Annotated in this window: 207 protein-coding genes, 1 tRNA gene, 5 pseudogenes and 1 riboswitch (2 of these 214 only partly in view); of the genes and pseudogenes, 111 read left to right on the top strand and 102 right to left on the bottom strand. The window is 39.4% G+C overall.

The window, feature by feature from the left end; all coding sequences use genetic code 11:
- On the bottom strand, positions 1 to 1,482 hold the 5' portion of the coding sequence (gene recQ, locus RCC89_14945; protein ID WMJ74452.1) for a DNA helicase RecQ. It extends 654 nt beyond the left edge of the window; 1,482 of the gene's 2,136 nt are visible here — the first part of the coding sequence; its start codon is at positions 1,480 to 1,482; its stop codon lies off the left edge, out of view.
- Positions 1,483 to 1,570: 88 nt separating this feature from the next.
- Complete coding sequence (locus RCC89_14940; protein ID WMJ74451.1) at positions 1,571 to 2,242, bottom strand: type 1 glutamine amidotransferase domain-containing protein; 672 nt, start codon at positions 2,240 to 2,242, stop codon at positions 1,571 to 1,573.
- 264 nt (positions 2,243 to 2,506) lie between these two features.
- Here RCC89_14940 and RCC89_14935 point away from each other — a divergent pair, with 264 nt between their 5' ends.
- The 3 genes from RCC89_14935 to RCC89_14925 all read left to right on the top strand — a co-directional run bounded on the left by RCC89_14935 (position 2,507) and on the right by RCC89_14925 (position 5,516).
- Positions 2,507 to 2,905, top strand: a complete 399-nt coding sequence (locus tag RCC89_14935; GenBank protein WMJ74450.1) for an Hsp20/alpha crystallin family protein — start codon at positions 2,507 to 2,509, stop codon at positions 2,903 to 2,905.
- 199 nt (positions 2,906 to 3,104) lie between these two features.
- Complete coding sequence (locus RCC89_14930) at positions 3,105 to 3,836, top strand: MBL fold metallo-hydrolase (GenBank protein WMJ74449.1); 732 nt, start codon at positions 3,105 to 3,107, stop codon at positions 3,834 to 3,836.
- 141 nt (positions 3,837 to 3,977) lie between these two features.
- Positions 3,978 to 5,516 (top strand): IS5 family transposase, encoded by a 1,539-nt coding sequence (locus tag RCC89_14925; protein ID WMJ74448.1) that lies wholly within the window; start codon positions 3,978 to 3,980, stop codon positions 5,514 to 5,516.
- Positions 5,517 to 5,635: 119 nt separating this feature from the next.
- Here RCC89_14925 and RCC89_14920 read toward each other — a convergent pair whose 3' ends face one another.
- The 3 genes from RCC89_14920 to RCC89_14910 are packed head-to-tail and all read right to left on the bottom strand — an operon-like array spanning position 5,636 to position 8,297.
- Positions 5,636 to 6,127, bottom strand: a complete 492-nt coding sequence (locus RCC89_14920; protein WMJ74447.1) for a dihydrofolate reductase — start codon at positions 6,125 to 6,127, stop codon at positions 5,636 to 5,638.
- Positions 6,109 to 7,050, bottom strand: a complete 942-nt coding sequence (gene fmt, locus RCC89_14915) for a methionyl-tRNA formyltransferase (protein WMJ75664.1) — start codon at positions 7,048 to 7,050, stop codon at positions 6,109 to 6,111. Before fmt ends, RCC89_14920 begins: the two co-directional genes overlap by 19 nt.
- A gap of 17 nt (positions 7,051 to 7,067) precedes the next feature.
- On the bottom strand, positions 7,068 to 8,297 hold the full coding sequence (locus RCC89_14910) for a DUF1343 domain-containing protein (GenBank protein ID WMJ74446.1): 1,230 nt from the start codon (positions 8,295 to 8,297) through the stop codon (positions 7,068 to 7,070).
- Between the two features lie 66 nt (positions 8,298 to 8,363).
- On the opposite strand from RCC89_14910, the gene RCC89_14905 reads away from it, so the two are divergent.
- Positions 8,364 to 9,590, top strand: coding sequence for an FtsX-like permease family protein (locus tag RCC89_14905; protein ID WMJ74445.1), 1,227 nt, complete (start codon positions 8,364 to 8,366; stop codon positions 9,588 to 9,590).
- A 402-nt stretch (positions 9,591 to 9,992) separates the two neighbouring features.
- On the opposite strand, the gene RCC89_14900 is transcribed toward RCC89_14905, so the two are convergent.
- From RCC89_14900 to RCC89_14880, 5 genes are all read right to left on the bottom strand, one after another.
- Positions 9,993 to 10,958: a TerC family protein gene (locus RCC89_14900; protein WMJ74444.1), complete on the bottom strand. Its 966-nt coding sequence runs from the start codon at positions 10,956 to 10,958 to the stop codon at positions 9,993 to 9,995.
- Positions 10,959 to 11,073: 115 nt separating this feature from the next.
- Positions 11,074 to 12,447 carry an NADH-quinone oxidoreductase subunit N gene (locus RCC89_14895; GenBank protein ID WMJ74443.1) on the bottom strand — a complete coding sequence of 458 codons (1,374 nt, stop codon included), beginning with the start codon at positions 12,445 to 12,447 and terminating at the stop codon, positions 11,074 to 11,076.
- An 8-nt stretch (positions 12,448 to 12,455) separates the two neighbouring features.
- The gene (locus RCC89_14890; GenBank protein WMJ74442.1) at positions 12,456 to 13,919 is read right to left on the bottom strand and encodes an NADH-quinone oxidoreductase subunit M; all 1,464 of its coding nucleotides are present in this window, start codon (positions 13,917 to 13,919) and stop codon (positions 12,456 to 12,458) included.
- A gap of 19 nt (positions 13,920 to 13,938) precedes the next feature.
- Positions 13,939 to 15,864, bottom strand: a complete 1,926-nt coding sequence (gene nuoL / locus RCC89_14885) for an NADH-quinone oxidoreductase subunit L (GenBank protein WMJ74441.1) — start codon at positions 15,862 to 15,864, stop codon at positions 13,939 to 13,941.
- A gap of 525 nt (positions 15,865 to 16,389) precedes the next feature.
- Positions 16,390 to 24,642 (bottom strand): gliding motility-associated C-terminal domain-containing protein, encoded by an 8,253-nt coding sequence (locus tag RCC89_14880; GenBank protein WMJ74440.1) that lies wholly within the window; start codon positions 24,640 to 24,642, stop codon positions 16,390 to 16,392.
- A 119-nt stretch (positions 24,643 to 24,761) separates the two neighbouring features.
- On the opposite strand from RCC89_14880, the gene RCC89_14875 reads away from it, so the two are divergent.
- Entirely contained in the window at positions 24,762 to 25,772 is a 1,011-nt protein-coding gene (locus tag RCC89_14875; GenBank protein WMJ74439.1) for a type IX secretion system membrane protein PorP/SprF, read from the top strand.
- A 384-nt stretch (positions 25,773 to 26,156) separates the two neighbouring features.
- Here the strand turns inward: RCC89_14875 and nuoK are convergent, their stop codons facing one another.
- The 12 genes from nuoK to RCC89_14815 form a co-directional block, all read right to left on the bottom strand.
- Positions 26,157 to 26,480: an NADH-quinone oxidoreductase subunit NuoK gene (gene nuoK / locus RCC89_14870; GenBank protein WMJ74438.1), complete on the bottom strand. Its 324-nt coding sequence runs from the start codon at positions 26,478 to 26,480 to the stop codon at positions 26,157 to 26,159.
- A gap of 7 nt (positions 26,481 to 26,487) precedes the next feature.
- Complete coding sequence (locus RCC89_14865) at positions 26,488 to 26,991, bottom strand: NADH-quinone oxidoreductase subunit J (GenBank protein ID WMJ74437.1); 504 nt, start codon at positions 26,989 to 26,991, stop codon at positions 26,488 to 26,490.
- Between the two features lie 2 nt (positions 26,992 to 26,993).
- Positions 26,994 to 27,524 carry an NADH-quinone oxidoreductase subunit NuoI gene (nuoI, locus tag RCC89_14860; protein ID WMJ74436.1) on the bottom strand — a complete coding sequence of 177 codons (531 nt, stop codon included), beginning with the start codon at positions 27,522 to 27,524 and terminating at the stop codon, positions 26,994 to 26,996.
- A 21-nt stretch (positions 27,525 to 27,545) separates the two neighbouring features.
- A complete protein-coding gene (gene nuoH / locus RCC89_14855; protein ID WMJ74435.1) occupies positions 27,546 to 28,586 on the bottom strand; it encodes an NADH-quinone oxidoreductase subunit NuoH in 1,041 nt (346 codons plus the stop codon).
- A complete protein-coding gene (locus RCC89_14850; GenBank protein WMJ74434.1) occupies positions 28,587 to 29,531 on the bottom strand; it encodes a 2Fe-2S iron-sulfur cluster-binding protein in 945 nt (314 codons plus the stop codon).
- Positions 29,531 to 30,886 carry an NADH-quinone oxidoreductase subunit NuoF gene (gene nuoF / locus RCC89_14845; GenBank protein WMJ74433.1) on the bottom strand — a complete coding sequence of 452 codons (1,356 nt, stop codon included), beginning with the start codon at positions 30,884 to 30,886 and terminating at the stop codon, positions 29,531 to 29,533. The genes RCC89_14850 and nuoF overlap by 1 nt, the downstream gene beginning before the upstream one ends.
- A 39-nt stretch (positions 30,887 to 30,925) precedes the next feature.
- The gene (locus RCC89_14840) at positions 30,926 to 31,462 is read right to left on the bottom strand and encodes an NAD(P)H-dependent oxidoreductase subunit E (GenBank protein WMJ74432.1); all 537 of its coding nucleotides are present in this window, start codon (positions 31,460 to 31,462) and stop codon (positions 30,926 to 30,928) included.
- Between the two features lie 55 nt (positions 31,463 to 31,517).
- Positions 31,518 to 32,729, bottom strand: coding sequence for an NADH dehydrogenase (quinone) subunit D (gene nuoD / locus RCC89_14835; GenBank protein WMJ74431.1), 1,212 nt, complete (start codon positions 32,727 to 32,729; stop codon positions 31,518 to 31,520).
- Between the two features lie 14 nt (positions 32,730 to 32,743).
- Positions 32,744 to 33,247: an NADH-quinone oxidoreductase subunit C gene (locus RCC89_14830; GenBank protein WMJ74430.1), complete on the bottom strand. Its 504-nt coding sequence runs from the start codon at positions 33,245 to 33,247 to the stop codon at positions 32,744 to 32,746.
- 2 nt (positions 33,248 to 33,249) lie between these two features.
- Entirely contained in the window at positions 33,250 to 33,801 is a 552-nt protein-coding gene (locus RCC89_14825) for an NADH-quinone oxidoreductase subunit B (protein ID WMJ74429.1), read from the bottom strand.
- Between the two features lie 43 nt (positions 33,802 to 33,844).
- Positions 33,845 to 34,228, bottom strand: coding sequence for an NADH-quinone oxidoreductase subunit A (locus tag RCC89_14820; protein ID WMJ74428.1), 384 nt, complete (start codon positions 34,226 to 34,228; stop codon positions 33,845 to 33,847).
- 521 nt (positions 34,229 to 34,749) lie between these two features.
- Positions 34,750 to 35,775, bottom strand: coding sequence for a HAMP domain-containing sensor histidine kinase (locus RCC89_14815; protein ID WMJ74427.1), 1,026 nt, complete (start codon positions 35,773 to 35,775; stop codon positions 34,750 to 34,752).
- Between the two features lie 239 nt (positions 35,776 to 36,014).
- Between RCC89_14815 and RCC89_14810 the strand changes: the two genes are divergently transcribed.
- The 5 genes from RCC89_14810 (at position 36,015) to RCC89_14790 (ending at position 42,090) form a co-directional block, all read left to right on the top strand.
- Positions 36,015 to 38,759 carry a hypothetical protein gene (locus RCC89_14810; GenBank protein ID WMJ74426.1) on the top strand — a complete coding sequence of 915 codons (2,745 nt, stop codon included), beginning with the start codon at positions 36,015 to 36,017 and terminating at the stop codon, positions 38,757 to 38,759.
- Between the two features lie 135 nt (positions 38,760 to 38,894).
- Positions 38,895 to 39,368, top strand: coding sequence for a hypothetical protein (locus RCC89_14805; protein WMJ74425.1), 474 nt, complete (start codon positions 38,895 to 38,897; stop codon positions 39,366 to 39,368).
- An 81-nt stretch (positions 39,369 to 39,449) separates the two neighbouring features.
- A complete protein-coding gene (mltG, locus tag RCC89_14800) occupies positions 39,450 to 40,541 on the top strand; it encodes an endolytic transglycosylase MltG (GenBank protein ID WMJ74424.1) in 1,092 nt (363 codons plus the stop codon).
- 361 nt (positions 40,542 to 40,902) lie between these two features.
- Complete coding sequence (locus RCC89_14795; GenBank protein ID WMJ74423.1) at positions 40,903 to 41,163, top strand: DUF493 family protein; 261 nt, start codon at positions 40,903 to 40,905, stop codon at positions 41,161 to 41,163.
- A gap of 24 nt (positions 41,164 to 41,187) precedes the next feature.
- Positions 41,188 to 42,090 (top strand): histone deacetylase, encoded by a 903-nt coding sequence (locus tag RCC89_14790; protein ID WMJ74422.1) that lies wholly within the window; start codon positions 41,188 to 41,190, stop codon positions 42,088 to 42,090.
- A gap of 37 nt (positions 42,091 to 42,127) precedes the next feature.
- Here the strand turns inward: RCC89_14790 and RCC89_14785 are convergent, their stop codons facing one another.
- Genes RCC89_14785 through RCC89_14770 form a run of 4 tightly spaced genes read right to left on the bottom strand, consistent with a single transcriptional unit; the run spans position 42,128 to position 47,132 of the window.
- Positions 42,128 to 43,168: a hypothetical protein gene (locus RCC89_14785; GenBank protein ID WMJ74421.1), complete on the bottom strand. Its 1,041-nt coding sequence runs from the start codon at positions 43,166 to 43,168 to the stop codon at positions 42,128 to 42,130.
- A gap of 3 nt (positions 43,169 to 43,171) precedes the next feature.
- Positions 43,172 to 44,173 (bottom strand): T9SS type A sorting domain-containing protein, encoded by a 1,002-nt coding sequence (locus tag RCC89_14780; GenBank protein WMJ74420.1) that lies wholly within the window; start codon positions 44,171 to 44,173, stop codon positions 43,172 to 43,174.
- Between the two features lie 40 nt (positions 44,174 to 44,213).
- Positions 44,214 to 45,209, bottom strand: a complete 996-nt coding sequence (locus RCC89_14775; protein ID WMJ74419.1) for a DUF4465 domain-containing protein — start codon at positions 45,207 to 45,209, stop codon at positions 44,214 to 44,216.
- A gap of 12 nt (positions 45,210 to 45,221) precedes the next feature.
- The gene (locus RCC89_14770; GenBank protein ID WMJ74418.1) at positions 45,222 to 47,132 is read right to left on the bottom strand and encodes a TonB-dependent receptor; all 1,911 of its coding nucleotides are present in this window, start codon (positions 47,130 to 47,132) and stop codon (positions 45,222 to 45,224) included.
- Between the two features lie 110 nt (positions 47,133 to 47,242).
- A riboswitch (cobalamin riboswitch) is annotated at positions 47,243 to 47,436 on the bottom strand.
- A 68-nt stretch (positions 47,437 to 47,504) separates the two neighbouring features.
- On the opposite strand from RCC89_14770, the gene RCC89_14765 reads away from it, so the two are divergent.
- Both RCC89_14765 and RCC89_14760 read left to right on the top strand, forming a co-directional pair.
- Positions 47,505 to 48,191 carry a diphthine--ammonia ligase gene (locus RCC89_14765; protein ID WMJ74417.1) on the top strand — a complete coding sequence of 229 codons (687 nt, stop codon included), beginning with the start codon at positions 47,505 to 47,507 and terminating at the stop codon, positions 48,189 to 48,191.
- Between the two features lie 47 nt (positions 48,192 to 48,238).
- Positions 48,239 to 48,502, top strand: a complete 264-nt coding sequence (locus RCC89_14760) for a hypothetical protein (GenBank protein ID WMJ74416.1) — start codon at positions 48,239 to 48,241, stop codon at positions 48,500 to 48,502.
- 137 nt (positions 48,503 to 48,639) lie between these two features.
- On the opposite strand, the gene RCC89_14755 is transcribed toward RCC89_14760, so the two are convergent.
- The 3 genes from RCC89_14755 to RCC89_14745 form a co-directional block, all read right to left on the bottom strand.
- A complete protein-coding gene (locus RCC89_14755) occupies positions 48,640 to 49,671 on the bottom strand; it encodes a rod shape-determining protein (GenBank protein WMJ74415.1) in 1,032 nt (343 codons plus the stop codon).
- Between the two features lie 83 nt (positions 49,672 to 49,754).
- Complete coding sequence (locus RCC89_14750; protein WMJ74414.1) at positions 49,755 to 50,024, bottom strand: hypothetical protein; 270 nt, start codon at positions 50,022 to 50,024, stop codon at positions 49,755 to 49,757.
- Positions 50,025 to 50,087: 63 nt separating this feature from the next.
- The gene (locus tag RCC89_14745) at positions 50,088 to 50,993 is read right to left on the bottom strand and encodes a DMT family transporter (GenBank protein WMJ74413.1); all 906 of its coding nucleotides are present in this window, start codon (positions 50,991 to 50,993) and stop codon (positions 50,088 to 50,090) included.
- A gap of 657 nt (positions 50,994 to 51,650) precedes the next feature.
- On the opposite strand from RCC89_14745, the gene RCC89_14740 reads away from it, so the two are divergent.
- The 7 genes from RCC89_14740 (at position 51,651) to bshB1 (ending at position 59,147) form a co-directional block, all read left to right on the top strand.
- Positions 51,651 to 51,917, top strand: coding sequence for a hypothetical protein (locus RCC89_14740; protein WMJ74412.1), 267 nt, complete (start codon positions 51,651 to 51,653; stop codon positions 51,915 to 51,917).
- A gap of 90 nt (positions 51,918 to 52,007) precedes the next feature.
- A complete protein-coding gene (locus RCC89_14735) occupies positions 52,008 to 53,453 on the top strand; it encodes an LptF/LptG family permease (GenBank protein WMJ74411.1) in 1,446 nt (481 codons plus the stop codon).
- A gap of 143 nt (positions 53,454 to 53,596) precedes the next feature.
- Positions 53,597 to 53,872 carry a 30S ribosomal protein S15 gene (rpsO, locus tag RCC89_14730; protein ID WMJ74410.1) on the top strand — a complete coding sequence of 92 codons (276 nt, stop codon included), beginning with the start codon at positions 53,597 to 53,599 and terminating at the stop codon, positions 53,870 to 53,872.
- Between the two features lie 121 nt (positions 53,873 to 53,993).
- Positions 53,994 to 56,135, top strand: coding sequence for a polyribonucleotide nucleotidyltransferase (gene pnp / locus RCC89_14725; protein WMJ74409.1), 2,142 nt, complete (start codon positions 53,994 to 53,996; stop codon positions 56,133 to 56,135).
- Positions 56,136 to 56,215: 80 nt separating this feature from the next.
- The gene (locus tag RCC89_14720) at positions 56,216 to 57,079 is read left to right on the top strand and encodes an RNA polymerase sigma factor RpoD/SigA (GenBank protein WMJ74408.1); all 864 of its coding nucleotides are present in this window, start codon (positions 56,216 to 56,218) and stop codon (positions 57,077 to 57,079) included.
- A 256-nt stretch (positions 57,080 to 57,335) separates the two neighbouring features.
- Positions 57,336 to 58,274: a thioredoxin-disulfide reductase gene (trxB, locus tag RCC89_14715; GenBank protein ID WMJ74407.1), complete on the top strand. Its 939-nt coding sequence runs from the start codon at positions 57,336 to 57,338 to the stop codon at positions 58,272 to 58,274.
- 156 nt (positions 58,275 to 58,430) lie between these two features.
- Complete coding sequence (gene bshB1, locus RCC89_14710; protein WMJ74406.1) at positions 58,431 to 59,147, top strand: bacillithiol biosynthesis deacetylase BshB1; 717 nt, start codon at positions 58,431 to 58,433, stop codon at positions 59,145 to 59,147.
- On the opposite strand, the gene pdxH is transcribed toward bshB1, so the two are convergent.
- Entirely contained in the window at positions 59,144 to 59,794 is a 651-nt protein-coding gene (pdxH, locus tag RCC89_14705) for a pyridoxamine 5'-phosphate oxidase (GenBank protein ID WMJ74405.1), read from the bottom strand. The genes bshB1 and pdxH overlap by 4 nt on opposite strands.
- A gap of 186 nt (positions 59,795 to 59,980) precedes the next feature.
- Here pdxH and RCC89_14700 point away from each other — a divergent pair, with 186 nt between their 5' ends.
- The 4 genes from RCC89_14700 to RCC89_14685 all read left to right on the top strand — a co-directional run bounded on the left by RCC89_14700 (position 59,981) and on the right by RCC89_14685 (position 64,409).
- The gene (locus RCC89_14700) at positions 59,981 to 60,526 is read left to right on the top strand and encodes a YqgE/AlgH family protein (protein ID WMJ74404.1); all 546 of its coding nucleotides are present in this window, start codon (positions 59,981 to 59,983) and stop codon (positions 60,524 to 60,526) included.
- 31 nt (positions 60,527 to 60,557) lie between these two features.
- On the top strand, positions 60,558 to 62,390 hold the full coding sequence (locus RCC89_14695; protein WMJ74403.1) for a DUF349 domain-containing protein: 1,833 nt from the start codon (positions 60,558 to 60,560) through the stop codon (positions 62,388 to 62,390).
- A 60-nt stretch (positions 62,391 to 62,450) separates the two neighbouring features.
- Positions 62,451 to 62,526, top strand: a tRNA-Thr gene (locus RCC89_14690).
- 206 nt (positions 62,527 to 62,732) lie between these two features.
- Positions 62,733 to 64,409 (top strand): L,D-transpeptidase family protein, encoded by a 1,677-nt coding sequence (locus RCC89_14685; protein ID WMJ74402.1) that lies wholly within the window; start codon positions 62,733 to 62,735, stop codon positions 64,407 to 64,409.
- A gap of 81 nt (positions 64,410 to 64,490) precedes the next feature.
- Here RCC89_14685 and RCC89_14680 read toward each other — a convergent pair whose 3' ends face one another.
- On the bottom strand, positions 64,491 to 65,120 hold the full coding sequence (locus RCC89_14680; GenBank protein ID WMJ74401.1) for a hypothetical protein: 630 nt from the start codon (positions 65,118 to 65,120) through the stop codon (positions 64,491 to 64,493).
- Positions 65,121 to 65,336: 216 nt separating this feature from the next.
- On the opposite strand from RCC89_14680, the gene RCC89_14675 reads away from it, so the two are divergent.
- The 3 genes from RCC89_14675 to RCC89_14665 all read left to right on the top strand — a co-directional run bounded on the left by RCC89_14675 (position 65,337) and on the right by RCC89_14665 (position 66,749).
- Complete coding sequence (locus RCC89_14675; GenBank protein WMJ74400.1) at positions 65,337 to 65,891, top strand: hypothetical protein; 555 nt, start codon at positions 65,337 to 65,339, stop codon at positions 65,889 to 65,891.
- A gap of 32 nt (positions 65,892 to 65,923) precedes the next feature.
- Positions 65,924 to 66,232, top strand: coding sequence for a hypothetical protein (locus RCC89_14670; GenBank protein ID WMJ74399.1), 309 nt, complete (start codon positions 65,924 to 65,926; stop codon positions 66,230 to 66,232).
- 217 nt (positions 66,233 to 66,449) lie between these two features.
- Positions 66,450 to 66,749 carry a hypothetical protein gene (locus RCC89_14665; protein WMJ74398.1) on the top strand — a complete coding sequence of 100 codons (300 nt, stop codon included), beginning with the start codon at positions 66,450 to 66,452 and terminating at the stop codon, positions 66,747 to 66,749.
- 96 nt (positions 66,750 to 66,845) lie between these two features.
- Here the strand turns inward: RCC89_14665 and RCC89_14660 are convergent, their stop codons facing one another.
- From RCC89_14660 to RCC89_14640, 5 genes are all read right to left on the bottom strand, one after another.
- Positions 66,846 to 67,373, bottom strand: a complete 528-nt coding sequence (locus tag RCC89_14660; protein WMJ74397.1) for a hypothetical protein — start codon at positions 67,371 to 67,373, stop codon at positions 66,846 to 66,848.
- A gap of 11 nt (positions 67,374 to 67,384) precedes the next feature.
- Positions 67,385 to 68,050 (bottom strand): hypothetical protein, encoded by a 666-nt coding sequence (locus RCC89_14655; protein ID WMJ74396.1) that lies wholly within the window; start codon positions 68,048 to 68,050, stop codon positions 67,385 to 67,387.
- A gap of 175 nt (positions 68,051 to 68,225) precedes the next feature.
- Complete coding sequence (locus RCC89_14650) at positions 68,226 to 68,402, bottom strand: hypothetical protein (protein ID WMJ74395.1); 177 nt, start codon at positions 68,400 to 68,402, stop codon at positions 68,226 to 68,228.
- On the bottom strand, positions 68,399 to 68,668 hold the full coding sequence (locus RCC89_14645) for a hypothetical protein (GenBank protein ID WMJ74394.1): 270 nt from the start codon (positions 68,666 to 68,668) through the stop codon (positions 68,399 to 68,401). The genes RCC89_14650 and RCC89_14645 overlap by 4 nt, the downstream gene beginning before the upstream one ends.
- 71 nt (positions 68,669 to 68,739) lie before the next feature.
- A complete protein-coding gene (locus tag RCC89_14640; GenBank protein ID WMJ74393.1) occupies positions 68,740 to 68,982 on the bottom strand; it encodes a hypothetical protein in 243 nt (80 codons plus the stop codon).
- Positions 68,983 to 69,069: 87 nt separating this feature from the next.
- Here RCC89_14640 and RCC89_14635 point away from each other — a divergent pair, with 87 nt between their 5' ends.
- The 11 genes from RCC89_14635 to RCC89_14585 are packed head-to-tail and all read left to right on the top strand — an operon-like array spanning position 69,070 to position 82,914.
- Positions 69,070 to 70,074 (top strand): phosphotransferase, encoded by a 1,005-nt coding sequence (locus tag RCC89_14635; protein WMJ74392.1) that lies wholly within the window; start codon positions 69,070 to 69,072, stop codon positions 70,072 to 70,074.
- Positions 70,064 to 70,978, top strand: coding sequence for an adenylyltransferase/cytidyltransferase family protein (locus RCC89_14630; protein WMJ74391.1), 915 nt, complete (start codon positions 70,064 to 70,066; stop codon positions 70,976 to 70,978). Before RCC89_14635 ends, RCC89_14630 begins: the two co-directional genes overlap by 11 nt.
- 2 nt (positions 70,979 to 70,980) lie before the next feature.
- On the top strand, positions 70,981 to 72,762 hold the full coding sequence (gene asnB, locus RCC89_14625; protein WMJ74390.1) for an asparagine synthase (glutamine-hydrolyzing): 1,782 nt from the start codon (positions 70,981 to 70,983) through the stop codon (positions 72,760 to 72,762).
- Positions 72,755 to 73,987 (top strand): glycosyltransferase, encoded by a 1,233-nt coding sequence (locus RCC89_14620; protein ID WMJ74389.1) that lies wholly within the window; start codon positions 72,755 to 72,757, stop codon positions 73,985 to 73,987. The genes asnB and RCC89_14620 overlap by 8 nt, the downstream gene beginning before the upstream one ends.
- A 3-nt stretch (positions 73,988 to 73,990) precedes the next feature.
- A complete protein-coding gene (locus RCC89_14615; GenBank protein ID WMJ74388.1) occupies positions 73,991 to 74,875 on the top strand; it encodes a PIG-L family deacetylase in 885 nt (294 codons plus the stop codon).
- 7 nt (positions 74,876 to 74,882) lie between these two features.
- Positions 74,883 to 76,643, top strand: a complete 1,761-nt coding sequence (locus RCC89_14610) for a radical SAM protein (protein ID WMJ74387.1) — start codon at positions 74,883 to 74,885, stop codon at positions 76,641 to 76,643.
- A 44-nt stretch (positions 76,644 to 76,687) separates the two neighbouring features.
- Positions 76,688 to 78,280: an AAA family ATPase gene (locus RCC89_14605; protein ID WMJ74386.1), complete on the top strand. Its 1,593-nt coding sequence runs from the start codon at positions 76,688 to 76,690 to the stop codon at positions 78,278 to 78,280.
- Positions 78,268 to 79,221, top strand: a complete 954-nt coding sequence (locus tag RCC89_14600; protein ID WMJ74385.1) for a hypothetical protein — start codon at positions 78,268 to 78,270, stop codon at positions 79,219 to 79,221. The genes RCC89_14605 and RCC89_14600 overlap by 13 nt, the downstream gene beginning before the upstream one ends.
- Before the next feature lie 2 nt (positions 79,222 to 79,223).
- Positions 79,224 to 80,990 carry a hypothetical protein gene (locus RCC89_14595; protein WMJ74384.1) on the top strand — a complete coding sequence of 589 codons (1,767 nt, stop codon included), beginning with the start codon at positions 79,224 to 79,226 and terminating at the stop codon, positions 80,988 to 80,990.
- 3 nt (positions 80,991 to 80,993) lie between these two features.
- Positions 80,994 to 81,569: a hypothetical protein gene (locus RCC89_14590; protein ID WMJ74383.1), complete on the top strand. Its 576-nt coding sequence runs from the start codon at positions 80,994 to 80,996 to the stop codon at positions 81,567 to 81,569.
- Complete coding sequence (locus RCC89_14585) at positions 81,550 to 82,914, top strand: AMP-binding protein (GenBank protein ID WMJ74382.1); 1,365 nt, start codon at positions 81,550 to 81,552, stop codon at positions 82,912 to 82,914. Before RCC89_14590 ends, RCC89_14585 begins: the two co-directional genes overlap by 20 nt.
- A gap of 362 nt (positions 82,915 to 83,276) precedes the next feature.
- On the opposite strand, the gene RCC89_14580 is transcribed toward RCC89_14585, so the two are convergent.
- Complete coding sequence (locus RCC89_14580) at positions 83,277 to 83,765, bottom strand: hypothetical protein (GenBank protein ID WMJ74381.1); 489 nt, start codon at positions 83,763 to 83,765, stop codon at positions 83,277 to 83,279.
- A gap of 30 nt (positions 83,766 to 83,795) precedes the next feature.
- The gene (locus RCC89_14575; protein ID WMJ74380.1) at positions 83,796 to 84,845 is read right to left on the bottom strand and encodes an XRE family transcriptional regulator; all 1,050 of its coding nucleotides are present in this window, start codon (positions 84,843 to 84,845) and stop codon (positions 83,796 to 83,798) included.
- Positions 84,846 to 85,290: 445 nt separating this feature from the next.
- On the opposite strand from RCC89_14575, the gene RCC89_14570 reads away from it, so the two are divergent.
- Both RCC89_14570 and RCC89_14565 read left to right on the top strand, forming a co-directional pair.
- Positions 85,291 to 85,425 carry a hypothetical protein gene (locus RCC89_14570; protein WMJ74379.1) on the top strand — a complete coding sequence of 45 codons (135 nt, stop codon included), beginning with the start codon at positions 85,291 to 85,293 and terminating at the stop codon, positions 85,423 to 85,425.
- Between the two features lie 70 nt (positions 85,426 to 85,495).
- Positions 85,496 to 85,732, top strand: a complete 237-nt coding sequence (locus RCC89_14565; GenBank protein WMJ74378.1) for a hypothetical protein — start codon at positions 85,496 to 85,498, stop codon at positions 85,730 to 85,732.
- Between the two features lie 201 nt (positions 85,733 to 85,933).
- On the opposite strand, the gene RCC89_14560 is transcribed toward RCC89_14565, so the two are convergent.
- The 8 genes and pseudogenes from RCC89_14560 to RCC89_14525 all read right to left on the bottom strand — a co-directional run bounded on the left by RCC89_14560 (position 85,934) and on the right by RCC89_14525 (position 97,220).
- Positions 85,934 to 86,809 (bottom strand): hypothetical protein, encoded by an 876-nt coding sequence (locus RCC89_14560; GenBank protein WMJ74377.1) that lies wholly within the window; start codon positions 86,807 to 86,809, stop codon positions 85,934 to 85,936.
- Between the two features lie 165 nt (positions 86,810 to 86,974).
- Positions 86,975 to 88,417 carry a P-loop NTPase fold protein gene (locus RCC89_14555; protein ID WMJ74376.1) on the bottom strand — a complete coding sequence of 481 codons (1,443 nt, stop codon included), beginning with the start codon at positions 88,415 to 88,417 and terminating at the stop codon, positions 86,975 to 86,977.
- 27 nt (positions 88,418 to 88,444) lie between these two features.
- Positions 88,445 to 91,741 carry a type I restriction endonuclease subunit R gene (locus RCC89_14550; protein WMJ74375.1) on the bottom strand — a complete coding sequence of 1,099 codons (3,297 nt, stop codon included), beginning with the start codon at positions 91,739 to 91,741 and terminating at the stop codon, positions 88,445 to 88,447.
- Positions 91,742 to 91,744: 3 nt separating this feature from the next.
- Positions 91,745 to 92,770 (bottom strand): PDDEXK nuclease domain-containing protein, encoded by a 1,026-nt coding sequence (locus tag RCC89_14545; GenBank protein WMJ74374.1) that lies wholly within the window; start codon positions 92,768 to 92,770, stop codon positions 91,745 to 91,747.
- A gap of 76 nt (positions 92,771 to 92,846) precedes the next feature.
- Complete coding sequence (locus tag RCC89_14540) at positions 92,847 to 94,193, bottom strand: restriction endonuclease subunit S (protein ID WMJ74373.1); 1,347 nt, start codon at positions 94,191 to 94,193, stop codon at positions 92,847 to 92,849.
- Positions 94,190 to 96,294: pseudogene (locus tag RCC89_14535) on the bottom strand (N-6 DNA methylase). The gene RCC89_14540 and the pseudogene RCC89_14535 overlap by 4 nt, the downstream one beginning before the upstream one ends.
- 155 nt (positions 96,295 to 96,449) lie before the next feature.
- Complete coding sequence (locus RCC89_14530; protein WMJ74372.1) at positions 96,450 to 96,623, bottom strand: hypothetical protein; 174 nt, start codon at positions 96,621 to 96,623, stop codon at positions 96,450 to 96,452.
- A 12-nt stretch (positions 96,624 to 96,635) separates the two neighbouring features.
- Complete coding sequence (locus RCC89_14525) at positions 96,636 to 97,220, bottom strand: DUF6338 family protein (protein ID WMJ74371.1); 585 nt, start codon at positions 97,218 to 97,220, stop codon at positions 96,636 to 96,638.
- Between the two features lie 270 nt (positions 97,221 to 97,490).
- On the opposite strand from RCC89_14525, the gene RCC89_14520 reads away from it, so the two are divergent.
- The 4 genes from RCC89_14520 (at position 97,491) to RCC89_14505 (ending at position 99,592) form a co-directional block, all read left to right on the top strand.
- Positions 97,491 to 98,132, top strand: a complete 642-nt coding sequence (locus RCC89_14520; protein ID WMJ74370.1) for a hypothetical protein — start codon at positions 97,491 to 97,493, stop codon at positions 98,130 to 98,132.
- Positions 98,113 to 98,559: a hypothetical protein gene (locus RCC89_14515; protein ID WMJ74369.1), complete on the top strand. Its 447-nt coding sequence runs from the start codon at positions 98,113 to 98,115 to the stop codon at positions 98,557 to 98,559. The genes RCC89_14520 and RCC89_14515 overlap by 20 nt, the downstream gene beginning before the upstream one ends.
- 199 nt (positions 98,560 to 98,758) lie before the next feature.
- Complete coding sequence (locus RCC89_14510; GenBank protein ID WMJ74368.1) at positions 98,759 to 99,094, top strand: hypothetical protein; 336 nt, start codon at positions 98,759 to 98,761, stop codon at positions 99,092 to 99,094.
- A gap of 36 nt (positions 99,095 to 99,130) precedes the next feature.
- Entirely contained in the window at positions 99,131 to 99,592 is a 462-nt protein-coding gene (locus RCC89_14505) for a hypothetical protein (GenBank protein ID WMJ74367.1), read from the top strand.
- A 74-nt stretch (positions 99,593 to 99,666) separates the two neighbouring features.
- Here RCC89_14505 and RCC89_14500 read toward each other — a convergent pair whose 3' ends face one another.
- The 4 genes from RCC89_14500 to RCC89_14485 all read right to left on the bottom strand — a co-directional run bounded on the left by RCC89_14500 (position 99,667) and on the right by RCC89_14485 (position 104,549).
- On the bottom strand, positions 99,667 to 99,846 hold the full coding sequence (locus tag RCC89_14500; protein WMJ74366.1) for a hypothetical protein: 180 nt from the start codon (positions 99,844 to 99,846) through the stop codon (positions 99,667 to 99,669).
- Between the two features lie 19 nt (positions 99,847 to 99,865).
- A complete protein-coding gene (locus RCC89_14495; protein WMJ74365.1) occupies positions 99,866 to 101,218 on the bottom strand; it encodes a TolC family protein in 1,353 nt (450 codons plus the stop codon).
- 162 nt (positions 101,219 to 101,380) lie between these two features.
- A complete protein-coding gene (locus tag RCC89_14490; GenBank protein WMJ74364.1) occupies positions 101,381 to 102,307 on the bottom strand; it encodes a T9SS type A sorting domain-containing protein in 927 nt (308 codons plus the stop codon).
- A gap of 52 nt (positions 102,308 to 102,359) precedes the next feature.
- Entirely contained in the window at positions 102,360 to 104,549 is a 2,190-nt protein-coding gene (locus RCC89_14485) for a YCF48-related protein (protein WMJ74363.1), read from the bottom strand.
- An 82-nt stretch (positions 104,550 to 104,631) separates the two neighbouring features.
- Here RCC89_14485 and RCC89_14480 point away from each other — a divergent pair, with 82 nt between their 5' ends.
- The 6 genes from RCC89_14480 to RCC89_14455 all read left to right on the top strand — a co-directional run bounded on the left by RCC89_14480 (position 104,632) and on the right by RCC89_14455 (position 113,892).
- Entirely contained in the window at positions 104,632 to 106,821 is a 2,190-nt protein-coding gene (locus RCC89_14480; protein ID WMJ74362.1) for a peptidase domain-containing ABC transporter, read from the top strand.
- Positions 106,766 to 108,124, top strand: a complete 1,359-nt coding sequence (locus tag RCC89_14475) for an HlyD family efflux transporter periplasmic adaptor subunit (GenBank protein ID WMJ74361.1) — start codon at positions 106,766 to 106,768, stop codon at positions 108,122 to 108,124. The genes RCC89_14480 and RCC89_14475 overlap by 56 nt, the downstream gene beginning before the upstream one ends.
- A gap of 7 nt (positions 108,125 to 108,131) precedes the next feature.
- The gene (locus RCC89_14470; GenBank protein WMJ74360.1) at positions 108,132 to 110,828 is read left to right on the top strand and encodes a lantibiotic dehydratase; all 2,697 of its coding nucleotides are present in this window, start codon (positions 108,132 to 108,134) and stop codon (positions 110,826 to 110,828) included.
- Positions 110,829 to 110,831: 3 nt separating this feature from the next.
- Positions 110,832 to 111,689: a thiopeptide-type bacteriocin biosynthesis protein gene (locus RCC89_14465; GenBank protein WMJ74359.1), complete on the top strand. Its 858-nt coding sequence runs from the start codon at positions 110,832 to 110,834 to the stop codon at positions 111,687 to 111,689.
- Complete coding sequence (locus RCC89_14460; protein WMJ74358.1) at positions 111,686 to 113,605, top strand: lanthionine synthetase LanC family protein; 1,920 nt, start codon at positions 111,686 to 111,688, stop codon at positions 113,603 to 113,605. The genes RCC89_14465 and RCC89_14460 overlap by 4 nt, the downstream gene beginning before the upstream one ends.
- 95 nt (positions 113,606 to 113,700) lie before the next feature.
- A complete protein-coding gene (locus RCC89_14455) occupies positions 113,701 to 113,892 on the top strand; it encodes a pinensin family lanthipeptide (protein WMJ74357.1) in 192 nt (63 codons plus the stop codon).
- Positions 113,893 to 114,010: 118 nt separating this feature from the next.
- Here the strand turns inward: RCC89_14455 and RCC89_14450 are convergent, their stop codons facing one another.
- The 8 genes from RCC89_14450 to RCC89_14415 all read right to left on the bottom strand — a co-directional run bounded on the left by RCC89_14450 (position 114,011) and on the right by RCC89_14415 (position 121,371).
- Positions 114,011 to 116,389, bottom strand: coding sequence for a TonB-dependent receptor (locus RCC89_14450; GenBank protein WMJ74356.1), 2,379 nt, complete (start codon positions 116,387 to 116,389; stop codon positions 114,011 to 114,013).
- Positions 116,390 to 116,398: 9 nt separating this feature from the next.
- Positions 116,399 to 117,211 carry a DUF4625 domain-containing protein gene (locus RCC89_14445; GenBank protein ID WMJ74355.1) on the bottom strand — a complete coding sequence of 271 codons (813 nt, stop codon included), beginning with the start codon at positions 117,209 to 117,211 and terminating at the stop codon, positions 116,399 to 116,401.
- Positions 117,212 to 117,816: 605 nt separating this feature from the next.
- A complete protein-coding gene (locus tag RCC89_14440; GenBank protein WMJ74354.1) occupies positions 117,817 to 118,104 on the bottom strand; it encodes a hypothetical protein in 288 nt (95 codons plus the stop codon).
- A 281-nt stretch (positions 118,105 to 118,385) separates the two neighbouring features.
- Positions 118,386 to 118,673, bottom strand: coding sequence for a hypothetical protein (locus RCC89_14435; protein ID WMJ74353.1), 288 nt, complete (start codon positions 118,671 to 118,673; stop codon positions 118,386 to 118,388).
- Positions 118,646 to 119,044, bottom strand: a complete 399-nt coding sequence (locus RCC89_14430) for a GxxExxY protein (protein ID WMJ74352.1) — start codon at positions 119,042 to 119,044, stop codon at positions 118,646 to 118,648. Before RCC89_14430 ends, RCC89_14435 begins: the two co-directional genes overlap by 28 nt.
- An 862-nt stretch (positions 119,045 to 119,906) precedes the next feature.
- A complete protein-coding gene (locus RCC89_14425) occupies positions 119,907 to 120,098 on the bottom strand; it encodes a hypothetical protein (protein ID WMJ74351.1) in 192 nt (63 codons plus the stop codon).
- 367 nt (positions 120,099 to 120,465) lie between these two features.
- On the bottom strand, positions 120,466 to 120,924 hold the full coding sequence (locus tag RCC89_14420; protein ID WMJ74350.1) for a RidA family protein: 459 nt from the start codon (positions 120,922 to 120,924) through the stop codon (positions 120,466 to 120,468).
- Positions 120,925 to 120,927: 3 nt separating this feature from the next.
- A complete protein-coding gene (locus RCC89_14415; protein WMJ74349.1) occupies positions 120,928 to 121,371 on the bottom strand; it encodes a PaaI family thioesterase in 444 nt (147 codons plus the stop codon).
- A gap of 568 nt (positions 121,372 to 121,939) precedes the next feature.
- On the opposite strand from RCC89_14415, the gene RCC89_14410 reads away from it, so the two are divergent.
- Both RCC89_14410 and RCC89_14405 read left to right on the top strand, forming a co-directional pair.
- Positions 121,940 to 122,452: a hypothetical protein gene (locus RCC89_14410; protein WMJ74348.1), complete on the top strand. Its 513-nt coding sequence runs from the start codon at positions 121,940 to 121,942 to the stop codon at positions 122,450 to 122,452.
- A complete protein-coding gene (locus RCC89_14405) occupies positions 122,416 to 122,613 on the top strand; it encodes an alpha/beta hydrolase (protein ID WMJ74347.1) in 198 nt (65 codons plus the stop codon). The genes RCC89_14410 and RCC89_14405 overlap by 37 nt, the downstream gene beginning before the upstream one ends.
- 24 nt (positions 122,614 to 122,637) lie before the next feature.
- On the opposite strand, the gene RCC89_14400 is transcribed toward RCC89_14405, so the two are convergent.
- The 12 genes and pseudogenes from RCC89_14400 to tyrS all read right to left on the bottom strand — a co-directional run bounded on the left by RCC89_14400 (position 122,638) and on the right by tyrS (position 133,387).
- The gene (locus tag RCC89_14400; GenBank protein WMJ74346.1) at positions 122,638 to 123,945 is read right to left on the bottom strand and encodes an MFS transporter; all 1,308 of its coding nucleotides are present in this window, start codon (positions 123,943 to 123,945) and stop codon (positions 122,638 to 122,640) included.
- Positions 123,946 to 124,134: 189 nt separating this feature from the next.
- The gene (locus tag RCC89_14395) at positions 124,135 to 124,356 is read right to left on the bottom strand and encodes a hypothetical protein (GenBank protein WMJ74345.1); all 222 of its coding nucleotides are present in this window, start codon (positions 124,354 to 124,356) and stop codon (positions 124,135 to 124,137) included.
- Between the two features lie 83 nt (positions 124,357 to 124,439).
- Complete coding sequence (locus tag RCC89_14390) at positions 124,440 to 125,330, bottom strand: inositol monophosphatase family protein (GenBank protein WMJ74344.1); 891 nt, start codon at positions 125,328 to 125,330, stop codon at positions 124,440 to 124,442.
- The gene (locus tag RCC89_14385; protein WMJ74343.1) at positions 125,327 to 126,313 is read right to left on the bottom strand and encodes a DUF1679 domain-containing protein; all 987 of its coding nucleotides are present in this window, start codon (positions 126,311 to 126,313) and stop codon (positions 125,327 to 125,329) included. Before RCC89_14385 ends, RCC89_14390 begins: the two co-directional genes overlap by 4 nt.
- Positions 126,314 to 126,412: 99 nt before the next feature.
- The gene (locus RCC89_14380; GenBank protein ID WMJ74342.1) at positions 126,413 to 127,297 is read right to left on the bottom strand and encodes a hypothetical protein; all 885 of its coding nucleotides are present in this window, start codon (positions 127,295 to 127,297) and stop codon (positions 126,413 to 126,415) included.
- A 211-nt stretch (positions 127,298 to 127,508) separates the two neighbouring features.
- Positions 127,509 to 127,916 (bottom strand): annotated as a pseudogene (locus tag RCC89_14375) (SRPBCC family protein).
- Between the two features lie 95 nt (positions 127,917 to 128,011).
- Positions 128,012 to 128,188, bottom strand: a complete 177-nt coding sequence (locus RCC89_14370) for a hypothetical protein (GenBank protein ID WMJ74341.1) — start codon at positions 128,186 to 128,188, stop codon at positions 128,012 to 128,014.
- Between the two features lie 67 nt (positions 128,189 to 128,255).
- Complete coding sequence (locus tag RCC89_14365; GenBank protein ID WMJ74340.1) at positions 128,256 to 128,564, bottom strand: hypothetical protein; 309 nt, start codon at positions 128,562 to 128,564, stop codon at positions 128,256 to 128,258.
- Positions 128,565 to 129,083: 519 nt separating this feature from the next.
- Positions 129,084 to 129,296: a hypothetical protein gene (locus RCC89_14360; GenBank protein WMJ74339.1), complete on the bottom strand. Its 213-nt coding sequence runs from the start codon at positions 129,294 to 129,296 to the stop codon at positions 129,084 to 129,086.
- 8 nt (positions 129,297 to 129,304) lie between these two features.
- Complete coding sequence (locus tag RCC89_14355) at positions 129,305 to 129,496, bottom strand: hypothetical protein (protein ID WMJ74338.1); 192 nt, start codon at positions 129,494 to 129,496, stop codon at positions 129,305 to 129,307.
- A 398-nt stretch (positions 129,497 to 129,894) separates the two neighbouring features.
- Complete coding sequence (locus RCC89_14350) at positions 129,895 to 131,913, bottom strand: site-specific recombinase (GenBank protein ID WMJ74337.1); 2,019 nt, start codon at positions 131,911 to 131,913, stop codon at positions 129,895 to 129,897.
- Between the two features lie 199 nt (positions 131,914 to 132,112).
- The gene (gene tyrS, locus RCC89_14345; protein WMJ74336.1) at positions 132,113 to 133,387 is read right to left on the bottom strand and encodes a tyrosine--tRNA ligase; all 1,275 of its coding nucleotides are present in this window, start codon (positions 133,385 to 133,387) and stop codon (positions 132,113 to 132,115) included.
- 122 nt (positions 133,388 to 133,509) lie between these two features.
- Here tyrS and holA point away from each other — a divergent pair, with 122 nt between their 5' ends.
- The 9 genes from holA to trmB all read left to right on the top strand — a co-directional run bounded on the left by holA (position 133,510) and on the right by trmB (position 144,621).
- Complete coding sequence (gene holA / locus RCC89_14340) at positions 133,510 to 134,532, top strand: DNA polymerase III subunit delta (GenBank protein WMJ74335.1); 1,023 nt, start codon at positions 133,510 to 133,512, stop codon at positions 134,530 to 134,532.
- 186 nt (positions 134,533 to 134,718) lie between these two features.
- The gene (locus RCC89_14335; GenBank protein ID WMJ74334.1) at positions 134,719 to 137,748 is read left to right on the top strand and encodes a tetratricopeptide repeat protein; all 3,030 of its coding nucleotides are present in this window, start codon (positions 134,719 to 134,721) and stop codon (positions 137,746 to 137,748) included.
- A gap of 1 nt (position 137,749) precedes the next feature.
- Positions 137,750 to 139,432, top strand: coding sequence for a hypothetical protein (locus tag RCC89_14330; protein WMJ74333.1), 1,683 nt, complete (start codon positions 137,750 to 137,752; stop codon positions 139,430 to 139,432).
- A gap of 1 nt (position 139,433) precedes the next feature.
- A complete protein-coding gene (locus tag RCC89_14325; GenBank protein WMJ74332.1) occupies positions 139,434 to 140,495 on the top strand; it encodes an SPOR domain-containing protein in 1,062 nt (353 codons plus the stop codon).
- A gap of 68 nt (positions 140,496 to 140,563) precedes the next feature.
- Positions 140,564 to 141,259 carry a MotA/TolQ/ExbB proton channel family protein gene (locus RCC89_14320; protein WMJ74331.1) on the top strand — a complete coding sequence of 232 codons (696 nt, stop codon included), beginning with the start codon at positions 140,564 to 140,566 and terminating at the stop codon, positions 141,257 to 141,259.
- A gap of 5 nt (positions 141,260 to 141,264) precedes the next feature.
- The gene (locus RCC89_14315) at positions 141,265 to 141,678 is read left to right on the top strand and encodes a biopolymer transporter ExbD (protein ID WMJ74330.1); all 414 of its coding nucleotides are present in this window, start codon (positions 141,265 to 141,267) and stop codon (positions 141,676 to 141,678) included.
- Positions 141,679 to 141,686: 8 nt separating this feature from the next.
- Complete coding sequence (locus tag RCC89_14310; GenBank protein WMJ74329.1) at positions 141,687 to 142,574, top strand: hypothetical protein; 888 nt, start codon at positions 141,687 to 141,689, stop codon at positions 142,572 to 142,574.
- Between the two features lie 49 nt (positions 142,575 to 142,623).
- Positions 142,624 to 143,871: a folylpolyglutamate synthase/dihydrofolate synthase family protein gene (locus RCC89_14305; protein WMJ74328.1), complete on the top strand. Its 1,248-nt coding sequence runs from the start codon at positions 142,624 to 142,626 to the stop codon at positions 143,869 to 143,871.
- A 6-nt stretch (positions 143,872 to 143,877) separates the two neighbouring features.
- On the top strand, positions 143,878 to 144,621 hold the full coding sequence (gene trmB / locus RCC89_14300; protein WMJ74327.1) for a tRNA (guanosine(46)-N7)-methyltransferase TrmB: 744 nt from the start codon (positions 143,878 to 143,880) through the stop codon (positions 144,619 to 144,621).
- Here trmB and RCC89_14295 read toward each other — a convergent pair.
- The gene (locus RCC89_14295; GenBank protein WMJ74326.1) at positions 144,605 to 145,543 is read right to left on the bottom strand and encodes a 1-phosphofructokinase family hexose kinase; all 939 of its coding nucleotides are present in this window, start codon (positions 145,541 to 145,543) and stop codon (positions 144,605 to 144,607) included. The two genes, trmB and RCC89_14295, sit on opposite strands and share 17 nt — an antisense overlap.
- A gap of 24 nt (positions 145,544 to 145,567) precedes the next feature.
- Positions 145,568 to 146,197, bottom strand: a complete 630-nt coding sequence (locus tag RCC89_14290) for a hypothetical protein (protein WMJ74325.1) — start codon at positions 146,195 to 146,197, stop codon at positions 145,568 to 145,570.
- Positions 146,198 to 146,305: 108 nt separating this feature from the next.
- On the opposite strand from RCC89_14290, the pseudogene RCC89_14285 reads away from it, so the two are divergent.
- The 5 genes and pseudogenes from RCC89_14285 to RCC89_14265 all read left to right on the top strand — a co-directional run bounded on the left by RCC89_14285 (position 146,306) and on the right by RCC89_14265 (position 150,515).
- Positions 146,306 to 146,620 (top strand): annotated as a pseudogene (locus RCC89_14285) (thioredoxin family protein).
- A 3-nt stretch (positions 146,621 to 146,623) separates the two neighbouring features.
- Entirely contained in the window at positions 146,624 to 146,866 is a 243-nt protein-coding gene (locus tag RCC89_14280) for a hypothetical protein (GenBank protein ID WMJ74324.1), read from the top strand.
- Positions 146,867 to 147,005: 139 nt separating this feature from the next.
- Positions 147,006 to 148,124, top strand: a complete 1,119-nt coding sequence (gene mnmA / locus RCC89_14275; protein ID WMJ74323.1) for a tRNA 2-thiouridine(34) synthase MnmA — start codon at positions 147,006 to 147,008, stop codon at positions 148,122 to 148,124.
- A gap of 71 nt (positions 148,125 to 148,195) precedes the next feature.
- Complete coding sequence (locus RCC89_14270; GenBank protein ID WMJ74322.1) at positions 148,196 to 148,882, top strand: hypothetical protein; 687 nt, start codon at positions 148,196 to 148,198, stop codon at positions 148,880 to 148,882.
- A complete protein-coding gene (locus RCC89_14265) occupies positions 148,869 to 150,515 on the top strand; it encodes a S8 family serine peptidase (GenBank protein ID WMJ74321.1) in 1,647 nt (548 codons plus the stop codon). The genes RCC89_14270 and RCC89_14265 overlap by 14 nt, the downstream gene beginning before the upstream one ends.
- On the opposite strand, the gene RCC89_14260 is transcribed toward RCC89_14265, so the two are convergent.
- Genes RCC89_14260 through RCC89_14245 form a run of 4 tightly spaced genes read right to left on the bottom strand, consistent with a single transcriptional unit; the run spans position 150,508 to position 155,143 of the window.
- Positions 150,508 to 151,785: an anthranilate synthase component I family protein gene (locus RCC89_14260; protein WMJ74320.1), complete on the bottom strand. Its 1,278-nt coding sequence runs from the start codon at positions 151,783 to 151,785 to the stop codon at positions 150,508 to 150,510. The genes RCC89_14265 and RCC89_14260 overlap by 8 nt on opposite strands.
- A gap of 3 nt (positions 151,786 to 151,788) precedes the next feature.
- A complete protein-coding gene (locus RCC89_14255; GenBank protein ID WMJ74319.1) occupies positions 151,789 to 153,288 on the bottom strand; it encodes a tetratricopeptide repeat protein in 1,500 nt (499 codons plus the stop codon).
- Between the two features lie 6 nt (positions 153,289 to 153,294).
- Complete coding sequence (locus tag RCC89_14250; GenBank protein WMJ74318.1) at positions 153,295 to 154,041, bottom strand: C4-type zinc ribbon domain-containing protein; 747 nt, start codon at positions 154,039 to 154,041, stop codon at positions 153,295 to 153,297.
- A 4-nt stretch (positions 154,042 to 154,045) separates the two neighbouring features.
- Positions 154,046 to 155,143, bottom strand: a complete 1,098-nt coding sequence (locus tag RCC89_14245; protein ID WMJ74317.1) for a Nif3-like dinuclear metal center hexameric protein — start codon at positions 155,141 to 155,143, stop codon at positions 154,046 to 154,048.
- Positions 155,144 to 155,205: 62 nt separating this feature from the next.
- Between RCC89_14245 and lpxK the strand changes: the two genes are divergently transcribed.
- The 3 genes from lpxK (at position 155,206) to RCC89_14230 (ending at position 159,238) form a co-directional block, all read left to right on the top strand.
- Positions 155,206 to 156,243 (top strand): tetraacyldisaccharide 4'-kinase, encoded by a 1,038-nt coding sequence (lpxK, locus tag RCC89_14240; protein ID WMJ74316.1) that lies wholly within the window; start codon positions 155,206 to 155,208, stop codon positions 156,241 to 156,243.
- A 502-nt stretch (positions 156,244 to 156,745) separates the two neighbouring features.
- On the top strand, positions 156,746 to 158,626 hold the full coding sequence (locus RCC89_14235) for a putative porin (GenBank protein WMJ74315.1): 1,881 nt from the start codon (positions 156,746 to 156,748) through the stop codon (positions 158,624 to 158,626).
- Between the two features lie 30 nt (positions 158,627 to 158,656).
- Positions 158,657 to 159,238 (top strand): tRNA-(ms[2]io[6]A)-hydroxylase, encoded by a 582-nt coding sequence (locus RCC89_14230; GenBank protein WMJ74314.1) that lies wholly within the window; start codon positions 158,657 to 158,659, stop codon positions 159,236 to 159,238.
- 803 nt (positions 159,239 to 160,041) lie between these two features.
- Here RCC89_14230 and RCC89_14225 read toward each other — a convergent pair.
- Together RCC89_14225 and RCC89_14220 are read right to left on the bottom strand one after the other, a co-directional pair.
- Entirely contained in the window at positions 160,042 to 160,209 is a 168-nt protein-coding gene (locus RCC89_14225) for a hypothetical protein (protein ID WMJ74313.1), read from the bottom strand.
- A 418-nt stretch (positions 160,210 to 160,627) separates the two neighbouring features.
- On the bottom strand, positions 160,628 to 161,893 hold the full coding sequence (locus RCC89_14220) for an asparagine synthetase B (GenBank protein WMJ74312.1): 1,266 nt from the start codon (positions 161,891 to 161,893) through the stop codon (positions 160,628 to 160,630).
- A 302-nt stretch (positions 161,894 to 162,195) separates the two neighbouring features.
- On the opposite strand from RCC89_14220, the gene RCC89_14215 reads away from it, so the two are divergent.
- From RCC89_14215 to RCC89_14165, 11 genes and pseudogenes are all read left to right on the top strand, one after another.
- The gene (locus tag RCC89_14215) at positions 162,196 to 162,981 is read left to right on the top strand and encodes a hypothetical protein (protein WMJ74311.1); all 786 of its coding nucleotides are present in this window, start codon (positions 162,196 to 162,198) and stop codon (positions 162,979 to 162,981) included.
- A gap of 98 nt (positions 162,982 to 163,079) precedes the next feature.
- A pseudogene (locus RCC89_14210) lies at positions 163,080 to 163,964 on the top strand (RHS repeat-associated core domain-containing protein).
- Positions 163,965 to 163,966: 2 nt separating this feature from the next.
- The gene (locus RCC89_14205) at positions 163,967 to 164,521 is read left to right on the top strand and encodes a hypothetical protein (protein ID WMJ74310.1); all 555 of its coding nucleotides are present in this window, start codon (positions 163,967 to 163,969) and stop codon (positions 164,519 to 164,521) included.
- Between the two features lie 486 nt (positions 164,522 to 165,007).
- Positions 165,008 to 165,274, top strand: a complete 267-nt coding sequence (locus RCC89_14200; protein ID WMJ74309.1) for a helix-turn-helix domain-containing protein — start codon at positions 165,008 to 165,010, stop codon at positions 165,272 to 165,274.
- A 24-nt stretch (positions 165,275 to 165,298) separates the two neighbouring features.
- Entirely contained in the window at positions 165,299 to 165,616 is a 318-nt protein-coding gene (locus RCC89_14195; GenBank protein ID WMJ74308.1) for a transposase, read from the top strand.
- Entirely contained in the window at positions 165,616 to 166,470 is an 855-nt protein-coding gene (locus RCC89_14190) for an IS3 family transposase (GenBank protein WMJ74307.1), read from the top strand. Before RCC89_14195 ends, RCC89_14190 begins: the two co-directional genes overlap by 1 nt.
- A gap of 107 nt (positions 166,471 to 166,577) precedes the next feature.
- Entirely contained in the window at positions 166,578 to 167,924 is a 1,347-nt protein-coding gene (gene istA / locus RCC89_14185) for an IS21 family transposase (GenBank protein ID WMJ74306.1), read from the top strand.
- Between the two features lie 27 nt (positions 167,925 to 167,951).
- Positions 167,952 to 168,686: an IS21-like element helper ATPase IstB gene (gene istB, locus RCC89_14180; protein ID WMJ74305.1), complete on the top strand. Its 735-nt coding sequence runs from the start codon at positions 167,952 to 167,954 to the stop codon at positions 168,684 to 168,686.
- A gap of 87 nt (positions 168,687 to 168,773) precedes the next feature.
- Positions 168,774 to 169,016, top strand: a complete 243-nt coding sequence (locus tag RCC89_14175) for a hypothetical protein (protein WMJ74304.1) — start codon at positions 168,774 to 168,776, stop codon at positions 169,014 to 169,016.
- 527 nt (positions 169,017 to 169,543) lie between these two features.
- Positions 169,544 to 170,098 (top strand): hypothetical protein, encoded by a 555-nt coding sequence (locus tag RCC89_14170; protein WMJ74303.1) that lies wholly within the window; start codon positions 169,544 to 169,546, stop codon positions 170,096 to 170,098.
- A gap of 147 nt (positions 170,099 to 170,245) precedes the next feature.
- Entirely contained in the window at positions 170,246 to 170,740 is a 495-nt protein-coding gene (locus RCC89_14165; protein WMJ74302.1) for a hypothetical protein, read from the top strand.
- Between the two features lie 135 nt (positions 170,741 to 170,875).
- Here the strand turns inward: RCC89_14165 and RCC89_14160 are convergent, their stop codons facing one another.
- Positions 170,876 to 171,214 (bottom strand): helix-turn-helix transcriptional regulator, encoded by a 339-nt coding sequence (locus RCC89_14160; protein ID WMJ74301.1) that lies wholly within the window; start codon positions 171,212 to 171,214, stop codon positions 170,876 to 170,878.
- Between the two features lie 145 nt (positions 171,215 to 171,359).
- Between RCC89_14160 and RCC89_14155 the strand changes: the two are divergent.
- Both RCC89_14155 and RCC89_14150 read left to right on the top strand, forming a co-directional pair.
- A pseudogene (locus tag RCC89_14155) lies at positions 171,360 to 172,256 on the top strand (IS982 family transposase).
- A 272-nt stretch (positions 172,257 to 172,528) separates the two neighbouring features.
- Positions 172,529 to 172,951 carry a hypothetical protein gene (locus RCC89_14150; GenBank protein WMJ74300.1) on the top strand — a complete coding sequence of 141 codons (423 nt, stop codon included), beginning with the start codon at positions 172,529 to 172,531 and terminating at the stop codon, positions 172,949 to 172,951.
- Between the two features lie 404 nt (positions 172,952 to 173,355).
- On the opposite strand, the gene RCC89_14145 is transcribed toward RCC89_14150, so the two are convergent.
- The 3 genes from RCC89_14145 to RCC89_14135 all read right to left on the bottom strand — a co-directional run bounded on the left by RCC89_14145 (position 173,356) and on the right by RCC89_14135 (position 176,564).
- A complete protein-coding gene (locus RCC89_14145) occupies positions 173,356 to 173,841 on the bottom strand; it encodes a DUF4197 domain-containing protein (GenBank protein WMJ75663.1) in 486 nt (161 codons plus the stop codon).
- Between the two features lie 13 nt (positions 173,842 to 173,854).
- The gene (locus RCC89_14140) at positions 173,855 to 174,070 is read right to left on the bottom strand and encodes a hypothetical protein (GenBank protein WMJ74299.1); all 216 of its coding nucleotides are present in this window, start codon (positions 174,068 to 174,070) and stop codon (positions 173,855 to 173,857) included.
- Between the two features lie 307 nt (positions 174,071 to 174,377).
- A complete protein-coding gene (locus RCC89_14135) occupies positions 174,378 to 176,564 on the bottom strand; it encodes a M43 family zinc metalloprotease (GenBank protein WMJ74298.1) in 2,187 nt (728 codons plus the stop codon).
- 489 nt (positions 176,565 to 177,053) lie between these two features.
- Here RCC89_14135 and arsN2 point away from each other — a divergent pair, with 489 nt between their 5' ends.
- The 7 genes from arsN2 (at position 177,054) to RCC89_14100 (ending at position 182,424) form a co-directional block, all read left to right on the top strand.
- Entirely contained in the window at positions 177,054 to 177,506 is a 453-nt protein-coding gene (gene arsN2 / locus RCC89_14130; GenBank protein WMJ74297.1) for an arsenic resistance N-acetyltransferase ArsN2, read from the top strand.
- A gap of 104 nt (positions 177,507 to 177,610) precedes the next feature.
- Positions 177,611 to 178,240: a nitroreductase family protein gene (locus RCC89_14125; protein ID WMJ74296.1), complete on the top strand. Its 630-nt coding sequence runs from the start codon at positions 177,611 to 177,613 to the stop codon at positions 178,238 to 178,240.
- Positions 178,240 to 179,130, top strand: coding sequence for a 4,5-DOPA dioxygenase extradiol (ygiD, locus tag RCC89_14120; protein ID WMJ74295.1), 891 nt, complete (start codon positions 178,240 to 178,242; stop codon positions 179,128 to 179,130). The genes RCC89_14125 and ygiD overlap by 1 nt, the downstream gene beginning before the upstream one ends.
- 587 nt (positions 179,131 to 179,717) lie before the next feature.
- Positions 179,718 to 180,086, top strand: coding sequence for an ArsC family reductase (locus RCC89_14115; protein ID WMJ74294.1), 369 nt, complete (start codon positions 179,718 to 179,720; stop codon positions 180,084 to 180,086).
- 256 nt (positions 180,087 to 180,342) lie between these two features.
- A complete protein-coding gene (locus RCC89_14110) occupies positions 180,343 to 181,083 on the top strand; it encodes a Bax inhibitor-1/YccA family protein (GenBank protein WMJ74293.1) in 741 nt (246 codons plus the stop codon).
- Positions 181,084 to 181,288: 205 nt separating this feature from the next.
- On the top strand, positions 181,289 to 181,984 hold the full coding sequence (locus tag RCC89_14105) for a hypothetical protein (GenBank protein ID WMJ74292.1): 696 nt from the start codon (positions 181,289 to 181,291) through the stop codon (positions 181,982 to 181,984).
- Complete coding sequence (locus RCC89_14100; protein ID WMJ74291.1) at positions 181,948 to 182,424, top strand: PRC-barrel domain-containing protein; 477 nt, start codon at positions 181,948 to 181,950, stop codon at positions 182,422 to 182,424. The genes RCC89_14105 and RCC89_14100 overlap by 37 nt, the downstream gene beginning before the upstream one ends.
- A gap of 31 nt (positions 182,425 to 182,455) precedes the next feature.
- Here RCC89_14100 and RCC89_14095 read toward each other — a convergent pair whose 3' ends face one another.
- The 4 genes from RCC89_14095 to alaS form a co-directional block, all read right to left on the bottom strand.
- Positions 182,456 to 182,626: a hypothetical protein gene (locus RCC89_14095; protein WMJ74290.1), complete on the bottom strand. Its 171-nt coding sequence runs from the start codon at positions 182,624 to 182,626 to the stop codon at positions 182,456 to 182,458.
- 216 nt (positions 182,627 to 182,842) lie between these two features.
- Positions 182,843 to 184,003 carry a TlpA disulfide reductase family protein gene (locus tag RCC89_14090; protein ID WMJ74289.1) on the bottom strand — a complete coding sequence of 387 codons (1,161 nt, stop codon included), beginning with the start codon at positions 184,001 to 184,003 and terminating at the stop codon, positions 182,843 to 182,845.
- Between the two features lie 15 nt (positions 184,004 to 184,018).
- Positions 184,019 to 185,473 carry an Asp-tRNA(Asn)/Glu-tRNA(Gln) amidotransferase subunit GatB gene (gene gatB, locus RCC89_14085; protein ID WMJ74288.1) on the bottom strand — a complete coding sequence of 485 codons (1,455 nt, stop codon included), beginning with the start codon at positions 185,471 to 185,473 and terminating at the stop codon, positions 184,019 to 184,021.
- A 53-nt stretch (positions 185,474 to 185,526) separates the two neighbouring features.
- Positions 185,527 to 188,163 (bottom strand): alanine--tRNA ligase, encoded by a 2,637-nt coding sequence (alaS, locus tag RCC89_14080; GenBank protein ID WMJ74287.1) that lies wholly within the window; start codon positions 188,161 to 188,163, stop codon positions 185,527 to 185,529.
- 145 nt (positions 188,164 to 188,308) lie between these two features.
- On the opposite strand from alaS, the gene RCC89_14075 reads away from it, so the two are divergent.
- The 7 genes from RCC89_14075 to RCC89_14045 all read left to right on the top strand — a co-directional run bounded on the left by RCC89_14075 (position 188,309) and on the right by RCC89_14045 (position 197,481).
- Positions 188,309 to 189,283, top strand: a complete 975-nt coding sequence (locus RCC89_14075) for a M23 family metallopeptidase (GenBank protein WMJ74286.1) — start codon at positions 188,309 to 188,311, stop codon at positions 189,281 to 189,283.
- Positions 189,284 to 189,550: 267 nt separating this feature from the next.
- Positions 189,551 to 189,889 carry a MerR family transcriptional regulator gene (locus RCC89_14070; GenBank protein WMJ74285.1) on the top strand — a complete coding sequence of 113 codons (339 nt, stop codon included), beginning with the start codon at positions 189,551 to 189,553 and terminating at the stop codon, positions 189,887 to 189,889.
- A gap of 3 nt (positions 189,890 to 189,892) precedes the next feature.
- Complete coding sequence (locus tag RCC89_14065) at positions 189,893 to 191,656, top strand: gliding motility-associated C-terminal domain-containing protein (GenBank protein WMJ74284.1); 1,764 nt, start codon at positions 189,893 to 189,895, stop codon at positions 191,654 to 191,656.
- Positions 191,646 to 192,752: a DNA-processing protein DprA gene (gene dprA, locus RCC89_14060; protein ID WMJ74283.1), complete on the top strand. Its 1,107-nt coding sequence runs from the start codon at positions 191,646 to 191,648 to the stop codon at positions 192,750 to 192,752. Before RCC89_14065 ends, dprA begins: the two co-directional genes overlap by 11 nt.
- Positions 192,752 to 193,843, top strand: coding sequence for a DnaJ domain-containing protein (locus RCC89_14055; protein WMJ74282.1), 1,092 nt, complete (start codon positions 192,752 to 192,754; stop codon positions 193,841 to 193,843). Before dprA ends, RCC89_14055 begins: the two co-directional genes overlap by 1 nt.
- 79 nt (positions 193,844 to 193,922) lie before the next feature.
- Complete coding sequence (locus RCC89_14050) at positions 193,923 to 196,115, top strand: S46 family peptidase (GenBank protein WMJ74281.1); 2,193 nt, start codon at positions 193,923 to 193,925, stop codon at positions 196,113 to 196,115.
- Positions 196,116 to 196,263: 148 nt separating this feature from the next.
- Positions 196,264 to 197,481: an ISL3 family transposase gene (locus RCC89_14045; GenBank protein ID WMJ74280.1), complete on the top strand. Its 1,218-nt coding sequence runs from the start codon at positions 196,264 to 196,266 to the stop codon at positions 197,479 to 197,481.
- Between the two features lie 126 nt (positions 197,482 to 197,607).
- Here the strand turns inward: RCC89_14045 and RCC89_14040 are convergent, their stop codons facing one another.
- A complete protein-coding gene (locus RCC89_14040; protein ID WMJ74279.1) occupies positions 197,608 to 198,702 on the bottom strand; it encodes an acyloxyacyl hydrolase in 1,095 nt (364 codons plus the stop codon).
- A gap of 83 nt (positions 198,703 to 198,785) precedes the next feature.
- Here RCC89_14040 and RCC89_14035 point away from each other — a divergent pair, with 83 nt between their 5' ends.
- The 3 genes from RCC89_14035 to RCC89_14025 all read left to right on the top strand — a co-directional run bounded on the left by RCC89_14035 (position 198,786) and on the right by RCC89_14025 (position 201,676).
- Positions 198,786 to 199,355, top strand: coding sequence for a hypothetical protein (locus tag RCC89_14035; GenBank protein ID WMJ74278.1), 570 nt, complete (start codon positions 198,786 to 198,788; stop codon positions 199,353 to 199,355).
- A gap of 163 nt (positions 199,356 to 199,518) precedes the next feature.
- Positions 199,519 to 200,223, top strand: a complete 705-nt coding sequence (locus RCC89_14030; protein ID WMJ74277.1) for an SDR family NAD(P)-dependent oxidoreductase — start codon at positions 199,519 to 199,521, stop codon at positions 200,221 to 200,223.
- A gap of 286 nt (positions 200,224 to 200,509) precedes the next feature.
- Complete coding sequence (locus RCC89_14025; protein ID WMJ74276.1) at positions 200,510 to 201,676, top strand: alpha/beta fold hydrolase; 1,167 nt, start codon at positions 200,510 to 200,512, stop codon at positions 201,674 to 201,676.
- 263 nt (positions 201,677 to 201,939) lie between these two features.
- Here RCC89_14025 and RCC89_14020 read toward each other — a convergent pair whose 3' ends face one another.
- Entirely contained in the window at positions 201,940 to 203,001 is a 1,062-nt protein-coding gene (locus tag RCC89_14020) for an aminotransferase class V-fold PLP-dependent enzyme (protein ID WMJ74275.1), read from the bottom strand.
- The gene (aroQ, locus tag RCC89_14015; protein WMJ74274.1) at positions 202,998 to 203,423 is read right to left on the bottom strand and encodes a type II 3-dehydroquinate dehydratase; all 426 of its coding nucleotides are present in this window, start codon (positions 203,421 to 203,423) and stop codon (positions 202,998 to 203,000) included. Before aroQ ends, RCC89_14020 begins: the two co-directional genes overlap by 4 nt.
- 39 nt (positions 203,424 to 203,462) lie before the next feature.
- Here aroQ and xerD point away from each other — a divergent pair, with 39 nt between their 5' ends.
- The 6 genes from xerD (at position 203,463) to RCC89_13985 (ending at position 211,149) form a co-directional block, all read left to right on the top strand.
- Positions 203,463 to 204,362 carry a site-specific tyrosine recombinase XerD gene (gene xerD, locus RCC89_14010; GenBank protein ID WMJ74273.1) on the top strand — a complete coding sequence of 300 codons (900 nt, stop codon included), beginning with the start codon at positions 203,463 to 203,465 and terminating at the stop codon, positions 204,360 to 204,362.
- 266 nt (positions 204,363 to 204,628) lie between these two features.
- Complete coding sequence (locus tag RCC89_14005; protein ID WMJ74272.1) at positions 204,629 to 205,654, top strand: quinone-dependent dihydroorotate dehydrogenase; 1,026 nt, start codon at positions 204,629 to 204,631, stop codon at positions 205,652 to 205,654.
- A 31-nt stretch (positions 205,655 to 205,685) separates the two neighbouring features.
- A complete protein-coding gene (locus RCC89_14000) occupies positions 205,686 to 208,253 on the top strand; it encodes a DNA translocase FtsK (GenBank protein ID WMJ74271.1) in 2,568 nt (855 codons plus the stop codon).
- Positions 208,254 to 208,283: 30 nt separating this feature from the next.
- Positions 208,284 to 208,928 (top strand): outer membrane lipoprotein carrier protein LolA, encoded by a 645-nt coding sequence (locus RCC89_13995; GenBank protein WMJ74270.1) that lies wholly within the window; start codon positions 208,284 to 208,286, stop codon positions 208,926 to 208,928.
- 61 nt (positions 208,929 to 208,989) lie between these two features.
- A complete protein-coding gene (gene pyrF / locus RCC89_13990) occupies positions 208,990 to 209,805 on the top strand; it encodes an orotidine-5'-phosphate decarboxylase (GenBank protein WMJ74269.1) in 816 nt (271 codons plus the stop codon).
- 48 nt (positions 209,806 to 209,853) lie between these two features.
- Positions 209,854 to 211,149 (top strand): DUF2851 family protein, encoded by a 1,296-nt coding sequence (locus tag RCC89_13985; protein WMJ74268.1) that lies wholly within the window; start codon positions 209,854 to 209,856, stop codon positions 211,147 to 211,149.
- Here the strand turns inward: RCC89_13985 and RCC89_13980 are convergent.
- Complete coding sequence (locus RCC89_13980) at positions 211,121 to 212,257, bottom strand: hypothetical protein (GenBank protein ID WMJ74267.1); 1,137 nt, start codon at positions 212,255 to 212,257, stop codon at positions 211,121 to 211,123. The two genes, RCC89_13985 and RCC89_13980, sit on opposite strands and share 29 nt — an antisense overlap.
- Positions 212,254 to 212,643, bottom strand: coding sequence for a hypothetical protein (locus tag RCC89_13975; protein WMJ74266.1), 390 nt, complete (start codon positions 212,641 to 212,643; stop codon positions 212,254 to 212,256). Before RCC89_13975 ends, RCC89_13980 begins: the two co-directional genes overlap by 4 nt.
- A gap of 161 nt (positions 212,644 to 212,804) precedes the next feature.
- On the opposite strand from RCC89_13975, the gene RCC89_13970 reads away from it, so the two are divergent.
- The 3 genes from RCC89_13970 to RCC89_13960 all read left to right on the top strand — a co-directional run bounded on the left by RCC89_13970 (position 212,805) and on the right by RCC89_13960 (position 216,445).
- Positions 212,805 to 214,367, top strand: a complete 1,563-nt coding sequence (locus tag RCC89_13970) for a hypothetical protein (GenBank protein ID WMJ74265.1) — start codon at positions 212,805 to 212,807, stop codon at positions 214,365 to 214,367.
- 284 nt (positions 214,368 to 214,651) lie between these two features.
- A complete protein-coding gene (locus RCC89_13965) occupies positions 214,652 to 215,284 on the top strand; it encodes an acetyltransferase (GenBank protein ID WMJ75662.1) in 633 nt (210 codons plus the stop codon).
- Between the two features lie 201 nt (positions 215,285 to 215,485).
- Positions 215,486 to 216,445, top strand: a complete 960-nt coding sequence (locus tag RCC89_13960; GenBank protein WMJ74264.1) for a rhodanese-related sulfurtransferase — start codon at positions 215,486 to 215,488, stop codon at positions 216,443 to 216,445.
- Between the two features lie 27 nt (positions 216,446 to 216,472).
- On the opposite strand, the gene RCC89_13955 is transcribed toward RCC89_13960, so the two are convergent.
- Positions 216,473 to 217,549 (bottom strand): methyltransferase domain-containing protein, encoded by a 1,077-nt coding sequence (locus RCC89_13955; protein WMJ74263.1) that lies wholly within the window; start codon positions 217,547 to 217,549, stop codon positions 216,473 to 216,475.
- 179 nt (positions 217,550 to 217,728) lie between these two features.
- Here RCC89_13955 and RCC89_13950 point away from each other — a divergent pair, with 179 nt between their 5' ends.
- The gene (locus tag RCC89_13950; GenBank protein ID WMJ74262.1) at positions 217,729 to 218,226 is read left to right on the top strand and encodes a toxin-antitoxin system YwqK family antitoxin; all 498 of its coding nucleotides are present in this window, start codon (positions 217,729 to 217,731) and stop codon (positions 218,224 to 218,226) included.
- Between the two features lie 271 nt (positions 218,227 to 218,497).
- Here RCC89_13950 and RCC89_13945 read toward each other — a convergent pair whose 3' ends face one another.
- From RCC89_13945 to RCC89_13930, 4 genes are all read right to left on the bottom strand, one after another.
- Positions 218,498 to 218,998 carry a hypothetical protein gene (locus RCC89_13945; protein ID WMJ74261.1) on the bottom strand — a complete coding sequence of 167 codons (501 nt, stop codon included), beginning with the start codon at positions 218,996 to 218,998 and terminating at the stop codon, positions 218,498 to 218,500.
- A 61-nt stretch (positions 218,999 to 219,059) separates the two neighbouring features.
- Complete coding sequence (locus tag RCC89_13940; GenBank protein ID WMJ74260.1) at positions 219,060 to 219,425, bottom strand: hypothetical protein; 366 nt, start codon at positions 219,423 to 219,425, stop codon at positions 219,060 to 219,062.
- 442 nt (positions 219,426 to 219,867) lie between these two features.
- Positions 219,868 to 221,508: a chaperonin GroEL gene (gene groL, locus RCC89_13935; GenBank protein ID WMJ74259.1), complete on the bottom strand. Its 1,641-nt coding sequence runs from the start codon at positions 221,506 to 221,508 to the stop codon at positions 219,868 to 219,870.
- Between the two features lie 44 nt (positions 221,509 to 221,552).
- Positions 221,553 to 221,831, bottom strand: coding sequence for a co-chaperone GroES (locus RCC89_13930; GenBank protein WMJ74258.1), 279 nt, complete (start codon positions 221,829 to 221,831; stop codon positions 221,553 to 221,555).
- A 357-nt stretch (positions 221,832 to 222,188) separates the two neighbouring features.
- Here RCC89_13930 and RCC89_13925 point away from each other — a divergent pair, with 357 nt between their 5' ends.
- On the top strand, positions 222,189 to 222,902 hold the full coding sequence (locus RCC89_13925) for a hypothetical protein (GenBank protein WMJ74257.1): 714 nt from the start codon (positions 222,189 to 222,191) through the stop codon (positions 222,900 to 222,902).
- Positions 222,903 to 223,134: 232 nt separating this feature from the next.
- On the opposite strand, the gene secG is transcribed toward RCC89_13925, so the two are convergent.
- The 6 genes from secG to RCC89_13895 all read right to left on the bottom strand — a co-directional run bounded on the left by secG (position 223,135) and on the right by RCC89_13895 (position 229,601).
- A complete protein-coding gene (secG, locus tag RCC89_13920; GenBank protein ID WMJ74256.1) occupies positions 223,135 to 223,548 on the bottom strand; it encodes a preprotein translocase subunit SecG in 414 nt (137 codons plus the stop codon).
- 13 nt (positions 223,549 to 223,561) lie between these two features.
- The gene (locus RCC89_13915) at positions 223,562 to 224,578 is read right to left on the bottom strand and encodes a hypothetical protein (GenBank protein WMJ74255.1); all 1,017 of its coding nucleotides are present in this window, start codon (positions 224,576 to 224,578) and stop codon (positions 223,562 to 223,564) included.
- 12 nt (positions 224,579 to 224,590) lie between these two features.
- The gene (locus RCC89_13910) at positions 224,591 to 225,097 is read right to left on the bottom strand and encodes an LptE family protein (GenBank protein WMJ74254.1); all 507 of its coding nucleotides are present in this window, start codon (positions 225,095 to 225,097) and stop codon (positions 224,591 to 224,593) included.
- Complete coding sequence (locus RCC89_13905; protein ID WMJ74253.1) at positions 225,097 to 226,362, bottom strand: sigma-54 dependent transcriptional regulator; 1,266 nt, start codon at positions 226,360 to 226,362, stop codon at positions 225,097 to 225,099. The genes RCC89_13910 and RCC89_13905 overlap by 1 nt, the downstream gene beginning before the upstream one ends.
- Before the next feature lie 12 nt (positions 226,363 to 226,374).
- Positions 226,375 to 227,802: a tRNA (N6-isopentenyl adenosine(37)-C2)-methylthiotransferase MiaB gene (gene miaB, locus RCC89_13900; protein ID WMJ74252.1), complete on the bottom strand. Its 1,428-nt coding sequence runs from the start codon at positions 227,800 to 227,802 to the stop codon at positions 226,375 to 226,377.
- Positions 227,803 to 227,903: 101 nt separating this feature from the next.
- Positions 227,904 to 229,601: a L,D-transpeptidase family protein gene (locus RCC89_13895; protein WMJ74251.1), complete on the bottom strand. Its 1,698-nt coding sequence runs from the start codon at positions 229,599 to 229,601 to the stop codon at positions 227,904 to 227,906.
- A 434-nt stretch (positions 229,602 to 230,035) separates the two neighbouring features.
- Between RCC89_13895 and RCC89_13890 the strand changes: the two genes are divergently transcribed.
- Entirely contained in the window at positions 230,036 to 230,308 is a 273-nt protein-coding gene (locus tag RCC89_13890; GenBank protein WMJ74250.1) for a hypothetical protein, read from the top strand.
- A 358-nt stretch (positions 230,309 to 230,666) separates the two neighbouring features.
- On the top strand, positions 230,667 to 230,686 hold the 5' end (the start) of the coding sequence (gene rpe, locus RCC89_13885) for a ribulose-phosphate 3-epimerase (GenBank protein ID WMJ74249.1). It continues 634 nt past the right edge of the window; 20 of the gene's 654 nt are visible here — the first part of the coding sequence; the start codon lies at positions 230,667 to 230,669; the stop codon falls past the right edge of the window.

Below are 230,686 nucleotides of genomic sequence, written 5' to 3'. Positions count from 1 at the left end.
TTCTTTTAGCACCTTCCAACTGGTGTTGTTGAGTTTAAGTACATGGTTCTCATCATAGGCGATGTCTACAATACCAGCATTGAGCATTTGCTGAAGGTAATCATGCCACTCTTCAGTTTTCAGGTCTTTCCCGGCACCAAAAGTCTTAATCTTGTCATAGCCTTTAGAAATGATGTTACGGTTATGGCTTCCCCTTAGGATGTCTGTTAGCAGACCAATACCTACTTTTTCTCCAGTTCTGGCAATTGCACTTAAAGCTTTCATGGCTGGAATAGTAGCATCGACCAATTTTCTAGGGTTTCTGCAAACATCACAGTTGCCGCAATCGGTCGTGGTTTCTTCATTAAAGTAGCTTAAGAGAATCCTTCTGCGACAAACTGGCGTTTCTGCATATTGCATCATCCGCTTCAGTTTCGCCTCCTGAAGTTTTTTTCTTTCGTCACTTGCTTCTGCCAACATAGTCATATGGGTAATCATATCTCCATGACTATAGAAGAGCAAGGTGTCAGAAGGTAAGCCATCTCTGCCGGCACGGCCAATTTCTTGATAAAAGTTTTCTACATTTTTAGGTAGGTTATAATGGATTACCCAACGTACATTCGGCTTGTTGATGCCCATGCCAAAGGCGATGGTTGCACATACGATTTCTATATCGTCTTTAATAAACCGCTCTTGGATATCGCTACGGATTTGAGAGTTTAAACCGGCATGGTAGGCTTCGGCGTTCAGGCCATGATTGCGCAGGTTTTCGGCCACTTTTTCCGTTGCTTTTCTACTGAGGCAGTAGATAATGCCAGATTCATTTTTGTGACCGTTAAGAAAATTGAGAATTTTCTCAAGCCTGCGGTTGCCCGGAGAAACACTCAACGAAATATTAGGGCGGTCAAAAGAAGTGATAAAAACCTTAGCCTCTGGAAGCCCCAATTGGTCAAGTATATCTTTTCGGGTCAGCTTGTCTGCGGTGGCTGTTAAAGCTATGAGTGGTACTGAAGGAAATGCTTCTTTAAGCTCTTTTAGTTTAGTATATTCTGGTCGAAAGTCATGCCCCCAAAACGATACGCAGTGGGCCTCATCTATAGCAAAAAGGTTTATTTTTAGCTTTTTTAGAAAATCAATAAAGCCATCGCTGAATATTTTTTCTGGAGAAACATAAAGAAGTTTAAGCGTTCCTGAGATGCAGGCTTCTTTGGCGTCTCTTACCTCTTGATAGGACATGCTGCTGTTTATAAAGGCAGACTTTACACCGCAGTTGTTCAACTGCTCTGTCTGGTCCTTCATCAAAGATATCAGTGGGGAGATAACTACACATATGCCGTCCATAACAAGCGCAGGTATCTGGAAACATAGAGACTTTCCACCGCCGGTAGGCATAAGAACCAGCGCGTCATTTCCTGACAAAACATGGTTGATAATATCCTCCTGTAAGGGGCGAAAAGAATTATATCCAAAAATATCTTTTAAAACAGACTCTTTCGTGTGCACGGCAAAGGGTTTTTATTGTTTGATTGTTAAAGTTAGAAAAAAATCATCTGCCATGCATAAAAAAAACCGGCAAAAGTGCCGGCTTTTTTTACTCATAATCACTTGGTTTGTCTACTCCCCAGTTGCGGTCGTCTATGTTTTCGTTCAAACTATTGTTGCCTGCATAGGTAGGGATATCTTTTTCCCGCCGAATAGGGCCACGTTCAACATCTCTGATATGAGGCCCTTCTGCAAACTCTTCAAGAATTTTATTGTTGAAAGCTTTCAGGTCCGCCGGCTTACGACTGGTCACTAAACCTTGGTCTACGACCACTTCAGCATCTGTCCAGTTTGCCCCAGCATTAATTAAGTCTGTTTTAATAGATGGGTAGGACGTTAACTTACGGCCTTTCATCAGTCCTGTTTCTATAAGTGTCCAAGGACCATGGCAGATTGCGCCAATAGGCATTTTGTTTTGAACAAAATACTTTACAAAATCGACAGCTTTTTGATTCATTCTAAGCTTGTCTGGGTTCATTACCCCGCCTGGAAGTAGCAATGCGTTAAAGGTTTCTGGATTAGCGTCATCAAGCTGGATGTCCACTGCATACTCTTTGCTCCAAAATCCCTTGTTCCAAGCTTTTACTTTAAAACCTTCTGAAATGATAAAAACTTTGGCTCCGGCTTCTACTAATACTTGTACCGGGTCTGTTAATTCTATTTCTTCAAAACCATCCAAGACAAGGACGGCAACATTTTTATTCAACAGTTTTTTTTCCATAACCCACTTTCCTTTATTTTAACTCTTTCTTATTAAAACAAAGTCTTGCAGCAAAAAGTTACTTTCTGATTGACACTGGAAGTATGGCATTATATAGTGAGGCAACTGAACGGATAGGTAAATATGAAAAAATGGCATATTGTAAGGGTGAAAGCTGTCAAAATGACTTTTAGAAGGTGCTGTAATTGCACTATGCCCGGTTGTAAATTTCTTTGGCTTTTCTTTTGTTACAATTATAAGAAAGATTTAACGAGAGGAGGCTATATGAATCTACTAAAAAATAAAGAACTGCTGGAAGTTTTCGGCAATCAGGCTAACTTGCTGAACTCTATCAACGGAGGGGTTGCTGCAACTTACTTTGATATGGTCGAAAATGAAAATAGCATTATATTAGAAGTAAATGCTCCTACAGTTGATCCTAACTCTTTCAAAATTATGTTGAACTATAATCAGTTGACTATATTTTCAACACTAAAAGATGATACTGTAAGTGAGATAGAGTTGTTCAGTGTACCCATGTTTGTGAAAGCATTTGAGTTGCCTTCGTTTATTGACTTTGATAATATTGAAGCGATAAATGAGGATGAGCGTTTAAGAATTATTCTTCCGTTCAAAACTAGTAGAAGTAATCTTAACAGAATAATTGAGGTAAAAAATATATAACTTGAGCGTTGCAAGTAGGGCTTCAGTTTATGTGGTAATTTAAGGACTAATGTAATGCCTTGCAGCTTAAGTGCTCCTGGTTTTATTTGCATATACCACTCATGACGAAACTTATTGCAAAGTCTTGGTTAAAACAAGCGAGGATCGGGTGGTTAACAGGTTTGATTAGGTATCCGATTCTCTTTTTCTATTTAAGTTTATGGATCAGGTAAAGTTAAAGGTTATTGGGTGTGGAGATGCTTTTTCCAGTGGAGGGAGGTTTACTACAAGCTTTTTTAGCCAGTGGAACGGTAAAGGTTTTTTATTGGATTGCGGATCGACAATTCTGCCAGCTATGAAACGTGCCGGTGTGTCTTCTAATGATGTGGACGTTATATTTATTTCTCATCTGCATGGAGACCATTATGGTGGATTGCCTTATTTTCTGCTGGATGCTTCTATTCAATCAGGACGGGAGAAAGGTTTGACTATACTGGGACCTACTGGTATAGAAGAGAAAACCCATGAATTGTTTAAGCTGCTATACCCAGGGTCTTCTTATTCTTTTGATATCAATTTTATTGAATACAAGACTTATGAAGGATATGAAGTGGAAGGTGTTGGTTTTAAACCTTATCCAGTAGTCCATTCAGAAGGTACTTATCCGCATGGTTATAGGTTGACCTTTGGTAGCAAAGTTTTGGCTTACTCTGGTGATACCGGTTGGACAGATGAGTTAATCCCTCTGTCGGAAGGCGCGGACTTATTTATTTGCGAATGTAACTTTGTAGAACTTAAGATGGCTGCCCATATAAACTATAAAGAACTAGAAGAGCATCTCAATGACTTTAATGTGAAGAGATTGTTGCTTACGCATATGGCAGATGAAATGATCGAATACCAGGTTAGTGGGGTAGAAAAAGCACATGATGGCTTGGAGTTAGTAATTTAGTGCCTATTCAACATTTAGTAAACACTTTCTTAATGTGTTTAGCTATTGTATTTAGGGTCTGCTTAGAAATAAAAAATAGCGGCATTAAGAGGATTTTAGAACTATTTTTATGAATTTGAGGGAGTCCAAGTGCAAAGAAATATGCAGAAGACCCCTAAAAGGCGTGCACCACGCTGCGAATATTCAAGTCCCAGCCAGTTGTCAATTATTGGTTTCGAGACACCGTTTCATAATCAGCTTGACCCCAACAACCGGTGGGTTTTGCTCAGCAACAAAATTCCATGGGATGAACTTGTCAATCTCTACAACAAACGCAATCCTCCAAAAAAGACAGGGAGACCGGCGCTTAACCCTCGTGTGCTGATTGGAGTGGTGATCATCAAGCATATCCTCAACCTGGATGATCGTGAGACAGTTGCCCAGATTACCGAAAACATGTATCTGCAATACTTTCTGGGGTACAGTTCTTATATCAAGGAGCCTCCATTTGATCCATCTTTGTTTGTAGATATCAGAAAACGGTTGGGGCAGGAACTTATCAATGCGATGAATGAAAGGATCCATGAGTTTTACATGGAAAAAGCCCCAAAAAAAGTTGACAAAACTACGAAAGGAAAAAATGACCCTCCTTCCTTTGCCAGTGGGCAAGAGTCTAACAAAGGAGAGGCAATCTTTGACGCAACTGCCTGTCCTCAAGATATCATTTACCCAACCGATTTGGGGCTGCTGAACAAAGCAAGGGAAATCACCCAACAGATCATAGATGAGCTTCATTGTAAAAATACCCAGGGGAAGAAACCAAGGACTTACAGAAAAATAGCTCGTAAAACCTATCTGAAGGTGGCCCAGAACAAGAATCCATCAAGAAAAGTAATTCGCAAAGGGATAAAAGCCCAGCTCCAATACCTTAGAAGAAACTTCAAGACCATTGAAAAGCAGCTGGACAGCTTTGAGGTTTTTCCTTTGTGTCATCGTACACAGCGGTCATACTGGGTCATTCAGACACTTTATGAACAACAGCTTGGCATGTTTAAGAACCGGGGCCACCATGTAGCAGATCGGATTGTTAGTATCCATCAGCCTCATGTGCGACCTATTGTACGGGGAAAGTCACGAGCCAAAACTGAATTTGGAGCCAAGATCCACCTTAGCATGGTGGATGGTTTTTCCTTTCTGGACACTGTGTCCTGGGAGGCTTTTAACGAGGGCAGTCATCTTGTTGATTACGTTGAAAAATATCGGAAACGGTTTGGTTTTTATCCTGCCAAAGTACTGGCAGACAAAATTTACTGCACCCGTGAAAACCGGAAGTGGTTGAAGGGAAAAGGAATAAAACTGGCAGCCAAACCTTTGGGCAGGCCATCCGCAAAGGCAGTGGAAAACCACGTAAGTCCAGGAGAGAGGAATCCGGTTGAAGGAAAGTTTGGACAAGCAAAAAACAGCTATGGGATGAACCGTATCCGTGCCAGACTTAAGAATACCAGCCAAACGTGGATCGCCTCAATAATCCTGGTGCTCAACCTGGTCAAATTGACCAGGCAGGCACTCTATTTTCTGAGTTTTTCAGCATGGCATAAGTCAATTTTTAACATAATTCGGGGTCTGAAAGACGTATTTGAAAGGATGACAATAAAAAACCGGCCTGGCGAGCGCTCAGGGCCGGTTTTTTACATATGTTAAATTTGAGTTTTTCAGCAGACCCTATTTAATGCATGGTAAAAGCAAAGTCAAGGCTTCTGTTAAAGAAAAGAAGCCGTTTTTCCAACTCTAAATGCAGCGGGTGCCTTTGTTTAAGCTTACTACTCTTTCTCTAATGTTAAAATATCAAAAGGGTACTTATGTTTCTCGTCCGGTTGATGGGATTCGTGACAAGTGACCTTGTACTTAGACTTATCTATATCTTTAATTTTGACATCTCCATCAAAAGAGGCCTTAACTTCTGTTAGGTAAAGTTTGTCAGCGGTGTCTAAATAGGTGTTGAATAAGCTGGATCCTCCAATTATGAATGCTTCTGTTTCGCCTGCTTTTCTTGCTATATCCAATGCCTTTTCAGGAGAATCGGTCACTATACAGCCTTCGGGTTTGAAGTTGCTGTTTCGGGTAACGACTATATTGAACCTTCCTGGTAGAGGCTTTCCCATGGACTCAAAAGTTTTGCGGCCCATGATTACATGATGACCCAAGGTTGTATTCCTGAAATGCTTCAAGTCTTTGGGCAGGTGCCAGATTAGCTGGTTGTCCTTCCCAATAACATTATTTTCAGATACTGCGACTATTGTTGAAATAAGCATAGTTTGTTTCCTCTTAAAAATTCATCAATAAGCATTCTTTTCTTTCCTTGAGGCTGTATCTCTTCAATGGACAAAGCTCCGTTTTTGGTGAAAAAATATAAATAGCTTTTATTATCAGTTAAGTAGTCTGCATTTTCAGGCTTTTCTGCCGATGAAATGTTGGCTATAGATGCTCTGAAAATTTTACAGGTTTTCCCATCAAGTTCTGTCCATGCTCCAGGGTAGGGGGATAGGCCACGTATGAAATTGACCACTTCAAAAGAGTTTTGGTCCCAGTTAATTTTACAAGTATCCCTGAATATTTTGGGAGCCAAAGGCGTGTTTTCGGCAGGTGCCTGTTTTTGGGTGTTGACTGAGTTGTTACTGATAGCAGAAACAGTTTTCAGTACGAGCTCAGCACCTTTTAACTTCAGGCGGTCATACAATGTTTCTGCATTATCTTCCACATATATTTTTTCTTTTTCCTGCATGATTATATCTCCCGTGTCAATTTCATGCTGTAGAAAGAAAGTGGTAACGCCGGTCTCTTTTTCTCCATTTATAATGGCCCAATTAATTGGTGCAGCTCCGCGGTATGCAGGAAGAAGTGAAGCGTGTAGGTTAAAAGTACCGTACTCAGGCATTGCCCACACTACCTCAGGGAGCATACGGAAAGCTACCACTACAAATAGGTTGGCATTGAAGGAGCGTAGTTCTTCCAAAAACTGCGGATCTTTAAGTTTTTCTGGCTGTAAAACCGGAATGCTGTGCTTCTCCGCCTCCTCTTTTACAGGTGAGGATTTTACTTTTAACCCTCTGCCTGCAGGTTTGTCAGGTGCAGTTACAACCGCTACTACTTTATAATTGCTCTCGTTTAGTATTTTTAAACTGGGAACCGCAAATTCTGGGGTTCCCATAAAAACTATTCTAATCTCCCTCACAATGATACTTTTTTATGCTTTTACTCAAAATCTGGGTAAAGTAAATATTTTTTTCTGATAGTTTTATAATCCTCAAGTTCCTCTTTCCAGCTTTCCTTGATTTTTTCTTCGCTCCATCCTTCAGTAATTTGCTTTCGCAGCTTGCTTGTGCCTGCCAATTTTTCGAAGAAACTGTTGAAGAACTTCTCCTTATTGTCTGATTTATTATAAAAGTAGATAAGGTACTCTAGGTTTAAACCTTCTTTTACCTTTTCTGTTCTAAAATCTCTTCCGTAACATTTCTTGTTTTCAAACATAGGGTTTTTGGCAGCTCCTTCCATACTTACCGGGGTAAAGGTAAAGTTGCCAAAAGCCGAATTAGGAGCACCTGCAATTTGAAAAGGGGCATCCGTGCCTCTGCCTACGCTTATCGGAGTTCCTTCGAAAAAGCATAAACTAGGGTATAGCTTTATCGAAAGGTCGTTGGGGAGGTTAGGCGATGGTTTAATGGGTAATGAATATGGTGTGGAGTGGGTATAATTTTTTACCGTGATAATTTTTGTTTCAGGCCTTACACCATTGGCCAGCCATCCTTCGCCATTGATCATCATAGCAAGTTCGCCTACAGTTAGGCCATGAACAACTGGTATAGGATGTATACCTACAAAAGATTTGTGCTCTGGCTGTAAAACAGGGCCATCCACATAGTGACCATTAGGATTAGGACGGTCCAGTATAAGGACCTCTTTGTTGAGTTCTGCACAGGCTTCCATGATATAGTGCATGGTACTGATATAGGTATAGAACCTTGCTCCGACATCTTGCAGATCAAAAACTACAATGTCAATGCCTTCTAAATGCTCTTTGGAAGGCTTTTTGTTCTTGCCATAAAGAGAAATAACAGGCAGTCCTGTTTTGGCGTCTTTTTCATTGTTTATGAGTTCGCCTGCGTCTGCGGTTCCGCGAAACCCGTGTTCTGGTGAAAATATAGTCTTTACGTTCACTCCCAATTCAATAAGCGTGTCGGCCAGGTGTGTTTGGCCTACCATAGAAGTGTGGTTTACAGCCAGCGCAACATTTTTATTTTTCAGATGGGGGAGATAGGCATCGATTTGTTCTGCCCCTGTTACTGGTTTTTCATTATCTTGCGAAATAATTATAGCAGTCTCTTCGCTATGTGACGTGTTTCCGGCGTTAGAGTTTGTACAGGAGGTTGCCGCAAGCATAGTGGCCGCCGCCATAAATAATGTTAAAAAGAACAATTTACTCATATTTCGAATTTCATTATTGAGTTATAACAATTTTTGTACCTTCATGTCTCAAAAATACCTTAAATTTTGAATCTCTATTATTTTATATCAAAAAGAATTGCCGGTGGGGGAAGAAAAGACTTCTCTTCTCTTGTTTCCCGAATAGCCGTTGTCAGTATAACGGTCGGTTTGGCTCTGTTGATACTGGCTTTTGCTATTTTAGAAGGTTTCCAAAACAACATTCAATCTAAGATATTTAGTTTCGGCGCTCACCTTCAGGTGACGAAGTATGATGCCGGTCACGCACATGATGAATCCCCTCTGACCATTTTTAGCGATTTATACCAATATCCAGACTCTGTCGATGGAATTGAGCATATACAAGTATTTAGTCACAAAGCTGGGCTTATGCGTACCCGGGAAGATGTTATGGGGGTGGTAGTGAAAGGCGTAGGGACAGATTTCAATTTGTCAAAGTTTAAGCAAAACATGGTTGAGGGCAGGTTTATAGAGTTTAAAGACTCTGTGCCTTCCAGAGATATAATTATTAGCCGACGTCTTGGTAACCTCATGCAGTTAGGGGTTGGAGATTCTGTAGTGGTTATTTTTGCTGAGGCAGGTGGGCAAAGTGCCCGCTTTAGAAGGTTGCATGTGGCAGGAAAATATGAAACGGGGCTTGAAGAATTTGACGAGCAAGTTGTTTTGGGAGATATTGCTTTAAACCAAGAATTGAACGATTGGCCTAAAACAAAAGTAGGTGGCTACGAAATATTTATTGATGATTTTGACCGCCTGGAGGAAGTTGCTGACGATGTGTTTGAATATATGGATTTTGACATGCAAATCCAGAAGATTACGGATAGGTATATACAGATATTTGACTGGTTAACCCTCCTAAACAGGAATGTTTATATATTCCTGGCACTCATTCTTTTTATTGCCTGCTTTAATATGGTTTCAACACTCCTTATTATGATTATGGAGCGCACCAATATGATAGGCCTACTCAAATCTATGGGTGCAGACAATAAGCAGATTCAAAAGATATTTGTCTATAACGGATTGATTATAGTACGGAAAGGCCTGCTTTGGGGAAATATAATAGGAATTACCCTTTGCGCACTACAGTATTATTTCCAAATTATTCCGCTAGATGTCGAAAATTACTATATGGAATTTGTGCCTATTGAGTGGAACTGGGGAATTATTATAGGCTTGAATGTACTTACATTTTTAATAATAGCTTTGGTACTGTTGATACCTGCTACTATTATTTCAAAAATAAGACCTATTAATGCAATCAGGTTTAACTAAAGTGTGCTGAAAAATGGTCAAAATGTAGATTTATTGAAACATTTGCGAGATATATCGAAAGCGTTTAAAAGAGAAAAGCCCTTGTAGTGAGGGCTTTTTTATGACCTTTGAGGTATGGAAAAGCACTTTAACCTGAAATATGCATAGAACTTTCTATTACGTAGCAAAATAACTTCAAATCAGTCGCTTCGCTCACATTTGTGTCTTAACCATAGCGCTGCTATGCTTTGTGGGCCCAAAATCCTGATTCATTGTTGTTTTGCTCCTCATGATGAATCTATCGCATGATTCAGGTTTTAATGAAGAACATTGGCTTTCTGAAGGGTATTATCTCAAGAATACGTTAAAAAGGGCTACACCTAGAGAAACTAGCTAAAAGTGCTCTGGGAAAAGGAGTAGAAATTACACCTCATCGGCTATCTCTTTCTTTTCCTCCTTGCTTTCTTCCTTTGGTTTTTCCTCTTCTTTTGGGAAAAGAATAGACAAAACCACCGAACCGAATAAAATTCCCGCGACAATAAATAAGGCTACGGTCATGTCGATGGGGTAGAAGTGCTCTGTCATGAGTTTTAAGCCGATAAACGATAAAATTAATGCCAGTCCATAATTGAGGTAGTGGAATAGCTTCATGATACCTGAAAGTGCAAAAAACAAAGACCTGAGTCCAAGTAGGGCAAAGACATTGGAGGTGTATACGATAAAAGGATCGCTTGTTACACCTAAAATGGCAGGGATAGAATCTATGGCAAATACTATGTCAGTGGTCTCCACCACAAGTACTACAATAAATAGTGGGGTTACATACCATACCTTACCCTGTTTAACAAAAAACTTGTCTCCGACATAGGATTTGGTAGTTCTAAGGTAGCGGTTAGCAAAACGGATAACGGGGTTTTTGTCCGGGTTGATTTCTTTGTCGCTACTAAAGGCCATTTTTATACCTGTATATAGAAGAAAAGCTCCTAAAATATAAATGGCAGCAGAAAATTTAGCAATAATAGTCACCCCTACGGCTATAAATATTCCCCTAAGTACCAATGCGCCTATAATACCCCAGAAAAGTACTTTTCGTTGATAAGCTTCTGGTACCTGAAAATATTTGAATATGAGTATAAAGACAAATAGGTTGTCTACGGATAAAGACTCTTCAATAAGGTATCCTGTCAGAAACTGTAAAGCCAGCTCAGGGCCTTTCCAAAAGTAGACAATAACATTAAAGACCATGGCCAAGGAAACCCAGAAAGCACTCCACCAAAGTGCTTCTTTTACCTTCATTACATGGCTTTTTCTGTTAAGGACAAATAGGTCAAGAACCAACATGCCCAATACAAACAGGTTAAAAAATACCCAGAAATATATCTCATTCATTTGATGCGGAGGTTACCTCTATTACAACTTTACCTTCCCCATAAGGGAAGGTAAAGCATTTGCTCGTATTAGTACAATAACGAACTAGGGAAAGATCAAATATAAATATCTGGAATTAAATCATGTTGATTACAAGTCCTGGGGTAATTCCCAAGATAATAATAATAACAGCTAATATGACAAGAAGCGTTTGATACGATGGTTTAAGTTGAATCTTAAATACTTCAGCTTCTTTGGCATACATAGCTATAATTAAGCGGAAATAATAGTATACACTGATTATAGAGCCTATAATAGCTATAAATACTACCCACTCATATCCACCTTGTAAAACAGCCGCAAATAAGTAGAACTTAGCAAAGAAACCTACTGCTGGTGGAATACCCGCTAGAGAAAGCATGGCCACAGTCATTATAAACGCTAACAATGGATGGCTTTTGCCCAATGAGTTGAAGCTTTCAAAAGTTTCGCTTCCTTTTACTTTAGCTACATGATACAATACAATGAATGCGCAAAGCGTGGCTAGGCCATAAGATGCAGCATAGAAGAGCAGCGAGTTTCTGGCCATATCATTAAGTACCAAAATAGCCATCAACATATAACCTGCTTGGGCAATACCTGAATAGGCCAACATTCTTTTGACACTGTTCTGGTAAATAGCAGTAAAGTTACCGATTACAATGGTGAGCACTATTATAACTGAAAGTACTACTGACCATTGGTAGCTAATGTCTGCAAAGGTGCTTTCGAAAAGTCTGTAAAACGCACCCAAGGCAGCAGTTTTAGAAATTGTCGCCATATATGCTGTAACAAAAAGCGGTGCTCCTTCATACACATCTGGTGCCCAGAAGTGAAATGGAAAGGCAGAAACCTTAAAGCACAGCCCGATCATTACCATAATGACGCCTGTGTAGAAAATAGCAGGCATGTTATGTTGGTTGACCTCGATAAACTGAGCCATCAAGTCCAGTCTAAAAGAACCCGTAGCACCATATAGAAGCGCCATACCGAACAGGATAACACCTGTAGCAAATGCACCCATCAGGAAGTACTTTAGAGAGGCTTCATTAGATGCCAAGTTGTTTTTACGACTACCTGCCAGTATGTATAATGGAATTGAAAGAATCTCAATTCCTATAAACAACATTGCTAAATGATTGAACGAAACCAAAACAATTCCCCCCACCAAGGAAAAGAAGATGAGGGCGTAATGGTCTGGCATATTAAATTCATTGTTATATTGATCTTTTGAGAAGAAGACCCATACAATGGTCAATAAGAGCAGAAGACAGGTAAAGGCTACTGCATAATTATCATATTCCATCATTTCATAATAGGTTTGGAACTGGTTCCAATCCATTACAAATGTAATACCGGCTATAATAGCCAAAGCGCCAAGGGCAAGGCCCCACAAATGTTTCCTATAGCCGAAGATATCGGCCATCATTGAAACTATACCTAAAATTGCAACTAATACTAATGCTTTCATCCGGGATATTATTTCAGGGTATAAGTATTTCTAATGGTTTCTAATAGATTTGCTACTGCAGGTTCTGAAACATCTAAGAATGTTTTAGGGTAAAGACCTATCCAGAAAATAGCAATAAGGACAGGAACAAGAATTACTTTCTCTGAAAGCACTAAATCCTGAAAGCCTGAAGTTGATTTGCTGTCTTCTCCTAACATGATTTTTTGGTAAGAAGAGAGCATATAGACTGCACCAAATATGATTGTAAGGCCTGCAATACCTGCTAAAATATAGTTATGCTGGAATATTCCGATAAAAAGAAGAAACTCTCCAACAAAGCCACTAGTCAATGGAAGTGCAATACTCGCCATCAGAATTACTAAAAAGAAAAATGCAAAAACAGGAGCATGTGTCCTGATACCACCTAGGCTATCCAACATTGTGGTCTTGGTTCTTGCATACAGGAGATCAATAATATAAAACATTCCCACAACAGTAATTCCGTGTGATAACATTTGAATAATACCTCCTTGTAGTCCTTCTATGGTATTGGTGAAAATTCCTGCAGAAATTAATCCAACGTGTGCGATGGAAACATAAGCTATAAGACGTTTAAAATCTTTTTGTTTAATAGCGATGATCGATGCATAAATAATACCGATTACACTTAATACAATGGCTGTAGTTGCCCACGCTTCAACGCCGGCCGGAACTACCGGTAGCAACCATCTGATTACTCCATAGATACCCATTTTTAGCATAATACCTGCCATAAGCATAGTGCCTTGGATAGGAGCAGTAGTGTATGTGTCAGGTTGCCAAGTGTGGAAAGGGAAAATTGGCATTTTGATAGCAAAAGCTACGAAAAATGCCCAAAACAGCAAGCCTTGAACTCCTGCCGGTATCGTACCTGAAAGCCCATAAAAGGCATCTATATGGAAAGAGCCTGGGGTTTGAAGGTACATGTAAATGATTGCCATTAGCATGATAAGGCTACCTGCAAGTGTATATATAAAGAACTTAAAGGTTACCTTTAGCCTGTTTTCTCCACCCCATAGTAGGGCAATAAAGTAAATCGGTATAAGGGCCAGTTCCCAGAATATATAAAACAAAAATGCGTCTCTTGCTACAAATACACCTACTAGTGCCGCTTGCATAATAAGTATCAGACCGTAAAAAACAGATGGGTTTTTAACTGGTTTACGGAAAGAAGAATAAATTATTAACGGGGTCAAAAAGGTGGTCAGCATCACCATTAATAGACTAATTCCGTCCATGCCGATACTGAAGTTAATTCCCATGGCAGGTATCCAGCTGTAGTCAAGGACAAAAGCTGCCTCTGCTGATGGGACGTACTCTGCAAAAGCGAGTACTGCCAAAACAAATTCCGCTATAGAAACTGAAAGGGCGAAGTTTCGCACTTTTTCGTTCCTTATAAGGAATGAAAACAACCCTGCTAGTAAGGGGAGAAATATCAATCCTGCTGTTATCATTTGTATATATCTTTATTTATTAGAAAAGTCTAAGTATGTAATCTCCGTATGCAGTGAATGATACAATAAGTATTATTCCTATTACCATTGCAAACAAGTAATAGCTTGTGCTTCCATTTTGTAAAAAGCGAAGTGCGCTACTGCTTCTGTTCACACCTTTACCTGTTCCGTTTACTATCCTGTCTATAATTTTTATTTCAAGTGTTTTATAGAACATGTCAGAAAATGCCATGATAGGCTTTACTATGATCGCTTGATAGATCTCATCAACATAGTATTTGTTATAAAGCAGTTTGTGGAAACCACTAATTTGAGTATCATCAGCCGGAACGGCCGCTTTTTTGACATAGGTAGTGTAAGCAATAGCAATCATAATCAGTACCACAACGACTGAACCGCCCATTAAGGCTAATTCTGTGGCAGTGGACAGTTCATGTGTAGCTTCAACATAAGTAATAATGATTGGCTTAAGGAATTCGTTTAGGGCGTTTGTGCCTCCTAGTGCTTGTGGAATTCCTATAAAACCACCGACTGCAGAAAGTACCGCCAACACTATCAAAGGAATTGTCATTATTGAAGGCGATTCATGTAGGTGAGATTTTTGACTCTCTGTACCTCTGAATGAGCCATGGAAGGTAAGGAAGAACAACCTGAACATATAAAAGGCTGTCAATGCTGCACCTATAAGTACAATAGCCCAGATGATTGGTGAATGCTCAAAAGCGTGTGCCAATATCTCATCTTTCGAGAAGAATCCTGCAAATGGCGGTATTCCTGAAATGGCCAAAGTTCCTACCAAGAAGGTAAAATAGGTTACAGGTAGTACTTTTTTCAAACCTCCCATAGACCGCAAGTCTTGTTCTCCGCTCATGGCATGGATAACACTACCAGACCCTAGGAAAAGCAATGCTTTGAAGAATGCGTGCGTGGTAACATGGAAAATAGCTACAGAGTAAGCTCCAAGGCCAATTGCGATGAACATAAAACCAAGCTGACTGACTGTAGAGTAAGCCAAAACTTTCTTGATATCATTTTGAACAAGGCCTATAGTAGCTGTTATGATGGCTGTTGCCAACCCTATAACCAATATAATCTCTAAAGTAGCTGGGGCAAGTGTATATAAGACATTGCATCTTACAATCATGTAAATACCAGCGGTAACCATAGTTGCAGCGTGAATTAGTGCTGAAACAGGTGTTGGGCCTGCCATTGCATCTGGTAGCCAAGTATAAAGTGGGATTTGGGCACTTTTACCTGTCGCTCCAATAAATAGAAGTAAGGTGATGGCGAAGATAACTCCAGAAGCTATTTCTGGTGTAAACATGGTACGTGCCTGCTCAAAAACTACATCGAATTCAAAGCTGCCGAATGTTACAAATATTAAGATTATGCCTAGTAAAAAAGCCAAATCACCAACACGGTTCATAATGAAGGCTTTTTTCGCTGCATTATTAAAGTCGTTTCTTTTAAACCAAAAACCTATAAGTAGGTAAGAACATAGACCCACACCTTCCCAACCGGCAAAGAGAACAATAAAGTTTGAACCCATTACCAATAGAAGCATAGAGAATATAAACAAATTTAGGTAGGCAAAATATCTTGCATACCCTTTGTCGTCATGCATGTAACCTGCTGAATATACATGGATGAAAAAGCCTACCCCGGTTACTATGGTCATCATTAGTGTAGACAAGGAGTCTATCAGAAAGGAGAACCTTATGTCTACGTCGCCAACGGTAATCCATTCAAAATAGGAAACAGTGAAGGGTTCCATAGTTCCCATCATAAAAGGGAACAGCAATGTCAGCACTATAAGGAAAGAACCCAATACTGAGGTACAACCAATAATTCCAGCGAGTTTTTTACTTAACTTTTTGCCTCCGAGACCGATTATAAGAAAGCCAATCAGCGGGAGCAGGGGGATCAGGAAAACCAGATTTGCCATGTTTAGTTTTATATATATGTGTTCCTTTAGAAAGTGTTCTTAATATTTGGCAATATTAAGAAATTATATCAGTTTAAGTATAATTTTTGTAACAAAATAGTTAGAATTTCAACCAAAGAAGTCTAAAATCAAAACAAAGTATTGTTTTCCTTGCTTATCGTTGAAAGTATTTAAAAAGATCATTGGTCTTTTAATTTAAAGTAGTTTTTGTAGCAATTCACATGCCAGTCACAGTAATTTGTAAAGGAAAATCTAAATTTTTGTCCTGTTGGTTCCAACACCAAGCTTTTTTTGTATCATTGAATTTTTTTTCTGTTGTAAGATTTTTCGGCAACTGTTTATAAAGAGAGTATATCTATAACAGATTAAATTTACAATCGCTTGTGCAGTGTTATTTGCCGATTACAGCTTGCCATACGATGTTGATTGGGTGCTGAAAAAATATATAAAATATTGATTTTAAAATAACTGCTGGTGAAAGGTTTTTTCGATTACTCCTTTATTTCTGTACATTTCCTGTCCCATCTACCTCACCACAGTTATACTTCCTTGTTTTTTATATAGTTTGTTATATTCTTCAGTATCTCCTGTGTATTCCATTATCCAAGGATATGTCCCTATAGGCATGGGTTCACCCCGATAGTATCCGTCCCATAAATGATTAGGGTCTTCTGAGTAGAATATTATTTCACCCCAACGGTTAAAAATTGTGAGCTTAAAATTAGCAAAGTTAGCCCCTAATACTTCCATAAAACCATCCCTGTCAGAGCTTCCTGGTTTTATGGCATTAGGAACAAATACCCGGGGAGGGCAAACTTCCCTAACCTGTATGCTGTCTTCGGCAGGACAGTCGTGTTCATTAAAAATTGTTACATAGTAAGTACCGGGCGCTCCAACGTTTATGCTAGGTGTGGTTTCTCCATTATCCCATAAGAAAGAAACGGCATCTCCTGCATCAATATCCACGGAACTTTCAGTTTCTGGGCAAAAGGGAACATTTCTCTCCATTTGAGGGGTAGGAGATGGGTGAAAATTCACTTCAGACGAACCTTGACTGAGGCATTCTCCTATTCGGTAAATAGCTGTATAAACGCCCTCATTGGTTACCTCTAGCTCTGGCTCTGTTCCTATTAATGTATTTCCGTCATACCACTCATAACTTGCTATGTCATCTCTATCAATGTTTGAAGGGCGCGCACTGAGGTAAAGAGTATCTCCTGTGCAAGCTGGAACATTAGTCAATGTCAGTTGAGGAGGCGGAAATGTGGTTAGCGTTACAGAAACTTCCGACATGCAATTATTGGCATCAGTTGCTTCTACAGTAAAGTGTTGATTGGAATTTTCGTCATTATTTGCTGTTGTCTCTAATGTATTGGTTTGACTACCAGAAGGAGCTCCCTCTTCATACCATTCGTAATTTACATTGGGTATTGCTTCTACTTCCAGTATTGCTGGGCTTCCATTGCACACGATATGTTCCCGGTCTGGTATATTGGGAGGTGCCAGTAAATTAACCTGCAAAGTGTCAGTTACCGGATCGCAGATACCCTCATCCGTAGTAGTGAGATAAAACCTTAGATAGTCGAGCTCTGTATCTGGGGTGGCTGGGTTATATTGCGCATTGGTTCCATTCTCCGTAATGTTGGTGAAGTTACCTGTTCCAGGGGTTGTCCAGATGCCCCCGTCCGACTCTGCTACAGACCCGTTGAGGAATATCTCATCTATATAGTTGCACACAGACTGGTCGGGGCCAGCATGGGCTTGTTTGCCTGGGATGAATGTGACGGTTATTTCATCGGAAACACTGCTGCAGTTTAAATCGCTGGTGGCTGTATAGGTTAATTCTATAGAATTTCCTGGTGCACGGTCGTCATCAGAGAAAAAATACCTTGTGCTAAGGGAAGCATTGTTAGCAAACGACCCAGTTCCACTGGTGGCCCATGTACCAGAAATAGTAAATTGTGTTTCGGCGTTTACGAAATATGCTTCCATATCTGAACATAAAGTAACATCATTCCCTGCATCTACTATAGGTGCAGGTGTGATTGTTACTTCCATTTGGTCTGTAACTGCCTGGCAATCCCCGTTACCTGTTGAGGTAAGGGTGAAAATTATTTCATTTCCTGGTACCATTTCTGAAGCATCAGGTCTAAAAGTTGTAGTAAGTCCATTGGTGCTGGTATTGGTAAAGGTGCCTTCTGCGGTAGTATTCCAATTCCCTCCAGTAGCAATGGTTACAGCGCCTGAAAGGTCAACTTCTGTTTGATCTGCACATAAATATTGGTTCGCCCCTGCATCGATAGTAGGAGAAGGGGTAATAAGAATATTTGTAGTGTCTCGTGCTGGGAGACATCCTCCATTTCCGGTTGTTGTTAGTATTAATGTTGCGCTTCCTCTTTGATTATCAATGGCTGATGGTATGTAATTTACAGATAAATTATCAGGAGAAGGGGTGAAGCTTCCGCCTCCTAAAGATGTCCATGTTCCTCCTGTTGCATTTGTAACACTACCGCCTAAGCTTACGGTAGAAACATCCAAACAAATGGTTTGATCTGGTCCTGTATCAGCATTAGGTCCAGGCATAATAGAAAGGTGGATAGTATCTGTAATAGGTGTACATCCGCCAGTTCCGGTTGACGTTAGTAACAGTTTAACATTGCCATTGTTTCTATCTTCTGTTGATGGGAAATATTCTGTATGTAAGTTGTTTGGATTAGAAAAGTTTCCTGTTCCAGAAGTGGTCCACTCTCCGCCACTGGCATTCGTAACCTGTCCTTGAAGCTCTATAGATGGCTCGTCAGTACAGATTATGGCTGGTCCTGCATTTGCAATCGGGCGTTCAGGGGTAATTGTAACGTTCAGTGTATCTGATACCGGAGGGCATGCTCCTGAAGCTGTTGTGGTTAGTACTAAATTGACATTCAAATTGCTAAGATCGGTTTGAGAAAACCGGTAGTTCGCGTTTAGATTTGTGTTGGATGGTAAAAAAGAGCCCCCTCCTGTAGAACTCCATGTGCCACCTGTTGCATTAGATATAGAACCAGAGAGATTTACTCCTGATTCATCTATACAAACTTCCTGGTCTGGACCTGCATCAGCCAAAGGTGCTGCTTCAAATATTAGCCTTACATTATCTGTTATAGGCACACATCCATCTAACTGGGCAGTGAGGGTTAGTTCAACAAAACCATTGTTCAAATCCTCTTCCCCAGGGGTATATGTGGTTTTTTCATCATAAATATCAGCAAAGGTTCCTGTACCTGAAGTACTCCATGAATATTCCACCGTACCTTCCACTGTACCGTCTAGTTGTACTTCTGTTGTGTTGCTACATACGGTCATGTTTTCTCCTGCATCTACTTCGGGAGCATCGTAAACATAGTGTGTAACACTTCTGATTACAGGGTTGCATATTCCATTGTTGGACGACCTTAAGTGTATGGTTACCTGGCCAGAACTTATCTGAGCAGTCGAAGGGAAAAATTCACCATTTAAGTCAGTGTTATCAGGGCTGAATACCCCTGAACCATCTGAAGTGAACCATTCTCCACTTCCTGTTGAAGAAGTTCCGTTAAGCGTTAAAGGCAAGGCGTCGGCACACAAGAGTTCTGCTGGCCCTGGGCCTACTTCTGGTGCTGGAAGTATAGTGAGTTCTATTTGTTCTTGAACAGGCAAACACTGTCTATTTCCGGTTGATGTAACAGTAAAAGTTACAGATTCGGCAGAAATATCATCATCAGATACGGAGTATAAAGGTGTCAGTGCTGTGGTCGACGATAGTGAACCGGAGCCATTGTGGTTCCAAGCTATTCCAGAGGCATTGGTTACAGATGCACTCAGTGTTACTCCAGATGCATCGGCACATATTGTGGGGTCTGCTCCAGGAGTAATTTCTGGCGCAGGTGTAAATTGCAAGCGCAGGTTATCAATGACTATTGGACATGGAGCATTGTCATTACTGGTTAAGGTAAAAGTAACATCTGCACTGGTGTCCTCTTCTACTGGTGTATAGGTTGTATTTAAAGAACTAGGATCCTGAATTGTTCCACTGCCATTGCTTGTCCAAGTTCCCCCCGTTGCACCTGTTATTGTTCCAGTTATTTCTACTTCTTGTAAATTGTTCACGCATAATGTTTGATCAGGCCCAGCATCTACAATAGTCTCAGGGACTATGGTTACTAATAGTTCATCTGAATAGGTCTGGCATGAACCGAAAGGCTCTGTTGTTAATGTTAGTGTAATTGTACCTTCGGTTCTATCTGTTTCAGAAAGTGTGTAGGTGGTATTAGTCGCATCAGAGGGAGAAAAGTTTCCAGTGCCAGAGCTACTCCATTGTACTCCCGAAGTGTTGGAGTAGGAGCCTTCCAAAGAAAGCTCTTCCTGTGAACTACAGATTGTTTGATCAGGCCCTGTATTTACTTCAGGTATGGGCAAAATCTCAATTATTACGGTAGACTCTTCAGATTCGCATGCATCTACAGGGTCTGTGGTAAGTGTTAGCGTAAGTGTCGGTAATGCTCTGTCTGATTCTGATAAGGTATAGTCTGTGTTTAAGACGCTTGGATCTGTAAAGTTTCCGCTACCTGAGGTACTCCACTGGTAAGTTCCTTCAACAGCTACGGTAGCATCTAAAGAAATAGGTTCATCATTATCTGCACATATCGTTAGATTGTTTCCTGCAAAGGCTTCAATCGGTTTGGTAATGTCTAACCTTACTCTATCTTCTACAGGAGGACAATCATAATCTTCATCAGTGGAGGATAGGAAAAGGGTCACATGGCCAGCTTCCAAATCTTCCTGAGATGGTGTATAATCTGTATTTAAGTTGTTTGAATTGCTGAAAGAACCTGTTCCAGAAGATTCCCATGTACCCCCTGCGGCATTTTCTATCAAACCATTTAAAGAGACGGGGGCAGTTCCACAGGTTTGTAAATCTTCTCCGGCATTTGCATTAGGTCCTGGAGGTATAGAAATCGTTACTTCATCAAATATTTCATCGCATATATCAGAAGCGTTGGTTGTTAGCCGTAGGGTTATTGTTCCATCTTCCACTTCACTTTCAGTGGGAGTATAATGAGCGTTCAATGCTCGGTTGTTAGGCGAAAATGTGCCATTGCCTCCTGACCATGAAGCTGATGAGCCAGACCCTTCAAGCCTGATCGGGAAGTTATTTGTACATACTGTTTTGTCAGGTCCTGCATTGACTATTGGAACTGGTGAGAAATTTATTTGCATTTGGTCATTTATCGGAGGGCATATTTCGTTACCAGTCGATGTTAAGGTTAAAACTACTCCATCAGGGTTGTCAATGTCTTCCTGAGATGCCTCATAAACAGCATCTAGCCGGTCAGGGTCTTCAAAAGATCCAGTTCCAGTAGAAGACCAAGTGCCTCCTGTAGCATTATTAACCGAACCGTTAAGCTCGATGGTATTGTCAAGTCCACAAACTGTTTGGTCAGGGCCTGCATCTATTTCAGGAATAGGTAAAAACATGATACGCACTTGATCACTTACCGGACGGCAGTTTCCATTGTTTGTAGAAGTTAGGGTGAGTGTAACAGACCCATTGCGAATTTCTTGGGAAGTTGCTGTATAAGAAGTTGACAAACTGTTTTGATCTCCGAAAACCCCTTGGCCACCCGACCAGCGTCCTGAATTTGTAATACTTACTGATCCGCTCAGATTGGCAACAGGGGTGCTTTCGCATACTTCAATGTTTTCTCCTGCGTTTGCTTCTGGGGCAGGGGTAATTGTGAGCTCCATTTCATCTTCATGTACAGGGCAAATGCCATTGCCAGATGTCCTGAGGGTAAGTCTTACACTTCCAGAGGATATTTCTGACGTAGAGGGGGTATATGTAGCTCCCAAGGTATTCCTGTTGGGCGAAAATGTCCCTTGTCCTCCTAGCCACCGCCCACCAGAAGCTCCTGTTACAGATCCTGATAGAGATGTCCTGCTGTTGTTGGCACATACGGTTTGATCTGGACCCGCATTAGCCTGAGGAGGATCTGTCAAACTGATGTTCATCTGATCTGTTTCTGGTAAACAAAGACCATTGCCTGTGGAGGTTAAAGTAAGAGTGACCGAGCCGTTGTTTATATCTTCAGTTGAAGGGGTGTAAGAGGTTATCAAATTACTTTCATCAGGAGAAAAAGTGCCATTCCCGCCAGACCAAATTCCACCTTGTGCATTTTCGACTAAACCATTTAAAGGTATTTCGCCTTCTGTGGCACAGGCTTGATAATCAGATCCTGCATCAACAATAGGAGATGGTAAAATGGTTACAGACATACTGTTTTCTACAGGCTCACACGGATTTCTGAAAGCAGTTAATGTTAGATCTACATTCCCGTTTGCAATGTCTTCTTCAGATGGGGTGTAAGTAGTCGAGGCTTGATGTATATTACCAAAAACACCTGTACCAGAAGAAGACCATCTAATAGAAGAAGCTCCAGATGAGCTGCCATTTAAATTTACAGTTCCATTGTTTGCACAAACCGTTTGGTCTTCTCCTGCAGAAACAGTGGGAGCTGGCTCTATAATTAAATATAAGGTGTCCCTCACTGGACGGCAGTTTCCGTTTCCTGTACTTGTAAGGAATAAGAAGGAAACCTGATTGGCTATTTCCATTGCGGAAGGCGTGTAGCTTGTAGTAAGTGAAGTGTTTCCTGGAGAAAAAGTGCCTCCGCCTCCTGTCCATGTGCCACCAGATGCATTTTCTACATTTCCGTCTAGGATTACTTCAGGGTTATTGGCGCAGGTGTAAATATCAGGCCCTGCTTCCACTACTGGTGCAGGGGTAATATTTATGGTTAAGTAGTCTGTGACGGGTAAGCAGTCACCATTCCCGGTTGAAGTTAATGTGAGGGTTATAGCTTCAAGGTTGTTAGTTTCCTGTGAAGAAGGCGTGTAGGTGGCATTGAGCGAGTCTGCATTCGAAAAACTGCCAGACCCTCCACTCCATGTGCCTCCGGTAGCAGTCGTGACCGATCCGTTCAGGTTTATCGTAGCATTGTTGGCACAAACTGTGCGGTCATCTCCTGCATCAACTGTAGGTGCCGGGGTTATATGAATAGTTGCTGTTGTGCTCACAGGACTACAATTGCCATTTTCTGTAGTAGTAGCGGTAATACTTGCAGAGCCGTTGTTAATTTCTTGTTGTGAAGGGGTATAATTGGCGCTTAGGCCATTGATATCTGAGAAGGAACCCATTCCGCCTGACCAACTTACTCCTGTGGCAACAGTAATGTCCGAAGTTACCGAAGCCTCTGGATTATTGGCACAGACAGTCACATCTTCTACCTGGATTTCTGGGGCTGGGGTAAACGTAATCAAAACTTCGTCTGTTACGGGAAGACAATTGCCAGCCCCTACTGTGGACAGGGTGAGTGTGAGGCTTCCATTACTAATTTCTTCTTCTGTAGGAATATATATTGCATCGGGTGATGAGGAAGATGGCATAAAAGTACCATTTCCTCCCGACCAAATGCTTCCATCTGCATTGGTTGTGGTACCGTTTAATTGTATTTCAGGGTTATTGCTACACACTATTTGGTCTGGCCCAGCATTTGCAGTTGGAGGATCCGTAAACGTAATAGTCATTTGATCCTCAGATGGAGGACACCCGCTGTTGCCTGTAGAAGTCAGTGTAAGTGTGACAGAGCCACTGGCTATTTCTTGTTCTGTTGGGTGATATACGATGTTCAATGACTCGGGATCTGGTTCAAAAGCTCCTTGGCCTCCCGACCAAATACCTCCACTAGCTTGTTCTATTCGCCCCTGAATTTCCGTTCTTGGATTATTTTCGCAAGTTACCAAGTCGGAGCCTGCATCTGCGACAATAGGAGACTCAAAAGCTGTTACCGTTACTGTTGCACTAGCACCAGGGCAACTGGTGGAATCTAAAATTTCCACAGTATATGTACCTAAGCCCACATCAATCGATTGGGTGGTTTCGCCTGTACTCCATAGGTATGTGTAAGGAGGCGCGCCGCCGATTCCCTCTGCAGTTATAGTTGCCTCGGTACCACCATAACATATTACAGGATCTTCAGGAATAATCTGGGCTTCTTTGTCATTAATAAAATATACCCTTGTCATATTGGTTACTGGCTCCTCGTCGCAACCTGCTATTGGAATACCGCTTACCTCATAGTCCACATATTCTGGCGCTCCTTCTTGATAGGTGGCTGTTACGGTACTGCAGCTTTCAGTACATGATAAATAGCTATTATGCTCAGGGTCATAAGGAACAGATGTCCATCGTATTGTATTGGTTTGATAGCCAGATGCGGATAAAACTGACTCGCAAGAGTTACTTACAATCGTTGGTGGGGAGACTGATGGTTTTGGGATTGACCGTATAGAATATCTGTTGGGATTGTTTCCTGGCTTGCAAAAAGTTATCCAGTGAGGTCCAGAGCCATCAATGCAAATATCTTCTCCTACCGGGTTAAGTGGGCCACAATTCAGGGACCATCCCATAGCACCGGCAGGTTCTGCACCAGAATGGATGTCGAAATTTATCCCTTGTGCGCCTTCATCCAATGTGAGCCAAAACTCAACACACCTATAATTATCTGGCGGCCCCCCATTGTATCCACAGCATACACCCCTTCTAGCTCCATTAGGGCTAATCCACATACTGTCAGGGATTCCTGTCAGGTCTACCTCATAAGATGGTGTAGTAGCATCACACGACTGGGAAAAGCTACCATATGGGTTATATAGTAAGCCAATGAATATTAATAAACTTAATATATAAGATGACTTGTGCATATTTAAGCAATCTAATCCAGTATTAATATGCTAAAGATCTAAAATATAAATATTCTTGCAACTTATTATATGTTTTTAAGTATACTTTGTTTTAGCTTATTTTTATATCTGTGAATAAAATGAAGTTTAGATTATCCTTGGTGCTTTTATTGGCTTCTTTTTTCTTACCAGAAAAGGTAAAAGGTCAGGATATTCAATTTTCACAGTTTTATGCCGCTTCTCCCTACTTAAATCCAGGTTTTGCAGGAAGTGCTCATCAGACCAGAGGGATTTTTCATCAGCGGCTGCAATGGCCACGATTAGAAGCAAGATATATTACTTCTTACTTCTCAGCAGATACTTATTTTGATACGTATAAAAGTGGAGTAGGTTTTTATGCTATAAGAGATATTCAAGGAGATAATACGATTTCCTCCAATGAAGTAGCTGCCATGTACTCCTATGAATTACATATTTTGGACAACCTCTCTTTTAGACCTGGGGTGCAATTAACATATATTTCCAGACTTCTTAATTATTCAAATCTGTACTTCTCCAATCAGATAGATGATATGGGCAATATTTACTTGAACAATACAGGGAACCCTATGACTCATTTTATTAGTGTGGCCTCTGGAGGAATTTTATATTCTGATCGATTCTGGTTTGGTTATTCAAGCCACCATATGAACAACCCGAACCAGTCTTTTATAGGAGAAGAAAGCCGCTTGCCTGTAAAACATTCATTTGTTGGAGGATATAAATTTATGTTAAACAAAAGCAGGGCTGGTAGTTACCAAAGTAATAAAACTGTTAGTATAACCCCTACGTTCCAGTATAAATTTCAAGGAAGGTCTGACCAGGTTGATTTGGGCATTTATGCAATGTATGACCAATTAATAGCTGGATTTTGGTATAGGGGGATCCCATGGCTGAAACGGTATCTCCCAAACTTGCAAAACAATGAATCTGCCATTGTATTGGTAGGGTGGAAGTTTCAAAGTATTAGTATTACCTATAGTTATGACTTTACTGTATCGAGATTATCGCCAGCACAAACAGGAGGAAGCCATGAGTTAAATATAACATATCTACATCAAGGTTTTAGAAAGAAAAAGAAGCAAAAAAGAATACCTTGCCCTAAATTTTAACCTGATGCAATAGAACTTTTTGTTGCGCAACAAAGTAATTTCAAACCAATTGCTTCGATCTCATTTTTAGTCTTAACCATAGCGCTGCGATGCTTTGCGACCCCAAAATGCTGATTTATTGTTGTTTTCTTCTCATGCCGAATATGTCCCATAATTCAGGTTTAACAGGTGTCATTCGGACGTTGTCCATGATGGCATATTAGCAAGATACCCATGTGAGTTTGAGCATAGTGGGATGGGGGAGAAGTGCTTTGCTTGACCACAGTTCCTCTTTCGTTAGCTTAAACCTAATAGAAACAGCTATTAGACACTTTCAAATAAAAGCAAAAAAGAGAGACTTGAAGCCTCTCTTTTTTTGTTATGTTAACTTGAATGTAAGAGTTATTACCATCTAAGCTTACTGAGGGTATTGATATTTACGGATCCAGTATTTCGATAGATCATAACAAGTATAGCCAATCCGACTGTAATCTCAGCCGCAGCCACTGCCATAATAAAGAATACAAAAACCTGACCCGACGCATCGCCATGATGGACAGAGAAAGCTACAAGCAATAGGTTTACCGCATTTAACATTAATTCAATACACATGAAAACAATAATCATGTTTCTCCTGATCAGTATTCCTATTACACCTATCGTAAATAAGATAGTAGCCAGAAGTATATAGTTGTTTAGCGAGAAAAATAAGGGTTGAAGTGCGTCCATATCTTTATTAATGTTCTTTTAAGTTTTTCTTACCCAACATAACAGCTCCTATCATTGCAGAAAGGAATAATACAGCTGAAACCTCAAAAGGGAGTATGAAATCGGTGAACAACACCCTTCCCAAGTTGCTAACAAGACCAGCTTCTGAATCCATAACAGCTTCAACAGGTGTTTCCTCGAGACCTCTAAAAGCTCCAAGCAGTGCTAAAAGCAGTAAGCCTCCCGAAATGGCTCCGGAGAGCTTGACCATGAACGATTGTTCAGGGTTGGACGACTTATTGAGGTTTAGGAGCATGATTACAAACAGGAACAACACCATTACAGCTCCTGCATAGATAATGATGTGTACAATGGCCAAGAATTGGGCATTCATCATTACAAAGTGACCTGCAATGGAGAAAAATGTCAGAACCAAGAACAATACACTGTATACCGGGTTACGGGAAAATACAACTGCAAGTGCACCTCCGACAGAAAGAATTGAAAGTACCAAAAATATTATCTGATCCATTTTTACTTTTTATACGGTTTATATGTTTTAGGATGAGCGCTGGTTCCAAGAGGCTGGACAAGTTTGTCCTTGCCAAAGATGAAATCAGAGCGGTCATAGTTTGCCGGTGCTAGTTCCTCAGTAAGGTAAATCGCATCTTTCGGACAAGATTCTTCACAGAGTCCACAGAATATGCATCTAAGCATGTTTATTTCATACCTTTTTGCATATTTCTCTTCTCTATAAAGGTGTTCTTCTCCTTTTTGCCTTTCAGCAGATTCTATGGTAATAGCCTCGGCAGGACATGAAACAGCACATAGACCACAGGCTGTACAGTTTTCACGCCCTTCCTCATCTCTTTTGAGAATGTGCTTTCCCCTATAGATCATACTAAAGTCCCGTTTTTGCTCTGGGTACTGTATGGTAGGCTTCTTTTTAAAGAAGTGCTTTATGGTAATGGCCATTCCTTGGAATATTGCCGGAAGGTATAATTTTTCCGACAATGTCATTTCCTTTTTGGAGACCTGTTTTGCCTTATTTGATAATGAATACATAGATTCAGTTATTTAAATAATTTAAAAGATAATGATTCCTACCCCTGTGGCAATAATGTTTAGAAGTGCCAAAGGAATTAATATTTTCCATCCTAGGGTCATTAACTGGTCGTAACGGAACCTCGGTAGCGTCCATCTGATCCACATGAAAAGGAAAATAAAGAAGAATATTTTAGCAATGAATACTAGTACACCTAGAATAACGACTAGATTGTGAGATAACCCTAGTTGGTCCATGAAAGGGAAGGTATATCCACCAAAGTAGATTGCTGCCATAATCGCTGCTGAAATAAACATGTTGATATATTCAGCAAACAAATAAAGCCCAAGCTTCATACTACTATATTCTGTATGGTATCCACCTACAAGTTCCGCTTCACTCTCTGGAAGGTCAAATGGAGTTCTGTTACATTCAGCTAAAGCACAGATAAAGAAGATAAGGAAACCTAATGGTTGATAAATAATATTCCACCTGGCTCCTGATATTCCAAATATTGTTCCTTCTTGAATTCCAACAATTTCGCTCATAGCTAAAGAGTTGGTGGTCATAACAAGTGCTATTAGGGAAAGACCCATAGCAATTTCATAGCTGATCATTTGAGAAGATGCTCTGATAGCACCTAACAAAGAGAACTTGTTGTTAGACGCCCAGCCACCAATCATGATACCATATACACCAATAGAAACTACCGCAAAAATATACAGTAAACCTATATTGATATCTGCTATTTGTAAGGATATTTCTCTACCAAACAGTTGAAGGTCTCTACCCCATGGAATTACAGCACTCGTCATACATGCTGTTAACATGGAAAGGGAAGGGCCTAATATAAATAGCGCTTTGTTGGCCGAAGAGGGGATAATTTCTTCTTTGAAGAAGAACTTTGTTCCATCAGCCAATGGCTGTAGGATACCAAATATACCCGCCCGGTTTGGTCCAAGCCTGTCTTGGATAAAGCCTGCTACTTTTCTTTCTGCGAGTGTACTGTACATTGCCACTACCAGAGAAAAGGTAAATACAACAACGATCAGTATCAGTTTGTCAATTACAAAAACGTCCATTTATTTCGTGATCTTTTTTTGTCCGGAATTAGCTATAACTCTGTAGTGGTTTTGAGAAATTACCGAGTGCCTGTCTATCTTTCTTGGTCCTTCAATTGTCCAGTCTTCAGGTTTTTTCTTTTCAAAACGGCATTCGTTGCAAATAAATTCATCTACTTCGCCATATTGATCTTTTCTACCTGTTACCCTGTAAATTTCATTTCCATGCATCCAAACAACAGTTTTGCCACAGCATTTGTCACAGTCTCTATGGGCATCCATTGGCTTAAGGAACCAAACACGGCTTTTAAACCTAAATGTTTTGTCAGTAAGGGCGCCCACCGGACATACGTCAATAACATTGCCAGAAAAGTCATTATCAATGGCATTTTTTATATATGTACCAATTTCGGCAGAGTCACCTCTCTTAAGTACACCGTGTACCCTTTTTTCTGTAATTTGATCTGCCGTATATACACATCTGTAACATAAGATACAGCGTGTCATATGAAGCTGGATTTTATCGCCAAGGTCTACTTTTTCAAAAGTTCTTCTCTCTTCTTCATACCTTGTTTTTGCCACACCGTGTTCAAAAGCTAAATCTTGTAGGTGACATTCCCCAGCTTGGTCACAGATAGGGCAGTCTAGCGGGTGGTTGATAAGAAGAAACTCCGTAATAGCCTTTCTTGATTCAACTACGTCGGGAGAAGTTATATTTTGCACAACCATACCGTCCATTACCATAGTAGAGCAGGATGGTACTAGCTTAGGCATAGGGCGAGGGTCTTTTTCCGAACCTTTTGTAACCTTTACAAGGCAGGTACGGCATTTTCCTCCGCTTCCTTCAAGTTTTGAGTAGTAACACATGGCAGGAGGAACCACAGCTCCGCCTATTTTTCTGGCGGCATTTAGTATGGTGGTCCCCGGTTCTACCTCTAGTTCAATATTGTCTATGGTTACCTTCATTATAATACCGGGTTTAAATCTTTTTTATAATCGTCCAGATGAGCGTAACGGCTACCTGCTACTTTTTCAGGGTATTTGGCATGATACTCAAATTCTTCTCTGAAGTGTCTTATAGCACTTGCTACTGGCCATGCAGCAGCATCTCCTAAAGGACAGATGGTATGTCCTTCAATTTTCTTGGCAACTTCAACAAGTAGGTCGATGTCGTGCATGTGTCCATGTCCATGCTCTAGCCTGTGCAATACTTTTTCCATCCATCCAGTTCCTTCGCGACAAGGGCTACACTGTCCACAAGATTCGTGGTGGTAGAATCTTGTAAAGTTCCAAAGGTTCCTTACGATACATACCGTTTCGTCCATGGCAATAAAGCCTCCAGAACCTAGCATTGTACCGCTTGCAAATCCGCCTTCTGAAAGTGATTCATAAGACATAAGTCTGTCTTCGCCTTCGGCTGTCTTATAAAATAGGTCTGCTGGTACGATCGGTACAGAAGAGCCACCTGGAACTACTGCTTTTAGACGGTGTCCTTTTCGGATACCTCCGCAATATTCATCTGAATTTAAAAACTCATCTACAGGCAAGCCAAGCTCGATTTCATAGACACCTGGATTGTTGATGTTTCCGCATGCCGAGATTAGCTTAGTACCAGTACTCCTTCCAACACCAATTTTTGCATATTCTTCACCACCAATATTGATAATTGGGGCTACTGCAGCAAGTGTTTCTACATTATTGACAACAGTAGGGCAGTTATAAAGACCTGATATTGCTGGGAAAGGAGGTTTCATTCTAGGGTTACCCCTTTTACCTTCCAGAGACTCTATAAGTGCAGTTTCTTCGCCACAAATGTAAGCGCCGGCTCCCGGATGTACATATATTTCTAGGTCAAATCCACTGCCTAGGATATTTTTGCCCAAAAAGCCAGCATTTTTTGCTTCTGCGATAGCTTTTTCGAGAATATCGACGATCCACCTATATTCTCCTCTTATATATATATAAGTTGTATTTGCGCCTAGTGAAAAGCTGGAAACTATTAAGCCCTCAATAAGTAAGTGAGGGATAAACTCCATAAGGTAACGGTCCTTAAATGTTCCAGGTTCACTTTCGTCTGCATTACAAACGAGATACCTTGGTTTATCAGATTTTCTGTCAAGGAAACTCCATTTCATACCAGTAGGGAAGCCTGCTCCGCCTCGGCCTCTTAAACCGGACTTTTTAACTTCTTCCATAATCTCCTCAGGAGACATGGTTTTCAGTGCTTTTTCTACTGACCGGTATCCGCCGTTTGCACGGTAGGTATCATAGTTTCTTATACCGGGAATATGAATGTTTTCCAGTAATAGTTTTCTTCCCATTGTAAGTAATCAGTTTTTTAACCCTTTAAAAGATTAAAGTTAGATATCGTACTTTTTAAAGGTATCGCTTTCTGGATCGCTGAATATTTCAACAATCTTATCAATTTTTTCAGGAGTAAGGTTTTCGTAGTAGAACTTGCCTATTTGAGCCATTGGTGCTGAACCGCAGCTACCTAAACATTCTACGCATTTAATGGTAAATTTACCGTCAGGAGTTGTTTCCCCTTCTTTTATGCCAAGTTTTTGTTCAGCATAGTCTATTACTTCTTCTACCCCTCTGGTCATACAAGGGCCGGTTCTGCAAAATTCTATCATACAGTGGCCAATAGGCTCAAGGTTGAACATGGTATAAAATGTTGCCACCTCGTAAACTTCTATTGGCTGTATGCTCAGTAAAGATGCTACATAGTCCATTACCTGAGGACTTAACCAGCCACCAAACTCCCTTTGAGCAATATGAAGTACCGGAAGCAAGGCCGATTTCTGTCTTCCTTCAGGATACCTGCTTATGATCTCTTTAACAAGATTTAACTTTTCGTCAGAAAACCTGACTTCGTTCTTTACTGTATCTTCCATTGTTCTATTACGAAGTATTAGTGCTGAAAAACAGCTAAGTGATTAACCTCAATTATTAAGCATCCATTTCGCCTGCTATCAGGTTCAGGCTACTTAAGATTAAAATAGCATCTGCAAGCTGTGTACCTTTGATCAATTCTGTGAAAGATTGATAATAAACAAAGCCTGGTCTTCTGAAATGCAGTCTAAATGGTGTTCTACCGCCATCACTGATGAGGTAGTAGCCTAGCTCACCGTTTGCTGCTTCAATGCAATTATAAACCTCACCTTTAGGTACTTCCAATTCACCCATTACAATTTTGAAATGGTAGATCAAAGCTTCCATTGACGTATACACTTCCTCTTTTGGAGGGAGGTAGAAATCAGGTACGTCAGCATGATGAGGACCAGAAGGCATCTTTTCTACTGCCTGCCTTATGATGTTCATGCTTTGCCACATTTCTTCGTTACGGACCAAAAACCTGTCGTAACAATCTCCGCTTTTTCCTACAGGAATGTCAAAATCAAAATCTTGATAGGAAGAGTAAGGGTTCATGATCCTTACATCATAATCGACACCCGCAGCTCTCAGGTTTGGACCTGTAAACCCATAGTTCAATGCTCTTTCTGCCTCTATACCACCTACATCTATGGTACGGTCCATGAATATCCTGTTTCTGTTGAAGAGATCTTCGAACTCTTTTAGAACAGCTGGGAAGGTTTCAAGAAAATCGTTGATGCGTGCATAAACAGAAGGAGAGAAGTCTCTTTCCAAACCACCGATACGGCCGATGTTTGTTGTTAGGCGTGCACCGCAGATTTCTTCGTATATATCATATATTTTTTCACGGTATTGCATTACATACAAGAAGCCAGAGAAGGCACCTGCATCCACACCGAGAATACTGTTACAAATGATATGGTCTGATATACGTGCCAGTTCCATAATAATAACCCGCATATAGTCCACTTTTTTAGGTGTCTCTACACCTAAAAGTTTTTCGACAGTCATATGCCAGCCCATATTGTTTAATGGGGAGGATACGTAGTTAAGCCTGTCTGTAATAGGGGTTATTTGGTAATACGGTCTTCTTTCAGCCAGTTTTTCAAAAGCCCTGTGAATATATCCTATAGTAGATTCAGCAGAAAGTATTTTTTCGCCATCGAGCTGTACCACATTCTGAAACACACCGTGTGTCGCAGGGTGGGTAGGCCCCATGTTCAGGGTGTTGAAACTGTCAATGACGTCCGTACTGAGTACTTCTTTTTTATTGTCTTTTGCAAGCATCTTTACAAAACTTTTTATCTTCCAAACATGGAATCGTCTTTATCTGTCCTTGTATCATCTTCAAGGGCATATTCTTTTCTTAGTGGGAAATAGTCCATATCATCCACATTCAAAATTCTCTTTAAGTTTGGATGGTTTTTAAATATAATACCAAAGAAATCATAAGTTTCTCTTTCCATCCAATTTGCAGCCTCAAAGATTGGTGTTGCTGACTCAATATAAGGATCAGATTTAGGGAAAAATGCCTTTAACCTGATCCTTGTATTTTTTAGCAAGTTGTGCAAATGATAAATAGCACCCAACTGCTCGTCAGGCTCTGGATAATGAACCCCTGTAATATCGGTTAAAAACTTAAATGATAGTTCTTCGTCATCGTAGAGGAAACGAAGTATGTCAAGTATGGAGTTTCTTTCTACAGTAAATGTAAGGAAATTATAAGGTTCCTCTACTGAAATAATAGCATCCCCGAACTTATCTTTAAGCTTGTTTATTATAGTTTCTTTAGATAATTCAGCCATGATTATTCTATTCCGTATGAAGCTAGTAGTTTTTTATATTCAGGTGATTCCCTTCTGTTAAGCGGTTCATTGGCCGCTAGTTCCTGTACTCTTAAGATTCCATCTATGATCTGCTCAGGACGAGGAGGGCAGCCTGGCACATATACATCTACAGGGATGATTTTGTCAATTCCTTGAAGAACGCTGTATGTGTCAAAGATTCCACCGCTTGAAGCACAGGCTCCTACAGCCACTACCCATTTAGGTTCAGCCATTTGCTCATATACCTGCTTTAAAACAGGGCCCATTTTTTTTGCAATGGTTCCCATTACAAGCAGCAAGTCTGACTGGCGTGGGGAGAAACTAGGGCGTTCAGCTCCAAAACGAGCTAAATCATACGTAGAGCCCATAGTTGCCATAAACTCAATACCGCAACATGAAGTGGCAAATGGTAGTGGCCATAAAGAATGTTTTCTGGCAAGGCCCACTGCTTTACCTAATGAAGTTGCAAAAAAGCCAGGGCCTTCTAGTCCCTCAGGTGATTTTGCAATGTTTACTATATCTTTGTTTGCCATATTCTAGGAGATCGTTTTCAGCTTATAAAACCTGTTTATTCAATTATTCCCAATCAAGAGCACCTTTTTTGATTACATAAAAGAATCCTACTAAAAGGCTACTCATGAAAAGAAGCATTTTTAGGAGACCATAAATTCCCATTTCATCTATAAATTCACGGAAGTTTACAGCCCAAGGGTAAAGGAAGATTACCTCTACGTCAAAAAGGACAAACAGTGTGGCGACAAGAAAGTATTTAATAGAAAACTGCATCCTTGCGTTACCCACTGAATCAACACCGCACTCAAAAGATTCTAATTTGTTTTTGGTGTTTACTTTTGGCCCTAAAAGCCAGCTTGCTAATAATGTAATGCTGACAAATCCAAGAGCTACTAAAAACTGAAGCCCAATAGGGAAATATGGGTGGAAATCTGCTGCTTCGTTCATAATTTATTTTCTGACTTTTATGGATTTCATTTTTAGCCTATCAAATTTGATATATATCTTAAATGGCGATGATGTTACCTTCATGGTAATCATTGTTGAATATATTACGAAACTATAGTCAAATATTACAGTCTGCATGTCTTTTCGGGGTAAAATTAGTTATTTTCCTTCTAAAAAAAATTATTTTGATCCTTTTTTTGGACACTATCTCTTACTTCTCTCTTTTTGCTAAAGTTTCAGTATTCGCTGTTTTTTTTGAATTAATTATATATCCTTATTCTACAACAAACTTCGTGCTGAAAGTATTCCTTTGGAGAAAAATTATTTTTTTAGGATTACTTATTTAAGTCCCTAAGAAGTAATAAATTTTTAACTTCTAAAATAATATGCTTTAAACTGCCATTTCTTAAATGAAGGTAAGAACCACTTTTTGAAAACAAGTAAGGCCTTGCCGGCGAGACAAAAAGCATCTAGACGCACTTTCCTAAGTTTATATAATATGAGATAGTAACCCTATTAATTTATTTTGCACTAACAGGAAGGGAAATGCTAAACGTTGTACCGGAATGTCTACAGCTTTCCATTACAATCTCTCCGTTCATCTTACTGATAATGTTTTTGACTATATATAATCCTAAACCACTTCCTTCTGCGTTTGTGTTCCCTCTAAAAAATTTATCAAAGATTTTGTCGTGCAGTTCAGGACTGATGCCTGGGCCATTATCTGCTATTTTTATCTTTAGTATACTCCCTTCCAAATCTGCGTTGATGCAAATGTTAGGATCTTCGCTCCTGAGGTTGTGGTAGTTTATCGCATTGATAATGAGGTTTTGAAGGACAGACGAAATAAGTGTTTTTTCGATGTTGATGACTAGGCTAGGAGGGATGTTTGTGTATATTTTGAGGTGTTCGGAGTTGGGAAGGTGCCCTACTGAGTCTATAATTTCATAGGTGAGGTTGGAAAGGTTAATTTCTGACTTCTCAAATTTTTCAGAACTTACCCGTGACAGTTCCAGCAAATCGACCAGAATGCAGTTCATCCTTTTTATTTGCTTGTGGAGTAGTTCTACATATTCTTGGGTGGAGTTGTTGTTGGGGTCAAGGTTTATTAAATTAATTATGCCGCTCATAGAAGATAGTGGCGCTTTAAGGTCGTGCGACACCTTATATATAAAAGAGTTGAGCCCTGTTACTTTCTCTTCAAGCTTTCGGCTTTGGGTTATGTCCTTGAAGAGAAAGATCTGGTTGTTTTCGCCTGTGTCAGGGTTTTTAAGTAAATCTTTCTTTACTTGCAAGATGCTGTGCTTGTTTTTTACCTTGCAGTTTATCTCTACTTCAGATTTTTCCGTATTCCTTATAAAATCGCGGGAAAAGGGGATAATCTCTGACAATAAAGTATTTTGGCAGTCTATATGGTCCAGAAGTTGGTTGAAGTGCTTGTTCGAGTATTTGACATACCCTTCTTGACAAGTTATAACAAGGCCTTCTGTAAGAAGGTCTGCTATGTTTTCGTTAAATAACGAATCTGGTTTATTTGTATATGACATGTCTTTATGAGACATATACGAATCTTCTATCATTATAAAAATATAAAATAAAAAATGCCACAGCCATAATGTTATTCTTTTTAAATTTGGCCTGTTCTAAGATTACATGTAATAAGTTTTCAAAAATACCAATAAACTTATTATGCGCAAAAGTTAAAACCTTGAAATGTTTAGTCTTAACTATATTTTTTTGTAATTGTTTATTTTTTCTGCCTTTTTCTGCCTTTTCTCAGTTTTATATGATGGGGCAAGATCCCGCCTCAATTCGTTGGAAACAGGTCAATACTGATAACTTTCAAGTAATATTTCCTGAAGGAGTGGAAGACGAAGGGAAAAGACTCACCAATATTCTTGAAGCTATTTATAGTCAGGTTTCCTCTTCTTTAGAGCATGAGCCCAAAAAAGTCTCTGTGATTTTGCACAACCAATCTGTTGTTGCCAATGGGTTTGTGAGTTATGCACCCTTTCGACAGGAAATGTTTTCTATAAGTCCGCAGGATATTTACCCTCAGGACTGGCTTGAACAATTGGCTATTCATGAGTTCCGCCATGTTGTACAGCTTGACAAAATTAATCAAGGAGTTACCAGACTGCTTTATTTCCTTTTTGGAGAACAGGCCATTGGTGCTGTTTTAGGACTTTATATCCACCCTTGGTTTTTTGAAGGCGATGCTGTTCTTGAGGAAACAGTCCATAGTAAGGCAGGGAGGGGGCGGTTGCCTTCTTTTGAAATGCCGTTGAAGGCACAGGTGATTGAAAAGGGTGTTTATTCTTATGAAAAAGGAATTCATGGTTCTTTTAAGGATTTTGTCCCTGATTTTTATACTACAGGGTACTTTTTAGTTGCCTCTGGTAGGGCAAAGCATGGTGCAGGGTTGTGGCAAGACGCACTGAACTATCCGGCAAGAAAGCCTCATCTTATAACACCATTTTCAAGAGCCATTAAAAAACATACTGGGGTAAATAAATGGGGTTTTTACAATGAAACCATGAGGGAGTTGTTGGACCAGTGGATTTGGCGTGATTCTATCAGAGGATTCGAAAACTATATTGCATTAAACCAGGATCCGAGAAGTGGTTTTACTAATTACCGTTATCCTGTTTTACTTAACGATTCGGTTGTAATTGCCCAAAAGTCAGGACTTGGTCATTACCCTCAGTTTGTAACTATTTATCCTGATGGTTCGGAAGAGCGGCTTCATGTACCCGGATATTCTTCAATGGTAAAACTCTCAGCTAAAGCGGGAAAGGTTGTATGGTCTGAATATACTTTTGATAAAAGGTGGGACAATCGAGTATGGTCTGATATAGTAAGCTATGATGTAAGTAAGCGAAAGAGAAAAAGGTTGACCCGAAAACGATACTTGCATGCACCGGATTTGTCGCCTGATGGTGAGCAAATGGTCACTGTTGAAACCTTGCCAGACAATACCTATGCTTTGGTTGTACTTAATGCCAATGGCGAAGAAACAATGCGATATGGTACGCCAGGTGGGAATTTTCCTATAACCCCTTCATGGTCTGAAAGTGGAAAGGAGATCGTTTTTGTGCTTTTAAGGCCTGAAGGTAAAAGTATAGAAATGTTAGATGTGCCCACTGGGCAAATATCCACCATCCTTTCTCCGGGATTTGACGATATCTCTTTACCTGTAATGCATGGTAATGAGGTGTTTTTCCATGGTACCTGGTCTGGTACAGATAATATTTACCGGCTAGATATTCAAGAGCGTAAGGTGTATCAGATAACCAATGCTCACTATGGCGCCAGAGATATTTCCATAGCATCTGATGGTAGTGAAATATTGTTTGCCGACTACACGGCAGATGGGTACAATGTAGTAAGGCTTCATCGGGATCATTTCCTGGAGATTCCGTTAGACTCTGTAGTCAACCATTCTTTAGCCCTTCATGAACATATTATGTCAGAGGAGTCTCATTATCTGACAGATTCAATAGAAGTTTCTGACACAGACCATGAGACTAAGCGGTACAGTAAGCTGCGGAACCTTCTCAATATCCACAGTTGGGGGCCAATTAGTTATGATTTTTCTTCAGATCGGGTAGATGCAGGGCTAAGTTTGCTGTCCCAGAACTTGTTAAGTACTACTGTGGTCAATGCAGGTTACCGATACAACCTGTTTGAGCAACAAGGCGGCCTTTACTCTACAGTAAGCTACCTGGGCTGGTATCCTGTTTTGAATGCAAATGTTTCCAGAACAAACAGGTTTCTGGTTGATGCAGAGCAGGGAGTTGACCGTCAGTGGATTGAAAATTCTGTCGGCGGTTCTATCGTGCTGCCTTTAAATTTGACCAGAAATAAGTATCGCAGAGGGTTATCCGCTTCTTTGTCTGGTAATTTATTGACCACTGAATGGATTTCTGAAATGCCTGATGAGCATTTGGGCAATAAGTTTTTATTTGCGGGATATAACCTATTTGCCTTTCGGTACCATAGAATGGCTCCGAGAGACTTAAGGCCAGAATGGGGGCAAAGCGTACGTATTAATTTCAGGCATGCTCCATTGGGAGCAGATGGATACCGCTCTGTTTTCTCCGTCAATACTCAGTTCTTCATGCCTGGCCTGTTTAAGCATCATAGCTTAAGGTTGTCTGGTGTTTATCAGCACAATGGGCCTGGTACATTGGCTTTTCAGTCTATTATCCCTTTTCCCCGAGGGTACTTTATAGGTTTTGAAAAAGAAATGAAAGGCATTTATAGCGATTATCATTTTCCATTGTTTTATCCAGATTGGAGAATAGGCCCTTTGCTATATATTCAAAGGTTTAGTATGGCTGTGTTTGCTGATTTTGCTCAAGGGGTAGGCACAGAAAACGGCATGGCGTATAGGTCAGTAGGTGCGGAACTGTATTCGGACTTTCATTTGGTAAATTTTGTTTTTCCTCTAAATATAGGGGTTAGGTTTAGTTACCTGCCTATTACAGAGCGCACAAGTTTTGAAATTATTTACAATCTCGCCTTTTAGTGATATTATTTTTTGGAAAATTCATATCAGATTTATATATTAGCTTGTGTAAAAAATACAATAAATTATTTTTTTATTAATAAAACGTAAACATTGCTTATTGCCTTTAGGTAATATTAAAAAGTTAGCCAAAACATGAAGAAGCTTTATTCTTTATTAATCATAACATTAGTCATCTCTTTATCTTCTTTTAAGGTAAATAATGACCCTGAGGAGCAGGAAAGCGGAGTTTTTTCCTGTAAAATTAATGGGAAGCCTTTTATTATTAAAGACATGAAAGCTAACCTTAGAACCATTACAGGTGGGCATAAAGAGCTTTCTTTGAGTAATGATAAATTCAGTACTTTTATATTTATTAACCCTGCTGAAAAGCAGATCGACCTAAGCACCAAAGGCCGTGAAGCTTTTGTAAGGTATACCGAACCTGGCGTGAATGACTTGTTCCGTCCTAACTCAGGTGTTATTAAAATTGTAACCTTAGACGAAGAAAATCTCGTACTCTCAGGAGAGTTTGAGTTTGAAATGTCTTTAGGAAATAACCAGTCTAAAAAAGTTAAAGTAACAGAAGGTAAAATGATAAACATTCCTATAGAGGCTGAAAGACACTAAGTTTGGTTGACTACAATGGATTCTTTTTCGGGTCGGCCTAAAGTTTTTGTCTTAAAATTTTTTACTAAAATATTTAATAATATGGCAGGGAGAAAAAATAAGACAAAGCGGGCAAGACGAAGGAAAAAAAAGACCTGGGTAAATAGCCGCAAACTTAAACTATGGTCGGCTGGACTGGCGCTTTTACTTTTTACTATTTACTTTTTCATTAAAACCCTGTTTTTCTCCAATATTCAACTTCGGTCTGAGAAGTATATGGTGTATGCCCATGAAGACCAGCCCCTAACATCGCTTGCGGATTCTATGAAAACCAAAGGCATATTAGGCAATTCTTTTACGTTAAAAACATTAGCCTTTATTACAGGAAGAAGCAGTGTGCACCAAGGTTTATATGAAGTAAAGAATGGGTGGAATAACATTCAAATCCTTTTCCATTTATCAAGGAAACCTATTAGGGAGAGTGTGAAAGTGTCTGTTCCTATACGGAAACTTCGTAGAAATGTGCTTAAAGTTCTTTGTAAAGATCTTTCTGTTACGGAATCTGACGTGGTCACGCTTTTTCAAAATGAAGCATTTTTAAAAGAATACGACCCGGCTTTTGACAAAGAGTCTGTTTATGGGCTGTTTATTGCGGGCGATTTTTATGCTTATCAAGACTTAACACCAGAGGAGTTGTTTGAGTGCCTTTACAATGAATATTGCTTATTTTGGACGCCAGAGCGAATTGCAAAATGTGAAGAAGCAGGTTTGACCCCACTGGAAGCTGGCATATTGGCATCTATTGTATACGCTGAAACCAAACTCGAAGAGGAAATGCCTGCTATTGCTGGTTTATACCTCAACAGGCTTAGTAGCAATATGCGTTTACAAGCAGACCCCACAGTAGTATACGCTGCTGGTCAGGCCAATATTCGGCGGGTATTGAAACGACATAAAAAAATACAGTCCAGCTATAATACATATCGCGTCAATGGACTTCCCCCTGGTCCAGTTTTTACAGTTCCCGCCAAAGCTATAGACGCAGTTTTAGATTACGAGTCGCACGACTATCTTTTCTTTTGTGCAGATCCAGATATGTCTGGGGGACATGTTTTTGCAGAAACATATGAACAACATAAAGAAAATGCTCGTAAATATCAGCAGAAGTTAAATAGAATGGGTATTTATAGGTAAAGTTCATTTGTCGAGTTTCTTATTGCATTTTATATAGGCAGTGAATTACTTTTGTCCCCATTGCGTTGTTCCTGATGGAACCTAACTAAACCTGAAATATGCATTAGAACTTTTTATTGCGTGGCAAAACAACTTCAAATCAGACGCTTCGCTCGCATTTGGTTTTTAACCATAGAACCTCTATGCTTTGCAAACCAAATACGCTGATTCTTTGTTCTTTTGCCCTTTATAACGAAATCTAATACATAATTTAGGCTAAAGCCCGAACTATGCAAAGGCTTATTGCTTGGCTTGATTCATGAGATTTTTGTCATGCCAGAAATAATGCCGGTATTAAGTAAGGGGGAAAAACTGAATAATTATGGGACATCAAAACTATAATGGATTACGAGAAAAGCTGGCCGATATGGATTGGCCTTCATTTTACATGTTTAAATTTATTGTGCCACGGACAAGCGAGGAAGAAATCTTTAAAATATTTAACCAAGAAGACATTAAAACCCGGCTTTCCCGAAATGGAAAGTATATAAGTATCACCGCTTATCAGTATATGAACTCTGAGGATGATGTGATTGATGTTTATGAGCAAGCGTCACATGTAGAGGGTGTTATTTCTTTATAAAGTTTTTTAGGTGAAATTTGACCTATGTTAAAAATAGCCTGGGCTGAAAACTATGTACACCCTTTACCAGAAGGGCATCGCTTTCCGATGGAGAAGTATGCACTTATTCATGACCAATTAGTTTATGAAGGAACCGTCTCCGATGATAATTTTTTTACGCCAATACCAGCAAAAGAGCATTATATTACGGAGGTACACCAGCCTTCTTATTGGGAAAAGCTTAAGAACCTTAATTTGACCAAACAAGAAGAGCGTAGGACCGGTTTTCCTCTTTCCGCTGGTTTGGTTGAAAGAGAAGTGACAATTGTTGGTGGTACCGTACAAACAGCTATTTATGCGATTAAGTATGGTGTTTCTTTAAATATTGCCGGAGGAACCCACCATGCTTATTCTGATAGGGGAGAAGGGTTCTGCCTATTAAATGATATTGCCGTGGCCGCTGGTTATTTGTTGAAAAAAGGGCTGGCTCACAGGATTTTGATTTGTGATTTGGATGTGCATCAAGGAAATGGTACCGCTGAAATCTTTGCAGGTAGTGACAATGTATTTACTTTTAGTATGCATGGTGAAGGAAACTACCCTCATAAAAAAGAATCATCAGACTTAGATGTTGGCCTTCCTGATAAAACAACTGACGAAGGATACCTTCATGTATTAACTGATCACTTAACAGAGATTCTTGAGAATTTTAAACCGGACTTTATCTTTTATCAATCAGGGGTAGATGTATTGTCTACCGATAAACTTGGGAGGCTTTCTTTGACTAAAGATGGTTGTAAAGACCGGGATGCTTTTGTTTTAGAGACTTGTTATAAGTATGGTCTTCCTGTTTCCATAACCATGGGAGGAGGATACTCACCAAGGATTGCTGATATTACAGAAGCTCACTGCAACACTTTTAGGTTAGCAAAACAAATATTCTTCTGAATAAATCCCAGAAGAATATTTGTAAATGTTGCTCGGCTTAATAAAAGTAAAAACCGCCGGGTATAATTCCAGCATTGAAAGACTCTAGTAATGTACCATCATTTTTATGGCAGTATACCATACCTTTTTGGGTATAGTCGATAGCGTCTGAAACGTAAATGTTTCCATTTTTTGGGTGTACGCCTAAGCCATATAAAATGGCACTTCCCTGTTTAATAATGGGTGAGGCCGGAATGGCTTCTTGCTGAATGGGCATTTGGTAAACGCCTCTGCTAAGGAAATATAAGGTATCTAAAGAACCGTTGATCGTTAGCTTGTTTGCTCCTTGTGTTGTCTGCTGGAAAGTTATTTTGTTTTCTACTTTCAGTGTTTGTGGATTTACTTTGCTCAGAGATGCAGGTATGTTGTTTTCCCTACTTCCAGAACTTAATACCCATAGCTTTCCATTTTTATCTTCAACAATTGAATTAGGGGCAAACCCCACTTTAATACTATCGGTAATTTTATCCTCCTCTGTATTTATTACGTATACATATTCTTTTCTAATGTTTGTAACAAATGCCTTAGAGTTTACAAGTGCCATTTGTTCAGTCCATCCGGGGCAGCTAATCTCTTTTGTTTTTGATTTCGAAGAGAGGTCAACAACAGTCACGGCATTACTGTACAAGTCAGATATGTAGGCTTTTTTACTGTTTATAGGCAAAAGGTATCTGGGAGAGGACAGGCCAGATATAGCTCCTAGTGATTTGAAAGATACTATGTCTACCACCTCAACTTTATTGGAGTTGTTTACCACAATATATCCTTTGCCATCTTTGATGGTCATAGACTGGCATACATCTCCTAAAGGCCTGTCATTAGCTGCTTTGTATATATCTTCGGTAACTTTTTCTTCCTCAAAATCATAATAGCTGATTGACGCATTGCCCCAACCGAAGTTCCCCTCATTGGTAATAAACATTCCGCCCAGTGGCCTTACAGACGGGACTTTTTCCTTGTCTGTTTCTTCAGGGGTGTCTTTGCGGCAAGCGAACAGGAATAGGCCGGCAAGGAGATATAGCAGATAATGGTATTTCATATACTATTTTGTAATAAGAAGCTTCTGAGTATGTATTTTACCTTCGTCATTTATTTTTACCAAATAAGCACCACTGCTTAAGTGATGAGTAGGTAACAATGTTTGTTCACTGGAAATGTTATATGATAGCAAATTTCTTCCATACATGTCAGACACTTCTACTTGTGCACCGTTCAAATTTTTAGGCTTATACTCAATTGTTACACTTTCTCCTTGGATAACAGGGTTAGGGTAAGTAACAAATGGAGCTTTTTTGGTGGAATTAATAATAGAAGTAGGCTCTCCCGCATTGATAACACCCACCGCTTCTAAATCAAAGCCACTGGAAGGGAAGGGGGTAGGCCATGGGTCATTAATGATATTTCCTTCAGAATCATATGTAGCAAATTCTGGATCAATGGAACCGACTACATCAATAACCCGGACATGGGTAATGTGGTCTACATCCAAACCTTCTTCATCTTTTAAGTCTTCTAGGTCAAAAGGAGTGCCATAGTTATTAACATATTTTCCAGCCAAATTGTGAACTTTGGAGGCATCTATAACTCCAAAAGTACCTACTTGCTCTGAAGGGTCAGTCAATGAGATAGAGGGAAACCTAAAGTAGTTTTCTCCATCAGAACTGACTTCTACGAATGCTAGCTCTAGAAATGCATGGCCTTCACTTCTAAAGGCATTTTCAAAAACAGCAAAATCAGGGCCTTCTCCATTTTTTATGGTTGTTGCAAAAGTGACTATTGCCAGGCCACCATCTCCAAGGCTAACGGTTGAGTGTTCACCAGATTTTCCAGTTGCAAAAATAGGTTCTCCCGCCGACGCATTTCCCAGCGAGGGGTCAGAGATGTCTTGCGGTCCCCTAACAACAGTACAACCTGTGGCCCAGCCCACAAAGACTGAGGAGTCTCTGTGAATGGCGGTAGTTCCAGGTTCTCCAGCCTGAGGGGCAAATTGGCCATAGGTTTTAGCTGCAAATAGTATAAATATGATTATTATAAGATGTTTCATGGCAAGTTTTAGGGGCATTGGAATATGCCCCTAATTTAATTTATTGTTTTACAAATTTGATGACATTAGTACCACTGGTAGATGTGATATGCACTAGGTATAGCCCTCCTGTTAAGTCGTTAAGGTACAGTTGGGTTGAATTGTCTTCAGTGGTTTGTGACAGTAAGGCTTTTCCGTTAAAGTCAGTCACCAGAATGTTTGAAGTGCCTTGAGGAAGTCCTTGCAGGTATAAAACCTCTGAAGCTGGATTTGGATACGCTTTTACGGTTGCTAAGTCCTTCGATGCGATAGAAGTAACATCTGTGTTATAGGTAAAGTGGTCAAAAGCAAAAAAGTCAGGTGTGTTCATCTGGCCTTCATCATTTACATCAGAGGAGGCAAGGTTAAACCTGATGCTATCTACGGTTCCTAGTGGCTCAAGGTCAACCCATTCCCAGTCTTCTACAATATAATTTTCAGAATTGTCCTCAAATCTATAATCTGCAAGGTAAAACTCCACGGTTTCGTTCACCTCTTGTCCATTTCTGAAACCAGTGATGGTAAGCAAAAACCAGTCTGGGTCATTGCCGTCTTCGCCCCCAAAAGGTTTGGCAAACTGGTCTCCCTCTCTCATGCTAAGGACAGCAAAAGTTGTATTGGTTATAAGAATACTTTCAGGGTTTACGCCGTTTGGTTGATCTGGAAATTTTAGCTGCGAGTTGTTTTTTCCCAAACCGTAGATATCTGTGTCTCCATAACCACTTCCCGTAAATGCGCTGAATATATTTTCATGCCCTGGAGTAGTGGTGTCTGTTTTATTTGAATAGGCAAATCCGCTATTCCAAAAATCCCACTCAGTGTTGTATCCGTTAGGGAAAAAAACTCCTCCGCTGGTAAAGCCTCCGCTCTCATCTGAGCCGTTCCAATAAGAGTCTTCCTCAAGGGTTAGGTCTTCAAAATCTACAACCTCTTGTGCATTTGCGCACATAGCGATGGTTGTAAAAACCAGTGTCAGGGCTAAAGCCTTAATTTTTGTAGTTAGGTAGTTGTGTTTCATTGTAGTTTGGTTTTATTTTTGTGTAAAATTTATTGATATTCCAGCTTGATAGCTTCTCAAAGGCATGGCCTGCCATTGCATTACCTGATAGGAAACGTTCCAAAGGTTATGTATTTGGGCGTGAAGGTCGTATATGATTTTGCCTTTTTTAAAGCGCTTGCCAATAAATAGGTTGGCTAAATGGTAGCTTTGTAGTATTTGAGAGTTGTCTGTCGTAATAAACCGGTTCCCTGTAAAATTATGGTTGTACCTTAGTTGAAAGTCCCGGTAGCGCAACTCTATATTAAAAAGGGCATTATACATCGGTACATAGATAAGTTGCTTGCCTAAACTTCTATCGGCGGGGGAGGTTGTTTCCTCATTGGTGGCCACTACATAGTTGTAACCGGAAGAAATTGTATAGCCGATATTGTTGAGCTTGCCGGCTATTTTAGCATTGACTTCTAAACCCCTAGACCACACCGACCGGACATTTTTTGGACTCCAAAAGTTTCCCGTTGGCAACCAGATAATCATATTGTCGATGTTGCTGTTAAAAGCAGTTAAACCAGCTTCTGCTTTTGTGTTAGTGAAAGTTTTGTGGGTCACTATTCCTGCTTCTTGGCTCCACCCTGACTCTGGCACCAAATCAGGATTTCCGCCAGGCTGCCAGTATAAATCATTGAATGTGGGGATACGGTAAGTGCGTGCAACATTACCTTTTAGTTTTAGCCATGGGAGCAACCTTCCTCTGAAACCTGCAGCCGGAACTATGGGTGCTGTTATGTTTTCAACAAACTCTTGCCGTACAGAAGCATCTCCCGACCAGGTATTCGCTTTATTTCTTATCCTATAGGAAGAAAAAAAGGCTAGCCGGTTCTGTTCTACGCCTTCAGGGTAACCTCCTGTAGATTGTGCTGTGTGGTAGGAATTGTTGATGCCAAGGTTAAACAAATGGTTGTCGGCTACTTTAATATGGGCTTCTGCTTCATTTATCAAACTTTGAAAATTGGTTTCAGAGTTAATGTCAGCTAGCGTGTCGTAGTAGAAAGTGGTTTCGTTAAAATATGCTGACCTGATAAAATAGTTTACCCGTGTCCCTGTTTTTCGCCACTCAGCCGTAAACCTCCCAAACTGGCTGTTCAGTTCTGACGTGTTGCTTTCTGCAGTCATGGTGGGGGGGACTTCCCTGTTGTTGGATTGGAGCCATATCCTAAAGTTTAACTCCTGGTCTTTGCTGATTCGGAAATAGTTTTCTTGTAAGACCCCAAAATTTTGAAATGCGGCATTGGTTTGCCTTTCCAGTGGGTTCCCTTCGCGGGCTGTGTTGTAGTAGGGGTAGTTGTTGACTGCTGTGGTATAAAAGGCTTTTACACTTCCTGCATAACGGTTGTTGCTGTATCCAGCACTTATGTCTTTGTGGAAATGACCAAAACTTCCTATTCGTGCGCTTGTACCAACAGTTATACCTTTGTTGAACCTGCCTCTGTTTCGAAGGTGGATAGTTCCGCCCACAGCTCCGCTGCCCCATAAGGCACCTGCTCCGCCATACTGTACATTTACATCCTCCAAAAAGGACACGGGCACAAGAGAAAAGTCGATTTGCCCAAGGGTAGGTGCTTGAATATTGAAGCCGTTCCATAGTACAGCCGTGTGGGAGGCGCCTCCTCCTCTCATTGAAGTGGTAGCTAAATTTCCAGGCCCTTGGCTTTTTATAAAAATGTTGGTTTCGGCAGCAAGTACGTCTGCTATGGATTGATTTCGATAATTTTGTAGTGTGGCAGAGTCTACTTTTTCTATCCTGTTCCCTCCTGTAAATTGGTCAAAGCGGTCTCCTTCCACTACCACCTCTTCCAGCAACAGAGAGTCGCTGGCAACTTGTCCATAGGTGTTAATAGCCCCTAAGGCTAATATGAGAATAAGTGCCTGTTTTAAAAGATTCATTACAAATGATATAGATGAAACTACATCATCCGCAACAAAGCAGTAAAAGATCTGGAGTATAGTTGTTCCCGAACGGGTTCTTCTATTCTTCGCCTTTTCACCGAAAGCTACGAATGTATCTGTTTACCGGCAGGTCTTCTGACTTACTCTCTTTTGGTAGCCTTCCCGTCAAAGTAGACAGTGGCAAGAGGAACCAAAAGGTGTTGATGAGCTTACAGCAGCGGGAACTGTTCAGGATTTTCACCTGATTCCCTTTTAATCTAAAACATTGTTTTGTTTCAGAACCGGAAACTGTTGCAAATATAATTTATAAAAATGTAAAGAATCTACCTTTTCTATTTTTTTATTTTATGAAGTGTTAATATTGCCCCTATGAAAAAAACAGCCATTTTTTGGAGTGGAGGAAAAGATTCTGCACTTGCACTGTCTAAACTCATGGACGATACAGAGCATGAGGTTAAATATTTAATTACCACCATTCATCAATCTACCGGTAGGGTAAGTATGCACGGTGTTCGAAAAGAGCTGATCCTGCAACAAGCTGATGCTTTGGGTATACCGTTGGTTTTTATGGTTTTAAGAGAGCATGCTGATAGTCATGACGAATATGAAGATACTTTCAAAGCTTTGCTCAAAAAACTTAAAGAAGATGAAGGGATTGAAGTTATAGCTTTTGGGGACATCTTTTTAGAAGACCTTAAAATATATCGGGAAAACTTGATGAAGTCTTCTGGATTAGAAGTAGTTTTTCCTATTTGGGGAGAAGATACTAAGCTGCTTTTGTGGAAGTTTTCAGAGCTGGATTTTTCTGCTATTGTTTGTGCATCTTCAGCAGATTTTGAAGATTTGACAGGGGAAAGGTTAAATAGCGGTTTTATCAATATTTTACCAGAAGGGGTAGACCCTTGCGGCGAGAATGGTGAGTTTCATTCATTTGTATACGACGGGCCTATTTTTAAGCATGCTGTGAAGTTTAAAAAAGGAGAACGCATTCTTAAGCACTATACCATGGGGGATACCCAAAAAGGGTTTTACTTTTTGGATCTGTTGCCTGAATGAAACCTGTCCTTTAGAAAGTTTTGTTCTAAAAAGAAAAGGGCAGATTTATGAAGTTACTAATGACCATGGCTCTTTTTTTCGGCTTGATAGTGTCCGGTTTGTCCCAAGATACGCTCGAGGCTGAAGGTGTTCCCGAAACTATTGAGAATTTAGGAACGACAGAGCGGGATGTTGATGCATTTGTCCGTGGCGATGATGCCTTTGAGCCGGTAGAGCAAGAAGAACCTGGCAATAACACTGATGTTCAGGACGAAGAAGAGACGCCAGTAAAAAGGGAAGATGAAAAAGAGTTTGACGACTTAGAAGAATAAAAAAACCGGTGTAAAACCGGTTTTTTTATAGGGTTACCCATTTAAAAAAGTAAGGCCCTGCCGGCGAGGCAAAAGCAAATAAGCGAGCCTTGGTAAACTATTAAAACATTAGATAGCTAAATGAGTTAGCTGATTTTTTATTTTATCATCACATGTTTCATGCTTTTGAGTTTCTGTAAAGAAATGCCTGTGCCACTTATTGCTGATAATAAGTTATTTTCAGAAACATGTACTTTAAGTCTGGTTTTGGCTTCTATTCTTTTGTCCAACCCTTTTAAGTTACTGCCTCCGCCTGTAAGGTAGATTCCTTTTTTATAGATGTCGCTAGCAAGTTCAGGAGGACAGCTTTCAAGGGTTTTAACAACACCTTCTTCGATCATGGAAATAGACTTTTCCATGCATTGGGAGATTTCAGAGTAATTGATCAGGATTTCTTTAGGCAGACCGGTCATTAAATCCCTTCCAATAACATTCATGTCAGATGGAGGGTTTTCCAGTTCTACCAAAGCAGATCCAATTTCCATTTTAATTCTTTCAGCCGTACGCTCACCGATGAGTAAGTTATGCTCTCTACGCATGTAGTTGAGGATATCCCTATTCAAGGCATCTCCGGCCACTTTGAGCGACTGGTTTGTCACTACACCAGAGAGTGCAATAATGGCGATTTCAGTAGTTCCGCCACCCATATCTACAATTAGGGAGCCTTCCGGTTGTTCAATATCAATGCCTATGCCCAAAGCGGCAGCAAGTGGTTCATGGATCATAAATAAATCTTTAACGCCAGCATGTTCTGCAGAATCCCTTACGGCCCTCTTTTCCACTTCTGTGGCACCATAGGGAATGCATATAACCATTTTGTCTACACTTTTCAGTAAAGTCTTCTTGCCAGAAGAAGTGATCATTTTTAGCATGCCTCTGATCATGGCCTCAGCTGCATGGAAATTTGATATGACACCATCTTTCATGGGACGGATGGTTTTGATGTGCTCGTGTGTTTTTTCATGCATTTCCATGGCTTTTCTTCCAACAGCCACAATTTCCCCGGAAACGCTGTTTACAGCAATAATGGAAGGTTCATTAAGCACAATCTGGTCATTATGCATGATCAGTGTATTCGCAGTGCCTAGGTCAACGGCTATACCGTTGCCAAAGAAGTTAAATAAACCCATAAAAGAAGTGTTAAAAAGAAGTTTTAGTTTTGCTTTCTAACATCAGCAGAAATATAAAAAGTTCTGTTCTTCTAAGAAAAATATTACGAATAATGGGAGAGGTTGCTTTCTTGAATCACAAAAGCTTCTTGTAAAACCATTTCCAAATCATTGAGGTGGAAGTTCGCAAGGTCAGGCTCTATACCGTTTTCTTGCAAATAGCCAACTAGTAAACCCACTTGCATAAGAAAGGGTAGTTTGTCAAAAGGCACATTTTTTACTTCTGGAAATTCTTCTGTTGTATTGGAGTAAAAGTTCAGAAAATCTTTCCAGGCATTGGGAGAAGTTTCAGAAATTTCTTTTATCAGTGACATAAAGTAAAGTTTTTACAAATTTACTTATTTGTCATGAGGAAAAAATCCTTTTTCCGGTCAACTCTATTTTTTTATAAAGTCTTGTATGAAGCCATAGCCGTTAAGGAGTATTATGCCAGTAATGACAAAGGCTGCTCCTATTACTTGAAATACATTGATTACCTCGCCCAAAAAAATATATGCCATAAAAATGGTAGAAACAGGACCAATGCTGCCAATTAGGGAGGCTTTTCCCGAGCCAATGATCTTAATGCCTTGTGCTAACATAAATGATGGTATAACAGTAGATATCACAGCCATTAAGAACGTATAAAGGTATACCCTGGCTGGGAAAACCAGGTCGTTTAGGTCATGTTGGATAAAAAAGTGAACAAAAACCCCTAGACATGATACGATCATTACATAGGAAGTGAATTTCCACGGCCCGAAAACAGGAATTAACTTACCACTGCCTATCAGGTATATAGCATAGCTTAAAGCACTGAGGAAAACCAGAAAACTACCTTTCCATATATCCTTTTGGTCTAATGATAAATCTGTGAGTATGACAAAGAATATTCCTCCATAGGTCATAAGGAGGGCTATCATTTCGTTTTTCTTGATTTTGGTCCGGAATACGATGGCTGATATAAAAATAACCAGTGTAGGATAAATAAATAGGATGAGCCTTTCTAAGGACGCTGTAATATAGTTTAGCCCTTCAAAGTCCATAAGGCTGGAAAAATAGTAGCCCGCCAGCCCTAGGAATACCAGAGACAGCCAATGTTTTCTGACAGGTGCTGTGTTTGTTTTCTCAGATCGTATGAAGTAGGCAATGCAAATATAAAAAGGGAGAGAGAATAACATTCTTAATGCCAGTGCCGAAACAGGGGGCACTTCGTAATGATAAGAAAGTTTTACCAAAATGGCTTTGGTAGAGAACAGTACAGCTCCTACGAAAACAAGCAACAGTCCTGCAAAATCTGACATTTTCACAGACTTGCTTTGCGTGTTCTTTACTTTAGACTTAATAGGGTTGATAGCGCTTATTTGGTTTAGTTAATATTGCCAAACAGGTTTTGCGTTCAGTTTCCCTTTTAATGTATCTTCTTCTTAGGTTTTGAATTCAGAATTTTCCAACTGTCGGAGTTTATGGCAGCATTATTGGCCATAAAGCCGATACTGAAAATTTAAAGAAAGTAGTACAGGGAATTTTTGAGGCAATCGGTATTTGCAAAGTTTGCCACAAAACTACAGTGCTTTCTTAAACTTTTACCACCTTTTGGTCAATAATTTTTAGTGTTGGTCTTTAACATCTATTATGAAAGCATACACTGTTGCGTAGAATATGATCATAATGGCAGCAGTAAAAAAGTAACCGAAGTAAATTTCAAGGCTTATTATAAAACTCAGTATTAGGAAATCGAAAATTCTTCTCATTGTTGTAAAGTAGGTGTGTTGAATAAAAAACGAATGGTCTTTCCAGTTATTTTAGTTAATGCTTAATTCATTTGTCTAGTTCTTTTGCATGAAGCTTTGATTTTTACCTTGATGTAAGAAATTTTTTATTTTTATCAACAAAAGCTTCTTCTAGGGGTTTTATAAATACTACCTGTCAAAATTTTTTCACCTTAAAAAGGAAAAGATATGAAAGAAACAGAAATAGAACTTGAAAAAAACAAGCGATTCCTTCATAAGGTACTATATGCAGATTTTAACCTAATCAGTATTAACCCTAAGCTAAATAACTGGCATACGCTTAGCTGGGAAGTGTTCAGAAAAGAACTGTCCAAAGAACATGTGGATGTAGCCAACTGCAAGCACAGAAACTGGAAAAAGCTGTTTGTAAGTCAGAAGCGAAAAATTAACAATTTAATGGGAAAACTTCTTCAGGATATTGAAAAAATGGGCTGATAATAACTTTTTTTATTACTTATTACAAATTTTTTGCAGCCTTGTAACTAAAAATATTTTTTTTATGTTTAAGCTTTGAACGGCTTGTGCATGAAAAAAATTGATAAACTAATTATTTCAGCCTTTCTTGGGCCCTTTCTGCTAACCTTCATGGTTGTGGTGTTTATTCTACTTACCCAATTCCTGTTGAAATACCTGGATGATTTTATGGGCAAAGGGTTAGGAGTGACCGTTTATGCAGAATTGATATTTTATTTTAGTCTGAACATGGTGCCCATGGCGCTGCCATTGGCTATCCTCTTGTCTTCCTTGATGACATTTGGTACCTTGGGGCAGCACCATGAACTTACCGCTATAAAGAGCTCTGGCGTTTCTTTGATCAGGATACTTGTGCCTATATTTGTTATTGTTGTAGGTTTGGGTATCACAGGGTTCTTTTTCAATAACCATGTAGTCCCCAAGGCCAACCTCAAAGCCTTTAGCCTCCTTTACGATATAAGGCAAAAGAAACCAGCGTTAGATTTGAAAGAAGGTATATTTTACCAAGGTATCCCTGGCTATAGCATTAAAATAACCAAAAAGGAGGCCGATGGTAAATCGCTTAAAGGTGTTATGATTTATGACCATACCAGCGGTCGGGGAAATACAGAAGTGATTGTCGCAGACTCTGGGAGTATGTATACCTTTCACAACGAGCAATACCTAAGTTTTGACCTTTATAATGGAAAGAGTTATTCTGAGAAGAAAGAGGATGACAGCAAAAAAGAACAGTTTGTGGTAAACAGCTTCCAGAAGAGCAGGATTATATTCAGTCTGTCTTCTTTTTCGCTCAACAGGACACCAGAAGAGCTGTTTCAGTCAAACCGCTTGATGAAAGATATCAAAGAGCTGAACTATGTTATGGACTCTTTACGGCTTGAACAGGACAAGCTTATGGGAAAACTTCCTGAATCGGTACAACCTTTTTACCTGTTCCACCCGGTTACAGATACTTTGGAACAAAAATTTGCAGAGGATTCATTATTCATAAACCTCCAGCACGCCAACTTGTCGTTAGATAGTATGGCTACCAAGGTTGGCCATAATGTGGTGTTGAGCAAAGCCGCAAACCAGGCACGTAGTATACGGAGCTATACTTCGAGCCAGGCCGACCGTATCAAGTTCTTGAAGAAAGAAGCCAATACCTATCATATTGAGAAAATGCATAAATACACTCAGGCTGTTGCATGTATAATTATGTTTTTAATAGGAGCGCCATTAGGTGCGATTATTAAAAAAGGAGGGTTGGGTGTGCCGGTATTACTGTCTATCGTGTTTTTCATATTCTTTTATGTGATCTCATTGATTATGGAGAGATACTGTAAAGAAGGTATCGTATTGCTTCCATATGGTATGTGGACGGCCAATTTGGTGTACTTGCCACTGGGGCTGTTTTTCTTAAAGCAGGCGAAAAACGATTCGAGGTTGTTTGACTCAGACAGTTGGGTGATACTGATAGGCAGGATCAAAAAGATGTTCAAAAAGAATAAGAAATAACAGAATTTTTTCAAACAAAAAGAGGTTATTTCAGTAGTAGAATTTATAGTGTTTTAAATTAATAATAAAAATTTGTTTTAAAGCTATATCTGGCATATATTTGCAGCTTGAAAAAAATTAAGGAAAATCATAAGTCATAAGCGATGTATTTAACTAGCGACATTAAGAAGGACATTTTTAAAAAGCACGGCAGAGCAAAAAGTGAGACAGATACCGGTTCACCGGAAGCGCAGATAAGTTTGTTCTCGCATCGTATCAATCACCTTACAGAGCACTTAAAAGGGAATAAGAAAGATTATTCCACTAGATTAGGTCTTCTTAAGCTGGTAGGTAAAAGAAGAAGATTGCTCGACTATCTTTATAGAGTAGATATTGAGCGTTACAGAGCGATTATCGCTGAGCTTAATATCAGAAAGTAATTTAAAAGCCTTTCTTATAAACAGGGAATCTTTTATCGGATTCCCTGTTTTCTTCCTGTCCTGCATCAAAATATAGCTTTTATAATATATTTTTATTTAATCAAATTGTTGAAAAATATACATGTTGCCACAAGTAATACAAAAAAAGATACAACTAAAGGACGGCAGGGAAATTCTAATAGAAACTGGTAAGCTTGCCAAACAGGCAGACGGATCTGCTGTAGTGAGAATGGGGGATACCATGATTCTGGCCACTGTCGTGTCTTCAAAAGAGGCAAGAGAGGGAGTGGATTTTATGCCTCTTTCTGTTGACTATCAGGAGAAATTTGCGGCTGCTGGACGTATTCCAGGAGGCTTTCTGAAAAGGGAGGGTAGACTTTCTGACCATGAAGTGCTTATCTCAAGGTTGGTCGATAGGGCCATGAGACCTTTGTTCCCTGAAGATTATCATGCTGATACTCAGGTTAACTTAATGATGATTTCTGGTGATAAAAACGTTCCACCAGATGCACTTGCTGCACTGGCTGCTTCTGCTGCCATTTCTGTTTCTGATATCCCTTTTAACGGACCGATTTCAGAAGTAAGAGTTGTAAGGATCAATGGTGAGTTTATCGTTAACCCTACCTCTGAGCAAATCCTTGAAGCTGATATTGACTTAATGATTGGTGCTTCCTACGACAACATAGTAATGGTTGAAGGGGAAATGGATGAGGTGCAGGAAGAAGAAATGCTTGAAGCGCTGAAAATTGGCCATGAAGCTATTAAAGAACAGTGCTTGGTTCTTAAAGAACTAGAAAAAGAAGCTGGTAAAACTGAGAAAAGAACGTATAGTCATGAGACCCATGACTTGGAGTTGAAAGAAAAATTATATAAGCTGCTTTATGATAAAGTGTATGAAGTAGCTGCTAAGCAAATTGCCAACAAGAGCCTAAGAAGCGAGTCTTTTAAAGCGATTAAAGAAGAGTATGTTGCTTCTTTGCCTGAAGATCACGAAGAAGATCTAGGCCTAATAAGTAAGTACTATCACGATATTGAAAAAGACGCTGTTCGTAACCTTGTATTGAACGAGCGCGTAAGATTAGATGGTAGAAAGCTAGAGCAGATCAGACCTATTTGGAGTGAGGTTGATTACCTTCCTTCTGCGCATGGTTCTGCTATATTTACAAGGGGCGAAACCCAATCTTTAACAACTGTTACTTTGGGAACAAAGCTTGATGAGCAGATTCTTGACAGTGCACTCCTAAGTGGCTCAAGCAAGTTTATGCTTCACTACAACTTCCCTGGCTTCTCAACAGGTGAGGTTAAGCCTAACAGAGGTCCCGGAAGAAGGGAGATCGGGCACGGAAACCTTGCTTTCAGAGCAATTAAAAAAATACTTCCTCCGGTAGAGGAAAATCCATATACCATCAGGGTTGTTTCTGATATTCTAGAATCAAACGGTTCGTCTTCTATGGCTACTGTTTGTGCTGGTACATTGGCACTTATGGATGCAGGTGTGAAAATAACAAGCCCTGTTTCTGGTATAGCCATGGGACTAATCAGCGATAGCGAGTCTGGTAAATTTGCAGTTCTTTCTGATATCCTTGGTGATGAAGATCACTTGGGTGATATGGACTTTAAAGTTACTGGTACTTCAAAAGGTATTACTGCATGTCAAATGGATATGAAGGTAGAAGGGCTGTCTTACGAAGTATTGCATCAGGCACTTATGCAAGCCAAAGACGGAAGGCTTCATATATTGAATGAAATGCTTAAAACCATGCCTTCTAGCAGAGAAGATTATAAGCCTCATACCCCTCGTTCTTATGCAATACGCATTCCTAAGGATATGATTGGTGCAGTGATCGGGCCTGGCGGAAAAGTTGTTCAGGAAATCCAGAAAGTAACCACTGCTACTGTAGTGATAGAGGAAGTAGAAGATGCTGGTTTGGTCAATATCTTTGCCAAAGATAAAGAGGTGATGGATCAGGCGGTGAACTGGGTGAAAGGCATTGTGGCCATACCTGAAGTAGGTGAGACTTATGAAGGAAAAGTAAAATCTATTATGCCTTTTGGTGCTTTTGTAGAGTTTATGCCAGGCAAAGATGGCCTTCTTCATATTTCTGAAATAAAATGGGAGAGACTTGAAACTATGGAGGGTGTTCTTGAGGTTGGAGAAGAAGTGAAAGTAAAACTTATAGAAATAGACAAGAAAACTGGAAAATTTCGTTTATCCAGAAAAGCATTGCTACCTAAGCCCGAGAAAAAGGAAACTACGAAGTAATGATATTCTTGAAAAAGGCAAAACTATGAAAGGTACTTTTACGTTTGAGCCAAATATAATTAACCCAAAAAACTACTTTAATGAGACAGCTTAAGATAAGCAAGCAGATTACCAACCGAGAAAGTCAGTCTTTAGATAAATATCTACAAGAGATTGGTAAGGTAGATCTGTTGACACCTGATGAGGAAGTAGAACTTGCTAAGCGGATCAGAGAAGGTGATCAACTTGCTTTAGAAAAACTTACAAAGGCTAATTTAAGATTTGTTGTTTCTGTTGCCAAGCAGTATCAAAACCAAGGGTTATCTCTTGGTGATTTGATCAACGAAGGAAATCTTGGACTTATTAAAGCTGCACAAAGGTTTGACGAGACCAGAGGTTTTAAATTTATCTCTTATGCTGTTTGGTGGATCAGGCAGTCTATTCTTCAGGCATTGGCTGAGCAGTCTCGTATCGTGAGACTTCCTCTTAATAGGGTTGGCTCTCTAAATAAAATTTCTAAAACTTTTTCTGATCTTGAGCAAAAATACGAAAGAGAGCCGTCGCCAGATGAGCTTGCAGAAGTATTAGAAGTATCCACTTCGGAAGTGGTTGACACCATGAAAATTTCTGGCCGTCACGTTTCTATGGATGCCCCTTTTGTACAAGGAGAGGAGAATAGCCTACTTGATGTTCTTGAGAATGACAGTGAAGTTACACCTGACTCTGAGTTAATGAATGACTCGCTTAGAAAAGAAGTCCAAAGAGCTCTTTCTACGCTTACTCAAAGAGAAGGTGATGTGATTAGTCTGTATTTCGGCTTGAACGGAGAACACTCTATGACTCTTGAAGAAATAGGTGAAAAGTTCAACCTTACTAGAGAAAGGGTAAGACAGATTAAAGAAAAGGCCATAAGAAGGCTAAGACATACGTCTAGAAGTAAAGCGCTTAAACCGTATTTGGGTTAATTATATTTCCATAATGTTTTGAAAGGAGATTCTTAAAATGGTCTCCTTTTTTTATGCTAAAGTTTAATGGTAGGTTATCTTAACTACCAGTTTGAATGCTCCTCTACAGCCTAACTTCACTACTTGTATTTTAGTCTATTAATGGTTTTTGAACCTGAATTATACGATAGATATCAATAATCTTTTTTTAGTATTGCATGTAGCGCTAATTTTCCCGAAATTCGCAACACCTATAAATTTATTTATCTATTATATTATGGCTGAAGAAAAAGTATCCTGCCTGATTATCGGTTCCGGCCCTGCCGGATATACCGCTGCAATATATGCTTCGCGCGCTGGTCTTAACCCTGTTATGTATCAAGGTGGACAACCTGGCGGTCAATTAATGATTACCAATGATGTCGAGAACTACCCGGGCTACTCTGATGGCGTCATGGGTCCTCAGATGATGGAAGATTTTCGTAAACAAGCGGCCAGGTTCGGTACAGACATCAGGTTTGGTTTGGCTACCAAAGTAGATTTTTCAGGGCCTGTTCATAAGGTTTTTATAGACGATGCTCATTTGATACTAGCTGAAACAGTAATTATCGCTACTGGGGCATCAGCTAAGTGGTTAGGACTGGAGTCTGAAGCACGTCTTAATGGTAAAGGCGTATCTGCTTGTGCTGTTTGTGACGGATTTTTCTTCAGGGGGATGGATGTAGCTGTTATTGGTGGTGGGGACACTGCTTGCGAAGAAGCCAGTTATTTATCAAAGCTTTGTAAAAAGGTATATATGATCGTTAGGAGAGATGAAATGCGTGCTTCTGACATCATGCAAAAAAGAGTTTTGAATGCCAATAACGTTGAAATCCTTTGGGACACGGTAACCGAAGAGGTGCTTGGTGAAGAGGAAGTGGATGGTATTAGAATTAAAAACAATAAGTCTGGAGAGGTAAAAGAAATTCCAGTAAAAGCTTTCTTTGTAGCTATTGGTCACCAGCCCAATACAGGGATTTTCAAGGAGTGGCTTGATATGGATGAAAGCGGATATATAAAGACTGTCCCTGGTTCTAGCAGAACTAACATTCATGGAGTCTTCGCTTGTGGCGATGCTCAGGATAATATATATAGACAAGCTGTTACAGCGGCTGGTACAGGCTGTATGGCTGCGTTGGATGCTGAGCGCTATCTGGTTGAAAAAGAAAATATGTAATATATACAGTAGCCTCTTCTGTTCCAGAAGAGGCTGCTGCTTTTCCTTTGTATCCTTTCCTGTTTATTTGTCAAAAGCAAAAACAATTCTAAACCTCTACGTGTAATAGAAAGGAACTTCTTTTTACGATTGTTTTTGTACTGTAGTTAATTATTGATGAAACTTGATATATTAGTCTTTTCGGTTCACCCTGATGATGCTGAGTTGGGATGTAGTGGAACCATTTTATCTCATATTGCCATGGGTAAAAAAGTAGGTGTTGTTGATTTAACACAGGGGGAGCTTGGTACTAGGGGCAATGCAGAGTTAAGACTACAAGAAGCAGATGATGCTTCTGAGATTTTAAAGCTTTCAGCAAGGGAAAACCTAGGTTTTAGGGATGGTTTTTTTACTATAGATGAAGATCATTTACTTTCTGTAATTCGTATTATCAGGAAATTTCAGCCTGAAATCGTTATTGCCAATGCTATAGAAGATAGGCATCCAGACCATGGCAGGGCTTCTGATCTTGTAGCAGAGGCTAGTTTTTTATCTGGATTGCGAAAAATAAAAACTTCTCTTGATGGAGAAAGCCAGGCAGCTTGGAGGCCTAGAAAAGTCTATAACTTTATTCAAGACAGATATATTAAGCCTGATTTGATCGTGGATATTTCTGACTTTTGGGATGAAAAGGTAAAATCGATATTAGCTTATAAAAGCCAATTTTACAACCCTGAAAATGATGAACCGGAAACCTATATTTCCTCACCTGAGTTTTTAAAATTTGTAGAAGCTCGCGCTATGGAATACGGGCATTATATTGGTGTAAAATACGGTGAAGGCTTTACTTGTCGCCAGAGGGTTGGGGTAAAAAACCTTTTTGACCTGCTTTAAGGTGCCAACCGGGCTTTTACCCACTCATTTTCACCTGACGATTTATAGCAAATCCTGTCGTGTAGCCTTCCGGGCCTACCTTGCCAAAACTCAAAATAGTCAGGTATCAAGCAGAAACCGCCCCAGTGTTCAGGTTTTTGAAGATTTTCTTCACTATAGGTATTTTGGGCTTCCTCAAACTTTTTTTCAAGCACCTCTTTAGAAATTTCAGTGCTTTGTGGAGAAATAGTTGCACCGACCCTACTTAAAAATGGCCTAGATTTAAAGTATTTTTCAGACTCTTCTTCAGAAATTTTTTCAACAAACCCTTCTATACGCACCTGTCTTTCAAGTTCTGGCCAAAAAAAAGTGATGCATCCCGCTGGGTTTTCTTCCAGTTCTTTTCCTTTTCTGCTTTGGTAGTTTGTAAAAAAGACCAGTCCTTTTTCGTTAACTTCTTTAAGCAGTAAAATTCTTGAAGTTGGTCTGCAATCTTTAGAAACTGTGGAAAAATTCATGGCAGTGGGTTCGCAAACATTAGCAGTGATGGCCTCATTAAGCCATTGAGAAAACTGATCCAATGGTTTATATGTTGTTTCTTCTTCAGACAATGACTTCTTTTTGTAGTCTTTTCTGATATCAGCTAAGTTAAGGTTTGCTTTGCTCATGATTTTCGTTTTTCCTGAACAAATATAATGTACAACTGTTTAAAGTACATATTAAATCACAAACATTTGTTCGTACAAATTATTTGGATTGTTTGACTGTCAGATTTATTATTGTTAAATTAAATTAGGTATAGGATTTGAGCCGGCTGGGGTTATATGTCCCGTCGTATAAATTTAATTAGTATTATGGTAAGTAAAGGGCACATATTATTATCAGAACCTTATTTAGGGGACAATAGTTTTGAAAGGAGTGTAATACTTCTTTGTGAAAACAATGAACAAGGTGCCTTTGGGTTTATCCTGAACAAGCCAACGATACTTACTTTAGAAGCTGTATTAGCAGGCGTAGACGATTTTGATGAGATGTTATATATGGGTGGGCCTGTAGGGCAAGATTCTTTACATTTTATTTATCGAAACAATTTTCCACTTGAAGGGTCAGTAGAGGTAATGGATAATTTGTACTGGGGTGGAGACTATGAACAACTCAAATATCTTATTAATACTAAGCAGCTCAATACCGCTGACATCAGGTTCTTCCTTGGTTATTCAGGATGGGGCGAAGGTCAGTTGGACGAAGAGCTTGAAGAAAATGCATGGATCGTGGCAGAAGCCAATTCTGGTGATATCTTTGATACTACACCTGGTGATATGTGGCGCTTTATGTTACAGAAAAAAGGGGGTAAATATAAGATGATGTCTAATTACCCCATAGATCCGAGACTAAACTAAACCTATTAGGAACAACAAAACCCTTATCACAATGAGTTCTGACAAAGAAATTCTTGAAGGCAAAAAAAATCTGCAGGACATTAACCAACCGGTTAAGTCTGGAAGACATCCTGAAGACAACGACTATCAGGATGAGGGAGATAACGCTAACGAAGACTACAGCGACTATTCCAAGGCAGATCTGCTCAGGGTCATAGAAACTTACCGTGTCGATGGTAACTATGTTCGTGCTGGTTCCTTTTTAAAAGAAGTTAAAGCTAATTTTGATAATATTATTGAAGCCGAACGGGCAGAGGCTTTTGAAAACTACCTCAATGAAGGTGGTGATGAAACAGGTTTCAGTTACAAACTGGACGACCTTTCTAAAAAGTTTTATTCTTTGTTTGATAAACTGAAAGAGGAGGTTAGCAACCACTTTAGCAAATTTGAAAAGGAAAAAGAAAAGAACCTTGCCATAAAAAATGAGCTTCTGGAAAAGTTGCGTAACCTGATTTCTAGCGAAGAGACCAATACTAGTATTACTTCCCTTAAAGAAATTCAGGAAGAATGGAAAGCCATTGGCCCCGTTCCGGGCGCTTATGTTCAAGACCTATGGGCTAGTTATAATGCTTTGGTAGAGCGTTTCTACAATAATAGGAGCATCTATTTTGAACTGAAGGAACTGGATCGCAAGAAGAACTTAGAAGCTAAGGTAGAATTGTGCGAAAAGGCAGAAAAGCTACTGGAAGAAACTAACGTTTTGGAGGCTATAAAAGAGCTTAAAAACCTTCACAATGATTATAAGCATATTGGTCCGGTGCCACGTGAAGAACAGGAAAATTTATGGCTTCGGTTTAAGTCGGCCTCTGATAAGCTTTATGAAAAACGCAACGAGCTATTTAGAAACCAAAAGGCTAACCTTGAGGAAAATTATAAAAAGAAACTTGCAGTAATTGAAAAGATGCTGCCATACGCAGAGTTTTCTACCGAACGCATAGATGAGTGGAAAGAGAAAACATCTGAAGTTTTGAACCTTCAGGTAGAGTGGAAGCAAGCGGGGGCAGTGCCTCAGGAAAAGTCTAAAGAAGCTTCTAAACGTTTCTGGTCTGCTTGTAAGGCTTTTTTCCATAACAAAGAAAAATTCTTTAAAGAGCTTGAGTCTGTGAAGGTGGAAAACCTTAAGAAAAAGGTGGAGCTATGTGAACAAGCAGAAGCCCTTAAAGACGATGGCGATTTTGTAAATACCGCACGCACGCTTAAAGATCTTCAAAAGCAGTGGGAGGGGATAGGGCCTGTGCCTATCAAACAAAAGGATGCTATTTTTAAACGCTTTAAGACAGCTTGTGACCATTTCTTTAACAGAAAAAGAGAGTTTCTAGCAGAAGAAGAAAAAGCGTATCATGAAAACCTCAAGAAAAAACAGGAGATTTGTGATAAAATAGAAGCATTGGCCGAGGAAGATGACCTTGATGTTGAAGATTTCCAGAACTTACAAGAGGCTTTTGCCAACATTGGTTTTGTTCCTAAAAGCGAAATCAAGTCTATTCAAGCTCGCTATAAAAGTGCAGTAGATACTTTGCTGGCAAACTTGGATACGGAAGGTGATAAAGAAAAAGAAAAGGTGAAATTGATGCTTAAGGTAGGTGCTTTGAAAAATGTACCAGCCGGACAGAACAAATTGAACCGTACAGAGTCTGATATAAACAAAAAAATTGGCCAGTTGAAGGGGCAAATCGATTTGTGGACAAACAATATTGAGTTCTTTGGTAACTCTAAAAATGCCGACAAATTAAAAGCTGATTTTGAAAATAAAATACAACAAGCTCATAAAGAATTAGATGAGCTTAAAGAGCAGAAAAAAATTATTTCTGAGTATAAAAAATGACCGAAAATGTTTGCAGGTTAAAGAAAAGAATGTACCTTTGCATCATCAAAACGGAGTTAAGCCTCCATAGCTCAGCTGGTAGAGCAACTGACTTGTAATCAGTAGGTCGTTGGTTCGAGTCCGACTGGGGGCTCCAAATTTTGAAAGCGCTTAAAGTAATAATACTTTAAGCGCTTTTTTTATTTTTAACCGTAGTTTTTTTTGGCCTTTGTTCTTTCCGCTCTTAGAGATACTCATGGTATTGTTGAGAACTAATATTCTTTTATTGAACTTCTCAAATAGTTTTTCTATTTTTCTAAATTAATCACTAACAAGAGTAAATGCTCTTGATACGCCAGGTTTATGTTTTTAAGATTGCAGACTGTTTTCATCCTAGCTGGACTTTCTTTCAGTGTTTTATTGAGTTGTACCCGGAAAGATGCGCAAGCAGAGTTTTCCGATAACTTTCGTGTTAAGTTTGTCTCAATCACTGAGGATAGTGCCCAAGGGAGGGTTATTTTTAACCCAGAACTTATAGCCGATCTTTATGATATGGATGAAGATGTTGTTCTGAAAAGATGGGGAAATAAGCAGAAGGTAGAGCAAATGATTTCGGTAATCCAAAATGTAGAGGAAGACGGTCTTCACCCCAATGACTATCACTTACAAGCGATAGAAAACTTGGCTGAAACAGTTTTTTATTCTAGGAATTATGAGGTTGAAGATGTGGTTGAGTTGGAGTTGTTGCTGACTGATGCATTGTTTGTAATAGCCTCCCACTTGGCTGAAGGTAAATTAGATGCTGAAAATATTGATCCACAGTGGAACGCTTCAAAAAGAAAGATGGATATTAACCTGGAGGCATTTGTGGATAGTGCTTTGACTAATAATACTATTGAGGAAAGCCTGAAAAACTTGGTACCACCTTATAGGGAATATAGAAACCTTAAAAAAGCGCTTGCCAAATATCGTGAGGTTAAAGCTAGTGGTGGCTGGGATAGTTTTGAAACTTCTATGCCAAAACTACAAAAAGGAGTAACACACGAGGATGTCGCTACGCTGAGGAAAAGGCTCATGGTTACCCAAGGAGATGTTTATGAAAATTTGGAAGATGAAAAGATCTTTGCCAGTAAGCTTCACGAGCAAGTTGTCATTTTTCAAAAAAGAAATGGGTTAACAGCAGATGGAGTAGTGTCTAAATCAACCATTGAAGCTTTAAATATACCTGTAGAGGAACGGATTGCTACTATTGAAGCCAACCTTGAGCGTTGGAGATGGATTAATGATGATCTAGGGAAAAAGTACATAAAAGTTAATATTGCAAATTTTGAGCTCCAGGTTGTTGAAAATGATACTGCGGTGTTTGTTTCTGATGCCATAGTAGGTAAGCCGTTTAGGAAAACCCCTGTTTTCAGTTCAGTCATGAACCATTTGGTGTTTGCGCCCACGTGGACTGTTCCTCCTACCATATTGAAGCAAGATGTTATACCCGCAGTCGTCCAAAAGCCCTCTTATCTTCGGGAAAAAAACATGAAGGTGTTGCGCAATGACGGATCCGAAGTAGACCCGGCAACTATTGACTGGAAAAAAGCGGCTGTTTCAGGTTTCCCTTATCGTATCAGGCAAGAACCAGGCAAAGACAACGCTTTGGGTGCTGTTAAATTCATGTTTCCGAACAAGCACAGCGTTTATATTCATGATACCCCTACACGTAACTTATTTGTACATACCGACCGTTCTTTTAGCTCAGGCTGCATCCGCATAGCTAAACCTCTTGAGTTGGCTGCTTACTTACTTCAGGATAAACCAGAGTGGACAAAAGCGCAAATATCAAAAGTTGTTGAGCAAGGTAGAGAACGCACCGTGCATATTAAGCCCTTGGCTGTGCATTTGCTTTATCTTACCACATGGGCAGATGATGAGGGGATCGTGCATTTTAGGAAAGATATTTATGACCGTGATGACGTTTTGCTAAAAGCGCTTAACCAAAAACCGCCCGTTGCCGCACTAGAGGAAAGTAAAGAGATGGCGGGTCTGTAAAATGGGAAAGGCCCCTTTAGTGGTTACTGACTTGCTGCAGACCTGCTAATACTAAACCTGGATGCGTAATGATGGCTTTCATTACCTAAAATCTCTATACTCATCAATAAAAATGGTGGAAAACAGCTTTTCCATGTTTTCAAACTCCATATTTTTTTGATCCAAAGATTTAATCTCCAGGTCTTGTTTGTTTTTATGTTCTTCAGTGGCACTCAAAACCCCGTTTTTTAGGAAAAAATCCGTGTCTAAGGTGTCCAGCGGGAAGTAAACAGTTCTTTTGAGCTTAAATGGTATGATCAGGTTGTCGTAAACCTTTTTGCGAAAGTGGTATAAATCTGTGGTGTTAGGGTCTGGTCCATGAAGGTGGTCCAGCACAAGTCTGAGCAAATCTTCCCAGTCCCCGATATCCGAAACCTCCGAAACGTCAGATAAAGCTTTTTTCCCTATCTGGAAATCAAAATGATTTGAGTCGTTGCGGATTTCCAGTGTGTTTTGGTTTTCCCTGAACTGCTCTTCTATATCATACGTGTCAAAACAATTGAGTCGCCAGCCTGCATAGTCTAAAGGAGGGACAACTTCAGGCATTTTCTTTTCCAGCGCATAAGCGGCCACAAATACCTTGTCTTGAACAGTGGCCTCAAAGTCTTGTAATAGGTTTTCTGCAGAAGTTGTATTGAATGTATGGTCGTGGACAATTTCTAAAGTGCGCATGCAATGCAGGATTAATAGTCTTATACTGTAATAAAGCTGGAAACTAGCTGCAATGTTAAGGAAAAATCAGCAAATAATGTGACCCTGTAGTAGTGCCAAGGCATGCCTTGGTACTACTACAGGGTTATTGGACGCATATCTTAAGTGTTTAAAATAGTTATATTTCTTTGACTAACTGGTTATTAGTAGTTATCTTGTTTTTATTTAAAGCCGCTTATGAATATTTGTGTAATTGGCAGGCAACTACTAGCAGGCATTGTTTTATTTTTTCTTTTGGGATTGTCATCCTGTAGCAACCCCTCTGATGCGCTATTTGAGGTCAGGCATGTTTTCTCTATGGAGCCGTTCATACAGGATGAGTTGCATTTTCAGGCGGAAGATTACTTTTACTTATATAATTATACGCCCTCAGACAGTAGTGTTTTATTAAGAATCCTGGATACTCTTACAGTAGACACTGCACGCCATAGCCATTATTTTTATTTTTATAATTATCATGAGAGCTTACCAGATACATCTGATTTGAATAAAAAAATGAAACACCTGGATGATTTCCATCTAACAAAAGAGTTTGGTCATAATAATAAGCACCTTGTTTTAGTTTTTACTTCTTTAAAAGAAAAGATACTGGACAATAAGCAGTTTCCCCGCCGTTACCTTATCAGCAGGTATTTTAATGGCAAAGAAGATGAGCGGTATTACCATAGAAGTGCTAATTCATTTGTAGAAGTCCCGTACTCAAAAGTTTTTCCTTGTGTTGAGTGTGATTAATTATGCTTTTCCCCCTGATATAAAAAGATCTCATGAATATTGTTTTTAGTAACAGGTATTATAAAGTCTTTTGCTTTGTCGCATTAATCTTTTTTGCTCAATGTAGCGATAAAACAAAATCTTCAGGACAGCAAGGTTCCATGCCCAACGAAGTATTGGCAAAAGACTCCCTGATTAACTCTTTTTGTATAAAAGAAGGCGAACTTTTTAGTAGTCAAGGGAATTTAAACAGCGCTTTTTATGATCAAGAATTTATTATAAAATCTTTATATGGAAAGGCAAAAGATGTCGAAAATACAAATTTATGTGTTCAGTCAGGTTTGCTAAATAGGGCCTGCTGAAAAAGTCACAAGTGTGCAAGATACGCATGGCCTTACATGAAGACGTATTGGAATACTTCGAATGTAAGGCCATAAAGTAGATTGTGCGCTTGTGGCTAGCCCAAAAAAGTATTGGGTTAAAAGCTCGTTACTTTAATGTGCACGGAATAAGAAATAACCGTAAAACCCTTGCACCTACACTTCCTGATTTTTATGCAAATATCAACAGGTCAATGTTTTGGGCGTTTTTCAGTGCGCCCTAAATACCCCAGTAAAAGCGTTAGATGGGTCTGGAAACCTGGAGTTCAGATATTATATAATATCTGGTATTCCAGAGGGAAGTTTACTGAGTGGTTATGCAGAAGAGGTTTCATTAAAAGAATATGAGCGCCTGATGCCACAGACCAAGGCGCCTTATACAAATTACCATTTTATAGTAGGGGATAATCTTATATTGCTCAGTCATTATGGTATGGTTCCTTATTATGAAAGCTATGATATTGATGAATATACAGGGTGTTTTAGGGAGAAACTTTGATAGGATATATTTTAAAAGCTTCTTACAGGGCAGTGTCATCAGATTGACAGTTTTCCGGTGAATGCATTTTGCTGCGACCTCCATTTCTGCACAATCTTATTCACATTTAATGCATGGGAACATCTGGGAATAGGTGGCAGGATATAGGTTACCGGATAAGCTATCTCTGTGAAAATAACTTTCTTCATGCTTCCCGTTGATAAATTTGGTGAATATTACCCTCCGCGGATAATACTTTTCATTTAGAACTTCCGCTTTAAGACTTGATATTCCCAGAATCAGATAATCCTTATTTTTTAAAGAGCCAGGTTCTTTTTCAAGATCATACTGATTTTTAAGAACCATCTTTTTTTGAAGATTATTTGTATCAGGAAGTGATGAATGATATCTGTAGAAGTAATAAAAGTGATCAGCCTCATCTTCTGGGAATTTTATTTTTTTAGCAAAGCTGAGCAGTTCAGAAATATCTGAAGATTTGTAATTATACAGGTAATAATAATGCTCCCCCGCAAACTGCATATCTCCGTCTGTTTCCGGCGGGCATTCAAAAACCTTCCTTATGTTAAGATGCTTGCCGTCTTCTCCGTAACATGCCGAAAGGAGAATGAAAATTATCAGTATCATCCGGAATTTCTTCATCTGCAATATCCTATATTGATATCAAGAATTGTTTCATATCTAAGTATATTAATAAAAGGCTTATATCCTCTTTGATGCTGTAAAACCCAAAGAGCAGCCAGCCCTTCTTTGTCTAATAAAGCGGGCAAACGTGTATTAGTATAATCTTCTTCATCGACCCCAAACCAATCTTTTAACAAAACAGTTAAAGGTACTTTAACCTTATGCGGAGAATTTTGTATACGGCCAAATTTATTCCAATAGTCAAACCCTAGTTGCTGTGATATGTTTTTGCTAAAAATCTCAACTTCCTGTATTCCTCCTACTGCAATCATTTCTGAAAGATTAGGAAATGATGTACGAAAAGAAGGCCAGTTAAGTCTGATTTCAGATGAGATGTCAAGTGTATAGGGTTTTATGTGGTGAAAAGCGTTATGATGCCTAGCAATTTTTTCTTGAATTGCGCTGAAAAGTCTATTCTTGTTACTTAAAAAACTAATCCATTCAAGCATTCTCAGACTAAGAGGTGAACCATGATTTTTTCTAAAGTGACTAATCACCTGCATTCGATATTTACAGAAAGAGAAAGAGGAAAATGCAATATCAATTAATTCATTATCTGTCTTACTTTCCAGCTTGTGGATATCAAGTATCCTTTGCCCTAAAGCTGTTGATGGTTTCATGTTTATATGCCATTGAGAATCCTCGTTTTTGCCAGATGTCGCCATTACATTGCCATGGCGTCCGTATACAGATACATTCATAAAAAAATACCAAAAAAATAAACAATAATAATAAATGTAATATGCCTATTTTCCTAAAAAACAGGATAATTTTTTGTTTAGTAGAATTTGATTTTTACACCTGAAATTCTATTCTTTCCCTAATCCTGAGAATACTGCTTCTGACTTTATTCGTCTGAATCAGGATTTCCAGAATGTTAGAATTTCCAGAATAAAAGAGGGAGGAGCCTATAGTACCCTTAGGCTTTAAAAGCATTCTTCCGCCTCTCTTTCCACTGACAATTCTGCTCATTCCCTAATTCTGAGAATTCTGCTTCTGACATTAGTACCTTTAGGGTTTAAAAGCATTTTTCCGATTTTCTCTTTACCGAAAAATTCTGTTAATTCTTTAATCCTGCTAATTCTGCTTCTGACATTTATTCCGTCTGAATCAGGATTTCCAGAATTAAAGGGGAGGAGCCTATAAGTCGCCTTAGGCTTTAAAAGCACTCTTCCGACTCTCTTTTTACTGAAGAAATTCTGTTCATTCCCTAATCCTGAGAATCCTGCTTCTGACATTATTCGTCTGAATCAGGATTTCCGGAATGTTAGAATTTACAGAATTAAAGAGGAGGAGCTTATCAGTGCCTTTAGACTTTAAAAGCATTCTTCCGACTTTTTCTCCACTGAAAAAATTCTGTTAATTCTTTAATCCTAAGAATTCTGCTTCTGACAATATCCGTCTGAATCAGAATTTCCAGAATGTTAGAATTTCCAGAATTAAAGAGGAGGAGCCTACAAGTACCCTTAGGCTTAAAAGCAATCTTCCGACTCTCTCTCTCTACTGAAAAATTCTGTTCATTCCTTAATCCTGAGAATTCTGCTTCTGACATTTTTTAAACGATCTTCTCAGGACTTTTTATTTTATTGTAAGGAAATTGGTTACTTTCGTTCATTGAGGTATAAAAAGTAGTATAGAAATGGTCTGGCAACTTGATACCGGACAGTTAGAAGAAACTATTGCATCTGGGCTTGCTATCAGTTATGGAATCCATGTTAAGGAAATCTTTAAACTTGGCGGTAACTCCAATATAAACTATAAAGTTGTTGATGTTCAGGGGGATAGTTTTGTAGCACGTCTTTCTAAATATAAAAGCGCTGATACGGCATTAGAAGAGCATGTATTAAACTCTTTGACAAAAACTGGATACCGACTATCACCTGTAATTGTTAAAACCTTAAGCCATCATACTAACACCACTATCAGAACATGCGGAAAAACATACGTTTTGCACGTCTTTACCTATATTCAAGGTGAAGTTTTGTGTAAATGGTTTGAAAAGTGCAGTGGGTCAGAAATTCAAATGATTTTTAAACAGTTGGCTTGTTTGCATAAAGAACTGACAAGAGTTCCTTACTTGCACCCTGACTTTCATTACATGCACCCAGAAATTTTTTCTTTAGGTTTAAATAATGTGACTGCCAGTGCCAGTGTGAAAACTTATGTAACTAAGCATGCGCATGTTTTCATGAAAAAGGCAAAGATGTTAAATGCTTTGATTGGAAACATATACCTCCATTCTAGACATAAGCAGTATATTCATGGGGATATCCATTTAGAAAACATATTATTTCAGAATGGCGATTTGGTGGCTTTTCTGGATTTTGAAAAAGTGCAATATGCTCCCCTGGAGCTAGAGGTTGTTTTTTCTGCTTTTCGCACTTGCAAATACAGCCGCTTTGATGATAAACTACAGTATGATACCGAAGCTATTTTGTTGGGTTTAAATGAATATACAGTAAATAATAAGAGCTTAAAGTTTATAGTGGAAGATTTTGAAAAGAATGAAGGATTATGGAAAGTCTTATTTTGCCTTGATCAGTCTTTTTTATATTTAGAAAAAGCCATCAAAGGTATTTGGACTTTAGAGGAAGGTATAGGTTTTTTGCCATGTTTTAATGAAGTGCTTCAATATGAAGAATAGGGTTTTGTTTCTCCTGGAGGCATCACATATTGATAAAGAATATGTGGAAGACTTGTGTCTTATAGCAAATGAATACGATGAAGCAGTTTTTGTTCTGTCGAAAGCTGATCAGTTTAATCAACATGGATTGACTACAGGGCAACTTTTAATCATTTTACAAAGTGTTTTGGTAAAGCAATTAGGTATCCCTTTTTTCCTATTATTATACCCTGATAAAGGGGTGTCTGGAGTAAATTATTGGATACAGTTAAAATTGCTTACGCCTCCTTTTAATACCATATATACCAGTAATAAATCAGATGAGGAGCCTGCAGGACTTATTCTAAAATGCCAGTTTAACCTGCTGCCGGAAATGCCTGATCATAATTATCAATTAACCAAATTTTTGCCGAATGTTCGACGAGGCTTGTTTATAACCCGGGCTCAGCCGTTTCATAATGGACATGCGGCTTTTGTAAAACAGCTAGGGGAGGAATGCGATGAAATTATTGTCTTAATTGCTGCTGCCGAACAGGCGCATGTTCTTAACAATCCTTTGTCAGCCTCTGAGCGGCTTGAGATGCTTCATAGCTTTTTTCAAAAAGAGTTTCCAGGCAAGTTTTACCTGATGGCTCTTCCTCAAAATGCTTTTAACCTTGAGAATATGCTTGAACTTTCTTTTTTACTACCTGATTTTTCTTCCGTATATGGTTCAAACCCTATTATTCTGAGTATGTGTCATGCCTTAGGTATCCCAACTAAAGCTTTGTTAAATAAAGTTGAAGTGAGTGCTACAGAAGTAAGGAAGCAATTGCTTGACAATGCCAGTATTAAAGACTTGGTTCCATCAGTTATTTATGACTATTTGGAAAAGTTGCCGCTGAAAGAGAGGCTTCAACTGTTAAATAAAGATGAAAAGGCTTAAAAATGTGTGGAATAGGTGGAATATTGTTTTCCAGAGACAATGGTCAAACGCTTTATCACCGGGTAAGTAAAATAGCACAAGCCCAGCTTCATCGGGGACCTGATGAACAGCAGATACTGGTCAAAGGCAATCATGGGTTTTGTCACCAACGCTTAGCCATTATTGACAGGCAGGGTGGAAAACAACCTTTTTTTGACCATACCGGGAGATATTTGATTCTTTATAATGGTGAAGTGTATAACTATAAAGCGCTTCGTCAGCAATTGGCAGGAAGGTATGCTTTTGTGTCAAACTCTGATACGGAAGTTGTGTTAGCGGCATATCTTATCTGGGGTGAAGACTGTCTGGATAAATTTATAGGTATGTTTTCTTTTCTGATTTGGGACAGCCTTTCTCAAACCGGCTTTGCGGCCAGAGACCCTTTAGGGGTAAAACCTTTTGTGTACTATTCTTTTAATGGAGCGTTCTTGTTTGCTTCTGAAACCAAGGCCATTTTATCGTGTTTAAGCACTAAACCTAAGATTGATCATCAGTCAATTGTTGAATATGTGGTGGCTCCTATGTTAAGTGGGGTTGAGCATTCGGTTTTTCAAGGGATTTCTTATTTAGGTGCTGGCGAGAAGCTGTTTGTTAGTAGAGATAGGATAAGTAAAAAGAAGTATATCAACTTTAACATTAGTGCTAGCGGCCAAGCATTAGAGATATATGTTCAACAGCTGAGAAGTGCTTTGGAAGAGAGTGTAAAGCTTTCTGTTGTATCAGATTTGCCTGTAGGTGTTTTCCTAAGTGGTGGACTTGATTCGTCTATTCTTTCTTCTTTGGCTATGAAAGTTAAAGCTGAGAATTTTAAAGCATTTACGATAGCCTTTGAAAATCATTCGCAACTTCTTTTTGACGAAAACTCAATTGTTAATTCTGATGATTTTCCCTATGCGAAGCACTTGGCCACTACTTTAGGTTTTCCAATGGTTTCTGTGACTGCTTCTTTGGAAGGCATTGCTAAGGCACTACGAACAGTGGCCGGAATAAATGATAGAATCCCAGCCTGGGAACAGGAAATATCTCAGCACTTTCTTTCGAAAGCCGCTTCTAAAGAATTTAAAAGTGTTTTGGTTGGTGATGCTGCTGATGAAACCAACTATGGGTACTTTTTTCTGCTTAACAAAGCTGTTAATTACAGTCCACTTGGTCTAATCAAGCACTTTGGTGGTGATAAAAGGACATGCTTATTATCTGAGCGTTTGCGTAAGCTGATGCATCCCTTTCAGTATCTGGATGAGAAATACACCAGACTGGTGGAGGATAATGGGTATACCTTTGCAGGTAGTAATGAGGATAGGGTTATGGCCATGAGCTGCCTTGTTTACAAATTATGGCTGGGAAGGCTCCTTCATCATGGTGATATTCATACCATGTACTTTGGGTTAGAGGCCAGGGTGCCTTTTGCCAATCAAAATGTTTTAGATGTGGTACGGGGTATAGGGCACCATTTGGGTTTTAGGCAGCAAAATGAGAAATATGTGCTGAAGCTAGCAGCGAAAGGCCTCATTCCTGAACCTATTATTCAACGGAAAAAATCTGCCCTGCCCAGAGACCCTAGATTGGGTAAAGTGTATCAGGAAATTCTAAAGCAGCTTGTAAGTAAAGAACAGGGTTTTGTAGATGCTTACTTGGATAAGAAAGCACTCTTGTCTTTATGTGAGATAAGTAAAATTGAGGAGAATGATCGGATGATTTTATTCAATATGGTAAGTTTGTTATACTGGGCGAAACAATATGCATGAGAATAAGAAGATTCTGATTGTCACCATTCCTGAAAAAGGTCATATTAACCCAATGATTGGTATAGCAAAAGAATTGCAGAACCGAGGGTATGAGCTTGCTTTTTTTGCTCAAACAAATATAAAGGAGCAAGTGGTAAAGGCAGGGCTGGATGTGCCTGTGTTTTTTAATTCATTGGATAAAGATGGACTTGTTACGAAGGGGAAAACATTTGTTGAAAAGTTGCAAGATAAAGCATGGCTTCAAAATTGGATAAAAACCCTGCTTATTGATGCTGTGCCCAGTCAAGTTCAGGTTATTGAAGACGTCGTTAAACAGTATTGCCCTGCCCTGATTGTAACTGACCCCATGGTTTATGCGGCTGCTATTGTAGCCAACCAACATCAAATTCCTTGGGTAGGTGTTTCCTCCTCGTTAAATCCTGTGACACCTGACAAGTGGGAATGTGACCTTACCATGACCTTGCAAACGTTTGCGCAAGACAGGAACGAGATTTTTCAAAAATATCTGCAAGAAGCTAGGTTTCGGGTAAGTGACTTAATATCTCCATGGCTTAATATCGTATTTTCAACAGAGGAATATGCACCACGTAGTTTTAGTAACAATACTTTTTCGTTTTATGTAGGGCACTCTTTCCCAGATGGCGATAGAGGAGACGAACAAGACTTTCCCTTTCACCTTTTAAGGAAGGACAGTAAAAAAGTATATATGTCTTTGGGAAGTCAGGTCTATTATCACCCCAAATTATTTGCAATGGTGCAGCAGGCAATGCAGGGTTCTGATGTCCAATTAATATTTTCCATGAATGAGTTAGTGCATACTCCTTTTGTGAAAACATTAAATGAAAATGTCATTGCAGTTGAATATGCTCCTCAGTTACGTTTGTTACCTCATATCGACCTAATGATTAGTCATGGTGGAGCCAACTCTGTTATGGAATGTTTAGCTCATGGTAAACCCATAGCGCTCCTGCCCATTTGTAACGACCAGTTTTTACAGGCTAAGTTTGTTGCCTACAATAAAGCGGGAAAGATTTTTGACACATATAAAGCTACTGTAGAAGACATTCGAGCGGGTCTTCATATGCTTCTTGAGGATGATGCAGAAGAAAGAAAAAACGCATTAAAGATAGCCGATTCTTTTGCCAGACATCAAGGGCCTTTTGAAGCTGCAGTATTAATTGAAAAGCTGTTTTGTTCCAGAACACCTTTGATGCCATTAGTTTAACACATGCAGACAATCCTCATATTCTCGCCCCATCTGGACGATGCCATACTAAGCTGTGGCTCCTCAATCAATCATTGGGTTACAGAAGGGAATGAGGTGATAGTAATTTCTATTTTTACTTCTTGCGGAAGGCATTCTCAGGCTGAGCTTTATGAAAAAAGAAAGAAAGACGATATAAAAGCACTACAGTTTTTAGGTTGTAAATTTGCTCATTTAGACTTTGTTGATGCCCCTTTTCGGGATGCCCAAAACAACAGCTTTTCCAGTATTTTATTCCATCATGATTTGAAATGTGGAAAGGTAGCAGGTTTATTGGATTCAGTGCTTTCTTGTATAGAAATATACAAACCTTCTCAAATTTATTTTCCTCTCGGTGTAGGTGGCCATATTGACCACCATCAGTTGTTCCTTTCCAGTTTAGACTGCTCCCATTTTGGGGAAGCCATTTGCTATTACGAGGACTTACCCTATGCTTTGGTGCCTTGCTGGTCAAATGTTAGGTTGCAAAATTTAGGATATTTATTTTCTGAAAAAGATAAAGAAATGATATCTTCCCAAATGATACCTGAGCAACTTTCTGACTGTGAGATTGCTTTCGTTAAAAATTATATGGGTGATAAAAATGACCAAGGCCTTAGTAATGAAAAGTATAAACAGGAGATCCGCAATTTGAGATGTGAGCGTAAAACTGAAAACAACCTGCCGTGGGTAAATTTAGTGCCATTTCAGATAGGGCATACAGAAGAACAATTTAATACAAAAATGGAGGCCATCTCTTTTTATGAAACAGAATGGCCTGTTTTATTTGGTGAAAATATGGCCAGTATTCGAGAAGTATTATATAATTCCAGTGATGCTTTTGTAGAGCGCTTCTGGAAAATCAGATAGTAAAAAAATGCAGTTTATTGTCAACTCAGACCCTAGTCTTCAGACGCCTGCGCATGGTCAATTTCTTCGCAGGACTTCAGTAGAGGATTACTTTGTAGATGCATGGGCTGGCGAAAATATTTCCAAACAGGAAACCCATGGAGACCTTGAAATTACCATATCTGAAAATGGGGTTTTTGGTTTAATAGAGCTTCCATATAAAGAAGGGGAAGTTGAAGAGATTACCAGTGGATTGTACAGACAGGTTTTCTCCTATTTAGAAAATCACCCTAATCATTACCTTTTGAGGGTTTGGCATTATGTGCCGAATATTTTAAAGCCAGTTTCAAATTCTCCGGATGCCAATATTTATCAGCAGTTTAACAGGGGGAGACATAGTGCTTTTGTTGAGTACTATAGCCAACAGTTACATAGTATTGCTGTTCCTGTAGCAAGTGCAGTAGGTTATACTTCTGATAAGATAAGGTTGGAATTTCTGGCCGTTGAAAACCAACCAGTTTTTCTGGAAAATAAAGATCAGGTAGCTGCCAGACATTATTCAAAAAAGTATGGCGAGTGCCCACCTCTTTTCAGTAGGGGGGCGATTTATAAAAACTTAAACCAGACCGTTTTAATTTCCGCTGGCACCGCCAGTGTGGTAGGGGAAAATTCTCTGCATACAAATCTTTACGACCAGGTAAACCAAACGATTCATAACCTCAGGGTTCTGGGCAGTCAGTTTAATTTGAAAAAATATGGCGTTCAGTATGGTTTTGCATTAGAGGATATCGTGCTTTTGAGGACTTATTACAAGAATGAAGAGGATGCAGCTTTCTTACGCCAATACCTTAAAAAAGTAGTGTCCCCAAGTTGTAAACTCTCTTTTATGAAAGCCGATGTATGCAGGGATGAGCTATTGGTTGAAATGGAAGCGGTTTTTGTTAAAAAAGGGGAGTTTGAGGAAATTGGTAAACCTAAGTATTTCCTGGAAGACGGAAAGATAAGAACAGAGTCTTTTGAACTTCATATTGCCGAACATTGCAATCTACGCTGTCGTGACTGTTGTAACATTTCTCCATTTAACCCTCAGAAATTTATGCGTGTTTCGGAAGTGGATGAGATTTGTAAGTTTATAAAAAATAACCTGCGCCCTGATGTATTTAAGATAGCAGGAGGGGAGCCTACCTTGCATCCCGAATTAGATGAAATTATCAGGGTTGTTAAATCGCATGGTGTTACGGAGCAGGTTAGGGTAGTTTCGAATGGTTTGTTGATACATAAGATGAGCGAAGCCTTTTGGCAGCAAATAGACCAGTTAACCATTTCTAATTATGTAAGTGCTCCAGTCAAGCCCAAAACACTGGAATTGATAAAAAACAAAGCAAGACAATATGGTATTGTGGTAAATATTAAAAAGGTAGACCAGTTCAATGAAATTTTTATTGATGAACCTTTTACTGATAAAAGTCAGGTTCAGGTAATATATGATGATTGCTGGATGCGTCACCGCTGTCATATTATCAGAAACGGTTATTTTTATAAGTGTACCCGGGCAGCTTACATGGACGAATATCTGGGTATGCTAAAAAAAGATCAGAAACTTAGTTCTGGCACTTACTCCCAACTTGATGGGATACCAATCGATACTCCTAATTTTAAGGAAAAAGTGCTGGCTTTTTTAAACGATAACAAACCCCTGAATTCTTGTAGGTATTGTTTGGGTGTGTCTGGTGGCTTAAGAGAAAATGTACAGCTCAGTAAAAAAGAAGTCAGTAGTCAATTTGCTTGAATTCTGTATATTGCAATCTGATATTTTTTATTAAAGTGTTTCAAATGAATGATTTTTCAAATAAAACTTTTGGGGGGTATCAAAAAGTGCCCTCTGCGCCCACTAACCCACAGGAAAGAGCCGAGCCTTCTACTTTCGATATAAAAGATTTGTATTCCAGTGAAGAAGTATCTGATGCCTCAAAAGAACAAATGGGGCTGGATGAGAAACTCCGACAGGCTTATTTCTGGATTACTAACACAGCTATTATAAGTCCTTTTTATGATATAGAATATGAAGATGGGGATTCCAGAAGGTTCACTTTTGGCGATAGAAAAGTGGAAGTGACTTTGCCGAAAGGGCAGAGTTATTCAAGTTTTGTTCTGATACCGCTTTTAACCTTAGCTGTTAGGGGTAAATGTCTAATTGTTGGAGGGCCAGGGCGGGGCAAGACTGCTACTTCGCTATTAATGGGCTTATTGGCCGGGTACTCTAAAATAGATGTTATGAGGGCTATTCAGCATGGTCAGCCTCAGATGACTATATCTGACTTGCTAGGTCACCCTTTGCCTGCTGATATGGTAAAAGCAGAAAAAACATCCGATATAAGAATAGCTTGGCGTAAATGGTTGGGGATGAAGGTGAAAATTATTGATGAATACAACCGTATTCCTACCCGTACACAATCTGCTTTGCTTACTGTTTTGTCTGACAATTATGCGGAGATATTTGACCAGATCTATGAATGTCCACAAGCAGCTTGGTACCTTACCGCCAATGATGATGCGGGTGGGGGAACCTATCAGGTGATTGAAGCACTAAAAGACAGAATAGATGTAGTTATTCGTGCTTTCCATTTCAATACCAGATTTATAGAGGACTTGCAGAGAAGAATAGAGCTTAACTTTAAGCCTGAGTCCATGATTCCAGATGAAATTGTTTTCACGGAAGAAGAAATGGATATCGTACATGAGCAAATTAGGGGAATAGCGATTTCTGCCCCTTTAAGAAAGAGGTTGGAGTTCTTTTGCAGGCAGTTTGAGTTTTTTGAGTCTTCTTCCGATAAGATCGAGTATATGACCAAAGATACTGCAAAGCTTTCCGGCTTGGACTTTAGAACTCTTTTCAGAAAGGAGACAGGCAAGGATCATGTAAAAGACCTGGGTTCTCAAACCCTGAATGGGGTTTCGGTAAGAAAGATTATGACCCTAATAATTTACTCCAAGGCATTGGCTTTTTTTAGAGGGAATAAGCAGGTAGAACTGGAAGATATCCGCCAGATTCTCCCTTTTATCCTTCATGATTCTTTGGTGCCTCATCTTGAATCGCCCTTTTTTGACCAAGCAGGAAATGAAAGTTACAGAGTCGATAGAATTGTTTGGTTGCGGAAGCTTTTTGACCTATCGTGCGATGAGTACATGAGTCAGGGCTTGGATGCGGACGACCCAATGGACGCCTTTGATGAACAGTTCAAGCAAGGTCTGGAAAATGTGTCAATGAAAGAAATTGATAAAAGATTGCTGGATATTGAAAAGCAGCTGTACAATTGGTCGCAGGAGAAGAAGCTTTATGGTTACCGGCATGATGATATTCTCAAATTAAAGTATTTTCACCAAAGGTATATGAACTATAAACGGTGGCTGCAATGGAAAAAGTAAGTTACTCCCCTTTAGTCGACCATTTAAGGGAAAATGCCACTGTTTACAATCAACTCTACCTGGAAAGTGAAATCAGGCATGGAACCATAGATGGAAGCTGCATTGCTCATTGGATGGTTGGGGTTGTTGAGCCTGCTGTGAAGGAACTGCTTGCAGTAGATGCAAATGCTCTGCCCCAAATAACAAAGGCTTTTTATACTGAGCTACTAAGGCTGCTAGGGAGCAAAGCTGGAGTTGTTTACGAAAAGGAGTATCGGGCAGCTTGGAGTTTGTGTGAAAAAAATCCAATGGTTTTTTTAGAATCTCCTTTAAGAGCCTTAAGGGCTATCAATACTGCGGTCGAGTCTATACTCTTTCATCAGCCGGAAAGCGCTTTGCGTTGGGTCTCTCAGATGGAAAAAGTGGTGCCACATTGTCAATCAATTGATGAATTTCTTTCTGTAGGTAGAATTTGCGCATGGTTTTGCGGTATGGCACATTTGAAAGGCAGGGCTAAGGAAGCTTATCAAAGTCTTAGAAAAGAGCTGAAGAAGGTACTACAAAAAGCCTGCAAAGGGGTTGCGGCCATAGGGAAAACCTCTAAACAGGAGTGGGCAAATGTGGACAACGGCAGCTTTATTGGTGAGGCTGGAGGCTTTGTTGGGTATGGTGGCTTTTTTTATACACCTCCTTTGGTAACGTTATATGCGAACGAAATAGTGGCAAGCGACAAGAGCAATAGTTACGCCTTTTTTGCAGATAATTTTGGAAAAATTTTTCTCTCTGGTGTTCCTGTTTTGTACGAGGACATTGTTGGGCAAACGGAGGCATTCAAAAACTTTTTATCACAGTATGGGAAGCAACATGCAAGATTTGAGGATGTTACTTCAAGTGTAGTCAAAAACAACACCTTGGTTTTTACCAGAAAAAGTTCCCACTATTTATACTTATACAAATTGTAAAAATGGAGGACTCACTGGAAAATATTCTGTTGAAATGGAAGGAAGACTGGCCTATCGCTAAGCTTAATTGGAGTCCCTATGTGAAGCTAAGGGAGCCGGTATGGTGTCTCAGTTCAGAAGAGGCATCTTATGAAGGTCTTACCGGAAGTTTCGCTATGATTAGGCTGAGCGATCACAGGATTGTTATCGATCTTGAGAAAATTCATAAAGAGGGAATTGTAGATTTTTCTGTGGAAGTATTGGCGCATGAGATTGGTCACCACATTTATTCTCCGGCCAACTTGTACGATAATGCCATACTCCTTTCTAGGATAAGGTGGGGACTGGCAGACATTGAAGACCGGGCACCTTTTGTGGCCAATTTGTATACCGACCTATTGATCAACGATACCCTTCAGCGGAAGAAAAACTTAAACATGGCTGAAGTTTACCGGAAGCTAAAAGTTGAAGAGCTTACTTCAAAAACATGGATGTTCTATATGCGAACCTACGAGTATCTGTGGAAACTGGAACGTGGAAGTTTGGTTTCCATAAACGGAGGTTTATCTGCCGCAATTGATGCCGATGCTTCACTTGCAGCTTCTCTCATACGGAGTTATTCCAAAAATTGGTTAGATGGTGCAGGACGGTTCGCAGCTTTAATGTACCCTTACCTTATGGAGGATAAAGAGTATGAGGATGCAAGAAAAGTTTTTGTGGTATATCTAGATTCAGAGCATGCCGGAGAAGGAGGGGGAGTAGTTGCAGGATTGGCAGAAATGGACTTAGATGGCATAGCAGGTGCTATTGACCCCAGAGAGGAAGCTGTATCTGTCCATGGCGAATCAAAAGCTGCCACATCAAAGGCTGCCGACTTAGGTTTGGATAAATTAAAAGACAGTGGCGAAGGACCGCAGCAACGTTATTTGGATCCCGGTAAGTATGTAGACTTGTTTAGGCAAGTAAACCCCAAAATTGATAAACAAGAACTGATTAACAACTATTATAAAGAAATAGCTTTACCTCACCTAATCTCTTTTCCCCTGGAATCCACAAACCCTAAATCATTTAACCTGCCCGAAGGTACTGAAAGCTGGGATGTGAGTGACCCTATGGACGAAATAGATTGGGTAGAAACCGCTATTGGTGCGCCTGAGATTTTTCCAGGATATAATACCGTTAAGAGGGTTTATGGTGAAGAAGATAATGATGCTGAAAATAAAAAACCTCTGGATGTTTATATCGGTATAGACTGTTCTGGCTCTATGGGAAATCCCAGCAAACGTTTTTCATGGCCAATCCTGGCGGCAACTGTTATCGGCCTATCTGCACTTCGGGCTGGTGCTAAAGTGATGGGTTGTTTATCGGGAGAACCAGGGAGCTTTATGGAAACAGAAGGGTTTAGGTCTTCGGAAAAGGAAGTTTTATCCGTTTTGACCTCTTACTTGGGAACAGGGTATGCGTATGGAGTACCTCGCTTAGAGTCTCCTTTTGGTAAACCTAGAAAAGAAAAATCGCATGTTATAGTTGTTACCGACGATGACATTTTTAGGATGTTAAAAAGTGAAGATAAAACCAACGGCAAGACGAACTGGACAATTATTGAACAAGCGCTTGAAAATGCAGGTGGTGTGGGTACTTTGGTTCTACACTCAAGCCGAAATTGGCATGAGGAAGAAGTCAAACGGTTAAAAGACATGGGCTGGCATGTTCACTACGTTACAAATGAACAGCAACTTCTGGATTTTGCGGCGGAATTTTCTCATAATCATTATCATGCTAGAACATAAACTATGATATATATTAGCGATTTAATACATCACCTTAAAAAATGCCCTGAAGTGTTTTTTTACAATCAGGAAACACATCCAGAAGAAGATTTACAGACCAGCGTTTTGTTATTGGATATCTTCAGAAGGGTTTATGGAGACTTCAGCGTTGATGATTCTGAGTTGCCTTCCGTTACTGCTGATTTGGAAGATGATGTAAACCACCTTACCTCCATGCAACTGGCATGTTGGTTTTTCTCGTTTGATTTTTTTAAGGGACAACCTCATTTAGTGCCAAAGATTCATCAGTTTCTTTTTGAAGATCTAAAGCAGGTCTGCGCATATGTTAAATCCAGAGAATGGGTAGAAGACGAAGACAGGGCAGAAGAGTTCATACGACTTGCATTGGCAAGGTGTGAAATTACTCCCTCTGGGGAATCAACGATAGAGGCAGCCGATAGGTTAGAAGCTTTAGATACGGTTAAAAGGCAAGCTGTATTAAAGGAGACCAATGAATCTATGGAAAGGATACGGGAGATTAGGAGACAAATGGCAGAGAAAAAAGCACGTGAATCAGCAAATGTTTACAGTCGTGAGTAAAAAACCAGTTATAGGGCTTACCGATAATGAGCGTTTCCCTCTTATAAAAGATCTGGCATTCTTGAACAAGCTCAGGCAAGATGAATATGCACCGGCCTTTAATTTTTTGAGCGGAGACAGGCTAAATACTAAGCATCTTGAGCAGGTAAAAAAATATGCTAAGAAAATAGTAGGAGAAAAGAAGTTTTGGGAAATAGGTACCCAACCTGAGTGGATTAACGATTACCTTTCATGGTGTATTAAAACAGTTCCTTACTATAAAAATAGAAGTGGCAGTCTCAAAGACCAGCCAACAATCAAGAGAAAAGAAGTCGCAACTTTTCCATGGGATTTTGTATCCACAGAAGCCAATATAGGTGATCTTCTGGTACACCAAACCTCAGGGTCAACAGATCCTGCAATGGATGTTTTATTTGATCCCGCTACTCAGGCATGTTGGATACCTCAGTTGGAGTCCATTTTGCACAATTACGGTATAAAACTCAACGGCAGCCCTGAGCAAGTAGCTATAGCATTGATTTGTTCCCAAAGAGAAACCCTTACATACGCTTCTTTGTCTACCTACTTGTCTGGTGCAGGGGTTTTAAAAATAAACCTTAATGCTGATGATTGGAGGGAGTCTTCCCATAGGCTGCGGTATCTTGAAAAGTATAATCCCCAAATTCTTACCGGAGACCCGTTTGCGTTTTATGATTTACTGAACTTAAAACCATCTATCACCCCTAAAGCCTTGGTTTCTTCTGCCATGAAGTTGACTAAAGGCATCAGAAAGCGGCTTGAAGATTACTTTAATTGTCCGGTAATAGATCTTTACTCGCTCACTGAATGTAGAATGATTGCCTATGCAGAAGGCAGTAGGTATAGGGCCATCAGGCCTGAACTGTATTTGGAGGTTTTTGATAAGGGCAAAGACATTTTGCTGCCTTACGGCGAAAGAGGAGAATTGGTAATAACGGGCGGGATAAATCCATTTCTCCCACTTATACGTTACCGGACAGGTGATTTCTGTAGTATGGAAGTCGAGAATGGAGTCCCGTACTTAGTAGATCTAGAAGCCCGCTCCCCAGTTCCTTTTTATACGAAAAGCGGCATATTAGTAAATAACGTTGAGATATCAAGGGGGATGACCTTCTTTCCCCTGGCAGGTTTTACCCTCCATCAAAACAAGCTTCACCACTTAACATTTACCGGTTGGAGCGATGAGGATATTGAAGCTGATATAGTAAAAGCTCTGACAGGAATTTTTAAAGAAGATGTCACCATGAGCGTATCAATTCAGCCTGTAAAGGCAATGAAGAAGAACAAAGTTGATGCCTACTCAAGCGAGTTCGAGTTGGGAGGGTAGGTGTAGTGTTAGGATGGAATTTTTAAGGTTAAAAAGCCTAAACCTGTGCCTCTCCACTATAAAGATTCTGCTTCTGACACTATTCGTCTGAATCAGGATTCCCAGAATGTTAGAATTTCCAGAATTAAAGGGGAGGAGCCTATAAGTACCTTTAGGGTATAAAAGCATTCTTCCTGACTGACTCTCTCCACTGAAAAAATTCTGTTCATTCTTTAATCCTGAGAATTCTGATTCTGACAATAAGCAATTCTGCTCATTCTTTAATTCCGAGCATTCTGCTTCAGACAATAAACAATTCTGTTCATTCCCTAATCCTGAGAATCCTGCTTCTGTGACTGCTCGCTGGATTGAAAGGAGATTTGTTACGGAACTTTCCACTTCTTTAATAGTTTCTCACACTCTTTCTTTGGGAGTCTTTTGTTTAACTTCATCAGTGAGGAAAGGGATAAATGAGCATGATTTTCTGAGATAAGTTTTTGCTCTACAAATTGGTCAACCACCCATAAAATGCCATGTACTTCAATTTCTTTTTCTATGAACTTCTTTAAGTTGTAATCACCGGTTAAAATCCCCGCACCAAGATGCTTGGCATAATAAATAACGGACTTATCTGCTTCTGCCAGTTTTTTGCTGATGTTTCGGGAAAGTGATTTTTCTAAGGCCGCGCCATGAGCTATAATTAGCAGTTCTTTTGCGTGATATTTTCTTACTTCCTCTTCCTGGTAAGAATGTAGTTCATTTAAAACCTCAGTGGTTGTATGAAGCTCGATCTTTAATTCAAAAAGGTAGTGTAAGCAGTCGATCCTGATTAAATCTATAAAAATATTAGCGTCTGTAACGGCTAACTTCATTATTCATTGCTGGTTGTCAGGCTAAACTTATTATATTTTTTCTAAAAAATCACGAAATTCCGCCAGTTTCATGTTGTTTAGCACAGCAGCTTTGGTCAGTGTCATCTTTTCTTCTGCAACAGCCCTCAACAGTAACTGCTCAAATCTTTTGCTTTTTTCTTCACCTTTAAACACATCAGGTTCATTTTTCTTGTAATGTGCATAATCCTTCCAGAATTTTTGATAGGTGTGGGAAGTAATTAAGCCTAAGTCCCGTGCTCTGACTACCATGCCCTGAACAGACATGCCCCATTTTTCTTTCAGAATGAGAAGCTCCTTGTAGTTAATGCCGGAGCGGTGGCTGCCAAACTCTCTCATAAAAGCTTTTTTAGGAAACAATACTGCCCCTGCAAATGCATGGCAAAGCTTCTCTTTGGTTTTGTGTTCGGTATTGGCAGGAATGTTTAATACCAAATGCGCAAGCTCGTGAAGTGCGGTAAATCGCTTTCTGTCGGGCTTCACATCCCTGTTGTAGGTGTTTAATACGACTAGTGGGGTATTCTCTTTTACAAACCCTGATAAGCCATCAAATTCATCCGGTGCGGCAGTTTCATAAACTTTGATGCAATTATCTTCCAGCATTTCAATTACGTTGGGAATTGGGTTCTCCCCAAAGTTCCACGCTATGCGCAATTGTTCAGCGGCCTCTTCCGCATCTTCTTTAGAGTTGATTGATGAAACTTTGACAGGGTTGACAAAATTACAAGTTACGCCAGACAAGGTCTCTAGTTCAAGATACCTTTCAAGGTAGTCTTTGGTTTTCTCCTTAACAGCATCTATTTGCTTCTCATGGGTTCGCTGATATTTTCTGAATTCTATGTTTTCCAGTTCTACAGATATTTCTCTGGTAAAATAATCAGGACGAACATTCAGTATATTGCATATCTCCAGAAAAAGCTCACCTGAAGGCTTCATTACATCTTTTTCATATTTAGATAAAGCTTGCTTGCTCACGCTGTTTTTTAGCTTATCTGACAGATTCTGAAGGGATAATCCATTCATTATTCGTGCTGACTTAAGACGTTGACCGTAGGTTTTCATTTTCTTACCGAAGATTGCTTCTTTTTATAACGAAAATGTGAATAGTTTGTTGACAAATTTACATATTAAATTTGTCTTGACAAGTTTTTGATAGTATATTTATGTCATTATTGGTTGAGATACACCCGTAAGTATTTCCGGTACTGGACGAACCAGGAACAATAATGCTTTTGCTAAAATGGGAAAAACTTCCGAAGGTAAAAAGAAAGTGTATGTGCCTGCACATACTAAAAAAGTGGGAGGTAAAACCGTAAAGGTTCCGACTCACTACAGGTCTACGCCAAACTAAAAGGCATGTCCAAATATTTTGAACATGCCTTGTTGTAAATGTCCGGGTGATCCGAAGGCGATCCGGTGATGTTATTCTGATTCGCACTCAAATATAACATAATTTTCAGAACTACGGATTCGGCGGAACTTCCGATGTTGAACAAAAAAGTTTTTTATGAAGATAGATTTACATAAAAATGAAGTTGCCGCTTGCTATAAAGATGTATGTGTTAGAACAGCAGGCCCAATAGCTGTGCTTGTTGGCTTTGCTCTTGCAGTATATCTTTTGGCTAAAGCATTTGGAAGGTAGCATAATCAGGGAGCTTTTGCTCCCTGATTATTATTATTTGTGATAATTAAAATATAAAACGGAAAACATTATGATGACACCATACTCAAGCAGAAGTGGAAAAAAATCCGGTGTAACGGCTTATTGTATAGGGGATGATTTTATTGTTCTCCGATTCCGGAATTTTAAAGAGTATACTTATACATATAAAAGTGCCGGAAGACACGCTGTAGAAAAAATGAAGAAAATGGCTTTAGAACAGAAGGGATTGTGCTCATATGTATCAATTAATAAGCCTCGTTATGAAAGGCCTTCTTATTTTGTTTAAATTCACCTAACCAAACCCTATGATAAAAAATTACAATTTTAAAAGCTTAATTAAATTCTTGAAATCTATTTACATAAGAAAAATAGTATAAATGGTACTATTGAAATTATTGGCCTTATCATTTTTACATGTTTTAAGTGCTATGTAGCGGTTAAATTAATCTTTGAATAATCAAAGTTAGTTAGTGGTTTTACACTATTTTCACCCTTGCCACAAATCCAGTTTTAATTTGTATGATAGGTCATAATTTTGCTTTAAAACATCATAGTATTTCTGAGAAGCTTCTTCAAACCCTTCTTCAATTTTAAGTCCTGTATCTATTACAGTGATATATTTCAAGATATATTCGCTATAATCTGATAAAATTTCTTCAATATTTATTTCAAAATTTGTGCATGGAAATTTATTTTGAACATTCTTTAAAAATGATTCAGGATTGCGTTTTAATTTATCAAGTGTGTTATAAAGACTATTGTCAAAATATGCTGCCCCATTTCTCATTTCGTTCAAAAAATTACCAGCGCTTTCATTCAAATCTTTTAAATGATAAGCAACAATGAGCATTCCCACCGGTGTTGGGAGGATGGTTCTTTTATTATTTTCTTTATCTTTTTTGAAAACCAGCCCTAATTCTCTTAACTCTTTTAATGCAAAGCGTTGATTGGTGAAGCATCTTGTGGCACCGGTTGCTGTAACAATTAAATCTTTGTATGTAAGACGGCTGGAAATAGATTCGGTATATTTGAAAAGAATGTTTCTTAACTGCTCCGCATCATCTTCACTTGACTGGCACAGATAAACCAAAAAACTTAACAGGTAGTCATGAGAGCGAAAAAATTCAACCTGATTCTGATTAAAGCTTTTAGATATTTCAGGAGATTCGATGGAAGAGTTCAGGCTTCTGTTTACCCGGTACTGCTTTTTCAGTTTCAGAATATGCATTTCAAGTTCATAGATGCTTTTGTTTATATCATAAGAACTCCTTGTGTTTCTTTCTGTAACTGAAACTGTTTCACTTTTTGACCTTTCAAAAAAATCTTCAAGTTGCAGCTTCAGGATATCAAGTTGTTTGTTCATTTTCTTTGTCTCTGTTTATCAACAGGCCAATATAACAGATTCTTTTCATATTCTTCAATATCGTTGATCGGAAGACGATTTAGGTTATTAAATCGGAGATAGCATATAGCTGTTTATAAATAGGCCAAAATCCTTCGCAAGTAAGAGCAAGGAGTTTGAATACCCTTATTTGATTATGTTCAAATTTTTTAGTTCTATAGCGGCCATTCTAAAGAGCTCCATAAAACCATCAGGGAAAACTAGGCTATCGCTTTCGTCATCTTTTTTGCTTCTAAAAAGTCTGCCATAGTAGAAATCTCGCTCCTCATACACTTGATACTCATAATATTTATTGTTGTATCTAAATATGCAAATGTTACTGGATATGTTGAATTGATGATGTTTCCAATCTATAATCATTATTAAGGAACCTATGATTTTGTCATTATCAACCTCCCAATGCATATTTTGCACTTTAGAGAAAGCCTTGTCTAGGCCAGCATAAGTCCCAAACATTGAAGTCAAAATTGTAAATATATTTACAAAATGTATTTGGTGCATATAAAATTTTCTGGAACCAAAGCTAACTTGTTCATAAGGGTTATAACTATAAGTGAAAGTGCTAAACTTGAGTAATGAGCGTAAATTTATTGCATTTTTTTTACTTAAAATCTTAAGTACATTATTTAAAACTTTTGTTGCAATAATATGTTCTTTATCAAAAACATAAACATCGTTAATCGTATCTGAATACTTGTATTTTCTTATTAACTCTTCTACTAAATTTTCAATAATTTTAGAATTATCAAAAACATAAACCTCTCTGGAAAAGAATTTATCAATGTACCCACTAAAATCAGTATCTTGTCCATATTTTGCTGAAAAAATGTTTCGTATGTTTTCTATGTCACAAACAAAAATTACCTGGTCAAAACCAAACTTATTTTCTTCTTCATCAATATCAAAGTGAGCTGCAAAGACATTCAGGAGCCTGAAGATATGCTCGGGGTCGATACGGTCGAGGTCATCTATAATTAAAGTTGCCTTTCCGTGCTTTTCTTTGACTTGTAAAATCAACTTGTATATTAACCCGGAGATATCATCAAATTCATAAGCTGAACCTGTAGTGTTTTCTGTTTTTCTTACTACTTCTTCTGCTTTTTTCTTTTCATTTTTTAACTCTTTAGGAGCTATCTGATCAACAAGTTTTGGGACGTTATCATATACCTCGCTAACCACTTTACCTATCTTAGGTACATATTTAAGAAATCCTGAAACGATGGTGTCATTAGATGGATTATTCAGTGTCAGATAAGTCCTTTCTGATAATGTATAATCAACCTTTTCAAAATCAATTTCACGTTTATCATCCAGAAGCTGGTATAACAAATCGTATTTTATCAGTTCAAAAATATCTTCATTTCTGCTTACAGAGTAGTTTACAGGGTAAAGGTGAAATGTAGAGCGTTCTTCTTTTTCGAAAAACTTTTTCAAAAAGTACGTTTTACCCGTCCCAAAGGGGCCGGAGAATATAATCCTTTTGTTATTTTCCAGATTCAGATGTGCCTGGAAACCTTCAATTAACCCTTCTATGGGTATTTCAAATTTGGTGTTCTTGTTCTCCTCCATGCTTTATATTTTCTTAGAATAGTCATTCTACGCCGCTATCCCTCTTCCCATCTGAGCCAGTTCATAGAAGTGCTGGAAAGCAACCCCAACCTTTTCTGAAAATACCATTCTGTCATAAGTGGGCTCAGGTAAATGCTGACCAAGGACTTTTTGTATTTCTCTTCTTACTTTTTCCTGTGTGGCTTTTTCTTTGTGCCATTCCTGAATCAGGATTTTGTTTTTAGCGTCAAAGAGTTTCTGAAGGAGTGTTTTGGCGGCCAGTCTTACACTTTTCTCTTCCCCTTTTGTAAGCTTGTCTTTTTTGAGCAAATCAAACAACTCCAGTTCTGCTTCGGACATGTCATTCTCGGCGGCACGTTTTTCCTCTTTGCTCAGGGCTTCGGTTTGCTTTACCAGTGCTTCATAAGCATCTTCTAAGGCAAGGCTGCCTGAATTATAATCATCTATAACCTTCTGGAAATTGGCTAAAAAACCTCCTCTGGTTTTGTTTTGTGCCATCATCTGGGTGAGTTTTTTCTCCAGAAGTTCCCGAAGGTCGGCAAACTGAATGTTTTTGTGTTTCTTTTCAGGGAATTCAGCCCTTAAGCGCTCAAAGTCCAGTTTGCTCAGATCTATTTGTTTTGAAGCATCTATGACGTACTTTTCATCGCCAGCATCTTCAAGGTCTTTTTTACCCTGAATACTGGTATCAAGAAGAACTTCTATTTTCTTTTTGGCTCGTTCTATGGCCTCGTCCTGGTCTGTGTTCCGGTCTACCACATTTCGCAGGTATTGCAAAACATCCCTGTTTCTTTTTATCTCCGGGTGGTCGTAAATTTCAGGTTTGGCAGAGTCATACAGTGAGGTGATGGTGTTTACGTACAGCCCGAGCTGCTTTTTATATTCATCTTTTTCAAGGATGATGTTGGCGTATTCCTGAAAGCGCTCCACATCTTTAAAGCCCATGTCGCCAAGGTTGAGAATCTCGTCAATGTCTGCCCCGAGGTCTTTACAATAAGCTTTTGCTTCTTTTATGGCCTGTTCCAGTAAAAGCAACAGCTCTTCAAATTCCTTTACCGGAAATTCTTCTTCTCCTTCTTTTTCATCCTTTTTGCCTTTGGAGCCTTCGGCATATACAGAAAGGGCTTTTCGAAGATTTCTGAAAACGCCGAAGTAATCCACCACCAGACCATTCTTTTTGCCTTGCAATACCCTGTTTGCCCGTGCAATGGTCTGCATGAGGGTGTGGTTCTGCAAAGGCTTATCAAGGTATAATGTGGAGACCGATGGGGCATCAAAGCCCGTCATCCACATGGCGGTCACAAAAACAATACGGTAGGTGTTATTGGGGTCTTTGAAATAATCTTCAATATCACGGCCATCTTCATCCGGTGTATTCATGAGCTCCCTGTGTGGACGGATGTTTAAGCCTGCATCGCTGAAAGTTTTTTCTTCATCTTTATCACTGCCTTCCTGACTGATGACTACGGCCATTCTGGTCTCCAGCATGAAATCTATGGCACGTTTATACCGGTCTTTTATTTCGGGGTCTTTCTCTGTAAGGAGTTTAGAGCGCAGGTTTTTAATTTCTTCCTTCAGGTGGTACTGAACCTTTTCATACATTCTCACCGCCGTAAATTTGTCTATGCTGATAACCATAGCTTTCATTGGCTTTCGGTTACCTTCATCATCTCTCACGTCCAGACGGTAGGGGAAGTGCTGCACGATGTGTCTGGCGATTTCTTCCAGACGGTCGTCGCGCCTTACGATGGTCATCAGGGTGGAGTACTCTTTGTCAAGCTTTGTTCTTTGCTCCTCGGATAAATCCTCTTCTTCGAGTATGTCTGCTGCATCGCCTACCAGGTCAGGATTTATCTGTTCCACACGAGGGACGCTCTTTTTATAGTACAGCGGTACGGTGGCTCCATCTTCTATGCTTTGTGCAAAATTATATTCGGAAACATAAGGCCCAAACCAGTCTTTGGTAAGTTCGCTCCGCAGCAGGGGAGTACCCGTAAAGGCAATATACTGTGCATTGGGCAAACCGATACGCATGTTTTCGGCAAGGCCTTTATACTGGGTTCTGTGTGCTTCATCTACAATGACTATCCAGTCTTTGCGGTCGGTAAGTTTGGGAAATGTTTTACCACTTGGAATGCCAAACTTGTGAATGAGTGTAAATACAAATGTACGGTTAGACTGAAGGTATTCTTTCAGTTGCTCCCGTCCGGATGGCCTGAAGTAGTTTTCCTTCTGGTCTGAGGTTTCCGCAATGGTTTCGGTCTGGAGAAAATTTTTGTAAATCTGGCTGTCCAGGTCGCGGCGGTCGGTGAGTATCAGAAATGACCAGTTTCCGGTAACTTTACGGCGGATTTTGCGGGCAAAGAAAATCATGGAATAGGACTTTCCTGAACCTTGCGTATGCCAGAAAACCCCGAGTTTCCCTTTGTTCTTATCTATGTTCTGAAGGGAGGTTATGGCATTGTTTACCCCCAGATACTGATGGTTTTTAGCAATGATTTTTACCTTTTTGTTAGAGTAAAGGACAAAGTTTTCAAAATAATCAATAAGGTTGTCCTTGTTGCAAAGCCCTTCTCCAAAGAGCTTCAGACTAAGGCGTTTTCCTGTTTTCCGGCTTTCTTCTTCTATCTCATCCTTGGTGGGCTGTTCATGAGAAACAGCGGTATCTTTAAGTTTCAGCCAGTTGAAAAAGTGTCCCCAGGGTGCGTTGAAGCTTCCCACTTTTGTTTCTATGCCGTTGGATATGCAGACAAACAAATTGTACCAGAACAGTTGCGGGATATCCTGTTTGTAAACTCTCAGGTTTTTGTCATAGCCAACCCTGACTTTTTCGGTGGCATTTTTCAGCTCTATCATGACCAGCGGCAGGCCGTTGACATAAAGAAGCAGGTCTGGTCTGCGGGTGATGTTTTCTGCTTGCTGATATTCTATGCTGAGCTGGGAAACGACCAGAAACTCGTTCCGGTTTTCAGGGCTGAAATCAATTACCTGCACATAATCATCTTCTTCACGTCCATGGGCATCTTTGTATTTTACCGGAACACCTTTTTTCAGCAAATCATACACCTCCTGGTTGGCTATGACAGGGGTGAGCGTGGCCCTGCTTTTGGTAATTTCACTGATGGCATAATCAATGGTTTCTTCCGGCAGGTGCGTGTTCAGTTTCTGAAGGCTGCTTTTTAACCTGTCTTTTAGTACAACTTCCTTGAGGCTGCTTCTGCCGATAAGTTGTTTTTCCCAGGCATTGATATGGGTATAGCCTAACTGTTCTACAAAAAATCTGATGTCGGCTTCTTCTATATCTGATTCATTCAGGTAGGCCATAGCTTATTGTTCTGTCTTCATTTTGGCAATTTCAATGGCTTTATGCAGCTTTTCGGCGAACCATTCCTTACTGGGAAGTTCTGTCAGGTACTGCGCCACTTTTATATCTTTTTCATCAAGCATTAACAGCTCAATATGCTCCGTATTACCTTCGCTGCAAAGCAACAAGCCTATGGGTTTTTCCTCCCCGGGCTGCATTTCATGTTTTTGCAGCCAGCGAAGGTAAAGCTCCATCTGTGCTTTATGTTCCGGTTTAAATTTACCCAGTTTTAAATCAATGGCTATAAGCCGCCTTAACTTTCTGTGGTAAAAAAGCAGGTCCAGGTGGTAATCAATGGTGTCAATGCTGATACGTTTCTGACGTTCGATAAAGGCAAAACCATTGCCTAATTCAAGAATGAATGCTTCCAAATTGGCGACCAAGGCATTTTCCAAATCCTTTTCAGAATACTGGTGCGGAAGGTTCAGAAAATTTAATATGTAGGTGTTTTTAAAAATAAGGTCCGGGTCAACCTCTGTATTGGAATTCAGCTTTTGGAGCTCTTGTTTTATTTTCTCTTCCGGCCGGGCAGCGATGGCTGTACGTTCAAAAAGCATGGAATCTATTTTGTCCCTCAGTTGCCTTACGCTCCACTTCTCATAAGCGCATAGCTGGATAAAAAAGCTTCGCTTCAGTTCATCTTCTATTCCAGATAGTTCTATGAGGTGGCTCCAGCTTAATTGTTGCGACACTGTCGCAATATTTTCTCTTGTGAACTTATAGGCTACCTTGCTCATTCTGGTCAGGGAAGTGTAGGTAAATCCTTTGCCCACATGCTGTTGCAATTGTTGCGACACTGTCGCAAGAATCTTTTGACCATATTCAGCCCTTTCTCCTGCCAGGATTTCCTGATTGATGTAGGTTCCTATTTCCCAATAAAGGAAAGTAGTCTCAGCATTGACATAAACCGCCGCTTTCTGACGTGCTTTTTCTATAATCCGGCGTATGCCGCTGACAAAAGTTTTACTATGTTGCTCAATATCTTTCATTTAAAAATAAAGTACGATACTTTGAAAAATTTTGCAATTAAAAATGCATAGAATCATAAAAAAAGTACCATTGTTTTTACTTCTCACCATATCCGGAAACTGGTTCAGCGGCCATAGATAGTTTTTCTTCCTCCTCTTTTATCAGGTGCTCCACACTTAGCTTTCCACTGATGAGCCTTGGGAGTAACAAGTCGCGGGTTTGTTGGAGGAGTTCGTTTTTTGCTCCAAGAATATGTAATTCATCAAATAAACAAACCATCACTTCTGTAAATTTTTTCATTATAGGAGTACTTGGCTTTAAGATGTTTAGATTTTTAAAAACACCTCTGGAAATTTCTTTAAACGTTGCTCCGCACGAATAATTCTCCATCAGTATTTTATTGCTTTTTATCCATTCGTAAATATAAGGATATGAAAAATTAGAGTTAGGTATACATGTTATAAAGCCTTGATTAGTGCAGGCTTCAGTTATATTAATTCCTACTGCTCCTATTGTTGCTCTACTAGTCATCATAACTGACTTTTTTGGGAAAATTTTTGCAGAAGATTTGGCTAAGCCTAATTGTGATATCTGTTTGGCTGATTTTTCCAGAAAAATGCTATCGGAGCCTGTAATATCAGTTGGAGAAAACCAGTTAATTTTCCCTTCTTCCCAATACTCGTTTATTTCGGTCTTAGGTGTTCCTCCTCCTTGAATACTAAAAGCATCTCTAACTTTAATGTATTCCCAACCCTCCGGCAAAGCATCTTTTGTTCCATGAGGTACTTCTTTGCCTTCTTCATTATAAAATTTGGTGGATTCATAGCCGGGGAAGCGCATCCGCACAAACCATTCCTTGTATATTTCCTCCGCCATTTCTTCCAGCAGTTTTATGCGCTGCTTGTTGTTTTCTATCAGCTCGTCATAAGCGGAAAGGATAGAGGCGATTTTGGCTTGGATGGGGAGGGGAATATCGGGAATTTCTATTTTAGAAATAATCTCTTGATTTAAAGAGCCCATAGTAGCTCCAAAAGAACCAAGATTTATCATCCACTGCTTGTGGTATTCGGTTCTAAAAAAATAGGAAAGAAACTTAGGGTCATAATCCTTAGTTAGCAACCTAAGCCTTATACAGTCAGAACCCTGTACCCAACCTGCCTCATTTTTGCTAATAAGAGCATGTCTTTCAACAGCTCCTTTTCTACCAAAAACTATATCATTTTCTTTAAGCTGGTGCTGTTTAAGTACATTTGAAAATTCTTCTGTAACAAATTCCAGACCTTCTGAACGAATATCCCCAAAACCAATATTTTTAACATTTATTACTGGTATTCCCGAGTGTACATAATTAGAAGCTTTCAATTGAGTTCCAAAAGGACCGGTTTGAGAGTGAGCCTTCTTTTGGTTTAGTAATTCACCTAATTTGATTTTGTTAAACATCATAATAGAGCTTTAACATTCTGCTGAATAGAAGATTCTAACTGTACTGACTTTTCAGACAATTTATTAAGTAAAGAAAGTTTATCTGAAAGAAGCTGTTTAAAATCAGCCTCTGTTAAATCATCATCTTCTATTACGACCCCAACATACCTTCCTGCATTTAAAGAGTAATCCTGCTCATCTGCATATTCAGTCTTATCCGCTACTTTACACAGTCCGGTAACATCGGTATATTCTGCATCCGGGAAACGGCTTTGCAGCCAGTGCAAATTGTCATGCCAGTAGCTTACCTGTTCTTTGGCGGTTTTCCAGTTTTGCTGTAGTTCGTCCAGAGCTTTGGCCAGAGCATTCAGTTCCAGATCCGTCCAGTTTTTGTCGTTCTTAACTTTCAAAAGTTTGTCTGCCTCAGTCCAGATTTCAGAAACGACATCTTTGTTGGCTTTCAGAATTTCATCCAGTTGTTTCAGGGCATTGGTGTAGGCCTTCAGCTTTTCAGCATAGGCCAGTTGCGCCGTGTTCTCTGCCGGAAGTTCTTTATCCGCCTTAATTTCCTGCAGGGAACATTCTGTCAGCACCAGACTGGCAAGTTTTTGCAATAGTCCGCTTTTTTCCAGTTTTTTCTGGTCTTCGGCTTTACGCTTCTCTTTGCTGTCTGAGGCGTATTTTCTGAGGTTTTCAAGGCTGGTATTCAGCTTTTCCTGAAAAGCACTGAAAGCTGAAGGAACTTCCTTAATGGCTTCATTAGCCTTGTTTATGTAATGGCTCACCAGTTCCAGGTAACGGTGGTTTTCGCCACGGTACAAGCGCACAATGGCTGTCATGTTCTGGATATGTTCTTCCTTCCACTCGCGGTGTGCGCGGTCTATCTGGTGGTAAATGTTCCGCGCATCAATAAACAGTATCTTGTCCTTGCGCTCCGTATGGGCTTTCTGCTTGTCAAAAAACCAGAGGGTGGCAGGCAGGGTTACGGTAAAGAACATGTTGGAGGGCATAGATACCATACAGTCCACAATGCCGCTGTCCACAATCTTTTTACGGATTCATATTCAGAATTTCCGGCATCGGAAGCGGAATTTGGCATAACAAAACCTGCCCGCCCTTTTTCGTTCAGCGAAGTGGCAAACAGCGAAACCCACAGGTAATTGGCATCGGTAATGCTGTCGTCGGTTTTCTTGCCCTTGCTTTTCGGAAGTCCGTACCTGTAAAAGCGCTCGTCATTCTTTACTGTGCTTTCCTTCACAGACTTAACATTGAAGGGCGGATTGGCCATGACATAGTCAAACTGTCCGAGGCTCTCATAAGGGTCTGCCTCATAAGAGTTCACTTCCCTTATCTCTCCGCGAATGTTGTTTACCAGGAGGTTCATTTTAGCAAGACGGGCCGTTTCTCCCATAAACTCCTGTCCGCATACATATATATCGTTCAGGTCATGGCTGGCCTCCTGTATAAACTTGGCACTTTGTACAAACATACCACCCGAACCACAGGCCGGGTCATAGATTTTTCCGGAATAAGGTTCTATGACTTCCACGATAAACCGCACCACTGAAGTAGGGGTGAAGAACTCCCCACCTTTCTGTCCTTCGCTCATGGCAAATTCGCCAAGGAAGTATTCATATATTTTTCCAAACACATCACCGGAGGCATCTGCCGGAATATCTGAAAAGGTTTTCAGTAACTGAGGAAGAATATCGGCCTTCCGCTTTTCTATGTCAAAATATGCCTCTTTGGGCAGTACATCCTTAAATTTCTCGTCCTGGTATTCCTCTATACCCTCCATAGCTTTGCGAAGCGCTTTGGCCATACTCTGGTCATCCGGCAGCGCGAGCAGCTTGTCATAGCGTGCATAGTCAGGCAGGTAAAATCCACACTTTTCCAGTGCCACCGACTCCACCGGCCTTTCCATACGCGTCCCTTTGTCCGCTTCGTACTCCTTCAGGATTTCAGGTTCAAACTGTCTGTATTTATTGTCAGCAAAACGCAGGAAAATAAGCCCCAGCACAGGCACGGCATAGTCAGAAGCCTTGATGCCCCCATAAGCCCTTAAGGCATTGGCAGATGCCCACAAGTCGTTTTCCAGTTTTTTGAGTTGTTCGTTGGTCATGGTATTTCTTAAGCGGATCCTGAAAGTGTAGGTACGAATTTAAGAAGAAAAATGGGGAATTAATGGGAAGGATTAAAAGTAATTGCTGTTTCTAATGAAACTATAGAGTCATTTAGTCCTATAGGTTTTTCTAAAGGACTAAATGAACTTTATTATTATTTATCTTTGTCAGAACCCGGAGGATTGGAAGTGTCAAGCTTATCTTTGGGTTGATAGCCTTCCTGTAATGGCTTCTCACTATACAGCTTTTCATTAACCTGTCCTTTAATTAGGTCTTCTTTAGACTTTTCATGATTAGGATAATTCTTTTCGTTCCTGTACTTGCTCATATTTATATAGTTTTAGTTGAAAAATTCAAATGATGATATTTCATTTCCACATATTATAATGCCTTTGCTCCTAGTTTTTTGTTTTATGAATTTGCCGTCACAATCTACCTCCCAAACTTGTTCTAAATATATTTCTTTGACATGTGGGTATGCTGACGCAAATGAATTGCTACTATAAATTCCTCCAATTCTTTCACCATTTTTTAAATGGACTAATATCCAGCAACTTTCTCTTTTTTCAAAAAAGTAATCCCATGGACTCTTAAAGGGGCTTATAATACGTTTTTTAAAAAAACTAGATCTTGTTAGCCACACATAAAAAATTGTCCATAAAATAGGTGCAATAAGAATAATAAACGACCATAAGATAACAAACCAAAAAAAACTATTCTCATAAAGGTTTTTTTTATACATCAAGAGAATAAGCCAGAATAAAGATGCATAATTTATTGCACTAAATGCCATTGCTTCCCCCAAAGACTCAGAAAAGTTAACTTTGTCTGATGCAATTAATAAATGATATACCTTCATTGATATGAACCCTGGTATAAAAAATAATAAAAAGAGGGCTAATTTATCAAATTCAAAAATATCCATATTAATTATAATAGTATTTTTTTAGGAAACAGAAACATGCAATAGTGGCACATCACTTCGTGCAAGAAAAAATATATTTTTTTAAGTTACTTGTGTTCTCACTATTTATTCCCCCAAAAATAAGAATACGAATTTAAGAGAAAAAAGGAGAAGTTTTGCCTTAAAATATTTTTGATGGAATGTTTTATCGGATATGTATCAACAGATAAGGAGTAATTTTCGTTTTCCAATGGACAGCATTTTCTGTTAATGAAATTTAAAAATTATCTTATGAGAAAGTTATGCGAAATACAAAGTCTGGAGAGACGAAATGACCTGCTGTTTTATCATGTTTTTAGAAATAAAAAAGAAATCGCCGGCTTAAATAATCCTGGCAGAGATGATGAACTTGAAGCATACAAAAAATTAGAAAAGTATCTGAAGGAAATTAACTTCAACCATAATAAAATCAATACTTTAAAACCTGCAAAACATCAAAGGTTTTCATATCAATATATAGAGAATATTTCAAATGAAGTCAAAAGTTGTATTGACATGCCAGAATTAAACTACATTATAGATTCTGTTATATATATTACTTTTTCAGAAGGCTGCGACATAATGCTTTGTACCAGCAAGCCTTCTGAATACAGGCGAGGAAACGGCTATTGCTTCATTTGTCTTGATGCAAGAAAAGAAGAAAAGCTTTGGTTATTATGGGACTTATTACATGAACTTGGCCACCACCTGGATCCGATGAAAATAAGCAAAGAAGAACAAAAGGATGAAGTCAAAGTGTACCGTCGGGAAAATGAAGCATGGAAACTTGCTGACAGAACTTTTCAGCGCTATGGGAGCCTTGCAAAATACAGTGACAGTTATCAAAATTATAAAAAAAAATGCTTATCTAGCTATGATAGAAACCCAGTATAAAATAGCTGATACACTTTTAACATTCCTTCTGGATAAAAACGGAAGGGCTAATATCGATGAGTATTCGGCATATATGGAAAAAGCAGGTTACTCGATACCAGATATAATTTTTCTCCGAGATGCCTTAATATCATCAGGTTTTATAGAATACCGGGGTAGTGATAATTATTTCATAGCACTGACATTAAGAGGTGGAAAAGCTGCCAGATATGGAATAGAAGATTTTCTAGATAAAGAAGAACAAGAAAAGAGGGAAAAACATATAAGTGGAACCAATGTCCATGTTGTTGGGGACAATTACGGTAATTATAGTCAGACTGGAACTACTAAAGAAGCTGGTAAACAAGAGGGACTGTTTATGAAAGTCGCAGTTGGTGTTCTTACAGCTGTATTAGCAGCCTTTATTGCAAAGTATTTAAATTTGTAAATCGTCCTTTGAAATCCTCCTCCTGATAATTACTGCTATTTTCATAGCAGGCACCTATGGAATCCTGCATGACCAGCTGACCTACACCATCTCTCCGGAGTACTATACAAAGTTTAAGTTTTATCAATTTGGTCTTTGGGATATAGGCAATGAAGCCATTCTGCCTGAACCAAGGGTTGCTGTTGCGGCAGTTGGCTTTATGGCCACCTGGTGGATGGGCTTGCCTGTTGGTCTGGTGTTGGCGCTAACTGGTCTTGTTCATAAGAAATCAGGGCAAATGGTTAAAGTCACACTGAAGGCATACCTGGTTGTGATTGCAGTGGCTTTTATAACAGGTCTTGCTGGTTTGGCATATGGAAGTTTTTTTCTGGCGGAAACTGAAGTGAACTGGTGGCTTCCTGAAAACCTTATAGACTATAAAAGCTTTGTCTCTGTTGGTTCCATGCACAACTTTAGTTATTTAGGTGGGGTTTTAGGGTTGCTTGCAGGCATTATCTTTAGCATAAAGAAACGTTCTTTAAGTCCAATGGTTTAAATTTACGATTGGTGTATAGTTATGCTTAAATGAATCATGATGAAGACAGCCCTATGTTTCTTGCTCACTCTCTCAGCTTGCGTAGTCAACGACGCTACAGTTACAGACACCTGCACGTTCAACGATATACGTTTCGAGCTGATAACAAAAAATGACAAAGCTTATCTAGTTACTGAGCAAAACGGCCAACTTTCTTCGGAAGAGCTGAAGCTTGATCCGCCTTGCTATTTTTTGAGAAAAGACAGCAGCGTTCAAAGCTATTCTTACAAAGAACCTGATGCAGAAGTGATCATTATTGTTGGAAACCTGTTGGACGAAGAAAGAAAAGCGTATTTTGGGGCAGATCAAAGCATGGTTTGTGGAGAAAAAGCGCTGGGAGTTCTTATCATGGATGGTTTAGCAACCTTAAGCAATAATTCACTATCAGGCGGCATTGTCTGCAAAGACTATGGTCTGGATGAGAAAGATTTCAGGTCTTTTTTGCCGGAGGAGCGGTGACATTATCCGTCTGAATCAGGATTTCCGGAATTTTAGAATTTTCAGAATTAAAAAGGAGGAGCTTATCAGTGCCTTTAGGCTTTAAAAGCATTCTTTCGGCTCTCTCTACCAAAAAAATTCTGTTCATTCCCTAATTCCGAGAATTCTGCTTCAGACAATAAGCAATTCTGCTCATTCTCTAATCCTGCGAATTCTGCTTCTGACAATAAAAAATTCTGTTCATTCTCTAATTCTGCGAATTCTGCTTCAGACATTAAAATTTCTAGATTCAGTTCATAGTCCCAATTTGCCTGACTGATAATATTCTAGGGTTTTTAACTGGAAAAGCAGGCTATACCTACTTTTTACCAGCTCAAAAGTGACATTTCTGAAGTTGTTATTGGCCTGGTAAAAATCAGCAGAGCTGACATAGCCATTTTCATGCTTTTCCCTTGCTACCCTTAAGGCTTCTTTCAGGGCTTCGTACTGCTCAGTTGCATTTTGCAGGTTTTTATAAGATGTTCTGCATTCTGCATATAGCTGTTCCAACATAGTCTTTAGGTTAGCCGCTTGGAGTTCAGCATTTACTCTGGCACGTTTTTCTTCAATTTTAGCTGATTTTACCGCATATAGGTTCATGCCGTTCTGAAGGATCGGGATGGTCAGGTTCAGGCTTATCATTTGGCTGAAGTTGTCATTTAGCTGCCTCAGAAATGGGTACCGGAGGGGCACCTGCTCTCTTCTCTGCACATTGGCAGAAATGGTTTGCGAAGGGTCGCCTGATAAATAGCCTATAGTTTCTTGCTGGTAAAACGTATTGTATGCGAATAGACGCCTGGCACTGGAGTAACCTGTAAAAGCAACAGTATTTAAAGACAGGGAGGGGAGCATCATTCCTCTGGCCATTTTGAGGTTAAGCGCAGACTTTTCTTTCAAGAGTTTGCTGACTTTTAAGTCAGGCTGAGTTGTCAATGCTTCATCAATCAACTTTGTTTCTGCCAGCAAAACCAAGTTTTCAGTATCAATTGGTATGTCAGCGAGTTCTGGCATTTCTTCCTGCGGAAGGTTAAGGAGGCGTTTGAGGTTGAGCAAAGCACTGTTAAGCTGGTTCTCGGCCTGGGATATGTTGAGTTCATCTGCCGCTTCTGTAGCATAAAGCTCTTTTAGTCTGGCAGCCAAAATATACCCAGACTGCAGAAGTGCCTCATTTATTTTGGTGGTTTTAATGTTTTGTTCCTTCTGGTGCCTATAGGTTTCTATAAGTTCACGGTAAAGTAAAGCTGAAAAATAGTTTTCCATTACCTCCAATACCAGGGTTCTTTCTGCTAGTTTTTTTTCTTCTTCCCTTATTTTATAAGATATACGGCCAGACTTGACCTGATTGGTTCTGCGTCTTCCTTCGTATAGTACTAGCGAGCCGGAAAGTGACATATTATTGGTAAAAATGCGCTGTTCTATGAACTGGTTGGTAAAAGGGTCGATGGAACGGCCAAAATTTACACCCTGGCCTATATTGCCGGTAAGCATGGGCGATCTTTGTCTTTTGTACAAGTGGAGGTCTTCTCCCGCTTGTTCTATATCCAGTGCGGCCAGTTCAATGTTTAGGTTATGGGTTAAGGCGTATGAAATACATTCCTCAAGTGTCATTTTTTTCTGACCTGTGGCTGCCTGAGAAGTTAACAAAAGCAATAAGAGCAAAAGAAGCCCGGTACCGCTCATTGGGCGGATTGTCCGGGGAAAAATCTTCTTTTTATATAGTAAACTAAAGCAAAAAATATCAGACATTCCGGTTCAGAGTTTGTATCCGGTTTACTGTTTTACAATTCTTTGAGAAAGTACTGTGGTTTTATATTCAACCAAGCAGACATAGACACCTGCTGTTAATTCATCCAATAGCACTGGGTAATTTTGGACTTCTGGCAGTCCCTGTAGTTCTGTTCTGTAAACTATTTGGCCTTCTGTATTGTAAAAATAAACTTTTACCTGGTCTGGTTCCGGTACAGATAAGCTCAGGTTAAAGGTATTGTCGGTCATAGGGTTGGGATAACCGGCGTAAAGCTTGAACCCTCTGTCTTCGACGTAAGCGTTGGCAGAAGTTACGTCAAACTCCACAATGGGATAGATAGCCAAATGTACTAAAACCGGGGTGGCGTTTTGGGTATAAATATCACGCCAGTCCGTAATGGCATGATTATGAAACTGGATAGCATTTCGTCCCCAATGATCATCTGGTGCCCTACTGCCATCTTCAGAACAAAGTATAGCCAATGTATCACCTTCATACCCTCCGTGGGCGTAGTCGTATAAATTAAAAGATACAAAAAAAGAATCTGCAACAGAAACAGCACTATTGAAATTGGTGATCATAGGTGTGCCGCTAAGGTCAATGTTTTCGTAAAAAACCTGCCTTCCGGTCAGTTTCCTTCCAGGAAGTCGAGAGTCAGCAACATCAAAAACACTATATTCGGCTATGTTTTTAGCGTTAGTATATACCCCGGCATGTCTTGATACTATACCTGTAACGTTTGCTTTTCCGTTGATGTAGTACTTCTCGGCAAACTGTTGTCTGTAACGACTGTTATGTCCAAAATAGTACCCCCAGCGGTTTGCTTCAAGGTATTGTGGAGCATATAATGTTGCATCTGAGTTGTGATTGCTTAATGTGTCTATTGTTTGTGCTAAGGTAGTGCTGCACAGACAGGAAATAATGGAGAGTATCAGTAGTATTCTTTTCATATAGATAAATAATAAGCTGCCGGCAATAAACCGGCAGCTATGTATTGAGAACTTACTTTACTATAAACCTACCCGTTTGAGTGTCTTGGCCTGTTCTGATATTATAAAGATATATGCCTGGCTTAAGCTTTCCGTTTAAATTCCAAGTGACCAAGTTTTGGTTGTTTTTTGTTTCCCCTTGGTATGCCACCTCAACTTTTTTGCCTGAAGCTTCAAATATCTCAATTGTCACTTGTTGACCAGGTTGCCCTTCAAAAGAAAATGTCAAATATTCTTCAGCCGGTATTGGATATACATTAATTTTTTGCTCTTCAGCCTCCTGTAGTACTGACAAAGTACCATTATCCTGAGAAGTGGTTTTATATTGTAAAATAGAACCAAAGCCCGCCGGTGGCATTGTTCTATATGGGTTTGCTCCGCTTCCTGCACCTACTGCCCACCCTTGGGATTTGTCTTTAAAGTATAGAGCTGTTATGGCGTTGGAGGTTAATTTTTCGTCATCTTCCCAAGTTCTACCGCCATCGGTAGTTTTTAGAAGTGTACCACCAATGCCTGAAATCCATCCGTGGCTTTCATCTGCAAAATATACCGAACGAAGGTCTTGTTCTGTGCCGGACGTTACCGTTCCCCAAGTCTCTCCACCATCTTCAGTTCGAAGGATCATACCATTGGAACCTGTAATGATACCATTGTCATCGTCCATGAAATACATGCTAAACAAGTCATTGATGACGCCTGCATCCAAAATATCCCAATCTTGCCCATCTTTAGTAGCCATAAGTACTCCCATTTCGCCAGCGGCAAATCCATGATGCCCATTGAGGAAATGAATGCTATGGAAATTTCTTTTTTCTTGATCTATTAACTTTAAGTTCCAGTTTTTGAAATTGTCATGTGTATATAAAATGCGTCCACTGTCAGCAGCAATAAAACCATGATGGCCATCTTTAATACACACTGCGTTCAGGTTAAAATCGATTTCCGTATCTATACCTTCCCAATCTTTGTTTTTCTCTTTGATCACAATTGTTCCATTCCGGCCTACGGCTACTGCGATTTCTTGGTCAGGAAATGATACATCCATCAGGTGGTTTTCTGTTAGGTCTTTTGCCACTCTTTGCCACTCTTTGCCATGGTCATTAGAATGGTAGATATGTCCTCTTCGGCCTACTGCAACCATTTCATCTTGGTGGCCGTCAATAGAGAGCAGTTCTCCTGGAATATGGCCTGAAGAAATTCTTTCAAAATTATTATTAGAGGCGGTACCTTTAAATATGGCAGAGTTTGAAGGGCCGACTAGCCAAATATTGCCTTCAGCTCCTCTCAATGCCCCGCCGGATGTACTGGACCCCTCCACAGAAAGTGCTTCCCAGTTGTCCCCTCCATCTGCTGTTACATATATATCATCAGCGACCACATATCCATTATCTGCATCAGTAAAATATAGACTTTGGACAAACGCTGGCTTGGTAGCTATTTCCTCCCAAGAGACACCACCGTCAGTGGTTTTCATGATATTTCCGGTGAATTCTCCGTTAAAACCTGTGGCAAAACCAGTATTCTCAGATACAAAATGAATATCATAAACGTGTCTTGTGTCGGTTATGGTCGATAAAGAGTCCCAAGTTGTGCCACCATCAGTAGTTTTAAAAATAGAAGGCGTCAGCCCTACGGGCTCTTGTGCAAAAACATAACCAGTGTTGTTGTCAATGAAAGAGAATTTACGGAACGTAACCCCTGGACTTTTGTGAAGCTCTGTCCAGTTATCACCACCGTCTTCTGTTTTAAAGAGATATTTCTCACCGCCTACACCTGAACTGAGGAACCCTGTGTTCTTATCTATAAAATATAATCCATTGTGCACACCGGTAAAGTCACTAATTCCATCATTGATCAATGACCAGCTTTGACCACCGTCTTTTGTTCTTAGTACATAGCCTCCGGTTCCTGCTACATAGCCTGTGTCGGGGTTAACAAAATGAATTGAATATAAAGTAGAAGGTGCTCCTGTATTTAATATCTCCCAGCTATCACCCGCGTCGGAAGTTTTTAACACTACCCCGTTGGCTCCGCATACATAAACAAGGTTTTCGTTAATGGCATGTGTATTGAACAAAGAGTTCCCTTGGGGAAGTGGCTTTACCCATTTCCAGTCATCCTGTGCATTTGCTTTATTCAGGCCTATGGCCAGAAAGCACAGAATTAATAAATAACATCCGCGCAAACGATGTAAGTTTTTCATCAATAAAAATTATTTTTTTGTTGAACATGTGGCAAAAGTAAATTAATGTTTTAATATTTGCAACATTGTTGCAAATATTAAAATGATGGTATTTAAGGAATTTCCTTTCTATAGGCAGCTTGAAGCTGTTGACTGCGGGCCCACCTGCTTAAAAATGATCTCAAAATTTCATGGCAGAAATTTTAGGGTTCAGGCATTGCGGGAAAAGTGCCACATCAACAGGGAAGGGGTGTCGCTGCTGGGTATAAGTGATGCAGCCGAATCTGTGGGATTTAAAACCCTTGCAGCAAGAATACCATTTGACAAACTTAAAGAGGAGGCGCCTTTTCCCCTTATTGCGCACTGGAAACAGGAACACTTTGTGGTAGTGTATAAATGTGCCAAGGGGAAAGTATATGTTGCAGATCCGGCCTATGGCTTAGTAAAGTTTTCAGAAAAAGAATTTGTAAATGCATGGACTGGAGGGCACACCAGTGAAGGTGTAGTTCTGCTTCTGGAACCTACCCCTGAGTTTTTTAATGCAGAGGATGAGCAGAAAAGCAAAACCGGTTTCCGGTATGTGTTCTCTTACTTCCTGACTTATAAAAAGTACCTCTTTCAACTGCTGCTTGGGCTTTTTACAGGTAGCATAATTCAGCTCATTTTTCCTTTCTTGACACAGGTAATGGTTGATTCCGGTATAGTCAATCAGGACATTAATTTCATATATCTGATACTTTCAGGTCAGCTGATGTTATATTTCAGTAAAGCGGCAGTTGAATATTTCAGGCGATGGATACTCTTGCATATCAGTGCCCGTATCAACATCACGATTATTTCCGATTTTCTTCTGAAGCTTACAAGGTTGCCTGTTTCCTGGTTTGACAGCAAGATGACCGGAGACCTGCTACAGCGGATAGGAGATCATAAGCGAATAGAAAGTTTCCTTACTTCTTCAACCCTTAATGTTGTTTTTTCGGGCATCAACATCCTAGTGTTCGGGCTGGTACTGGCTTTTTATCACCTGCCTGTTTTTTTGCTCTTTTTAGGCGGAAGCCTCTTGTATGCGCTGTGGATATTTATTTTTCTGAAGCAGCGCCGAGTATTGGACAACAAGCGTTTCAGTCAGCTTTCTTCCGGTCAGTCAAACCTGATCCAGTTTATTACCGGAATGCAGGAAATTAAACTTAACAACTGTGAAAAGAAGAAAAGATGGGAGTGGGAATATATCCAGGCACGCTTGTTTAGGCTTAATATTAAAAGCATGGCACTGGAACAGCATCAGGAAATCGGCTCTGTTTTTATCAATGAAATAAAAAACATACTGATCACCTTCCTTACAGCTAAAGCAGTAATAGACGGACAAATATCTCTAGGGGCTATGCTCGCTGTTCAGTACATCATAGGGCAGTTAAATTCTCCGGTAAACCAGATGATTGATTTCATTCGCTCTGCACAGGATGCTAAGCTCAGTCTTCTCAGGCTGGGGGAGGTTCATGACCGGGAGGATGAAGATGCAAAAGGACTGGAATATGTGACCCGGCTGCCAGCAGACAAAAGCCTAACGGTTTCTGGATTAACTTTCCGTTACGGAGGGCCTCATTCCGAAGCTGTATTGAAAGACATAAACCTGGAAATTCCTGAAGGAAAAATTACGGCCATCGTAGGGACCAGCGGAAGCGGAAAGACCACGCTCCTGAAGTTGCTCCTGAAATTCTATAAGCTTTCTCCGGGTACTGTCCGTGCAGGAAATATTGACCTGAACAACTTTAGTAGCAGGTTCTGGCGGTCACAGTGTGGAGTCGTTATGCAGGATGGTTTTATTTTTTCAGATACTATTGCTGCTAATATTGCCCCCGGTGACGAGATACCGGACAGGGAAAAGTTGTTCCATGCAGTTACTGTGGCAAATATCAGGGGCTTTGTTGAGTCATTGCCCTTGGGGTACAATACCAAGATCGGGGCAGAGGGAACCGGGCTGAGCCAGGGCCAAAAACAAAGAATCCTAATTGCCCGGGCGGTATATAAGGATCCTGCCTATATTTTTCTTGATGAAGCTACGAATGCGCTGGATGCCAATAATGAAAAAATTATTATGAACAACCTTGAGGAATTTTTTAAAGGGCGGACTGTCATTGTGGTGGCGCACAGGTTAAGTACTGTCCGTAATGCCCATCAGGTAATTACTCTTGACAAGGGCAAGCTTATTGAATGCGGAAGCCATCAGGAGCTGATCGATGGTAAAGGGGCTTATTACCACCTCGTTAAAAATCAGTTGGAGCTTGGAAATTAGTGAACCTATGGAGCAAACTGAAGAACAAATAGCGCTAAGGAGCGAAGAGGTGCAGGAGATTTTATCGGCTATGCCTTCCTGGCTGATCCGGTGGGGTATAAGTCTTATAGCGGGAGTCGTTTCTGTACTATTGCTGTTAAGTTACCTGATAAAATACCCTGACATTGTGCCTGCACGGGTGAAAATCACAACTTATAACCCACCGGCTGAGATTATTTCAAGAACTGCCGGGAGACTCCATTTGCTGGTAAATGATAATCAACCTGTAGAAACCGGCGACTATATGGGGGTAATCGTTAACCCTGTTGATCATAAAGTGGTACTGGAGGTTAAGGAGCATTTAACGCTGCTCAATAAGTTTCTTATCACTGATGACCTTATTATACCCGAAGTGCCCCTGCCTGAGCATGCTAACCTAGCCGAAATGCAGCCGGATTATATTAGCCTTTTAAAAAGTGTCAGGGAGTACCGGCAGTTTCTGCAAATGAACTTGAGGGAGGAGAAAGTAAAGCACCTGCACCTGAGGGTGCAAAAATATCTGGAGCTGAGGAAACAGCTGGAGCAGGAACTCAAACTTGCTTCCAGAGAGCTAGAAATTAGCTTGGCCAGGTTCAGGACAGACTCTTCACTTTTTCTAAAAGGTGCCATTACAGGAATAGAAAAGAATGAGTCCGAATATACCTCTATTAAAAATGCAAGAAACGTTGAAAATATCCAGTCTTCCATTCTTGAAAATGAAGTCAGGATTGCTGAACTCAATGCGCAGATTACCGATCTCATGCTGGAAAACAAAGAAACAGCCTACAGTTTAAAAAACAGTATAGAACAGGCATATAAAAATCTGTCAGGTAAAATAAGCCTCTGGGAGCAGAATTATGTGCTGAAGTCTCCTGTGGCCGGCAGGGTATCTTTCTTTTCTTTCTGGAGCAATAACCAATATGTAAACGAAGGGGGAGAGGTAATGGTGGTTGTTCCTGCACAGTCAGAAATTTTTGGAAATGCTTTAATGCCTGTACAGGGTTCCGGTAAAGTCAGAACCGGGCAGAAGGTAAACATAAAGCTAGACGGCTTTCCGTACCAGCAGTTCGGAATCCTTAAAGGAGAGGTGGCTGCCATATCACTTGTCCCCCGAAATGGCAACTACTTTATTAAAGTAAAACTTACCGAAGGACTTATCACCAGCTATCATAAGGAAATAGAATTTCAGCAGGATATGACAGGGGTGGCTGAAATTATTACCGACGATAGAAGGATTATTGAACGCTTTTTTTCCCGGTTTAGATCATTATTTAACAATCAGTAATAAAAATATGGATATTTTCCCCTATGCTCTTGTAAGACAGGCCACCGGAAGGCTCGAGAACTTAGTAGGGCTGCAATTGCCTGATGTATTTCTGAAAACAGTAAATGACCTTTTGCGAACGGAAGATATATTAGCCGCTGAGAGAACGGAAATTTCTGATGCTGTTTTCCCTTTGGTAAAAAAAGCGTCTAATCCTGAGCTTCAGAAAGCTTTAATAAACCTGAAAAGAGATGTTTTTAACAGCAGGTTTCACAAGCTTGGCAAGGACTTGCTGAAGATCAGAACTTTTTACCCAGACTTATATGAAAAGGTGCAAAATCTTGCAGAAAAGCATGCTGCATATGAAAAGGCCAGAAGTAAAGCCTGCAGTGAATTCTGTTTGCATTCAGGAGACATACGTGGGCACTTTAAAGGACTTGTAGACGATGAGCTTTTTAAAAAGGGCTTGGTGCTTAGCAGTAGTTCCTTGTCTCAGCAGTTGAAAGATTACCGGTTAGGCCAGCCTGACAGAATGAAGAAAAAGGACTACCAGACAGAACGGGGTTTACTGCGCTATTACATACGGATGCATACTAAAACCTCCCCCTTCAGTATTTACACAGCACTTGCTCCTGTAAAAATGCAGGAAAGAAAAAATGGAGAGAAACCCCTGCAGATGAAAGTTAAAGGTGGGGACAGAATTACAAGTCATGTCCGGCTTAACAATCAAATTTTTAAGTATATCAGAGATTTGCTTTCCTTTTACCCAGCTTTTTACCGTCACTTGAAGGTTCAGCTAAATAGCTGCCTTACTGTAAATGAGGGAAAAATGAGGTTTCTCTGTAACATGGAAAATATAGATGTTTTTCAGGAAGTAGAGATGAACAAGGTTCTTGAAATGCTTTTAGGGCTTTTAAGAAAAAAAGAGTACACCTTTTCTGAACTAACGAAACAGCTGAGCAGCAAAATTGAATGTGAGGTATCTGAACTGGAAGAGTACCTTTTGAACCTTCGTAAATATGGTCTCTGGGATTTTGAATTTGGAGTGTCAGGAACTGACCCTGAATGGGAGCTAAAGTTAAGGAGTATATTGTCGCGCCTTGAATTTTCTTCTCTGCCTGCTGTTTCAGGTCTGGCCCATGCACTTGATCAATTGTCTTTTATGGGGCGATGCTTTATAAAGGAAAACAGTGGAGGTAGAAGCAGGATACTTTCTGAATCATTCGCCCTTCTAAAAAAGGCATGTTTTGATGTACATACTGTAGCCGGCTTGCCGGAAGAAGAGCGGCTTTCATTTGAAAATGGAAAACTGTTCTATGAGAAGTATCTTAAAAATAAACTTCCCGAATATGATGCCGGCTCTTTTTTCCATAAGCCACATACTTTTTTTTATCTGAAAGAGGAAAATGTTTTTTATGAGGATGCTACAGTCAATTTGGCAGAGGCTGATTGTTATGCCAATGATCTGATCCGAAAGCTTGACCAGCTTTTTTCTTTAATACGTTTCACTGATCCTTCTTTTGAAGAAAAAGCCAAAATGAAAGCCATTTTCAATAAATACTATGACAAGGAGCTTGAAATTCCCCTTACTGATTTTTACGAAAGCTACAGACGCTATAAAAAAGAGGTGGTGATGCAGGAAGTGGAGGAAAAGGAGGAGTGTGAAGAAGTTTTGAGCATAAGAAAAACAAGAAAGGCATGTTTGTCTGAGCTGAAGGAGCGTCTTTCTGAGATCGCAACCGGTGATCATGACCAGGTAAATATTGCAGGTACTACTTGTTCATTATCAAGCCCTGAGCCTGGTTCATATGGAGCTTTTTTACAGTTTTTTGAAGATTCGGGACGCTTTAAAACTATTTTGAATGCCGGTTTTACTGGTTTTGGGAGAATGGCCGGAAGATTTTTGCATTGCCTGCCAAAGGAGTTCCACAACAATGTCTTGCATCATAACAATAAGTTTTCAGGGAAGAAAATCCTCTCCGAAAACAATGATGCCTCTGTTTTCAATGCCAACATGCATCCTCCTATGCTCCCTTATAAAATTTCTATGCCGGGGGCAGTGAAGGACAGGGAAAACTATGAATTTTTGGAGGTTGAGGATATTGTGGTAAAAACAAACCCACGGAGAAACGATCTCATGCTATGGCATAAGCCTTCAGGAAAGCAGGTAGAGGTTTTTGATCTAGACTTTCAGTCTGCCAGGGGAAGGTCTGGATTGTACAACATGCTTTCTTTTTTCAATTTTTCACCCCTGGTGTATATTCAGCCGGTTATTGACCTTCTGGAAGAAAAATACGCAAGACAGTCCGGCAATATCACCGTTGTTCCGCGGCTTGTTTATGATGAGGATATTGTTCTGCAGAGAAAACGATGGTACATACCTTTTGAAGAGCTTCCTCAGGCTCATGTCTCAGATCCATTTGAGACCTGGATGGAGATACTCCGCTGGAAAAGTTCGCTTGAGCTGCCCGATGAAGTATTTATACGATTAAAACCTTTGAAGGAAAGGGTTCCGAAAGGTAAAAAGCCTCGTTTGGATGACTATAAGCCCTTTTACTTTGATTTTAGAAATCCATTGTTAACAGGCCTTCTTGAAAGGGTGCTTTCCAGGCAGTTTAAAGCGCTTATAGTGGAAGAAATGCTTCCTGCAAGCCATCAGGTGCAGGAAATAGAAGATGGTAAGCATGTATCAGAGCTGCTGGTTCAGTGGTATAACTATAATTAAATAATGATGGAAAAGTATCTTTCTCTCCATTTATTCTGCCCTTCCGAATACCAAAACCAGTTGCTAAAGGAATATACGCTCCCTTTCGTTAGGAATATGGAACAAGAAGCATTTTGCAGCTCATGGTTTTTTATACGGTATCATGAGGGCGGGGCACACATCCGTCTCAGGTTACTCTCTTTTGCTGAACTGCACCCAAAAATTATTTCAGAAGCCTGTAAGCGCTTTTCAAAAACTGATTTCCCTGTTGATGTCCGGGAGCAGGAGTATGTTCCGGAAATTTTCAGGTATGGAGGGGGTGAACCATTGGCCCTTGCCGAGCAGCAATTCAACTTATCTTCTGCCACAGCACTTCAGCTTATTTCATCTCAGGAAAATTGGAAATACGGACATGCACTTGAAGCTGCTATCCCTGTACAACTGAGCTTTGCGTTTGCTTTGGGAGCAGACCTGAAAAGTACTGCAGAATTTTTTAGGAAGTGCTATTTGTCTCTTAATGCATTCCTGCCCGCAGAAGCAGCTCAGATCGATGTGAAATTTACGTTTGAAAAAGCCTTTGCCGACCAGAAGAGTCACTTGGTACCTTATGTGTCTGCCTTATGGCAGGCCATGGTTGATAAAGAAACAGATGAAGAGTGGATGCAGTACTGGATAGATGAAAATAAACAAATCTTTTGTTTTTATGATGACTTGTTGAAAAAAGGTGCTTTTTACGGGCAAAGCGGGAAATCTGGTTCAAGGGAAGATTTGTGGCTCACATATTTCAGCTTAATACATATGTCAAACAACAGATTGGGTGTCGTAAACAGGGATGAGGCCTGGATAGCATATGCCCTTTGGAAATCATTATCAGAACTATGACTCAAGAAGAATTAACAATAGCAAAAGGTGTTGCAGATATTGGTTATGAACATGCGTATTTCATTCTGGGTGATGATAACCCGGGGTTCTGGGAAACTGTGATTTTTTCAGGGGGGTATAAGCGTGAATTTGAGGAAAGCATTTATAACGGGAATGCGGGCATTTTGCTTTTCTATCTGGAACTTTATAATTTAAATCCTGACCCTGTTTTTCTTAGGGTAATCCGTAAATCAGCGTCTTTCCTGCTTGCACATGTCAGAAAGAATTCGCCTGCTTCTTTTTCTTTTTATACCGGACGGACGGGTGTGCTGTATGTTTTGCTCAAAGCTTCTGCCTATGTAACATTGCCCGGTCTGCGGAAGACAGTAGCAGCACAGCTGAAATTTGTTCAAAGTGCAGATGTTCAAAAAAATGACCTTCTGCTTGGCAAAGCTGGCGTCATTCTCGGGCTGTTGAAGGTATATGAGTTAATGCCCCGTAATTATATCATTGAGATAATCAACAAACAAGTCATAGATCTGCTAAGGGAAACCAAGTGGGGACGGAAAGGCATTTATTGGGATCGTTTCCCAATGAATATCCGGGGACTGTGCGGGTTTTCGCATGGGGTAAGCGGTATTTCCTATGTACTTTTTATGTTAGCCCGATTAACAGGAAATAGCGCTTTTGTTGCACTGGCTGAAGAAGGTTTTGAATATGAAAACTCGTTCTTCGATCAGGAAAGGTGCAACTGGCCGGATTTCAGAAAAGGTATCAATGAGCAGAACTATGAGCAGTTTAAAACAGCTTTTTTGAATAAAGAAACCAAGATTTTTACTACGCCTTCATTTATGAATGCCTGGTGCCATGGGGCTGCCGGTATCGGAATGAGCAGGATTTATGCGTCAAAGCTTTACGGTACGTATAACAAAGACCTGCAGTCCTGCCTGAAGACATCAGAAATTGACCCGGATAGTTATTCTTTTCATAATAAGTCATTTACTTTATGCCATGGGGAATGCGGAAATGCCTTACTTTTTCTTGAGTACCATAAGGCCTTTGGCAACAAAGCATATCTAGGTTATGCTAGAAAAATTGCTTTGAAGGCAATTCAGGAGAAGAAAGAAAACGGCATATATCTTGGTGGGTACCCCGGAGGCAATGAAAAGGAATCTCCTTCCTTGTTTTTAGGTGCTGCCGGAATTGGGTATTATTTTCTGCAATGCCTTAATCCGGGAGAAGTTCCTTCTTTGATGAAGCCCGATGCAGATATACCTAGGTTTAGTAGCAATAATACTAATAAAAAGCTTCAGAAAATCCTTCCTATAGAGGCTTTGCGCAACAGGTATCCTGCCACTTTTAAAGTTTTAAAAAACGACGACATTTTTTCGCTTCAGAAATATTTAGGAAATAACCATTACAAAAATTTCCCTGATTCCTTTAAAATTTGGTTTGACAAGATAAGCAATCATAAGTTATTGAATGCAAAGAAAAAAGATGATTTAATCCACGCCATGGATTGTGATAGGATTTCAGACTGCTGGTATCTGATTAAGGAGGATGTAGAGCAGAAAATAGCTAAAACCTGTTTGAAGCCTGAAAGCCTCCTGCACAAACAGCTTATTCTTAACGGAGGTAATGAACTGGTCGATCAGGACTATGACCCTGTTACTAAAATGCCCAATTGTTTGGCTGAAAACACTTTTCTTCTTTTGCGCAAGACTTGTGAAGGTATAAAAGAACTACAAGTAAATGTCGTACAGGCTATAGTCATGCTGCTTTTTATCGAAGCAAAAAAGCCAAGTAATATTTTAGAAAATGTGGTTACGGAAATGGCTGAAAGTTTCGGAGAAAGTCGTGGTACGGTGCAGGGGCTTATACACGAGATACTTCATGATATGTATTTGTCAACCATTCTTATAGATTTTGAAAATTAATTTCATATTAATTTGTATGGTAAATATTACATTTTATATTTGCAACATTGTTGCAACAGTATAAATTAATTTTTAATCTTAAAACTTTTACAATCATGAAAAATGAAAAGAAAGTAAAACTATCTGACCTTAAGTTTAAAAGCTTTGTAACTTCTCTTGACTCAGAAGTTTCGAATAAATTAAAAGGAGGTTTATTATGTGATACTGAAGATGATGCACACTGCCGTAAGCACAGTGAAACGCACTATGCTACCAATGCAGATTGTTGCGGTGCACAAATACAGTAGTTGGCATAGCCTTGTGGGAGTGTTTTCCCACAGGGCTTTTTTTATCAAAAATTAGAATGAAATGCATGTTTATTTTATTGCATACCTAGTTTTTATCGCTTGTTTGTTAATAGAAAAATTACAGTTGGACTTTTAAAGTTACATTAAAAGTCCTTCCTGGTTCTGGGAGATTAAGGAGGCGGTAGCGGCTTAAGTGGTTAAAGTACTTTTCATCTGTTAGGTTATGTACCTGAAAATACAAAGAAGCAGATACGTCTTTTATATTAAAGCTGACACCGGAAGCTATATTGAATAGCTGAAAACCAGGTGTTTCCAGTTCATTTCTTTCAACCCTTTTTTGGGGAGCATAAAGCTGATACTCTCCTGAAACAAAGAAGTTGCGCCAGTTCCCTTTAAGCTTGGCTAATTCGAATACAATTTCATTTTTAACAGATGGAGGAGGAGTGAAGGGTAGCGGGAGACCGGTAATAAGATTGTCGGCATATACTAGGTCTCCAGTAAGGTTGTAATTCCACTTTTTGTTTATTCTCCAGACAAGCTCAGCTTCAGCCCCCCTGTGAAGGGCAGGGGTTTGACGGAAGCTGTATTCTTGCCCCGCTTCAGGTATGGGATATAATGTGCCATCAATGTTAATGGTTGGAAAAACTCCGGAAGGGCTAAGGTAAATGTAATTAGTAAAATAATTATAGTAAGGGCTGAATGTAAGTTTCAGACGTGGGGCATTATATGCTAGAACTAAGTCAAATTGATAGCCCTGCTCCGGGTTTAGATCCGGTCTGCCCCGTTCATAGCGGAAAGTACCGTGGTGCATTCCATTGGCAGTAAGCTCTGGGGCGGCAGGCAGCCTGAAAGTTTTTCCGAAATTTAATTTCAGGTTTAAGTCCTCAGTAAGTATGTAAGAAGCTCCCAACGCTGCTGAATAATTAAAAAAGTCTCTTTTCAATAAAGGGCTGCGCAAGGTAGTATCTATGCGCTCGCCCATAAAATAAAAAGGAAACCAGGTTTCTTCAGCGCTGATATGGCCATATTCAAATCGGATCCCTCCATTCACATATAAGCGGGGGCTGAACTTGTATTTCTGTACCGTATAAAGACCTTTTTGAAAAGCATAATAATCAGGAATCAGAAACTCAAAACCTCCGGTACGGTTATCCTGAAAACTTGCCTGGAGCCCATAAACACTGCTCAGTTTTTCACCTTCTTTTACCAGTCTTGTATTTAAAGTAAAGGTATTAAGGATCAGGTGCAGTGCAAGGTCCGAACCATCGGTGGTATCTTGGCCGTGGGCGTGTGGGAAAGAGTGTTCTTTGCGGTTATTGTGCTGAAAACCAAGGTCTGTTTCCCATTTAAAATTTTGAAAGCTTAGAATGTGGTTAGATATGATTTTGTAATGCCTGACATCCTGCTTAGGTAGTTCAATGTTACGAAAATCCCCATCATGAACCAGTTGATATGCAGTAGGAATGCCCATGGCTCCACTGAAAATCCCTGCCACCTGATTAAATCCTGAAAAAGTAACTGAAGAAACACTTTTTTTGTGCTTTCGGGCTACTTTCAAAGAAAAATGCCGTTCTCTTCCTGCTGTATTTTTTAATCTTTCGTTATATACAGGCAGTACAAAACGGTTATAGGTAAACTCTTTTGCAGGAACCCTGTAGTCTCCATAATCCAGCCCGGTCAGGTTAATTCTGTAACCCCAATTGTTGATATTGCCTTTTGCCATGGCCGACAGACCATAGGTGTCATTAAAAGAACGATATAGTGTCCTTACTTGTCCGGTATGGGTGTTTTCAGGAAGAAGTTTGTCGTGCTTGATATTGATTACCCCACCTAAGGCATCACTACCATAAACCAGCGAAGCAGGTCCTCGTATTATTTCGAGGTTTTCTACGTCATATTGGTCTATTTCCAGGCCATGATCTGCTCCCCATTGCTGTCCTTCTTGTTTAATACCATTATCAGCTACAACCACCCTGTTAAAGCTCAGCCCTCTGATAACAGGTTTGGAAATACCTACACCCATATTGATAGAGCTGATACCCGGACGTTTTTCCAAGGTGTTCATTAAAGTTGTTCCCGCATTTCTGTCAATATACTGCTGACTTATGCTTTCTGATAAAACAGAGCTTTGCAATCGGGTTTGTTTCAGTGGGTCAGAAGTAATGATCACTTCATCAAGTTCGTGAACTTTATAGTCCAATACTATTTCAAGCACAGTGTCAGATGTCAGGTCCAGGTGAAGGAGTTTGTCTTGGTAATCTGAATGTGTCACATGCAGGTGATTCACTCCTTCATTTACCTCTGTAAAATGAAAGTTTCCATTTTTATCTGTTATCTGAGTCTTCTTACTGTCCGGGTTTCTCACAAAAGCCCCTTCCAGTTTTTCTCCTTCCGGGTTAATGATTGTACCTCTAAGGTCAAAAGTGCCATTTTGGCCATTTGATACAAAGCACCAGAAAGTAAAGACAACACCAAAAAGGGTTCCTGACAGCTGCACTTGCCTTGGTTAAATGAAGTTGATGGTTATGTTTTCTTCCAAAAAATTGTTCAGCTCATCGAAAACTCTTACTTTGAAATTATGTGGCCCTTGTTCCGATGAAAGGGGGACTGTGAAGTTGACCGAAAAATCTTCCGAGGTTCCAGCGTCAGCGCTAAAATATTCTTCTGCTGCCGTAAATTCCACTCCTGAAGAATTGTAGTAATATATTTCAACCCTGCCATTGTTCAGGCTGTGATTGTCTGTTGCTGTCCCTTCAAAAGTTATAGTGCTTCCTCTTTCGGCAGAATGGTTATTAAGAGGAGATGATAAAGTGAAAGCAGGTGGCTCTCGGTCTGCTATGTTTTCTATCTTAATGCTATGTACCAGAGGGTCTGCCTCATTACCTTCCTTGTCAGTACAAAAGATCATAATATGATAGTCTCCAGCAGCGACATTTTCAGGTACTTTTAGCTTCTCTGTGACATTACTTATTTTGCCATGTAGCTCTTTGATTTGTACGACAAACCATGGCTCTCCGAGCCTTTGGGCGGTTCGGTGGCCGTGACAGTCAAAATTGTGGTGAATGTCAATTTTGTACTGAGAAAGTTCTTGATTGTCCGAAAATCGAAGGTCAAGTACTAGTGTGTCTGATGACATAAGCATGAATACTTCAGGCTCCGTTGCCCCGCAAATCTGAGCATCTACACCTTCAGGGACTGAATAAAGTAGCTCAACCTTTGGTCTTTCAGTATCAGGCTTTTCAGGTTTCTCTTTAGGTTTGCAGCAATAGGATAATAATAAAAGTATCGGTATATAAAAAAGCGTTTTTATATGTTTCATGCTCTGGTTGCTTTAAAGAATTATAGCTACAGTTTTAACTGCAACAATGTTGCGATAAAATTAAATAAAAATAGCAATTAAACCAAGAGTCAAGGAGAAAAGGAGGTGTCGAAGGGTAGGTTAGGGGCGGCTGAAAAATACAGTGTACAAGATACTTATGGCCTTGCATGAAGATGTATTGGAATACTTCGAATGTAAGACCATAAAGTAGATGTACCCTTGTGGCTAGTCCAAAAAAACGTGTTGATTAAAAATTTCTCCATTTACTGTACACGAAAAAATAAGAAATATGCTAAAATAAACAGGTCAATGTTTTGTACGTTTTTCAGTGCGCACTAATTACCCTTAGGCTTCATTAAACATCTTCCGACTTTCTCTCCATTGAAAAAAAATCTGCTCATTCTTTAATCCTGCGAACTCTGCTTCAGACAATAAAAAATTCTGCTCATTCCTTAATTCCGAGAATTCTGCTTCTGAAATTATCCGTCTGAATCAGGATTTCCAGAATGTTAGAATTTCCAGAATTAAAGGGGGAGGAGCCTATAAGTACCCTTAGGCTTTAAGAGCATTCTTTCGGTTCCCTTTCTCCACTGAAAAAATTCTGTTCATTCTTTAATTTCGAGAATTCTGCTTCTGACATTATCCGTCTGAATCAGGATTTCCAGAATGTTAGAATTTCCAGAATTAAAGAGGAGGAGCTTATAAATACCCTTAGGCTTTAAAAGCATTCTTCCGACTCTCTTTGCACCAGATAAATTCTGTTCATTCTCTAATTTTGAGAATTCTGCTTCAGACAATAAAAAATTCTGCTCATTCCCTAATTCCGAGAATTCTGCTTCTGACAATAAGCAATTCTGTTCATTCTCTAATCCTGAGAATTCTGCTTCTGACATTATTTGTCTGAATCAGGATTTCCAGAATTTTAGAATTTCCAGAATTGAGAGGTAGGAGCTTATCAGTACTCTTAGGCTTTTAAAAAATTTCTCCGACTTTCTCTCTACTGAAAAAATTCTGTTCATTCTTTAATTCCGAGAATTCTGCTTCTGACATTATTCGTCTGAATCAGGATTTCCAGAATGTTAGAATTTCCAGAATTTAAGGGGGAGGGCCTATAAGTACCCTTAGGCTTTAAGAGCATTCTTTCGGTTCCCTTTCTCCACTGAAAAAATTCTGTTCATTCTTTAATTTCGAGAATTCTGCTTCTGACATTATCCGTCTGAATCAGGATTTTCAGAATGTTAGAATTTCCAGAATTAAAGAGGAGGAGCTTATAAATACCCTTAGGCTTTAAAAGCATTCTTCCGACTCTCTTTGCACCAGATAAATTCTGTTCATTCTCTAATTTTGAGAATTCTGCTTCAGACAATAAAAAATTCTGCTCATTCCCTAATTCCGAGAATTCTGCTTCTGACAATAAGCAATTCTGTTCATTCTCTAATTTTGAGAATTCTGCTTCTGACAAGTGGTTCTGTTGTTAAAGATTAGTTTGTATTCAAGGCTTTTGCTCCCAAAGTTTATGAGTAAACCTTTTGGAAATTGATAGGCCGCAACATAATTTTTTGCCTGTACGAGGTGTACATTCTGAAGAGCAGTCAGGGCTTTCAGTTCTACAACAACATTATTTTCAACAACAAAATCAGCTCGCCTTGTGCCAACCTCAATATTGTCATAATATACCACGTGTTCTTGTTCACGTACAAACGACAGATTAGCCCTTTCCAACTCAATGGCAAGGCATCTTTGATAAATTACTTCCTGCCAGCCAGGTCCCATTTTGTTATGAACGTTTATAGCACATCCGATGATTTGATAGGTTAATGCGTCTTTTTCCATAATTAGAGAATATGCAAAGCCTGCAAAAAATGGTTATTACAAAAAATACAATGTAATCTAACCTTCAAAGTTGATTAATGCAAAGTGTACTTATAAGACAATGCATCTCTTCTGTCAGGATCAGGATTTCCAAAACTTTAGAATTCTCAGAATAAAAAAGGAGGAGTCTACAAGTGCCTTTAGGCTTTAAAAGCATTCTTTCGGCTTTCTCTCCACTGAAAAGTTCTGTTTATTCTCTAATTTTTGAGAATTCTGCTTCTGACATTATTTGTCTGAATCAGAATTTTCAGAATGTTAGAATTTCCAGAATTAAAAAGGAGGAGCTTATCAGTACCTTTAGGGTTTAAAAGCATTCTTCCGACTCTCTCTCTACCGAAAAATTCTGTTCATTCTCTAATCCTGAGAATTCTGCTTCTGAAATTATCCGTCTGAATCAGGATTTCCAGAATGTTAGAATTTCCAGAATTAAAGGGGGAGGAGCCTATAAGTACCCTTAGGCTTTAAGAGCATTCTTTCGGTTCCTTTTCTCCACTGAAAAAATTCTGTTCATTCTTTAATTTCGAGAATTCTGCTTCTGACATTATCCGTCTGAATCAGGATTTTCAGAATGTTAGAATTTCCAGAATTAAAGAGGAGGAGCTTATAAATACCCTTAGGCTTTAAAAGCATTCTTCCGACTCTCTCTCTACCGAAAAATTCTGTTCATTCTCTAATCCTGAGAATTCTGCTTCTGAAATTATCCGTCTGAATCAGGATTTCCAGAATGTTAGAATTTCCAGAATTAAAGGGGGAGGAGCCTATAAGTACCCTTAGGCTTTAAGAGCATTCTTTCGGTTCCTTTTCTCCACTGAAAAAATTCTGTTCATTCTTTAATTTCGAGAATTCTGCTTCTGACATTATCCGTCTGAATCAGGATTTTCAGAATGTTAGAATTTCCAGAATTAAAGAGGAGGAGCTTATAAATACCCTTAGGCTTTAAAAGCATTCTTCCGACTCTCTTTGCACCAGATAAATTCTGTTCATTCTCTAATTTTGAGAATTCTGCTTCTGACATTATTTGTCTGAATCAGGATTTCCAGAATGTTAGAATTTCCAGAATTGAGAGGTAGGAGCTTATCAGTACTCTTAGGCTTTTAAAAAATTTCTCCGACTTTCTCTCTACTGAAAAAATTCTGTTCATTCTCTAATCCTGCGAATACTGCTTCTGAAAATATTCGTCTGAATCAGGATTTCCAGAATTTTAGAATTTTCAGAATTAAAGGGAAGGAGCCTATAAGTACCCTTAGGCTTTAAAAGCATTCTTTCGCCTCTCTTTCCACTGAAAAATTCTGTTCTTTCTCTAATTCTGAGAATTCTGCTTCTGACAATAAGCAATTCTGTTCATTCTCTAATCCTGAGAATTCTGCTTCTGAATTAGTAGCTCAGCAAAGAGTAAAAGTAGCTGTAAGCCCTACGCAAAAGTTTCTCGGTAGACGGTCTACCCCGAAAATAGCTCTTGAGTGGACACCTTTTTCCCCTAAAACATTTACAAAAAGGTCAGAAGCGCCATCAACTACTTTAGGAGCTTGGTTTGTCCACGAATCGGAGGATACATAGTATGCGTCTAAGTGGTTCAAGCCCTCTATACGGTCAAACCCTGGATTTTTGTCTATATGCGCCAGCACATTTAAAGCGCACATCTGCATGGCTTTATATCCATCTTGGGTGGTAAGGACTTCCCCTAGTTTTCCTGTATAATAAACCTTTCCGTTTTGTTTTGGAAACTGTATGGCAAGATAAGCTATATTCCCTCGGATGTTTACTGACACGTAATTTCCTCCAGGAGGCGGAGGCTCTGGTAGTTGAAGTCCTAAGACGCTTAGTTTTTCTCTAATGTTCATATCTTAAAGGGTTGGGATTTTTACTTCGGTTTTAAACATGTTGGAATACCCCTTGGCGATAAGCCTACTTTTACTTTCGTTCCAAATGTCACATTGGGCATTTATAAACTGACGTCCTTTTTTAATTACTGTAGCCTCTGCTATGATGATATCGTTTTCTTTGGCGGAAGATAGGTAGTCGATGTTTAGGTTTATAGTCGCATAATAGTGATCTTCTCCATAAGTAAAGGAAGTTACCCCTATAGTATCATCTACTATGGCTGCCGTAGCCCCTCCATGTAGAATGCCCATAGGGTTTGTCCATTCTTTCCTGATTTTGTACCTCAGTGAAAGCGCTCCTTTCTCTGCTGAGAGAATTACAGGATTTAACCATTTCATCATAGGAGAAGGGGCGTTTATGTTTTCTTTTCCGACATGGAGTTTTAAAAAATCTAATACGCTGGTCATTAGCTTTGGTGGTGTTTTAAAGCACTAAAGGTAACAAGTTTTGGCGATTGATAATACAATGATAGGAAATACGATGTGCCTATACCTGAAAAACAAAAATAACAGCCCTTGCCGGATCCGTTCCGGCATCTGTTAGTAGTTAGCAGGAAAGTAGTTTTTTTAATAGACGTATTTTACGGATACTGCTACTTACCAACAGACCCCGCAACAGGTGCGGGGGGAGATCAAAAGGATTTATTTTTTGCTTTATTTTACCTTATGCAAAACTGTTTGGGTGCTTATATCTGAAAAAAAATAACAGCCCTTGCCGGACCCGGTCCGGCATCTATTGAGAGTTGGCGGATGTATTTTATATATATAGGTCGTACGCTCCTAATGGGGCTATTTAGTCTTTCTAGGTTGGTGCTCCAATTAACCACATATGACTATTTTCTTGTGATGTGGATTAATGCCTGGTTTTCTGCTAAAATATACCTCTGTGGTATTTTGTTCTGATTGTTAGGATAGTATATTTGTTTTCTATAAAATTAACCATCTTTTTTATGCAGATTTTTTATAGTATTTTTTTATGAAAGCTGATAACAACATTGGTGTAGTTCTTCTTCATGGTGCTGGATTAAACAGCATGATTTGGAAAAAGGTACAGGAAAAACTTGAGATGCCATCGCTGGCTGTTGACTTCCCTAAAAGGAATAATAAAGGTAAAAAAAACTTGAAGTTTGTTGATTATGCTTCTTCTGTTGCAAAACCTATCAATCAATGGGGTATAAGTAAATTAGGTCTCAAAGTGGCAGATTTGTTTAAAGAGAGAGCGGTAGGTATTGTTGGGATGGGCGCTGCTATACCCGCCAACGGTAAATCTTTTATTTCTTGTCTTCCTTTTCCTCAGCGCTATATAATGCCATTAGTTCTGAAGCTTTCAGGCACCATGCCACCTGAAAGTGCTATAAAAAATGGCTTTGCAACGATTTGTCAGACGAACAAACAGCGTGGGTTGTCCAAAACTTTACTCCTGAATCAGTTTTGTTGTTTACTGAAAATTGTATGGCCAAGCCTACTGGTATTTCTTCTATGTACATAAAGCTAGAAAACGACCGGGAGTTTTCTGTAGGTGTGCAAAACAAAATGGCACAAAACCTTAAAGCTGAAAAAGTTAAAACGCTTAAAAGTGGCCATTTGCCTATACTGAGCAGGCCGGAAGAAGTGGCAGAAATTTTGAATAAATTTATTAATGCGCTATAGGGGAGTGGAAAGCAATTTACTTCGTTAACCCTCTGAAGTTCTTTTGTACCTCTTATATTTGCTTAAAATCTTATTTCGGAAGACAAAAATAATCAGACCTCCAAGAAAAACCACGGCAGCGCCTAGTCTGATAGCAAAGTCTACATTAATAGTTTCTGAGACATAACCTATCTGTAAGTTTCCAATAGGCGTCATGCCAAGGAACATTAAAATATAAATGCTCATTACCCGTCCACGAAATTCGTCTTTAACGATACGTTGGATTGAGGTATTGATCATGGCAGCCTGGAACAATAAACCCATTCCCGAAAGAAACATCAAAAGTAAAGCGAACGGTAAATTGGTGGTAAAAGTAAACAGTGAGATACTGATGACGAACATTAAGTTTCCAACAAAGATAAAAGGTAGGGGAGAGAGTCTTCTCGAAAAACCACCAACTATCAGCGCCCCTAGCAAACTCCCTAGTCCAGATGCTGCATATAGGTAACCTAAACCAGTAGCGTCTAAGTGGAATGTGTTTTGAGCAATAAATGGCAGTAAGGTAGTGTATGACCAGCCAAATATGGATATAATGCCCGCAAGCAAGATGAGTGTTGAAATAACCGGGTGGGTAAAGGTGTACTTTAGGCCGTCTTTGATTGCACGAAAGGCCTTTGGTTGTTGCGTTTTGGCCAGCTTTTTAGGTAACTTCATGCTGGTAAGCGCAAGCAATACGGCTATATAAGATACCCCGTTCACAATGAAAGCCCCACCAGTGCCTATCCAAGCTATCAGTAATCCTGCCAGTCCGGGGCCAATGACCCGAGCCCCGTTAAACACTGAAGAGTTAATGGCTATGGCTGATGTCAACTGGTCTTTAGATACAATTTCTGATACAAATGCCTGTCTTGCAGGAGCGTCCAATGCGTTGACCATGCCTAGCATAAAGGCCAGTAGAGCGATCAGCCAAACAGTAATAAGGTCAAAAATGGAGAGTAGGCCTAAGGCAAAAGCCAATATCATGGCGGAAAACTGTGTGTAAATCAGTATTTTCTTCTTTGAAAGCCTATCTACGATAACACCTCCAAAAAGTGTGAAAAATAAGGTGGGCAATGTACTCATAGCTGTTACCAGCCCTATAAGAAAAGCAGAATTGGTCAACTTTAATACCAGCCACCCTTGTGCCACTATTTGAAGCCAGGTTCCTATAAGTGAAATAAGCTGCCCCCAAAAGTATTTTACATAGTTGCTGCTTTTAAATGCTGGGAAAGCTTCAGCAATCTTTCTTACCCATTTCACATCTGCAGTCCCTGTTTGAGGGTTCAACCACTTGTCCCTAGACTGATCTGACATTCTTAACTCGCTCTTAAAAACAGGTTTTTGCTTAACATAACATGAAGTAAAGAAACTTGGTTAATATTTCCTATGTATTATCAGGTTATTACTTAATAAATGGGAACAACGGAGGTTGTACTAAGTGTTTTTGTTTGCATGTTTTTATGCTTGAATTGTGCAGTAGAAAGCTCTATTAGGTATTTCAGGTTAAGTAAGTCCATGCACTATTGCACTATATACGGCAGTTCCTATAAGCCCCAGAAGAGTTACGGATAAAAGGATTAAAAAAATCCTAAGGAGTATAAATTGCCCTGCTAAGGAATATGAACCAGCAAACTCCTTGTCTTTAATGGTTGATGCTTTTTTGTTGCTTCTGTATTTTAACACTAAAAACAGCCACCCTAGTCCAAGTAATAATACTTTCCTCATGAAACACGTGTGTTTATCCTGAATTATGCGATAGATTTCGTCATGAGGAGCAAAATAGCAATAACTCAGCACTTTTGGGTCGTTTATATTAAGAAACCATCTTTGTTTTCATGATAGAAATCCTGAACAGCTTTTGAAATGGAAGGGCTTGTGCAGAAAAGAACCCCTTGTTTGTTCATGAAGGTGGAGGCTTGGTTTAGGTTTAATGCTTGGTTGTCCAAGTTGCATACAATAGCGTCAAGCTCATTGAAAATACAGGTTGTGGCCGCAAAGTCCCATAAGGAACCACCTCCTGTAGCTTTTTTGGGAAACTTTACATAACAGGCTGGGTTGTTTTCCAGTACCCAACAGGCATTTAAAACAGCACCACCTGTATCTATAATGCGCAACTCTTGTTCGCTGGACAGGTTCTCAAAAAATGCTTTTGTCTTTTGAAAAAGACGGTGTTTACGGAAACTTTTATCAATAATTAAGGTGAAACTCCTGTTTGTTTTTTTTAAATCCTGCATTTTTACAGGCTGGCCGTTTTCGTAAACCCCGACACCTCTAACTGCATGGAGTACTTTATTATTGACCGGATTAAAGACAACACCTATTTGTGGTATTCCGGTTTTCGAGATGAGTGCAATGGAAACGGAATAGCCTTTTTTCTTTTCTGTGAAAGGGAGGGTGCCATCCAAAGGATCTATACACCAGAAGTATTCTTTGGTAAACCTGCTATGGTCGTCTTCACTTTCTTCTGTCAGTAGTCCAAGGTTATAGGTTTGGAAGGTTGATTGAAGTTCCTCAAGGATAACCTCTTGGCTTAAGCGGTCAGCAACAGTTACTATTTGTGAAGCCAGGTTTTCTCCTCCTGTTTTGCTTTCCACCTTAACCTCTTTGTTTGCGTACTCATTAATTATTTTCGCTGCTTTTTGTGCTGCTTTTATTGCCTGTTGGCTTAGTTGTTCTAAATTATGAGAAGTCAGCATCATGACAATTCTTTCTGGAGTTGGGAAATAACTTGTTGGGTGACATGCTCACTATAGCTGTTTATTTTCCAGTGCCCTGGACTCCATCCTTTCAAAAAACGGTGAAAATCAGCCCATGCTACATGAAATAGAGACCTCCAATCTTCTTCCAACTTATCAGGGTCTGTACTAATGTTTTTTCTCAAAATGGCAGCGTGTAGTTCTTCGAAATAACAGTCCAGGATTTGAAGCTCTAGTTTTGCACTTTTTTCCTCGTCCAGACAACTTCCAATAAAGTAGGCAAGATCTTTCATTCCACAACCGGCACCCACATACTGAAAATCTACAGCGGCTACTTCTTGGTCATCTTTAGAAAAGCAAAAATTGGCAACTTTAGCATCACCGTGGACAAGGGTTTGAAACTTACTTGCCTTTAGTTTTTTGTCAATCGAAAAGGCCATTTCTTTAAGTGATAGATCACTTAGCGCTTCCAACTCTTCCTGTCTTGTTTCCAAATGCCAATAGGTACCAATTTCCCATAGCCCAACAGGTTTTTGGTGTAGAAAGGTTGCGTGGAAATTTGCCAGCCATTTTAGACAGCTTTTTATTTCATCCCATTGTAAGAAGGATTTTCTTTCAGGATATCCAGCAGCATTTAGGTCTTCTAAGACCATGACTACTTCATCGTCAAAAAAGTCAATGCTCAAGCATTTAGGTATTCGGCAGCTTTCATCACAAGAAGCACTGTAATGCTGATACCAGGCAGTTTCTACTTGGTAAGACTTTAGCTTTCTTTGGTGTCCTATAGTAGATTTCCAGCCTTTTGGGTGGTTTGGTGGTTCGTGTAGTAAAACCTGCTTGACTATGATAGAAGAAAGCGCACTGCCCTTTAGCTCAAACCTCAGGATTTGACCATAGTCGCTCCAAAGTTTTTGAACGACTTCAGCTTTTTTTATTTCATCCGCGCCTGTAACCTTCTTTATAAGTTCCTGTATCTTTTTGCTCATGGCTCTAAAGGAAATTTATAGCGAAGGTAGAAAAACGTTTCTTAAACCTGAAATGTGCGATAGAACTTCTATGTTAGCCAAGCAAGTCTATTCCTATACCTACCAGCTTACTCTAAGGCCAATATTATGGTGTATGACTGCTGTTGTTTGCATGCTTAAGTTTGGAATAGAGGTAAACTGTAACGAAGGTCTGGCTTCATAGTAAAGGTTCAAGAGTTTCCAAAAATCGTCGGTGGTTCCAAAGCGGAAATTGACGCCCAAAGGGACATAAGCAGAAGCGCCGAACAGTGTTCCAGTTCTTATATCTTCTTGTTGATATTCTTCACCTTCATAAAAAGGGGATATGTGCATGCGATCGTTCTCTGGTGGATGTGTAGTATATGATTGTTGTGTATGCCTAACTTCTGCATTTGACTGGAAAGAAGCTCCTCCTGTTATGCCCAAACCACTAAATAATGTAAACCTTTTTTCTGGGTTTGTGCTGAAGATCAAAGAACCTTCTAGGTGAATTTGTTCCGAAAGAAGTCTTGTTTGGAGTGTTCGCTGAGAAACAGAATCGACTGGGTAAACTTGACCTGTGTTTTCAGATGTTAAATTGTCAACATGATACCGGTCCTGTCTTCTATAGGAGGAATGTAAAGCTGTTCCTGATAAATAGATAAGCCCCAACCTTAAGCGTGGGTTACTTCTATATCCTTCTCCATTACTTTTGGCAAACTGAAAACCTACCAATAAGGACAAAGTGCCAGTGTTTAAGTAGTAGAACTCAGGAGTTCTTTGATAGCCGTCATAGTCTTGCCTTAACAAGTCTGACTCAGGTAAGGCTCTTTGCGTCTCTTCCAGCGTTTTAAAACGTCCTCTTTCTCCAAAGGTTCCTCCTTGAAGGTAAAAGTCACTTATTCTGATAAACTTGCTTTGCTGTTCTTGAGCAAACGTGTGAAAAGAAAATATTAAAAAGCTTGTAATTAAAATTAAGTTTTTCATAAAAGTAGGTGTTAAAAATATTCACTTCAACGGCAGCGCTGTTTTTTAATTATGTGTTTTTATGTAATAAAAGTATGGGTATGTCTTTGTTGAATGCAGTAAAAATGGTTATAGTAAAAAAAGTAATCGAAAGATTTACAAAAGTTCATTTGTCTCAAAGTTTATTTTTCCCCTCTTTCCAAGCAAGGATTCAGGAAGAGGGGGAGTGGGTTTATTGGCCAACGTTCTGCTGTTTCTCAAGTTCTCTGCAGCCAGAGACGTTTTGTGACTGTGTTGTATATTTGTAAAGGTCGTTAAGAGCTTTTTCCCAACCCTCTTGTGTTGGGTTTATATGCTCATGCTCCGACAAGCTTTCTTGCGTGACAGATAAGCGGCTTCCATTTTCGGATTCTTCAAACTTAACAGTTAGCTTAAAGAGCTCTTCATGGTCAAGGCCTTTTGCAGGCATTTTCCAGTTCCAGGTATAAACGAGCTTATTGCCCTTTTGTACTTCCTGATATTGCCCCTGAATAACAATTAAGGCAGCATTGCCAGAATCATTAAACACATACTTGATTTTACCATTTTCTTTAAGTTCATTGTTCGCTTCTTGTAGGGAACTTCCCATAGGCGCCCACCATTCTTTTAACCTGGATTATGCATTAGATTTCGTTATGAGGGGCAAAAGAACAAAAAATCAGCGTATTTGGTTTGCAAAGCATAGTGGTTCTATGGTTAAAAACCAAATGCGAGCGAAGCGTCTGATTTGAAGTTGTTTTGCCACGCAATAGAAAGTTCTAATGCATATTTCAGGTTTAACGCGTCTGTATCAGTCCATGCCTGATACAGTTGCTCTTTGCTTATAGGGAACTCCTTGCTGATTTCAAACATTTTTCCTGTGCCTGTTTTCATAATAATCCTCCTTCTTATAATTCAAAAACAAACATTTTTTAGAATCAGTTTTTAAAGCAACTAGACCTCAAGAGGCTATAATAATATTACAAAGGATCTGCATGATTTTATGGGCTTGGTTAATAGTCATCAGGTGCCCTCCATTTTCAATGATGATGTCCGGGTTGTTAAAGACAATGGGTAGTAAGCGGTCTTTAGAACCATGTATGTGTGTTATGTTCCCGGAAACACTTGTGTGAGACCACGATACTATTTGATCCATTGCCCAAGTTAAAAAAGCTGGATCTGTATCATTCAGAATTTGTGCTAAAATTTTTTTGTCGTGCAAAGTTTCTGCTCCAAACAACCAGTTTGTGAAAATATTAGGCTTCTTCATGAGTTGAGCAGGAATAAGCTTATGAATGTTAAAAGTACCAGCCCAACGGTAGTAAAAGGGAATTTCTTTGTAAGTTTTGGCAGAAGCTATTAATATTAATTTTTAGGATTACCCATTTAAATCTCTAGGAAGTAATAGGTTTTTTTTGTACGATAAAATGCTTTAAACTGCTTTTATTAAATAGCGATATGTGCGATTGTTAGAAAATAAAGCGGCCATTGATGAAATTGCGTTAAGAACTTTATAAGCATGAAGCGGCCAAAAAATTTGCTGTTTGAGCCCGACGCAAGGAGGGTGAGTTTCATCCCGATAGCTATCGGGATAGCGTAATGGTTATAAAGTTTAGCAAATTTCATCACAGGCCTTGACTTTTTTGCTTACTTTTTTTGTCTAAGAAAAAAAGTAAGGCCCTGCCGGCGAGGCAAAAAGTAACTTAGCGAGCCTAAGTAAGCTAATAACACATAAGATACCTAAGTGGGTAACCCTATTAATTTTTTAGCTTTAATGTGCTTGGCAACTTCAACAGCCATTATTCCTCCAAAAGATAGACCAATTAAAACAGAGTTTTGGACAGGTATTTGATTGCTGATCCTTTTTTGCATAAGCTTCTATGGTTTCGTTCTTTTCAGGAGGTACCCATTCAATAAAAGTGGTATCATAAGCTGATAGATCCAGTTGCTGGAAAGCTCGCTTATCTGCGCCAAGTCCACTAAAAAGGTATAGTTTTTTCATTCTTTAGGTTATTCGAAAATACTTTCCCATAAGCTAGGGACGGTTTGTTGATTGTTTTCCTCGATGCCTGCTTTAGAAAAGTGATAAGCTATTTCATTCAATTGGGCGCTGTCCCAAGAAAGACTGACTTTAGGTGCTACAATGTTCCATATTTGACAATGGAGGGTATTTGTAACTCCCTTTACACAATTATACTTCATAAAATCCAATATACCTTCCTATGTATGTTGTTTTATACAATGTTGATATTGCACTATGCTCTCATTATTTTAAATTGTTATGCTGAAAAAAACACCTTATGGGTAAAGGCCTGTGGTAGTGATTAAAAATAATATTATTTCAAAGCCAATCCTTACGCCCTTAGCAGGGCTTTTTCTTCTGACTGGAAAACCCACGAAAGTCCCGCTAGGGACGAAAGGTAGGTAGCTAATGGCATCTTTTGAAAATAGCTCCGTAGGAGCGGAACTCTGAAGTTTTTACATACCCTATTTTAAATTGAATCTAGGCTTATTGCTAAAATGACCTAGGAAACCATAAAAACATCTCCCTTTGTATAGAGCTATTTCATTCAACGTCTCAACACAGGCCTTAAGGGTTCCTAAACCGTTACGTCTTTTGGTTTTTCTGGTGGTGGTACCGGTTGTGGTTTTATTGGATCTTTTGGAGGCCAGAAAAACTCTAGAGGTTTTTTCCTGAAACGGGAAAAGAGAATACGTAAAAGCTGCTTGCTTTGCTTAAAGTTAACTTTACGGGATTTTATAGCTACAAATATAGCTAGACCAAAACTGACAAACAGGTTCACAAAACCAATGCTAAAGATACCGCCTATGGAAATGAGGATATCTTTTAGAGGAACATGGTTTTGCAATGTTGCCATACCAATACCAAAGGTTCCGGACGAGAAGGTAATGTGCCTTATATCCAATGGAAGTCCAAATATAGTCCCAAGCATAGCAGTACTACCAAGGAAAATTCCGAGGAAGAAGTTTCCAGCCAGGCTACCAAGGTTTTTGTCAATGTATCCAGCAAACTTTTCAAGCCTTTTTGCTCCTAAGACCTTAGTCAGTGTTTTATGACTTTTTAGTCTTTGTGCTATTTTGTAATAGACATTTTTATTGTCGTAATACCCTGAAATCAAACCTGCAAGGAAAAGATATACTCCTGCAATGGCTGCATGGAAAATTGCAGGGCTTTCGATGGGACTACAGTCTTTGATCATTTGCCAAGCCTTTTGAGGGTCTGCAAAAGGCTCTCCATGAAAGTGGAAATAAGCGGTAGCCAAAACATAAGCAACAGGAAAGGCTATGATCACATTGCCCAACAGGGCTATAATCTGCGAGCGGCTGATGCGTACAATCATATCGGCCAATTTATTGAGGCCTTCTTCAGCAGATTCTTTCAGATCCAGCGATCCTGCTATCTTCGTAGCGGTCATGGCTGGCTGCTTGGTTGCCAAGGTAGAGCGGGTAACATGAATTCCTATAAAACCCAAGGAGTAGTTCATGCTATACAAAAAGGCCTCGCCAAACAATGGCAAATGCAGATAATAAACAGCAGTTTTGATCATTGTCAGAAAGCCTACTATAAATCCTCCGCCCATAGAGGAACGGAACATTTTTCTGTAGTCTTTTCTGTTGGTGGTAATATAGTGCTCACCTGTTTTTCCTGCATGCTCTGTAATCTGAAAAGCCAATAAGTCAATATTGCTGGAAAAGTGCTCTGAAAAACTATGTTTTTTGTTTTCGGCTTTTACCAACTCCTTAAAGATGTCTATGGCTATATTTCCCGGCTGAGGAGTAGTGTCGGACAGGAGCTTTAGCAGCATCCTTATTCTTTTGATATTCTGCGTCAGCCTTTGAAGCATATAGGTCAGGTTGAGGCTGGCCCCAAACTTATTCCTATTGATCCTAATAATTTCAACATACTTTTCACACTGATAGAGTAGGTTGAAGATATAGTTTAATTGAGGATTGCTCGATGTACGGTCAAAGTCTTCCTGGTCATACTGCTCCAGGTATTTTAAAATAGCTTTGTTTTGCGTAAAAAATGGTGAGTCAAACTCTTCCAGTTCAGGTATTTTGTCTATTATGGCTGGTTCTATCCCGATACTGGTGATCCGTTGGGACAGGATAAGCACTGAGTTTAACACCTGCTGTTGAAAGTTGGTCTGCTCTCCCAAGGGACTGTCTTCGAAAATCGTATGGAGCAAGTCCATCCAAACAGCATTGTCTACCTTCTCAACCCACTCAAAGTCTGTCCTTTTACTGAAAATGTCATTCAGCAGCTTGGTCAAGTCTATTTCATGGTAAATAGGGGGGAGAAAGATGTGGTAAAACTTTCTGGAAGTTTCCTTAAAAAAACCATCGTTTGAGTGGATACCAGACTCCGTCAGAAGTCTAATATATTTTTTCCCTGCAAACAGGTTTAGGATATACTTTTGCAGTGCCTGTCTGAGGGCTTCGTCTTGTTTTAGTAATTCGGTTAGTGATACAAGTTTTTTCTCAGATTTATTCCAATCAGTAACGCGCGCTGGCCGTATCTGGTCTATAAGCATCTGAAGTTTAGTTTGGTCAGATGCCGGGTCTTTTTGAATTTGACTGAGTAAATCTGTAATCATTTAAGTAAACCGATTACTTAAGTAAAATATTTTTCTGAAACACCGAAAATACGAAAAAGCATTGAATTTTTTACAATACGACAAATGTATATGCTGGTTGCTTGTTTGTTGAATTGCAGTAAAAATCTTTTTTAATTGAAAAAATGCTTTAGCCATAGGCCTAACAACCCATGGCTAAAATAAGTGCATTTTTAAGGGTTTAATTTACTTTTACCAAAAAGTAGTTTTTCTTTCCTTTTTGCACCAAAAGGTATTTTTCTTGCAATAGGTCAAACTCTGTTCCTTGGTCAGGCGCATTGAGCTTTTCTTTGTTAATGCTCACACCGCCACCAGAAATCATTTTTCTGGCTTCGCCTTTCGAGGAAAATATGTTGGTTGCTTCTGACAAGAGTTCTGTTACATTTTTGGTGTTTTGTAGCGTTTCTTTGCTGATATCCACTTGAGGTACGCCTTCAAAAACAGCTAACAGGGTAGCCTCATTTAGGCTTTTCAGGTTCTCAGTAGTTGATTTTCCGAAAAGTATTTCAGATGCTTTTACTGCATTTTCAAACTCCTCTTCAGAGTGAACCCTAATGGTAATATCTTTGGCTAGTGCTTTTTGCAATACCCTTAAATGGGGCGCTTCTGCGTGTTCTTTTTCAAGGGCTTCTATTTCCTCTTTAGATTTGAGGGTGAAGATTTTAATAAACCTGGAAGCGTCTTCATCAGAACAGTTTAACCAGAACTGGTAGAACTTGTAAGGAGAGGTCATGTCTGGCGAGAGCCAAATGTTTCCGCCTTCTGACTTTCCAAATTTTGTGCCATCAGATTTGGTCAACAAAGGACAGGTTAGCGCAAAGGCCTCTCCTCCTTCCACACGCCTAATCAGTTCTGTACCAGAGGTAATATTTCCCCACTGATCTGAGCCGCCCATTTGTAACCTCATGTTTTTTTCTTTGTATAGGCGTAGAAAGTCGTAGCCTTGCAGAAGCTGGTAGCTGAATTCTGTAAACGTGAGGCCGTTTTCCAATCTTTTTTTGACAGATTCTTTGGCCATCATATAATTTACGGTCAGGTGTTTACCTGCGTCTCGTAGGAATTCGATAAAGCCAATATTTTTGAACCAGTCATAGTTATTGACTACCTCGGCCGCATTTTCTCCAGAAAAGTCTAGAAACTTTTCGAGCTGTGCTTTAATGCATTTTTGATTGTGTTCCAAGGTTTCTTCAGAAAGGAATTTTCTTTCATCAGACCTGCCGGATGGATCTCCTATCATACCAGTGGCGCCACCTATTAGGGCAATGGGCTTATGCCCTGCTTTTTGGTAGTGTACCAGTAGCATAATAGTTACAAGGTTTCCAATGGTCAAGGAAGAAGCAGTAGGGTCAAAACCGACATAGCCGGTAGTCATTTCTTTAGATAACTGCTCTTCTGTACCGGGCATAATATCATGGAGCATTCCGCGCCATTTCAGTTCTTCAACAAAATTTGTCATCAGCTAAGAAGGGTCATATAGATTTGAAACGGTGCAAAGATAAAAAATCCACCAGATTTTTTTTAATTTGCGTAATCTATAATCAATAAGATTGTCGTTTCGCTTTTAAAATAATTACTAAATTGGCAAATAACGCAGAAGCTGTACTTAAAGACCTGAAAGCAGGCAAATATGCTCCTGTCTACTTTCTTCAGGGTGATGAATCATACTATATAGACCTTATCTCTGGATATATAGAAAAAAATTGTTTGAGTGAGTCTGAAAAGGGGTTCAACCAAACGGTTTTATATGGTAAAGACGTTCAGATGAACGTTATTATGCAGCACGCCCGCAAATTTCCGATGATGTCCGAGAGACAGGTGGTGATCGTAAAAGAGGCTCAGGATATCTCAGACTTGGGAAAAGAAGCTGGTGACAAACTATTGGAGGCTTATCTTAAAAATCCGCTTCCCAGCACTATTCTTGTTTTTTGCCATAAAAACAAAACCCTTGACGCAAGAAAAGGTATAGCAAAAAAAATTAAAGACCATGCCATTCTTATTGACTCCAAAAAACTATATGACAATAAGTTGCCAGATTGGGTAAACACTTATTTTACCAATAAAGGATATAAAGTAAACCCCAAGGTGACGGTTATGTTGTCTGACTTTATTGGCAATGACCTCAACAGGCTGGCCAATGAAATAGATAAACTTCTGATTAACCTAAAGGAGGGGCAACAAGTAAATGAAGAATTGGTTGAAAAATATGTTGGAATAAGCAAAGAGTATAACGTTTTTGAGCTTCAGAAAGCACTGGCTTACAAAGACGTGTTAAAGGCTAACCGCATCATCAACTATTTTGAAGCTAATCCTAAAAACAACCCGTTGATTCCGGTTATAGCAGTCTTGTACTCGTTTTTTTCAAAAACATTTTTGGTGCATACTGCTGCTAGTAAATCAGAAAGCAACCTGGCAAAGCTTTTACAGGTCAACCCCTTCTTTGTCAAGGATTATTTAGCTGCGTCCAAAAGCTATCCCGCGGGAAAGGCCAGGAACATTATACACTACATCCGCGAAGCAGATCTTCAGGTAAAAGGAATTACAGGAGGAGGTACTTCAGAAGGACAGATTTTAAGAGAATTGGTTTTTAAAATATTGCATTAAATATAATTTCGGGTTCAGAATTTCGTGTTTAAGATTGGGGTACTACAATCACGAACTTTCGGGAAAGTTTTATTTAATTGCTAAATATTTCTTTAATTTGGACAGACTTTTACTTTAACTAATTTTATCTATACACCAAATAGGCCGGTTTTGTTTATAAAAACCGGAGCTTTTTCCCGGAAAGCTATGTCTAAAAACATAATTTATATATTTCTGTGCCTGCTTTTGGCACAGGGACTTTCAGCTCAAAACACTATGATACGCACCGCCGACGACCTAGATTTCCGAAGGGGAATTGAGTTGTTGGACAATAAAAAGTATGCGGCTGCCAGAGAGTTTTTTGAGCGGTTTTATGCCCAAAACCCTCATGGGTTAATGGCTGCTGATGCAGAGTACTATATTGCTTATTCAGCGATGAACCTCTTCCATCCTGATGCTGAAATACTTTTTCAGGCTTTTCTTGAAAGGTATCCTTGGCATGCGAGGGCTTCGGAAGCTTATTTTGATTTAGGTACCTTTTATTATAATAATAAAAGTTATGATAAAGCCATTGAGTACCTAGAAAAAGTCAACTTCTCCCAAATGGACAGGGAAAAAAGCTCTGAAGGAAAGTTTATGCTGGGATATTCTTTTTTTACGAAGAAGAAATTTGACCAGGCCCTTGAAACTTTTGATGGCATAAAGTCTACCAACCACAAGTATACGTATGCGGCCAACTATTATGCTGGGTATATTAATTACCGGAACGAAGATTATGAGCAGGCTTTGACAGATTTGAAAGTGGCCGAGCGCAATGATTCTTATAAGAACATAGTCCCTTCTTTACTGGTAAACATTTACTATAAGCAAGGCGATTACGACCAGCTTCTTTCCTATATCAGCAAACTCGAGAAGAAGGATGGTGACCTTCAAAACGCCGGTGAAATTTATTTGATCGCCGGTGAGGCCTGGTTTATGAAAAAAGATTATCAGAAAGCAGCAGAATTCTTTAACAAGCACATCAACAGTGTACGTGGAAAACCTGCCCCAGAGGTACTTTATAGGATGGCTTTTTCTGCGTTCAAAAATGAGTCCTATGAAGAGGCCATTGATAATTTTAAGCTGGTTGCTGGACAAAAGGACTCCATTGGTCAAAATGCTGGCTATTACCTAGGGGTTTCTTATGTAAAAACTGATAATAAGACTTTTGCACTTGCCGCCTTTGACCAGGCGCGGAAGTTAAGTTATAACAAAGAAATTCAAGAAGAAGCCTATTTTCAATATGCTAAAATCAACTACGAGCTAGGCAAATTCAGTGATGCTATTCATGTATTGAAGTCTTTTACCAAGACTTATCCAGACAGTGAACATGCTGGGGAAGCCAGCGAGCTGATGAGTGAATCTTTGTTGAAGTCTAATAATTATGACGAGGCTATCAAATATATAGAAGGGCTTAAAAGCCGTACGCCTAAAGTGAATGCCGCTTACCAAAGAATCGCATTTTATAAAGGGGTAGATGAATTTAATAGAAGCAAGTTCCGTGAGGCTATAAAGTCGTTTGAGAAATCTTTACAACATAAGATAGACAACGAATTGGTTATTGCGGCTTATTTCTGGCATGGAGAAGCCCTTTCTGTCATGCGAGAATATGAAGCTGCAATTAATAGCTATGCGGCAGTGTTTCGTAGTCCAGACTATGAAAAAACAGGTTTTGGAACTAAAGCCCGGTATAGCATTGGCTACGCATATTATAATACACAGCAATATGAAAAAGCCTTGCCTCATTTTCGTGAGTATGTGTCTAGGTTAAGGAAAGCGGAAAACAAATTGAACTACATTGACGCTTTGGTACGTCTTGCGGACCTTTATTATGTGTCTAAAAATTATGAAGACGCCCTTAAGTACTACGATGAAGCTATTGATAGAAAAAGCCCTGACACAGATTATGCTTGGTACCAAAAAGGGCTCGTGTACTCATTGAACGATAAGCCCACAAAAGCTAAAAAGAGTTTTTCTACAGTAATAGACGACCATCCTACTTCATTGTATCTTGCTGATGCTGTTTTTCAAAGAGCGCAGCTGAATTTTCGTGAGAACAATTACGAAGACGCAATTAGCGGATTTACTACTATTGTAGAAGAGCATGTAGGTAGCGTATATGTACCGTTCGCTTATTTAAGAAGGGCTTTGGCTTACTCAAACCTTCAAGAGCATAAAAAGGCGCTGCAAGATTATGAAGTTATCGTTGAAAAATTCCCAAAACATGAGGTGGCGCAAGAAGCTTTGCGTGGGTTGCCACAACCACTGGCTGCTTTGGGAAGGGGCGAAGAAGTAAGTGCCTATATAGAGCAAATCAAAGAATCTAACCCTGATGTAAATACAGAGGGAATTGAGTATGATGCTGCCTATAACTTGTACTCTCATGACAAGTACCCTAAAGCCATAGAGGCTTTCAGAAAATACTTGGAAACATATCCAGAAGGAGGCAATGTGTATGATGCTAAATTCTTCTTGGCGGAGTCTTTCTATTATAACAATGAAAAAGAAGAAGGAAAGGACTATTATAAAAGTGTAGCAAAGCAAAGAGGCGGTATGTATTACAACCGTGCGTTGAGCCGACTTTATACCATTGCTCTTTCTGCAGGAGAATTGAAAGAGGCTAAAAACTACCTTCAGTTATTGCTTCCTGTAGCCAAAAACAAAAAAGAACGTGCCAATGCCTGGACAGGTCTTATGGAGCTTTATTATAAGCTGGATAAACTGGATTCTTCAGCCCATTTTGCCAATCAAGTCCTTAGGCATGGCGGTGGAACTATTGACTCAGAAACTAAAGCCATGTTACATTTAGGTAAAGTGGCGTATGCAAAGAAAGAGTACACCGAAGCTAAAGATCATTTTGTATCTACGGTAAATACGGCAAGAGATGCTTCTGCTGTAGAAGCACAGTATTTGATCGCCAAAATCCAGTATGAGCTTGAAAAGTACAAGCAATCTCTAGAAACACTTTATGAGCTGAACAAGAGCTTTCCTGCAAATGATGAGTGGCTAGGAAAATCCTTTTTGCTTATATCTGACAACCTAATTGCTTTGGATGAAATTTTTCAGGCAAAGGCTACTTTAAATTCCATTATTGAGCGCTCTCCGCATCAAGAAACTGTGAACAAAGCTAAAGAAAGATTGAAAGAACTTGAAGAAGAGGAAGCGTCAGAAAAAAACATAGAGACAACTAATGAATAATATGAAAATATATAAGTTGGCAATTACTTCTTTTCTGTTGCTGGCGCTTTCGGTCAATGTATGGGCTCAAGATGATAAGGATAAGGAGAAGGAAAGAGAGAAAGAAGAGGCTGAAGCAGAAGATAAGGGGCTTAAAAAGCTGCTTATCTTTGAAAAAGAAGCTGTTCTCGAGTTGCCTACTGCGGTTAGGAAATATGAGAAAATCAGCTTTGAAAAAGATGTAGAAGAAAAAGAGCCTCTTGATTATGAGTTCTCTGATGTAGAGCTACTGCTTCCTGATGTGGACATGAAGGTGAAGGTACCTGTGATTCGTCCTGCAGAACTACCTAAGCTTTATGGAAATTATGTAAAAGCAGGTTTTGGCAACTATGTAACGCCCTATTTTGAAAGCTACTTTAACAACAAAAGAAACGATCGATTTATGTATGGTGTTCATGCCAAGCACCTTTCTTCACAACGAGGTCCGGTAGAACATTCTGGCGTCAGCGAAAACGTCTTGAGTGCTTATGGTAAGTACTTTTTGGGCTCAGCAGCTTTAACTGGGCGTTTGGGGTATAACAGGAATATGTATAACTTTTATGGTTTCCAGCCCGGAACCATTGTGGATAGAGATACGATAAGGCAAGTATTTAATATATTTTCTGCTAGTGCTTTACTTGAAAATACAGACAAAGATGCAGCCCTTGACTATAAAGCGGGTGTCGACTATTTCCGTCTGGATGACCGGTTTGATGCAGTAGAAAATGAAGTGTTAGGAAGGATTAGCTCTTCCTATAAAATTGATGATAATAAATTTATAGATTTCAAGGGTGTATACTCAAACTCAAGGAGAACGGACAGTGTGGCTCAGAGTCGTAATTATTTACTTCTTCAGCCTGGTTTCTTATTGACCAATGAGAATTACAGTGTCCGTTTGGGTATCAATACTGCCTGGTCTAATGATACTTTAGACGCTTCCGGTGGGGTAAAGGTTTATCCGGATATTGAAGTCAATTACCATTTTATCCCAGGACAGTTGACATTTTTTGGTGGGTTGACCGGCCAACTAGAGCGTAACGTGTTAAGAACCTTTGTGCATGAAAACCCATGGTTGATTTCAGATGTACCTTTGAACCATACCAACAAAACATTGGAAATCTTTGCGGGTGCTAAAGGTAATGTTTTTGAAAAACTCAATTACAATGCAAGGGTTTCTTATGCGACTTACCAAAACTTGTGGTTTTTTGCCAACAGTGCTGTAGATTCTTCGCAGTTTACGATTCTTTATGACCACGGAAATTCTACTGTGCTAAACATTGCTGGAGATGTTTCGTATGATTTATCACAGAGGTTAAGGGTTGGGGCTAAGGCAAATATTTTTAACTATAGCGTGAATTTAGATCAGCCTTGGCATAGACCAACTTTTACAGGAAGCATTAACGGTTCTTATAATTTACAGGACAAAATATTTTTTAATACTGATATTTACTATATTAGTGGCATTACAGCACGTAATTTTATGACCGGAGAAGATTTTAATCTTCCTTCTATCATTGACTTGAACTTGAAAACAGAATATAGGTTTTCTTCAGCTTTTTCAGCTTTCTTAGAAGTAAACAACATTCTGTCAAGGAACTATCAGCGATACTTGTACTATCCGGTCAGGGGTATAAATGTATTAGGCGGTTTAACATATTCTTTTTAAAATGGTTGAAAAGTATCTACAAGAACTTTTATTTGAGCATGACTGTGTGGTTGTTCCTGAATTTGGTGGCTTTTTAGCACGTCCCATTGGAGCAGAAATTCACCCTGTTACGCATAAATTTTTTCCTCCTTCAAAAAAAATTGCCTTCAATGAGCAACTGAAGCTTGATGATGGGGTACTGATATCTGCTATTACCGCCGGGGAAGGCATTTCTAGGGCAGATGCATTGAATGCAATTCAAAAACACGTTGAGAAAGTTTTTCAAGAAATTGAAGCATCTGGTCAATATGTTTTTAAAGATATTGGTAAGGTTTTTAAAAATGTAGAAGGCAACCTGGAGTTTGAACCGCAAGGTAATATTAACTACGAAGAAGATAGTTTCGGGCTTTCTGAGTTGTACATAAAACCTGTCAATAAAGATATTACGCCAATTCATAGAAATCCAGAGCATGCAAAACCGGTAATCATTAACAGGCCGGCTATAAAAAAAGAAAATACTCCTATGCCAGAAAAGAAAGAAAAGAAAGGATTGAAGGCGCTTGCACTTATGGTACCTGTGTTGGTGCTAATAGGTGCTGGTATTACCTTTTTTGCACAAAAAGATGACGCATTGCTGAGCGGACTTTTTGCTGGAAACAATAGTGCTGAGGAATTTGAGTCTGAAGGTGTAGAGGAAAGCCTAGACTCCGCTATAGAGGTAGAAGAAAAAGGGCACGAGGTTGAACCACTTTTAGAAGAGGTAGAAACAGAGGAAGAACCGCTTGTTTCTGAGGAACTGCCTGAGGCAAGTGAAGAAGAGGAAGCTGAGGAGGTGTCAGCCCCTGAAATACATACAGTAAAGTACTATTTGGTTGCCGGAGCGTTTTCTAATCAAGCAAATGCTGTGAAACTTTTTGAAAAATATACTTCCAAAGGTGTAGATACAAAACTGATTGAGCCGGCAAAGGGCAACGGATTGTATAAAGTTACAGTCGCAGAGTTTGAAAGTGGTAAAGCTGCTTTTGCGGAAATGGAAACTTATAAAAAACAATTTGGAAACGATCTTTGGATTTTGAAATATTAATTTTTTGCTTTCGTTTTATTAAAAACACTAAATAAGTTTTAGTAATTATATCCTGGTATATGTCCTACATGAATTCTCTGCTTCAGATAACTACCACAGGTTCTGAAGAAATTTTGGGAGCTGCCGAAGCTGCAGCAGGTAGTGAGTCTCTTACCCTGCTTGATTTGATAATGAAGGGTGGCATTATTATGATCCCGCTCTTTATACTTTCTATCATTGCAGTATATATTATCGTTGAGCGTTTGCTTAACCTTAAAAAGCATGATAAAGACCCTGATAAGTTTATGGACCGTATTAGGGATTTGGTATATAGGGGAGATACGGAAGCGGCACTTAAGCTTTGTCGTAGCTTTAACACACCTTTTTCCCGGATGGTAGAGAAAGGAATCACTAAAATTGGAAAACCGCTTAGCAATATAGAGGCCTCTATTGAAAACGTAGGTAAAATAGAAGTTTACCGTCTGGAAAAGAACCTTTCCAGTCTAGCTACCATATCAGGAGCAGCTCCTATGATCGGCTTTCTTGGTACTGTAATAGGTATGATCCAAGCTTTTATCTCCATTGCTCAAGTAGAAGGTACTATTAGTCCAAAGCTATTGTCTACAGGTATTTACCAGGCAATGATTACTACCGTGGCAGGACTTGCTGTTGGTATTATCGCTTATTTTGGATATAACTTTTTAGTGGCCAAAGTGCAGAAGATCATCCATAAGATGGAATATGCTTCCATTGAATTTATCGAACTACTTCAGGAGCCTAAATAATTTATATGAAATTCAGATCGAAAAATACGGTAAAACCTGAATTTAATATGGCATCAATGACAGACCTTATCTTTCTGTTATTGATCTTCTTTATGCTTACTTCCAACTTGGTAACACCTACAGCATTACCTGTAAATTTGCCTTCAAGCAAAGAAGGTATTATTGAAATCCAAAAGGTTAATGTTACCGTTACCGAGGACCTTGAATATTTTGTCAACGAGCGCAAGGTTGTTTTCTCCAAATTAGAGGAAGAAATTAAGTCTTCCTTAAAAGGAGAAAAGTATCAATCAGGTGATAAAACAGTACCTGTTGTAGTGCTTCATATTGACAAAACTGTCGATGTAGAGTATTTGGTGAAGGTTGCAGGTATTGTTAATGGTTTGGGAGCAAAAATTTCATTAGCTACAAAATCTGAATAAAAGATTATATGAATAGCAGTAAAGAAGAAAGAAAGAATGAACGCATTGGCATTATCGTGTCAGTGGCTGCTCATGCTTTATTTCTATTGTTTTTCCTCATTTTTACTGCATGGAAGGAACCGTATCCGCCAAACCCTGGTATCCCCGGAGTTGAGCTTGCATTAGGTTTTGAAGACGTTGGAAGTGGTGACGCCAATGATGCGGCCCCAGAAAGCGATGCTGAGCCAGAAGATACTGAAGTGGAGGAAACGGAAGCACCAGATCCTACACCTGATCCAACTCCAGATGCAGAACCTCTAGAAGATGCGTCTGAACCTGATCCGGTAGTAGAAAGTGGGTCTGATATTCAAAGTGCGCCTGTTGAAAGCCCACATACAGTTCCTGATAGTGAAAAATCAGCTCCTAAGCCTAAAGAAGCTAAGGATACTAAAAAGCCAGAGTCTGAGAATAAAGAAGAGAAAAAAGAGAAGAAAGAAAATGTGGCTAGTGAAAATATGATGCCATCAGGTGGTAGTTCTGGCGATACAGATAAAAAAGGAAACCAAGGCAGCGAGGAAGGTAGTGTGGATGCCCAAAACGTTTATGGAAGTCCAGGCGGTGGCGGTGGTGGCGGCAGCGACTCTGAAGGCCCTGAACTTGATATTGATGGTTGGAAGTGGGATGATAAGCCTGATAAAAAAGACAGCTCCAATGAAAGCGGAAAAATTGTTTTTGAAATCCGTGTCGATGACCAAGGCTGGATTAAAAACTCCAAAGTATTGGAAGCTACAGTTAGCCCTTCGGTAGTACAGTTTTATAAACAACAAGTAGACAGGCTTACCTTTACCAGAAGTTCTTCTTCGCAAGCCCCTCCTGTCACAGTTGGTCGAATCACTATTGTAGTTAAATCAAGATAGCACCGTGGACTATCAACAAACGATTGACTATCTATATAATAGTCTCCCAATGTTCCGCAATGCAGGCGCGGGGGCTATTAAACCTGGACTGCACAATACAGAAGCCCTTTGTAAGCATTTAGGTAATCCTGAAAAAAAGATTAAAACTATCCATGTTGCCGGTACCAATGGCAAAGGTAGTTCTAGTCACATGCTGGCAGCTATTCTTCAAAGTGCTGGTTATAAAACAGGGTTATTTACCTCTCCTCATTTAAAATCATTTACCGAGCGTTTTAGGATCAATGGCGAAGAAATGCCTGAGGAGTATGTGGTAGAGTTTGTCGCTAAGCATAAGGACTTCTTTGAAGCGCTTGAGCTTTCTTTTTTTGAAATGAATGTGGGAATGGCTTTTGCTTATTTTGCAGAACATCAAACAGACATAGCTATTATAGAGACTGGACTGGGAGGTCGGCTTGACTCCACCAATGTCATCACACCAGAATTGTCCCTCATTACCAACATAGGCTACGATCATCAAAATATCTTAGGAGATACACTGGATCTGATCGCGACTGAAAAAGCGGGTATTATTAAGTCTGGGGCACCGGTAGTGGTTAGCCAGACACAGCAAGATATAAAACATGTTTTTGAGTCAAAAGCAGCGGAGCAGCAAGCAAAGTTGTTTTTTGCAGATGACGTTTATAATGTATCTAGTCATGAGCGTACTGTCCGTAATTTGAAGGTCAATGTTTTACGTGATGGAAAGGAGTATCTCACAGGCCTTACTTGTAGCTTGAATGGATTGTATCAAACCAAGAATATTCCTGGTGTTTTAATGGCTGTGGAGGTTTTAAACCAGCGTGGGTTTAAAATCGATGAAGCACATATAGTTAAAGGCCTTTGTGATGTAGTTCGGTTGACTGGCTTAAAAGGTCGTTGGCAAGTACTGAGTGAAAAGCCGTTGGTGATTTGTGATACAGGGCACAATGAAGATGGTATTAAAAATATAGTGGCGCAATTGCAGCTATCTTGTAAGGATAAACTGATATGCATATTGGGCTTAATGGCCGACAAAGATACAGATAAGATACTTTCGCTTTTCCCTAACCATGCTTATTACTATTTTTGCAATGCCCATACACCAAGAGCAATGGATGCAGAGACGTTGGCTTTAAAAGCGCTTCCACATGGGTTGATAGGTGAAGTGGTATCGGATGTAAACAAAGCCCTGGCTGCCGCAAAAGAAAGGGTAGGGGAAGACGATTTGATTTTTATTGGAGGTAGCACCTTTTTGGTTGCTGAATTAGATAATTTATAATAAGATATGCCCAGAAGAAAGCTTGCTAGGTTTGAACACAATGCAAAAGCTGCTAATGTGATTGAACCGGGAAAAGAAATTTATAATACGATTAAAGGAAATTGGAGTAAGTTCTTTAAAAATGATAACCCTATAGTCCTCGAATTGGGTTGTGGCCGGGGTGAGTATACTACTGGGCTGGCCAACCGTTTTCCTGAGAAAAATTTCATAGGCGTGGACGTGAAAGGGTGCAGGATTTGGAAAGGCAGTACGGTCGCAATTGAAAACAATATGCACAATGTTGCTTTTCTGAGGGCGCAGATAAGGTTGATCAGGGATTACTTTGAGAAAAATGAAGTAGAAGAGATCTGGGTGACATTTCCTGACCCAAAACCTCGTGACCGTGATGAAAAGAACCGTTTGCCTGGACCAGAATTTTTGGGCATTTACAAAGATATATTGAAAGAAGGCGGACGGGTACATCTGAAAACAGACTGTGTGCCTCTTTTTGATTTTGCTTTGGAAAAGCTACAGCTTGCCGGCCGGGGCAATACTATGTTTCCTTTTTACATTAAAAGTCTTGAGTTTACACATGACTTATATAGCTCAGAGCTTCTAAAGGAACAGCATGGCATACAGACCACCTATGAAAAGAAATTTTTGGGGGAAGGATTGAAGATTAACTATTTAAGGTTTCAGTTATTCTCCAATCCTGATTATGTTAAAAAGGTAGAAGAACCAGAAGTGTCAGCGCTTACTTCTGATGACTAATCCACCTAAATAAGTTTTCGACATCGTGCTTTCTGAAAAGCTCAGTTCCAGGATTCATGGTGGCAGCTGTACCACAAGCTACCCCAAACTGGACGGCTTCCAGATGTGATTTGCCCAAAGAAATTTGGTGGACCATTCCTGCCACCATACTGTCCCCTGCACCTACTGTACTTTTCTTTTTTACAGAAGGTGCGGGTATGTGTTTAATACCTTCTGTTCTGGAGGCCATCAAAGCACCTGAAGGACCTAAAGATACAGCGAGCAGTTCTACATCATAATTGTCCATAAGTTTTTTAGCGCCCTCTTCTTGTTCTTCATTTGTTCTTAGTTCGCCACCTACTATGGACTGTAGTTCTTTTAGGTTAGGCTTGAGCAGAAATACTGGCTTTTTGAGTACTTCACGTAAGGAGTCCCCAGATGTGTCTACAACATATTTAATGTTGTTTTGTGCAGCCTTTTCAGCGAGTTTTGCGAAAAAGTCCACAGGGGCATTTTGTGGTAAGCTTCCACTTGCGACCAATATTTCTGTTCCGGTAGCTGGATCTGTAGCAGTATCTATGAACCTTTGAAGTTCCTCCTCTGTGAGTTCCGGGCCAGGAAAACCAAAACGGAACTGATGGTTGGTAGCTTCTTCTACAACAATAAAGTTTTCCCTGTTCCAGTTTTTAGTTTCTATAGGCATTTGCTCTACACTTTCTCTGTTAAGCAGCTCTTCCATTAGCAAGCCGGTTGCACCTCCCTGCGGATAAATGGCAATAGATTTTCCACCCAGTCTTTTTATACCTCTGGAAACATTAATGCCTCCTCCTCCTGGCTCAAAAACAGGTTCGCTACATCTTAGTTTACTTTCTGGGTATACATGGTCTATGGTCGTGCTTTTGTCAATGGCAGGACTTACTGTAAGCGTAAAAATCTTTTTCATGATGTTTTAAAAAATTAATGTAGTTTAATCATCCAGTTCTATGGTTTCAAGAATGTCGGCCAATTCATCAAAAGTTTTGTAGCCAGGGCGAATTTCTTCTCCTCCTTTGAGCGAAATTCCTGTTGGGTTAATCTCCTCCAGGACCTCAACGATATTTTCATTAGTTAAACCTGTTCCTATAAATATGTTGTATGCCGAACACCATTTTTTCAGCATGTCTTTATACAGAAGGAGGTTTTCGATGTCATCGTTTTCCAAGACATAACCCGAAACCATGTCATTATGTTGCTGTAGTTTTGCTTCCGTGCTTTCAGGCGAGCCGGAGTCGAAAGCAACTTTTAACAGTATCGGCAGATCGGTTTTCGGTGTATATTCTAAAGATTCTGTCAAAATCAACTCAGGGTCTGTGTCCTTTATCAATTGGAGGTTCTTTTCTGAAAGATCTCCCACTTCCGCTACAAGCTTTACGCCAGCCACCCAGCCAGCTATGTCTTTTACTTTTTTTAACTCTGTATGAGATTGAAGGTTAGGGTCTATAGAGAATCCGAGCATGTCTACCCCCATGCCAGCACAATACCTGGCATCGCTAAGGTTATTGACTGCTCTTACCAATACACTAGTTTTTAAAGCCATTGATTTGAATTGTTGGTTCATTCAAAATAAGCTTTGGCATTGGAATAAAACAAATAAATTAAGTTAATTGTTAATTTAAAGTTTACTTATTGATTTTCTATATTTGTATTTAAATAAAAAGGATTTTTTATGAGCGTTATTACATGTGATGATTCTGACTTTGATCAGGTGTTGAATAATAATGATAAAGTAGTCGTTAAGTATTATGCTGACTGGTGTGGCACGTGCCGTCTTTTCAAGCCATAGTTCAAAAGACTTTCGGGCGATGAAAGGTTTGACGGAGTTGCTTTTGCAGAAGTAAATGCTGAGAAAAACCCTCAGGCAAGGAAAAAAGGAGGTGTAAACAACCTGCCAACCTTTGCTATATTTAAAGGAGGGGAGCTGGTTGAAAACTTGGCAAGTAGTAAAGAAGATGCGGTGGTCGAACTCATTCAAAAACTTTGATATATGAAAATTCCTGTTATAAAAAAACTTGTTGAGTCTTACAATCCTGAAGAGCTGAGTAATGCTGAAATGGATTTGATTGATGGTAAAGAGCTTTCCATTGAAGTAGAAGGTAATGATGAGGGTGAACAGTTGACCCATATTATTGCAGCCCTTTGGATAATGGAAGAAATGCGCAACAACAACCTTGAGTTTAAAGATGCGCTTAGAGAGTACACCAAAAAGGTCAGGGAATCTATTAGCTGACCAATAGCTTCAGGATTTTCATTTTTTATCTATTACCTTTGTAAAAAAGAATTTGGCTATACCGGATCTTGTGATGGATCCGGTATGGGCTATTATAGCGCTTTTGCTTATTCCACACATTTTCTTCTGATAATAAATTATGACAAATAAAGGTAGGGTTTTGGTAGCCATGAGCGGTGGTATAGATAGTTCTGTGGCAGCCGTTATGCTTCACGAAGAGGGGTATGAAGTAATTGGTATGACTATGAAAACCTGGGACTATGTATCCTCAGGTGGAAACAATAAGAAAGAAACTGGTTGTTGCAGCCTTGACTCTATCAATGATGCAAGGAATGTTGCTGTAAGCTTAGGCTTTCCTCACTATATACTTGATATCAGGGAAGAATTTGGAGATTATGTGATCGATCACTTTACTGATGAGTATCTGGCTGGTCGTACTCCTAACCCTTGCGTAATGTGCAATACCCATATCAAGTGGGATGCCTTGTTGCGCAGAGCTGATCAATTGAAATGTGATTTTATAGCTACAGGGCATTATGCGCAGTTGAGAGAGGAAAATGGCAGGTATGTCATATCTAAAGGAATAGATGAAAACAAAGATCAGTCTTACGCTTTGTGGGGCATTTCGCAGGAGAGCCTTAGTAGGACAATATTTCCTCTTGGCAAACTTAAAAAAACGGCTATTAAAGAATTTGCCAAAGATAGAGGCTTTGTAGAGCTTGTCAACAAATCTGAGTCTTATGAAATATGCTTTGTGCCGGACAATGATTATAGGGGCTTTCTCAAAAGAAGAATACCTGGACTTGAAGAGCATGTAAAAGGTGGCGAGTTTGTGCTGGAAGACGGTACGGTGGTAGGCACGCATGAAGGGTACCCGTTTTATACTATTGGACAGCGTAAAGGATTAGGGGTCGCTCTTGGATACCCTGTATATGTTTCTGAAATTATTAAAGATAAAAACAGGGTTGTCCTGTCTTCTGTGGAAGGCCTGGCCCGTGATGGTATGTGGGTAAGTAAATTGATTATGGGCAAATATGTAGATCTTAAAGGCAGAAAACTAGAAACGGTGACAAAGGTTCGGTATAACGATAAAGGTACGCCTGCATGTATAGAGCAGGTGGACGATAAGATGAAGGTCTTGTTTCAAAAAGGTGTTTACGCTATAGCGCCTGGACAGGCCGCTGTATTCTACGAAGGAAACGATGTCGTTGGTGGTGGCTGGATTGAGTCTAGTTTTAAGCAAAGTGAAGCATCATAACCCCTTTTTGACAAACAGGGGAAAAAGCCTTCATTGCAATAATTTTCTCATTTGCCGGTTATATCAAAAATATGAACCGATTTTTAGCATTCGTTATTCTCCTGTTTTGTTTTCAGTCTTGTAAGACAGGAAAGCTAGACGCAGATTTGAGTGATCTGGGAACAGATTTCTACCCTGTAGAAAAGGGGATTTTTTCTGTTTATGATGTAAATGTTACAGAGTTTCTTTCTTCGGGTCCCCAGCATAGGTTTTATCAGGTTAAAGAATTGATCAAGGACACCCTTCATCTTTCGGGAGAGGTTATTTACCGGTTGGAAAGGTTTTATAGAAACGATAGCTTGCGGGAGTGGAAGCTACAGCCTGATTCTGTATGGACACTTCGTAAAAATGCCTATAATGTATTAAGAACTGAAAATAACATCAGGTTTTTGCGGTTGGCATTTCCTGTCCGTGAAGGGAAAACCTGGGATGGGAATGCACATAATATCTTTTCGAAGGAAGAATATAGAATTAGAAAGCTCGGACGTTCATTTTCTACGGGAGCAAAACATTACCCTCAAACACTTCATGTACTACATTCAGGAGACTCTAGTTTATTGGGAAAAGATTACCGGGAAGAGGTTTTTGCCAAAGATGTAGGGCTGGTTTATAAGGTGACTGAAAAAATCGAATATAGAAATGTAGGAGGGGTGGTAGGTACAGATACCACTGGTGGCATATTATATTATCAGAAACTTAGGGAATATGGCAAAGAGTAGACTGCTGTTATTCTTTTTATTATTGACTGTTACTTTTCCGGTATGGTCACAATCGTACCGCAAACATGTCATAAGATTTTCTAATAAAGAAGGTACTCCATACTCTGTCTTTGAACCAGAAGAATTCTTGTCAGAACGTGCTATTGACCGGCGCGATAAATACAATATACCAATTACCGAAGATGACCTACCCGTTAACCCTGCGTATTGTGATTCTATTCGTAGCACAGGTGCTTCTCTTTTATATACCTCCAAGTGGTTCAATGCCGCAGTGGTCTTAGCGGATGAAGAGCAATTAAATCAAATTAACAATTTCTCTTTTGTTAGGAGCAGTGATCGAGTAACCAGGGTGAAGATCTCCACTGAACCTCAAGAAGAGTCCATAGTTGATGAGAATAATGCTGCTTATCGCAGTGCCGAAACAAACCCTTTGTACGGACTTTCTTATAATCAGATCGCGATGATGAATGGGCAGCATATGCATTCTGAAGGGTATAAAGGTGAGGGAATGTTGATTGCTGTACTGGATGCTGGTTTTAACAGGGCAGATGAACAGCCTTATTTCAGGCATTTGTTCAATGAAGGTAAAATACTAGGCACCTATGACTTTGTTGATAACGAGGAGGAAGTGTACGAAGACCACCCACACGGAACACATGTGCTTTCGTTAATGGGCGCTTACCAAGAGGGAGAAATCATAGGTACGGCCTACCAAGCGGAATTTTTGCTTCTAAGGACAGAAGATGCTTCTTCCGAACTTCAGATCGAGGAGGTAAATTGGCTTTTGGGCGCCGAATATGCTGATAGTGCTGGTGCTGACATCTTGCAGACCAGCTTAGGGTATACTACTTTTGACGATCCATCTATGGATTATTCCTATGAAGATATGGATGGGGAAACCAGTTTGATTGTGCGGGCATCTACTTTTGCTGCATCTAAGGGCATGTTGTTAGTAGCAAGTGCAGGCAATGAAGGAAGCCGGTCTTGGCGCCATATTGTCACACCTGCCGATGGGAAAGAGGTATTGGCTGTTGGCGCGGTCAATGACCAAGGACGGTATGCGAGTTTCAGCTCCATAGGGCCTACGGCTGATGGAAGGATAAAGCCTGATGTGACCGCCCAAGGCAATAGGGTCTATATAGGGCAAGTCAATGGTAGTGTGAGCACAGGGTCGGGTACTTCCTATTCAGCACCTTTGGTTGCAGGGCTGGCTGCTGGCTTATGGCAGTCTTGCCGGGAAAAATCGGCAGTAGAGATAAGGGAAATTATTAAAGCCTCTGCCTCTCAATATGAGCACCCCGACAACCGCTATGGTTATGGTATTCCCAACTATTTAAAAGCAAGAGAAATGATGAAAGGGGAAGAAGAGATAGTTGAAGGTATTGCCTTTGGTCCCAATCCAGTAGCAGACGAGCCTTTTTTTATACATGTTCCTACAGAGAAAGTAAGGCCTTTTGATGTACGGCTGATAGATAATACTGGAAAAATCGTAGACTCTTTCTCTGGTACAGCATCCCCTCCAACATCCAAGTTTCGTGTGGATACAGCTAACTTGCTACCCGGCATGTATCTGGTACAGGTACATATTGAAAACCAAAGCACCTTGTTTAAGCTTTTGAAGGTGGTTAGGTGAGGGGTTGATTGAGCAACTGTCGAATGGCTTTGGTTTTCAGTAGGCACTCCTGGTACTCGTCTTCAGGTACAGAATCCCATGTGATGGCACTTCCGGCATGAAACGATAAGTACTGCTTAGGTTTGTTATAGATAATGCTTCTGATGACCACGTTAAAGTCAAAATCTCCATTAGGGGCGATATAGCCTGTAGCACCCGAGAAAAGTCCTCTTTTGCTTTCTTCCAGCGCATCTATAAGTTCCATGGCCCGTATTTTGGGCGCTCCTGTCATACTTCCCATAGGGAACGCATTTCTAATGGCTTCTGACCAATGTTTTTCCGGTAGCATTTCTGAGACTACTGTAGAGATCATTTGGTGTACTTGGGCAAAGGTATATATGCCAAACAGCTCTTCTACTATAACAGAGCCAGGGGTGGAACTTTGGGCTAAATCATTTCTGCATAGGTCCGTTATCATCATATTCTCCGCCTGTTCTTTTTCGCTGCTTTTCAGTCTTTGCTTTAACAACTCATCTTCTGCCTTATCTGTACCTCGTCGGCTTGTTCCTTTTATTGGTTGGGTGATTAGCTTTTTCCCTACTTTCTTTAAAAACCTTTCGGGTGAAGCAGAAAGCAAATACTGATCTTTTAATTTTAGATACGCAGAGAAGGGGGCAGGTGAAAACTCCAAGAGTTTAAGCCATGAATCCTCTGGGCTTAGCAGTGCAGGCTCAGAGAAAAACTCCATACAAAGGTTGAGCTCGTAAACATCTCCTTCGTAAATATGCTGTCGTACTTTTTTTACCTTCTCCAGATATGTTTCTCTGCTCATATTACACTTAACAGACGGAACCTGTGGGACGACTTTATCTGTATAGTCGTTCCAGTTAGAGATCTCGAGGTATATGCTGTCGGGGTTGGGAGACAAAATAGTTACACCGCCTTGATCAAAAAAAAGAATGTGCAGAGGACTGAAAAATGCTAGGTCTGGCAGTAATGCTTGGTCTGCATTAGTGCTTTTTAGATTTTCAATTTCATTTTTAAGATCATAGCCTAAATAACCAAAGAGCCAACCCTGATGCTTTTTATGAAAATCTCTTAATGATGCAATGGCATTTCCGGCAGGTAGTATCAGTGAATCTTTAGCGCCAAAGGCAATGATGGTAGGAAAAGACCCATAAGGGAATGGAATTTGGTTGCCATGTAAGCAAATGGCGTACGACTCTTTACTAGCCCGGTATAAAGCTTTTTGAAAAAAATGTTCATTAACCTTAAAGCTCTTTTCTTTCATTTTTTACTTCCCAATTTCACTTAAGGCCGCTTTGGCTTTGTTGTCTATGCTGTTTTTGTATTCATGGTTCTTAAACGAAAGCGCTAAATTAAAATATTCTTCCGCTTTTTGTATATCCCCAATGCTTTTAAAAATATAGCCTAATTGAAGTGCAGCGTTAGGGGCAAAGTATAATGGGGTATGTTCTGCAACATTTATGGTTTCCTGGTACTTTTCTATGGCCTGTTGCAGGTTACCGGTTTTGTGATATACCCTTGCGTATCTATAATGGTATTCAATATTGTCAGAAGGCGTTAGAAGCTCTTTCAGGGAAATGCTGTCCAGGCTTTTTATGGCCAAATCGTTATAACCACCGTCTGTAAATAGCCTTGCTTTCATAAGCTGTTTATTTGGAAAGTGCCGTTTTTTCGCAAAACTTTCGGCATATTTATCCGCATCATATACAGCAGCCCCTTGGGTAAGCACTTTAGATAAAGACTTTTCGGCTTCTTGATGTTTACCGGGCAGCCAATGGGTTAGGAATAACCTAAACCAAGTATCTTTAATAAAGTTGCTGCCCTTGTGCATTTTGAGGTATCGGTGAAAGTAGGTTTGGGAAACATGGTAGTCACCTTTGTTTAAGTAAATGAGTCCATGCATATAGTGCAAAAACGGTAACGACAAATAATCGGTACCTGATGGCGCTGTCGACAGTACTTTCAATGCAGCTTCGCTTTGGGTTTCCTTCATTAATATGGAGGAGTAAATAAAGCTTAAGAGTAAGTTGTCAGGGTGTTTTTGGTACAACTGCTTTATGTCTGTTAGATTTTTTTCGTTTAATATGTAATAGGCCGTAGAAAGCTTTATGATCTGGCTTTCTAAAGCATAAGTTTTGTCGTGCGCTATTACTTCGTCGAGCATGGATAAACCTGTCGGGACTTTACCGTGCATGCCAGCCAGCTTGGCTATCCATAAATATTTTTCAGGTATGGAACCTATAAGTATGTGCATAAGGCCAAAAGACTTTTTGTTAGGCAGGAAGTCAGGATATTTCCGCTGGTTTTCTTCAAGCATTTTGTAGGCTTGCCGGATACTCCAAGCTGCACTGATTTCATCCCCTGATTTAGCTTTTACAAAAGCCCATTGCAGTTTTACCTCAGCCATTGTAAACAGGTACCAAGGAGACTTCTTGTCCAGATTTTTGAGCTGCTCAAGACGCTTATTTTCGTTGGGCAAAAGCTGTTTGTACAGTTCAGGGTCTTCGTTTATGAAAACTGTAAGAACATCAATATAGTTTTCAAGGTAAATGGCAATGCCGTCAGTAGGTTTTTTCTGAAGGGCTTTGGACAACTGTTGGGAAGCAGGTACCGTTTTTAGCTTTATTAGATTTTGGTAGGCCTCTTTTGTTTCTGGTGTAAAGGCAAACTGTGCCTTTAGGGGAGAGGAAAATAGAAGTAGGGTGGCAACGATAAAAAAAGGGTGGAACTTATGAACCACCCTTTCTGTAAAACTAATTTCTATCAACTATACTTACTTTTTGGACGTTTCAAGAACAGGGGCTTCTACGTCAGCAAGAATTCTTCCACAGTGCTCACACACGATCAGCTTTTTCTTTTCTCTGATGTCTCCTTGCCTTTGAGGAGGAACGGTGTTAAAACATCCGCCACAAGCATCCCTTTTTACAGAAACGACAGCAAGACCGTTTACTGTATTTGTTCTGATTCTATTATAAGAGTGTAGCAACCTTTCTTCAATTTGTTTGCTTGCTTTCTCTCTTTCTTTCATCAACTGAGCTTCTTCATCTTTGCTTTCAGAAATGATCTGGCTTAGCTCATTGTTTTTGTTTTGCAGGTCTTTCTTTCTTTCATCAAGTATACCTTGCGTATCCTCGATCTCTTTGTTTTTCAGGTCAATTTTATGGTGCGCCTCTTTGATTCTTTTTTCAGAAATTTGAATTTCAAGGTTTTGAAGCTCAACTTCCTTGGTAATGGCATCATACTCGCGGTTATTTCTAACATTCATTTGTTGCTCTTCGTATTTCTTGATGAGCTTTTCCGCGTCTTTTATGGCCTGTTTGTTGTTGGAAACCTCCTGCTGTAGGTTTTCAATTTCTTTATTATATTTTTCAATTCTTGTTTCGTAACCAGCAAGCTCGTCTTCAAGGTCTCTAACTTCTTCAGGAAGATCACCTCTTATTTTTTGTATCTCAACAAGTTTAGAGTCTATTGTTTGGAGTCTTACGAGGGCTTCTAGTTTTTGTGCTACGGTACTTTCCATTTTTTCAGTAATAACTTATCGGGTTGGTTGTAGTATTAGATAAAATGAGTGCAATATTAGTGAATTTTTTTGACATAAACTCCTTAATGAGTTCTTTAGTAAAAACTTCACTTTCATAATGGCCTATATCGGCAATTATAATTTTATTTTCGGCATCGAAAAATTCATGGTATTTGAAATCTGAAGTTATGTAAACATCGGCTTTTTGTTTAATGGCATTTTTTAATAGGAAACTTCCTGATCCTCCACAAACAGCTACTTTTTTAACGGGTTTTTCCGGGAGTTGTGTATGTCGGATGCAAGACAATTGCATTTTCTCTTTAAGGTACTTCAGGAATGCTTGTGGAGGGAGCGGGTTTTCTAGCTCTCCATACATTCCGGAACCATTGTAAAAATCTGTGTTTTCTAGGGCTACTAGATCATAAGCGGGCTCTTCATAAGGGTGCGCCTCTTTTAGGGCTTGTAAAATACCGTTTTCTTTCCAAGCGGGATAAATGACTTCCGCCCTTACTTCTTTTACCTGTTCCTTGGTGTTAGCCGCTCCAATAGTGGGGTTTGCCTGGTCGTTAGGCCGGAATGTTCCTGTGCCTTGCAGTTGATAGCTGCATTCGCTGTAGTTGCCAATATTTCCGGCACCGGCATTATATACAGCACTTAAAACAATATCTTTATCTGATTCAGGAATAAAAACTACTAATTTTTTTAATGTACCCTTTTTAGGAGAAAGGATTTTTAGGTTCTTAAGTTCAATTTTCTCGCAAATTTTTCTATTTACCCCATTATGTACATTGTCCAGATTCGTATGCACAGCATAAATAGCAATATCGTTTTTGATTGCTTCTATAATGGTACGCTCTACATAATTACTGCCGGTAAGTTTTTTTAAACCCTTGAAAATTATGGGATGATGGGAAATGATGAGGTTACAGTTATTCGCAATGGCTTCTTTGATTACGTCTTCTGTAGTGTCTAGTGTAATCAATATATTTTTTACCTCTGTACTGCTATTACCGGTCAGCAAGCCGCTGTTGTCATAGCTTTCCTGAAGTGCAGTTGGTGCAATAGATTCAAGATAATTGACTACTTCGCTTATCTTTGTCATTAAAAAGTATTTATTTTAACCTGCAATTTAGTATTTTTCCGCTTTTGTAAAAGATAAAAAGTGTGAAATATCTATTATTGCCTTTTTCTTACCTTTATAAGCTTGTTACCGATTTTCGTAACCTGCTTTTTAAGAAAAACATTTTAAAGTCCTTTCAGTTTGAAACCAAAGTAATTGGAGTGGGTAACCTCTCGGTAGGAGGGACGGGGAAAACTCCTCATGTAGAATATCTGGTGAAATTGCTCGGCGAAAAATTTTCTATTGGAATTTTAAGCCGTGGTTATGGACGAAAAACCAAAGGGTTTATTTTGGCTGACGATTCCTGTTCTGCTGATACCATTGGGGATGAGCCATACCAATATTATTTAAAATTTAAACCAGAGGTTTCTGTAGCGGTAGGCGAGGAGCGCATTACTGCTATCCCGGCTATGCTCAAAGAGAACACTGATATAGACTTGGTTGTTTTAGATGATGCTTTTCAACACCGTTATGTAAAGCCGCATGTCAATATACTGCTCTCCGAATATGGCAGGCCTTTTTTTAAAGATTTTATCATGCCAGCAGGCCGTTTGCGTGAAAGCAAAAAAGGTGCTAAAAGAGCAGATGTAATTGTGATAACAAAGTGCCCAACCAGTTTGAGCGAAAAAGATAAAAATTACTATATCAAGAAAATCAAAAAGTATAGCAAGCCCAATGTGCCTGTTTTTTTTACCTCTTATAAGTATGGAACTCCTATCGCTTTCTCTGGACAGCAACAAGTCCCTAGCAAAAACATACTGCTTCTTACAGGGATAGCGGGCACTGATTACTTGTGCACTTTTTTAAAACATAAATACCATATAGTAAAACATTTAAAATATAGCGACCATCATAGATATAATAAGTATGATATAGCAAAAATAGTTAAAGAATACCACCGTTATAGTGAGGCTAGTGAGCTAGTGGTTTTTACTACAGAAAAAGACATGGTTAGGCTTATTCATTTAAAGGACCTTTTAGACAATATACCTGTTTTTTATCTGCCTATTGAAGTACAGTTTACTGACGAAGGCGCCCGTCAGGAATTTGCTGAAAGGATTTTTGAATTTACTTATAAATAAGGAAACTGAATTGCCCATTTAAGTATCTAGGAAGTAATAAGCATTTTACCTGTATGATAATATTACTTTAAGCTCTTCTTAATTTGGGGTATGTACTAATGTTAGAAAATGAGGTGGCCATTGATGAAATTGCGTTAAGAACTTTATAAGCATGGAGCGGCCAAAAATTTTGCTGTTTAAGCCCGACGCAAGGAGGGTGAGTTTCATCCCGATAGCTATCGGGATAGCGTAATGGTTATAAAGTTTAGCAAATTTCATCACAGGCCTTGACTTTTTTGCTTACTTTTTTTGTCTAAGAAAAAAAGTAAGGCCCTGCCGGCGAGGCAAAAATCTGCTAAGCGAGTCTTGGTAAGCTAATAAAACATGAGATGTTTAAATGGGTAAACCAAATTAGATATAAATAAGAAAATTAAAACTTATTTGTAAAATTGGTGCCTTATTCAATTCACTTTATATATTTTTGGGTGTGTTTTGGCCTAGAGTTTATTTAATACTTTGTTTAATGGCCTTTGCTTGTACGGCAAGGGCACAGATTGTGGACGATACTACCCAACTTATATATGGTCCGCATACCACCTTCTATGTTCTGGAAAATGAGGTGCTCAACAACCAGGAAGAGCTTCATCAGGTTGACACCACATTGGACGGACTGCACAATTTTAGGGCGGCATACCGTGCTTATGATACACCTTTTCAGGATTTAGGGCAATGGGGAACGGCGCTAAACCATATGTTTTACCAAAGGCCACGGCACTTGGGACGGCAAATGGGGTTTGATGCTTTCTTGCCTTATGCCGCAGATCCCGAGTTTATGAAGTTTTACGATACAAGGTCTCCTTTTGCAGATGTTAGCTATGTGCAAGGGGGACATGGACAGCAAATGGGACGGGCTTCTTATACCAGAAATATAAGTCCACAATGGAATTTTGGCTTTGACCTCGACAGGTTTACAGCACATAGGAATATAAACCTGCGGGGGCGTAACGATATTATGGTTAGCCACTGGCAGTTTAATGTTCATAGTAGGTATTTTTCAGCAGACAGGAAATATCAAATTATGGGAAGCTTTACGACCATGGACCATTCATCTGGCGAAACTGGTGGTATAGATGTAGGGCGACTTCCTGCCGACGACCTTTTCTTTTTTGAGCTGTCTCCTTCCAGATTACGAAACCCCACGAACCAGGGCGCCATAAGTGTACATAAGCAAACCGCCTTGAGGGTATATCAGCAGTATGCAATAGATTCTGTGCGCTTGCAGGTTTTCCATGTTTTTGACGGACGGAGCCGCTTGAACAGGTTCAGGCATCAACTACAAGGAACACCGGATACTCTTTTTTATACGCAACCTCCTTTTTCTCCAGACAATGGTTTTCATTATTTTTTTAATCCAACAAGAACTTATGACCAAACACGTTTTTTTGATGCTCAAAATACTTTTGGGGTAAAAGGAAATGCAGGAAACCTCTATTATAGAGGATGGTATAGAAATCGGGTGTTGGATTATCACCAGATAGGTTTGGAGGAGTTCATGCAGGGGCCGAGAACCTTTGTAGAGAACTTTTTTGGTGGGCTGGTGCGGTATGATATAGGTGATAATACAAATGTAGATGGTTCTGCAGAGATAAACCCTGGTAGAGATTATTATATAAGAAGTAATTTCCGAAGTAAATACTTTATAGCGGGAGCCAACCATATGGCTTACTCCCCTACAATGCTCCAACAGCATTATGTCTCTAACCAATTCATATGGAACAATGACTTTGACTTGACCACTCTTACAGATGGCTATGCCGGCTTAAGGTATAGGAACTCGTTTCTTAGGGCCAGTGTCACAGGAAATGTAAGCAGGCTGGACAACTATATCTACTTCAACCAGCAGGCTGTCCCTGAACAGGCAACCGAGCAAGTAAATGTTTATTCTGCAGATCTTAACCTGCACATGTGGTGGAGGTTCTTAAATTTTGAGCTGTTTGCACGTCGTTCCCATACTACTGGAGCCGATGTTATTCGTCTACCGCAAAATTATCTCCATTCCCGTTTTTATTTAGAAGGGCCTTTGTTTAGAGATGCGTTGTTTTTGCAGCTAGGGGCTGATGTACTTTACTTTAACAGGTATAGAGGTGATAATTATATGCCTGTAACGCAGCAATTTTATTTAAATGATGGTATAGGGCCAGGCATGACTACCGGAGGGTATCCTTTGCTAAATGTGTTCTTAAATGCTCAGATAAAAACTGTAAGGGTGTTTGCCCAGCTAAACCATGCCAATCAGTATATTTTTGATGAGCTATTTGATCGGGAAGGTTACTTTATGACTCCTCTGTATACAGATTTGCCCATGAACTTTATTTTTGGTGTGAACTGGAGATTCTATGATTAATCCTTATTAGCTATAAATATTTCAAATATTATGCTTGGACTAAAACTTCCAACAGATCCACGGTGGGTAAACATTGCCGAAAAAAGTATTAATGAAATCCTTACAGATCATGCCTACTGCGAACAGAAAGCGGCTTCTACCTGTATTTCTTTAATTATTCAATATCCTGAAAAAGAGAAGTTGGTAGAAACTTTAGCACCCATTGTTACAGAAGAATGGGGGCACTTCAGAATGGTACTGCGTGAGCTTGGAAAAAGAGGTTTCAAGCTGGGCGGTAAGCGTGTAGATGAATATGTTACCGAATTATTTAAGCTTGAGCGAAAAGGAGGAAAGCGGGAGCGACAGTTGATGGACAAATTATTGATCAGCGCACTGATAGAAGCCCGTAGTTGCGAGCGTTTTAGATTGCTTTCACTGCATATTAGCGATGACGACCTAAAGTCTTTTTATCATGAACTGATGATCTCAGAAGCAGGTCATTACCGTACTTTTGTAGATTTGGCCAAAGAATATATGCCAGAAGAAGAAGTAAAATCCCGCCTACAAGAAATGCTGGATGAGGAAGCAAATATTATAAATAACCTAGAGCTGAGAGGGGATAGGATGCATTGAGATGATGTGATGGTACGATAATATGATGTGTCTCGCAAGTCGTCAAGAGTTATGTAGAGCCGATTGCCTACCGGCTGATTCTCTCAAGGCTAAAAGATATTTTTAGAAGTAGAGCCGATTTTTTATCGGCTTAATCTACGTTAAGAGTAAAATCCTGAAAAAATTACGCCGTCAGCTCTAAAGGGCTGACGGGCAAAACCAAGTTTGATATTTAACACTCATTATTACCACTCACCCCACCACGTCTTTGCAAGGAGGAACGACGAAGATTATGCGACGCATGAATGTAGTGCCGATTTTTTATCGGCATGGCTAAGTCATAGGTTACGGTTGGTTTATCAGGAAATACCCGTCAGCGCCCACAAGACCTGACGGCGTATGGAGGAACGAGGGATCTGTCATTCTCTGACACATTTTAATATTTGGAAATTGTAACCTGCTTTACTCCAACAGACCCCGCAACAGGTGCGGGGATACAGCTATGGTATTATTTTAGTGCTTCAATCCCCCGTCATTGCGAGGAGGTAACGACGAAGCAATCTCATCGTCAGGTCTAATATTAACACTCTACAAATCAACCAACTCAGCTTACCCCTAACAGATTGCCGCGGCATTTTTTCATAAGACACCAAAGACTTTAAATTTCAAACCAAGAACTTTACCAAGCACTGTCTTGTGCCTCGCAATGACGGTTTGATTTTGACTTTCTGCAAATTATAATCTTTGTTTAATGTCAAAATTCCCCGTAGTCATTCTCTGTTATATCGCCCTGTCACGTCTTTGCGAGGAGGTAACGACGAAGATTATGCGACGCATGAATGTAGTGCCGGTTTTTTATCGGCATGGCTAAGTGAAGAGTAAAGCATTGTCCGTAAAAGTGGAGAATGGGTCAGGTTACGTTGTTTCATCAGGTAATACCCGTCAGCATCCACAAGACCTGACGGCGTATGGAGGAACGAGGGATCTGTCATTCTCTGACACAGTTTAATATTTGGCAATTTACATCCTGCTTTACTTCAACAGACCCCGCAACAGGTGCGGGGATACAGCTATGTTGTTGGTTTTTCTAGTTAAAATAACCTGCCAAAGGTTTCCCATGGGGCATGCAGATTAATGGATTTTGGGATAGCAACCTTAGGAGATCACCTCCGACAGATTGCTGCGGCATTTTTTTCACCAAAGGCTTTAAATTTCAAACCAAGAACTTTACCAAGCACTGTCTTGTGCCTCGCAATGACGGTTTTATTTTGACTTTTTGCAAGTTATGGTCTTTGTTGTAATTCAAAATTCCCGTAGCCATTCTTTTTCGCATCACCTCACTACGTCTTTGCGAGGAGGGACGACGAAGCAATCTCATCGTCAGGTTTGGTATTTAATACCCAAAAACAACTAGGTTTTCCTTTTTTTCTTTTTTGCAGCAGGGAAAAGAATATTATTTAAGATTAGGCGATAACCGGGCGAATTAGGGTGAAGGTTCAAGTCTGTAGGTTCTTCTCCCACAAAATGTTGATAATCTTCTGGGTCGTGGCCTCCGTAAAACGTCCAGGTGCCTTTACCGTAGGTCCCATGTATATACTTTGCTTCCCCAGCAGCTTTATTTTCTCCCAATATCAATACCTCTGGTTTGATCAGGTGCTTTTTAAAAGCTGTGGTTTGTCCCATAAACCCTTTGATCGTTGATTCATGGTTTTGGGTGAGCATAGAAGGTATCAAATCCCATTTGGCGGAGAACTCAAACAAGTTGAAAAAATCATTTTTTTCGTTAATTCCCCCTCTTTCATGTGGGTTGTTGTCTATATTGGAATACTCGTATTCGTAAGGATTGGTGACCAGCTTGAAATCCTGAAAGGCAAATGTATAATCAAAGTTCAGTTTACTTTGTGCATCAGGATCTGCTGGGTCCCCATCGTACATGCTTTCACAAATATCAGTGTCTTGAGCAGCCAAGGCAATGTCATAGGTATCTGTTGCAGAACACATCGCAAAAAGGAAACCTCCGCCTGCACAAAAATCCCTGATTTTCTTAACGACACCAAGCTTTAGTTGCGATACTTTGTCAAAGCCATGCTTGCGGGCTACAGCTTCATATTCTTCTTGTTGTTTAATATACCAAGGCTGGTTTTTATACATTGCGTAAAACTTGCCATACTGGCCTGTGAAATCTTCATGGTGCAAGTGTAGCCAGTCATATTTAGGGAGCTCTCCATACATCACTTCGTCGTCAAATACAATATCATAAGGAATTTCGGCATATGTGAGTACCAATGTTACAGCATCGTCCCACGGGAGTTTGGTTTTTGGGGAGTAAACCGCAATTTTAGGGGCTTTTTCAAGTTTTACAACTTCCATATTAACATCGGGCATGGAAATTTTTTCGAGAATACTCGTTGCTTTTGCCTCTGAGATTACCTCATAACTTACCCCTCTGATCAAGCATTCCTTTTCGAGCTTTTCGTTGTGATGGAACATAAAGCTGCCCCCGCGATAGTTAAGCAGCCAGTTTACATCCACTCCCTGCGTTAGCGCCCAGTAAGATATACCATAAGACTTTAGATGGTTTTTTTGTCCATCGTCCATGGGGATAAGAATCTTGGAGGCAAAGACAGCTGGTGAAAGGATAAATAGTAAAAGTGTGATAAAAAGTTCTTTTTTCATATGCTAAAGCCTGAATGTTCCTCTATTAGAAATTAACGTAAACTGTGTTTATATATTTTTGAAAATTATAATATAAACAGTTTTAAAAAAAAGTAGTTTAACATGTGGTGAAAATCCGATCAAAACTGTAAATTTGTTAGGTAAAATGCAAAATACTTAAAGATGTGTTTGCGTTTATGTGAAATAAAGAAAATCTTTACGTAATTTAGAATTTGGATTATTTGAAAAAATTATTTTCTTTTGTTTAGCCCTAATTGTTTTTAAATTACAGAACTGGAATAACCATTTATATGAACAATACCATGAAAATCAGATTTTTGCTATTTTTATCTCTTGTTCTGCCTATTGCGTCCGTAAATGCTGGCATACTTACACTGACAGGTGTTTATCAAGGGAAAAATCTTTATGTGCAAAATCCTTTTACCGGAAACATGAAAGACTTTTGCACGAACGATGTTTATATAAATGATGTAAAAGTCTTATCTAATGTACAGTCAAGTGCTTATGAAATAGATCTTTCTATACTTGGTATAGATGATCCTGTGACGGTAAAAATTACACACAAGGATGACTGTAAGCCAAAAATACTGAACCCTCAGGTAGTTAAGTCGACCAGTTCGTTTCAGTTTCACTCCTTCAATGTTGAAAAAGAGAATATTGTTTGGGCAACGAAGGGAGAAACTCCTAAAGGACGCTTTTTTGTAGAACAGTTTAAAAACAATAGCTGGGGAACAGTGAAGGAATTGACCGGTAAGTCTAGTAAAGTGATCAACAACTACCAAATAGGGTCAAGTTCACACCACTCAGGGTTAAATAAGTATAGAATAAAATATCTTGAGGCAGATGGTCAGGTGTTTTACTCACAGGTAATGGAGTTTGAGTCAGGCTTGGAGGCCATATCCATGTACCCAAAACGAGTCACAGACAAGGTGTACCTAAAACCACGAGCCGCAGAATATGAAGTCTTAAATCAATATGGAGACGTGATCAGTAAAGGATTTGGCAAAGAAATAGATCTCTCCAAAGCCGCCCAAGGAGTCTACTACCTCAATGTAGACAACCAAACGATCAAGTTCTTTAAGAAATAGAATATATTTTAATAGCAAAAACAAAAGACCCAGTTGATTCTGGGTTTTTTTGTTTATGAGTATGATGAGGTAGTGGTGCAGGGAGTTATAGGTATGGGTATAACGGAAAGGAGCTCGACCCGGAAGGCATGGGTGGAGGAGGATCTACTTACGATTACGGGTTTAGGATATACAATCCACAAATAGGTAAGTTTTTGAGTGTAGACCCGTTGGCACCTAGCTACCCAGAATTAACCCCTTATCAATATGCAAGTAATACTCCTATTTTTGCAATAGATATAGATGGTTTAGAAATGTTTCCTGGGTATTACTTGTGGACTGATAAACTTGGCTCTGCCATTATTAAGAAGTTTACTGATGCAGAAAAAAGGGCTGAGTCTCTTGATAGAGTTCAAAAAATTATTCATCAGCAAGAACCCTCAGTAGTCGATAAAGTATTGCATCGAGTTGAAGCTTATACCTATGTTTTTGGAGAATATACAAGTGCAGAAGATGTAAATGTTTTAACAAAGGGTAAAACAACTAAGGACGAACAAGCCTCCTATTGGGATTACTCTTTCGCTTCTGTTGGTTTTTTTATTCCGTTTGCCAGTGGAGGGACAGTTAAACAGACTTTAAAAGGGTTTTATAGGATATTAGATGGATCTAATGCTGATAATTTTTTCTTAAAACATGGAGTTAAAAATTTTGACGAGTATCGTAAACAATATAAAAATCTCCCTACTAGTCAAAGAGTGGCTAAATACATGGAGGCAGGCGAAGAGGTTGCTTTAAGAAATAATTGGCAGAAAAACAGTAAGTTAAGTAAAGTGAATGATAGGAATGTTTATGATACAGAGTTTGGTTATGCCGCATTGGATACGGAAAAAGGTACTTTTGAAATTTTGAATAAAAAAGGTAAACATCAAGGTGAAATTACTTTTGATGGAGTTAAATTAGATGGGGCTGATGCTTCAGGAGGACATGATTTAATAATTCCATAACTATGAATGAATCTCTGATAAAAAACATTGTGGACTCTATTTTTAACTTGTCTAAGAATGAATCTGCTTATCTAGGAGCCATTAATGAGCCATTTATTCTTGATAGTTCTATTATAGATTTATTACAAGAATGTAAATTTAATTACACAATAAATGACGACAGGAGTTTTCCAAAAGTAAGTGTGAAAGTTTTTTTGGGAGATTATTCCCAAGGAGGTACTAAAATTGATTATTACTGCTTTTTAGAGTTTTCAAAACTATTTAGGGATGTGGTTCATGTCTATTTTAGATATATAATAAACAATCCAGATGTCGACCGTCTTTCGGGGATATTAACAGATGATGTGTATGAGCCTTTGACTGTTAAGCAATATGATTTTTATGAAAATTTAAAAGATGTTTTTAAAAACTTAAACATACAAATCTTAAGTTATAATGAAGTTTATTATGTTTTATGTAATATGCAAGTTGGAAAAGCTGGCTTAGGTTTTTTTGGGCACCAGCCTACTCTAGGGTTATTGCTGTTTAATGATTACTTTGATTTATGCCCTGACTGATTTCCTCAGCTGGCGCGGTGTGTCACGAATTCAAAATACCCCCCCCCACTGGTCTAAGATTAGCGAAAGCGTATCTTAGACCTAAAACATCGTAAGCTTGTAGCTTGCGTTACCCCCTCTGGTCTAAGATTAGCGATAGCTGCGTAACATAAGTTGAGAAAAAAAGAAAATGAGAAACCGGAAGGTCTTTTTTGAGAGGCTTTCCGGTTTTTTTGTCTGAATCAGAATTTTCAGGATTAGAGAATTAACAGGATGTGGGCGGAGAGCGGTATCCGGCGGAGTTTCTGAACTACTGAATAGAAGTTATTTTGTATAGAAATTCTCCTTTAGTGGATAATTCGGAGATCATTGTGCCACCCATTTCGGGCCATGTTGTGCCACCCATTTCGGACGTCATTGTGCCAGTTTATAACTAGCCCTTGAGCATTGTTTCGGAGATCATTGTGCCACTTTCCATAATACTTATTAGTCTTGCCATAAAAAGCAATGGCAGGTCAACGATTGGACATTATGGAAATACTTCAAATAATTCAATTAAAGAAAAAAGGAATGAGCAATCGTCAGATTGCCTCTGCCCTTGGAATTAGCCGCAATACGGTCAATTCCTATTTTAAAACCTTCAAAGAGCACCAGCTCAGCATTGAAGACCTTGAAGGGCTTACTGAGACTGATTTGGCCGACCTCTTCCCTAAAGCGGACTATAAAGATAGCACTCGCTATGGAATGTATATATTTGATAGGACAGTAAGTTAAGCTCTTTTTCTTAAATTTGGAACGATGAGTAAAAGAGAAAGAAGGTCATATGACCACGAATTTAAAACAATGGCTGTAGAGCTGCATTTAAGCGGGAAGACCAGTACCGCTGTTGGGAAAGAATTAGGCATTGGTCCTGATTTAGTAAGGAGATGGTCACGTGAAATGAAGACGAATGGCGCTGCCAGTTTTCCAGGAAATGGGAAACAGAACCTTTCAGAAGAACAAAAAGAAATTCATGCCTTGAGGAAAGCCTTAAAGGAATCTGAGCTTGAAAGGGAAATCCTAAAAAAGGCGGTAAGCATCTTTTCCAGGGGAGACAGCAAATATACCAATTCATAATGGATCATAGAAAAGAGTATGCTGTTGAAAAGATGTGTAGGACATTTAATGTTGCCAGGAACAGCTTTTATGAGTGGAAGAAGGAGAAACAACTCAAACTGGCTCAACAAAGAGCGATATTGCTAAAGGAAATCAAAACAGTGCATGAGTTAAGCAATGGTACCTATGGAAGTCCTAGAATTACATTAGATCTTAGAAAAAAGGGTTTTGCAGTATCCAGGCCAAGGGTTGCCAGGATCATGAAAGACCACGGAATCAGGAGTGTTGTAAGTAAAAAATTTAAAGTCTGCACAACTGATTCAAACCATGGATTTAGCATCAGTCCTAACGTTCTTGATAGATCTTTTAAACCTGAAAGCCCTTCAAAATCATGGGTATCAGACATAACTTATATCCGGACAAATGAGGCATGGTTATACCTGACCATGATTATGGACTTATATGATAGGAAAATAATAGGATGGTCTATGTCCACTTCGATGCATGCATATGAAACAGTAGTGCCTGCATGGAGGATGGCACTGATAAACAGACCTGTTTTTCAAGAGCTGGTTTTTCATTCAGACAGAGGCGTGCAGTATGCATGCAAAGAGTTCAGGGATGAGCTTGGTAAGCTAAATGTTACTCAGAGCATGAGCAGAAAAGGGAATTGCTGGGACAATGCAGTGGCTGAAAGCTTCTTCAAAACCCTGAAATCTGAAACTGGTTACCGGAAATATGAATCAATAAAGCAGGCAAAAAAGGGATTGTTTGAATACATTGAGATATGGTACAACAGGACCAGAAGACATTCCTCTCTTGGATATCTTTCTCCTGAAGAATTTTATAATATTCATAGAAAAAGTGCTGCGTAAAAGAAGCATAAACCTCGAAATCCTCCTATGATTTTTCTTCTAAATCATAGGAGGATTTGAGGAGCCCTGCGGCAGGCATTAATTAATCAAAAAAAGGGCTTAATTATTTGTACGGTTTTTTGTTGCAATTCCACTACGAGCAGCTAATTAAATGCTTTCCTTATTTCCAAAAAGAGCTTAATAAGCCCGGCTGTACCTTGCAGGTACTTTGGCATGAATATCTCAGTAAACATGCTGATGGTTACCGCTATACACAATTTGTCACTTATTACAACCAGTGGAGCAATGCAAAGAATGGTAGTGGAATATTAATACATAAGGCAGCAGAGAAGCTTTATGTGGATTTTGCAGGTAAAAAACTCAGCTATGTTGACCGAAGCACCGGTGAAGTAAAAGGAGCTGAAGTATTCGTAGCAATCCTTCCCTGCAGTCAATATACCTATGTTCAGGCGGTTGAAAGTCAAAAAAGGGAAGATTTCATCTCCTGTCTCAATGGATGCTTGCAATGGCTTGGAGGAGTACCTAAAGCTATTGTGTCAGACAACTTGAAAGCGGCAGTTAGCAAAGGGCATAAATATGCTCCGGTGATTAATAAAACACTCAAATCACTCGCCTTGCACTATAAATGCGTAATAGACCCCACAAGGCCATATCATCCACAAGATAAAGCCCTGGTAGAAGGAGCTGTAAAGCTCGTTTATCAAAGGATTTATTACCCTTTATCAAAACACACCTTTTTTAGCCTCAAAGAGCTCAATGATGCCATTGCTGAACAATTAATTAGCTACAATGACAAATACTGTTTTCAAACCAGTAGGGTGACCCGAAAGCAGCGTTTTCAGGAAATCGAAAAGGAGTTCTTGGCTCCTTTGCCTTCGTCCCCATACCTGATAAAAAACTATAAAAGAGCTAAGGTTCAGAAGATTGGCCATGTCTTTTTAAGTGAAGACAGAAACTATTACAGTGTTCCTCACCGGTATATAGGTCAACATGTCGAAGTTCAATATGACGCTTGTAATGTTGAGGTATTCTTCAATAAAGAACGCGTTGCCTCCCATAGAAGAAGTTATAAGGCAGGCGGGTATAGCACTGTAAAAGAGCATCTACCTTCTAGCCATCAGGCTTATAACGATTGGAATCCGGAGTACTTTATCCAAAAAGCTGAAAAAGTCGGCAGGTATACCTGTGATTATATTACCAGGTTAATCAGCCAATACAATTATCCTGAGCTAGCCTATAAACAAGCACAAGGCATTTTGTCATTCTTGAAGGCTTACTCTGCAGAAAGACTAGAAAGTGCTTGTAAACGAGCCTTGCAGTACCATAAGGCCAGCTACAAGACTATTGATCGAATACTGAAAAACAACTTGGACCAAGAGGCAAATTTTACCTGCAACCTCCAAAGTAACACGCCTGACCATGATAATATCAGGGGAGCTTCTAACTACATATAAACTATTTAACATCAAAACAATACATAAATGAACCAACACAACACAGTAGAAAAACTTCGGCAGATGCAACTTTCGTCTATGGCAACCCTATATCATCAAGCCATAACCGAGAACCTGTATAAAGACATGAGCACGGATGAATTCATGACCTTGCTTGTTGATAATGAATGGGAAGAACGCCAAAGAAAAAAGATCGCCAGGCTAATCAAACTGGCCGGTTTTAGAACGGATGCTTCTGCAAACAATATTGATTACCAAAGCAATAGAAGCCTTGATAAAACTTTTTTACAGCGGCTCTTTACCTTAAACTTTATAAAGAACAAAGAGAACATCATTGCTACAGGCCCTACAGGTGTAGGAAAGAGTTACATCGCCCAAGCTATTGGAAATCATGCTTGTCAAATGTTATATAAAACCCGCTATTATATAGCCGCAAGGTTCTTTGATCAAGCTAAACTAGCCAAATTAAACGGTACATACATTAAGCTTTTGAATCAGTTGCATAAAACGCCTCTTTTAATCCTTGATGACTTTGGGCTACATGCAATGGATCAGTTTGATAGACAAATACTTTTAGATCTTATAGAAGAAAGGCATCAGAGAGCTTCTACCATATTTTGTTCTCAAATACCAGTAAGTAAATGGCATGAACTAATAGGTGAAGGAACCATTGCTGATGCTATTTTAGACCGTGTTGTCTACTCCTCTCACAGGTTAGACTTGCAAGGTGAATCATTGCGTAAAAAACAAAACTTGAACTAGAGAAATTATATTCGTAATCTTGTACTGGAAAGTGGCACTATATCCTCCGAAATAACTGGCACCATATCACCGAAATAACCAGTCGAAATGGAACAAGGGAAAGTCCAAGAGTTTCTTGATGAATTGAAAGCTTCTGATGAAGATAAGTTTAATAGAGTTGTAGAAAACATAAATGAAGGTTTAAATGGATATACTTTTGCTATGTTTGGCTATGTTCAAGATGCAAAAGATGAAATTGGAGGAGATCGGAAGATTGATTTTGCTAACCAGAAACATAGGGAGGCTTTGGGAAAAAGCTTAGTGAAACGGATAAGGGAGAGTGAGGAGTAGACATGAAAAAGTATGTTTTTCTTATTATCTCCTTATGTCTGTTCCAATCAATAGTTGAGCCTTTTTCATGGATAACTTTTGAAGTGATTAGAGAGTTTAAATTTTATAACAAAAGGCCTGATTTGTCTCGTGCTACTCATGGATTGACGTTGTATTATATATTTATAAGGTTTTTCGTATCTGTTTTGCCATACACATTGTTTTTTGTTGTAGTAAAAAAGTTTATTTTTAGTTCATATACATATTTAAAGATTGGCATTTTGCACTTTACTCTTAGTGTTTTAATCGCTTACATATTTTTGAAACTAGTTTCTTTAGACATGCGTGCAAGTGTATTGGTAAATGTCATTATCACCAGTAGTGTTATATCTATTGTTTTTGTGTTATTAAAGCCTTTTAGGGGTATTTTTAATCCTAGATGAGAAGAACTTGATCCTAATGGAGATTCTGATTTTTATTCTAGTGAAGGAGAATATTTAGGGAATGATGGCACTGATAAAGATAATGTTTATGTTTATCAGGGAAGTATGAAGATGTTTATGGAAGGTTCAGGCTTAAAAGAAGGAGAAAAAATAACCAAAGAACACCTTAAAGGCATGGATTGGTTTGCAGATAATCATGTTGGAAGTACAGATCCTGTTGTTATTGATTTAAAGATAAAACATGCAGATTTCAAAGACCTTGCAGGGACTCTATATGCAGAAGGTACCGCTGGTAAATTATCGGCTGAAGAAGCAGCAGGAATTTATTCTGTATTGGAGAATAGAGCAGAAGCAGGAAAAAGTACACCATTAGCTATAGCGAAAGGCGGAGGAGTTTATGGTTATGCCCATAGGAAAAAAATTGATGATCCTTTAGCTCATAGAGGTTCTAAGCAAAATGCTTATAAGGGTTTGATAATGGGCATGACAAGTGATAAAGATTATTCCGGAGGAGGCTTTTTTTGGCATGGGGAAGATTTTGGAGGGCCACGGTCATACTCGCGCGCTCACCAAGATTATTATAAAGTTGGATTTAGGTTTACGAATCCTTCCCATGATATTTGGAACTTAGGAGACGTTAAATCAGGAAAGAGTAATTAGGATTTATAAATTTGAGTCTACAGGTGCTGCAGGACAAACAACTTTTATGAGACTAACGGATGGATGGAAAACGGCTAATAGACATAGTAAGCCATGGTAAGAGTTTTTATTATGTTGCTACTGATAACTGTAAGTTGTTGTTTTCTTATGAAAAACAATAGCCTTAAAGTTTTAAATCAAAAATCTGCCAATTGTTGTGTCTCCAATCAGCCTGAAAATAAATATAAAGTTCAGTCTTATTTTTTAGCTGATTTTAAAATCATAGATGATTGGTTGGATAAAGTAAGTCATGACAGCCTTGTTTTTTATACGGTTTCAAAAGGTAAAAGTAGTTGTTATGTGGTTTCTTCAAGATTTTTTGGGGGATCAGGTTTAGGTAGTAATTTTTATGCTTGGGCTGTTATACCTTCAAGAAAAGATACCGCTTATTTTTTTGAAAGTTTAAGCAATAAAGTTGAACAATTCTATTATCTAGATTCGCCTAACAAGCTTAATGTAAGTACAGTAAATTTTGGTGATCGTTTTTTTTACTATAGAAATGAAGATAGTCTTGATTTCAAGATTGAATCATATACTGTGGATTTCAGTTATCGTGGTATAGATACTCTTGATTCTTATTCTTCAGAATGTTTTTGTAAATAATTCACCTGCTGTTTGGTATTTGTAATCCCGAACCCTTATCATAGGATTTGTAATCCGGTTAATAAAAACAGAAATCCGGGAGGCGTAGAGCTTTCCGGATTTTTTTTTGTCTGAATCAGAATTTTCAGGATTTTTTTAAGCAGAATAAGCATTTTTGGTTTTAAAATCCCTGATATAAGCACTGATCACTTTCATCAGGGTAACTTTATCATCTTCTGGCATAGTGTCCACCTCTTTAAACTGTCTGAACAAAGCAGTGTCCCTGATGGTGTCAGAATCTTCATTTCCTAGCAGATAATCAGCAGTCACTTCCAGCGCATCTGCAATATTTTTTAAAACCACAGCAGAAGGGATAACCAGATCCTTTTCATACTTGGATATATTTTTCTGATGAATACCGGCTTTCTCACTGAGCTCTTGCTGAGAGAGCTTTTTCTTAAGTCTGGTCAGTTTTATTTTCTCTCCGAGGGTCATAATAAGCGATTATTTAAGCTTTAGAAACCTGAGTTCGATTATAAAAATGTCAAAAAATATCTAATTTTTTGCCCTGAAAAATAGTAAAAGCCATGTTCTTTTGTTAAATTAATATTCTGAAAATCAACAATTTAACTACTAAAACATGACTCTTGACGACAATAAAATTACTGAAATTTTCTATTTAATTGACGATTTTTGCTTAGAATTTGACAAATCAATGGAAAAGAACCTTTTGGGGAATAAACCTAAGAGAAAGCCTAGGATGAGCTGTAGCGAGGTCATTACCATAATGGTTATGTTCCACTCGGGCGGGTATCGAAACATGAAGCACTTTTATGTAAACTTTGTAAAGGTTCATCTTTCGCACTTGTTCCCTGAAACCGTCTCTTACAATTGATTTGTGGAACTGATGCAGGCAGCAACACTTCCAATGACTATTTTTTTGAAGACATGCTGTATGGGCAAAGGGACAGGTATTTCCTTTATAGATTCCACCCCTATCAGAGTATGTAATAACAAGAGGATAAAAAGAAACAGGGTGTTTAAGGATATGGCCACGGTTGGCAAGTCTACAATGGGCTATTTCTTTGGTTTTAAACTACATATAGTTATAAATGACAAGGGAGAGCTACTGAACTTTGTCATTACCCAAGGCAATGTAGACGATAGGGAGCCTCTAAAAAATAAAAGTTTCATAAAAACCTTAAAAGGAAAGCTTTATGCAGACAAAGGGTACATTTCTAAAGAACTGACAAGCCTGCTTTTCATTGATGGGCTACACTTGATAACCAGCATCCGCAATAACATGAAGAACACTTTAATGGAATTGAAGGACAAGATTATGCTAAGAAAACGTTCTGTTATAGAGACTGTTAATGATGAATTAAAAAACATGTGCCAGGTAGAGCATTCAAGGCATAGATCATTTAACAACTTTATAACCAACCTGATATCGGGTTTAATCGCTTATTCTTTCTTTCCTAAGAAGCCAGCTATTAAATATGAAGCGGTTGAAACTAACCAAATGGCCATTTTTTAAAGTCGAACTCAGGTTAGAACGTTTTAGAAGCGATTTATATACAAAAATACTCCTTTTGGTGGATAAAAAAATACTTATATGTATTGTGTTTTAATACCTAAATGCTGCCTTTGGAGCAAAAAGGTATAAGTGAAATTTTTTTAAATATTTTTCAACCAAAACTTAAAGCCCAATGAGCACCACCACCAAAGAAGTCAAAAAGCACCTTGGCCAGCTCTCGCTGAAGAGCATGAACTTGGTTTAGTTGTAACAGGTGGTGCGTCTAAAGAGGTGTGAATAATTTATGGAAGAACAAAAGAGGTGACAGAATGAAGCACGTGCCTTTTTACTTGATTATGCTTTTTGTTTTAGCGTTCTGTCGAGAGAGAAAAAACTGGAAAGATGAGTTCTGGGAAGATGGTTCTTATAAAGTTATGGTCTCAAAAATAGAGTCGCCTCTTGATGGAACGATTACTAAGGTAAAATTTTTTGAAGAAAAGAATGATACAAGTACTTACTTGCTTGAAAAATACTATGATAACGATCAAATGTCTGAAAGAGGGAGGTTTGAACTGGGTATAAAAGATGGGCTTTGGAAGTCTTGGTATAAGAATGGTGCTAAGGCTATTGAAGTTAATTATCAAATGGGGAAAAGGTCTGGCGCCTATAGAAGTTGGTATCCAGATGGAAGAGCGTTAGAAGAAGTTGAATATTAAGACAGTTTTATAATTTTATTAATAGCACTTATTTTTTACGTTCAGTAGTATTGCTATTTTGCTGTTTATGAAGAAACCTATCGCATAATTCAGGTCTACCAGTGGTGTTTGGGCAAGGGGGGAGTATCTGCTAAACCGTGGTTGTGTCTTAGACCTTTCCCTTTGGCTGGTGGCGGTTTAGCAGTTCTGTTTCCGTGGTTGTGTCTTCTGACCACCCACCCACCTGCTAGAGGTAGCCTGGGGTTACTAATTCCTGAATTTGAAAATTAATATGAATAGGTTCTGACAGAGATACTGATGTGCGGTTAATTTGGGGAGGGAGTCTTAAAATCACGCATAAAAAAATCCGTAAAAACCTTTTGTATAAAAAGGGTTTTACGGATTTTCATTGAAGGGTTATATTTTTATTTAAAGGCTTTCTTTAGCAGGTCCGAAGTTCTTGCTGCCGGATCTTTTCTAATGGCCAACTCTTCTTTGGCTACCATTGTAAACAATCCCGCTATGGCTTTTTCTGTTACATAATTTTCCAGGTCTGCGTCCACCTTCTTGGTCATAGGGATTTTGTTGTAGCGGGTAATGGCTGTTTCCCAATGCTTGGTTGCATTTACTTTTTCAAGGGATGCTGAAATAACCGGTTTAAATTTTTCGCTCAAAGAGTTAGTGGTGTTTCTTTCCAGATACTGCGTTGCAGCATCATCTTCTCCTTTGATAAGTTTTACAGCATCTTGAATAGACAAGCCTTTGATCGCTTCCATAAAAATTGGTTTTGCTTCAGCAGCAGCATCCTCTGCTGCCTGGTTTAGTGATAATACTACATCATCTACTTGCTTGTCAAGTCCTGCTTTTCTTAGGGTGCTTTCAACTCTTTGCGCATCTGGCGGAAAAGGTATTTTTACCTGGGGGTTATTTAGATAGCCTCCGGACTTTATTGAGTACTTCTACGCCTTTCTGTACACCATTGTTTAGTGCTTCCTTAATAGCCTCGCCAGCTTCTTGTTGGGATAAACCAACATTTCCTGATTTTACGGCATTTTTAGCATTTTGTAGTAGCTGGGCATTGGTTTCGAGGGAGATGCCACTTATGATTATAGCTGTACATAAAACGATAAACCTTTTCATATGCTCAAGTAATGTTTTTTTAATAACCACTTTTCTTTAAAAATATTATTTTTCGGGTGCTTTATTTTATTTTTAATATCTGCATCAATGAAGCTCGGAATATCTAGATACAAAACCAAAAAGTCTCCAGTTTTTTATATGCTCCTGTTTAGGACACTGCTAGGTTTGCTCTATCAAGTTTTCAGTTCTTCTGTTGTTATTTTAACTCGAATTATGTAAAACTATCCGGTTGAACTTGTTATCTGGAGGACAAAAAAAACCTGCCGGTTAATGGGCAGGGGCTTTAAGTTAGTGCAAATTTATGTTGCTAGTAAACTACCACTTTTTGAATTGCCGGCAGGTCATTTATCTCTGCAATCATATAATACATTCCGGGGGTGAGACTTTTTCTTTCCAGGTAGTACTCATTTGTTCCGGTATTTAGTTTTCCGTCATGTACCAGGCTTACGACTTTGCCTGTATTGTCCAGAAGTTTTATTTTAAGATTTCCTTGTACTTCAGACTCTACTTTTATACAGGTTCTGGTAGAAAACGGGTTAGGTATAACCGAGAGTTCAACCCCTTCTGTGGCATGTTTGACAGCTACCGGAACGTCAGGTTGATCTTGATCTTCAGGCTCCTCCGGCTCTGGCTGGTTTATTTTTGCCAGAACTGGTATCCTGGCACTTGGACATTCTTCTAAGGCTGTAATATGCCAGTCGTAAAAGTACAAATAGTCACCTCTGTTGGTTTGGCCAAAAATACTAGCTTTCAGGGTAAGGATATCTGGTACAGTATATGGGAAGCCTGTGTCTTCTCGATCAAAATACAACCATCCTGTTCCATTATTGTCCAATGAAAGTCTATAATCTTCCCCTACAGGCAAAAACTGATCAAGTGCCAGAAATTGTCCTTCTCTTATAGTTGTGTCAACTACCCATTCGTTGATGACTCTATTATCTTTGTCTCTAATCGATATATTTACTGGGGAGATGCGGGCAAATATTTTTACTGAATCAATGGTTAAGGGGTGGTGGACGTCAAATAAGATATACCCTCCTGTTCCTGAGCTAAATTTTGTAGACCTTTCTTTTCCTGTAGAATAAGGCTGTACATCGAAATAAGCTTGGGCATAATACGTAAGGGTTTCGTCTAAGGCAGGCGTGGTAAAGGTATCTCCTGTAAAAACGGGATCTACTGAAGTCTGTGAGTCAAACCATCTTATGTTTCCTGCACCGGAAGCTACTAACCTTAGGGTGTCACCAACGTCCCCAGTGTCACTAACAACTGTAATATCTTCGTTGGCATAAACTTCAATGTATTCTTCCTTAGACAAAATGTCTTCTCCATAATCATTTGTTAAGGTAAGCGTTACCTTCTTTTTTCCGGGAGTCAGGAAAGCTACAGCGGGTTCTCTAGAATTGGAAGATGCAGGGTTTCCGTCCTCAAATTCCCATTGCCAGGTAGTAGGATTTCTGGTCGCATGGAATGAAAAGCTGACAGAGTCTCTTATACAGAGGTTGTTGGTGCTGGCATCAAAAAAGGTGATTTTGGGAGCTACCCTTCCATCAGTTCCTGTTGCAACTAGGTTTTCAGGCTGCCAAATAGTTCGCCAGACATACCAGGGGTTTTCTAAAAAAGCATGCATACGATCCATTTGTCCTGCCGTAAATTTATTTCTACAGGTTCTGAGTGAGTAATCCATGTAGTTTCTAATCTGTGCGGTTGTTCCACAAGGAGAGGCTCCGATGCAATCCCCCATGTTCCCTGAAAAAGCATTTTGGGTGGTAGGAGGTGTGTCACAGACTCTGTCTCCTTCAGTTTCGCAATCTGCTTCATTGCACCCATCTTCAAACGTGTGTAATAAACCGAAGCAATGTCCAATTTCGTGGGTCCAGGTTTTAGGGTCTGTGTTATACTGCATAGCTGCGCCAAATGTGCCACCTAACCCAGCATAAAACCCTCCATTGTAATTTATGCCCCATGCGAGATAAATGTTTAGGTACTTGGTCCTGTCCCATGTTGTAATATCTCTTATGGCAGCTGTGTTGTCCAAAGAAGGATTTGAGTTGTTAAAACTGTATCCTAAGGTATTAAAGTGTGGTACAGAGGAAGCATTTACCCTGTTAATGCCTGAGGTAGGGATCCCTTCAGGGTCTTTAGTGGCAAGTACAACTTCTATACGTGTGTCAACACCATTTCCATCACCGCTGGAGCCAGGCACTTTGCGAAGCTGGTTGTTAAGCTCTTCCAGGTACTTATATATTTCATAATCTGTAATATTTTCTTCTACACCTACTTCTTCTCTTCCATTACGGTACAATACATGTATAACTACCGGTATTTTATATACCTCTGATGACTTTCTGTTTATGTTCTCTCTGAGGTACTGCTGTACTTTTTCTTCCACCGTATCATCTATCATGTCAGATGTGATGGGGCAATCCATATCTTGTGCTTGTGGCACTAGCGGGATGAACAGAGCTGCCAGTAAAAAAATGAGTTTCTTGTGCATGTATATGATTAGTTAAGATTTAAGTTTTTTTACAATCAATAGTTTACACATTGTTATACTTGTTTATTTCTATGCCTTAAGTATTCGGTTTCTTTTAGGGAGAAAAATGCCTGTTAATAGAAATTGTCTTGGTTTGGATATACCATTTTAATTTTTGGACAAATATATGTATTAAATATGATATTTTTTTACGTGTATATTAGATTGTTGTTTTGTTAAAGTTGTTTGTTTTCTGTAAAATAGTTAGTTGTGGTTTTATTGTTTTATAAAAAGTTGTAATAATACAATTTTTTGTTTTTAAAGTTAATGAGAAAGGGTGAAGAAGGAATGTTTGGGGATAGTTGGGAAAGGCCAAAAGATAATGCTAAAGTTTTTTCTTGGTAAGAAATGGTTTAAATTACATGTTTTGCTTACTACTTTTCTGGCAAAATAAAGACAATTTTTGCTGAAGAAGCCTGATAGATATTGTCTGGGTGTTTTCAAATTCGTATGAAAAGAAATAGTATTGTTTTTAGGGTTTGCCACCAGAATTTTTTTGAAGAGTGGCATGATTTAAAGCTGTTGCTTCAGGAGTGTAACCTTCCGGAGGACGTCGATTTTTCTAGGTCTACCTTTGCTATAGCCAAAGAAAACAAGAATCTGATTGGTGCTGCTGGTATGGAAGTATATGGTAAATATGGTCTGCTTCGGTCTGTGGTGGTTTCTGAGCAGTACAGGTTCGGGAAAATTGGCCGGCTTTTGTGTGAAACAGTCTTTCAGACTGCTGGTGATAAGGGAGTGGTAGAGTTTTTTTTGCTCACAACAGATGCTTCTTCCTATTTTAAAAAACTTGGATTTGTGGTTGTAGATAGGTCTTTGGTGCCTTCTGCAATCAGGCGTAGTGAGCAATTTAGTCGGTCATGTCCTGCTACGGCAATTTGCATGCATAAGATATATGTATAGAAACAGTTTTTTACTTTATTTTACAAAACCAATTTGTGAAATTAAATGTTATGACATATATTGTATTTACATTTAATTTAGATTGGCTAAATTTACTTAAAAATATGGATTTGATAAAAGCATTAAAATGGCGTTACGCAACTAAGAAGATGAATGGTACACCCGTGCCCCAAGCTCAAGTTGATAGGGTGTTGGAAGCAATAAGTTTGGCACCTTCTTCTATGGGTTTGCAGCCTTATACGGTACTTGTTGTTACTAACCCTGGCGTGAAGCAGAAGATTTTTGAAGAGGCGGCAAAACAGTCTCAGGTGGTGGACTGTTCACATTTGCTGGTATTTGCCGCTTGGGATAATGTGGTTCCAAGTCAGGTAGAAGAGTACATCGGTTTTATGGCTACTGCCAGGGGCGTTTCTTTGGAGTCATTGAACCAGTATAAAGGGATGATTCTTTCTTTGATTGACCGGCCTAAAGAAGAGAACTTCAATTGGGCAGCAAGGCAAACCTATATAGCTTTTGGTACGGCCATTGCCGCGGCGGCAGAAGCGCAGGTTGATGCTACACCTATGGAAGGTTTTGACGGTGGAAAGTTAGATAGCATACTAGGCTTGAAGGGTAAAGGGCTTAGAAGTGTCACGTTACTACCTTTGGGCTACCGTGATGCTGAAAATGATTGGTTGGCTAACTTGCCTAAAGTACGGAGGGCAAAGGATAAATTGTTTAACTTAATAGATTAATGAAAAGAAAAACATTTATTAAAGCACTGGCTTTGGCGCCACTGGCTGGTTTTTCTATGAGTTTTAAATCTTTACGTTCTTTAGGTGGGCTATCTGACGAGCCCTCTTTAATGCCTGTTCTCTTCGTTGGTCATGGTAGTCCAATGAATGCGATTGAGAAAAATGAATTTTCACTCAATTGGAAAAAGCTTGGTCAGAAGCTTCCTAGGCCTAAGGCAATTTTATGCATATCAGCACACTGGGAAACAAAAGGTACTTATGTTACGGCCATGCCTAAACCAAAGACGATTCATGATTTTGGCGGCTTCCCGAATGCTTTGTTTGAAATTCATTACCCTGCGCAAGGCTTACCGGAATTGGCTCAAGAAACCCAGCGTTTGGTGAAAGGCACCCAAGTTGGTCTGGACGAAAGTTGGGGGCTTGACCATGGCTGCTGGAGTATACTGAATCCGATGTTTCCTGAAGCGGATATTCCTGTGTTGCAAATGAGTATTGATTACAGAAAGCCTCCTTTGTATCACTACGAACTTGCTCGGGAGTTGGCTTTTTTGAGGCGCAAAGGGGTATTGATTGTAGGTAGCGGAAATCTGGTACATAACCTAAAGGTGATTGCATGGGACAAGATTCAAGAACCGGAGTATGGGTATGACTGGGCTTTGGAAGCTAATGAATTATTTAAGTCGTTAATTGAGTCTAAAGACTATAAAAAACTTTCAGATTACTCCACCTTAGGTAAAGCAGTAAAAATGTCTGTTCCTACTCCCGATCATTTCTTGCCAGCTTTATATGCCTTGGCACTTCAGGGAAAGGGGGAAGAGCTATCTTTTTTTAATGATAAAACGGTAATGGGGTCTATTTCTATGACTTCATTTGTGGTAGGAAAGGTATAATGTTTTAAGATTACCCATTTAAGTCTCTAGGAAGTAATAAGTTTTTTTGTATGATAAAATCCTTTAAACTGCCTTTCTTAAATGGCGATATGTGCCATTTAAGAAAATAAGGTGGCCATTGATGAAATTGCGTTAAGAACTTTATAAGCATGAAGCGGCCAAAAAATTTGCTGTTTGAGCCCGACGCAAGGAGGGTGAGTTTCATCCCGATAGCTATCGGGATAGCGTAATGGTTATAAAGTTTAGCAAATTTCATCACAGGCCTTGACTTTTTTGCTTACTTTTTTTGTCTAAGAAAAAAAGTAAGGCCCTGCCGGCGAGGCAAAAAGTAACTAAACGAGCCCAAATAAGCTAATAACACATAAGATTTCTAAGTTGGTAACCCTATAATACTTTTTGTTTGTTTCTGTTTCCTTTGCCCGGAAGTCTTCACTGGCTTCCGGGTTTTTGGTTAAGGGAGCAGCTTGTAGAATTAAACCTGAAATATGCATTAGAACTTTTATGAAATAGTGGGATTTATTTCTAATTTTTTATTTTTGTTTATAAGAGAACTGTAGAATTGTTCTTTAGAATAAAAAGGTGAAATTATGAAGGTATACGGAATTAAAAACTGTGATACAGTTAAAAAAGCTCTAAAGTGGCTAAATGATCATGAGGTGGAGTTTGAGTTTCATGACTATAAAAAGGAAGGTGTTGATGAACAAAAACTGCAAGAATGGTTCGCTCAATTTTCGGCAGAGGACCTAGTAAACAAAAGGGGAACAACATGGCGTAAGTTGACGGATGAAGAAAAGGAGGCTGCAAGTGACCCTTCCAAAGCTGCAGCACTTATCCAAGATAACACCAGTATGATAAAACGTCCTTTGATAGAAAATGATGGCGCTGTAGTGGCTTTAGGGCTGCAGGAAATGAAGGATTTTGTCAAGGTTTATTTTGGCTTAGAGGTAAAAAACTAGGTGTTATATTAGTAGCTTGTCATAATACATTGTAGTAGTTGTACCTTTTTGTATAAGAAATGTTCTAAACTTATAGGTGTTTATGTTAACCTGCTGATGGCGTAATGGTTGAACTTGGATTATGCACTAGAACTTTATATTGCGTGGCAAAATAACTTCAAATCATATGCATAATCTAGGTTGAAAAAAAAGTCGTTATTCTTTTTTAATTTTATGATTAATAGCTTAATTGGCATGTTAAACTAGACACTTTTATATGAGATCATCTAACCCAACATTAAAATCTGAAATTTTTACAACTTGTACAGCCGTTCCAGGTCAAACAGAAACTATGACCATTGGCGGTACCGTTAACAAGTCTGCCCTAATGTTGTTGCTGGTATTTTTGACAAGTGCGTGTTCTTGGTCTATGTTCATAAATGGCAGCCCTTGGGTTCAGCCGCTTATGTATGTAGGTATAGGAGGTGGTTTGCTTATGGCCATTGTTACAGTTGTTAAAAAACAGTGGTCTGCTGTTACAGCCCCTGTTTATGCATTGTTTCAAGGTCTTTTTTTAGGGTCAGTGAGTGCTATTTTTGAGGCCATGTTTCCAGGTATTGTGGTTATGGCCTTGACATTGACTATGGGTACTTTTTTATGTTTGTTGCTGGCTTATAAGTCGGGTTATATCAAAGCTACCGAAAACTTTAAGTTAGGTGTTGTGGCTGCAACAGGCGCTATAGCGGTTGTTTACCTTCTTTCCTTCGTATTGAATCTTTTTGGTTCTTCTATGCCTTATATTCATGATAGTGGCTGGATGGGTATCGGGTTTAGCTTATTTGTGGTAGTAATAGCAGCTCTTAACCTAGTTCTGGATTTTGACTTTATTGAGCAGGGTAGTGCAGCAGGAGCGCCAAAATACATGGAATGGTATGCAGCTTTTGGTTTGACTGTCACTTTAATCTGGCTTTACCTTGAAATTTTGCGACTTTTAAGCAAAATAATGAGTAAAAGGTAAAAGAATTAGGAAGGTAAAATTTGCATTATCAACGAAGGAGGAGCAGAACCTATCTGTTTCTCCTTTGTTGTTTTTACCTGATTGTGATTTGTTATTTTTTTGAACTTGGGGTGCTTTTTGTCAAATTTCGATGATTTTTTGTTGTTTTGTCAATCATAATAAACTCTATTGCATATTTTGAGTTAACAGGTAAGAATTAAAAATTATGGCTGATATACGGATACAGAAGAAGAAGCCTATTTGGCCTTGGGTATTGGGTGTCTTGCTAGGGCTTTTGGTCATATGGTTGGTGGTAAGGGTATTTGACAGGGAGCGACAGGTAGCGGACATCGAAGATCCAGAGGTGCAAAACGAAGGTACGGCTGGAATTCCCCAAGAGATTAATGAGTTCCTTACTTATGTAGCGGTGACCGATACGCTATCAGAAGAACAAATTGACCATGCGCATGTGTCAAGAGGGGTTCGCTTGCTTGCGGGCGCATTGGAGGTTCTTTCAAAAGAATATAGGATTTCTGGTATAGATATTAAGGAAAATAGAGCTAGGCTGGATGGAGTAGCCCGATACATTCAACAGTCTCCGAATACAGGTTTACGTGCGGATTCGCTCAGGTCAGGCCTTATTAGTGCAGTCAATTGGATGGAACAGTTGCAGATTCAACGGTTTCCCAGGCTAGATACCCAAATAGGACAGGTACGGGCGGCAGCTAAAAGCATAGATATTGATGTGCAAATAGATGAACAGGGGAGTGAAGTTCAACGTTTTTTTAACCTCTCAGGAGGGTTTATTCGGGATATTGTATTTCAGGAAGAAGACGTTTTGGTATATCGGCAGCATAAATTTTGTCATTTTGAAAATATGTATCTATGGACAAAAAAGACAACCATCATTTATTTAGGTTGAGCGAACTTGATGATTATGAAGTAGCCAACAATGACCCCGATATACGGTCTTGGCCTGTTATAGGCGCTGACGATAAAAAGCTTGGGGTGGTGAATGAGTTTATCGTAGATAAAGAAGCAGAAAAAGTTAGGTATGTAGATATTAAAGCGGCTAGTGAATTTGCCCATGCCGGGGGAGAGCGGCACCTAATTGTTCCAATTGGTTTGGTAGAAGTCGGAGAGGAGGGGGATGATACGGTCTACTTAGAACTACTAGATCAGGAGAAATTAATGAATACCCCTGTTTTTCATGGCGGGCCGGTTACTCGAGATTATGAGCATGAAGTTCGCGAGGTATTGCACGGCAATGGGTACAACAGAACACTTGAACATAAGGAGTTTTATCATGACCCGTTTTTTGATGATGGAGGGCTTTATAGGAGAAGAAACAGAGCAAAATAAAAAAAACAGAGGCTGTTGGGACCTCTGTTTTTTATTTTGTATATCCTTTTGCTTTGTCAAAATCAAAGTTTTCTTTGTGATCCTGATCCGAAAAATCATCTTTGTGAGGCCTCACTGATATAAACTCACCACCATCACTTAAAGCAGTCTTTTTTACTTTTTCCGCTTTGCCTTTCTCATTATGCTTTTTTTGATTCTTCATAGTTAAAAACATTAAATACCTGTATAGAAAGAACTGTATATGTGGGTATAAATGTTCAAAAAAAAACAATGTTTGAGGTAAGTCATTGAATGTTAGTTTATTGAATTAAGATAAATATTGGGTGTGTAGGGGGGAGAAAGGTCATCAAGCTATACAAAGGATAAGCGGGAGGGGAAATAAAAAAGTGATGGCTGTTTAGAACCATCACTTTTTTTATTATTTAAGTACTTCTTCCAGTTTCTTTTCGAGTGCATCGCCTCTCAAGTCTCTGGCTATAATGTTTCCTTCAGGATCTAGCAGGAATGTTGCAGGAATACCTTCTAGTTCATATTTAGGAACCACTGACGATTGCCATCCGCCTAAGTCCGAAGCATGTTTCCAAGTCATGTTATCTTTTTTGATAGCCCTCAACCATGCATCTTCTTTTTGGTCAAGTGAGACACTGAAAATCTCAAAGTTTTTTTTGTTAAACTTCTGATAGGCTTTTACTAGGTTTGGATTTTCCTGCCTACAAGGGTTACACCAAGAAGCCCAAAAGTCAAGCAGTACATATTTACCTTGCAAATCACTCAGAGATATTTCATTTCCTTCAGGGTCTGTTAAGGCAAAGTCAGGCGCTTTTTTACCTTCGCTTACCTTGCTGTTGGCCATTTTTTCTTCTCTTTTCCTTTTCTCCTCGGCCATACGGGTAATCTCTGTGGCATACTGCTGAGTATATTTAGCATCTGGCATTTCTTTTTTCATGCGAATAGCCAGTTTATTCAAATACTCTGTATTTTGATAAGGATCAAGAAACTGAATAGCTTTGAAAACGGCCATAGAAGGCATTATGCTATCAGCAAAGTTCTTTAGCCACTTTTCGTTAGACTGTTTATAAGCGTCTATTTCTGCTAAGACGGCTTTAAGAGAGTCACTTTTCTCTTCGGTTTCTAGACGCTCCAGCTCAGCTTTAAGAAACTGAATTGAATCATTGTATGCAATAACACGGGGTAGCAATACATACAGGTCATCGTTATCAGAGGAACCTTTAACAGCAGGGCTTCCTTGCGGGTCATTGGCGTCTGCTGATACTTTTAACGATATATTGTCCAGAACCAGTGCAAGCGATTTTTCTTTGTCATACCCAATCAGGTAAAAGTCGCTCTCTTTAACTTTTCCTTGAAATACAAACTCGTTTTTGTCATTGGCTTGGGTCGTATCTACCCCTTTCCATGAATTGTTTTCAAGTTTGTACAAAATTATTTCATTGTCTGACAGGTTGTCTATTTTTCCAGTAATCTGGTATCCATTGTCAGCCAAATTTTTTTTATCCTGGCTTCCTGTACAGGAAATAATCCCTGCAGAGGCTATTAAAAACAGGAAATAAGAAAATCTCATTAGCAATAGTGTTTATTAATTTTCAAGCGATTGTCGTACTAGTTCACTGGTAACTTTAGGGTCGGCTTTACCTTTGGTGCGTTTCATTATCTCACCCATAAACATGCCCAAAATACCCTTTTTGCCTCCTTTATACTCTGCGACTTTTTCTGGAAACTTAGCCAATACCTCATCTATAATTGGTTGAATGGCCGAAGTGTCACTTTCCTGTATCAGGTTGAAGTGTTCAGCGATTTCTTTAGCTGTCCTTCCGTCTGCTTTTAGTAAAACAGGGAATATTTTCTGACAGGCAATGGTATAATTCACTTTTCCTGAATCTACAAAGTCTATAAGGTCTGCCAATTTTTCAGTACTAATTGGAAAATCCTTTATATGCAAAGTTAGTTCATTTAAATATGATTTTACTGGCCCCATGACCCAGTTCGAAGCAGCTTTGTACTTTTTTGTATGTGTGCAAAGTTCTTCAAAGTATAGTGCAACTTCTTTAGAGTCAGTAAGAACTTGGGCGTCATACTCAGGTAGTTTATACTCCTGTGTAAACTTTTTGTACAGTTCGTGCGGAAGGCTTGGCATGTTTTGCCTGATGCCGTCAAGCCAATCTTCAGAAATTTTCAAAGGCTGCAAGTCTGGCTCAGGAAAATATCTGTAGTCGTTAAGCTCTTCTTTGGTACGCATACTGGTAGTTGTACCGGTAGGGGCATCGAACTGGCGGGTTTCAGAAACAATGGCATTTCCTTTTTCTGTCTCTTCAATCTGCCTCATTATTTCATGCTCCACAGCTCTCTGGACGTTTCTGGTAGAGTTCATGTTTTTGACCTCCACTTTTTTTCCAAATGTAGTGCTGCCTTTGGGCATGATAGAAATATTGGCATCACAACGTAGGGAGCCTTCTTCCATATTACCGTCACAGATTTCTAGGTATCTGACCAGCTTCCTGATTTCAGCAACTACGGCAAAGGCTTCTTCTGGTGTGGAAATATCAGGTTCTGTAACAATTTCTATCAGTGGTACACCGGCACGGTTGTAATCTACCAACGTATCTGTTTCACCTGCCAGGTGCATGTTTTTTCCCGCATCCTCTTCCATATGGATACGGTTTAGGCGCACTTTCTTCTCGCCAGCTTTGGTTTTTATGTTGATATAACCGCCCAGGCAGATAGGTGCCCTGTCTTGGGTAACCTGATAGCCCTTAGGCAAGTCAGGGTAAAAATAGTTTTTGCGGTCAAAAGAATTGATACGGTTAATTTCACAATTACAAGCCAGTCCCATTTTTACGGCAAACTCTACTGCTCTTTTATTGATTCGAGGCAGTGTGCCAGGATGGGCCAGTGTAATGGCACTAATGTTGGTATTAGGTAGATTGCCAAATTCATTGGAGTCTGACGCAAACATTTTGCTTTTGGTCTGTAACTGGGCGTGCACCTCAAGCCCGATTACCGGCTGATATTTTTCATTAACCGAAGTACTCATAATTTTATTTATTGGCCTAAGCCTGTTTGTTTAAATCTAAAATTTCAATCTGTTTATGCCACTGTGCTTTTAATAAATTCGGTGGCTTTTTCTGTTACTTTAGGCAAACCTGCACTGTTTTTGCCTCCTGCAGTTGCATAGAATGGCTGTCCGCCACCGCCACCTTGAATCTCTTTGGCTAGGTCTTTGACGATTTTGCCTGCATTCAAGCTGCGCTCCTTGACGATATTGTCAGACAACATCACGGTTATATGAGGTCGGCCTTCTATTTCAGCAGCCAACACCAAATAAAGGTTCTCTACCTGGTTTCTTAGCTCGAAAGCGATATTTTTCAAGGTATCTGCTGATGAAATCTTTAACGATTCTATAATGCAGTTGATTCCCCCAAAGTTAGTAGATTTTTCCAGTAAAGCCTCTTTTACCGTCTGTCCTTCTTGTCCTTGATAAGCTTCTACCTGCTTGGCAAGGGTGTTTTTCTCTTCAAGAAGGTCCCCTACTGCTTTTACAGGGTCTCCCGTAGTTTTTAAAGTTGCTCTTATAAGGTTTAGAACGTCAAGGTTCTGATTGACGTATTTTTCAGCTTCATCTGCTGTTACGGCTTCTATTCTCCTTACTCCTGCTGCTACAGAAGACTCTGAAACTATTTTGAAAAACCCTATTTCGCCTGTAGCTTGAACATGTGTTCCGCCACAAAGTTCAACAGAGTATTTGGGATCAAAAGTAATGACCCTAACAAAGTCTCCATATTTTTCACCAAACAAGGCCATAGCACCTAGCTTTTGCGCTTCCTCTATAGGTACATTGCGCTTTTCGTCCAAGGGTATGTTTTCCCTTATTTTTTTATTAACGATCTTTTCTATCTCTGTGAGCTCTTCATCAGAAAGTTTGGAGAAATGGGAAAAATCGAACCTTAGTACTTTGTCGTTAACAAAAGACCCTTTTTGTGTGACATGGTCTCCGAGTACTTGCCTCAAGGCTGCGTGTAAAAGGTGTGTGGCTGTATGGTTGTTTTTGGTCAGTTGACGTTTTTTTACGTCTACCACTGCATTTACTTCAGCTTTAGGGTCTGCCGGAAGCTTATCTGTCAGGTGAATAATAAGGTCATTTTCCCTTTTTGTGTCAGTAACAGGTATTTTTTCGCTGCCAACTTCCAAATAGCCGGTATCTCCAACTTGACCACCGCTTTCAGCATAAAAAGGTGTGGTGTCCAATACTACTTGGTATTGCTCTTTCTTCTTGGCTTTTACTTTTCTGTATTTTACGATAGAAGAGGCACTTTGCAGGTGGTCGTAACCGATAAACTCTGGTTCGTGTTCTTCTGCATGAACCAATTGCCAATCGCCGGTTTCTGTAGTAGCCGCTTTTCTTGACCGGTCTTTTTGCTGTGCCATTTCTTCTTGGAAACCTTCCTCATCTATTTTGAGTCCGTTTTCCCTGGCTATAAGTGCTGTGAGGTCAAGTGGGAAGCCAAAAGTGTCATAGAGTTCAAATACTGTTTTCCCATCTATGGTATCTGTCTTTCCGTTTATTTCCGCTTTTATTTGCTCAAGTCTTTTAAGACCGTTTTCTAAGGTCCGCAAGAAAGAGCTTTCTTCTTCCTGAATTACTTTTTGAACAAAGTCCTGTTGTTCTTTAAGTTCAGGAAACACCTCTTCGAATTGTTTGGCCAACAGTGGCACCATTTTATAAAGGAAAGGCTCCCGGAAGTTGAGGAAAGTATAGGCATATCTTACCGCTCTTCTTAAAATTCTTCTAATAACATAGCCTGCCTTATTGTTTGATGGTAATTGTCCATCGGCAATAGTAAACGAAATGGCCCTTATGTGGTCAGAAAGTACCCGCATGGCAATATCGTCTTGAGGGTTCTGGCCATATTTTTTACCTGCGTGATCGGCAATGAACTTTATAAGTGGCTGGAAAACATCTGTGTCATAATTAGATGTTTTGTTTTGTATGGCCATTACCAGACGTTCAAAGCCCATGCCTGTATCAATATGTTTTTCAGGTAATGGTTCAAGGCTGCTATCGGCTTTTCTGTTGTATTGTATAAAAACGATGTTCCAAATTTCTACGACCAATGGGTGGTCTTCATTTACCAGGTTTTTGCCAGGAATTTTGGCAATCTCTTCCTCTGGGCGCAAATCTATATGGATTTCAGACGCAGGCCCACATGGCCCTTGGTCGCCCATTTCCCAGAAGTTGTCTTTTTTAGAGCCATAAAGGATCCTGTCTTCTGGTACTATTTTTTTCCATAATTGGTAAGCTTCATTGTCTGGTTGTAGGTTTTCAGCAGGATCGCCACCAAATACAGTAACATATATGCGGTCTTTCGGCAGTTTAAACTCTTCAGTGAGCAAGTCCCAAGACCATTGAATAGACTCTTCTTTGAAATAATCCCCAAAAGACCAGTTGCCCAGCATTTCGAACATTGTATGGTGGTAGGTATCTATGCCAACTTCTTCCAAATCGTTGTGCTTACCAGATACACGAAGGCATTTTTGGGTATCGGCCACCCTTCTGCTGGTAGGAACTTTGTTGCCAAGGAAATAGTCCTTGAACTGGTTCATACCTGCATTGGTGAACATCAGGGTGGGGTCATTTTTATTTACAATGGGAGCAGAGCTAACGATTTGATGCTCTTTTGACTTAAAAAACTCCAAAAATTTTTTTCTGATTATTTTAGATTCCATCAGGCCTAAATGTTCCTTTTAAAGTTATATTTTTACAAAACTTTTTTATATATTACATGTTTGTTTGCAGAAAAATTACATGAATAAGCGTTTATTCAAATAATTTTACTAATTGCAAAGTTAGAATAAAAACAGGAAGTTTATAATGGCCAGAATAAATTATTACTACGACACCGAAACTTGTAAATACGAAAGGGTAAAGACATCAACTTCAGACATTATTCTCAATGCTGCTGGTTTTGTTCTTTTGAGTTTTGTATTTGCCGTTGGGCTTGTGTTTGCCTATACAAGATATTTTGAGTCTCCTAAGGAAACCGCTCTTGCTCGTGAAAATGAAGAACTGATCCTTTATTATGAGCTTTTGAACAAGGAGCTGGATATGGCCAGGGACATGCTTACTTCCCTTCAGGAAAGAGATGATAACATATATAGGGTGATTTTCGAGGCAGAACCTATTCCTGCCAATATCCGCAGCAAAAACATGTTTAACTCTAACTATAAAAATATTCTTGCCAAAAGCTCTGGTACCGAAAAACTGATTGTTAACACGATTCAGAAAATGGAAAACCTGAAGCGCCAGATGTACATTCAGACCAAATCTCATGATGAGTTGGCTGAAATGGTCAAAAACAAGCAGGATATGTTGGCCAGCATACCGGCTATTCAACCTGTGATCAATAAGGAGCTTAATAAACTGGTATCTGGCTTTGGTATGCGTTTTCACCCAATCTATAAAGTTAAGAAAATGCATACAGGGGTAGATTTTATGGCGCCTAAAGGTACCCCAATTTATGCTACGGGCGATGGTAAGGTGCGCTTGGTGCAAACAAGTTTAGGAGGCTACGGTAAGCAGGTCGAAGTCGACCATGGTTATGGTTATGTGACTAAATATGCCCACATGAGTGCATTTAATGTGAAGCAAGGACAAAAGGTGAAGAGGGGCGAGTGTATAGGTTATGTCGGAAATACTGGATCTTCAACAGCTCCCCATCTGCATTATGAAGTGATCCACAACGGGAAAAAAGTAAACCCTGTTCATTACTTCTATAACGATCTGAATCCAGAAGAATATGAGAAGATTCTGGAAATTGCCTCTAAAGAAAACCAATCACTGTCATAAGTCTATTATATTCATAAGTCTATTATAATAAAGTGCCAACCACATAAAAGCATGTTTAGGTTGGCACTTTGATTTTATAACATTAAGTAGGACATTGGTTATGTCATTGAGTTCTTGACGCTGTGATATCAAAGATTTGGTGTTGCTGATGTTGTTTTTTACACTTAACTTTAGGCAGCTTTAACCTGGATTATGCAATAGAAGTTCTAATGCATATTTCAGGTTTAATATATTCATTGGCTAATGTTATAAGTTCAAGGAAAAGTAGTGCCTTATAAAGAGAAAAATATAGAAAAGAGGTATTATACCATAGGTGAAGTGGCAGATATGTTTAAGGTCGCCACATCCCTTATTCGCTTTTGGGAGTCGGAGTTTGAAATAATAAGACCCAGAAAGAATAGTAAGGGAAACCGTCAATATACCAGTGAAGATATCAAGAATATCAAACTGGTTTATCACCTGGTCAAAGAGAAAGGTTATACCTTGCAGGGGGCTAATGAAATTATTAAAGTGCAAAAAGACAAAGTGAAAGATAATGCCGAAATGATTTATTCTCTTGAGAAAATTAAATCGTTTTTAGTTGAATTAAGAAATAACTTGCCCTAGATCTTGAAACGTATATTTATACTTTTCTTTCTACTGCTGTTCAGTAGGTTTGGCTATTCACAGCTTAATGAATTTGCTTCCTTGGAAGGCTGGCCGGATATTTTTGTACAGGGATGGCATTTGATGGGAGAAGCTTATACTGGCTCTACACAAGGTGGCGATATACGTCCTGAAGTAATTTTGGTGGACAATAGCCGATTAGATAGGGCTGGCGGGGCTTTCTTCAGTCTACCTTTCGATGCCGGTGCCTGTCAGCGGTGGAGGGTAACATTTGACTTCAGGATATTTGATGGTAATGGCGCTGATGGTTTGGCTTTTTCTTTTTTAAGGGAATTGCCACAAGAGCAAGATTTGAGGCATGGAAGCAAAGTCGGTTTGCCTGCTTTCCCCAGAGGACTGGCCGTAGTTTTTGATACTTATAACAACCGGGTAGATAATGATTACTCTACATCCTCACCTGCTTTTTGTGAAGGTGAAAATCCTGAAATACAGATTTTTTACGGAGATGGTACGGTAGACTATGATGAGTGCAGTGAGCTACATCGAGTGGAGCGGGTAAGCGGCCTTAGGAGCAGTTCCTTTAACACCGCCAGGGTTGACTATGATAATGGTCAATTGAAGGTGTTTTTGAATGGAACCTTGATGCTGGAAGGTGCTTATGATTTAAATTATAAAGGGTACTTCGGATTTTCTGCTTCTACCGGTGGTAGGGCAGACAACCATTCTATAAAAAATGTAAGTATTGAAGGAAAAACACCCGCTGTTGATGCAGACGCAGGTGAAGACCAAGTTATTTGTGATGGCGAAGAGGTAAGGTTAGGGGGTGACCAAAACTATCCTGAAAACTATGTTTTTGAATGGTCGCCGAATTTGCCTGATGAAGCCTCTAGCCTTCAAAACCCTACTGTTAGACCCCAAGCCAATGGTCATGAGCCGGCAAATTATCTATATACATTAAAAGCTGGAGATCCTGAGGATAATTGCTTTTCTTATGATGAGGTAAGGGTAACGGTAAATCCTTTGCCTAATGCAGACGCAGGCAATGACAAAGAAATTTGCATAGGTCAGGAGGTTGAAATTGGGACAACTCCTGCGGCCTCTGGAGGATTGCCTCCATATAACTATCAGTGGCTACAAAATGATAGACAGGTTGCCTCTGGTTGCGAAACTGCTGTCGTGTCCCCTGAAGTGCCCTCTACTTATTATTTATCTGTTTCTGATGCCAATGGTTGTATCGGAAAAGACTCGATGTGGGTAGATGTCATTCCTGTTCCACTGCCAGTTGTTTCTGTCAGTGAACCTTTTGAACTTTGTGAAGGAAACAAAGAAGCACTTGCGACACATCATGATAATGACTATAATTACCTTTGGAACACAGGTGAAAGGGAAAATGAAATTAATATTACCAGGCCTGGTCATTACTGGGTAGAGGTGACACCAGTAGGAGGGTGTACTGTTAGAGACTCTGTTTATATTTCTCACTGTAAGCCAGAAATACAGGCAGTTAACTTATTTACACCTGATGGGAATGGTTTAAACGACACCTTTAAAATAGGCGCAAAAGACTATAGTAAGTTTAGCCTGAGCATATATAACCGATGGGGGAGCCGTGTTTTTTATTCTGAAGACCCCGAAGATGCATGGGACGGAATGAACAGTAGCGACGGTGTATACTATTGGCATGTGAAAATAAAAGGATTTGACAAATACGATTTTTGGGAACATTATAAAGGGGTTCTTACTTTGCTGAGAGACCATGAACAATAGTAAATTTTTTGAAGTAGCCATTGGGCTTATTCCTGGAATAGGAAGTTCTTTAACAAGACAGTTAGTTAGTTATTGTGGTTCGGTAGAGCAGGTTTTCAAATATCCTAAAGGTAAGCTTTTAAGGATACCGGGTATAGGGGAGAAACATGCTATGGCCATAATCGAGAAAAAAGTTTTTCCGGAGGCCGAAAAAATTTTGAAAAAAGCAGAGCAGCAAAATGTGAAACTGCTTTTTTATACGGACAAGGAGTATCCGGTAAGGCTGCGCCAGATTAATGATGCACCCGTGTTGATTTACTATAAGGGTAATGCCGATTTAAATAATAGTAAGTCTATCGGCATTGTTGGCACACGGCGGGCTACTGACTATGGCAAAGAACTTACGCAGAAAATAGTAAATGACCTTATGCCTCATCAGCCGCTTATTGTTAGTGGCTTGGCGTACGGTGTAGATATTTGTGCCCACAAAGCCGCTGTGGCATGTGGTTTGCCTACTATAGGAGTGATGGCCACTGGTGTAGATAGGATTTACCCTCCTGTGCATAAATCTACAGCGTTAAAAATGCAGGATAGAGGTGGGGTTTTGAGTGAGTACGTATTTGGCACAGAGCCTGACGCACACCGGTTTCCTTCAAGGAACAGGATTATTGCAGGCATGTGCGATGCGGTCATAGTGGTAGAAGCAGCAGTTTCTGGCGGAGCTTTAATTACAGCAGAAATAGCCAATGACTACAACCGGGAGGTACTTGCTGTTCCAGGAAAAATCGGCGAAGAATATTCTTCTGGTTGTAACAACCTAATTAAAAAACATAAGGCTAGTATTTATACAGGCGTTAAAGATATTGAATATTTGTTAAATTGGGATCTAGACCAAAGTGCTCCTAAAGTTAATAACTGTGCTTGGGATAGAGCATTATATACGGACGATGAAAACTGTATATTGGAATTGCTTGCCGGTGTAGAGTTTCTTCATGTGGATGAAATTAGCTGGAAGTCCCAAATATCACTTAGCAGGCTGGCGTCCGTATTGTTAGGGCTGGAATGTAGAAATGTTATTAAGCAGCTACCTGGAAAAAAGTATAAATTTACTTCTTGATGCAATTTACATATTATCAAATTTTAGGGATTTCTCCTACTGCCAATCAAGAGGAGATAAAAGCTGCTTTTAAAAAACTTGCTGTCAAATATCACCCTGACAAAAATCCTGGGAGCTCTTTTGCTGAGGAGCATTTTAAGAAGGTAAACGAAGCCTACCAAGTGCTTTCTGACCCTAGAAAGCGTAAGCAGTATGACTTGCGGCAAATGTATCAACGGCAACGGAGCTACTCAAGTACATCCACGGCTTCTTATGCAGAAAAACCAAAGCCCAAACCAAAAGCATCATACAAAGCCAGAAGACCAAGTGCAAAGAAAAAGCCTGGTGTAAAGCTGGCTCATGTTTTTATGAGCTTAGGGATATTTGCTGTATTGATTGTCGCTGCGGTGTTTTTTTATAACTTTATGAACAGATTTGCTTCTGACAAATACTTTGCAGAAGGAATAGATTTGAAAGCAAAAGGGTTTTATGTCCAAGCGTACCAAAAGTTTTCAGAGTCGGTGGAGTTAAATCCTGAAAACCCCGACCCGTATGCTGAACGGGCAGCCTTGAGAATTCACCTCTTTGACGATTATCGTGGAAGTATTTCTGACTATAACTCTCACATCGCTTTTTCCGAAGAACCTGCCGCTGAAGTTTACTTTGACCGAGCCATGGCTTATGTAAACCTTAAAAAGTATAAACCAGCTGTTGAAGACTTAAATGTTTTTTTGAGTCAATACCCAGAAAACGACAGCGCTTTGTTTGTAAGGGCTGAAATAAAGAACTATGCATTGTCAGATCCTGCAAATGCTATTAAAGATTATAACAAATTGTTAGATATTGATGATCAGTTGGTAGATGCGTGGTATGGGCGGGGTGTCGGCCGTTTATATGTGGGCCAGTACGATTCTTCCGTTATTGATTTAAAGAGAGCACTAGAGCTCGAACCTGATCGGATGGAAATAGTGTATCACATGGGTCTTGCTTATTTTGCAAAAGGAGATACAGTGACTGCATGTAGAGATTGGAAGGTGGCTGATGAAAATGGCTATGAATATGCTGGTGAGGCTTATAAGAAGCATTGCAGGAGCTTTGTGCCTGTTGAATAATTTCCTGTTTTTTTGAACATTTTTGCAAGAAAACGGCTTTATGGTAAATATTTTCCTTTTTTAATTTTAATATTCCAATATGTTTAAAAGAGTTATTTGTCTTTCATTTATCTTCTTGACCTGTTTTCAGAACTTGGTCAAAGCAGATGAAGGGATGTGGTTGCCCTTGCTAATTGAGCGTAATTTTGAAGAAATGGAACGCCTTGGCATAAAGCTTACACCTGAAGATATTTATAGTGTCAACAATTCGAGTATAAAAGATGCTATAGTAAACTTTGGAGGATTTTGTACAGGTGAAATAGTTTCTGACCAAGGGTTGATCCTTACCAACCACCATTGTGGATACGAGTCTATCCAAACACACAGTTCGGTAGAAAACGATTACCTGTCTGACGGTTTTTGGGCTTCTTCGCATGAGGAAGAAAAATTTACCGAGGGTCTTTCTGTGACTTTTTTAGTGCGGATGGAGGATGTTACTTCTGAAGTATTGGCTGCTGCAAGCTCAGGAGATGAGCAGGCTATTCAAGCGGTTACAGAAGAACTTGAAAGTAAGGCAGTAGAGGGTACCCACTATGATGCTGAAATTAAGGATTTCTATGGTGGTAACGAATACTACCTGTTTGTTTATGAAACTTTTGAAGATGTTCGCTTAGTAGGCGCACCGCCTTCTTCTATTGGTAAATTTGGAGGAGATACTGACAACTGGATGTGGCCTAGGCATACCGGCGATTTTGCCTTCTTTAGGGTATATGCTGGTCCTGACGGAAAGCCTGCTGCATACGATCCTGACAATGTTCCTTTACAACCAAGACACCATCTTCCTGTATCGTTAAAAGGGGTAGAAAAAGGTGACTTCACCATGGTGCTTGGTTATCCAGGAAACACCCAGAGATACCTTACCTCTGAAGGTTTAAGAGAAGTAGTGGAACTGAAAAATTCAGCTAGAATCAAGATTAGGGAAAAAAGATTGGAGGTAATGAAAGCCGATATGGATGCTTCTGAAGAAATCCGTATTAAGTATTCTCCAAAATATTATCAGGTAAGTAATTACTATAAGTACTTTATTGGTCAAAACCAAGGTGTAAAGCGCCTGAACGTTATAGACAGGAAAAAGAAAGAAGAACAGGCTTTCATGGAATGGGTGCAGGCTGATGAAAGCAGAAAGGGGAAATATGGCAACTTAATGGATAACTACGAAAAGATCTATGATGCCAGCCGTGAGGTTACTGTTCCTTATGTGTATTTGGAAGAAGCTTTATTGGCTCCAGAGGTGATGCTATTGGCTTATCAGATGAACGAGTTTTATGAGGTGCTTTCTGCTGACCTGGATCAAGAAATTATAGATTCGGTAACTGCTGAACTAAGGGATGAGATGAGAGACCATTTCAAAAATTACAATGCGCCAACTGATCGTAATTTGATGGTGGCTTTGTTTGAAATGTATTACAATGATGTAGATAAAGAATTCCATCCGTCTGCATTTGACAAAATAAAGAAAAACACCACTAAGAGCTTTGAACGTTTGGCCGACCGTATTTTTAAGAAATCAATGTTGGTTTCTGAAGAAAAGGTGAATGCGTTTCTAGATAACCCAACGGCAGAAGCTTTAGAAAAAGACGTAGCTTTTCAACTGGCACAAACCGTTATTCAGGAATTCCGTGAAAAAGCCGGACCTGTTTTGGGTGGTGTGTATATGGCTTTGGGTCAACAGGAGCGTGTATACCTTAGTGCATTGAAACAGTTGAAAGAAGGGAAAAACATGTATCCAGATGCAAACTTTTCTATGCGTTTGACTTATGGTACTGTACAAAGTTATTATCCAAGAGACGGTGTTAAGTACTTACATGGTACGACGCTAAGAGGTATTATGGAGAAAGAAGATCCAGACAGTGAAGAGTTTATTGTTCCTGCCAAACTAAAGGAGTTGCATGACAACAACGACTTTGGGCGTTATGAAAGCGATGGTACTGTGCCGGTATGTTTTATTACCAATAATGATATTACTGGTGGTAACTCTGGTAGCCCTGTAATAAATGCAGAAGGTCATTTGATCGGAACTGCTTTTGATGGAAACTGGGAAGCCATGAGCGGTGACTTGGTTTTTGAGCCTGAATTGCAGCGCTGTATTGTTACTGATATCCGCTATGTATTATTTATTGTAGATAAATTTGCCGGGGCAACCCACCTGATAGAGGAAATGACTTTGATTGAAGCAGATGAAGAGGCTGAGGTTGAAGAAATGGAAGAAGCCGTTCCTCAGGAAGTTGACTAAATAAGCATAATACATAATACCATAAAAATGGCCACTTCGGAATGCAGAAGTGGCCATTTTTTTTTGTCATTAATCCTGAATTGAAGTTTATTTTTGGGTCTATATGATTTACTGTGGAAAGGTGATATAATGTAGTTATTTTTACAAAATGAACAGTATCGAAATATTTCAATTGGCTTTGCAGTTAACAAAGCCTTGGTCGGTAACCGATGTTAGGTTTCAGGAAGCATCCAATGGTAAACAAGAACTTCATATAACCATTAGCTTTGAGCGTGGTTTCGTATTTGAACCAGAAAGTAAAGTTCATGATACTCAATATAGGACTTGGCGTCACCTCAATTTTTTTGAACATGAATGTTATCTTCATTGCAAAGTCCCTCGAATCAAAACAACGGATGGAAAGGTAAAAACCGTGGAAGTGCCGTGGGCTAGAAAAGGAAGTGGTTTTACTTTGTTGTTTGAGGCTTTTAGCATGGCTTTGATTGAGCGAGAGATGCCCGTGAACAAAGCAGCTGATTTAGTGAATGAGTACCCACAGCGCATATGGAATATATTTAACTACTGGATACAAATTGCCTATCGGGCAGATGATCAAAGCTCGGTGACCCAATTGGGTATTGATGAGACTTCTGTAAGAAAAGGACATGATTATGTGACCGTAGCAGCAGATTTGGCTACTCGCCGTGTGATTCATGTTACTCCAGGCAAGGATCGGCACACTATCGGAAGAATTAAAGACCATTTAAAAGCAAAGGGTGTTGAACATCTGTCAATTACCGACGCATGCATTGATATGTCTACAGGTTTTATCGCAGGCATGCTCGAACATTTTCCTAACACCTCGGTAACATTTGATAAATTTCATGTAGTCAAACTGCTTAATGAAGCTATGGACGATGTACGTAAGCGAGAAGTCCGAGAACACTCAATACTTAAAGGACACAAATACACGCTATTAAAGTCCACACACAAACTTAGCGCTAAACAGAAGCAGGACCGGCAGGTACTTATTGAACTGTTACCAACTATTGGGAAGGCTTATCGGTTAAAGACCTTATTTCAGAGCTTTTGGGAGTTTAAAACAAAAGAAGAGGGCTCTGCTTTCTTGGCTTACTGGTGTGACCTTGTTGAAGAGGAAGGCTTGTATGCCTTCAAGAAGTTTGTAAACACAATAAAGTCCCACTGGCAAGGAATTACCAATTATGTCGAGTCCCAGATTGCCAATGGTGTCATGGAAGGGATTAACAGCAAAATACAACTAGCTAAAAGAAGAGCTCGTGGATATCGGAATATTACAAATTTTATCAACATGATTTACTTTATTTCCTCTAAATTGAAATTCAATTACCCACAGTATTCCACATAGAGCCTTATTTTTTCTAGGTAATTGAAAGTTCTAATGCATATTTAAGGTATTCCAATATACTTTCATGTAAGACCATGCGTAATGTAGCCACAACGCATGCTTGTGGCTTTTTCAGCAGGTCCTAGGTTAAAGCCGAATGCCCAGTCCCCATTCTACAAAGTCGGCATATCCGTAATGTGTTTTGAGTCCCACGCCAATATTTAGGTTGGAGGTAAAAAAGTACCTCAAGTAGTACCTTTGGTAAACTGGCGGTGTTGGGGTCAGCGGATCATAAATGTAAATACCCATTTGTGTCAGCATAGATAGCCTGGCAACAGTGAGTTCATGCCCCACAGTAATACCTGATGTTAGCTGGTAAACTAAATCATCTGGATCTGGGTTATTGGCAAGCAAAATGTAGGTTCCATTATAAAAGAGGTCCAGTCCTGCCGTAATACTGCTTTTGTGGTTCAAGGTTCTGCTGACGAACATACATCCACTCATATTGAGGAATTTGTCTCCTCCAGGTGTCCTATATTCTTTAATCCCAAAATTACTTATCAGGTTAAAATAATATGTCCTTTCATGGGCAGACATATCGTCTTCATGAAAGCTTTTTTGCGGCTGCTGGCCATAGCCAAGCCCAACATGGATAGCAGGTATGTTAATGCCAAGATTTGGTGTCTTAAAAGAACCATTTGAGTAATGAATCAAGCTTACCCCAGCATTGACATGAAGGTTTTTAAAAAGATATTTTCTGATATTGATGTTGCCGTAAAGAGAAAAATTTAACCTGCTGCTGATAAGCACGTTGTCAGGGTTGCTTTCAGGATGAAAACCCCTGCTGATATAGCTTCCTCCCAGCCCAATACGGTAGCTCACAATTAAGCCGGATGATCGGTATAGTATGGGGTTGAAATAGGGTGTTATAGAAATCATATCGCCTAATGGTTTCTCTGAGTCCATGTTAAAGTAATGGACAGAAACGCCAAATTGAGGGAAATTGTAAAGCTGCTGCCAGGGGCGGTTGCCATAGGTTTGTTTGTTTATGTCAAGCTCAAAAGCAGTGGGGTACTGGTCTGTTAGGTGGGCCATCTTTTCAGAGTGTTCATAAATGAACCCAGACAGGTGGTTTAAATTTATGGTAAGACCTGAGGGGTTAGGAGTATCCTCTACCTGTCCTGTAGAACAGTTTGGCATCAAGACAATTAGGACTATAACATATAAAAATATTTTATACATATGCTTAGATGCTTTGATAAAATATGAAACTTGACGTTACATGTGTTACAGAATATGTTTAATATTGCCATTTGTTAACTACTATGACCGTGAAAAAGAATATTAGCCGGATTGAACAACTGACTGTAGGGGGTATTGTTTTAAGTTTTTTCCTACTTTATTTTACAGATGCGCCATTTTTTTGGTATGTATTCCAGTCTTTATTTTTGTTTTTGTTACTTGCCTATTTTATCGTAGCGGAAAAACATTTGTACCGGGTGTTTTTTGTTGGTTTTTCTGCAAGGATTTTTGGTAGCCTAGGACTGCTCGACCCTGAAATCAGCCAAATATTGATATACGTGGGTACTGGTTTTATGTCTTTATTTGGTTTATTGATTCTATTCAGGTCTATTCAAGAAAGTGTTAAGTATAAAAATTTCGAAATGATTACCTTTTTAACAGGTATATTCATTGCCCTTTCTCCTTTAGTATTTTTTGAAGTGCCTGACCAAGTGCTACAGTTCTATAATTTTGGCCTTTGTTTTTTGATTTTTACAATTATGTATAATGACAATTTATGGTCTAGGTACAACTTTGATGAAAAGAGGGTACTTGTATTTATTGTTTTACTGGCTTTAATATACGTCCTGACTTTTTCAATGAAGTTGCTTTAATGTCCAAAGGTAGCATTCCTAAACTTGCAAAAAAATGATTATTGACAGTTAGTGTTTATATCAATTTTCTTTTGCTGCAAACTTTAGCTTTGTTCATATGTTTTGATCAGGTGAATAAGTTTGATAGGTTATAAATTAATTTTAAAGAAAAAGTGTTTTGAGTATGGATCTTCAAGGTAAAGCAGCAGTGGTCACAGGCGCTTCTAAAGGCATTGGTTTGGCGTTGGTAAACGCCCTCTTGGCAGAAGGAATTAAGGTAGCGGGGTGGAGTAGGAGTGGAAAGGGAGTGAGTAATGAAAACTACAAGACGTTTCAAGTGGATATTTCTTCTTATGATTCAGTTGAGAAGGCTTGGGCTTCATCTGTAGATTTTCTAGGGCAGCAACCTGATATCCTTATCAACAATGCCGGTTTAGGGTATTCTGGCCTTTTAGAAGACATGGAACCAGCTTTATGGAAAGAAATTTTTGAGGTCAATGTAAATGGTCTTTTTTATTGCTCAAAAATGGCCATTGCTGGCATGAAAAGTAGGGGAGAGGGACATATTATCAACATAGCATCTATAGCAGGTAAAGATGGTTCGCCTAAGCTCAGTGCTTATTGTGGCAGCAAATTTGCGGTGAGGGGAATATCTCAATCTTTGTATAAGGAGGTGAGGGACTATGGCGTTAAAGTAACTTGCGTTATGCCAGGTTCTGTAAAAACTGATTTTTTTGACAATATTGATCATATTCAAGCAAATGATTATATGATGAAAGCCGAAGATGTAGCTGAAATGATCCTTCATATTATCAAAACACCGGAAAATCTCCATGCTACCGAAATAGAGCTGCGCCCTTTGATGCCAGCAGGGCGTAAAAAAGTGTAGCAGAGGTCATGGGGTAAAAAGACAAAGCTAGCAGGTTGTTGAACGATGCAGAAGGTAGGGGGGCTTTAACACATTGTATGTCTTGTTTTGAAATAAACATATATATAACTAGGTGTAGTAGCTTGTTGGTGAAAACACCAACAAGAGGTGGAGGGGTAGTGGAGGGGAAAGTTCTTGGTTTGAGTTTTAACGTCTTTAGTTTCATATGAAACAATGCCGCGGCAATCTGTTGGCGGTAAGCAGTGTTGGTTGTTTGTGGGGGAATGATATATTATTAAATAGCACAATGAAAGCACTACCTTTAATTTTACTTCTCAGTATTTTAATTCAGTCACACTTAGGTTTTTGTACTGTAGATGGGTCAAATGTCGTCAAAGAGCACGAGTTTCTAGTTTCCTATGAGAAGAAAGGGGATGTTTCTAAGGCGGAATTACAGGAAAGGAATAGGAAACTAGCTACTGTAGCGTTGCATGATATCCAAGCTTATAAGATCGTATACAATACAATCAATACAGATGGAAGTCCCATTACTGCTTCTGGTTTATTGCTGTTGCCGGTTGCTGATAAAGTACTTCCTTTGTTAAGTCTTCAGCACGGTACTATTACAGAAGAAACACGGGCGCCCTCTTATTTCCGGGCCAATAACGAAATTTATACCACTGGGGCAGTGTTTGCCTCCTCTGGTTTTGCAGTATCTGTACCTGACTACATAGGTTATGGAGCATCTTCTAACCTGCCGCACCCTTATGAGCATGCGCAATCTTTGGCAACAGCCGGAAGGGATATGTTAAGGGCTGTTAAGGAATTTTGTCAGTCAAAGGAGATACCGTTAAGCGAACAGCTTTTTATTTCCGGGTACTCTGAAGGTGGGTATGCTTCCATGGCATTGATGAAGCTATTGGAAGAAAAACATGCCGATGAGTTTAATATTGCTGCCTGTGCACCGGGTGGTGGTGCTTATGATAAGGTTGGTTTTGCCAGGTATATTTTGGCAAAAGATAGATCACTAAAGTTTATCAACTCTTATTTATGGGTGCTTGATACCTACAATAGAGTATATGGACTTGACAGGCCAGTAAGTGCTTTTTTGAAAGAGCCTTACGCTACGACAGTAGAGAAAAGCGGGGTGCATGCAACTGTCGAAACCAATCCTTCAAAACTGTTTACCACTGCTTTTAAAACAGGCGTTCTTAACGATACAGACCAAGAGTTGCTAAAAACTATCAGCGATAATAATATCTACGACTGGAAGCCAAAAGCACCACTGAAGCTATTCCATGGCACAGATGATGATTATGTGCCCTTTTTTAATGCTCAACATGCCTATGATGCCATGAAAGCTAGAGGAGCCTCAAAAGTGTGGCTACAGCCTATCGAAAAAGGAGACCACTTTTCTTCTTCTCAAAGTTATGTCAAAGGTGTTTTCGAGTTTTTTAGCCGCTATGTTGAGTGAAGTTTAAAAGCGGTAGGAGTGTAAAAACTAAAGTGGTAGATTCAACAAAGACCTTCCTGCTGATACAAGGGAAAATAATATCATAAACACATTATTTCCTATTGAAACGAACTACAAAGACCAAAAATATTGACCTGTTTATACTTGTATAAACTTTTATAAGGTATAGGTGCAAGGGTTTTTCGGTTATTTCTTATTTATCCATGTACAATAAATTGAGAAGTTGATCCAATGCTTTTATGGGCTAGCCGCAAGCGCCTTTTTTACTTTTGGTAAAAATCTCTTAAAAAGCCCTTAAGTTTAAAGATATCTTCTTCCGTATAAGCGGGGAAGTTTGCTATTCTCCATGTTGTTTTTGCCCATTTGCCATATCCATTGCCTAAAACAAAACCTTCTTTTTCTGCAGCTAATTTCAGTGTTGCAATACGATCTTCTGTTCCTTGTACGACTATAACGGTTTTTGAACGGCAGTCTTCATTACTAATCAACAACTCCACATTGTCCATTGTCTCGAAAAAACTATACCAGGAGTCTGCCCTTTGGCGGATTATTTGATCTATACTGATGATATCCGGCCTTTCTTTTAAGGTTTTGTTGAGTAAAAAGATGTTGAGAATATTAGGTGTATGGGTGGTTTGATACTTGCTAATATTTTCAGCCAATGAAGAAATGCTGTTATAGTGCCTGCTTTCTTTCATTTTGGCCTTTTTTATTGCTTCTGGGGAGCAAATCATTAAAGCCATACCTGATGGCAGGCCAAAGCACTTCTGGACTGACGCAAACCATACGTCGGCAAGTGAAAAGTCGAGATGTACGCCAGCCATGGAGGAAGTGGCATCGGAGGCAATGAGCTTATCTGGATACATCTTTCTGATAGCTTCTAATGTATCTTTTGTAACACAAGTACCATTGGACGTTTCATTGTCGGTGAGCGCAATCAAATCGCAAGCATCTGGAATAATAAGATGGGAAGTGTCTATTTGGTTGTTAATGCCAAAACGTAGGCAACGTACATCTTCTAGGAGCTTCTTGCTTAGGTTCATCCATTTTTCTCCAAAGTTGCCATTGAAAAGATGAACACTTGACTTTTGAACCAGGTCTTGCGCTATAATTTCCCAGCATTCTGTGGCAGAGGAAACAAAGAATACTGTATAGTTTTCTGGAACGAGTAGTTTTTCTTTGAGCAGAAAAATTGTCTCTTCCATTAAACTGGTAAACTTGGGGCTTCTATGGTTGTAGCTTAGTATACCCGTTGCAATAGCTTCCTGAAAAAATCTGCCTGTTGAATCGTTAAGTTTCGAAGGACCTGGATAAAAAGATATCATTTGTTCTTGTTTTGGAAATACTGAATGCCCAGTATATAACTGTCCAAACCAAATCCTGTTATGATGCCAGCGCAGTTTTTGCTCATTAGGCTCTTATGGCGAAAACCCTCTCTGGAATACACATTTGATATATGTACCTCAATAGTCGGTGTGTTAATTCCGGCTATGGCATCGGCAATGGCTACTGATGTGTGGGTGTAGGCCCCTGCATTCATAACGATGCCATCATACTCAAACCCTACTTCATGAAGCTTGTTGACTAACTCTCCTTCTACATTGGATTGGAAATACTCCATTTTTATTTCCGGAAATTTTTCTTTTAATTCGTCAAAAAACGCTTCAAAAGGACGAGCCCCATAAATACTGGTTTCTCTTTTTCCTAATAGGTTTAAATTTGGACCGTTGACTATTAAGATTTTCATATTACTTAGTTTGAAAATGTTCGTTATTTTATAAACAGCATGAACTGGGATTTACTTATAAAGCAGTTCAAAGGATATTTAAAGCTCGAAAGATCCTTGTCGCCTAACTCTGTTGAGGCCTATGTTCATGATGTTGTAAAGCTAAGACAGTTTTTAGAAATCTCCAATACAAGCGTATCGCCACAAAAGGTTACCCAAAACCATATATCCGGTTTTTTGCAGTACCTGAATGAACTGGGACTGTCAGTTTTTTCTCAAGCACGTGTTTTGTCAGGCATAAAGTCGTTTTATAGCTTTTTGCTACTTGAGGATATAATTATCAAGGATCCCTCGGCCTTAATAGAAGCACCAAAGCTAGGAAGAAAACTTCCGGATATTCTTGATGTACACGAGCTGGTTTCTCTTTTTGAGGCTATAGATTTAAGTACTCCTGAAGGCCCCCGAAACCGGGCCATGCTAGAGGTTTTATATAGTTCTGGATTGCGCGTATCTGAGCTTACAGATCTTAAACTAAGTAATATCTTAAGGGAACATGGTTTTTTGAGGGTTATTGGCAAAGGTAATAAAGAGCGGTTGGTTCCGATTGGGGGAGAGGCCATGAAACACCTTAAGATATACGTAGAAGAGGTCAGGTGCCACCTCAATATTAAAAAGGGGAATGAAGATTTTGTTTTTCTCAACCGTCGGGGTGCCAAGCTCAGTCGGGTGATGGTTTTTACTATAATTAAAAATTTAGCTAAAGCAATTAACTTAAATAAGAATATCAGTCCACATACTTTCCGTCATTCATTTGCTACTCATTTATTGGAAGGTGGAGCAGATTTGCGAGCAGTTCAGGAAATGCTGGGCCATGAGTCTATTACCACTACAGAAATCTACACCCATTTAGACCGTGATTATTTAAAGCAGGTGATTACTGAATTTCATCCCCGGAGCTAGTGTTCTGTTGATAAAGTGTTGCACCTGAGCCATTAGTTGACTAGAATTGTCTTTCAGGTTGTAAATTAGCGGCATACTTTTTCTTTCTTTTAAAAAATCTCTATATTTTGCTTTACGTGAAAAAAGCCTTTATACCATTCTACGGTATTGCAATGTAACGTGCTAGTAATAAGTGTGTCGTGTAGGTGTGTTTTATTATGCTTTTTATTTTCGGTGAATTTGTTCAGTAGAGTGTATATTTGTAGATTATTTAAATTACGAGAATTTTGTATAAGCATTTTATGAAGCCTTTGTTGTTCCGGTTAAATCCGGAAGGGGCGCATCACTTGATTTTCTTTGTTCTAAAAGTCGCGTTTAAAATACCTTTTGTTAAATGGATAATTCGCGGGATGTATACAGTCAAAGCACCTTCCTTAGAGCGGGAGCTTTTTGGGCTTAAGTTTAAAAATCCTGTGGGCTTAGCGGCTGGATTTGACAAGAATGCTGCTTTTATTGACGAGTTGGAACCCTTTGGTTTTGGTTTTGTAGAAATAGGTACCATCACACCTCGCCCTCAGCCTGGAAATGACCGTCCTCGTTTGTTTAGGTTGCCCAAAGACGCAGCATTGATCAATAGGATGGGATTTAACAATGATGGTGCAGCAGCGGCGGCTGAAAGGTTGAAAAGAAGGAAAGCCAAAATTATTATTGGAGGAAATATTGGTAAAAATAAAATCACACCAAACGAAGAAGCGTTTAGTGATTATGAGCAATGTATAGATATTTTACATCCCTATGTAGATTACTTTGTGGCCAATGTCAGCTCTCCTAATACCCCAGGGTTAAGGGAGCTTCAGGACAAGGAACCGCTTATGAAACTGTTAAAGAAGGTGATGGAGAAAAATGCTTCTATGCCACAGCCTAAACCTGTATTGTTAAAAATCGCACCAGACTTAACTGATGAGCAATTGGATGATATTGTTGAAATTGCTGAATCATTAAAACTTTCGGGAATTATAGCTACCAATACGACCATTAGTAGGGAAGACCTTAAAACGGACAGAAAGATTATAGAAAATATTGGTGCTGGCGGGGTTAGCGGTAAGCCGGTGACCAGGCGTTCCACAGAAGTAATCCGGTATCTCTGCCAAAGAACTAAAATACCTGTCATAGGCGTTGGTGGTATACATTCTGCAGAAGATGCTATTGAGAAAATAAAGGCAGGGGCATCGCTCGTGCAGATTTATACAGGGTTTGTATATGAAGGGCCGGCGCTCGTAAAAAGGATAAATAAGGCACTAGTTTCTGCCTGATTTATTAAATTAGTACTTTCTTAAATTAAACATGGCAGTAAATACATATAAACAAGGATCTAAAGTAAAGAATCAGGAAAAGAACAAGAAGCAGAAAAAGCTCAGACTTCCTTCTTTTGGGCTGGGCTTTTTTAAAGATAAGCGCCTGCACTTGACCATAGGTTTTTTCTTGGTGGTTCTTTCTTTCTTTCTTGTATTGGCATTTCTGTCTTTTCTTTTTACAGGTAAAAATGACCAAAGCGTAATTGAAGCACTTGGCCAGACGGAGATGCATGAAGCTGGAAAGGAAATTCACAACTGGCTTGGGATTTCAGGAGCTTATATTTCTTATTATTTTATTTTTAAATGGTTTGGAGTAGCTTCTTTCTTGTTTATACCCGTTTTATTTTTGGCAGGGATCAAAATTTTGGTCAAAAATGCCAATGTTTACTTTTCCAAGGTACTTACTGTTTCCCTGTTTTTTGTTTTATGGACTAGTCCTGCCATGGGGTATTTTGTGCTCCGTACAGAAGGTGAGTCTGATTGGGGCATGTTGTCTGGAGGCATAGGGTATGAAAGCGCTGTATGGCTGAATGACCTCTTAGGGTGGGGTACTCCGCTGATGCTGATTTTCATTCTTCTGGTGTTTAATATCTTTTACTTTAACATTACCTCTTTATTTAAAAAAGCAGATCCAGCCTTGGTAGATGATGCCCAAGATCAAAAAAGTGCCGAAGAGGAGATCCAAAAAGACATGGAAGAACTGCTTCAAGAAGATGATGCCAACGCCGAAGAAGATGATGAGGATGAAAGTGATGAGGACTGGGTCGTAAAGCATGCTCAAAATGACTCAGAGGGTGGCGATAAACAGGACGAGGAAAAGAAAGAACCTGAGGTATTAGAGGACGACGGTACTGTTTCATTGGAATTGCCTGCCAAAGAAGAAAAAACGTCTGCGCCACCAGCTAAACCAACCCTAGAGCTGGAAACTATTATTCCTCAAGGAGAAGAACCTATTAAAGTAGAAGAACCCGTAGAGGAAAAGGAGGAGTTTATTATATCGGAAAGTGAAGAAGAGGCTGTTGGCAAAAAGATTGAAAATTACGATCCAACCTTAGACCTTGCTTCTTATAAATACCCTATTATTGACCTTCTTAGGGAATATGAAACTGGAAAATTGCAGGTTTCTAAAGAAGAACTTGAAGCCAATAAGGACAAGATCGTTGAAACGCTAAGTCAATTTAATATTGGTATATCCAGTATCAAAGCAACCATTGGCCCTACGGTTACCTTATATGAAATTGTTCCTGATGCGGGTATACGTATTTCCAAGATCAAGAACCTGGAAGATGATATAGCGCTAAGTTTGGCGGCTTTGGGTATACGTATTATTGCCCCGATTCCAGGAAAAGGTACTATTGGTATAGAAGTGCCTAATACCAACCGGGAAATGGTGGCCATGAAATCAGTGTTGTCTACAGAGAAATTTCTGAAGAGTGACAAAGATCTGCCTGTAGCACTGGGCAAAACTATTTCTAATGAAGTATATGTGATAGACTTGGCCAAAATGCCACACTTGCTTATGGCGGGTGCTACCGGACAAGGAAAGTCGGTAGGTTTGAATGTGCTTCTTACCAGCCTTATATATAAAAAGCATCCTTCACAATTGAAGTTTGTCCTTATTGACCCTAAAAAGGTAGAGCTTTCTTTATTTAATAAAATTGAAAGGCATTTCTTGGCTAAACTCCCTGATTCTGAAGATGCCATTATTACCGATACCGCCAAAGTTGTCCATACGCTTAATTCCCTATGTATGGAAATGGACAATAGGTATGAGCTGCTAAAGGATGCCAACTGCCGTAACCTAAAGGAGTACAATAAAAAGTTTATGGAGCGCAGGTTAAATCCTGAAAAAGGACATTATTTTATGCCTTATATAGTTCTTATTATTGATGAGCTTGCCGATTTGATGATGACTGCTGGCAAAGAGGTAGAAACACCTATAGCCAGACTTGCTCAGCTTGCCAGGGCTATTGGTATTCACTTGGTGGTAGCTACGCAGCGTCCATCGGTCAATGTAATTACAGGTATCATCAAGGCTAACTTCCCTGCAAGGCTTTCCTTTAAGGTGACCTCCAAAATAGATTCCAGGACTATTTTAGATACAGGAGGTGCAGAGCAGTTGGTTGGGCAAGGGGATATGCTTTTGTCTCTTGGGTCTGAACTAATTCGTTTGCAATGCGCTTTTGTAGATACACCCGAAGTTGAAGATGTTTGTGAATATATAGGCAGCCAGCGCGGCTATGAACATGCTTATCACTTGCCGGAAGTTGCAGATGAGGAAGGTGAAGGGTCTGGCGACTTTGACTTCTCTGAAAGAGATGCTATGTTTGAAGAGGCGGCCAGAACCATTGTAACCCATCAGCAGGGTAGTACTTCTTTGTTGCAAAGAAAATTAAAACTTGGATATAACAGGGCCGGTAGGCTGATAGACCAGTTGGAAGCTGCCGGGATTGTAGGGCCTTTTGAAGGTAGTAAAGCCCGCGAAGTTTTAATTACTGATGAATATAGTTTGGAACAATTATTGAATGAACTAAATAATAAATCGAAACCTTATTAGATTTTAACACACTTGAATAAAATTATACTAATGAAAAAAGTTATTTACCTTATAGCTGCACTCATAACTTTCTCTACAGTTGTGAAAGCACAAAACGACCCCAAAGCGGAAGCTATTCTGGATGCAATGAGTAAAAAGTACCAGAATATGTCTGGCTTTAAAGCAAACTTTACTTCTACAATGGAAAACCCTGAAAGAGGGATCAAGGAAAGTGCTTCTGGAGAAATTGTGGTAAAAGGTGGTAAGTTTAACCTGAAAATGGGTGGCCAGGAGATTATCAACAATGGCAAAACTGTTTGGACTTATACCGAAGAAGCTAATGAGGTATTGATTACCAATTACGAGCCTGATGAGGACGATATTACTCCTACCAATATTTTCAGTATGTACAAAAATGGATACAAGTACATCCTTATGTCTGAAATCAATGAAGGAGGTAAAACTTATAATGTAGTTGACTTGGAGCCAACAGAAAGACAAGGTTCTATTTATAAAATCAGATTAGTTATTGCCAAAGACGATAACACCATCAGAAGTTGGAAAGTATATGACAAAGATGGTACGCAGTATAACTATGTGATCAACAGTATTCAACATGACTACAAAGCAGACGACAGCATGTTCTCTTTTGATAAGTCAAAACATAAAGGAGTAAAAGAAGAAGATCTTCGCTAAGAAATAAAAACTTAATGTAGTATTTTAGAGCCGTTATTATCAAATAACGGCTTTTTTTATTATGGATAGACATCAATTGTTTCAGGAAATCTCCCGTCTCGGCTCTTATTTATGTGTAGGGCTCGATGCAGATATCAGAAAAATACCTTCTCACCTCAAAAGGGCTGAAGACCCAATTTTTGAGTTTAACAAAGCCATTATAGATGCTACAGCAGATTATTGTGTGGCATATAAGCCTAATATCGCATTTTATGAAGCTTTGGGAGCCAAGGGGTGGGACAGTTTGCAGAAGACTTTAAATTACATCCCGGCAGATAAGTTTACCATAGCTGATGCCAAGCGTGGGGATATCGGAAACACCTCATCGCTTTATGCAAGGGCTTTTTTTGAAAATTTGCCTTTTGACTCTGTAACGGTGGCTCCGTATATGGGAGAAGATTCTGTAAAGCCGTTTATGGAATTTGAGGGTAAGTGGGTTATTTTATTGGCCTTGACTTCTAATGCTGGAAGCAATGACTTTCAACAGATCGAAGGTGTAAGCGGGGTAGCGCTGTTTGAAGAGGTTATGCGAAAGAGCATGACTTGGGGCAATCCTGATAACCTGATGTTTGTGGTAGGTGCTACGCGTGGGGAAATGTTTAAGAAAATTCGTCAAATTGCCCCAGAGCATTTCTTGTTGGTACCTGGTGTAGGCGCACAAGGTGGCGATTTAAAAACGGTTTCGGAGTTTGGGATGAACAGTAAATGCGGGCTTTTGGTAAACTCTTCCAGAGGTATAATTTATGCTTCTGATGGAAAAGATTTTGCCCAGGCAGCTGCCCGTGAAGCCAAAGCTGTTAAAGAGGAAATGGAAAAATACCTTTCCAAATATCTTTGATTTTTTAAAAGAACCTTTTAATTTCATAGCTGCTGAATATCAGTAGCTATGATGAAAGAATCCTTCCTACACTTTATTTGGGAGTTTCAATTTTTTGACAAAGAAACACTCCAAACAAGCGATGGAGAGGTGGTAGATATCCTCCATCAAGGTCTGAAGAATACCAATGCCGGGGCCGATTTTTACAATGCACGCATCCGGACAGGTGGCATTGAATGGTCCGGTAGCGTGGAAATTCATATCAACGCTTCGGATTGGAAAAAGCACCGGCACCATACCGACAGGGCTTATAACAATGTAGTACTGCATGTGGTATGGCAAGATGACTGTCCTGTACAACGTGCAGATGGTACTTTTGTGCCAACTATTGAGCTCAAAAACAGGATCAGTCCAAAAATGTATGAGCAGTACCGTCAGTTTTTAAATGCTCCTGGGATTATACCTTGTTCTGTACAGTTTTGCCAAATACCAGATATCCAAAAGCTAGCCATGTTGGATAGGGTGCTTGTAGAGCGATTGCATGTAAAAGCTGAAAAAGTATATGCGCTGTACGAAGAAAACAATAATGACATGGAGGAGGCTGCTTGGCAGTTATTGGCAATGAATTTTGGCTCTAAGCTTAATGCAGAACCTTTTTTAATGTTGGGTAAAGCCTTGCCGTTGAAAATTCTTCGTAAGCATGGTTCCAATCTCATGCAGATGGAGGCGTTGTTGTTTGGAATGGCCGGTATGCTGGATGGCTCGTTTAAAGATAGCTACCCTAATCAACTAAAGAAAGAGTTTGAATTTCTGTCCCAGAAGTACGGTTTGAAGAACAAAGCGCTTCAAGGTCATGAGTGGAAGTTTTTACGGATCAGGCCTGCTGGTTTTCCTACGGTTAAAATTGCTTCGTTGGCTGCACTTATACATAAGCTTTCGTCCTTGTACACAGCTTTGATTAATGTGGAGCATACAAAAGAAGCGGAAGATCTGTTTGATGTAGAAGTGTCGACTTATTGGCAAAATCACTTCGTATTTGACAAACCTGTGGATAAGGCGCTTTCAGGGCTTGGGAGATCGTCTGTAGAAAATATTGTTATTAATTCCATTGCGCCTTTATTAGCTTGTACCGCAAAATTAAGAGACAATGAGCTGCTTATGGACAAAGCAATTGCCTTACTAGAATCTACTGGGGCGGAAAACAATAGGATTTCAAGGCTTTACAAGAACTTGGGCTTGGAGGTAAGAAATGCTTTTGATAGTCAGGCATGCATTCAGCTTTATAGGGACTACTGCCGGCGTAAACGTTGTTTGGAATGCAACGGAGGTATTTACCTTATGAAGCAGCACCAACTGATTTCTTAAAACTGAGTCGGTCCCAAGGTATAAAAAAGAGGTACATTAACCACCAGGGAGAATAGAAGGCTCCAACCCCAAAGAATACGTAAGTGCTCATGTGAAAGATGATTCCTATAGGTAATAACACCCATCTGGTTTTGGGAATAAACACCGCAAGGGTAAATCCTAACTGGAATACTAAAGCCAGTATAGGTAAGGTGTGGCTAAAAAAATCGGACTGGGCTAGCGCTTGCCCTGCAGGTACATTGTGCAACTGAAGATAGCCTCTAAAGGTGGCTGCTGTAGCCCATGAGAAGTGGCTGATAAATAGTTTTTCCAATCCACTAAGAAAATAAGGCATTGCAATGCTCAGCATAATCAACTTTAACCAGAAAGCATTCTGTAGATGTTGCCTTTTTTCCTTTGCCTTATAGCATCCTTTGACCAAAAATGGCATAAGCATGGCAGCATAAGTGAGGGTGGCTAGGCCATGATCTATTTTTTCGAAACCGTAGGATAAGCCTTGCAGGTAAATGAACAATATTGCTGCCAATACAGATGAATAGAAAGACCACTTTTTCAAGGGTATGCTGAGCAAACATGCTATTGCTTGTAGTATACCTACTAAAAAGATCAACCAAGATGGCGGCCAGTTTAAATGCAGCATGTTAAATAGGGGGATAGGCTTGTAGAATACGCCTAAGTTGCCAGCAGATAGTAAATACTCAGTAAGTTCAGCGCTGAAAAACAACAGGATAAGATGGAAAAGAACAACTATTGTCTTGATATTTTTAGTGCTGACTTGTTTGTGTGTAAACTGGTTCTTGATAAAGTTTCTTACAAAAGATGTCCTCGTGTTAGCCCAAATAGCAATAATCGTTAGTAGGGCGATCATCGAAAACCTTAAAATGATCTGGTTTGACTTTTCTAAAAAGAATGGTGCAGAAAACCGGTGTTTTTCAATATAAAACCTAGGGTAGAAAAATTCAAGAATGTTTTTAAACCATAGAGGTTCCGTTCCTTCATAGGCAAGTACTACCAAAGGTTTTACGGTGAACCAATAAAGCAACAGGGTAGTGGCAAGCGCAACAATGGCTAGTAGGTAGTATAGGTTATTTTTCCTAGTTTCAATCATTTCTTGTACGATGCTACTACTAAAGTATCATTCTGTGCAGGATTGTCTGCTAAGGTAATTTTATATAGGTAAAATGTACTGTTGTTTTTATTATACAGGTTAGCAACCCGCTCCAATAATAGGGCTGACTCGTCTCTGTAGTAATAGTTTCGGCATAAATAAAAAAATGCGCTTGGTGAAAGGTTGATGTTCATACTGTCAAAGACCTTGCGACCGTTGTTTTCTGAAATGAATATTTCTAGTTTTTCTTTTTGGCTTGTGTGTACTACCGGCTCGGCAAACATTCCAAAGCGCATTAAAGGAAACAGGTCTGTCAACAGGATAAAAGGTATAAGCAGCAGTACTAGCCAAATAATTAAAACCTTTTGCTTATTTTTATCTGTCATATATCTTGAAATTGAAAATGAATACAACCGGAACCCCCGACATATGGCGGCACTTGTTTAGATTTTCCCTCTTATTAGGAGGCTTGGTCCTGGTTGTTTTTATTTTTTTTGTGTTCTTTAATATTGAAAGCTTGCTATACTTTTTATCACGGGCGACAGGTTTGGATATAAAAATTTTAGCAAAAGAAATATTTACACAAGAACGAATCCTAAATTTAAAAATTTTCCTGATTGCCTCCCTAATAAGTTACACGATAGGAGGAATATTCTGTATTCGCTATGCTGATGAAATAGTCAATGCTGCAAAACTGTTCGAAAAAGGAGGGGCTGATTTTACTCTAAAGGTAAAAGAGACGATTGGTGGCATGCATAGGTGGCAGCAGGTGTTTGTAGGATGTTTGTTGCTGGGCTTTGGTATATATATTGGTCGCATTGCTTTCTTTTACCCATTTCATGTAGACGAGGCTTTTTCTTTTGTTTATCTGGTAAGTAAAGGGGCCGGGACCATTTCTGCTTATTATCCCGGGCCTAATAACCATATATTATACCTGCACATGTGCAATTGGGTTTCCCTTTTTACTTCCAACCCAATCGTGATTATGCGGCTGCCAGTAATGGTTTGTGCGTTAATATTGATGGCAGGTGTATTTCTTTGGTTGTATCGAACTTATGGTTTTTGGCCAGCTATTGGCGGGCTGGTTTTTTTTGTAGGAGCTGCCCCAATGTTATTCTATGCTGCTCATGGAAGAGGGTATATACTTATGCTTTTGTTTACCCTTATGTCCTTTTATACGGCCTTAAAGATTTATGAATCTGTTTTTTATAAGGTTGTTTTTGTAATATGTTCTGTGCTTGGCTTTTATACCATTCCAGTATTTTTGTATCCCTATGCGGCCCTTTTGATCAGTCAGCTTTTGGTCTTTGTTTTATATAAAAAGTACCCTGTAAAAACATTTGTCCTTAGCCATATTGCTATTGCTGTCTTAGTCGCCTTCTTATATGCGCCAGTAATGTTATTTAGCGGTTGGAAAGCTGTTTTTGAGAATGGCTGGATTCAACCCATGGATTATCAGCAAATGTTTGCAAATATCCCTCAATGGTTAACTGATGTTCAAGTGTTTGTTTGGGAAACTAAAATTGTTGCGGTTTTGGTCGCTATTTGCCTTGTTTTGTCCTTATCATCCTTAGTGGCACAAAAGGAACGAAAGGAGGAGTTTGTTATGCTTATTTGTTTTTTTGGTATCATTCCTGCCATTTTGCTTGTTCAGCGGGTGCTTCCATTTCCCCGTACGCTGCTTTTTATGGCCATCCCTGCTGTTGTTTTAATAGCCCATCTTTTACAGCGCGCTTTGCAGGTTCGGAAGTGGCTGGTAGCCCTTCCTATGGCTGTTATACTATTGGTGGTCGGTTATGGTGTGGAGGAACACGAGCGAAAAATGGCTACCGGTTTTCCTTTTTATCAGAAGTTACACGCCACTGTTCCTGAAATTATTCAGGCAAAACCTCGGCGTATCCTTGCCGGTGATGATATCTACCATGTTTTTTTTAAACACTATGTCAACCAAGAGGGGCTTGAAACCAAAGTGGATTTTGAAGCGCAGAAAGCCGTTTATGATTTTCTGGTGCTTCCTGTGGGAAAAAACTTGCCTTCAGGAATAGATTTAAAAAAATACTCGGAGGTGCATAAAGATGCTTTTATCTTGGTTTATTCTCTCAATAAATGAACTTTTCGCTGTGATTGGCTTGTTTATCACCTGTACTATAACTGCTCCTGCTGTTGTATTAAACCTGAAAATATGAATAGAACTTTCTATTGCGTAACAAAATAACTTCAAATCAGTCGCATCGCTCACATTTGTGTCTTAACCATAGCGCTGCTATGCTTTGCGACCCAAAAGTGCTGATTTATTGTTATTTTGCTCCTCATGACGAAATCTATCGCATAATTCAGGTTAAATTTTTCTTATTATTCTAAAATTATAATTTTGCAAAAACATAAAATATGAAGATGAAGAACCCTGTCATGATTTTTGGCGCTAAAGGACTGGGGAAAGTTGCTCTAGATATCTTTCAAAGTAACAATGTTACAATTTACTGCTTCCTTGATGACGACAATGAGCTTCATGGAAAAGAGATTGGAGATATTGCTGTCCTAGGCCGTACTGATGATAAAGGATTTCTCCAGTACTTGGGTAAAAAATGTGAAGCTTTTATAGCTTCAGATGATAACCAGTACAGAGAAACTATGGTTTCCATGCTGCGAGACCGTAAGATAATGCCTGTAAATGCGATTCATCAAAAAGCATTTGTTTCAGAATATGCGTTTTTAGGGTACGGCAATATGATCAATGCAGGAGCAGTTGTCAATAGCTATGCGCGAATTAGCAATCACTGCATAATCAGTTGCAATGCAACAGTCGATTTTGATGCACAGTTGGATGACTTTGTTCAGATAGGGTCTGGTAGCATCATCAATTCAGGTGTGAAAATTGGCAAAGGAGCTTTTATTGGTTCAGGAGTAACCATCGTCTCAGGTGTGACCATTGGCAAAAAGGCCAGGGTAGGTGCTGGTTCTGTGGTGGTTTCTGATGTTAAAGATGGCGAAACTGTTTTTGGAAATCCTGCCAAAAGCATAGATTAAGCATTTTATCCCAAAATTACTGCACAATATAGGGTTTGACGGAAGAAATCTATGCGGCCTTACACATGAAGGCATATTGGAATTTTGACGTTTTCAGCGCGCCCTAGTTAACCTACTTATTAATTCGTAGGTTTTTTTCCTTAAAAAGTAGTAATTTTGGGATGATTTTGTTTATATCTGTAAATTACCATTCCTATTCATATGGAACAGAAATACGCCATACTACTTTATTATTGTTATACAAACATTGAAGATCCTGAGGCATTTCGCGAAGAGCATCATCGTTTTTGCGTGTCTCTGGGCATTCTAGGCAGAATTATAGTAGCTTCTGAAGGCTTGAATGGTACTGTTTCCGGTCGTGTTGAAGATTGTGAAGCGTATATGAAAGCGGTCAAGGAAGACCCTCGTTTTGCTGATACTGATTTTAAGGTTGATTATGCAGACAAACATGCTTTTCAAAAGCTGCATGTACGGGTCAAGCCGGAAATTGTGCATTCTGGATTAAATGGGCTGCATCCAAAAAATAAAACTGGCAAGCACCTCAACCCTGAAGAGTTTAAAAAGCTCAAAGATCAGGAAGATGTGGTAATTTTGGATGTGAGGTCCAATTATGAGCATAAAATCGGTCGTTTTAAGAACGCGCTGACGCTTGATATTGAAAATTTTAGGGATTTTCCTGAAAAAGTGAAGGAATTGGAACCTTTAAAAGGGAAGAAAATCCTTACTTACTGCACTGGTGGCATCAAATGTGAAAAGGCCAGTGCTTTCCTTTTGGAACAGGGGTTTGAAGATGTGTACCAGTTGCACGGTGGAATTATTAAGTATGGCATGGAAGCCGGTGGCGAGGATTTTGAAGGAAAATGCTATGTGTTTGACAATAGGGTAGTGGTAGACGTGAATAAAGTTAACCCAAAGGTAGTTTCTACTTGTTACGTGTGTGGTGTAGAGTGTGATCGCATGGTCAACTGTGCAAACTCTGTTTGTAACCGTCATGTACCTATTTGTGAAAACTGTGGATGGGAAATGGAAGGCGCATGTTCCGAAGAGTGTCGCTGTCACCCAGAAAAAAGGCCTTATGATGGTACAGGGTATTATCAGAAAGAATTGAACGGCTACAATCCGTTAAAAGGACTGAAAAGGAAAAAGGATCTTTCAGAATAGAAAAAAAACCGGCCAGTGCCGGTTTTTTTATTTTTTAATTACAATGGCTGGATATTCTCCAAAAGTACCAAAAAAGCGGCTGTATTTGTCTTCTAGCTTGCGCAATAAGCGTAGAATTTTTTTGCCTCCCAGACCTTTGTGTATATACATATTCATAAAGTAGATATCTGTACTTCGCCAGCAGTAAAACTCGATCTTATCGCTAAAAGAAAAGCTTCTTTTAAACCACGACGGACTGTGTGCGTGAAAGTAAAGCCGAGGTTTCGTTTTAGGGTTTAACTTAACATAAAGCTTTCCAGCCAAATGTCTGGCAATACGGTATAACTGTACCACGTTTAGGGCAATGTTCATAAACCATCCGTGCCAAAACCAGCTATAAATTATTACAACATGACCTCCACCATCTAGTGCCACCCTGTATAGTTCTTCTACAGCAGTTTTTTGGTCTTTTTTGGGTAAGTGGTAGAGGGTATGTTGCGAAAGAACAGTATTGCAGATGTTAGACTTGATAGGGATGTTGGTAATGTCGCCACAGATAAAGATACCTTTTTCTGCACTGTGTTGAAAGTTGTGTTTGGCTTGAATCAGGGCATTGATTGAAATATCTATACATATACGATATTCATAGCCCCTGGAGAGATTTAGATATTCCTGTAAACCTATAGGGCCTGAGGCGATATCTAAAAAATACTTGCCTGAAGGCGGATAAAACTTGGCCGCTTTGGTAAAAGAGTTTTGGATATATTCTTTCGAAACCTCTCTATAGTCGACCCACTTTGCAGAGTCCTCATAAATGCTCATAGCATTCTGAGTCTTGTAGTTTATTTCATTGTAATAATCAAAAACCCGCTTTTTGTCATAAGACATTTTGTCTCTTATATCCTTGTCTTTCCCAATGTACAAGGCATAGTTAGCGTGTAAAACTATAATGTCATCAACTATGGGGTAAAAGTAGGACTGGGAGCTATCTATGAGCCCAGAATTTATCTTGCCAAGCCCCTTAAAGTCTTCAGTTAAACCCAAACGCTCAAAATCTTCTTTCTTTATTTCAGAAAGGTCGTGTTTGGTAACAGGGCATTGCAATATGCTTAAATCAAAGTTCATTTTGCCTGTAATAAAAACCGAAATTACATCGGACGTAAGATTATACCAAATTAATGAGGGGTAAATGCTGGTATTTGTTAGTTGGTAATGAAAACTTTTTTAATGCTTAAAACTGGTAAATGAGCGGTTAAGTTTTTATTTTTGTTAGTGTTATTTTCTTAAAATAGGAATATTATACAATGAACCGGAACCCTCTTTCTTTGCTTGTTATTCTTCTTCTGCTTGTTATTTTAGTAGATACTGGTTGCCGTAAACATTCCAGAGATGATATAGCCCCTTTCCCTTCTGACACCTCTCGCTTTTTTGTTCATACAGCCCCTCCATATTACAATGGGTATCACTACAGCCATTACTATGATGGAAGCTTGAGGCATGAGGGGAATTTTAAAAATGGGGTTGCGAGTGGGCATTGGAAGTTTTATTGGCCCAATGGCCTTTTGATGAAAGAAGGCAATTACAATAACGGAAGAATGAGTGGTCAGTGGAAGTTTTTTTATCCAAATGGCAATCTGAAAGAAGAAGGGAACTATAATAACAATGTGCGCTCTGGCCATTGGAAGTTTTTCCATGAGAATGGAGTTTTGAGAACAGAGGGGAATTATAATAACAATAGGAGAACTGGGAGATGGAGGTTTTACTATCCAAATGGGCAGTTTAGCCACCAGATAGATTATTGACAAGTATTTAATTAGGGACTGCTGAAAAAGTCACAAGTGTGCAAGGTACGCATGGCCTTACATGAAGACGTATTGGAATCCTTCGAATGTAAGGCCATAAAGTAGATTGTGCGCTTGTGGCTAGCCCAAAAGAAGTATTGGATTAAAAGTCTCTCAATTTACTGTGCACGGTAAATTAAGAAATGACCGAAAAACCCATGTACCTATCCCTCATAATTTTTACACAAATATAAATAAGTCAACATTTTGGGCGTTTTTCAGCGCGCCCTAATTACTCTTTAGGAGTATAAACAATGTTAATATAACAACGTGCTTCTGGCATAATTTTCTTTCCTGGGTGAGAATCTTCAGTTTTATGGATAGTTATATTGGGGATAGAGTTTAACTTTTCGAAAGGAAACTTTTTAGCTTCGTCTTGGTAAAAGACATTATATTTTTCATCAAAATTCCAGTCATCAAGCTTGTCCTGATAGAATTTTCGAACCTTTTCAGGGGCATCTGTTGTCATTATCGTTACTCCGGGCAATACACCTTTTTCATCATCTTTATCGGTTATTGAAAAAACTACCGCATTAGGGTAAGCAGGGACGTTAACTTGCGACCTTGTGGGCATTTCTTCTTGTAGGTTGGCATACATTTGTTGATAAAGCGCTCTATTGTCTATGTCTTTTGGGATAGAAGGGACTTCGGAAAAAGGCTTGTCTTGTGCTGGTTTTTCTGCACACCCAAAAGAAAGAAGGAAAGATGCGGCTACCGGGATAAGCTTTTTCATTTTAAATTATTAGAGGTCTCTATAGATAAAGAATTACTTAGGGGGGATTGTTTTGGGGGGCTTATATATTGTTGATAACCTTCCTTATATATCTGAACATTACTTGTTCTTCCCCGTCTTCATCTCCGGATGCTATTTTTTCCAGGTCACAGATAACCTTTTGCCTGATGGTGTCTGTTCTTAGAAAGCGAGATGCATTGTCTTTTATAAAATCTCGTCTCTCTGTCTCTGAGTGTGAGCGAAACTCTTTGAGCACCTCTTTTATCAAGTTTTCTCCGCGTTCATCATCCATGTAGCTGAATATTTTGGCCCTGATGGCTTCTAAGTCACTATCTGAAATAATATTTTCAGAATCAGCTATACTTAAATGTAGGTATATGTAGTAGTGTTCATATACCCATTCGGACGTGATGTCAAAATGAATCATATAGCAATTTTCAAGGTAAACGCCTGAATTTTGTCAGAAATATATTTAAGAGTTAATTCTTTAAAATGTTTAAGCCAGTCTATCAGAATTGTATTAGAGGTCAAACACATCATGTCTGCGTTTCAGAAGGGCAAAACTAGCATTGTATAGGTTAAGATACAAGTTTGAAGAAGCCTTTTAGATGATGGTTGTTTCTGAAAGCTCATAATAGTTTTTGTCCTTTAACTGGTGTTCCACTAGCTAATTTTAATACCCGTATCCGTAACAGGCAATTTTTCCCCGATAGTTGGAGGGCAAGACTGCATTGCTTCGTGAATCGTTATTTGCTTTTAAGCCCAAATTAACGGTCGCTACTGGCTTACTGATAAAACTGTAGGGGAATACAGAAAAAGCCCTGAAAGTGAATTCAGGGCTTTTATAAGCTTTATACAAGACGATGATATTACATCATTCCGCCCATGCCGCCGCCCATAGGAGGCATAGCAGGAGCTGCAGCACCGCCGTTCTCCTCTGGCTCATCTGCAACTACACACTCAGTAGTAAGAAGCAGAGAAGCAATAGAAGCAGAGTTTTCAAGCGCAAGTCTTGTAACCTTAGTAGGGTCGATAATACCTACAGAGATCATGTTCTCATACTTGTCTTCACGAGCATTGTACCCGTAGTCGTCTTTTCCTTCTTTTACTTTCTGAACAATTACAGAACCTTCAAGACCAGCGTTATAAACGATAGTTCTTAATGGAGCTTCAATGGCAGTTTTAATAATGGCAATACCAGTATTTTCATCTTCATTGGCTCCTTGTAGGCTCTCAAGCACAGCAGAAGCTCTGATAAGTGCTACACCACCACCAGGAACGATACCTTCTTCAACGGCAGCTCTGGTTGCATGTAGGGCATCATCAACTCTGTCTTTTTTCTCTTTCATTTCAACTTCAGTAGCTGCACCTATGTAAAGGATAGCAACACCACCAGAAAGCTTAGCAAGTCTTTCCTGAAGTTTTTCTTTGTCATAGTCAGATGTAGTAGACTCCATCTGAGCTTTTATTTGCTGGATTCTACCTTGGATATCTTCTTTGCTTCCGTTTCCATTGACAATAATAGTGTTGTCTTTGTCGATGTTAACTTTCTCAGCAGTACCAAGATAGTCAAGCGTAGCGTTTTCTAGTTTGTAACCTCTTTCTTCAGAAATTACAGTACCGCCTGTAAGGATAGCGATGTCTTCAAGCATTGCTTTTCTTCTGTCACCGAAGCCAGGAGCTTTAACAGCAGCAATTTTCAGAGCACCTCTGATTTTGTTAACAACAAGTGTAGCAAGCGCTTCACCGTCAACATCCTCAGCGATAATTAAGATAGGTCTTCCACTTTGTACAGCCTGCTCTAGTATAGGAAGAAGCTCTTTCATAGCAGAGATCTTCTTGTCATAGATCAGGATGTATGGGTTTTCCAACTCTACTTCCATTTTCTCAGTGTTGGTAGCAAAGTATGGAGAAAGGTATCCTCTGTCAAACTGCATACCTTCAACAGTCTTAACCTCTGTTTCAGTACCTTTAGCTTCCTCTACAGTGATTACACCATCTTTACCAACTTTGTCCATTGCATCAGCAATCATTTTGCCGATTTCGTGGTCGTTGTTAGCAGAAATAGTTGCTACCTGAGCAATTTCGTTAGAGCTGTCAATGTTTTTTGACTGGTTTTTAAGGTTTTCAACAACTGCAGAAACAGCTTTGTCTATACCTCTTTTAAGGTCCATTGGGTTAGCACCGGCAGCTACGTTTTTAAGACCTGCAGCAAAAATAGCTTGAGTCAATACAGTTGCAGTAGTAGTACCGTCACCAGCTTGGTCAGCAGTTTTAGAAGCAACTTCTTTTACTAACTGAGCTCCCATGTTTTCAATAGCGTCCTTTAGCTCTATGTCTTTGGCTACAGTAACACCATCTTTAGTAATGGCAGGTGCACCAAATTTTTTGTCAAGGATGACATTTCTTCCTTTTGGGCCAAGGGTTACTTTAACGGCGTCTGCCAAAGAGTCTACACCCTTTTTTAGTTTTTCGCGGGCGCTTGTATCGAAAAATATGTTTTTTGCCATTTGTTAAAAATGTTTTTAAGTTTCAGGTTTAGTTTGAGTTTTAATTAAAGTACTGCGAAAATGTCAGATTCACGCATGATTAGGTAATCCTTACCATCAACGGTAAGCTCTGTACCAGCGTATTTGCCATAAAGTACAGTATCACCAACCTTAACTGTCATAGGCTCGTCTTTTTTGCCTTCTCCAACAGCAACCACAGATCCTTTTTGTGGCTTTTCTTTGGCAGTATCAGGAATGATGATGCCGGATGCTGTTTTTTCTTCTGCTGCGGCAGGTTCAACCAGAACCCTGTCCGCTAATGGTTTCAGATTTACGTTTGACATTTTTACGTTTTTATTTAAAGGTTAAGTTTTTATTTAAATTCCTTACCCGCCCTTATTGCATTTCTTGTGCCAATCTTAGAACCTGTAAAAATGGCATGTTTTCCCTGACAAAATGTTGCCACTCCTGTCTATTCGGCGTCCGCGCTCTGCCATATTAGCACTTGACTTTTTCTTGTTTTTTGCTTATCTTTTAAGATAGAAGTTAGACCTGCACGAAGCGCAATAGTTTCTTAACGAGTGTTAATTTGCTTTAAAGCAGTCGAAACATAGTTTTTGCTCCATAGTTAAAACTATTGTAAAAGCCAGGTTTGAATTCATTAATAGTAAAATCAGCCGTATTGTTTAAACCAATGAGCTATGAAAAAACTTAATGAAGGTTGGCTGACCGAAGGCCTTATTGATTTTGAATATAAAAAGTATATACTCTTAGCGTACTTTAAGTATGTAAAGAAAAATTTCGGGGAAAAAAAGCTTTATCCTTTACTCTCTGATCTGGTTTTCCATTACAAAAACTTACTGGATATTAAGGATAATAAAAAGATTATTTACGAAAATTTCCCTAAAGAAATTTCCAGGGCAGACTTTGAAAAGCTACAGATTATTTACAAAAAGCTGGTAGACGATGAGGGGGTAATGAAAGAGATAGAGGATATCCTCAGTTTTTCTATACCAAAATTCCGGGAGTCTCTTTCAGAAGGAAAGGATATCTATGAAGATATTGCGGATAAAATTAAGATATCACCTATTGGCATCTCTCCATTATACCCAGATGAAGGCTATGTTTTTTTGACTCAACCCGATGAGCGTCACGCCAAGGTTTTTGAGTATCAGGTTACGATTTTTGAAAGTTCTGATGAAAAATATCGTGGCATACATATGAACTTTCTAGAGTCTATATCTAAAGGTATTGGAAATACATTCGAGTCCTTAAAAATTGAATTGGTTAGAAAATATAAGAAGCTGCCCAACCCGGCAACATTTCTGATAGAAAGTAATGTAAGGTGCCCGTTTCAGGAAACACTGCTCCCGATTGCCAAGAGAATGTTGGTAAAGCATATTTATAGTGCTTAAACCTGAAATATGCTTTAGAACTTTTTATTGCGTGGAAAAATAGCAATAAGTCTGCACTTTTGGGACGCAAAGCTTAGCAGCGCTATAATTAAGACACAAATGTGAAAAGAAGAGTTATAAGGAGGGAAGGGGGAGACGCTTCGTGCTATATTGTATTTTCTTAGAGTGACCAGATGTTATAAACAAAAAAAGCCGCATTTTGCGGCTTTTTTTGTTTATAAAGGTTCTTTTCTTATTCTTGGTCTAGGTCAGGAAGTTCTTGTTCAGCTCCTTCTTCTTCAAACTCTTCAAGAGGAATTCCGTCTTCAAACTCAGCAGCGTCCTCATCGGCAGGCTCACGTTGCTGTCCTTCTCCAAGGCCACGACGCTCTTGCAATCTTCTTTCAGCTGGCGTAAGTTCAGCCTCATCTACTGTAGGACCTGGGTCAGCCATTACATTAAAAATAAAGCTTAGCCCTAAAACACCTATGGCTAAACCCCAGGTTATTTTTTCAAGCGCATCGCCAGTTTTTTTAACGCCTATAAGCTGATTGGCTCCGCCTCCAAATGTGCTTGAAAGGCCTCCTCCTTTAGAGTTCTGTGCAAGAACTATAAGAACAAGGAGAACAGCTACTATTATTATTAGGACAATTAATGCAGTAATCATTCTTTTGTTTTCTTTATGTGTTTTTCAGATTTTCAATTTGGCTTGCAAAATAAGCTTTTTTTTCTGGAAATTTCAAAATTAATTCTTCGTAAATATTTATAGCCTTATCTGTTTTGCCTTGTTTTATCATTAATTTGGCAAAAGTTTCCGACACAGGGAGTTTTGCTTTCATGGTTTTTCCCGCCAAATCTTCCTGTGGAGCGTTAGGGTTTACCTTAAAAGAAGATAGTGGCGGAATGGTCGGGTCTTCTTTGATAAACTTATCTATAATAGCGTTTTGGACATTTTTGTCTTTTTTCTTTTTGACCCTTTCCGTATTGATAAACTTGAGGTAGTCAGAAATAAGCCCAGCATCATCTGATAGCTTGTTTTTTTCTTCCAGCGTTAACTCATCATCTAATCGACTGGAAGTTATATAATGTTTTTTGCTAGCGTCAGGTTCATGTTTCTCTTTCGCTTTTTGCTCTTTTTTTTCTTTTGCTGGCTTGGGAGCTTTTTTGGGTGTAACAGGCAGCAGTTCTTCCAGTGAAGGCAAGGTGTCGTCGTTGCTCACTGGTAGTTCGTAAGAAGTCTCAGGAGTAGGTGGCGGAGGGGCTTCTTCTACTATGATTACTGGGCCTGGGACGTGTAGGTCCGCAAGTTTTCTGAGCCGGTGCAATTTCTTTAAGTTTTCCTCTATTTCCCTAAAAACCTCTTCTTTAAAAGGTTCTTCCTGCAGGTTTTTGATCCGGTTTTGAGGCTTGGAGTTTTCTCTTGGCCTGTTAAGGCCTGTTGGTTCTTTTACTTTAAGGTTGTTAGTTTTTTTTTGAATGATGTTCTTTAAGTTCTTTCTGTCGGCAGTGCATGCAGCAGCTTTTTTCAGTTTTTTCTCAGCCAACATGCTATGGTTTTCGTGTGCTGCCCTTGCGATAAGGATATGAGCTGCCTGGCTGTAAGGAAACGTAGATGCCACTTCTTCCAGCTCTTTAAGAAGGTTAGCAGAAATGTTTTCCGGGTTTCTAATAAGTGTTGTAAAAGTTTGCTTGTTCACTTGTTATAACGTTTACCAGGTTGATGTGGATCTGTTGAAAATGTCTAGGACAATTTGGTTAAAGATCACATTTAATGCTTCATTTTCTACTTGAGTCAAAGTTTGGTTTTGCTCAAAATCAAAATAGAAGTTAAAGGGCTGCTCAAAACTTTGCTCCTCGTCTTTGTTATTCGTAAAACGGGCGTTTACGGTTACAGTAAGCCTGTTCAAACCTGTTAATTCACCAGCTTGCGGTGCTACAGGTGTAACGGAATAGCCTACAATAGAGCCTTCTAGTTCCCAGTCGGCATTGTTGTTTACCAAGTTAAGCCTTGTGTTGCTTTGGTAAAAGTTACGAAGTGTTTCAGAAAACACCTGTGTCAGGTTTGGAGGTCCATTCCCTGATTCGTTATTAAAGTTCCTGATAGCTATACTATGGATGTCGGACGGTATCGAACCTTCTCTAAAAGAGTAGGTTACTGAACATCCTGACAAGTACACCAGGGCAATGATCAAAAGGGTACAAAGGTTCTTTATCATCAGATCTCTTCTATCTGGTATTCTTTGATTTTTCTATAAAGTGTTCTCTCAGAAATTCCTAAATCACGCGCAGCATATTTTCTCTTGTTTTTGTTCTTTCTTAGCGCTTTAATGATCAGTTCTTTCTCTTTGTCTTCGAGCGATAGGGACTCTTCTTCGTCTTCTGTTTCATGAATGATGTCTTCAATCTTGTCATGGTCCACTTCTTTATTTCTTATAACGACCGGCTCATGCTTTTCTTTTGGAGGTAACAGAAGAGATGAAGGCATGCTCCTAAAATCTTCTTCATGCAAATTGTGAAACAAGCCTTCGTGTTCTTTTATAACCCCAGGATCTTGGTTTTGCATCAAGTCAAGTACCAGTTTCTTCAGCTCGCTCATGTCCTTTTTCATGTCAAAAAGGATCTTGTACAGGATTTCCCTTTCCGAAAAGTCATCTTTTGTTCCTGACTCACGATGTAAGGCAGGTAAGGACGAGTCTTGTGGAAGATATTTTTTTAATGTGTCCCTATCAATTTCCCGCTCTGTTTCCAGAACAGAAATTTGCTCTGCCAGGTTTTTTAATTGCCTTATATTTCCAGGAAATCTAAATTTTAACAACTCTTCTTTGGCTTCATTGGTAAGCCTGATTGGCTGCACCTTGTACCTGTCAGAAAAATCAGAAGCAAACTTTCTAAAAAGCAGCTCTATATCTTTGCCTCTTTCTCTAAGCGGTGGTACATAAATGGGAACTGTATTAAGTCGATAATATAGGTCTTCCCTGAACTTTTTCTTATGGACAGCCTCAATCAGGTTCACATTAGTAGCGGCAATGACCCGGACATCTGTCTTTTGTACCTTTGAAGAACCTACCTTGATAAACTCTTTATTTTCAAGTACCCGCAATAACCTTGCTTGGGTGCTCAAGGGCATTTCTCCAATTTCGTCAAGAAAGATTGTGCCGCCGTTGGTCACTTCAAAATAGCCTTTTCTGGCATCGTGTGCACCCGTAAATGACCCTTTTTCATGACCAAAAAGCTCTGAATCAATGGTGCCTTCCGGAATCGCACCACAGTTTATGGCTATAAATGTACCATGCTTTCGGTGGCTTTGTTGGTGAATGATTTTGGAGAATGATTCCTTTCCGCTACCACTTTCACCGGTGATTAAAACCGTCATATCTGTAGGCGCAACCTGTACAGCCACTTCTATGGCATGGTTTAGAGCGGGCGCATTTCCTATAATGCCAAACCTTTGTTTTATACTTTGCAGATCTGCAATGTCCATAGACTATTCCTTTTATTCTACTACTTCACCAAATAAAGTTCCTGATGTGCATTCTTTAACAAGAACAGTTGCATAGTCTCCAGGTTTGAAATTCCCCTGAGGGAAGATAACCATGGTGTTTTGGCTATTTCTTCCTCTGACGTAACCTTCTTGTTTTTTGGAATAATCTTCTATAAGTACTTTGAAAGTTTTGCCTACGGCCAATTTGTTTCTATAAAAACTGTGTTCTTGCTGAAGCGCTATGATTTCGCTCAAGCGTCTTTTCTTTACATTTTCAGCAACATCATCTTTGAATTTTTTAGCTGCTGGCGTCCCAGGTCGCTCTGAGTAGGCAAACATATAGGCAAAGTCATATTTTACATACTCCATCAATGATAAAGTATCCTGGTGTTCTTCTTCTGTTTCCCCGCAAAAACCAGCAATCATATCTGTGGACAATCCACATTCTTCTCCCAAAACCTCCCTTATACGGTCGACCCTTTCCATGTACCAAGCCCTGTCATAGGTACGGTTCATTACCTCAAGCACCCTGCTGTTTCCGCTCTGAGCAGGCAAATGTATATATTTGCAGATGTTTTCATACTTTTTCATAGTATAAAGCACCTCATCTGTTATGTCTTTAGGGTGGGAGGTAGAGAACCTAACTCTTAGGTCAGGACTGACCAAAGCTACCTTTTCTAGTAACTGTGCAAAGTTTACATGCTCTGTTTCATCTTCAGGTTTCCACTTGTAGCTATCTACATTTTGCCCGAGCAGGGTTACCTCTTTATATCCTCTGTTTACCAAGTCTTGCGCTTCTTTGACGATCGAATAAGGGTCACGGCTCCTTTCGCGGCCACGGGTATAAGGGACAACACAGAAAGAGCACATATTGTCGCACCCCCTCATGATGGAGATGAATGCGCTGATACCATTGCTGTTGTGCCTTACCGGACTAATGTCTGCATAGGTTTCTTCTCTGGAAAGGAACACGTTTACAGCCTTGTTGCCTTCGTCTACATCGCCGACCAGCTTGGGTAGGTCACGGTAGGCGTCAGGCCCTGCTACTAGGTCTACTATTTTTTCTTCTTCAAGAAGCTTGGCTTTTAACCGTTCTGCCATACATCCCAAAACCCCTACCAACAGTTCCGGTTTTTTCTTTTTCAGGTGATTGAAAAGGTTTAGACGGTTTCTTACTTTTTGCTCAGCATTTTCCCGAATGGAGCAGGTGTTTAGAAAAACCACATCAGCCTTTTCTGCATCGGATGTGGTGTCGAAACCGTTGTCATTCATGATCGATATGACAATTTCACTATCTGAAAAATTCATCTGGCAGCCGTAGCTTTCTATATAAAGTTTACGCTTTTTGCCAGTATTGTTGTCCGGTGTGATTTTGGGCAATTCACAAGCTGTTTTGTCCTTGTCGGTAAGGATCGGTATATCTTTGATGATGTCAGACATGGTGTTATTAATTTTGGAATACAAATATAGGGAAAAAAATAGAAAAAACTGACAGATTGTCAGTTTTTGGTCAGGTGTTGTTTTATTTATTTAAGTTGTTGTTAATCATGAAGTTTGTTGTAGTAAAGTTGTGATAGTTTTTCATCGTGCCCGTAAATGTCGTTTCGAAAGTGCACATGATCATTGTCGTCTACCCAAGTCGTAAAGTAAACGATATAAACAGGCATTTTTTTCTGCAACTTTACATAAATTTCTTCCTCGGAGTTCATGGCTTCTGTTATCCTTTCGTTTGTCCAGTTCCCTTGGCCTTTTAACAGATGTTGGGCCAGGAGCACAGGCTCTTCTACCCGAATACATCCGTAGCTAAAATCTCTTTCTTCTTCACTGAAAAGCTTGCCGTATGGCGTATCGTGCAGGTATACCATAAATCTGTTAGGGAACATAAATTTTACACGCCCAAGGGCATTGTTTAAGCCAGGTTTTTGTCTGATGGTAAACCTGAAGTTCTCTTCATTGATGGTGTCCCATCTAATCGTGTCTGCTTGTATAGGATTATCAAGATTGCCGTCAAAGAGTTCCATGTTCCTGCTTTCGAGAAAGTCTGGGTTTCGTTTTAAGGCAGGTAAAATTTCTTCAACCGCTATTGTTTTTGGCAATGTCCAAGATGGACTGAAAACTATATGGTTAATTTCATCATTGAAAACTGGCGTATGGGTAGCGGCTTTGCCGACAATCACGTTCATTTGCCAAGTGTCCTTGCCAGGTTCGTATACGTGGAGTTTAAATTCAGGAATGTTGACTATTATATAAGAATCACTTATTCGCTCTGGCACCCATCTCCACCTTTCCATATTGATAATAATCTGTGTAATACGTTCGGAAACCGGTTTGTTAATTTCTTTTAATGTTTTGCCTTTAACAATCCCATCAGGTTTTAGCCCATGTCTTTCCTGAAAAGATTTTACAGCTTTTTTTACATGGGCGTCAAATAAGTTACTTTCAGACATAACAGGCAAATCTCCGCCTGCAAACAAGCGTTTTTTAAGTTTAACTATTACTTCTCCGGTATCGCCTTTAATTAACTGCTTGTTTACCGGTTCTACCATAGGCCAGCCGCCATTTCTGTTGATTTCTTTGTACTTGTCCAGTACAATTTTTAGTTTTTTATATTCTGGGTGCAAGGGTTCATATTCTAAAAAGGGATTTCTATATTTTTCTGTATTGTCAATTATAGAGTCTAATTTCTCGTCATAAGTTATTTCTTTGGGGTCTGTGTACCATTCCAATTTAGCTTCTTCTGGATCGATTACTCCGCCCCACATTTGACTGGCATGTTTGAAAAAAGAGGCTGTTAAAAATATGTCTAAGCTCTTCCTTGCAGTTACCGCCAAATCCGATTCAGGGTGGGGATGGTCTCTGACAAAATGGTGTAAATCTTTTATTCGGCTACTTTCTTCCAGGTCACTGATTAACCCATGCTTGTCTAAGTTGATAATGATATTTAAAAACATGCTTACCTGAGGTATTAACTGACCATTTCTAGACCAAGCTAATTGATAGTCCCTTTTACTATAATAGGCATGTATATTCTCCTGCCACGGTCTATAATATTGGTGCTTTAAAAGTAAGGTGTCAATGCTCAGGGTGTCTATATACTCTGTTGGTATTTCAGCATTCTTTGGTTCTGATAAAATGGACTTTGTACTATAATCATTTCTTTCTGATTTCTCACTGTTGCAAGAAATGAGTATTATGATCAATGGTATAAGTAAAACATTTGATAGTACTTCCAGTTTCATATACTTGTGCTAATTCATATATGCATAACCAGTTTAAGGGGAGTTTATGTTTAATTTAAAACCGAGTTTTGGAGCAAAGGTAAACTATGTCGAGTATGAGGACTTTTCATTTAGAACAACAATTTGTATGAGAAAATTGAAGTAACAGAAGAGCAAATTGTTTTATAGTGAATAATGACAAATATGCATTTTTAAAGAAGAAAATAGAGGCAGTTTTTTTATATAAACAATTTTGTTGTTCGGTGGTTTAAATGTGTGTCTGTCTTTGCAAATTTGTTATTTATGAGTATGTAGCTTGCATTGGTGTAAGAGGCATTGTTACAGGGTGTTTTGTACATATTTTTAACTCGTATTTATTTTCTTGTAAAGGTTGAAATACATTTAATTTTAAAATAAATTTACCTCTTTATAAATAAAATCTATAAACTTTAATTATGTCAAACATTGTAAAATATTTAAACCTGATCAAAGAGGGGAAGACCATGTTAGTTAGAACCGAAAATGGTCTAGAAGAGCCCAAGACAGGATTGACCGGAACGATTGTAGATTTGAAAGCTGAAATTTTTAACGAACTTTTCGGAGAATATCCATTGAGTGCCCAAAATGGAAAGCTTTTTAACCTATTGAAAGAACTTGATGTTGATGTGAAGAAACGTGGTGGAGGAAGAAGGAAGAAAAGTCAAGTAGAAGAGCCTCAGTATCATTAATAGTATAAAAAAAGGTAGTTTAGCGGCTACCTTTTTTTGTTTCTTCTAAAGGAGAGGTAAAACCTTGACTGGCTTTTTTACCTGTCGGAGTTTATTTAACCTGGGTTGCTTTAGAATTCGTTATGAAGGACAAAAGAACAAAAAAAAGCATATTGGGTTTGCAAAGCATAGTGGCGTGGCTCTATGGTTAAAAAACCAAATGCAAACGAAGCGTCTGATCTGAAGTTATTTTGCCACGCAATAGAAAGCTCTAATGCATATTTCAGGTTTAATACTTAAGGTAACTGAAATTTTTTATTAGGAGCAATTTTTTTAAAAAGAGCGAATTGTTTTCTTTCTTTTCTTTATTTTTGCTGTCATGAATCCGATAATAGCTCC

Source organism: Cytophagaceae bacterium ABcell3 (assembly GCA_030913385.1).
Lineage (GTDB): Bacteria > Bacteroidota > Bacteroidia > Cytophagales > Cytophagaceae > ABcell3.
Note: the sequence above shows the minus strand (reverse complement) of the source record. Positions and strands in the feature narration are given on the sequence as shown.

Bases quoted from the DNA above. Each gene is read 5' to 3' on its own strand.
- RCC89_14840 (WMJ74432.1), bottom strand. From the start codon at position 31,462: ATGGAAGATACAGTAAAGAACGAAGTCAGGTTTTCTGACGAAAAGTTA.
- RCC89_14075 (WMJ74286.1), top strand. From the start codon at position 188,309: ATGGCCAGAATAAATTATTACTACGACACCGAAACTTGTAAATACGAA.
- RCC89_14410 (WMJ74348.1), top strand. From the start codon at position 121,940: ATGAAAGCTGATAACAACATTGGTGTAGTTCTTCTTCATGGTGCTGGA.
- RCC89_14390 (WMJ74344.1), bottom strand. From the start codon at position 125,330: ATGATGCTGACTTCTCATAATTTAGAACAACTAAGCCAACAGGCAATA.
- nuoD (WMJ74431.1), bottom strand. From the start codon at position 32,729: ATGCTTGCAAAAGACAATAAAAAAGAAGTACTCAGTACGGACGTCATT.
- RCC89_14560 (WMJ74377.1), bottom strand. From the start codon at position 86,809: ATGAACAAACAACTTGATATCCTGAAGCTGCAACTTGAAGATTTTTTT.
- nuoH (WMJ74435.1), bottom strand. From the start codon at position 28,586: ATGGACGTTTTTGTAATTGACAAACTGATACTGATCGTTGTTGTATTT.
- RCC89_14395 (WMJ74345.1), bottom strand. From the start codon at position 124,356: ATGAGGAAAGTATTATTACTTGGACTAGGGTGGCTGTTTTTAGTGTTA.
- RCC89_14490 (WMJ74364.1), bottom strand. From the start codon at position 102,307: ATGAAAAGAATACTACTGATACTCTCCATTATTTCCTGTCTGTGCAGC.
- RCC89_14245 (WMJ74317.1), bottom strand. From the start codon at position 155,143: ATGACAAAGATAAGCGAAGTAGTCAATTATCTTGAATCTATTGCACCA.
- RCC89_14670 (WMJ74399.1), top strand. From the start codon at position 65,924: ATGAATATTGTTTTTAGTAACAGGTATTATAAAGTCTTTTGCTTTGTC.
- RCC89_14865 (WMJ74437.1), bottom strand. From the start codon at position 26,991: ATGGATCAGATAATATTTTTGGTACTTTCAATTCTTTCTGTCGGAGGT.
- RCC89_14205 (WMJ74310.1), top strand. From the start codon at position 163,967: ATGAATGAATCTCTGATAAAAAACATTGTGGACTCTATTTTTAACTTG.
- RCC89_14935 (WMJ74450.1), top strand. From the start codon at position 2,507: ATGAATCTACTAAAAAATAAAGAACTGCTGGAAGTTTTCGGCAATCAG.
- RCC89_14500 (WMJ74366.1), bottom strand. From the start codon at position 99,846: ATGTCTGAAGCAGAATTCGCAGAATTAGAGAATGAACAGAATTTTTTA.
- RCC89_14610 (WMJ74387.1), top strand. From the start codon at position 74,883: ATGCAGTTTATTGTCAACTCAGACCCTAGTCTTCAGACGCCTGCGCAT.
- RCC89_14045 (WMJ74280.1), top strand. From the start codon at position 196,264: ATGAACAGTATCGAAATATTTCAATTGGCTTTGCAGTTAACAAAGCCT.
- RCC89_14780 (WMJ74420.1), bottom strand. From the start codon at position 44,173: ATGAAACATCTTATAATAATCATATTTATACTATTTGCAGCTAAAACC.
- RCC89_14495 (WMJ74365.1), bottom strand. From the start codon at position 101,218: ATGACACTTGAGGAATGTATTTCATACGCCTTAACCCATAACCTAAAC.
- tyrS (WMJ74336.1), bottom strand. From the start codon at position 133,387: ATGACAAATTTTGTTGAAGAACTGAAATGGCGCGGAATGCTCCATGAT.
- RCC89_14900 (WMJ74444.1), bottom strand. From the start codon at position 10,958: ATGAATGAGATATATTTCTGGGTATTTTTTAACCTGTTTGTATTGGGC.
- RCC89_13925 (WMJ74257.1), top strand. From the start codon at position 222,189: ATGAAAAAACTTAATGAAGGTTGGCTGACCGAAGGCCTTATTGATTTT.
- RCC89_14515 (WMJ74369.1), top strand. From the start codon at position 98,113: ATGATAGAAACCCAGTATAAAATAGCTGATACACTTTTAACATTCCTT.
- RCC89_14095 (WMJ74290.1), bottom strand. From the start codon at position 182,626: ATGAAGAATCAAAAAAAGCATAATGAGAAAGGCAAAGCGGAAAAAGTA.
- RCC89_14635 (WMJ74392.1), top strand. From the start codon at position 69,070: ATGGTCTGGCAACTTGATACCGGACAGTTAGAAGAAACTATTGCATCT.
- RCC89_14280 (WMJ74324.1), top strand. From the start codon at position 146,624: ATGAAAATTCCTGTTATAAAAAAACTTGTTGAGTCTTACAATCCTGAA.
- RCC89_14930 (WMJ74449.1), top strand. From the start codon at position 3,105: ATGGATCAGGTAAAGTTAAAGGTTATTGGGTGTGGAGATGCTTTTTCC.
- RCC89_14655 (WMJ74396.1), bottom strand. From the start codon at position 68,050: ATGAAACCATCAACAGCTTTAGGGCAAAGGATACTTGATATCCACAAG.
- RCC89_14940 (WMJ74451.1), bottom strand. From the start codon at position 2,242: ATGGAAAAAAAACTGTTGAATAAAAATGTTGCCGTCCTTGTCTTGGAT.
- RCC89_14755 (WMJ74415.1), bottom strand. From the start codon at position 49,671: ATGGGTTTATTTAACTTCTTTGGCAACGGTATAGCCGTTGACCTAGGC.
- RCC89_14440 (WMJ74354.1), bottom strand. From the start codon at position 118,104: ATGTCAGAAGCAGAATTCTCAGGATTAGAGAATGAACAGAATTGCTTA.
- mltG (WMJ74424.1), top strand. From the start codon at position 39,450: ATGGCAGGGAGAAAAAATAAGACAAAGCGGGCAAGACGAAGGAAAAAA.
- RCC89_14105 (WMJ74292.1), top strand. From the start codon at position 181,289: ATGGCTGATATACGGATACAGAAGAAGAAGCCTATTTGGCCTTGGGTA.
- RCC89_14265 (WMJ74321.1), top strand. From the start codon at position 148,869: ATGGCAAAGAGTAGACTGCTGTTATTCTTTTTATTATTGACTGTTACT.
- RCC89_14055 (WMJ74282.1), top strand. From the start codon at position 192,752: ATGCAATTTACATATTATCAAATTTTAGGGATTTCTCCTACTGCCAAT.
- RCC89_14385 (WMJ74343.1), bottom strand. From the start codon at position 126,313: ATGAGCAAAAAGATACAGGAACTTATAAAGAAGGTTACAGGCGCGGAT.
- RCC89_14890 (WMJ74442.1), bottom strand. From the start codon at position 13,919: ATGATAACAGCAGGATTGATATTTCTCCCCTTACTAGCAGGGTTGTTT.
- RCC89_14350 (WMJ74337.1), bottom strand. From the start codon at position 131,913: ATGATTACAGATTTACTCAGTCAAATTCAAAAAGACCCGGCATCTGAC.
- RCC89_14165 (WMJ74302.1), top strand. From the start codon at position 170,246: ATGAAAAACAATAGCCTTAAAGTTTTAAATCAAAAATCTGCCAATTGT.
- RCC89_14250 (WMJ74318.1), bottom strand. From the start codon at position 154,041: ATGGAAAGTACCGTAGCACAAAAACTAGAAGCCCTCGTAAGACTCCAA.
- RCC89_14220 (WMJ74312.1), bottom strand. From the start codon at position 161,893: ATGAAAAAAGAACTTTTTATCACACTTTTACTATTTATCCTTTCACCA.
- RCC89_14215 (WMJ74311.1), top strand. From the start codon at position 162,196: ATGAAAATCAGATTTTTGCTATTTTTATCTCTTGTTCTGCCTATTGCG.
- trmB (WMJ74327.1), top strand. From the start codon at position 143,878: ATGCCCAGAAGAAAGCTTGCTAGGTTTGAACACAATGCAAAAGCTGCT.
- RCC89_14305 (WMJ74328.1), top strand. From the start codon at position 142,624: ATGTTCCGCAATGCAGGCGCGGGGGCTATTAAACCTGGACTGCACAAT.
- RCC89_13905 (WMJ74253.1), bottom strand. From the start codon at position 226,362: ATGGACATTGCAGATCTGCAAAGTATAAAACAAAGGTTTGGCATTATA.
- nuoK (WMJ74438.1), bottom strand. From the start codon at position 26,480: ATGGACGCACTTCAACCCTTATTTTTCTCGCTAAACAACTATATACTT.
- RCC89_14830 (WMJ74430.1), bottom strand. From the start codon at position 33,247: ATGGCTGAATTATCTAAAGAAACTATAATAAACAAGCTTAAAGATAAG.
- RCC89_14235 (WMJ74315.1), top strand. From the start codon at position 156,746: ATGGCCTTTGCTTGTACGGCAAGGGCACAGATTGTGGACGATACTACC.
- RCC89_14195 (WMJ74308.1), top strand. From the start codon at position 165,299: ATGAGTAAAAGAGAAAGAAGGTCATATGACCACGAATTTAAAACAATG.
- RCC89_13950 (WMJ74262.1), top strand. From the start codon at position 217,729: ATGAACCGGAACCCTCTTTCTTTGCTTGTTATTCTTCTTCTGCTTGTT.
- RCC89_14140 (WMJ74299.1), bottom strand. From the start codon at position 174,070: ATGAAAAGGTTTATCGTTTTATGTACAGCTATAATCATAAGTGGCATC.
- RCC89_13955 (WMJ74263.1), bottom strand. From the start codon at position 217,549: ATGAACTTTGATTTAAGCATATTGCAATGCCCTGTTACCAAACACGAC.
- pdxH (WMJ74405.1), bottom strand. From the start codon at position 59,794: ATGAGCAAAGCAAACCTTAACTTAGCTGATATCAGAAAAGACTACAAA.
- RCC89_14880 (WMJ74440.1), bottom strand. From the start codon at position 24,642: ATGCACAAGTCATCTTATATATTAAGTTTATTAATATTCATTGGCTTA.
- RCC89_14425 (WMJ74351.1), bottom strand. From the start codon at position 120,098: ATGTCAGAAGCAGAATTCTCAAAATTAGAGAATGAACAGAATTTATCT.
- RCC89_14910 (WMJ74446.1), bottom strand. From the start codon at position 8,297: ATGAGTAAATTGTTCTTTTTAACATTATTTATGGCGGCGGCCACTATG.
- RCC89_14805 (WMJ74425.1), top strand. From the start codon at position 38,895: ATGAAGAAGCTTTATTCTTTATTAATCATAACATTAGTCATCTCTTTA.
- groL (WMJ74259.1), bottom strand. From the start codon at position 221,508: ATGGCAAAAAACATATTTTTCGATACAAGCGCCCGCGAAAAACTAAAA.
- RCC89_14035 (WMJ74278.1), top strand. From the start codon at position 198,786: ATGACCGTGAAAAAGAATATTAGCCGGATTGAACAACTGACTGTAGGG.
- RCC89_14760 (WMJ74416.1), top strand. From the start codon at position 48,239: ATGAAGTTACTAATGACCATGGCTCTTTTTTTCGGCTTGATAGTGTCC.
- RCC89_14230 (WMJ74314.1), top strand. From the start codon at position 158,657: ATGCTTGGACTAAAACTTCCAACAGATCCACGGTGGGTAAACATTGCC.
- RCC89_14620 (WMJ74389.1), top strand. From the start codon at position 72,755: ATGCATGAGAATAAGAAGATTCTGATTGTCACCATTCCTGAAAAAGGT.
- RCC89_13975 (WMJ74266.1), bottom strand. From the start codon at position 212,643: ATGACAGATAAAAATAAGCAAAAGGTTTTAATTATTTGGCTAGTACTG.
- RCC89_14365 (WMJ74340.1), bottom strand. From the start codon at position 128,564: ATGAAGAAGCCTAATATTTTCACAAACTGGTTGTTTGGAGCAGAAACT.
- RCC89_14660 (WMJ74397.1), bottom strand. From the start codon at position 67,373: ATGATACTGATAATTTTCATTCTCCTTTCGGCATGTTACGGAGAAGAC.
- RCC89_14370 (WMJ74341.1), bottom strand. From the start codon at position 128,188: ATGAAAACAGGCACAGGAAAAATGTTTGAAATCAGCAAGGAGTTCCCT.
- alaS (WMJ74287.1), bottom strand. From the start codon at position 188,163: ATGGAATCTAAAATAATCAGAAAAAAATTTTTGGAGTTTTTTAAGTCA.
- mnmA (WMJ74323.1), top strand. From the start codon at position 147,006: ATGACAAATAAAGGTAGGGTTTTGGTAGCCATGAGCGGTGGTATAGAT.
- RCC89_14530 (WMJ74372.1), bottom strand. From the start codon at position 96,623: ATGAGCAAGTACAGGAACGAAAAGAATTATCCTAATCATGAAAAGTCT.
- RCC89_14585 (WMJ74382.1), top strand. From the start codon at position 81,550: ATGTTTACAGTCGTGAGTAAAAAACCAGTTATAGGGCTTACCGATAAT.
- RCC89_14200 (WMJ74309.1), top strand. From the start codon at position 165,008: ATGGCAGGTCAACGATTGGACATTATGGAAATACTTCAAATAATTCAA.
- aroQ (WMJ74274.1), bottom strand. From the start codon at position 203,423: ATGAAAATCTTAATAGTCAACGGTCCAAATTTAAACCTATTAGGAAAA.
- RCC89_14815 (WMJ74427.1), bottom strand. From the start codon at position 35,775: ATGTCATATACAAATAAACCAGATTCGTTATTTAACGAAAACATAGCA.
- RCC89_14290 (WMJ74325.1), bottom strand. From the start codon at position 146,197: ATGAACCAACAATTCAAATCAATGGCTTTAAAAACTAGTGTATTGGTA.
- RCC89_14630 (WMJ74391.1), top strand. From the start codon at position 70,064: ATGAAGAATAGGGTTTTGTTTCTCCTGGAGGCATCACATATTGATAAA.
- dprA (WMJ74283.1), top strand. From the start codon at position 191,646: ATGAACAATAGTAAATTTTTTGAAGTAGCCATTGGGCTTATTCCTGGA.
- RCC89_14315 (WMJ74330.1), top strand. From the start codon at position 141,265: ATGAAATTCAGATCGAAAAATACGGTAAAACCTGAATTTAATATGGCA.
- RCC89_14785 (WMJ74421.1), bottom strand. From the start codon at position 43,168: ATGAAATACCATTATCTGCTATATCTCCTTGCCGGCCTATTCCTGTTC.
- RCC89_14040 (WMJ74279.1), bottom strand. From the start codon at position 198,702: ATGTATAAAATATTTTTATATGTTATAGTCCTAATTGTCTTGATGCCA.
- RCC89_14795 (WMJ74423.1), top strand. From the start codon at position 40,903: ATGGGACATCAAAACTATAATGGATTACGAGAAAAGCTGGCCGATATG.
- RCC89_14460 (WMJ74358.1), top strand. From the start codon at position 111,686: ATGACTCAAGAAGAATTAACAATAGCAAAAGGTGTTGCAGATATTGGT.
- gatB (WMJ74288.1), bottom strand. From the start codon at position 185,473: ATGAGTACTTCGGTTAATGAAAAATATCAGCCGGTAATCGGGCTTGAG.
- RCC89_14050 (WMJ74281.1), top strand. From the start codon at position 193,923: ATGTTTAAAAGAGTTATTTGTCTTTCATTTATCTTCTTGACCTGTTTT.
- RCC89_14850 (WMJ74434.1), bottom strand. From the start codon at position 29,531: ATGAAGGTAACCATAGACAATATTGAACTAGAGGTAGAACCGGGGACC.
- RCC89_13940 (WMJ74260.1), bottom strand. From the start codon at position 219,425: ATGATTCATTTTGACATCACGTCCGAATGGGTATATGAACACTACTAC.
- RCC89_14445 (WMJ74355.1), bottom strand. From the start codon at position 117,211: ATGAAACATATAAAAACGCTTTTTTATATACCGATACTTTTATTATTA.
- RCC89_14405 (WMJ74347.1), top strand. From the start codon at position 122,416: ATGGCCAAGCCTACTGGTATTTCTTCTATGTACATAAAGCTAGAAAAC.
- RCC89_14025 (WMJ74276.1), top strand. From the start codon at position 200,510: ATGAAAGCACTACCTTTAATTTTACTTCTCAGTATTTTAATTCAGTCA.
- RCC89_13995 (WMJ74270.1), top strand. From the start codon at position 208,284: ATGAAAAAAGTTATTTACCTTATAGCTGCACTCATAACTTTCTCTACA.
- RCC89_14465 (WMJ74359.1), top strand. From the start codon at position 110,832: ATGATGGAAAAGTATCTTTCTCTCCATTTATTCTGCCCTTCCGAATAC.
- RCC89_14540 (WMJ74373.1), bottom strand. From the start codon at position 94,193: ATGATGTTTAACAAAATCAAATTAGGTGAATTACTAAACCAAAAGAAG.
- RCC89_14605 (WMJ74386.1), top strand. From the start codon at position 76,688: ATGAATGATTTTTCAAATAAAACTTTTGGGGGGTATCAAAAAGTGCCC.
- RCC89_14720 (WMJ74408.1), top strand. From the start codon at position 56,216: ATGAGACAGCTTAAGATAAGCAAGCAGATTACCAACCGAGAAAGTCAG.
- RCC89_14875 (WMJ74439.1), top strand. From the start codon at position 24,762: ATGAAGTTTAGATTATCCTTGGTGCTTTTATTGGCTTCTTTTTTCTTA.
- RCC89_13945 (WMJ74261.1), bottom strand. From the start codon at position 218,998: ATGAAAAAGCTTATCCCGGTAGCCGCATCTTTCCTTCTTTCTTTTGGG.
- RCC89_14330 (WMJ74333.1), top strand. From the start codon at position 137,750: ATGAAAATATATAAGTTGGCAATTACTTCTTTTCTGTTGCTGGCGCTT.
- RCC89_14745 (WMJ74413.1), bottom strand. From the start codon at position 50,993: ATGTCAGATTTTGCAGGACTGTTGCTTGTTTTCGTAGGAGCTGTACTG.
- RCC89_14110 (WMJ74293.1), top strand. From the start codon at position 180,343: ATGAGATCATCTAACCCAACATTAAAATCTGAAATTTTTACAACTTGT.
- RCC89_14115 (WMJ74294.1), top strand. From the start codon at position 179,718: ATGAAGGTATACGGAATTAAAAACTGTGATACAGTTAAAAAAGCTCTA.
- RCC89_14520 (WMJ74370.1), top strand. From the start codon at position 97,491: ATGAGAAAGTTATGCGAAATACAAAGTCTGGAGAGACGAAATGACCTG.
- RCC89_14000 (WMJ74271.1), top strand. From the start codon at position 205,686: ATGGCAGTAAATACATATAAACAAGGATCTAAAGTAAAGAATCAGGAA.
- RCC89_14320 (WMJ74331.1), top strand. From the start codon at position 140,564: ATGAATTCTCTGCTTCAGATAACTACCACAGGTTCTGAAGAAATTTTG.
- RCC89_14380 (WMJ74342.1), bottom strand. From the start codon at position 127,297: ATGAAAAACTTAATTTTAATTACAAGCTTTTTAATATTTTCTTTTCAC.
- RCC89_14100 (WMJ74291.1), top strand. From the start codon at position 181,948: ATGGACAAAAAAGACAACCATCATTTATTTAGGTTGAGCGAACTTGAT.
- RCC89_14090 (WMJ74289.1), bottom strand. From the start codon at position 184,003: ATGAGATTTTCTTATTTCCTGTTTTTAATAGCCTCTGCAGGGATTATT.
- RCC89_14510 (WMJ74368.1), top strand. From the start codon at position 98,759: ATGGCCACCTGGTGGATGGGCTTGCCTGTTGGTCTGGTGTTGGCGCTA.
- RCC89_14740 (WMJ74412.1), top strand. From the start codon at position 51,651: ATGAAAGAAACAGAAATAGAACTTGAAAAAAACAAGCGATTCCTTCAT.
- RCC89_14680 (WMJ74401.1), bottom strand. From the start codon at position 65,120: ATGCGCACTTTAGAAATTGTCCACGACCATACATTCAATACAACTTCT.
- RCC89_14685 (WMJ74402.1), top strand. From the start codon at position 62,733: ATGTTTTTAAGATTGCAGACTGTTTTCATCCTAGCTGGACTTTCTTTC.
- RCC89_14260 (WMJ74320.1), bottom strand. From the start codon at position 151,785: ATGAAAGAAAAGAGCTTTAAGGTTAATGAACATTTTTTTCAAAAAGCT.
- bshB1 (WMJ74406.1), top strand. From the start codon at position 58,431: ATGAAACTTGATATATTAGTCTTTTCGGTTCACCCTGATGATGCTGAG.
- RCC89_14335 (WMJ74334.1), top strand. From the start codon at position 134,719: ATGTCTAAAAACATAATTTATATATTTCTGTGCCTGCTTTTGGCACAG.
- RCC89_13960 (WMJ74264.1), top strand. From the start codon at position 215,486: ATGGAACAGAAATACGCCATACTACTTTATTATTGTTATACAAACATT.
- RCC89_13895 (WMJ74251.1), bottom strand. From the start codon at position 229,601: ATGAAACTGGAAGTACTATCAAATGTTTTACTTATACCATTGATCATA.
- RCC89_14810 (WMJ74426.1), top strand. From the start codon at position 36,015: ATGATGGGGCAAGATCCCGCCTCAATTCGTTGGAAACAGGTCAATACT.
- RCC89_14030 (WMJ74277.1), top strand. From the start codon at position 199,519: ATGGATCTTCAAGGTAAAGCAGCAGTGGTCACAGGCGCTTCTAAAGGC.
- secG (WMJ74256.1), bottom strand. From the start codon at position 223,548: ATGATTACTGCATTAATTGTCCTAATAATAATAGTAGCTGTTCTCCTT.
- RCC89_14525 (WMJ74371.1), bottom strand. From the start codon at position 97,220: ATGGATATTTTTGAATTTGATAAATTAGCCCTCTTTTTATTATTTTTT.
- pyrF (WMJ74269.1), top strand. From the start codon at position 208,990: ATGGATAGACATCAATTGTTTCAGGAAATCTCCCGTCTCGGCTCTTAT.
- RCC89_14485 (WMJ74363.1), bottom strand. From the start codon at position 104,549: ATGAAAAACTTACATCGTTTGCGCGGATGTTATTTATTAATTCTGTGC.
- rpsO (WMJ74410.1), top strand. From the start codon at position 53,597: ATGTATTTAACTAGCGACATTAAGAAGGACATTTTTAAAAAGCACGGC.
- RCC89_14735 (WMJ74411.1), top strand. From the start codon at position 52,008: ATGAAAAAAATTGATAAACTAATTATTTCAGCCTTTCTTGGGCCCTTT.
- RCC89_14650 (WMJ74395.1), bottom strand. From the start codon at position 68,402: ATGAGCAGAATTGTCAGTGGAAAGAGAGGCGGAAGAATGCTTTTAAAG.
- RCC89_14825 (WMJ74429.1), bottom strand. From the start codon at position 33,801: ATGGCAAACAAAGATATAGTAAACATTGCAAAATCACCTGAGGGACTA.
- RCC89_13980 (WMJ74267.1), bottom strand. From the start codon at position 212,257: ATGATTGAAACTAGGAAAAATAACCTATACTACCTACTAGCCATTGTT.
- nuoF (WMJ74433.1), bottom strand. From the start codon at position 30,886: ATGGGAAGAAAACTATTACTGGAAAACATTCATATTCCCGGTATAAGA.
- RCC89_14645 (WMJ74394.1), bottom strand. From the start codon at position 68,668: ATGTCAGAAGCAGGATTCTCAGGATTAGGGAATGAACAGAATTTCTTC.
- RCC89_14135 (WMJ74298.1), bottom strand. From the start codon at position 176,564: ATGCACAAGAAACTCATTTTTTTACTGGCAGCTCTGTTCATCCCGCTA.
- xerD (WMJ74273.1), top strand. From the start codon at position 203,463: ATGAACTGGGATTTACTTATAAAGCAGTTCAAAGGATATTTAAAGCTC.
- RCC89_14700 (WMJ74404.1), top strand. From the start codon at position 59,981: ATGGTAAGTAAAGGGCACATATTATTATCAGAACCTTATTTAGGGGAC.
- RCC89_14420 (WMJ74350.1), bottom strand. From the start codon at position 120,924: ATGAACATTAGAGAAAAACTAAGCGTCTTAGGACTTCAACTACCAGAG.
- RCC89_14695 (WMJ74403.1), top strand. From the start codon at position 60,558: ATGAGTTCTGACAAAGAAATTCTTGAAGGCAAAAAAAATCTGCAGGAC.
- RCC89_14550 (WMJ74375.1), bottom strand. From the start codon at position 91,741: ATGGCCTACCTGAATGAATCAGATATAGAAGAAGCCGACATCAGATTT.
- RCC89_13890 (WMJ74250.1), top strand. From the start codon at position 230,036: ATGTCAAACATTGTAAAATATTTAAACCTGATCAAAGAGGGGAAGACC.
- RCC89_14895 (WMJ74443.1), bottom strand. From the start codon at position 12,447: ATGAAAGCATTAGTATTAGTTGCAATTTTAGGTATAGTTTCAATGATG.
- asnB (WMJ74390.1), top strand. From the start codon at position 70,981: ATGTGTGGAATAGGTGGAATATTGTTTTCCAGAGACAATGGTCAAACG.
- nuoL (WMJ74441.1), bottom strand. From the start codon at position 15,864: ATGGCAAATCTGGTTTTCCTGATCCCCCTGCTCCCGCTGATTGGCTTT.
- RCC89_14175 (WMJ74304.1), top strand. From the start codon at position 168,774: ATGGAACAAGGGAAAGTCCAAGAGTTTCTTGATGAATTGAAAGCTTCT.
- RCC89_14430 (WMJ74352.1), bottom strand. From the start codon at position 119,044: ATGGAAAAAGACGCATTAACCTATCAAATCATCGGATGTGCTATAAAC.
- ygiD (WMJ74295.1), top strand. From the start codon at position 178,240: ATGAAAAGAAAAACATTTATTAAAGCACTGGCTTTGGCGCCACTGGCT.
- RCC89_14295 (WMJ74326.1), bottom strand. From the start codon at position 145,543: ATGAAAAAGATTTTTACGCTTACAGTAAGTCCTGCCATTGACAAAAGC.
- RCC89_14590 (WMJ74383.1), top strand. From the start codon at position 80,994: ATGATATATATTAGCGATTTAATACATCACCTTAAAAAATGCCCTGAA.
- RCC89_13930 (WMJ74258.1), bottom strand. From the start codon at position 221,831: ATGTCAAACGTAAATCTGAAACCATTAGCGGACAGGGTTCTGGTTGAA.
- RCC89_14750 (WMJ74414.1), bottom strand. From the start codon at position 50,024: ATGTCACTGATAAAAGAAATTTCTGAAACTTCTCCCAATGCCTGGAAA.
- arsN2 (WMJ74297.1), top strand. From the start codon at position 177,054: ATGAAAAGAAATAGTATTGTTTTTAGGGTTTGCCACCAGAATTTTTTT.
- nuoI (WMJ74436.1), bottom strand. From the start codon at position 27,524: ATGTATTCATTATCAAATAAGGCAAAACAGGTCTCCAAAAAGGAAATG.
- RCC89_14360 (WMJ74339.1), bottom strand. From the start codon at position 129,296: ATGAAAAAACTATACCTTTTTAGTGGACTTGGCGCAGATAAGCGAGCT.
- RCC89_14190 (WMJ74307.1), top strand. From the start codon at position 165,616: ATGGATCATAGAAAAGAGTATGCTGTTGAAAAGATGTGTAGGACATTT.
- RCC89_14925 (WMJ74448.1), top strand. From the start codon at position 3,978: ATGCAGAAGACCCCTAAAAGGCGTGCACCACGCTGCGAATATTCAAGT.
- RCC89_14615 (WMJ74388.1), top strand. From the start codon at position 73,991: ATGCAGACAATCCTCATATTCTCGCCCCATCTGGACGATGCCATACTA.
- RCC89_14505 (WMJ74367.1), top strand. From the start codon at position 99,131: ATGATGAAGACAGCCCTATGTTTCTTGCTCACTCTCTCAGCTTGCGTA.
- RCC89_14400 (WMJ74346.1), bottom strand. From the start codon at position 123,945: ATGTCAGATCAGTCTAGGGACAAGTGGTTGAACCCTCAAACAGGGACT.
- RCC89_14790 (WMJ74422.1), top strand. From the start codon at position 41,188: ATGTTAAAAATAGCCTGGGCTGAAAACTATGTACACCCTTTACCAGAA.
- RCC89_14480 (WMJ74362.1), top strand. From the start codon at position 104,632: ATGATGGTATTTAAGGAATTTCCTTTCTATAGGCAGCTTGAAGCTGTT.
- RCC89_14355 (WMJ74338.1), bottom strand. From the start codon at position 129,496: ATGAAGTATAATTGTGTAAAGGGAGTTACAAATACCCTCCATTGTCAA.
- RCC89_14475 (WMJ74361.1), top strand. From the start codon at position 106,766: ATGGTAAAGGGGCTTATTACCACCTCGTTAAAAATCAGTTGGAGCTTG.
- RCC89_14820 (WMJ74428.1), bottom strand. From the start codon at position 34,228: ATGAACGAAGCAGCAGATTTCCACCCATATTTCCCTATTGGGCTTCAG.
- RCC89_14225 (WMJ74313.1), bottom strand. From the start codon at position 160,209: ATGACAGATCCCTCGTTCCTCCATACGCCGTCAGGTCTTGTGGATGCT.
- RCC89_14600 (WMJ74385.1), top strand. From the start codon at position 78,268: ATGGAAAAAGTAAGTTACTCCCCTTTAGTCGACCATTTAAGGGAAAAT.
- RCC89_13985 (WMJ74268.1), top strand. From the start codon at position 209,854: ATGATGAAAGAATCCTTCCTACACTTTATTTGGGAGTTTCAATTTTTT.
- RCC89_14920 (WMJ74447.1), bottom strand. From the start codon at position 6,127: ATGCTTATTTCAACAATAGTCGCAGTATCTGAAAATAATGTTATTGGG.
- RCC89_14170 (WMJ74303.1), top strand. From the start codon at position 169,544: ATGAAGATGTTTATGGAAGGTTCAGGCTTAAAAGAAGGAGAAAAAATA.
- RCC89_14325 (WMJ74332.1), top strand. From the start codon at position 139,434: ATGGTTGAAAAGTATCTACAAGAACTTTTATTTGAGCATGACTGTGTG.
- RCC89_14270 (WMJ74322.1), top strand. From the start codon at position 148,196: ATGAACCGATTTTTAGCATTCGTTATTCTCCTGTTTTGTTTTCAGTCT.
- RCC89_14575 (WMJ74380.1), bottom strand. From the start codon at position 84,845: ATGAAAACCTACGGTCAACGTCTTAAGTCAGCACGAATAATGAATGGA.
- RCC89_14545 (WMJ74374.1), bottom strand. From the start codon at position 92,770: ATGAAAGATATTGAGCAACATAGTAAAACTTTTGTCAGCGGCATACGC.
- RCC89_14765 (WMJ74417.1), top strand. From the start codon at position 47,505: ATGAAAAAAACAGCCATTTTTTGGAGTGGAGGAAAAGATTCTGCACTT.
- RCC89_14770 (WMJ74418.1), bottom strand. From the start codon at position 47,132: ATGAATCTTTTAAAACAGGCACTTATTCTCATATTAGCCTTAGGGGCT.
- istB (WMJ74305.1), top strand. From the start codon at position 167,952: ATGAACCAACACAACACAGTAGAAAAACTTCGGCAGATGCAACTTTCG.
- RCC89_14310 (WMJ74329.1), top strand. From the start codon at position 141,687: ATGAATAGCAGTAAAGAAGAAAGAAAGAATGAACGCATTGGCATTATC.
- RCC89_14675 (WMJ74400.1), top strand. From the start codon at position 65,337: ATGAATATTTGTGTAATTGGCAGGCAACTACTAGCAGGCATTGTTTTA.
- RCC89_14125 (WMJ74296.1), top strand. From the start codon at position 177,611: ATGGATTTGATAAAAGCATTAAAATGGCGTTACGCAACTAAGAAGATG.
- RCC89_13910 (WMJ74254.1), bottom strand. From the start codon at position 225,097: ATGATAAAGAACCTTTGTACCCTTTTGATCATTGCCCTGGTGTACTTG.
- RCC89_14555 (WMJ74376.1), bottom strand. From the start codon at position 88,417: ATGGAGGAGAACAAGAACACCAAATTTGAAATACCCATAGAAGGGTTA.
- RCC89_14020 (WMJ74275.1), bottom strand. From the start codon at position 203,001: ATGATATCTTTTTATCCAGGTCCTTCGAAACTTAACGATTCAACAGGC.
- RCC89_14570 (WMJ74379.1), top strand. From the start codon at position 85,291: ATGAAGATAGATTTACATAAAAATGAAGTTGCCGCTTGCTATAAAGAT.
- RCC89_14470 (WMJ74360.1), top strand. From the start codon at position 108,132: ATGGATATTTTCCCCTATGCTCTTGTAAGACAGGCCACCGGAAGGCTC.
- trxB (WMJ74407.1), top strand. From the start codon at position 57,336: ATGGCTGAAGAAAAAGTATCCTGCCTGATTATCGGTTCCGGCCCTGCC.
- RCC89_13965 (WMJ75662.1), top strand. From the start codon at position 214,652: ATGAAGAACCCTGTCATGATTTTTGGCGCTAAAGGACTGGGGAAAGTT.
- RCC89_14580 (WMJ74381.1), bottom strand. From the start codon at position 83,765: ATGAAGTTAGCCGTTACAGACGCTAATATTTTTATAGATTTAATCAGG.
- miaB (WMJ74252.1), bottom strand. From the start codon at position 227,802: ATGTCTGACATCATCAAAGATATACCGATCCTTACCGACAAGGACAAA.
- RCC89_14160 (WMJ74301.1), bottom strand. From the start codon at position 171,214: ATGACCCTCGGAGAGAAAATAAAACTGACCAGACTTAAGAAAAAGCTC.
- RCC89_14595 (WMJ74384.1), top strand. From the start codon at position 79,224: ATGGAGGACTCACTGGAAAATATTCTGTTGAAATGGAAGGAAGACTGG.
- RCC89_14565 (WMJ74378.1), top strand. From the start codon at position 85,496: ATGATGACACCATACTCAAGCAGAAGTGGAAAAAAATCCGGTGTAACG.
- RCC89_14415 (WMJ74349.1), bottom strand. From the start codon at position 121,371: ATGACCAGCGTATTAGATTTTTTAAAACTCCATGTCGGAAAAGAAAAC.
- RCC89_14640 (WMJ74393.1), bottom strand. From the start codon at position 68,982: ATGTCAGAAGCAGAATTCTCAGGATTAAGGAATGAACAGAATTTTTCA.
- RCC89_14455 (WMJ74357.1), top strand. From the start codon at position 113,701: ATGAAAAATGAAAAGAAAGTAAAACTATCTGACCTTAAGTTTAAAAGC.
- pnp (WMJ74409.1), top strand. From the start codon at position 53,994: ATGTTGCCACAAGTAATACAAAAAAAGATACAACTAAAGGACGGCAGG.
- RCC89_14775 (WMJ74419.1), bottom strand. From the start codon at position 45,209: ATGAAACACAACTACCTAACTACAAAAATTAAGGCTTTAGCCCTGACA.